This window comes from Salmonella sp. SJTUF15591 (assembly GCF_043356435.1).
Taxonomy (GTDB): domain Bacteria; phylum Pseudomonadota; class Gammaproteobacteria; order Enterobacterales; family Enterobacteriaceae; genus Salmonella; species Salmonella enterica.
Genome location: NZ_JBEUJO010000006.1, coordinates 1 through 225,836 on the forward strand (window position 1 = coordinate 1; position 225,836 = coordinate 225,836).

Genomic DNA, 225,836 nt, shown 5'->3' on the forward strand with positions numbered 1-225,836 from the left:
AAATTAACCTGTTTCAAGGCCTACGACATTCGCGGCAGGCTGGGCGAAGAGCTCAATGAAGATATCGCGTGGCGGATTGGCCGCGCTTACGGCGAATATTTAAAACCGAAAACCATCGTGCTGGGCGGCGACGTGCGCCTGACCAGCGAGGCGCTGAAGCTGGCGCTGGCGAAAGGGTTACAGGACGCGGGCGTCGACGTGCTGGATATCGGTATGTCCGGCACCGAAGAGATTTACTTCGCCACCTTCCACCTCGGCGTGGACGGCGGTATTGAAGTGACCGCCAGCCATAACCCGATGGACTACAACGGCATGAAGCTGGTGCGCGAGGGCGCCCGCCCGATAAGCGGCGACACCGGTCTGCGCGACGTTCAGCGTCTGGCGGAAGCGGGCGATTTCCCGCCGGTGAACGAGGCCGCGCGCGGCAGCTACAGACAAATCAGCCTGCGCGACGCCTACATCGGCCACCTGCTCGGCTATATCAGTGTTAACAATCTCACCCCGCTGAAGCTGGTGGTGAATTCCGGCAACGGCGCGGCGGGGCCGGTCATTGACGCCATCGAAGCGCGTCTGAAGGCGCTGGGCGCGCCGGTGGAGTTCATCAAAATCCACAACACCCCGGACGGCACCTTCCCGAACGGCATTCCCAACCCGTTGCTGCCGGAGTGTCGCGACGACACCCGCAAGGCCGTTATTGAACACGGGGCGGACATGGGCATCGCCTTTGACGGCGACTTCGACCGCTGCTTCCTGTTCGATGAGAAAGGGCAGTTTATCGAGGGGTACTACATCGTCGGGCTGCTGGCGGAAGCGTTTCTGGAAAAACACCCGGGGGCGAAGATTATCCACGACCCGCGCCTGACCTGGAACACGGAGGCAGTGGTGACGGCGGCGGGCGGGACGCCGGTGATGTCAAAAACCGGACATGCCTTTATCAAGGAGCGGATGCGTACGGAGGATGCCATTTATGGCGGGGAAATGAGCGCGCATCACTATTTTCGTGATTTTGCCTACTGCGACAGCGGGATGATCCCGTGGCTGCTGGTGGCGGAGCTGGTGTGCCTGAAGGGACAGTCGCTGGGTGAGCTGGTCCGCGACCGGATGGCGGCGTTTCCGGCGAGCGGGGAAATCAACAGCAGGCTGGCGGAGCCGGCGGCGGCCATTGCGCGGGTGGAAGCGCACTTTGCGGAAGAGGCGCAGGCGGTGGACCGCACGGACGGCCTCAGCATGTCATTCCCGGACTGGCGTTTCAACCTGCGCTCGTCAAACACCGAACCGGTGGTGCGCCTGAATGTGGAATCGCGCGGCGACCAGTATTTGATGAGGGAGAATACTTATAGAATTTTAGAATTTCTTAGAGATAGCTAAATGGAAAAGCGTATTTATATAAATACCATTGCTAATTTATGTGGGGTTTTTTGGCAGGGAGCTATAATTCTTTTAATGGCTCCTTTTTACCTGAAGTTATTAGGGAAAGAACAATGGGGTATGGTGGCTGCATGTTTATCCTTACAAGGGATATTATTACTGCTTGATGCAGGAATGTCACAAGTTATGCCAAGGGACTTTGCACAAAAAAAACAGAATATTAAAGAGATATATTCAAACTATATAGCTTTATATTTTTTGATTGCGCTTTGTGCTGTGTTTTTCTTGTATTTTTCTGCAGAGGCTATTGCTGAAAAATGGTTTAGATTGGATGCTTTTTCTGCAAAGCAACTTGAACTCGCTATAAAAATTTTTGCAGGGCAGTTTTTTTTCCAGTTTTGCAATAACGTTAATTTGGCATATTGGAATGGGAATGAAGAGCAAGTAAAAGCAAACTTATCGCAATGTATATTCATTTCTTTGAAAAATATTACAGCAGTAATTTTAATTCTAAACGTTAGCCGACAAACATATATTTATGTATTATCTTTCTTCCTAATTGCTATGATTGAGTTTATCTGTAATTTTTCTTTTATCGTATCAAGGATAGGAGTGTGTAAACCGTCATGGGGAAAAATCAAAAGAATTATTATTACTAACTATAAAATATCCTTAGGGATTCTGTTAGGCGTTTTTTCTTCACAATTAGATAGAATATTTATGTCAAGGTTTTTAAGCATTCAAAACTTTGGCTTGTATGTTATGACTATGCAATTTGGACTTGCGTTATTGCAGTTACAGTATCCAATGGTTAAAGCAATATTACCTCATATCGCAAAAATTGGCGATACAACTAAGTTGGGATTATATAAAACAATAGCTTTTTTTTGTGTCTTAATGCCATCTTGCATATTATTTTTTTGGGCAAAAGACATACTTTGGTTATGGAGTCATAATATTGAAGTTGTAGAGTATGGAGTTATTATTGTCAAAATTTTGAGCGTTGCTGTGCTGATAAACTTTTTTTATAACTTTATTCACGTTAAGTTAATTGTTGAAAATAGAGGTGGGGTGATATTTATTTCGCAACTTTTGATTATTATTATTAACTCTATTTTCCTAATATTGTTTTCCCCAAAAATTCATGAGGTGGCTGGAGCATTATCATGGATGATTAATTTTAGCATAGTCTTATTATGTGGTTTGTTTTTTCTCCATAAAGGAAAAAAAGATAATTAATGCATATTGGAAAAGGTTGGGAATTTAGTATCACATTTGCTTCGAAAACTAAATAATTAGATTTATTTTTAATCATATACAAATTATATTAAAAAATAAAATCTTAAAATAAGCATGATATGAGATATTTTTATCTCCGAGGTGATAATGAGAGAAATAATAATACCTAAAAATGATGACTTCAGAACTGTATTTAATCCTGTTATTTTAATAACTGTTTCTGTTGTGCTTAATACCATTTTTCAAATAAAAACAAGCGAAGAGGTATGGAATTCTTTTAATATATTTAATTTTAATCCTGATAATAATGTTCTAATCATTACCTTGTTTTTTTTCTTTTTCTTTTTAATCGGTGCGTTTTCATCGTATTGCTTTCTTTATAATAAGATAAATTTCCCCCCTAGAAATGAGTATATTATTTATAACTTTAAAAAATATGATGTCTTTTTTAAAGTTATCCTCTTGATGAATGTTATTACATTTTTAATAACCCAATATTTCATGGGGAATGCAAATATAATAAACATCTATATATTAGGAGGGGTTAACGCTCAGCTTATAGAGTCAAAAATAGCTTCCTCACCACTAGGCATACATGGTATCTCTTTACTTCTTGGGTATTTCGGAATTCTAATGTATGGTATGGCAAGATTATTGAATGATAAAAGGCCAATAGTCTTAATTAGTCTTATTATTATTATTATAAAATTTATTAGTTACGCCAAGCTACAATCGTTACTTTATGTTTTCTTAGGGCTAATGTTATATTCTCCGAAAAAAATATCTTTTACAAAAGGAAGTTGTGTTGCGATTTTTACCATCATACTTTTTTCGGTTACGAGAATTATTAGAAATCCTGATCAAGATTTATCGTTTAACTTTGAATTTATATTAAGATTTATTGGTGGTTTTTATTTTGGTTCTCCTATAGTCAACTTTAGTTATATTGTACAAAATAATATAAGCGACATTTTTTATTTTTTTAATTGGTTTTTACCTCAAAAAATAATACCTGCCTCAACTATTAGTTTATATTTTCCTGATAGTACATCTCCTATTGGTCTTGTAGGAAGTTCCTATGTATCATTAGGTTTTTTTAGTTTCGTTTATGCTTTTTTTATTGGTTTTATAGCACAGTATATTTTCCTGAAAAGAAATAGAACACCTTTTTCATATATATTCCAGCCGTTCTTGGTTATGGCGTGTTTATTTTCGATGATGTATAATAATTTTGTCAATATGAATTTTTTTATACTTCCGTTAATTTTTACTGTTTTTTTAGTTAAAAGAATTTTACGTGCTAAAAGGATATAAATTGGCATGATATCAGTTATTATGTGTGTTAATAGGTTTGATTTATATGTAATGCCTGCAATTAATAGCATATTGAATCAGACTTTTAGAAACTATGAATTAATTATTATTGCTAATGGTAAGGATGCAAGTGAAATAGCTACTACTTTGAAAGAAAAGATAAATAGTAATCAACAAGTTAAAATAATTGAAACATGTATCGGGCAACTAGGTTTCTCTCTAAATCTTGCAATATCGCGATCAAAGTATGATATTATAGCAAGAATGGATTCGGATGATATATCTCATCCTGAGCGTTTAGAGAAACAAATAACATATCTTGAAAAGAATAATCTCGATTTAGTTGGTACGGCAATCAATTTAATTGACGAGAATGATACTTTCTTAGGTCTTAGATCCTATCCTCAAAAAAATGCGATCTTCAAAAAGATAATTTTTAAAAACCCCTTTGCTCATCCTTCGGTAATGTTTAGAAAAGATTTTTTCCTGAAACATAGAGGTTATAGTGGAGGGTTTAATTCTGAAGATTATGATCTTTGGTTAAGGATGCGGGATTCAATTCCACGTTGGGATAATATGGATGAGCCTTTATTAAATTATCGCATACATTCAAACTCGACCCAAAAATCGAAACTTGCATATTATGAATGTGCGAGTTATTCGTTACGAGAATTCTTAAAGAACAGAAAAATGATTAATTTTATTGCCTGCATTTATCATTTCTCTAAAGCCCTAATAAAATAAGGATTTAACTGTGTATAGCTGTCTTTCTGGTGGTTTAGGTAACCAAATGTTTCAATATGCAGCTGCTTATATTCTTAAGCAATATTTCCAGAGCACTACATTAGTGTTGGATGACAGTTATTATTATTCTCAACCGAAAAGGGATACTGTACGATCTTTAGAACTGAACCAGTTTAACATAAGCTATGATAGATTCAGTTTTGCGGATGAAAAAGAAAAAATTAAGTTGCTTAGAAAATTTAAAAGAAATCCATTTCCTAAGCAAATATCAGAAATTTTATCCATAGCTCTCTTTGGGAAATATGCTCTCTCTGATAGAGCTTTTTACACTTTTGAAACAATAAAAAATATTGATAAAGCATGTTTATTTTCATTTTATCAGGATGCAGATCTACTCAATAAGCATAAACAGTTAATTTTACCTTTGTTTGAACTACGGGATGATCTTCTAGATATCTGTAAAAACTTAGAGCTATATTCCTTGATTCAGAGAAGCAATAATACAACTGCGTTACACATTCGCCGTGGAGATTATGTAACAAATCAGCATGCGGCTAAATATCATGGTGTGCTGGATATAAGTTATTACAACCATGCTATGGAATATGTAGAGCGTGAGCGAGGTAAACAAAATTTTATTATCTTCTCTGATGATGTTCGATGGGCACAGAAAGCCTTTTTGGAGAATGATAATTGTTATGTGATAAATAATAGTGACTATGATTTTAGCGCCATAGATATGTATCTTATGTCTTTATGTAAAAACAATATTATAGCAAATAGTACCTACAGTTGGTGGGGAGCTTGGCTGAATAAGTATGAAGATAAATTGGTTATTTCACCTAAGCAATGGTTTTTGGGAAATAACGAAACATCTTTAAGAAATGCGAGTTGGATAACGCTTTAATTAAGGCGTAACTTAATAAATAAGGCGGGAATTTGTAACTGTAATACTATTGATTTTTAAGTTAACATCTAAGCCACATTTCAAGCCGCGCTCTCGTCGCGCGGTGACCACACCTGACAGGAGTATGTAATGTCCAAGCAACAGATCGGCGTCGTCGGTATGGCAGTGATGGGGCGCAACCTCGCGCTCAACATCGAAAGCCGTGGTTATACCGTCTCCGTTTTCAACCGCTCCCGTGAAAAGACCGAAGAAGTGATTGCCGAGAATCCCGGCAAAAAGCTGGTGCCTTATTACACGGTGAAAGAGTTTGTTGAATCCCTCGAAACGCCTCGTCGTATCCTGTTAATGGTGAAAGCGGGCGCAGGTACTGATGCAGCTATCGATTCGCTGAAACCGTATCTGGAAAAAGGCGATATCATTATTGATGGCGGTAACACCTTCTTCCAGGACACAATCCGTCGCAATCGCGAGCTGTCTGCGGAAGGTTTTAACTTTATCGGTACCGGTGTTTCCGGTGGTGAAGAGGGCGCGCTGAAAGGGCCATCTATCATGCCTGGCGGTCAGAAAGATGCCTATGAACTGGTGGCGCCGATCCTGACGAAGATTGCTGCTGTGGCGGAAGATGGCGAACCGTGCGTGACCTATATCGGCGCCGATGGTGCTGGTCACTACGTCAAGATGGTCCACAATGGTATTGAATATGGCGATATGCAGCTTATCGCTGAAGCTTACTCCCTGCTGAAAGGCGGCCTGAACCTCAGCAATGAAGAGTTGGCGAACACTTTTACCGAGTGGAATAACGGCGAGCTGAGCAGTTATCTGATCGACATCACTAAAGACATCTTCACTAAAAAAGATGAAGACGGAAACTACCTGGTGGATGTCATTCTTGATGAAGCCGCCAACAAAGGGACCGGTAAATGGACCAGCCAGAGCGCGCTGGATCTGGGCGAACCGCTGTCGCTGATTACCGAATCCGTCTTTGCGCGTTACATCTCTTCGTTGAAAGCACAACGTGTTGCAGCATCTAAAGTGCTCTCCGGGCCGAAAGCGCAACCGGCAGGCGACAAAGCGGAATTTATCGAGAAAGTGCGTCGCGCGCTGTATCTTGGCAAGATCGTCTCCTATGCGCAGGGCTTCTCGCAGCTACGCGCCGCGTCTGATGAATATCACTGGGATCTCAACTACGGCGAGATTGCTAAGATTTTCCGTGCGGGTTGTATCATTCGCGCTCAGTTCCTGCAGAAAATCACCGATGCTTACGCAGAAAACGCTGGTATTGCCAATTTGCTGTTAGCGCCTTACTTCAAGAAAATTGCTGATGAGTACCAGCAGGCGCTGCGTGATGTTGTGGCTTACGCGGTGCAGAACGGCATTCCGGTGCCGACATTCTCTGCGGCAGTGGCCTACTATGACAGCTATCGCGCCGCAGTACTGCCAGCTAACTTAATTCAGGCGCAGCGTGACTACTTTGGTGCGCACACCTATAAACGTACTGATAAAGAAGGTGTTTTCCATACCGAGTGGTTGGAATAATTTCTGCAAAATGTTTAAGCCCGGTTTAATACCGGGCTTTTTTTTATCTCTATTCTTATTGATTTATCGCTTTTGCTTAATATTAACTTAATAATCTGTGTTTATCGTAATGAAGATAATCTGAATTGTTTTCGTCTGCGTTGCACTTTATATACTCAGGCGTTAAAACTTTAATATCTTATCAGGATGCGAAATACATCATGATTCATAATTAAGTTAATTCTGAGAGCAAATAATGAAAATCACGATATCCGGGACGGGTTATGTTGGCTTGTCTAATGGTTTGCTTATTGCACAACACCATGAAGTGGTGGCGTTAGACATTGTTCCTTCCCGTGTTGAACTGTTAAATGATCGGATATCTCCGATTGTTGATAAAGAAATTCAGCAATTTTTAAAGGAAGATAACATCAGATTCAGGGCAACGCTGGATAAGTTTGATGCGTACCAGAATGCAGATTACGTCATCATTGCTACGCCTACGGATTACGATCCCAAAACCAACTATTTTAATACGTCCAGTGTGGAATCGGTCATTCAGGATGTGATCAGCATCAACCCCGCAGCCGTGATGATTATTAAGTCTACGGTGCCGGTTGGCTTCACGGCGGCAATGCGTCAGAAGTTTGCGACAGAAAATATCATTTTCTCTCCGGAGTTTTTACGTGAAGGTAAAGCCCTTTACGATAACCTTTATCCCTCCCGTATCGTGATTGGGGAACAGTCTGAACGCGCCAGAGAATTTGCCGCATTACTCCAGGAAGGCGCTATTAAACAGCAGATTCCGACGCTGTTTACGGACTCCACTGAAGCGGAAGCCATTAAACTTTTCGCCAATACTTATCTCGCTATGCGAGTCGCTTATTTTAATGAATTAGACAGCTATGCTGAAACGTTAGGATTAAATACCCGACAAATTATTGAAGGGGTGTGCCTCGACCCGCGTATTGGCAATCATTATAATAATCCCTCTTTTGGTTATGGCGGATATTGTTTGCCAAAAGATACCAAACAGTTGCTGGCCAATTATCAGTCGGTGCCTAATAATATTATCTCCGCTATCGTTGAAGCAAACCGTACGCGTAAAGATTTTATTGCCGATGCTATCCTCGCCAGAAAGCCTAAAGTGGTGGGCATTTATCGCCTGATTATGAAGAGTGGCTCCGATAACTTCCGCGCCTCATCGATTCAGGGGATTATGAAGCGCATTAAAGCGAAAGGCGTAGAGGTCATCATCTATGAGCCGGTAATGGAAGAAGATACTTTCTTTAACTCACGTCTTGAACGTGATTTGCACTGCTTTAAACAGCAGGCGGATGTCATTATTTCCAACAGGATGGCGGCAGAGCTTTTGGATGTTGCTGAAAAAGTGTATACCCGCGATCTTTTCGGTAGTGATTAATAAGGCAATCGGGGCTGATGAGTCCCGATGATTTATTGACCATATGGAAATAATGTCTGATTTTTATCATTAATCCTATGGCATATATTTGCTTTATGACTACACTGTCTCCAGCTTCATCCTTTTTTTAGTTAGGGTATCTATGACAGTGGATAGTAATACGTCTTCCGGGCGTGGGAACGATCCGGAACAGATTGATTTGATTGAGTTATTGCTACAGTTATGGCGTGGGAAGATGACCATTATTGTAGCCGTTATTATCGCCATTTTGCTGGCCGTAGGCTACCTGATGATAGCCAAAGAAAAATGGACATCCACGGCGATTATTACCCAACCTGATGCCGCGCAGGTTGCCACCTATACCAACGCGCTCAACGTCTTGTATGGCGGGAATGCCCCCAAAATCTCTGAAGTGCAGGCGAATTTTATAAGCCGCTTTAGCTCTGCGTTTTCCGCATTATCGGAAGCGCTGGATAATCAGAAAGAGCGGGAAAAGCTTACCATTGAACAGTCGGTAAAAGGGCAGGCGCTGCCACTCTCGGTTTCTTATGTGAGTACTACCGCTGAAGGGGCGCAGCGTCGGCTGGCGGAATATATCCAACAGGTGGATGAAGAGGTCGCTAAGGAACTGGAAGTTGACCTGAAAGATAACATCACGCTGCAAACCAAAACGTTGCAGGAGTCCCTTGAGACGCAGGAAGTTGTGGCGCAGGAGCAAAAAGATCTGCGTATTAAGCAAATCGAAGAAGCGTTGCGCTATGCGGATGAGGCCAAAATCACGCAGCCGCAGATTCAGCAAACCCAGGATGTTACCCAGGACACGATGTTCCTGTTGGGGAGCGATGCGCTAAAATCGATGATACAGAACGAAGCGACGCGTCCACTGGTCTTTTCTCCGGCCTATTACCAGACGAAGCAGACACTGCTGGACATTAAAAATCTGAAAGTGACTGCCGATACGGTGCACGTCTATCGTTATGTGATGAAGCCGACGCTGCCGGTCCGTCGCGATAGCCCGAAAACAGCCATTACCCTCGTGCTGGCTGTGTTGCTGGGCGGGATGATCGGTGCCGGGATTGTGCTGGGGCGCAATGCGCTACGTAGCTATAAGCCAAAAGCCTTGTAAGCTTCTTTGCCGGATGGCGGCACAAGTGCCTTATCCGGCTACGAAAGGTAAAATTTCTCACTAAAAAACCGGGCATTGCCCGGTTTTTTTACGCTTATTGATGACGCTTACGAAGATTGTCGATCACGGTGGTGAGGTTGAGATCCTGATCCTGCAACAGCACCAGCAGGTGGTACATCAAATCAGACGCTTCATTGGTTAATTCAAAACGATCATTGACGGTGGCCGCCAGCGCGGTTTCCACACCTTCTTCGCCAACTTTTTGCGCAATACGTTTGGTACCGCTGGCGTACAGTTTCGCCGTGTAAGAGCTGGCCGGATCGGCGGTTTTGCGCTCTGCCAGTAGCTGCTCCAGTTGATACAGGAATAACCACTGATGGCTGGCGTCGCCAAAGCAACTGCTGGTACCTTTGTGGCAGGTCGGCCCGACAGGGTTTGCCAGCACCAGCAGTGTATCGTTGTCGCAATCTGCCGCAATGCTGACGACATTCAGCACATGGCCTGAGGTTTCGCCTTTGGTCCATAAACGCTGTTTCGTGCGTGAGAAGAACGTGACATGGCCGGATTCAATGGTTTTGTCCAGCGCTTGTGGGTTCATATAGCCCAGCATCAATACTTCGCCGGATACCGCATGTTGCACGATGGCTGGCATCAGGCCATCGGTTTTTTCCCAGTCCAGCTCGCGGCGTTGTTGCTCTGTTAACATATCCTGATCTCCACGCCCTGGCCTGCCAGGTACGCTTTTAATTCGCCAATATTGATGATTTGCTTGTGAAAAACGGAGGCGGCAAGCGCGCCGTCGACATCGGCATCACGGAATGCCTCAAGAAAGTGTTCCATCGTGCCCGCGCCGCCGGAGGCGATCAGCGGCACGCGGCAAACGTCACGGACTTTTTTCAACTGCGTCAGATCGTAACCGTTACGCACGCCGTCCTGGTTCATCATATTCAGGACGATTTCCCCCGCGCCGCGCTGTTGTACCTCTTGCACCCAATCCAGCGTCTCCCACTGCGTCACGCGGGTACGGTTTTCATCGCCGGTATACTGGTTAACATGATATTTCCCCGTGGCGTCGTCAAACCAGGTATCAATCCCGACGACAATGCACTGTACGCCAAAACGGTCAGCCAGACGGGTAATCAGCGTTGGGTCAGCCAGTGCAGGGGAATTGATAGAGATCTTATCCGCCCCGAAAGAAAGAATTTTGGCGGCGTCGTCAATTGACCGGATACCGCCCGCTACACAAAACGGAATGTCGATCTCCTCGGCAACGCGCGCCACCCAGCTTTTATCGACTACGCGGCCATCGCTGGAGGCGGTAATGTCATAGAACACCAGTTCGTCCGCGCCTTCGTCGGCATAGCGTTTGGCCAGCGGAACGATATCGCCAATGATCTCATGGTTGCGAAACTGTACGCCTTTCACCACCTGACCATCACGAACATCCAGACACGGAATTATACGTTTTGCCAGCATTGGATGGCCTCCTTAACGGTAAATTTCCCTTCTAACAGCGCGCGCCCGACAATCACGCCGCGCACGCCGGTGCCGCGCAGGGCGGCAATATCATCGATATCGCCAATACCGCCGGAGGATTGAAAGGCGATCTGCGGATATCTGGCGCATACCTCTTCGTACAGCGAAACGTTAGAGCCCGCCAGCGTGCCGTCGCGAGAAATATCGGTACACAGTACATGTTTCAGGCCGACGGGGAGATAGGTCTCCACCAGTTGTTCCAGCGAGACGCCGGAATTTTCCTGCCAGCCGCTAACCGCCACCTGCTTGGTGCCGTGTTCGTCTATGCGAACGTCCAGCGCCAGCACCAGCGCCTGCGCGCCAAAACGTTCAAACCAGCCTTTCACCACGTCAGGGGATTTCACCGCCGTTGAACCGATGACCACACGGGCAACGCCAGCTTTCAGTAATGCCGCAACGTCTTCTTCGGTACGCACGCCGCCGCCGACCTGAACAGGTACGTTCACGCCCGCGACCAGGGTTTTAATCAGCGGTATCTGTCGCTTATCCGGATCTTTAGCGCCGGTCAGATCTACCAGATGCAGCACCCCGGCGCCCTGGGCAGCGTAATCCTGTAAACGAGGCAGGGGATCGTTACCGTAATCCCGCTGCCGGGCGTAGTCGCCCTGGTGGAGACGCACCACGGTGCCGTCAATTAAATCTAATGCCGGAATAATCATTACATCTCCAGGAAGTTTTTCAGCAACTGTGCGCCCGCCGCGCCCGAACGTTCCGGATGGAACTGTACGCCGAAGAAATTATCTTTCTGTACCGCCGCGGTAAACGGCTCGCCGTAATTGCACTGGGCGATAGTCCACGGGTTGACCGGCATCGCGTAGCTGTGAACAAAGTAAAAATAGGCGCCATCTTCAATGCCCTGAAACAGCCGGTTGCCCGCCTGCGGATACACGCGATTCCAGCCCATGTGCGGCAGCGGCAGACCAAAGTCGGTCATTTTCGGCACGTCTTGTTCGATAATGTTCAGCAGATCCACGCCGCGCGTCTCTTCGCTGCGACGACCCAGCAGTTGCATCCCTAAGCAGATACCCAGTACCGGCTGAGTACACGCTTTAATTAAGTCGATCAGTTCACGTTCGCGCAGTTGATCCATAGCGGCCTGCGCCGTGCCGACGCCGGGTAGAAAGAGTTTGTCAGCGCGTAATACGATTTCCGCTTCGCGGCTGACCACTGGGGTGTAACCGTGGCGCGCCACGGCGGATTTTACCGAGCTTAAATTGGCGCAGCCGGTGTCAAGGATGACGACGTTCATCACAGCACTCCTTTCGAGGACGGTAATGTATCGCCCTCCACGCGAATAGCCTGGCGTAGCGTCCGACCAAAGGCTTTAAACAAACTTTCGACACGGTGGTGATCGTTCTTACCCTTAGTCTTGAGATGCAGAGTGACGCCCATCGTGTAAGAGAGTGAGCGGAAAAAGTGTTCAATCATCTCTGTGCTCAAATCGCCCACACGCTGGTAGGTAAATTCAGCTTTATATTCCAGATGCGGACGACCGGAAATATCCAGCGCGCAGCGCGCCAGACATTCATCCATCGGCAGGACAAAGCCAAAACGGCAGATACCGCGCTTGTCGCCGAGTGCCAGTTTTAATGCCTCACCGAGCGCCAGTCCGGTATCTTCTACCGTGTGGTGATCGTCGATATAGAGATCGCCCTTAACGGTAATCTCCATGCGAAAGCCGCCGTGGGTGGCGATTTGATCGAGCATATGGTCAAAGAAGCCGACGCCGGTATTAATCTTGCTGTTGCCTTCGCGATCCAGCCAGACGCTGACATCAATCTGTGTCTCTTTGGTGTTGCGGACCACATGCGCATAGCGATCGCGTTTCGTTAGCTGTTCGCCAATCATCGTCCAGTTCAGCGTTTCACGGTGATAGCGTAAACCAGTAATGCCCATATTATCAGCGAGCTGGATATCGGTCGCACGATCGCCGATCACATAGCTGTTGGCGCTATCCATCGCTTGTTCCGCAAGATAACGCTCCACCAGCTTTACTTTGGGCTTGCGGCAGTCGCAGTCGTCTGCGGGCAGGTGAGGGCAGATTAGCACCTCATCAAAGCATACGCCCTGAGAAGTGAAAATCTGCATCATCAGGTTGTGCGGTCCGTCGAAGTCCGCCTGCGGGAAGCTTTGCGTGCCAAGTCCATCCTGGTTAGTGATCATCACCAGCTTAAAACCGGCTTTTTGCAGCTTCAGCAATACGGGAATCACCTCTGGCTCAAAGGCCAGTTTATCAAAGCGGTCTACCTGAAAATCGCTCGGCGGTTCGGAAATTAAGGTTCCGTCCCGGTCGATGAAAAGATACTTCTGACTCATACTGGCTCCGCACGTAAGGCGTCAATGACGCGCTGGTTTTCCTGGCGGGTGCCGACCGTAATCCGCAGGCAGCCGCTTAAAGAAGGTTGTTTATTCTGATCGCGTAAGATAATGCCCTGATCCCATAAGGATTTAAACACGCTGCTGGAGGCGGTAAACCGCGCCAGAATATAGTTGGTTTCAGAGTCAAAGACGTGTTCTACGCAGGCGGTCTGTTGCAGGGCATTCACCAGATACTGACGTTCCTGCACTGTCTGCGCCACGCGATCGCGCATTGCGTTTATTCCCTGCGGACTCAGCGCCTGGGCGGCGATATCCGCCACTGGCGTAGAAAGCGGATAAGGGGCGATCACTTTTAACAGCAGGTTGATCACCTCTTCATTAGCCAGCGTAAAGCCGCAGCGCAGACCCGCCAGCGCAAAAGCTTTCGACAATGTGCGCAGGATAACCAGATGAGGATATTCAACCAGCCAGCCTGCCAGCGTGGCCTGCGGGCAAAACTCAATATAAGCTTCGTCGGCGACGACTATCGCTTTACCGCGTGTCAACTCCAGCAGCGTGCGTAGATCCTGCGGGTTGATAAGTTGCCCGGTGGGGTTATTGGGGCTACAAACGAATACCACTTTTGTGCCGTCAAGGTTGTCGGAAATCCCCTGTAGATCCAGCTGCCAGTTTTCAAGCGCGGGAACCGTCCGGCGCTCTACGCCAATGGTTTCGGCGCTGACGCTGTACATACCGTAAGTGGGCGGACAGTAGAGAATGGCGTCTTTCCCCGGTTCGCAGAAGGCGCGGATCACCAGTTCGATCCCTTCATCCGCGCCGCGGCTGACCAGCACCTGCTCCGGCTTTACGCCAGCATATTGCGCGTAGTTTTCAATCACGGCCTTTGGCTGGCATTCCGGGTAGCGGTTAAGCGTTTGTTGGGTGAGCTGAAACTCCACCGCTGTCGGGAATTCATTCGCGTTCAGCCAGACATCGCCATTACCGCCCAGACGGCGGGCGGACTGATACGGTACCAGGTTGCGGACATTTTCACGGGCTAAGTCAGCGACGCTGAGAGTGTTTTCAGTGCTCATGCTTGCTCCTTGAGGGCGTTTACGCGCAGGGTCACGGCATTTTTATGGGCGGTCAGACGTTCTGCCGCCGCCAATGTTTCAATGGTTGATGCCAGAGCGGAAAAGCCCGCTTTCGACAGTTCCTGAACGGTCATCCGTTTCTGGAAATCCGCTAACCCAAGGCTGGAACAGGTAGCAGTATAGCCATAGGTCGGTAAAACATGGTTGGTTCCGGAAGCGTAATCACCGGCGGATTCCGGCGACCAGTCGCCGAGAAATACCGAGCCTGCGCTGGTAATCGCATCCACCAAATCGCGCGCATTGCGCGTCTGGATGATTAAGTGTTCCGGCCCATACTGATTAGAGATGGCGACGCACTGCGCTAAATCTTTGGTCACAATCAGACGACTGGCGCTCAGGGCCTGCCGGGCGGTGTCCGCGCGCGGCAGCTCCGCCAGTTGACGTTCTACCGCCTCCGCCACCTTGCGGGCAATGTCAGCATCAGGCGTCAGCAGAATCACCTGGGAATCCGGACCGTGCTCAGCCTGGGAGAGCAGGTCAGACGCGACGAAATCCGGTGTTGCGCCGCTGTCGGCTATCACCAGTACTTCAGACGGCCCGGCTGGCATATCGATAGCCGCGCCGTCGAGGCGCTGGCTGACCTGACGCTTGGCTTCGGTTACAAAGGCGTTGCCGGGGCCAAAAATTTTATCCACTTTCGGTACGGACTCGCTGCCGAAGGCCAGAGCGGCAATCGCCTGCGCGCCGCCGACGTTAAAGATTTCCTGCACGCCACACAGTTGCGCCGCATAGAGGATTTCATCAGCGATGGGCGGCGGCGAGCACAGAACCACGTTCTGACATCCCGCAATACGCGCCGGCGTCGCCAGCATCAGCACCGTTGAGAAGAGCGGAGCCGAGCCGCCGGGAATATACAGACCGACAGACGCGACGGGACGCGTAACCTGCTGGCAACGCACGCCTGGCTGGGTTTCCACATCTACAGGCGGTAGCGTCTGCGCGGAATGGAACGTTTCAATATTTTTGACGGCAGCGGCCATCGCCTGTTTTAATTCGTCGCTCAGACGCGCGCCGGCGGCGGCGATCTCTTCAGGGGTAATGCGTAGCGCTGTCACTTCTGTTTTATCAAATTTAGCGCTGTATTCACGCAGGGCATCGTCACCGCGCGTTTTTACATTATCCAGAATATCGCTGACCGTCCGGGTAATACTGTCAGAGGCGGAAATCGCCGGACGCGTCAGCAGCGCACGCTGCTGTTCAGGGCTACAGCTGTTCCAGTCAATCAGGGTATTGAAGCTCATGGTCTTTACTCCATCACAGGGTTCCGCCTTATCCGGCCTACAGAACCCAAAATATCAACGCATTACGTAGGCCTGATAAGCGCAGCGCTATCAGGCGTCAGATCACTCCATCATCTTCTCGATCGGCAGTACCAGAATCGAGCTGGCGCCAAGCGCTTTCAGTTTCTCCATGGTTTCCCAGAACAACGTTTCGCTGCTGACCATGTGCATCGCCACGCGCTGTTGCTCGCCCGCCAGCGGCAGAATTGTCGGCCTTTCGGCGCCTGGCAGCAGGGCGATAACCTCTTCCAGGCGTTCACTTGGCGCGTGCATCATGATGTATTTCGATTCGCGCGCCTGAATCACGCCCTGAATACGGGTCAGCAATTTATCGATCAGCTGTTGCTTGCTCTGTGCCATCTCACCGTCGCGCTGAATCAGACAGGCTTTAGAGCGGTAGATAACTTCGACTTCACGCAGGCCGTTAGCTTCAAGCGTCGCGCCGGTAGAGACCAAATCGCAGATAGCGTCGGCCAGCCCCGCGCGCGGCGCGACTTCGACAGAACCATTTAACAGACACGATTTAAAAGAGACGCCTTTCTGGTCGAGGTAGCGTTTGAGGAGGTGCGGATAAGAGGTAGCGATACGTTTACCGTCCAGCGCGGCCGGGCCGTCCCAGGCTTCGTCAACCGGCGTTGCCAGCGATAAACGGCAGCCGCCGAAGTCAAGACGGCGCAGGGTAAAATAGCGCGGATCTTCGCCCTGCGCGCGGCGGTTGAGTAGCTCTTCTTCCAGCACGTTCTCGCCGATAATGCCGAGATCGACCACGCCATCCATCACCAGACCCGGAATGTCATCATCACGTACGCGCAGGATATCAATCGGCATGTTTTCCGCCATCGCAATCAGGCGCTGAGTGTGTAAATTAATTTTTATGCCGCAGCGGGCCAGCAATTCTCGTGAATCATCGCTTAAACGGCCTGATTTCTGAATAGCTATGCGTAAGCGGGTGTTGTCTAACATTCTGCGTTCCTCTTTATCCTGTCTGAACCGGTCTGTATCGCGCGCCAAAAAAAAGCCCCCGGAAGATGATCTTCCGGGGGCTTTCTCATGCGTTCATGCACCACTGGAAGATCTGAATGTCTTCCAGCACACATCGCCTGAAAGACTAGTCAGGATGATGGTGATGATGGTGGTGTTTAAATTGAACGCGTGTCATAAAAATTCCGATGAATGCTTATTCATTTGATACCTTTTAACCTAAACCACTTTTACGCCTTAAAGCAAGCGCTTTTTTCATTTCGCATTTATAGTATGAATTGTCAGTCACGGCGGGCTGGCGTAGCCTTATGTATAAGGCGTTAAAGTCAGGAGAAAATGGATGAAAAAGGTCGCAATTGTCGGTTTAGGTTGGTTAGGCATGCCGCTGGCAATGTCGCTGGCAGCGAGAGGCTGGCAGGTTACCGGCAGCAAAACCACCCTTGACGGGGTGGAAGCGGCCCGTATGAGTGGAATTGAAAGCTATCCGCTGCGTCTGGAGCCGGAGTTGGTCTGTGAGGCGGACGATCTTGACGCTCTGCTGGATGTCGATGCGCTGGTGATAACACTGCCCGCGCGCCGTAGCGGTCCGGGAGAGGATTTTTATCTGCAGGCAATGCAGGAGCTGGTCGACAGCGCGCTGGCTTATCGTATCCCGCGTATTATTTTTACCAGTTCGACGTCTGTTTACGGCGATGCGCAAGGCGTGGTGAAAGAGAATACGCCGCGTAATCCGGTCACGGCCAGCGGGCGTACCCTGAAGGAACTGGAAGATTGGCTGCATAATCTGCCGGGCACGTCAGTAGATATTCTGCGGCTGGCGGGGTTGGTCGGGCCTGGACGCCATCCCGGTCGTTTCTTTGCCGGAAAAACCGCGCCGGATGGTCAACACGGGGTCAATCTGGTGCATCTTGAAGACGTGGTTGGCGCAATTACCCTCTTGCTACAGGCGCCGAAAGGGGGGCACATCTATAATATATGTGCGCCGGCGCATCCAGCCCGCAACGTGTTTTATCCGCAAATGACGCGCTTGCTGGGAATGGCGCCGCCGCATTTTCGTGACGCACCGGACAACGGCAAAGGGAAGATTATCGATGGTAGCCGGATTTGTAATGAGCTGGGATTTGAATATCAATATCCCGATCCGCTGGTGATGCCGATGGAGTGAGTCGCTGTCCAGCAGGTGGTCGCCATATAGCGCAAGGGGACGAGTATGAAACCACTGCTGGACGTTCTGATTATTCTTGATGCGTTAGAAAAAGAAGGCAGCTTCGCGGCGGCGTCGGCAAAATTATTTAAAACGCCGTCCGCCCTCAGTTATACCGTTCATAAGCTGGAAAACGATCTTAATATCCAACTGCTCGACCGTAGCGGGCACCGCGCGCGATTTACGCGAACCGGTAAGATGCTACTGGAAAAAGGCCGTGAAGTGTTGCACACCGTTCGCGAGCTGGAAAAGCAGGCGATTAAACTGCATGAAGGCTGGGAGAACGAACTGGTCATCGGTGTGGATGATACCTTTCCCTTTTCTCTTCTGGCCCCGCTTATCGACGCTTTTTATCAACGCCACAGCGTGACGCGCCTTAAATTTGTCAATGGCGTTCTCGGCGGTTCATGGGAGACGCTGACGCAGGGAAGGGCGGATATCATCGTTGGCGCCATGCGCGCGCCGCCGCCTGACACCGGCTTTGGCTTTGCAAGACTGGGCGATCTTGAACTGGTGTTTGCTGTCGCTCCGCATCATCCGCTGGTTCATGAAGAGGAACCGCTTAGCCGCCAGACGATCAAACGTTTTCGCGCGATTGTGGTTGGCGATAGCGTCCATTCCTCGCGATCAATAGGGTCTGAACTGCTCGACGCTCAGGAAGCGATTACCGTGTTTGATTTTAAAACCAAGCTGGAGCTGCAAATTAGCGGCCTGGGATGCGGCTATTTACCGCGTTATCTGGCGCAGCGATTTTTGGAAAGCGGCGCGCTTATAGAGAAGAAAGTTGTAGCGCAAATCGTCTATGAACCGGTGTGGGTTGGCTGGAATGAACAGACCGCCGGGCTGGCCAGCGGCTGGTGGCGGGATGAAATTTTAGCAAATAATGCTATTGCTGGGGTGTATGCAAAATCGCCGGTTTAAAAATCAATCGCTTATGAAAAATAATTTTTTGAACGCGCTCGCATTCTCTTGTCATTTCACTTCAATTTAGGGCAGAATACGCCGCTTGCAAAAAATGACACTAACCGACGTTTTAATACGCGTCGGTTATTTTTTTGCTTCAAACACATCATTCAATACCAAGAGGCCGGGCTTCGTACCGGATAGATACTTACTTAAAAATCGACAGTTGTTGTCGCTGAGGAATCCAGAAAATGGGGCAATTTTTTGCTTACGCGACGGCATTCGCCGTAAAGGAGAATGACCATGTCGCATAACGTTACTCCAAACACCTCTCGCGTGGAATTACGTAAAACGCTTACGTTAGTTCCGGTTGTAATGATGGGTCTTGCCTATATGCAGCCGATGACGCTGTTCGATACATTTGGTATCGTTTCAGGCCTCACTGACGGTCACGTACCGACGGCGTATGCATTCGCGTTAATCGCGATTCTGTTTACGGCGTTGAGCTACGGGAAACTGGTGCGTCGCTACCCTTCCGCGGGTTCGGCGTATACCTATGCCCAGAAATCCATCAGCCCGACCGTTGGCTTTATGGTGGGTTGGTCTTCTCTGCTCGATTATCTGTTCGCGCCGATGATCAACATTCTGTTGGCGAAAATTTATTTTGAAGCGCTGGTGCCCTCCATTCCGTCATGGGTGTTTGTTGTGGCGCTGGTGGCCTTTATGACGGCCTTTAACCTGCGCAGCCTCAAATCGGTCGCTAACTTCAACACCGTGATTGTAGTGCTACAGGTAGTGCTGATTGCGGTCATTCTGGGCATGGTGGTTTATGGCGTATTTGAAGGCGAAGGCGCCGGTACGCTGGCGAGCACCCGTCCGTTCTGGTCCGGCGATGCGCACGTTATCCCGATGATTACGGGAGCGACGATCCTGTGCTTCTCCTTTACCGGCTTTGACGGCATCAGTAACCTGTCGGAAGAGACCAAAGATGCTGAGCGCGTGATCCCGCGTGCGATTTTCCTGACCGCGCTGATTGGCGGCCTGATCTTCATCTTTGCAACCTATTTCCTGCAATTGTATTTCCCGGATATCTCTCGCTTTAAAGATCCGGATGCGTCTCAGCCGGAAATCATGCTGTACGTGGCGGGTAAAACCTTCCAGGTGGGCGCGCTGATCTTCTCTACTATCACCGTGCTAGCTTCCGGTATGGCGGCGCATGCAGGCGTAGCGCGCCTGATGTACGTAATGGGGCGCGACGGCGTATTCCCGAAAAGCTTCTTCGGTTACGTTCATCCGAAATGGCGTACGCCAGCGATGAACATCATCCTGGTCGGGGCGATCGCGCTGCTGGCGATTAATTTTGACCTGGTGATGGCGACGGCGCTGATTAACTTTGGTGCGCTGGTCGCGTTTACCTTTGTTAACCTGTCGGTGATTTCGCAGTTCTGGATCCGTGAGAAGCGTAATAAAACGTTGAAAGATCACTTCCAGTATCTGTTCCTGCCGATGTGCGGCGCGCTCACGGTTGGTGCGTTGTGGGTTAACCTGGAAGAGAGCTCAATGGTACTGGGCCTGATCTGGGCGGGTATCGGGCTGATTTATCTGGCGTGCGTAACTAAAAGCTTCCGCAACCCGGTTCCACAGTACGAAGACGTCGCGTAATCGCACGTATTATCGGCAATAGTAAAACCGGAGGCAGTGCCTCCGGTTTTTTGTCATCCAGCATGTTTACCGGATGGTGGCGTCACTCTTTATCCGCTCTGGATTAACAATGCCCGTCAGGCATTGGTCAATTACACAATCTCGGTTGCGTACTGCCACAGTGATTTCAGCAACCCCAGCTTCGTTTTATCTTCCGCATACTGCTGAGAAAGCATCTGCAATTCATTGGCATACTGTTGTAAAAACTCCGGCGTCAGCACCTGACGGCGATGCTCCAGCCAGCGCTGCTGCTCTGCGTCATCCAGCGTACCGGGAAAATTGCGTGCGCGGTAATTAAACAGCAGCTTCTCAATGCGTTTATCGACAAAGGTAATGTCCAGCGCGGGCAGGTTACGCGGCTCGGTTTCGAGTACGATTTTCATGGCTGCGCGATCGGCATCGCTGAAAAAACCATCATAGAGCTGGGCATCAACGTTATCCGAGGCGGCAAAAGGTTCGGCTTCGGCGAAAATCGCCACCACTTTGTCGCGGACCTGCGGATTTTCACGCAGCACTTTCAGGTTATCCAGGCAATGCTGGCGGTTAATTCCCAGCCGGTCGGCATCCTCCGGGCGCAAGGTATTCGCCTGCGCCAGTACCGGACATTTATTGATATGCACCAGCTTTACCGGCACTGCGGCGTGATCGCCAAGATCGGCTTTGGCCGTATAAAGCCGCTCGCGAAGGGTGTCGCTGTCCAGCTCAAGAAGAGGAGAAATATCGCCTGCTAAATCGACCATGATCACCGCGTTACGGTTTTCAGGATGCCACGCCAGCGGCGCGACCCAGCTTGTATTACCGCGCCACGCGCCAAACATGCCGGAGACATGCACCAGCGGCTTCATTTGCGGGACGTCAATCAGCGCCGCCAGTTTATGTTTACTGCGGTGGCCATAAAGATAATCAAACAGCCGCGGCTGGCGTGTTTTCACCAGTTGCGCCATCGCAATAGTGGCGTAGACATCCGCCATCGCATCATGCGCGTTGCTGTGTTCGATCCCGTTCGCCTGGGTTAAATGTTCCAGACGAAAGCTGGGCAGGCCGTCGTCGTTTTCCGGCCAGTTAATTCCCTCCGGGCGCAGCGCATAACAGGCGCGCATGACATCCAATAGATCCCAACGTGAATTATCATGCTGCCAGCTCCAGGCGTAGGGATCGTAAAAGTTGCGATAAAAAATATTGCGCGTGACTTCATCATCAAAACGTACATTGTTGTAGCCCACAACGCAGGTTTTAGGAACGGTAAACAGCGCATGAATGCGTCTGGCGAAAGCGGCTTCGTTTTCTCCTTTCTCACGCGCTTCCTGCGGCGTGATGCCGGTAATCAGCACTGCGCCGGGCTGCGGTAGATAATCATCGGCGGGTTTGCAATAAAACACCTCCGGCTCGCCAATAACGTTGAAGTCGTTATCCGTACGGAGCGCGGCGAATTGCGCAGGTCTGTCGAGGGCCGGATGCGTACCGAAGGTTTCGTAATCGTGGAAGAGGAATGTGCTCTGTATGCTGTCGTTTTTAACTGTCACTTGATGTACACGCCTGATGTTATCTGTATATGAAATATTTTATTCTTTTATTTTGTCGTTGATTGATTGTATTTGTACACCAATTGATATTGTTGCTAATGTTGGTACATGCGATGGTGAGTACAAAATACTAAAATGATCATCAGCGACACTAAGCTACGCTCCCTCTATGGTAAACCATATTCCGGCCCATCTGAAATTACTGATTCTGATTTAGTACTGTATGGAATTTAGGCCAGGGTCAATCTGGCCGGGATCTCAAAAATGCATGGACTAAAACGGGTCTATTTACAGAGGGACACAACGCTGTGTCCCTTAATTTCATGCGGGTTGAGGCTGGACTAGGCCCAGGCCAGTGGCAGGATGGATGACAGAACACTCGGGAAATATTTTCTGGCATGACGTTGCATACTATCCGCCACAACGCTGGTACAGGTAAAGGCGCCATGGAGGCCGTGAAAACGGTCGGACCACTCGGTAAATTGTTCGCTGGATGGGAATATCGCCGGAGACAGCTCCCAGGCTTTCTGCATCAGCGCCTCCGCATAGCCTCTCAGGGCCGGCGGAGAGTCATGCTCAGTGCCGAAAATGGCGCTGGAGGAATAGCGTGCGAATGCGGTACTGAGACAGAACAGGGTTTCCGCCTGCTTCTGTGGGGTGGCGTCCGTCAGGTGATAAGCACTGAGGATGTGCTGGTAGTGTGCCGGGCTGAGTTTGCCTTCAGGAAGCAAGGGGTCAAAAATGGTGGCCAGACGCGACACTGAGGCATCATCAATCAACTTCACGGTGGAATGTTTCTGGTTCGTGGCGGCAATAAACTGCTGGTTCAGCTCCCCGTGCTCTTCAGTGCTGAGGATGATATCAATCAGCTCCCCAAAGCGTCGCTGCGTGGCCTGCTGATTAAATGCGGCGAGAAACACCGGAAAGTCATGACGGAATAACTCTACCGGAGAGATTTGCGCGGTGGAAACGTTCTCTCCGGCTCGCAGCAGGTAAAAGTTGTCCCATGTGGTGTCAGGAGTAGGGTTTAGCATTGTTAACAGCGTGTCAGTGGAGAGCATCATCGCCGTGTCTGAATCCTGGGAGGAAAGCAGCAGGAAATTATCTGCAGCGCGGGTTGTCCAGTCCGGGCTGCCGTCATAATTGCCGAAGAGCCCATTATGGATGTGGGGAGACACCGCCGGGTGAGCAAGATACTGTTCATAAAGCGCTGCAGCTTTCTGGCGGGTGCCATCAGTGCAGTCCACGCCTGTCATACAGTGTAAAATCACCTGATTAAAGAATCCGCTGTGAGTGGTCATGGCGGCGCTGTTCCTGTCAAACGAATCCAGCAACACAGGCAGTATACGCTGCTGATAATATGTGTCAGGAGCCGGCAGGGGAACGTCATTATAGGTCTGGCACTGGTGGGCAAAAAAACGTTCCTGAACAGGCCCGAGCCACTCGCTGATAAGCGCACTTTGCGTATAGGGGGGGTGGGCCAGTACGCTCACCAGCGAACTTTCAACTGGCCGGATACGTGCCTCTGATAAGCGGCCACTCCGAAATGACTTCACCAGGTCTTCCATTGCCCGGACTTTTTCCTGTCTGTATTTATCGGGCAGGCTGTTAATGGTCATCAGAATACTTTTACCATTATTATGTTCATGATTTAAAAAACCATCCACAGCGCTCTCAGTCCAAAGGAGTGGCATTTGCAGCCAGATATCACCTAGACGAATAAAATTTCCGCCCCCTGACACTGACGGAGGTGATAAATTATCCGGTTCATTTAAAATAACGTCGGAGAGGTTGGCTTTGTAAGGTATAAGCGTATTTTTTAATGTTGTATTAATAAAAGAGGGCTGTTGTTGTGTAGTAATTGAATACAGTAAAGACACTTCATTCATGTCTGAATTACTAAATTTCGTATTACTGCAGACTACACCACTCAGTGTCGAATAAGTGAATCGGCATTCGTCAAAATGTAAATGAGATATATCAGAATAAGTAAATTTTGAATTTGAAAAGTTGAACCCCTTGATAATATCGCCGTCTCGCTTCATGAAGCTGGGGGGCAATATTTTGCTGAATGTAATATTACGGAAATCTGCGTTTGAAAAATCGCGATCTGCGGTCGTAAGGGTTTCTCCGGCTTTCTGTCGTAAAACTGCATCCGTGAGTTTCTTAGCCCAGTCGGCAGGTGATGACGGGGAAGACGTAGCCTGAAGTGAGAGGGAGGGTGATACTGGTGGTGTTCTACCTTCAGAAACCGTGGGCCTGTTATTGGCTGATACAGAGAGTCCACCGGGGAGCGGGGCCGCACCTGTCACTCTGTAATTATAATCACATGTTTGATTTGCAATATGCTTACGCATGAATGCTGCATTCATTTTTGAGACATCTTCTTCTGAAATATTTTTCTTACCTGCATTATTTGTATCTTTAATATTTTTAACAGTAATCAATGTTTTGTTTAAGGTGTTTTTATCTTTTGGCTGAAAGAAGTCTTTTATTTTTTGTGGTAACGCGAACTCAATCGATGAGCTCTTTCCTGTTTTAAGTTTTTCATTTAAAGAAACATGCGTGTTTTTAACACTGGTTATTTTTGAGGCGAACCCGTTTTTCGTATGTTCACGAATCGAGGTAATTAATTTTTTGACCTGGTTAGGAATAGTAGAAAAATTAATTGTGCCTGATGATATCTTCATTAGAATTCCTTATCAACATCATTATGGAAAAACGGTCTGGATTTTTAACGCCTTAAAAGTAAGCTTCATATGTCGGTATGGCGATGGAGATCACAATTCACCATGTTATCTGGCAGGTTTCTTTCAGAAAGTGTCCATCCTGTCATCATGTCACCGTATTGTGGGACGCTGACGTATCTGCGGAAAAATCCAGGCATAAGAGAGCGGGTCGGGTAACGAAGCCCGTGTGTGCGCAAAACTAAACCCGCTTCGATGCGCAGTCAGCGTTTTTCGCCGGCATTCGGGATATCGTCGGCGGACATTCCGGCGCGTATGAGAAAGAACTGCGTAAAGCGCGTGAAATCGCTTTTCAGGAAATAATCGTTTTCTTTTAAATATTATTACGTGTTATTGGAATTGTATCATTTTTATAATTAACAGCGGGTTGTTTGGTAATTCTGCTGATTATTCAATGACAGTCCATGTGCGTGTTCAGGAAATGTAAAATATTTATAAAATAAAAGGTGTTATCGTGTTGGTATGCTCATTTTAACAACTATTTCAAATTGTGATTGAAGCCGACATTTCATAATACAAATTAAATATAATCTTCAGCTATATCTAATAACAGGAGGTTATATGAGCATTAGTCGTCGTTCTTTTTTGCAGGGGGTAGGCATCGGCTGCTCTGCCTGCGCACTGGGCGCTTTTCCGCCCGGGGCGCTGGCGCGCAACCCGATTGCCGGCATTAACGGTAAAACCACGCTAACGCCAAGCTTGTGCGAAATGTGTTCCTTTCGTTGCCCTATTCAGGCGCAGGTAGTCAATAACAAGACCGTTTTTATCCAGGGCAATCCTTCTGCGCCGCAGCAGGGGACGCGCATATGCGCCAGGGGCGGGAGCGGCGTCAGCCTGGTTAATGACCCGCAACGGATTGTAAAACCTATGAAACGCACCGGGCCACGCGGCGACGGTGAATGGCAGGTGATTAGCTGGCAACAGGCTTACCAGGAAATCGCGGCGAAAATGAATGCCATCAAAGCGCAGCATGGCCCCGAGAGCGTGGCTTTCTCTTCCAAATCGGGCTCGCTCTCCAGCCATCTTTTCCATCTGGCTACGGCCTTTGGTTCGCCTAATACCTTTACTCACGCCTCAACATGCCCTGCCGGGAAAGCCATTGCGGCAAAAGTGATGATGGGCGGCGATCTGGCGATGGATATCGCTAACACGCGCTATTTGGTTTCGTTTGGCCACAATTTGTATGAAGGGATTGAAGTTGCCGATACCCATGAGTTAATGACCGCGCAGGAGAAGGGGGCCAAAATGGTGAGCTTCGATCCGCGTCTGTCGATATTTTCCAGCAAGGCGGATGAGTGGCACGCTATTCGTCCCGGGGGGGATTTAGCGGTTCTGCTGGCGATGTGCCACGTCATGATTGATGAACAACTCTACGATGCGTCTTTTGTTGAGCGTTATACCAGCGGATTTGAACAGTTAGCACAGGCGGTAAAAGAGACGACGCCGGAATGGGCCGCCGCGCAGGCCGATGTCCCAGCCGACGTTATTGTCCGGGTGACACGCGAACTGGCCGCCTGCGCGCCTCACGCTATTGTCAGTCCTGGTCATCGCGCGACGTTCTCGCAGGAAGAGATCGATATGCGGCGTATGATTTTTACGCTTAATGTGCTGCTTGGTAATATTGAGCGCGAAGGCGGGCTATATCAGAAAAAAAACGCGTCTGTTTACAATAAACTGGCCGGAGAAAAGGTCGCGCCAACGCTGGCGAAACTCAACATTAAAAATATGCCGAAACCGACGGCGCAACGCATCGATTTGATCGCACCGCAGTTTAAATATATCGCCGCTGGCGGCGGCGTGGTGCAAAGCATTATTGACGCGGTGTTAACCGAGAAGCCTTACCCGATAAAGGCGTGGATTATGTCGCGGCATAATCCTTTCCAGACCGTCACCTGTCGTTCGGACCTGGTAAAAACCGTTGAGCAACTGGATCTGGTGGTCAGTTGCGATGTCTATTTGAGCGAGAGCGCGGCATATGCCGACTATCTGCTGCCGGAATGCACCTATCTCGAACGGGACGAAGAGGTATCGGATATGTCGGGACTGCACCCGGCTTACGCTCTGCGCCAACAGGTCGTAGAGCCGATTGGCGAGGCGCGTCCAAGTTGGCAAATCTGGAAAGAGCTGGGCGAGCAGTTGGGATTAGGGCAGTACTATCCGTGGCAGGATATGCAGACGCGCCAACTCTATCAGTTGAACGGCGACCATGCCTTAGCGAAGGAACTGCGACAGAAAGGGTATCTCGAATGGGGCGTTCCGCTGCTATTACGCGAACCAGAATCCGTTCGCCAGTTTACGGTGCGTTACCCCGGCGCTATCGCGACGGACAGCGACAACACCTATGGCGAACAGCTTCGCTTCAAATCGCCCTCCGGCAAAATCGAACTTTATTCCGCAACCCTGGAGGAATTGCTCCCAGGCTACGGCGTTCCGCGCGTTCGTGACTTTGCGCTTAAAAAAGAGAATGAGCTTTACTTCATTCAGGGCAAGGTGGCCGTGCATACCAATGGCGCGACGCAGTACGTACCTTTACTCAGCGAGCTAATGTGGGATAACGCGGTCTGGGTCCATCCGCAAACGGCGCAAGAAAAAGGCATTAAGACCGGCGATGAGATCTGGCTGGAAAATGCTACGGGTAAAGAGAAAGGTAAGGCGCTGGTGACGCCCGGTATCCGTCCGGACACGCTTTTTGTCTATATGGGATTTGGCGCTAAAGCTGGGGCCAAAACGGCGGCGACGACACACGGTATCCACTGCGGAAATTTACTGCCGCACGTGACGAGTCCGGTATCCGGTACGGTAGTGCATACCGCAGGCGTGACGCTGAGCCGGGCATGAGGGAGGAGGGAACCATGAATCATTTAACGAATCAGTACGTCATGCTGCATGATGAAAAACGTTGTATCGGCTGCCAGGCGTGTACCGTTGCCTGCAAAGTGCTTAATGACGTACCGGAGGGATTTAGCCGCGTACAGGTACAAATTCGCGCCCCTGAACAGTCATCCAACGCACTAACCCATTTTCAATTTGTCCGCGTCTCCTGTCAGCACTGTGAAAATGCGCCATGTGTCAGCGTTTGTCCTACCGGAGCGTCATATCGTGATGAAAACGGGATCGTGCAGGTGGATAAATCGCGCTGTATTGGCTGCGATTATTGTGTTGCCGCGTGTCCTTTCCATGTGCGCTATTTGAATCCGCAAACCGGTGTCGCCGACAAGTGTAACTTCTGTGCCGACACGCGGTTGGCGGCTGGCCAGTCTCCGGCGTGCGTATCCGTTTGCCCAACGGACGCGCTGAAATTCGGCAGACTGGATGAGAGCGAGATCCAGCGCTGGGTCGGTCAGAAAGAGGTCTATCGCCAGCAGGAGGCGCGTAGCGGCGCGGTCAGTCTGTACCGTCGTAAAGAAGTCCATCAGGAGGGTAAAGCATGAATACTATCTGGGGAGCGGAACTACATTATGCGCCAGATTATTGGCCGCTGTGGTTAATTTACGCAGGCGTCGTGGTGCTGCTCATGCTTGTTGGGCTGGTTATCCATGCGTTATTGCGCCGGATGCTGGCGCCAAAAACGGCGGGCGGCGAAGAGCATCGTGACTATCTCTACTCGCTGGCGATTCGCCGTTGGCATTGGGGAAATGCGTTACTGTTTGTTTTATTACTGTTCAGCGGTTTATTTGGTCATTTTTCTCTCGGCCCTGTAGCGCTAATGGTACAAGTGCATACCTGGTGTGGTTTTGCCTTACTGGCTTTCTGGGGCGGGTTTGTGCTGATCAATCTCACCACAGGTAACGGGCGTCACTATCGGGTAAATTTTTCCGGACTGGTAACGCGCTGCATACGCCAGACGCGTTTTTACCTTTTTGGCATCATGAAAGGGGAAGCGCATCCGTTCGCGGCAACAGAGCAGAATAAGTTCAATCCACTGCAACAACTGGCATATCTGGCGATTATGTACGCGCTGGTACCGCTGTTAATCATCACCGGTTTGCTGTGTCTCTATCCGCAGGTTGCGGGTCTGGGCCCTGTGATGCTGGTGCTGCATATGGCGCTTGCTATCATCGGCTTACTGTTTATTTGCGCGCATCTCTATCTGTGTACTCTTGGCGACACGCCGGGACAAATTTTCCGTAGCATGGTTGACGGCTATCATCGTCATCGTACCGCGCCGCGCGGGGATAAGTCCGCCGTCTGAGCGTATCCATAAAATAATGTCAGCAAGAAAATGTGCCTTGTGTCACATTTTCTTGCAATTTATCCATGTTTGTTTAACTGAACTTCCGTAAAAAGAACGGCAAATAGAGACCATCCTGAGGACATGCTGTTGAAACGCCGTTTGTTTATTGCCGCTTCTTTATTCGCGATGCACCTTTCTCCTGCGCTTGCGGCCGATGCCGTAAGTTTTGCTCCCCAACCGCCAGCCATTGATGCAGGCGCCTGGGTGTTGATGGATTACACTACGGGACAGGTTCTTACCGCCGGTAATGAACACCAGCAACGTAATCCCGCCAGCCTTACCAAGCTAATGACGGGCTACGTCGTCGATCGCGCCATCGATAGTCATCGTATCAGCCCTGACGATATCGTCACCGTTGGGCGCGACGCCTGGGCGAAGGATAATCCGGTGTTTGTCGGCTCCTCGTTGATGTTTTTAAAAGAAGGGGATCGCGTGTCGGTGCGTGATTTAAGCCGTGGCTTAATCGTGGATTCCGGTAACGATGCCTGTGTGGCGCTGGCGGATTATATCGCGGGCGGGCAGCCGCAGTTTGTGGCGATGATGAACAGCTATGTGAAAAAACTCAATTTACAGGATACCCATTTTGAAACCGTCCACGGTCTGGATGCGCCGGGACAACATAGCTCCGCGTATGATCTGGCCGTACTCTCCCGGGCGATTATTCACGGCGAACCTGAATTTTATCACATGTACAGCGAGAAAAGCCTGACCTGGAACGGCATCACGCAGCAGAACCGCAACGGCTTGTTATGGGATAAGACCATGCATATCGATGGGCTTAAAACCGGACACACATCGGGGGCGGGATTTAATCTTATCGCATCGGCGGTGGACGGGCAGCGTCGACTTATCGCCGTCGTGATGGGAGCGAAAAGTTCGAAAGGTCGTGAGGAACAGGCGCGAAAACTGTTGCAGTGGGGCCAGCAAAACTTTGCGACGGTGCAGATTTTGCACAGCGGTAAAAAAGTGGGCAGCGAGCGAATCTGGTATGGAGACAAAGAAAAGATTGCGCTGGGTACGGGACAGGATTTCTGGATGGCGCTGCCTAAAGCGGAAATTCCGCATATCAAAGCAAAATATGTGCTGGATAGAAAAGAGCTGGAGGCACCAATCGCCGCTCATCAACAGGTAGGTGAAATAGAGCTCTACGATCGGGATAAACTGATCGCTCAGTGGCCGCTGGTCACTCTGGAATCGGTGGGTAAAGGCGGTATGTTCTCTCGTCTGAGCGACTATTTTCAGCATAAAGCGTAAGCCGTTGTCACACACCGTTCACCGTCATCTGAGGTGTCAAAAGGGCGGGATTGCGAGGTTGCTCACAAAATGATCACGCTGTCCTTGTGACCGTAAAAGGCTGTAATTATACTGTACATTCATACAGTATAGTGAAGTGACGGAGGCAGCATGGATTACGAAATCAGGCAGGAACAAAAACGCAAGATAGCCGGTTTCCACATGGTCGGTCCATGGGAACACACCGTGAAGCAGGGTTTTGAACAACTGATGACGTGGGTGGATCGACAGCGGATCGTGCCAGTTGAATGGATTGCCGTCTATTACGACAATCCAGATGTCGTACCTGCGGAAAAACTCCGCTGCGATACCGTGGTGTCCGTGGCAGAGAATTTCATCCTGCCGGACAATAGCGAAGGCGTAATCGTGACCGCCATTGAAGGCGGCGAATATGCCACTGCTGTCGCGCGTGTGGAAGACCGTGACTTTGCGAAGCCGTGGGAACGGTTTTTTGACGTCCTGGAGCAGGATAGCGCTTATCAGATAGCCTCTGCGCCCTGTTTTGAAACCTATCTGAATAACGGCATGGAAGATGGATACTGGGATATTGAAATGTATATTCCGGTACAGCGGAAGTGATCGACTGGTTTCCTGGCTGAAAAGAGCGGACGGATAATGTGTTCCGTCCGCCAGTGCGCTATTTTTGCTATAAAGCAGGTACAATGCATTTTTTGCCATTCCCGTAAGGAGCGCAAGCGTGCGTGCCGATAAGTCATTAAGCCCTTTTGAAATACGGTTGTACCGTCATTATCGCATCGTGCATGGCATACGTATCGCCCTGGCGTTCATTCTTACCTTTCTGCTGGTTCGTCTGTTTTCTATTCCCGAGGGCACATGGCCGCTAATCACGTTAGTGGTGATTATGGGGCCCATCTCATTCTGGGGAAATGTAGTGCCTCGTGCTTTTGAGCGCATAGGCGGTACGATCCTGGGCGCGGCGTTAGGGCTGGTGGCGCTACGCCTGGAGCTCTTTTCCTTACCGCTGATGCTGGTGTGGTGTGCGATAGCGATGTTTTTGTGCGGCTGGCTGGCCTTAGGGAAAAAACCGTATCAGGCGCTACTGATAGGCATAACGCTCGCCGTTGTTGTCGGCGCTCCCGCTGGTGATATGAATACGGCATTATGGCGTGGCGGGGATGTGATTTTGGGGTCGCTACTGGCGATGTTGTTTACCGGCATCTGGCCCCAGCGCGCCTTTTTGCACTGGCGCATCCAACTGGCGCATTGCGTCACGGCGTATAATCGGGTGTATCAGGCAGCGCTGTCGCCGAATTTGCTGGAGCGCCCCCGGTTGGATAAACATTTGCAACGGTTGCTGAACGATGTCGTCAAAATGCGCGGGCTGATAACGCCTGCCAGTAAAGAAACCCGGATACAAAAATCTATTTTCGAGGCCATTCAGACCATCAACCGCAATCTGGTTTGTATGCTTGAATTACAAATCAATGCCCACTGGGCGACGCGCGCCAGCCATTTTGTGATGCTTAACGCGCACACATTGCGTGAAACCCAGCAGATGACGCAGCAAACCTTGCTAACGATCGCCCACGCGTTGTTTGAAGGCAACCCGCAGCCGGTACTGGCAAACACCGGTAAACTGAATGATATTGCTGCCGAGTTGCGGCAGCTAATGAACGAGCAGCAGGGCGACGCGGTGGCTGAAACCCCCATCCACGGCTATGTTTGGCTAAGTATGGAAACGGCCCGACAGTTGGAACTGCTTTCACATTTGATCTGCCGGGCTTTGCGCAAATAAAAAGCAGATGGGGCGAATGAATTAGTTGCTGCTTCGATTCAGCAAAGATTAAGAGTATGATACTAATATAAGGATAAAATGAGTGCTACTGGCAACGATTTTATCCCCGAACCTTCAGGTTTCCACAGGCGGCGACGTAACGGTGTTTCCTCTGGCGGCTTGAAGTATGACGGGGATAAACGTAATGTTTATCCACTAGCAGTTGCTTAACGAATCCGAATCTCACATTATCAGGGGTGTAAAAATGGAAACAACCAAGCCTTCTTTCCAGGACGTGCTGGAGTTTGTTCGTCTGTTCCGTCGCAAAAATAAACTGCAACGTGAAATTCAGGACATTGAGAAGAAGATCCGTGACAACCAGAAGCGTGTGCTGCTGCTGGACAACCTGAGCGACTACATCAAGCCAGGTATGAGCGTTGAGGCGATTCAGGGTATCATCGCCAGCATGAAAAGCGACTATGAAGATCGCGTTGATGACTACATCATTAAAAATGCCGAAATCTCCAAAGAGCGTCGCGACATTTCCAAAAAGCTGAAAGCGATGGGCGAAATGAAACACGCCGATGTAAAAGCCGAATAATGCGCTACGGCAGTGGGAGCGTATATCAGGCTCTCACTGCAGTTTGACCCCGCCAGTGACCATCTTGAGTAAATGTTGTTTTGGCCAGTGTCGGGTAAGTTTTTTCTCTGCCAGCTTACCTTTCAGGCGCGCAATGTCATGACGTTTCCGGTCCAGCATCAGACCCACCACGCTACCGCTATGTGCCACGTTCAATCCGTATAAATCACACTCTTCGACCAGCGACAGCAGGGCGGTAAATCCTGGCTTAGGTAACAGCGTCTGGCTGGCGATAGCGCTAAGCGTAGCCGCCTCACCCAGTCGGAGCGGATTTTGCGTTATACAGGCTTCCTGCACCAGATTCCAGGCCTGCTGCAAGGTTGCTGAACTTGCTATTAATTTCTGCTGGCGAGGGAGACGGTGGTAATCTTGCGTGCGCAGTGTGACCGGACTTTCCAGTACCAGCAAATCGATTGGCGGCGGTGGCTCGCAGGCGATTTGCGTGACCGCATTATTATGATCAAACAGCGTTAACTGATGAAAAACGGTGCTATCAGTGGGTTCGATTGAGACGCAAAGCTGTGCAAGGGTAGTTTCATCCAGCGAATGGCCAAGATGATGCGCCGTTGCCACTGCCGTAGCGGCAATATCTGCGGTGCTGCTGGCCATGCCTTTGGCAACGGGAATTGACGAACGCACATCGACGCGAATCTCATTACTCCAGTGCGCAGGATACTGCCAGTGCGCCAGAACGCGCTCCACCATCGCCCGCGACAATGGGCGCTCGTTTACCAACGGCGGCGCAGCCGTGACTGCTACGGTGCTGTACCAGTCAACGGGGCAGGAGACCAGTTTCTCACTGCCCAGAATCCATCCCTGGATAAGTTCCCCACATGAGGCGGGGCATTGCGCAACAGCCACGTTATCACCTTTCAGGTACGAATAGTGTGCGCGCATAGTGTCATGGTAAAAGCGTTATTACCATGACTTGCCGCAATGCGTCGTATAACTCTCTCAGGCTGGTACACAAAGCCCTTCCGTGGCCGGTAGCGCAATGCGCATAACGTCTTGTGCGATCATTAACTCTTCGTTGGTGTTGATGACGGCGACTTTCACCAGGGCGTTCTCCGTCTGGATAAATGTCGCATTACGCTGATTTTTCTCTTCATCAACGGCTAAGCCTAAAAATTGCAAATTATGGCAAACCGCCGATCTGGCGCGCGCTGAGTTCTCGCCAATGCCCCCAGTGAATACCAGCGCATCCAGTCCTCCCATTTGCATAATATAGCTGCCAATGGTGGCGCGAATGCGTTCGGCAAACAGAGTGAGAGCGAGTTTAGCCTGCCGGTTACCGGTATTGGCTGCCTGTTCGACATCGCGGTAATCAGACGACACGCCAGAAACGCCCAGCAAGCCTGACTCATTATTTAATAACTGATTCAACTGTTGCGGCGTTTTGCTTTCGCGCTGGGCTATCCACGGCAGAATAGAGGGATCAATATCTCCGCTACGGGTGCCCATCATCACGCCTGACTGCGGCGTAAAGCCCATCGACGTATTGACCGAACGCCCGTTCTTGATGGCGCAGATGCTGCTACCGTTTCCAAGATGACAACAAATCACCCGTAATGCGCTGAGTGGTACGCCCAGCTTTTCCGCCAGAACGCCGCTGACATACTTATGGCTGGTGCCATGAAAGCCATAACGGCGAATCCCCAGTTCCGCGTAATAATGCCAGGGAAGCGGGTAAATATAGGCGGGTTCATCCAGCGTCTGGTGAAATGCCGTATCAAACACGGCTACGGAAGGGGCATCAGGCAACAGTTGACGAAAAACGTGAATACCCAACGCGTTTACCGGGTTGTGAAGCGGGGCCAGTTCAGCAAGACGTTCGATTTGCGCTAACGTTTCATCCGTGACCAGCGTCGAGTCTTTAAAAAACTCACCGCCGTGCGCCACACGATGGCCCACCCCGTCAATGTCCCGCAGACTGTTAATGATTTGATAACCCAGCAGCTTTTCCAGAAGCAGCGTTACCGCATCGCGATGATCGGCAACGGGGACGGTTTCCTGCCATTTTTGGCTGTGCGTCTTAATTGTCACCTGCGCATCCGCCATACCGATACGCTCAATCAGCCCCTGGCAGAGCATGTCGCCCTGCGGCATCTCCAGCAGCTGAAATTTTAACGATGAGCTACCGGCGTTAATGGCCATTATTTTGTAAGACATAAAGGTTCCTTCGAATTCAGAAAATCCAGCACGGCGTCGAGACCCGAGTTATTCAGCGCGCTGGTAATAAAAATCTGCTGTGCGCCAGCCTGCGTAAGCCACTCCGCAACCAGCGAAATACGCTGCGGGTCGGCCAGATCGGCTTTGGTGACAAGGCCAATCGTCGGGCGGTTCATCGGGGCGGTAAAACCCGGAGAAAAGGGCGACCACTGGGCGTCGGCGTTCAGCACCAGGGCGATGACGTCGGCCTCGCAGGCGCTGGTTAGCAAGGCGCTATACAGGCAGCGGTTCTCCAGGTATTCGCCCGGCGTGTCGATGGCCATCGGCGACCATTCAATGGCCTGGGTTTTCTTATAATGGAGCGCTTCGCCGCGCAGGCTTTGGGTCAGCGAGGTTTTTCCGCACTGGCTGGGGCCGATAAACATCAAACGCTTCATGACGTTACGTCCGGGTGATCGAACAGGTGGTGAACTGCATCATTTCGCCCAGCGTGCGCGTTACCTGCTTGAGGGCATACTCGACGGCGGAAACGTCGCCGGTCAGCACCACGGCACCGGTAAAGCGATCGAGAAAACCAATTTCCACCGCGCCGGATTTAGTGGCGATATCGCAGGCGATAATCGACGCCTCGCTGGGCGTGATGGTAAGGATGCCAATGGCGGACACCGCATCCTGCAGGCCCAGCTTCTTAAAGAGATCTTTCCCTGGATTAGCAATCAGGTGCGCGAGAGTGACCTGTTTCCCCGGCACGTATTCCTGAATCATGCGATCCGTTGTCGGTTGTCTTTCCATTATCCCTCCACCATCTGTCGCCACATGGCTTCATGCGGGCGCGGGATCACCGAGCGGTAAACCAGCAGCCCTTTCTCGCCCGCGCTTTCGCTGGCAACCGTCACGGCGTTATTGACGTCAGAAACGTCGCCCGCCACCACCATGTAGCATTTACCGCCGATGCCGAAGGCCATATGCACCCGCACCAGGGTGACGTTTGAGCCTTTCACCGCCCGGTCTGCGGCGCTAATGCAGGCCGCCACGCTCCAGGTTTCGACGATACCTACCGCCTGGCGCTTATCGACGCTGTTCAGGCCGCTGATGGCCGGAAGTACGCTGGGATGAATATTTGCCAGCACAAGGCTGTCGACGAGCATCTCGCCGGCCTGCGACGTACCGGTTTCAATGGCCTGCTGGACAGCGCCGATATCGCCGCCCAGCATCAGTAAAAACTTACCTGGGCAGATGGTCTTGCTGACCAGCAGATTAACGTTGGCGCTTTTCAGCATGGCATCACCAAGCTCCATGCCTTTGGCGATGCTGGTGAGTTCTAAAATTCCTATAGCCTGAGACATGGTTAACCTCTTACAACCGTGATGGCCTGTTCGCTGATGGCCGAAACAATGCCGTCGATGCTGGCGTGAATGGGTGCGCCGAGCGCGCCAGGCGGGACATCGGCAACGCATTGCCCGCGCGTCACGCGCTCGCCGACGGCAACAGTCGGTACTGAGCTGGCACCAATATGCTGGCGCAGCTGTAAAGTGACTTTTTCTACTGACGGCTCTTCTTCAACCAGCGGCGCTTCCTGGTACCAGGGGCTTAGTCCCAGTTTGGCGATCAGCCGCTTCACCGGCACCAGGCGATATTTCGCCATTTCGTCGGCCGGGTTCAGTGGCCCTTCGTAGCGCTGGTTTTGCGCCCGTAGCTCGCGTTTTAACATGCGGTTGATGCGCATCGGCGAGATCCCCACCGGGCAGGCCACGCTTTCGCAAACGTTGCATTCCGAACAGGTAAGGGCGCTCAGCAGCAACTGCGGCGTGGCAGCCTGGTGAAAGTTCACTGCCCGCACCAGCAGGTGCGGAGAGAGTTCGTGGCCGATCAGATGCCGTGGGCAGAGATCGGTACACAGTCGGCACTGTTCGCAGACGGTGCGCGCGACGGAAAGCACCGTGCGCTCGTCCTGCATTCTCCGCTGGATAAGCAGATGGCTTTTGGGGAGCACCAGCAGGCCGCCGGTAGTTTTCGTCACCGGGTTATCAAGAGAGGTAATCAGGCCACCCATCATCGGGCCGCCGTTAATAAAACCAGGGTCGTCGACCGTTGCGCCGCCCGCCAGCGCCAGCACTTCATGCAGTGACATGCCGATAGGAACGGTAACGGTCAACGGTCTGGCGACCGCGCCGTTCACGGTCAACGTGCGACGAGTGACCGGAAACTGCTGCTCGACCGCCCGGGCAATATTCAGCACCGTTTGCACGTTATTGACGACCACGCCGACGCTGGCGGGTAGCGCAGCCGGGGCGACCCGGCGGCCGGTTGCCATCCAGATAGTCAGCACCTCATCGCCCGCGGGATATACATCCGGCAGGATATGCAGGCGGATACCGTCTGGCAGCTGCGGGGTGAGGGCGTCGATGGCCCGGCGGTATTTTTCTTTCAGGGCTATCACCCCTTCGCGCGCGCCGGTTGCCGTCATCGCGTACTGCACGCCGCGAACAAGACGCGCGGCCTGCTGCCACATCAGTTGCTGGTCAACTTTGAGCATCGGTTCACACTCGGCGGCGTTCACCAGAAAAATCTCTACCTGCGCCTGTAGTTTGACGTGAGCGGGAAAACCTGCGCCGCCCGCACCCACAACGCCCGCTGCGCGAACGCGCTCGCGAATTTCATCGGCGCTATGGGACATTTCAACGACGTTGACGGCGGTACTCATAGCAGTTCCTCCAGCAGTTCCCGAATGGCTTCGGCATTGGCCGGGCGCGGGTTAGTGCGCAGCGTAACGTCAGCCAGCGCAGCCTGCACCATCGCCGGAATGCGTGCGGAAAAGTCGGATCTTCCTTCTTTAAGCGCAACGGCCAGTGAGGGAAGGGCGCAGTGTTGCTTAAGCAGTTCGATTTGCTGAATCAGCGCATTGATTGCCGCAACGTCATTGGCTTCTGCCGGGCAAAAACCGCAAGCTTTGGCCATCCGCGCGTAGCGTTTGGCGGCGCGCGGGTCACCCGCGTTAAAGCGGATCACCGTCGTGAGCAGCAGCGCATTGGCCAGCCCGTGCGGCAGATGAAACTGTCCGCCAAGCTGGTGGGCTATCGCGTGGTTAAGCCCCAGCCCCGCCTGGCTGAAGGCCATCCCGGCGAGCGTTGAAGCGTTGTGCATTTTCCCGCGCGTCGCCACGCAGTCGCCTTTTTCCACCGCCGTGGGCAGATACTGGAACACCAGTTTGGCGGCCTTTTCCGCCAGCGCGTCGGTAAAGTCGCTGGCGTGCGGTGAAACCCACGCTTCCAGGGCGTGGGTCAGAACGTCCATGCCGGTGTTGGCGGTAATCTGCGGCGGTACGCTGACCACCAGCTCCGGGTCGAGGATCGCCATATCCGGATACAGCGCATTGTTGAACAGCGGATACTTGATGCCTTTATCCGGGTCGCTAATTACGCAGGCGCTGGTGACTTCCGAACCGGTGCCGCTGGTGGTCGGGATCGCTACGCAGGTTTCGATATTGATGCCGCTCTGCTGGCTAAACCAGACAATCGCTTTTGCCGCGTCCATTGCCGAGCCGCCGCCAAAACCAATTACCACCTGCGGCTGCAGGGCCTGCATTTGCGCAATGCCCTGCACCACGGTATGGATGGTGGGGTCCGGCGTTATCTCGCTAAAGACGCTGATGCGGTTATCTGCGGGCAGCGCGTTACGCAGGGTATCCAGCAGCGGAGAGCGCGCCAGAAAACCATCGCAGATTATCCAGATGTGCTTATTGGTAAAGCGCTTGAGCACCGCCAGGCTGCCCTGACCGCTGTACAACCGCGTTTGTAGTGAGAAGGTATTCATCGCGACCTCGGTTAGCGAATAGAAAAGCCGTTGGTCAGTACGCAGCGCCGGGAGCGGGCAAAAGTACGCGCTGACGTGGTCCCTTCACCGGTTGGTGTGGCAATAGTAAAGGTGGTAAAGCCTTCGCCGCCGACGCCGATCCCGGCATAAGAGGGGCCGTTTTTGACGAATATCGAGGTTTGCAGGGTGCGGGCCGCGAGGTTCAGGCGCGACACGTTCTGCGAGTGCATAATGGCGGTATGATGCAGCCCCTCTTCAACCTTCAGGGCCAGCGCCAGCGCGCTATCGAAATCGCTAACTTTTACCACCGGCAGCATCGGCATCAGCTGTTCGCTGGTGACCCACGGATCGTCAGCGTTAACCAGCGCAATCAGCAGACGCGGTGCTTTTGCAGGGACAGCGATCCCGGCGGCTTCCAGCATGGCCGATGGGCTCTTGCCGACCAGTTTTTTATTCGCCTGGCCTTCTGGCAGGCAGGCGGCGCGGAGTTTGTCGGTATCGGCAGGGCTTAGCAACAGCGCGCCGAAGGTTTGCATTTGCTGCACCAGACGCTCGGCGACGCTCTCCACTACGATCAGGCTTTTCTCGGCAATGCAGGGCAGGTTATAATCGAATGACGCGCCGTTGATGATATCTTCTGCCGCTTTCACCAGGTCCGCTGTTTCATCGACGATGCAGGGCGGGTTACCCGCGCCAGCGCCAATCACCTTCTTACCGCTCTTCATGCCCATTGCCACAATGCCGGGGCCGCCGGTAATAGCCAGTACCGCGATTCGCGGGTGGGCCATCATCTGCTGGGTCGCTTCGAAGGTGGGTTCAGCCACGGTCACCACCAGATTGCGGATGCCGCAGCAGCGGAAGGCAATCTCTTCAATCAGGCTAATCAGCTTCAGAGAGACCTTTTTCGCTCCCGGATGCGGGCTAAAGTAGACGCTGTTGCCCGCCGCCAACATGCTGATGCTGTTGTTGATGATGGTTTCCGTCGGGTTGGTGCTCGGCGCGACCGAACCGATAACGCCAAACGGTGAGTATTCAAACAGCACCATGCCGCCGTCACCGGTCAGCGCGGTGGTGGTGAGATCTTCTACGCCCGGCGTGTTGTCCAGCGCAGCCTTGTTTTTGAGGAGTTTATCTTCTTTGTTGCCCATCCCCGTTTCATTGGCGCTCTCTTCCGCCAGGGTTGCCAGTAGCGGCGTCAGCTCCTGACGCATCGCGCTGATAATGGCGTTGCGGGTTTTTAGCGGGCACTGCTGATAACGTAAGAACGCCTGGTGCGCGGCATCGATGGCCTCGCTCACGGACTGGAAAATCCCTTTGCCCTGAGGCTGGGCCGGAGTTTGCGCCGGCGTGGTTAATTGCTCGCTAAGAATGGTGCGAATCAGGGTTTCGAGTTCAGAAGTATTCATTGATGAGTTCCCACGTTAATAGCCGCGATGGCGGTCTGTGCTATGTCCATGTCCTGCTCAACGCTGCCGCCGCTGATGCCAAGACCCCCAATTAATATGCCGTCGCGCCACAGGGCGTAACCGCCGCCAAAGGTGACCACTTTTCCCTGTAAATGACTTTCCAGGCCATAAAGCGCCGCGCCTGGCTGAACAACATCGCTCAGCTCATGGGTCGCCGTTTTCATAGCAACAGCGGTCCATGCCTTTTTCGGCGCCAGTTCGCTGCTGACCAGCAGGGCGTCCGGCATCCGCCAGGTCACAGTTTCCGTACCGTGCGCGTCAACGATGCTGACGACTACCGGAACCTGCAGTTGCTGCGCGCGTTCAACGGCGGCGCGGGTGAGCTGGTGCAGATCGTGGAATGAGAGGGCCACGGGCGTCGTCTCCTTGCTGTGGGGCGGCTGGCAGGCAGCCAGATAGCGCTTGCTAACTTCACGGATGATGTTGGCCTGGTGCGCATCGCTATCTTCCGCGCGGGCCAAGGCGTACAGGCAGTCCGATAAGCGGTTGATGTAGCGCATTAGCACCTGGCGTACGTTGACTTCAGTTGCCAGTTCAACCAGACGGCGTTCGGCGCGGCGTGCCAGCGTGCGGGCAAAATGTAATCGGCTCGCGGCTTCGCAGCGTCCGGGTAAAATAAAGCTGTGCAGCGGTTCGACGCGGGCCATTGCCCGATCGATAGCGGCTTCCAGAGCCGAAATCTCTTCGCTGCTGATGTAGCGCTGTTTGGGCGACGGCTGCTCGCTGTCGCTGGCCAGCTCTGCGCTAAACCAAAAAAGTTGCTGCTGGATGGCCTCGAGTAAGGTGCGGTGATTTTCATCCGCAGCGGCGCAGGCGCACAGGCTCAGCGCGGCGTTCAGCTCATCCAGCGTGCCGTAGGCTTCAACCCGCGGGTGGGTTTTGCTCACCCGCTGGCCGGTAAACAGTGATGTGGTGCCAGCGTCACCTGTTCGGGTATAAATCGCCATAACCGCCCCTTAACGCGAAAGCGTATCTACAATGCCGACAACGGCGAGGTCGATGGCCTCATTTGGCCCGGAAAAAACGTGCCTGGCGCTGGAGCCGCCGCTGAGCAAAACCAGTTCGCCGACGCCCGCGCCGACGGAGTCCACGGCCACTTCATCGCCAGAGGTGGGCGAGGCGGGGAGTTCGCCATCGGCGCTGACCCGACGCACCAGCAGCAGCTTTTTCCCAATCAAAGAAGGTGATTTTTGCGTGGAGACAACCGCGCCCGTGACTCGTGCCAGATGCATGATTTACTCCTGCTTAATTAATTGAATATTCCGCGCATTGGCCGCGTCACGCGCCATGGCGGTCACGATGCATTTGCGGTGGACAACCACACGCCCCCGGCTTAGCAGCGCGACATCGCGATAGCTCAGCACCGAACCCGCATGCAGAACCAGCGGCAGTCCGTGCTCGTCGGTGAATACCAGCGGCAGACGAGCCAGTTTTTTTACCGGGATAACCGGCAGCAGCTGGCTGTGCAGGCTGAGCTGTACGCAGATGCCAAACGCCAGCGCGTCGTGAATTTTCCGGGCGGCGGCATCGTCGGTTTCTGCATCCGCAAGCTGACCCAGCAGCGGCAGGTCGACGAGCAGGATGCGCAGCGACGCGTGCTGACAGAACAGTGCTGGACAGTCGGCATCGCGAAGTTGCGTAACGCTCAGCGTTGCCGTGCTCTGGGCACGGCGCTGCAGTCGGGAGACAATCTCCTCGACAATGCGCTGCAGAATTTCGCCGTTCATCGCGGGCCTACCAGCCGGGCAAAGGCCTGCGGGTTATCGGCACCAGCGGCGTTGGCTTCATCGGTATCAATGTGCATTTCGAGGCGCATGTCCGGTGAAACGCGAATCGCCACGTTGTTGAAAATCAGCCCGCGATCGTCGCCTTCAATCGCCACGGAGACCATATCGCCGTGGGAAACCCGCAGGATCAGCGCATCAAGCGGCGACATATGGATATGCCGCTGCGCGACGATAACCCCGGAAGGCAGCTCCAGTTCGGCAAAGGGGCTGACCAGGCGGATGCCCGGCGTCCCCTTCAGGTTGCCGGACATTCTCAGCGGCGCGGCAATCCCCAGCGTTCTCGCATCGGTACGCGAAATTTCCACCTGGCTTACCGAGCGCAGCGGGCCGAGCAGGCGCACATTTTTGAGCTGCCCTTTCGGTCCCACCAGGGTGACGGTTTGCTCCGCAGCGTATTGTCCCGGCTGCAGCAGCGCTTTTTTTTCGCTGATGGGATGGCCGGGAAACAGCTGCTCATAATCCTGCGCGGACAGGTGGATATGACGGTTTGAGACGCCCAGCGGAATAGGCCGCTGGCGCATCTCGTCGAGAACTTTACTGACCGTTGATTGCAGAAGCTCTTTATCCATTACGCTTCACCTCGCTTGCCGGAATGAATGCAAAGCGTACGAGGTTCGCCCTTCTGGCGCGGACATTTTGGATCCAGACACAGATTGCAGCTGACCAGTTCTGATTCCTGCGGGGCCTCTTCTGCTGGCGCTGCAGAAACGACAGCAGCTATCTCTGACGTTTCAGGCTCAGGTTCAATGACGGAGGGGGGAGGCGTTTCTGCGAGCAGGATCCCTTCTCCGGGCCTGGCGATAACCTTGTGGGCCACCAGGCCATTCCGCTGTTCGGCGAAATGCGCACCGGTGGTGATAGCCGCCTGAACGGAGGCCACATCACCGGTAATTTTAATCACCATCCAGCCTGAACCATTGGTCTTTTCGAGGGCGAGCAGCGTGATAGAAGCGGATTTCGCCATGATATCGGCGCAGCTGATAGCCAGTGCCAGACCACAAACTTCAAGTAATCCCAGTGATTGCTTCACGCGGTGCTCCTTATTTGCCATCGATTAGGCTGATTTCGGTAAAATGGCCTCAACATCGCTGTGCGGACGCGGGATAACGTGGCAGGATTTCACTTCACCCACGACGCTTGCCGCCGCGCTGCCTGCATCTACGGCTGCTTTAACCGCGCCGACATCGCCGCGAACCATGACGGTAACCAGGCCAGAACCAATTTTTTCGTAGCCCACCAGCTGTACGTTGGCGGATTTAACCATTGCATCGGCGGCTTCAATGGCGCCGACCAGCCCTTTTGTTTCAACCAGTCCCAGTGCGTTATTCATACTGCCGTTCTCCTGTGATTAAGCATGGAGATCCCGAAAAGGGATCCCTTTGACCAGCCGTGCCGCGTTATTACCGGTGTTGCGTTGGGCCTGACTGTCCTGATGATGCATCAGCGTAAAAAGCGGCGCCGATGCGGGTAAATTCTTGTAATGCACGACCAGCGAGTGTCGATCGCAGGCAATGCCAACCAGCAGCGGCGAGCTGCGCGCCGCCTGCCAGGCGCTGTCAACGACATCTCCAGCCGGGTGATGCTGAAGCAGGAAAGGGATGCCTTCCTCTTCGATACCCAGCAGCACTTCGTGCCAGAGGCTGGCGCAGTCGTTGATAACGGTAATGACGATAGCCGGGGCGCTGTGATTACTGTCCATGTGCAAACTCCTTGTGCCAGGAGAGAATCAGGCCGGTGGCCACCGCGTTTCTTGGGCCTTCGCTGCCGCGAATATTTCCCCGCCCTGCGACCAGGCGGTAGTGCGCCAGCGCATCGGTGACCAGCTGCGGAACTTCGAAATCCAGCGACGAGCCGCCGACCAGCACCACGAACGGAATATCGCGAATGTTGCCGGTTGGACTGACCTGACGCAGCGCGCGCAGGGCGTTGGTGACAAAGACGCGCTCTTTGGCGCTGCGGCGAATGGCGCGCACTTTTTCCAGTGCTAAGTCGCCGGGAAGCGGCACCAGTTCGTCCGGTTTCACCACGCAGACGCGGGCGAACACGGCGGGAGGCAGCGGCGTCGGGAAGAACTGCACGCTGCCGTCCTCGTGGCGCAAATGGAACAGGCTTTCGACCTTCGCCAGCGGGTATTTTTTGATCTCTTCCGCCAGATAGCGGTCTTCCAGCCCCAGCTCGCGGGCAATAATCATCGTCACCATGTCGCCTGCCCCGGCGAGATGGGTGGCGATGATTTCGCCTTTAGGGTTGATGATGGAGGCATCGGTGGAGCCCGCGCCGAGGTCGAGGATCGCCAGCGGTCGGGTGGTACCCGGCGTGGTCAGCGCGCCCAGAATGGCGGCTTCAGCCTCAGCGCCGCCGATCTGCACGTCGATATTAAGCTTCTGCTCAATTTCACGGGCAATCATCGCCATTTGCAGACGGTCTGATTTCACCATCGAGGCGATGCCGACGGCCTGCTCCAGCGAGAACTCCCCGGCCAGACCGCCGGTGACGCTCACCGGAACCGAGGTGTCAACGGCCAGAAGATCCTGAATGAAAATCTCGCTGCTGGGCTTATTGGTTAGCTCGGCCATGGTCTGGCGTACGTGCTCCAGCATGCCGCCGATATTGGTCCCGGCCTCGCCGGTGACGTTGTCGAGCTTGCCGCAGCCGTCCACCGCTTTCATGATAGCTTCGGCACCGGCGGCAACATCCACGCGCACGGTACGACCCTGAGCCTGCAGCTCCAGGTTACCGGCGGGTATTGCGCGCGCTTTGACGTCGCCGGATGGCGTTTTAACCACCACGGCGGAACGGTTGCCAATCAGCGCGCGCGCCATCGGGACGATGTTTTTCGTCTCATCGGCGTTGAGATTAAATACGGTGGCGATGCCGTAAGGGTTGGAGAGGGTTTCGATAACCTTTCCCGGCACGGCGACTTCAATCGCCGCCAGCATCCCCAGCGGAATGCGGTCGATGTACAGAACTTCATCGACAATCGGTAGCGATTTTTCCAGCCGGTTGCTGACCAGTACGCCATCGTCGCGCTGCAAAATGACGCCGGTAATCTGGTATCCGGCGCGCATTGAGGCGTTGATAACATTGGCGATATCAGCAAAATCAAAGGCTGACGATACCACCAGAATATAGGACGAGTCCGCCGGGCGGGTTAACAGCTCCTCCGGCGTAATCGTGATACCCACACCAAGGCCTGCTCCGCCCGGCGTTTTTGGGTTATGGCCGATCATTGTCGATTCGGTGATGATGGTTTCGGTAATGGTTTCCATCGCCACATCGCCAATCACCGGCGTGGCTTCGTTAATGCGGATGAGCGAAATATCGCTGACATTGATCCCCGCGCGCTTTGCGACGAGGGCGAGCGCTTCCTGAATGCCGAACACGTTACGCAACGTGCCTTTGATCCCGGTCGTTTCCGCCAGCGCGCTGTGGGTGATTGTCAGCGCGCCAGCCTCATTCAGAGTCGCCAGGGCGACTTCCGTCGATGAGTTGCCGATGTCAATGCCAGCTATATATCGCATTGTCTACCCCTAAAGTTAATCGTCGCCTTTGAGTTTTTTACGCTCGACATACAGCGTTGCCGCTTCGCGAACGAAAGCTGCGCAGATCTTCGCCTGATAGCGGTTTTCGAGATCGTCGGCGATAGCCATCAGCTCTTCTTTCGTCGAGCGATAGGGGCGAAGGGCGTTGTAGATTTCAAGAATGCGATCGTCCGGTACCGCGGTCAGTTCGGCGGCGCGTTCGAAGTTCATCGCCAGCCGGTCGCGGCCCGCATCTTTGGCGATAGACGCCTGTAAGCGCAGGGTTTCCGGGGTAATACGCATATCCTGAGCGGTGACTTTATTGCTCAGCACGTTTTCCAGCGTAAAGTCGTCCAGCGTTTTATTGGTGGCGGTTTTCACCCATTCCGGGTGTTTGTTCGCCAGCGGGTAGTCGCTGACCTTTGCGCTGCGGGACGTGCCGCCTGCCGCAGGAGCCGCTGCTGGCGCATCGCCCTGCAGGCTGTTCATGCGGCTCAATACGTCCCGGACCATCGATTCAATTGCGTCGGTATTCATGGAGTTATCCTTTATCAAAGCGCCACGCGCAGTTCCTGCGGGTTTTTGCCCGTCACGACGTACTTGGTCTCTTTAATGTGCAAAATGGCCGACTTTGCCTGGTACTTCGGGCGTGCCATCTGGTCATTGAGCGTAGGGACCGGCTGCGGTGATTCGCGTTTCGCATAACGGGCGGCGTTTTTACCAATCTGACGGTAGGTTTCCAGCGTCAGCAGCGGTGCCTGCGGGAACAGCTCCAGGTTGGAGAGCGGCGGTAGCCCCTGCTGGTGGATAACCGTAGTACCTTTCGACTGGATGCCAATGGAGATGCCGGAGCCGCTCAGGCGGTTACCTTCCACGGCGACGAACGCCACGTCGGAAGATTTAAAGCAGCGAATCACGCGCGCCCTGATACCTTCTTCTTCAATACCGGCAATGACTTCGCGCAAAATGCTCTTATGCGGTAAGCCGACGATATTAACAGTCTGCGCCAGGCCAAATGCCGGGCCGACGGCGATAATGACTTCATCCTGCTGAGTGCCCTGGCGCGCTTCGCCTACTTCGGTCAGAAAGCCGTCGCCCGCAGGCGCAGCGGTCTGTGGTGCTGTGGATGCCGCAGGCGCATTAAACGAGACGGGTTTATCGCTGCCCTTCATATCGCGGAGCACGTCTTCAATTATCTGGCGCAGCAATTTTTCATTAATTTCCATTTCTCACCCCTTAATCAATCTCGTTGGGATCAAGAGCGCCAGGGATGTTTTTAATCTCTTCCCAGCGTTCTCCCTGCAGGCGATAACCTGTTGCCGGACCGGCATAGTCATTGACGTCATTAACCGCAGAGAGCACTTGTCCGTCGCCGACGATAATGGCGGAGGTGTGCAAATAGTCGCCGGTTAGCTTGGCTTTCTGGATGTTGAGCATGTCCTGGGCCACGTCGGTAAACCCGCCCTGCGCCAGCGCTTTAACGACTTCCAGACCGTTGCGGTTTTTATTGATGATTTCCTGGGCGAACTTGATGTCTTCGACGATGTTACGCTCCGGCATATCTTTCGAACCGTGGGCATAGGTCGCGGCTTCAACTTCTTCATCGGTAATCGGCGGTAGTCCCATTCCGGCAAACACGGCCTGCAGCGCGCGGGCGGCTTTGTTACGGATGGCGATAACGTCCTCTTCGCGAACCGGGCGCAGACCGCCGTCCACTTTCAGGTCACGCTGGATAACGTTGTAGTCGTCAAAGTCTTCCGCATCTTCGTTGGAACCGGCGAACATGTTGTCGTAGTTCGGTACCGCGGAATAACCAGAGGAGATAAAGTCGGTACCCGGCAGGAACTGCATCAGCAGGCGCGCGGTACGACGCATATCGGAGTGGGTGAAGGTCTGGTCGTTACTGGAGGCGCATTCCAGATCCAGCGAAGAGCAGATCAGGTTTTCCGCCAGCACGGCACGAATGCCTGACGGCACGGCAGACGGTACGCCGATACAGCTTACGGAGCCGTTTTGCAGCCCCTGAACGCCAGCCGCTTTGGTGATATAGATGCAGCGCGCTTCCAGATACAGCATGGATTTGCCTTCGGCGTAGCCCATCTGCACTTCGGAGCCGGAGCCGGAGGTGAAGCGCATTTTCAGGCCGCGAGAGGCGTAGGAAGAGGCTAAGAAGCCTTTCGACCATGGCGTATCGTCACCGTCGGTGAAGACCGGCTCGGTGCCGTAAACGGAGATGGTTTCGGCGTAGCAGGTGTGGCCCAGCATGCCGAGCTTCAGCTCGGTGGCTTCTTCCAGCGAGCATTGAGTCAGTACCCCCGGACGACCTACCTGAGAACCAACCAGCAGCGCGATGGCGTTGAACGGCGCATAGCGCGCTACCGCAACCGTCGTCTCTTGTTCGTCAAACCCGCGCCATGCGCCTTCGGCGGCATCGGCGGCAATTTGCACCGGGTTGTCTTTAACGTTGGTGACGTGCGCCTGTTGAGATGGAGTACGGCGGGCGCGCATTTTCTGCATCGCCATCATCATCTCAACCACGTTCATATGCGAAACCACTTCGACAATTTTCGCTGGGGTCATCGCGGTGGTTAGCGGAACGATTTCGCTGCGCTTGACGTTCGGATCGCACAGCATGTTAGCCAGCTTGACCGAATCCATCGCCATCACTTCTTCGGCGCGGTTCAGGTTGATGCCGTAGCGGGCGATAAAGTGGTCGATCAGGTCGAATTCGCTAACCGGTTTTCCGTCCAGCTCGGTTACCGCGCCGTTAACGATTTTTATCGACGGTTTTGGGTCGTTCGGGCTTTCCATCGCGATAAAGCCTTCTTCGATCCACTCCTTAACAAAGCCGTCCTGATTCACAGGGCGTTTCGCCAGTGCTTCAAATCTTTTCGATCTCATGAATCAGCCTCGTGGGTATCAGATGTAGGACGGGCGATCGTTTTTCGGTTCAGAACCGAGGGTCGCAAGGACGGTTTTGCCGATTTCGCGGGCGGAGGTCACCGCCTGACGGACCGCGCCGGAGTCGCCGGAAATCACCAGAATAGCTTCGTTACTAAAGCTGGTGCCGTGCGCCGGAGAGCTGTACGCCACGACTTCAACGTTGGCTGACTTCAGCGCGGTATCGGCCATCAGTACGCCGACGGAAGCCGGAGCGCCGACGATAATGCCGCAGGCGCGGCCAATCGGCGCGCCGAACGCTTTTTCCAGGGCGTAGCTGGCGCGAGCGGTGTACTGCAGCTCGATATGTCCGGCTTCGTTGCCGTAAACATCACCGAAGGTGCGGTCCAGCTCTTTCAGCGCGACTTCGATACCGCGCTTGACGTCGGAAACGTCGTTACCGCCTAAAATAATCAGCGAACCGTGGCCCGCGCCGCCTTTGGTATCGCGCGGCAGCTCAATGCTGACCACTTCGGTGTTGGTGGCTTTCACCGCTTCGTCCGCCGCCATAATGTGCGGGCCTGCGCCGGTGCGGGCGCCGAGAATGCCGATGGAACGATAGCGCTTCTCAAGTTTCATCGCGTCCAGCAGGGCGGTATCGACGTTGGCGATAACCAGGCCCAGGGTATCGCCAATGGCGGTCCCGACAAATTCCGTTAAACTGCAGCTTTTTTCTGCCATAGCCGTCTCTCGTATAGGTTGGGGTTGACCAGGGATGGCCTGTTGTTCCGGCGTTGCCACACGGGCAATCACCTGCGCCATGATCTGTTCCACCAGCTCATTGCTGCTCATTGGCTAATTCCCTTCGGTAAGATTTTTTCTACATCGGTGTGAGGGCGTGGGATGACGTGTACGGCTTTCACTTCACCCACGTTGCGTGCGGCTGCGGCACCTGCATCGGTGGCCGCTTTGACCGCGCCAACATCGCCGCGCACGATGACGGTTACCAGCCCGGAGCCAATCTTTTCATAGCCCACTAACATCACATTGGCTGACTTAACCATTGCATCAGCGGCCTCTATGGCTGCGGTTAAGCCTTTGGTTTCTACCATTCCTAGTGCTTCTTGTTGCATAAAGACCTCGCATGGAGTGTTCCGATAGTTGGGACTATAAGAAGATGCGAGGAAAAAGAATGGCTGACTTGCTGTTGAGCATCAGAAAATAATGGGAAAGCAATATGACTAAATTGTCTTTTGCTTTTATAACTTATTGATAAATAACATTTAATTTATTATTGTCTATATGATTATTTTGTTTTTATTATTTCATTTTTACATTTTTGTTAGTGACGAGAGTATTTTTATTTGATATGGCGAAAGACGCAAAATGTGATGCTTATTCGAAATTGATAAGTTGGCTTGTGCAATATTTTATTATTTTCACAGGCGTATTTTATAGCTCGAATCTCCCGTATGATGGGCTGCTAAAAATATCGGAAAAGCAAAATTTTGCTATCGCAACACGATTTTTCCGGTAGACAGGTTCGCAGGTTGCCAACAATTTACAGGCGGCACTTTTTATAGTGAGGTTAGCTGTACTCTACCGCCAGCCGAAACTTGCGCTGGCCAGGACACGAACTTTGCTCAGAAGGTGTCACATGAATGATTCTCTAAAGGCGCAATGTGGTGCGGAATTTTTAGGCACCGGACTCTTTTTGTTTTTTGGTATCGGCTGTTTGAGCGCGCTCAAAGTCGCAGGCGCCAGCCTCGGATTATGGGAGATTTGCATTATTTGGGGGCTTGGAATTTCACTGGCCGTTTACCTTACTGCCGGAATCTCCGGCGGACATCTTAACCCTGCGGTGACGATTGCGCTGTGGCTGTTTGCCTGCTTCCCCAAACAGAAAGTATTGCCTTATATTATTGCCCAGTTTGCCGGCGCTTTTGGCGGCGCTCTGCTGGCGTATGTGCTTTATAGTAGCCTTTTTACTGAATTTGAGACTGCGCATCATATGGTGCGCGGTAGCGTCGAAAGTTTGCAATTAGCCAGCATTTTCAGTACCTATCCGGCCGCAGCGCTAAATGTATGGCAGGCTGCGTTGGTGGAAGTGGTCATTACGTCGATTCTGATGGGCATGATCATGGCATTGACGGATGATGGCAATGGCATTCCTAAAGGGCCGCTTGCGCCTTTGCTTATTGGGATACTGGTTGCCGTTATCGGCGCGTCTACTGGACCCCTTACCGGTTTTGCAATGAACCCGGCGCGTGATTTCGGTCCCAAACTGTTCACATGGTTAGCGGGGTGGGGGAACATGGCGATGAGCGGTGGGCGAGAGATCCCTTATTTTATCGTGCCGATTGTCGCGCCTGTTATCGGCGCCTGTGCCGGAGCAGCCATATATCGCTATTTTATTGGTAAGAATTTACCTTGTAACCGCTGTGAACTGTAAGGAAATGCGAACCAGATTCACAGCAATGATGTATCGTAAAAACAGGTGAGATAATTTCGTGATCTGCTTTCACGAACTGATCAAAACGTCTCCCAGCAATGGGAGACTTTTGATATTGTCATTGTACTTTTTATCAGGGCCAGGATAATGGTAATAAAAAGTGAATGTAAATAATGTGTTTTGTTTATAACAATAAATTAACTGAGGGGTTTTATCATGATTTCTGCGAGCGCTCTGAACTCAGAACTCATTAATAAAATCGCACAGGATTTTGCACAAGCCACCGGTCTGGCGGTTGTGGTTGTCAATATTCATGGTGATGAAATATCTGAGCTATTCAATTTCACGCCGTTTTGTCAGTTGATGCGGCAGCATCCCCAGCATAGTACACGTTGTCGTATGAGCGATCGCTGCGGGGGACTGGAGGCATCGAAGTCCGATCAACCCTGTATTTATCGTTGTCATGCCGGTCTAACGGATTTTTCTATTCCGCTGGTAATCGCAGGGCATTTAGTTGGCTTTGTTTTATGCGGGCAGGTTCGTTTAAGTAATGACGTGGAGCTGGTAAACATTCTTAATGTTGACGATCGCTGGCAGGCTGACCCTGAGCTCTTGAATGAATTTCGGAATGTGCCAGAGATGGACTATTCACGCGTTATCGCTTCCGCCGATCTTCTTAAACTGATTGTTGAGAATTGCCTGAAAAAACAGCTCAATTTCGTGGTTATCAAAGACAATCCGCAGCAATCGGAGGCAAATAAAACCACTCGTGGTCCCACTCCGCATGACAGTAAAATGAAAAAAGCGCTTCGCTATATTGATGCGCATTTGTCCGACGATCTTCGTCTTGAGGATGCCGCCTCACATGTCTATCTCAGCCCCTATTACTTCAGTAAGCTATTCAAGAAATATCAGGGAATCGGATTTAATGCGTGGGTAAACCGCCAGAGAATGGTTAGCGCCAGAGAATTGCTTTGCCATAGTGACTGGAGTATTGCCAGTATTGCGCGTAATTTAGGCTTTTCGCAAACCAGCTATTTTTGCAAAGTCTTCCGCCAGACCTATCAGGTTACGCCGCAGGCTTATCGCCAGCAGATAAATGAGAATTCTCATCCTCCATCGTTATGAATAGCAATATTTTGCTATTGCCGATTTTTGATAGTCTTTTGTATCTTAATCATTTCAGAAAGAAAATTTATCTGGTGTAACAATAAATTGTCATAGCGCAACAAAATAATAAAATTTAGGGCATAAACTGCACCAGTTTTTATTTTTGTGATGAAGTACAGTGTCAGGAAAGATAAGTTTTATTACGCTTTGTCGATACGTTTTATCGTCAATATACCGATAAGGATGAGTAGATTAACGTCAGATGAGCAACCGCTCAGGCTATTGCTCACAGAAATGTAAAACGTAGCACATTATTAATTGCCGTTATGGGTTTGCCGTACAGCCATAACGTAAACCAACAGGTTTGCCACATTTGTGGTAGGGAAGGGGGTGAAAATCCCCCGCAGCCCCCGCTGCTGTGATGCTGACGACCCCGTAAAGACCACTGATCGCAAGATTGGGAAGGACGGGCGAGGAGGACGCTAAGCCAGAAGACCTGCCTGTCGGTGATAACCAACAACTTCGGTGGGAAGTGGGTTGCGAAGACGCGTACAGTCGAAAGACTGAACATGCGCGTACCTGTATACCCCTACCACCCTGAACAGGATCAGGGTAATGGCGGCAAGGCATCACGCATTTATTCTTGCAGGCACAGGAAGCGGTTGCGGCAAAACCACGGTGACGCTTGGTTTGTTGAGGCTGCTGCAAAAACGCGCGCTGCGCGTACAGCCGTTTAAAGTTGGGCCAGATTACCTTGATACCGGCTGGCATACCGCTATCTGTGGCGTGGCGTCCCGTAATCTTGACAGTTTCATGCTTCCTCCTCCTGTTCTCAACGCCTTATTTTGCGAACAAATGCGGCAGGCGGATATCGCTGTCATTGAAGGGGTCATGGGGCTGTATGACGGCTATGGCGTCGACCCCAATTACTGCAGCACAGCCGCGATGGCCAAACAGCTTGGTTGCCCGGTCATCCTACTGGTGGACGGCAAGGCTGTTTCAACGTCGCTTGCGGCTACCGTTATGGGATTTCAGCACTTCGACCCGACCCTCAACCTCGCGGGCGTGATTGTGAATCGCGTCACTAGCGACGCCCACTATCAGCTCCTCAAAAATGCCATTGAACATTATTGCTCACTGCCGGTACTGGGGTATGTCCCTCCTTGCGACGGCGTCGCATTACCTGAACGCCACCTGGGGTTGATTACCGCCAGAGAATCCCTCGTCAATCAGCAATCATGGCATGATTTTGCCGCCTCGCTGGAACAAACAGTGGATGTGGATGCGCTACTCTCGCTGAGCGTGTTATCAGCGCTTCCGACGGGAATGTGGCCTGAGCGCCCCGATAACACAGCGGGGGCAGGGCTGACGCTTGCTCTGGCGGATGATGAGGCCTTTAACTTTTATTACCCCGATAACATCGATTTGCTGGAGCGTGCCGGCGTTAACATTGTGTGTTTTAGCCCACTGCATGACCGCGCATTGCCTGATTGCCAGATGATCTGGCTGGGCGGTGGATATCCTGAATTATACGCCGCAGAGCTGGCGGCAAATACGGCGATGTTAAAACATTTGCGGGCGGCGCATCAGCGCGGCGTGGCGATTTACGCGGAGTGTGGTGGTCTGATGTATCTGGGGAGCACTCTGGAGGATAGCGGCGGGGAAATTCATCAGATGGCGAATATTATCCCCGGTCACAGCAAAATGGGTAAGCGACTTACCCGCTTTGGTTACTGTGAGGCGCAGGCTATGCAGCCAACGCTATTGGCGGTGCCTGGCGAGATAGTGCGCGGCCATGAATTTCACTACTCAGATTTTATTCCCGAAACACCCGCCGTTATGGCCTGTCGTAAGGTTCGCGATGGCCGCGTGTTACAGGAATGGGCTGGCGGCTGGCAGACAGGCAACACGTTTGCCAGCTATCTGCACGTCCATTTCGCCCAGCGTCCGGAAATGTTGCAGCACTGGCTGGCGGCGGCGAGGCGCGTATTATGACGATTCTTGCCTGGTGTATCGCCTGGGTGCTGGATTTTATCATCGGCGACCCTCAACACTGGCCCCATCCGGTACGCTGGATAGGTCGTTTAATCACGTTTGTGCAGCGTATTGTGCGTCGCTATTGTCCCGGCGATAAAGCGCTGCGGATTGGCGGCGGCGTAATGTGGGTTGTGGTTGTCGGGGCGACCTGGGGCGTGGCATGGGGCGTACTGGCGCTGGCGCAGCGGATTCACCCCTGGTTTGGCTGGAGCGTCGAAGTCTGGATGATCTTTACCACGCTGGCCGGACGCTCTCTGGCCCGCGCCGCGCAGGAGGTTGAACGACCGTTGCGGGAGAACGACCTTGCGGAAAGCCGAATAAAACTCTCCTGGATCGTCGGGCGCGATACGTCGCAACTTCAGCCAGCGCAGATCAATCGCGCCGTGGTGGAAACGGTTGCAGAAAACACCGTTGACGGCATTATCGCGCCGCTCTTTTTCCTCTTTCTCGGCGGCGCGCCGCTGGCGATGGCCTACAAAGCCGTCAATACCCTGGATTCAATGGTGGGCTACAAACATGAAAAATACCGGGCGATTGGTATGGTCAGCGCCCGTATGGACGACGTAGCGAACTATCTTCCTGCCCGACTGAGCTGGCTGTTGCTGGGCATTGCGGCAGGACTGTGTCGCCTGAGTGGTTGGCGTGCGCTGCGTATTGGCTGGCGTGACCGTTATAACCACAGTAGCCCAAATTGCGCCTGGTCGGAAGCGTGTGTGGCTGGCGCCTTAGGTATCCAGCTCGGCGGCCCAAATAACTACTTTGGCGAGCGTGTGGACAAGCCCTGGATCGGCGACGCGCAGCGCGATATTTCCGTGGACGATATTTCCCGAACGATTCGATTAATGTGGGTCGCTTCAACCCTGGCGCTGGCGCTGTTTATTGCGGCGCGGTGCGGGTTATCTGGCGTGGCCTGAGGACGACAGTATGCATTATATCCAGCAGCCCCAAACCATTGAGGCCAACAGTTTCACCATTATTAGCGACATTATTCGCGAAACGCGTCCTGATTACCGTTTCGCCAGTCCGCTCCATGAGGCCATTATCAAGCGGGTTATTCATACCACCGCCGATTTCGACTGGCTGGACATTTTGTGGTTCTCTGCCGATGCGCTGGAGCAGCTTTGTGATGCGCTACGTCAACCATGCATTATTTATACCGATACCACGATGGCGCTGTCCGGCATTAATAAAAGATTACTGGCGACGTTTGGCGGCGAGTGTCGCTGTTATATCAGCGATCCGCGCGTAGTGCGCGCCGCAAAAACGCAGGGGATTACCCGTTCAATGGCCGCCGTCGATATCGCTATCGCCGAGGAGGAGAAAAACAAGCTCTTTGTTTTCGGTAATGCGCCGACGGCCCTGTTCCGTTTGCTTGAACATAACGTGACGGTGAGCGGCGTGGTGGGCGTACCGGTAGGGTTTGTCGGCGCGGCGGAGTCCAAAGAGGCGCTCACCCATAGCCATTTCCCCGCGGTTGCCGCGTTAGGGCGTAAAGGCGGCAGTAACGTGGCTGCCGCTATCGTCAATGCGCTGCTCTATCATCTCCGGGAGGCCTGATGAGCGAGCTTTCTTTTGACGCGCCGGTCTGGCACCACGGTAAAGCGTTACGTAAAGGATATACCACCGGTTCCTGCGCGACGGCGGCGGCAAAAGTCGCCGCGCTGATGGTATTGCGTCAACATCTGATTCATCAGGTCTCCATCGTCACGCCGTCGGGCGTCACGCTATGCCTGAACGTGGAGTCGCCGCACATTGAAGGCCAGCAGGCGATAGCCGCAATTCGTAAAGATGGCGGCGATGACGTGGATGCCACGCACGGAATGCTGATTTTTGCCCGCGTTACGCTCAACGACAGCGGTGAGATTACGCTCACTGGCGGCGAAGGTATTGGTACGGTAACGCGTAAAGGGGTTGGGCTGCCGCTCGGGAGCGCCGCCATCAATCGTACGCCGCGCCATACCATTGAGTCAGCGGTGCGCGAAGCGATAGGCCCGGCGCGTGGGGCCGATGTGGAGATTTTTGCCCCGGAAGGCGAAGTGCGGGCGCAAAAAACGTATAACTCGCGGCTTGGCATCCTTGGCGGCATTTCCATTATTGGCACTACCGGCATTGTGACGCCGATGTCGGAAGAAAGCTGGAAACGCTCGCTATCGCTGGAACTGGAGATCAAACGGGCGTCAGGATTAACGCGGGTGATACTCGTGCCGGGCAACCACGGCGAACGGTTTGTTCGCGAACAAATGGGCGTCGACACACAGGCAGTCGTCACCATGAGCAATTTTGTCGGCTACATGATTGAAGAGGCGGTACGGCTGGGATTTTGCCAGATAGTGCTGGTGGGTCATCCTGGAAAATTGATCAAAATCGCCGCCGGGATCTTTCATACCCATAGCCATATTGCCGATGCGCGCATGGAAACGCTGGTCGCGCATTTAGCTTTACTGGGCGCGCCGCTGGAGTTACTCACCCTGGTCAGCGATTGCGATACCACCGAAGCGGCAATGGAGCACATTGAAGCATATGGCTTCGGGCATATCTATAACCATCTTGCCAGGCGTATTTGTTTGCGAGTCATGCAGATGCTGCGTTTTACCAAAACGCCGCCTGTCTGCGACGCCATCCTGTTTTCTTTTGATAACCATATTCTCGGCAGTAATCGTCCCGTCGACGAGATTGCTAAGGAGCTGCAATGCTAACGGTCGTGGGAATGGGGCCCGCTGGACGGCATTTGATGACGCCTGCGGCGCTGGAAGCGATAGACCACGCCGATGCGCTGGCAGGCGGTAAACGCCATTTGGCGCAGTTTCCGGCGTTTGGCGGCGAACGATTTACGCTGGGCGCGGATATTGGCGCGTTGTTGTCCTGGATTGCCGCCCGTTGGGATAAAGGGATCGTGGTGCTGGCCTCCGGCGATCCGCTGTTTTATGGCATCGGTACACGCCTGGTGGCGCATTTTGGTATCGAACAGGTTCGCATTATCCCTGGCATCAGCGCCGTACAGTATCTGTGCGCACAGGCTGGAATTGATATGAATGACATGTGGTTGACCAGTAGCCACGGTCGTTGCGTCAGCTTCAAGCAGGTAGCGAACCATCGCAAAGTGGCGATGGTCACGGATGCCCGCTGCGGGCCGCGAGAAATCGCGCGGGAATTGGTCGCGCGGGGCAAAGGGCATCGCTTAATGGTGATTGGTGAAAATCTGGCGATGGAAAATGAGCGGATCCACTGGCTACCTGTCAGTGCGGTCAACGCCGACTATGAAATGAATGCAGTGGTGATCCTGGATGAAAGATGAGCTTTTTCTGCGCGGCGAGAACGTGCCAATGACCAAAGAGGCGGTACGGGCGCTGGCACTGTCGAAACTTGAGCTCCACCGCGCCAGTCACCTGATTGACGTCGGGGCGGGAACGGGAAGCGTCTCAATTGAAGCGGCGCTGCAATTTCCTTCGTTGCAGGTGACGGCTATCGAGCGTAATCCTGCCGCGCTACGGCTGCTTGATGAGAATCGTCAGCGCTTTGCCTGCGGCAATATCGATATTCTCCCCGGCGAAGCGCCAATGACCATAACCGGGAAAGCCGATGCGGTGTTTATGGGCGGCAGCGGCGGACATCTGACGGCGCTGATTGACTGGGCGATGGGCCATCTGCATCCCGGTGGCCGTCTGGTGATGACCTTTATCTTGCAGGAAAACCTTCATAGCGCGCTGGCGCATCTTGCCCACATCGGCGCATGTCGAATGGACTGTGTACAGCTTCAGCTTTCATCGTTAACGCCGCTGGGGGCGGGACACTATTTCAAACCGAACAATCCTGTTTTTGTTATCGCCTGTCAGAAGGAAGAAAACCATGTCAGAGACATTTGATCCACGCTGTGTATGGTTCGTCGGCGCCGGGCCGGGCGATCGCGAGCTGATCACGCTTAAAGGCTACCGCCTGCTGCAACAGGCGCAGGTAGTTATCTATGCCGGTTCGCTGATCAATACCGAACTGCTGGATTACTGCCCCGCGCAGGCAGAACGCTACGACAGCGCCGAACTGCATCTTGAGCAGATTATCGAGCTGATGGCTGCGGGCGTGAAAGCGGGAAAAACGGTGGTGCGGTTGCAAACGGGCGATGTCTCGCTGTACGGCTCCGTACGTGAGCAAGGCGAAGAGTTAACCCGCCGTGGTATCGACTGGCAGGTAGTGCCTGGCGTCAGCGCGTTTCTCGGCGCTGCGGCGGAGCTGGGTGTGGAATATACCGTACCGGAGGTATCGCAGAGTCTCATTATTACCCGTCTGGAAGGGCGTACGCCAGTACCGGCGCGCGAACAACTGGAGGCGTTCGCCAGTCACCAGACGTCGATGGCGATTTATCTCTCCGTTCAGCGTATTCACCGAGTGGCGGAACGTCTCATTGCCGGCGGTTATCCGGCAGCTACGCCTGTCGCGGTCATCTATAAGGCTACCTGGCCGGAAAGCCAGACCGTTCGCGGCACATTAGCGGATATTAGCGACAAAGTACGTGATGCTGGCATCCGTAAGACGGCGCTAATCCTGGTCGGGAATTTTCTGGGTAAGGAGTATCACTACTCAAGACTTTATGCAGCGGACTTTAGCCATGAATACCGTAAAGCCTGAATCCATTGCGTTGTTTTGCCTGACGCCCGGCGGCGTGGCGCTGGCAAAGAGACTCGCCGCGATGCTGCCGTTAACCTGCTTTACCAGTGAAAAACTGCGGGAAGAGGGATTTATTCCCTTCGATGGCGGATTCGCTAATACCGCCCGGCAGGCTTTTACCACTTATACCGCGCTTATTTTTATCGGCGCGACCGGCATTGCCGTTCGTGTCCTGGCGCCGTTAGTGAACGACAAGTTCAGCGATCCGGCGGTGGTCGTCATTGATGAACGTGGTCAGCATGTCATTAGCCTGCTTTCCGGTCATGCGGGCGGGGCCAATGCCTTGACGCGCTACCTGGCAGGAATGTTAGGCGCCGATCCGGTGATTACCACGGCAACGGATGTCAATGAGATGTCCGCGTTGGACACCTTAGCTTTCCAGCTTAACGCCCGCATGTCCGATCTTCGAACGGCGGTAAAAACCGTTAACCAGATGTTGGTCAGTCATCAACGTGTGGGGTTATGGTGGGATGCCGAACTAACGGAAGAGATCGGCCAGTGTGATATTCGCGGTTTTATCCCTGTTGATGATTTGCAGCGGTTGCCTGAACTGGATGCGCTTATCTGCGTCTCTTTGCGTAATGACCTCCCTGAGCTTCCCGTACTGCACTGGAAACTGGTGCCCCAGCGCGTGGTGGCGGGAATTGGCTGTCGCCGCGATACGCCATTTCCCCTGTTAGCGACATTACTGGCGCGTCAGCTTGAAGCGCAGAAACTCGATCCGCTGGCGTTAAAAGCGATTGGCAGCGTCACGCTCAAAAAAGGGGAGCCGGGGCTTATTCAGCTCGCCTCCTGCTGCCGCGTGCCTTTTAAAACCTTTACCGCCGAAGCGTTGCGCGAATTCGAACACCATTTTCCCGGTTCTGGCTTCGTCAGAAAAACGGTGGGCGTTGGCAGCGTATCCGGCCCGGCTGCGTGGTTATTAAGCCAGGGACAATTGTTAGGCGAGACCCTGCGAGAACAGGGCGTCACTATTACTTTGGGAGTTGCACACTGATGTTAAGCGTAATCGGAATTGGCCCTGGCTCACAGTCAATGATGACCATGGAAGCGATTGAGGCGCTTCAGGCGGCGGAAATCGTCGTGGGTTACAAAACCTATACCCATCTGGTTAAAGCATTCACCGGCGACAAACAGGTGATCAAGACTGGCATGTGTAAGGAAATTGAACGCTGCCAGGCGGCTATTGAACTGGCGCAGGCCGGGCATAACGTAGCGCTCATCAGCAGCGGCGACGCCGGTATTTACGGCATGGCGGGGCTGGTGCTGGAACTGGTCGGCAAGCAGAAGCTGGACGTCGAGGTGCGGCTCATTCCTGGCATGACCGCCAGCATCGCCGCCGCCTCTTTACTGGGCGCGCCGCTGATGCATGACTTCTGCCATATCAGCCTCAGCGACCTGCTGACCCCGTGGCCGGTGATTGAAAAACGCATTGTTGCCGCAGGCGAAGCCGACTTCGTTATCTGTTTTTACAACCCGCGCAGCCGCGGCCGCGAAGGGCATCTGGCGCGCGCGTTTGACCTGCTTGCCGCCAGTAAAAGCGTGCAAACGCCGGTTGGCGTGGTGAAATCCGCCGGACGTAAGAAAGAGGAAAAATGGCTGACTACGCTCGGCGATATGGATTTTGAACCGGTAGATATGACCAGTCTGGTCATCGTCGGTAATAAAACGACCTATGTTCAGGATGGGCTGATGATAACGCCGCGAGGTTACACGCTGTGAATGAGGGGGAGGTGCTGGTGGTGGGCGGCACCAGCGATGCGCGCGCGTTATGCCGACAACTGGATGCAGCGAACGTCGCGTACACCTTATCCGTGGCGACGCCAGCCGGAAAAGCGCTGGCGGGCGACATTAAAGGGCAGGTGCGCTGTGGTCGTCTGGAGTACGGGCAGATGGTCGCCTGGCTAAAAGAAAACCGTACTCGCTGGGTAATAGATGCATCGCATCCTTATGCAGAAATGGTCAGCCATAACCTCCTTCGCGCCTGTGAAACGGCAGGCGTGTTGTTAAGTCGTTATCAGCGTCCGGATCAGCTTAGCAATCTGACGCATCCGCTTCTCTATACGGCGCGCAGTATTGCCGATGCCTGCGAGATAGCGAGGCGTTTTGGTCCGCGCGTGTTACTGACGACCGGTAGTAAAGATCTGGCCGTCTGGCGTGCCGGGCTGGCGGAAAAAACGTTGCTGGCGCGCGTACTGCCCGTGGCGGAGGTGATTCAACGCTGCAGCGAACTGGGGTTCGGCGTTGGAGAAATTTTCGCTCTGTGTGGGCCGTTCAGCGCTGATTTTAACGCCGCGTTTTACCACCAGTGCCGGGCCGACGTAGTCATTACCAAAGCGTCCGGCGCGGAGGGGGGATATCAGGAAAAAGTTCAGCCCTGTCTGGATGCGGGCATTCCCTGCATCGTTATTGCGCGCCCGACGCCGCTTGTGACGGGTGATGAGTTACTGGAAAGCCTGGCCGCCTTTGCGCAGCGTTTATCGCGCTGGCTGGCCGCAGCTAAGGAGTAAAAATGAAAAAAGCGCTTCTGGTAGTCAGTTTTGGCACCAGCTATCACGACACCTGTGAAAAAAACATTGTGGCGTGCGAACGTGATCTGGCGGCGTCCTGTCCCGATCGCGACCTGTTTCGCGCCTTCACTTCCGGAATGATCATTCGCAAGCTTCGCCAGCGTGACGGTATCGACATCGATACGCCATTACAGGCTTTGCAAAAGCTTGCCGCACAGGGATATCAGGACGTGGCGATTCAGTCGTTGCACATTATTAACGGCGACGAATATGAAAAAATTGTCCGTGAAGTACAACTCTTGCGTCCGTTATTCACTCGCCTGACGCTGGGCGTGCCGCTGCTGAGCAGCCATAACGATTATGTGCAGCTAATGCAGGCGTTGCGACAACAGATGCCATCGCTCAGACAAACGGAGAAAGTCGTTTTTATGGGCCACGGCGCCAGCCATCACGCATTCGCAGCTTATGCCTGCCTCGATCATATGATGACCGCGCAGCGCTTCCCGGCGCGCGTCGGCGCCGTAGAAAGCTACCCGGAGGTCGACATTCTGATCGACAGCCTGCGTGACGAAGGCGTCACCGGCGTACATTTGATGCCATTAATGCTGGTGGCGGGCGATCACGCCATTAATGATATGGCTTCAGACGACGGCGACTCATGGAAAATGCGCTTTAACGCGGCGGGCATTCCGGCGACGCCGTGGCTGAGCGGGCTGGGAGAAAACCCGGCTATCCGGGCGATGTTTGTCGCGCATTTGCACCAGGCGCTGAACATGGCGGTAGAGGAGGCGGCATGAACGGTAAATTATACGCATTAAGCACCGGGCCAGGCGCGCCCGACCTGATAACCGTCCGCGCAGCGCGGATTCTTGGCTCGCTGGACATTCTGTATGCGCCCGCCGGTCGTAAGGGGGGCGATAGTCTGGCGCTGTCGATTGTGCGCGACTATCTCGGCGAGCAGACGGAAGTACGTTGTTGCCATTTCCCTATGAGCGCTGACGGCGCCGAGAAAGAAGCGGTCTGGAACGAGGTTGCCGCCGCGCTTACCGCAGAGGTGGAAGCAGGTAAACAGGTCGGTTTTATTACCCTGGGCGATGCGATGCTATTCAGTACCTGGATTTTTTTACTCCAGCGAATCGGCTGTCCGGAGTGGCTGGAGATTGTCCCCGGCGTCACGTCCTTCGCCGCGATAGCCGCCCGCGCGAAAATGCCGCTCGCCATAGAACGGCAATCGCTGGCGGTTATTTCTTGTACCGCGCCGGAAGCGGAAATAGCCCAGGCGCTACAACAGCATGATAGCCTGGTGTTGATGAAAGTGTATGGCCGGTTCGCCCGTATTAAAGCGTTGCTGGCGCAGGCTGGCCTGCTGGAATGCGCCTTAATGATGTCCGAGGCCACACTGCCCGGCGAGCAGTGCTGGCGCCATCTCCACGAGGTCAACGATGATCAAGCGTTGCCCTATTTTTCGACCATTCTGGTCAATAAACAGTGGGAGTATGCAGAATGAAACTTGAACAGCAGCTTCGACAGTTGTCTTTCAGTGGGCTGGCTGCAGCGCTATTGCTGATGGTTGTCCCGCAACAGGCGTTTGCGATGCATATCATGGAGGGCTTTTTACCGCCAGTGTGGGCGCTGGCCTGGTGGTTACTGTTTTTACCCTGCTTGTGGTATGGACTGGTGCGCTTACGGCGTATTGTGCAGGAGGATAATCATCAGAAGGTACTGCTGGCGCTGTGCGGCGCGTTTATTTTTGTCCTGTCCGCGCTCAAAATTCCGTCGGTAACGGGGAGTTGTTCACATCCGACCGGCGTTGGTCTGGCGGTTATCTTGTTCGGGCCCGGGGTGGTGGCGATTCTCGGCGCGGTTGTGCTGTTGTTTCAGGCGCTATTGCTGGCGCACGGCGGCCTGACGACGCTTGGCGCAAACGGAATGTCGATGGCGGTGATTGGCCCGGTTGTCGGTTATCTGGTGTGGAAAATGGCCTGCCGTGCCGGACTGCGCCGCGATGTCGCCGTTTTTCTGTGCGCGATGCTGGCGGATTTGGCGACCTATTTTGTGACTTCAGTCCAGCTTGGCGTTGCGTTTCCCGATCCCCATGCCGGAGCGACAGGGTCTGTTGTGAAATTTATGGGGATTTTCTGCCTCACACAGATTCCTGTCGCCATTGCTGAAGGTTTATTAACCGTCATGATTTATGACCAGTTAACCAAACGGCAAGTGATTACCGTACAAGGACATTAAAATGAAAAAAACGTTGATGTTGTTAGCGATTGTGGTGGCGCTGGTGATTCTGCCGTTTTTTATTAACCATGGCGGTGAATATGGCGGTTCAGACGGCGAAGCGGAAAGCCAGATTCAGGCTATTGCGCCGCAGTATAAACCCTGGGTTCAGCCGTTATATGAACCTGCCAGCGGTGAAATTGAAAGCCTGCTGTTTACCCTTCAGGGCTCTCTTGGCGCGGCGGTGATTTTTTATATCCTGGGGTATTGCAAAGGTAAACAACGCCGTGATGACCGGGCTTGATCGACTCAGCTATCAAAGCCGCTGGGCACACGTTGCGCCGCAGCGCAAGTTTTTGCTGTGGCTGGCGATGATGATACTAGCGTTTGCTCTGCCGCCTGTAGGGCAGGGCATTGAGCTGCTGATCATTGCCGGATTGAGCTGTTGGCTATTGCGCATATCCCTCTGGCGCTGGTGTCGATGGATGGCGATACCTTTTGGATTTTTGTTGGTCGGCGTGATAACGATTATCTTCAGCATCAGCCGCGAGCCGCAAATGCTGCTGGCTGGCATATCTGTCGGGCCGTACTGGATCGGGATTACCCGTGCGGGCGTGGTTACGGCGAATGACACGTTCTGGCGTAGCCTGACGGCGCTGTCCGCGACGTTGTGGCTGGTGATGAACCTACCGTTTCCGCAGTTAATTAGCTTGCTTAAGCGCGCGCATATTCCACGCCTGCTTACCGAGCAAATCCTGTTAACGTGGCGCTTTCTCTTTATTCTTCTGGATGAGGCGGCGGCAATTCGTCGCGCGCAAACGCTGCGTTTTGGTTATTGCAGCCTGCCGAACGGCTATCGATCTCTGGCAATGCTGACTGGACTCCTGTTTACGCGGGTGTTAATGCGTTATCAGCAAATGACCACCACGCTGGATATCAAACTGTATCAGGGTGATTTTCACCTGTAAGGACTATTATGCTTGCCACTTCAGACCTGTGGTTCCGATATCAGGATGAGCCGGTACTTAAAGGGTTAAATCTGGATTTTTCGCTCTCGCCTGTTACCGGTTTGGTGGGCGCGAACGGCTGTGGGAAGTCTACGCTTTTTATGAACCTGAGCGGCCTGTTGCGTCCGCAAAAAGGGGCCGTGTTGTGGCAGGGAAAACCGCTGGATTACAGCAAGCGCGGACTACTGGCGCTGCGCCAGCAAGTTGCGACGGTTTTTCAGGACCCTGAACAGCAGATTTTTTATACTGATATCGATAGCGACATTGCGTTTAGTTTACGTAATTTGGGGGTGCCGGAGGCGGAAATCACGCGCCGCGTCGACGAGGCGCTAACGCTGGTTGACGCCCAACATTTTCGCCATCAGCCCATTCAGTGTTTGAGTCATGGGCAAAAAAAACGTGTGGCTATCGCCGGAGCGCTGGTGCTACAGGCGCGCTATCTATTGCTGGATGAACCCACTGCTGGTCTCGATCCCGCAGGGCGCACTCAGATGATTGCTATCATCAGGCGGATTGTGGCGCAGGGAAATCATGTCATTATCTCCAGCCATGATATCGATCTTATTTATGAAATTAGCGATGCCGTATACGTGTTACGCCAGGGCCAGATCCTGACGCATGGCGCGCCTGGCGAGGTTTTCGTGTGTACGGAAGCGATGGAACAAGCGGGGCTAACCCAGCCCTGGCTGGTCAAACTTCATACTCAACTGGGACTGCCGCTGTGTAAAACAGAAACGGAGTTTTTTCATCGAATGCAAAAGTGCGTATTCAGGGAGGCGTCATGACGCAGGCAGTTATGTTGCAGGGGACGGCATCCGACGTCGGCAAAAGTGTGCTGGCGGCGGGTTTATGCCGCATTTTTTATCAGGATGGTCTGCGTACCGCGCCGTTTAAATCGCAAAATATGGCGCTTAATTCTGGTATTACGCCGGATGGTAAAGAGATGGGGCGGGCGCAAATTTTTCAGGCGGAAGCCGCGGGGATCACGCCAGATGTGCGTATGAACCCGGTGCTGCTCAAACCGACCAGCGATCGCCAGGCGCAGGTCGTGCTGATGGGGAAAGTGGCGACCAATATGGATGCGGTGAGTTACCATGACTATAAACCGCGTTTGCGTGAGCAAATCCTTGCGGTCTATAACAGCCTGGCGCAGGAATATGACGTTATTGTGCTGGAAGGCGCCGGAAGCCCGGCGGAAATCAATCTGCGCGATCGCGATATCGTCAATATGGGAATGGCGGAAATGGCCCAGTGTCCGGTTATTCTGGTGGCGGATATCGACCGGGGCGGCGTATTCGCCGCTATTTATGGCACGCTGGCGCTGCTGCAGAAACAGGAGCGTGACAGAGTAAAGGGCGTCATTATCAACAAATTCCGCGGCGACGTGGCGCTACTCTATTCCGGTATCGAACAAATCGAATCGCTTACCGGCGTCCCGGTTCTGGGAGTGATGCCGTGGCTGGATGTGGATCTGGAAGATGAAGATGGCGTCGCGCTGCAAAACGATAAATATCGCGGTAACGCCCCCCGTGATATCACTATTGCCATTGTGCAACTGCCACATATTTCTAACTTTACGGATTTTAACGCTCTGGCGGCGCAGCCGGATGTGCGCATACGCTATATTCGCCGCCCGGAAGCGTTGACTGACGCTGATCTGGTGATCCTGCCGGGCAGTAAGAATACGCTGAGCGACCTCGCCTGGCTGCGCGAAAGCGGGATGGCGGATGCGGTATTGCAGACACATCGGCAGGGCGTGCCGGTGATGGGGATTTGCGGCGGCTACCAGATGCTGGGCGACACCATTGTGGATGAGGTGGAGTCGGGGCTGGGTACGCAGCCGGGCCTGGGGCTGCTTAATACAATCACTCGCTTTGCACAGGATAAAACCACGACGCAGGTTAACGCGACAATGTCAGGCGAGCTGCCCGGCTGGCTGGCTGCCGCGGCGGGGCTACCGGTACGCGGTTATGAAATTCACATGGGGGAAACGGTGCTGCAGGAAGGATGCTGTACGGCCATGACGTTACAGAAAAATGGATGCTCTGTGGCGGATGGCGCGGTCACCGCCGATGGACTGGCGTTTGGCACTTACCTTCACGGCCTGTTTGACAGCGATGCGTTTACCCGTGCGGTGGTCAATGGGTTACGGGCGCGAAAAGGGCTTGCGCCGTGGGAAACGACTTTTTGTTATGCGGATCATAAAGCGCGGCAATTTGATCTGCTGGCGGAAGCGATGCGGCAACATATTGATATTGATAAAATTTATACCATCATGCAACAACATCAGGAGCCGGTATGATGATTCTGGTGACGGGCGGGGCGCGTAGTGGTAAAAGCCGTCATGCTGAAACCTTAATTGGCGATGCGCCGCAGGTACTGTATATCGCCACCTCGCAGATTCTTGATGACGAGATGGCGGCGAGAATTCAGCATCATAAAGATGGCAGGCCGGCACACTGGCGGACCGCAGAATGCTGGCGGCATCTTGATACGTTGATTACCGCGGATCTTGCCCCTGACGACGCGATTTTGCTGGAATGTATTACCACCATGGTGACGAATCTGCTGTTTGCGCTGGGAGGCGAAAACGATCCCGAACAATGGGATTATGCAGCGATGGAGCGCGCCATTGACGATGAAATTCAGATTTTAATTGCAGCCTGCCAGCGCTGCCCGGCGAAAGTGGTACTGGTGACAAATGAGGTGGGAATGGGGATCGTCCCGGAAAACCGTCTGGCGCGCCATTTTCGTGATATTGCCGGTCGGGTCAACCAACGACTGGCGGCAGCGGCGGATGAGGTCTGGCTGGTAGTCTCAGGTATTGGAGTCAAAATTAAATGAGTAAGCTGTTTTGGGCCATGCTCGCTTTTATTAGCCGCTTGCCCGTGCCGTCACGCTGGTCGCAGGGACTGGATTTCGAGCAGTATTCGCGTGGGATCGTGATGTTTCCCTTTATCGGGTTGATTCTGGGAGGGGTAAGCGGCCTGATTTTCATCCTCCTGCAACCCTGGTGCGGTATTCCGCTAGCGGCGTTGTTCTGTATTCTGGCGCTGGCGCTGCTGACCGGTGGTTTTCACCTGGATGGGCTGGCCGATACCTGCGATGGCATTTTTTCCGCGCGCCGCCGTGAGCGAATGCTGGAGATTATGCGCGATAGTCGTCTGGGAACCCATGGCGGGCTGGCGCTTATTTTTGTGCTACTGGCAAAAATTCTGGTGGTCAGCGAACTGGCGTTACGTGGAACGCCAATGTTGGCGGCGTTGGCGGCGGCCTGTGCGGCCGGACGCGGCAGCGCCGTTTTATTGATGTACCGTCATCGCTACGCCCGTGAAGAGGGGCTTGGCAATGTATTTATCGGTAAAGTCAGCGGACGGCAAACCTGCATTACTCTGGGATTGGCGGTAATCGTCGCCACGGTATTACTGCCTGGTATGCAAGGACTGGCCGCAATGGTGGTCACATGCGCGGCGATTTTCATCCTTGGCCAGTTGCTTAAACGTACGCTTGGCGGTCAAACCGGCGATACGCTGGGCGCGGCGATCGAACTTGGCGAACTGATCTTTCTGCTGGCTCTGTTATGAGCCGATTATTACGGACGAGACATCTTATGCAGACACTACACGCTTTACTCCGTGACATTCCTGCGCCGGATGCCGAGGCGATGGCGCGTGCGCAGCAACATATTGACGGCCTGCTCAAACCGCCGGGCAGCCTGGGCAGACTGGAAACCTTAGCCGTTCAGCTCGCAGGAATGCCGGGTCTTAACGGTACGCCGCAGGTAGGTGAAAAGGCGGTGCTGGTGATGTGCGCCGACCATGGCGTCTGGGATGAAGGCGTAGCGGTTTCGCCCAAAATCGTGACGGCGATTCAGGCGGCGAATATGACGCGGGGAACAACCGGCGTATGCGTGCTTGCCGCTCAGGCCGGTGCGAAGGTGCATGTCATTGATGTCGGTATTGATGCCGAACCTATTCCTGGCGTAGTTGATATGCGCGTCGCGCGCGGCTGCGGAAATATTGCCGTTGGCCCGGCAATGAGTCGCTCGCAGGCTGAAGCGCTTTTGTTGGAGGTTTCCCGCTACACCTGCGACCTGGCGCAACGCGGCGTGACCTTATTTGGCGTAGGGGAGCTGGGAATGGCGAACACCACGCCAGCCGCCGCGATGGTCAGCGTTTTTACAGGAAGTGATGCAAAAGAGGTGGTGGGGATTGGCGCGAATCTTCCGCCTTCCCGCATCGATAATAAAGTGGACGTCGTACGGCGGGCGATTGCGATTAATCAGCCCAATCCGCGCGATGGCATTGATGTGTTGTCGAAGGTGGGTGGTTTCGATCTGGTCGGGATGACCGGCGTGATGCTTGGTGCGGCAAGGTGTGGCTTACCCGTATTGTTGGATGGCTTTCTTTCCTACTCGGCAGCGCTGGCGGCCTGTCAGATTGCGCCTGCGGTGAGACCTTATCTGATCCCGTCGCACTTTTCGGCGGAAAAGGGTGCCCGCATCGCGCTCGCGCATTTGTCTATGGAACCCTATTTGCATATGGCGATGCGGTTAGGTGAAGGAAGCGGCGCGGCGCTGGCGATGCCGATCGTGGAAGCCGCGTGCGCCATGTTCCACAATATGGGGGAGTTAGCGGCCAGTAATATTGTCCTGCCGGAGGGGAACGCAAACGCAACATAACCCGGGCGCACAACACCAGCCATGTGAGAAAAAAGCTATACTTAACGCACACCTGCCGCGACAAAGGAAGGGATATAATGCGTCGTATCACACCTTTTTTTCCGTTTTTCGTCTTGTTGGTAAGCCATTTCTCGCTGGCTATAAGCTATCCGTTGCCGCCCGAAGGCAGTCGTCTGGTAGGACAGCCTGTCACAATCGCCGTACCGCAGAACAATACTCAGCCCTTAGAGTCATTTGCCGCCCGCTACGGTCAGGGACTGAGTAATATGCTTGAAGCGAATCCCGGCGTGGATGTGTTTTTACCTCAGTCTGGTTCCACACTGGTGGTGCCGCAGCAGTTGATTCTGCCTGACACCGTTCGTGAAGGTATTGTGGTAAACGTCGCCGAGATGCGCCTTTATTATTATCCCGCAGGCACGAATACGGTTGAGGTGCTACCCATTGGTATTGGTCAGGCTGGCCGTGAAACGCCGCGCAACTGGGTAACTGCGGTTGAACGCAAACAAGATGGCCCGGTTTGGGTGCCAACGGCTAATACGCGTCGGGAATATGCTAAAGAGGGAAAAACGCTGCCCGCGATGGTGCCTGCGGGGCCGGATAACCCTATGGGGCTATACGCAATATATATCGGCAGGTTATATGCCATCCATGGCACTAATGCTAACTTTGGCATTGGCCTTCGCGTCAGTCAGGGCTGTATCCGTTTACGCAATGACGATATTAAATATTTATTCGACCATGTTCCTGTAGGAACCCGCGTTCAGATTATCGACAGGCCCGTTAAATTTTCGGTAGAGCCGGATGGCAGTCGTTGGCTGGAAGTACACGAACCGCTTTCTCGTAACCGTGCTGAATTTGAGTCAGACAAAAAAGTTCCATTGCCCGTTACGCCAGTGCTGCGCACGTTTATCAAAGGGGATAACGTTGATACTTCGCGGGTTAATGAGGTGCTGGAGCGCCGTTCCGGAATGCCGGTCAACATTAGCGCGGGCAGGTCTGGCCTTTAAATATCCTGCCACATTGCTGGTTTTCATGGGCTGGAGCATCTGTATTAGTAGTGAGTGTCATGGCAGGGGCTCCATTTCTCAGCGAACCGCGAGCCCTCCGATTAAGCTCAAAGTCATAAATCTTTTCTCCGGCATCGCCGGAGGTTTTTCATATGCGTCTGCAAGGCTCTCTTATCCACCGCGCCGAGTATTCTTTTCGGTCGAAATGATATTTGAGATACCAGAGGCGGGAACCGCCCGGACTGACAAGCAGATACAGACCGTGAGAAGCGGTCAGTTTAAAGGGAGTTGGTGAAGGTTTAGTAGCGCGGATTTTACTGTCAGTAAGGGGCATGTGGTGGTCACTCCTTTATCGAACTGAAATGACCCCAAATCAGACCACCAATTTGTCCCGATGCGGAGAGATAAATCAATATGCACTGAGACAGTTTTCTACGCTAACTCTCTGAATCAAAATACTATTGAGACATGCTGAGATGCCTGAAAACAGGAATTTGGCTCCTCTGACTGGGTGCGTTTTTTATCTCATTGAATAATAAAATATTTATTTTCTAAATTCAAAATAAGGCCCTTATAAAAGCCCCGATCGTAATGATGCACTAAGAATGTGATTTTTATCACATTTTAAAAGTGGGATTATTTCCCCCCATCTGGCCATTTCCACTAGATATTATTAACGGATACTTGAATTAATTCGATTATTCAATAATGATTGAAATATTGAATCATAGAGGGCCGCCCCACATTATGAACAAACAAACTGCCACAACCATCTTTGAATCCCTCTCCTCCGGCGTGCGTCTGGATGTATATCGCCTACTGATCAAAATGGGTACCGAGGGCATGGTTGCCGGGGAGATCGCTTCAACGCTGGATATCCCGCCGACTAACTTATCGTTTCATTTAAAGGCGCTGACGCAAGCCGGGATGCTGACGGTAGAACAGGAAGGTCGTTACCAGCGTTATCGTGCCAACATCCCACTGATGCTGGATTTAATCGGCTGGCTGACCGAGGAGTGTTGTTCAGGCCACCCGGAACAATGCGCAGATTTTCGTTCGGCTTCTTCCTGCTCAGAAGCCGTTTTACCCCCACTCAACACCACGAAAAAGAGTAAATCATGAACGTACTTTTTCTCTGTACCGGCAACTCCTGCCGTTCCGTGCTGGCCGAAGCCACGTTTAACCATCTGGCTCCAGCCGGATGGCGCGCCATGAGCGCAGGCAGTCACCCGGCGGGTTACGTACATCCCCGAGCACTGGCGTTGTTGGTGCGGGAAGGGATTTCAACAGAAGGCTATTTCAGCAAATCATGGGACGGCCTGCCGCAGACGCCGGATATTGTCGTGACAGTCTGTTCAAACGCTGCCGGAGAAACCTGTCCAGCCTGGCTCGGCAATGTGATTCGTACTCACTGGGGTGTTGACGATCCGGCTCATGCTACCGGTAGCGATGCCGAAATCGATGAGGCTTTTGTCACTGCTTACCAGACATTACGTGTACGTATTGAAGCCTTTCTGGCGCTGCCGCTGAATGAATTGCTGCACGATCGCGCTCGTCTGAAAGCCGAACTGGATCGCATTGGCGAAATTTTTTAACGACCTATATTTCAATAGTTGATGGAGAGTCAAATGAAGACGATTCAGATTTTCGATCCCGCTTTATGTTGTTCTTCCGGCGTCTGTGGCCCGGAAACCGATTCGGCGCTGGTCGCATTCGCCGCTGATTTTGAGTGGGCCAGAACGCAGGGCGTCAATATTGAGCGTTTCAATCTGGCGCAGCAACCATTGCTCTTCGCACAGAACGAAATCGTCAAAGGCTTTCTGGTCCGTTCCGGCAAAGAGGCGCTACCGCTGATTCTGGTGGATGGTGAAGTCGCACTGGCTGGTCGTTACCCTCGCAGAGAGGAACTGGCGCGCTGGATGGGGCTTACCGTCTATTCGAGTTTTACGCCAGCGACTTCCTCCTGTTGCGGCGGCGATAAGTGCTGCTGATGGACTGATTTCCCGCTTTATTTAATTTAAAGGAGTCTTTTTTATGCTGATGCTTCGGCAGGTGCCCCCCTTTTTGTTTTTTACTGGTAAAGGCGGTGTGGGTAAAACATCGCTGGCCTGTGCTGCCGCGATTCATCTGACCGCCTCTGGCAAACGTGTACTGTTGGTCAGCACCGATCCGGCTTCCAATGTCGCGCAGGTATTTGAACAGACTATCGGTCATCAGATAACCCCGATTGCAGCGGTCAACGGACTGGCTGCGCTGGAAGTCGATCCATCTGCTGCCGCAGCGGTATACCGTGAACGCATTGTTGGACCGGTGCGTGGAATTCTGCCGGACGATATCGTGGCGGGTATTGAGGAACAGCTCTCCGGTGCCTGTACCACCGAGATTGCCGCCTTTGACGAATTCACCGCGCTGCTGACTAATCAGCAACTGCGCAATGAGTACGATCATATTGTGTTCGACACCGCGCCAACCGGACATACGCTACGAATGCTGCAACTGCCCGGCGCATGGAGCGGTTATCTCGACAACAGCCAGCACGGTGCGTCCTGTCTCGGCCCGCTGGCCGGGCTGGAAAAACAGCGCAGCCAGTATCGCGCCGCCGTAGACGCACTGGCGAATGCGGAACTGACGCGGATGGTGCTGGTCGCCAGAGCACAAACCGCAACGCTGAAAGAAGTATCGCGTACCTATGACGAACTGGCCGCCATCGGTCTGACGCAGCAGTATCTGGTCATTAACGGCCTGTTGCCTGAGCAGGAAACCGCACGCGATAAGCTGGCGCAGGCATTGTATCAGCGTGAACAACAGGCGCTGCAATATCTACCTGATAACCTGCGCGCATTGCTCTGCGATCGCCTGCCGCTAAAACCGTTCAATATGGTGGGTCTGTCGGCATTACGTGGCCTGCTGGACGACAGCACAACAGGCGTGCCGGTGGAAAGCGGAGAGATACCGCTTGTTGACCTCCCTTCATTGTCATCACTAATAGACGGATTCGCATCTCAGGGACATGGCCTGATCATGCTGATGGGCAAAGGCGGCGTGGGGAAAACTACGCTGGCAGCGGCGATTGCCGTTGAGCTGGCCCGTCGCGGTTATCCGGTTCACCTGTCCACATCCGATCCGGCGGCGCATTTGACCGACACGCTGGACGGCTCATTCGACGGTCTGAGCGTCAGCCGTATCGACCCGCAGGCTGAAACCGAGCGTTACCGGCAGCAGGTGATGGCTGAGCAGGGTAAAAACCTCGACGAACAGGGGCGTGCCGTTCTGGAAGAAGATCTGCGTTCTCCCTGTACGGAAGAAATTGCCGTGTTTCAGGCTTTTTCACGCATCATTCAGGAAGCGGGTAAGCAGTTTGTCGTTATGGATACAGCGCCAACCGGCCATACATTGCTACTGCTTGACGCCACCGGCGCTTACCACCGTGAGATTGCCCGACTGGCCGGGGAACACGGTCAGCCCGTACTGACGCCCATGATGCGCCTGCAGGACAGCGAGCAGACGAAAGTTCTCATCGCCACGCTGGCGGAAACCACGCCGGTGCTGGAAGCCGCTCATTTGCAGGACGACCTGCGTCGCGCGGGGATTGAACCGTGGGGCTGGGTCATTAATAACAGCCTGATCAATACGCCGACTACATCGCCGCTGCTGCGCCAGCGTGCCGAACGCGAACGGTCGCAGATTGATGCCGTTTGTACCCACCATGCCCGACGCTGTGCGCTGGTGCCGCTACAGGCGGAAGAGCCTGTCGGCGTTGAGCGTTTACTACAACTGAGCACAACCGGAAAATAACCCCAAAGGAGCCTGACATGTCAGCACAAACCCAGGCCGCTCCGGCCATGAACCTGTTTGAACGTTACCTGAGCGTCTGGGTTGCGCTCTGCATCGCCATCGGTATTCTGCTCGGGCAGGTAATGCCGGGCGTCTTTCGCGTTATCGGCGGTCTGGAGATTGCCCGCGTCAATTTGCCGGTCGGTTTACTTATCTGGGTAATGATTATTCCTATGCTGCTGCGCATTGATTTCGGGGCGCTGGGTCAGGTCAAAGCGCACTGGCGCGGGATCGGCGTAACGTTGTTTATCAACTGGCTGGTTAAACCATTCTCAATGGCGCTGCTAGGCTGGCTGTTTATCCGTTATTTATTTGCGCCGTGGCTGCCAGCCGATCAGCTTGACAGCTACATTGCCGGGCTTATTCTGCTGGCCGCCGCGCCCTGTACGGCAATGGTGTTTGTCTGGAGCCGACTCACCAACGGCGACCCTTATTTCACGCTGTCGCAGGTGGCGCTGAACGATGCCATCATGATTTTCGCCTTTGCGCCGATTGTTGGGCTGCTGCTCGGCTTGTCCTCAATCATCGTGCCGTGGGCCACCCTGTTAACCTCCGTGGTACTGTACATCGTTGTGCCGGTTATTCTGGCCCAGCTCTGGCGTAAGGCTCTGCTACGCAAGGGGCAAGCGGCATTCGATAATGCGCTGACGAAAATCGGCCCGTGGTCAATGGCGGCATTACTGGCAACGCTGGTGTTACTGTTTGCGTTTCAGGGCGAAGCCATTCTGCAACAGCCGCTGGTCATTGCCCTGCTGGCGGTGCCGATTCTGATTCAGGTGCTGTTTAACTCGGCACTGGCCTATGGGTTGAATCGACTGGTGGGCGAAAAGCACAATATTGCCTGTCCATCCAGCCTGATCGGCGCATCGAACTTCTTTGAACTGGCTGTCGCAGCGGCAATCAGCCTGTTTGGTTTTCATTCCGGTGCGGCGCTGGCGACCGTGGTTGGGGTGCTCATTGAGGTGCCGGTGATGCTGCTGGTTGTGCGAGTGGTGAATCGTTCGAAAGGGTGGTATGAGAGAGCTTAGCGGAGATATTATCCCTCTCTAATTATCCGTTCGCGGCAAACATTCAGGCAGTTTCTCAAGGGGCAGGGCCGGGTAATGCTGTGTTTCAGGCGGCGTGAACTCACCATCCAGATTTCGCGCAGGGTTCGACCTGATTAACTGTTTTTTCACCGCATAGGGGCCAAAAGCCAGCTTCTTCTCTTTCTCGTCAATGCGGTACTTCATGTACCAGAGTTTCGAGCCGTTAGGTTTGATCAGCAGGTAGAGTCCTGAACTATCGGTAATTTTGAAGGATTTCTCGGTGGGTTTGATCTTGCGGATAGCGGTATCGGTTAATGGCATCGGCGGGGGCTTCATTTTCTCAAAGAACCGTGAGGCCCCCGATTAAGTCCCCAAAAACTATGGGTGTCAAAAAACCCGGCAAACCTTATCAGGTCAACCGGGTAAAGATAACTTCTTGTTTTTTAAACGTCTCCGGACTCACCAGGATGTCCCGAAACTAAAATCTGGCTCCTCTGACTGGACTCGAACCAGTGACATACGGATTAACAGTCCGCCGTTCTACCGACTGAACTACAGAGGAATCGTGTGGGGTCGTATATTAGCGGCGGAAAAATTTTTGTCAAACCCCATTTAACCTCTTACAGATTCGATTGCGGGTTATCTCATCACTTTGTTGCATTTGCAGACATTTTTTCTGCAAAAAGCTTTGCAGCCTTACGATTTCTCGCTCATTATTGAAATGTGGTTTCAACTCTCTTCTTTAAGGTCCATTTTGAACGTCTCCACTGCCTTACGCCAGGCTGTCGTCCGTACGCCCTGGTATGCCAAACGCAAGAGTTACAAAGTGTTGTTCTGGCGTGAAATCACCCCACTTGCTATCCCCATTTTTCTGGAAAATACCTGTGTTTTGCTAATGGGCGTGCTCAGTACTTTTCTCGTCAGTTGGCTGGGCAAGGAAGCAATGGCGGGCGTGGGGCTTGCCGACAGTTTTAATATGGTAATTATGGCTTTTTTTGCGGCTATCGATCTTGGTACTACGGTGGTGGTTGCCTTTAGCCTGGGCAAGCGCGACAGGCGACGGGCAAGGGCGGCGGCGCGCCAGTCGCTGGTGATTATGACGCTATTTGCCGTTGTGCTGGCAGTGGTCATTCATTATTTCGGCAGTGAAATTATTAATATTGTCGCAGGCGAGGCGACGCCAGAAGTAAAGGGGCTGGCGTTAACGTACCTTGAACTGACGGTGCTGAGTTATCCGGCTGCGGCAATTGCGCTAATCGGTAGCGGCGCGCTGCGTGGGGCAGGGAATACGAAAATCCCGTTGATGATTAACGGCGGGATGAACATACTCAATATTATCATCAGCAGCATCCTGATTTACGGGGCTTTCTCCTGGCAAGGGCTGGGTTTTGCCGGCGCGGGGTTGGGATTAACCATTTCGCGCTACATCGGCGCGGTAGCGATTATTTGGGTGCTGATGATTGGTTTTAATCCGGCGCTGCGCATTCCGCTGAAAAGCTATCTGAAGCCGCTGAATTTCGGCATTATCTGGGAAGTGATGGGTATCGGTATTCCGGCGAGCATTGAATCAGTGCTGTTCAACGGTGGCAAACTACTGACGCAAATGTTTGTCGCCGGAATGGGCACTAACGTTATCGCGGGTAACTTTATTGCCTTTTCCGTGGCGGCGCTTATCAACCTGCCGGGTAACGCCCTTGGTTCGGCGTCGACTATTATCACCGGTAAGCGTCTTGGTACCGGGCAAATTGGTCAGGCAGAGCGTCAATTGCGCCATGTATTCTGGATGTCGACTATCGTACTTACGGCAATCGCCTGGGGGACGGCGCCGTTCGCGGGTCTGTTTGCCTCATTTTATACCCAGGAGCAGGACGTAAAAGAGGTAGTGAAAGTTCTGCTCTGGCTTAATGCTGCCTTTATGCCAATTTGGGCGGCCGCGTGGGTGCTGCCGTCGGGTTTTAAAGGCGCGCGCGATGTGCGATTTGCGATGTGGGTATCGATGCTGGGGATGTGGGGCTGTCGCGTTGTGGCAGGGTATACGCTTGGTATTGTGCTGGGTATGGGGGTTGTAGGGGTTTGGCTGGGGATGTTTCTTGACTGGGCCGTGCGCGGCGCACTGTTTTACTGGCGTCTGGTAAGCGGGCGCTGGCTGTGGAGATACCCGCGCGTAAAGAGGGAGTAAGCGCTTTTTGCTGTGAAAATCATCAGGAAATGGTGAATTTTAACCGAAGTGTGGAATAAAACAGCAAACGAACTTTTTTTGTGAAAACAGGCTTTGACAAGCCAGGGGCACCTCGTTAATATTCGCCCCGTTCAAACGATTCCTCTGTAGTTCAGTCGGTAGAACGGCGGACTGTTAATCCGTATGTCACTGGTTCGAGTCCAGTCAGAGGAGCCAGATTTTAGTTTCGGGACATCCTGGTGAGTCCGGAGACGTTTAGAAAACAAGACATTATCTTGACCCGGTTGACCTGAGAAGGTTTACCGGGTTTTTTGACATCCATGGTTTTTGGGGGCTTAATCGGAGGCTTCACGGTTCGTTGGAAAAATGGAGCCCCCACGTATGGCATTAACCGATACCGCTATCCGCAAGATCAAGCCCGTATCAGTATGCTGACATATAGATGTGTTCGGTTCAAACGGAGCGATCACACAAGCTTGCCAGGTGATGCCCCTGGTGGGAATCGCGACCGTCTCTTTCATCTGATTTCAGATATTTCCCGTGATCTTGATCCGTTCTTTCCCAAATGATTGATTTCTTTCATTCGAAACAAGGCTGTACAATAAGTAAACCAAAATGGCAACTATAGAGTTTCTAATGGATACAGTAGAAGAACTAAATAGAACATACTTCTATGCAGGAAAATCCAATCTGACTGCTGCCGAACTTCTGTTTATGATTTTTTGTGAGAATACCGCAAGCCAGTTTGGGATTGGTGTTGCAGATTTCGGGGCCGTTGTTGCTCTGATATCAGGTCGTAATAATCTCTGGACAAGGGCGAAACCCGCTGGAGCGACTAAAGGCACATCATACGCGTCCAGGGCTGCACGTGCAGTGTTTAAAAAGTCAAAATTTCCCTTTGGAATATCCCTTCCGACATGGTTAGGCGGTTACACCCCATGGACAGCCAGACGTGTTATGGTTCGTAACATTGCGCCGTTTGTTGGACGTTCCATTCCTTTGATCGGGGAAATTATCCTTGCCGCAGATGTGTCACAAATAACATATCGCACTATACGCGACTACAATACCATTGCTCGGGGCAATGATAAGTTATGGTAGACAATATTGAACAGCAAGTTTACGAGCTTGTACGGCCTTATGCTGGCACATATCTTTTCAACATTAAGCAAGTGGAATTAACACCAGAGATTGACCTTGATACTGATCTGAGCATTGATGAACTTGAAGCCGAAGATCTCATGAATAAATTCTTCGAGAAACTCAATGTCGAGCGAGGTAACTTCAGAATAGAAACCTATTTTCCTAATCACCCTTTTTCATGGCATCCGTTCAAGAAAACGGAGCCTGTACCCGTCCCAGATTTCACTATCAGCATGCTGATCGAGTCAGCAAAAGCCGGGAAATGGTTATATGACTAATTGTAATGAACTTAACAAATGGCTGTACCAGTACCCTTCTTTTTGAGCGATGATGGTGGCGCTAAGATAGTTCTCTTTTCTTTTTAAAGGGTTCATGTTTACTGCCGCCACCCTTACGCTAACCCCTTTAGTTTCCTCCTTTGCTGTCATACTATCGAATGACGTGCCTCACCTGTGAACGCTAAGGAGAATAATATGGAAAATAAAGGCACAAACCTGACGCCCGAGCAGGCGCTGGAGCGCCTGGAGGAGCTGTACGAGCAGTCGGTTAACGCGCTCCGTGAAGCCATCGCTGACTATGTTGATAACGGTACGCTGCCCGATCCCCACGCCAGGCTTAACGGACTGTTTGTTTATCCTTCGCTGTCTGTAAGCTGGGATGGCGCGACACCGAACCCGCCTAAAACACGCGCTTTTGGACGCTTTACTCATCCTGGCTGTTACACCACTACCGTTACGCGGCCTGCGCTATTTCGCGCTTATCTTCTGGAACAGCTTAACCTCGTTTACCATGATTATGGCGCGTATATTGCGGTAGAGGCCTCGCACCATGAGATCCCGTATCCTTACGTGATCGACGGCTCGGCTCTGACGCTGGATCGTTCTATGAGCGCTGGGCTAACGCGCCATTTTCCTACCACAGAACTGGCACAGATTGGCGATGAGACAGCAGACGGTCTGTTCCACCCCGGCGAATTCTATCCGTTATCGCACTTCGACGCGCGTCGTGTTGACTTCTCGTTGGCCCGGTTACGGCACTATACCGGTACGCCGGTTGAACATTTTCAGCCCTTCGTTTTGTTTACCAACTACACCCGCTATGTCGATGAGTTTGTGCGCTGGGGATGCAGCCAAATTCTTGATCCTGACAGCCCCTATATCGCGCTTTCCTGTGCCGGTGGAATTTGGATCACGGCAGAAACGGAAGCGCCGGAAGAGGCTATTTCCGATCTGGCCTGGAAGAAACATCAGATGCCCGCCTGGCACCTGGTAACGGCAGATGGGCAGGGGATTACGCTGGTAAATATCGGTGTTGGCCCTTCAAATGCTAAAACGATTTGCGACCATTTGGCCGTGTTGCGGCCTGACGTCTGGCTTATGATTGGGCACTGTGGAGGGTTACGAGAAAGTCAGGCGATTGGCGATTATGTGCTGGCCCATGCCTACTTACGCGATGATCATGTGCTGGATGCCGTTCTGCCGCCTGATATTCCGATTCCAAGCATTGCGGAAGTACAGCGTGCGCTGTACGACGCTACCAAAGCGGTTAGCGGAATGCCCGGCGAAGAGGTGAAACAGCGACTGCGCACGGGAACGGTCGTCACCACGGATGACCGTAACTGGGAGCTTCGTTATTCCGCATCGGCGCTGCGATTCAACCTTAGCCGCGCGGTCGCGATTGATATGGAGAGCGCGACGATTGCAGCCCAGGGCTATCGCTTCCGCGTGCCTTACGGCACGCTGCTTTGTGTTTCTGACAAACCTTTACACGGTGAAATTAAACTGCCCGGGCAGGCAAACCGGTTTTATGAGGGGGCTATTTCAGAACATTTGCAAATTGGTATTCGTGCTATTGATTTACTACGCGCAGAAGGTGATCGTTTGCACTCACGTAAATTACGCACGTTTAATGAGCCACCGTTTCGCTAACGAAATGAGCTGTCGCCTGCTGTTGGACAGGAGTGGAAGAGGCGTATTTATGTGATATGAAAAGCGGCTGAATGAAGCCTTAGCGGGAGGCGATTTTGCATCCCGCCAAGGCCTTATTGTGCCGCGAGCTTCATCACCATCGCCGGAGACCTGTCGCCGATAATCACGTCTACGCCAGGAAACGCGCCGGAAGGCGAAAACATTGCGCCACACTTCACGCTCCTTGAGCGCCTGACCCACAAGCCCGGATTGACAAGCAGATACAATCGTGTGAATCGATCAGTTTAAAGGGGTTATCAAAAGGCTTGATACTGCGGATTTTCGCGTCGGACAGGGATATAGGGTGGTCACGCCATTATCGAACTCATAGCGCCACGAGTGGCGCGCAAAGCTGGCGCACGTCAGTAAAGCGCACCAGCCGGTGCTCGCCGTTCCATTCAAATCGGTGCTCCCGGCACTGCGCCTTGCCCCAGCGGTCAGCGATGGGATTGCCGAACTCGCCGTACTCATAGTGGTGGTCTGCCCTGTAGCAGCAGGCGGTCGCCTTTGACTTTCGCCTGATGCTCGCCACCTTCGGGCGGCATGTTCATGCCCAGCAGGTTGTCGTCGTCGTCAAAGCTGAACTCCTCGTGCAGGGCGTTCCAGCGCGGGTCTTCCGGCAGGCGGTGTTGGGTCAACATTAATATCTTGCGGTAATCTCTGTGGGTTTGGATTCGAATTTACGTTAGTGCGTGTGACCGGTAAATCCCGCGACGATCTGCAGGCAGCGATGGCGCTGGTGCGCGGCGGCAATCTGGGCCAGCCGTTCCAGTTCAAAAACTTCCGCGATTGATTTTTCCCGCCCGCCGCCTTCCCGCATGTGAGAAAGGTGGCAGGGCGGGTAAATCGATTAAGGCGTGGCTTTTTTAGGCTCTGCGGCCTTGTTATACAACGCCTGAATCAGCGCCTGCTGTTCCGCTCCCGGTATGATACCCAATCTGTGAAAAATATTCCCAATCTGATAAAGCTGCTGATTACCGGTGTCGTCCTGGCGGGTAATCGACGCCTGCGTGGTTAATTTTTTCAGCGTAAAGGTAATATGTTCCTGACACTCGGGCGTGTTTTCAGCACAAATCTGGCGTAACAGCATCAGATTTTTATTATCGACCCTATCTGCGTTAATCATCAATTCCCTTGCCTGACTCCACTGTTTTGCATTCATGTAGTGGTCGATCATCGCCTCCTCTTCGAGAGAGGGAACGTGCTGGTGTAACACCCGTTTGGCATTCACCGTGTCGTTGCCATAGCCGTAAAGCTCCGCAAGTCTTTGAAAGGAACGCGACATATCTTCATCAGGCCAGGCTTTTGCCTGGCTGAGGTAAATCGCCTCGGCGCTGACGGCTAATTTTTGCGCTGCCTCAGGATGACCAATTTCTTTGAGTACTTCACCCATTTCATTTGTTGCATCTTCCCATTCGGCGAACGTCAGGGTTTGCGCCTCGGCGGAGAGGGTTGCGATATGCTTTTCCGCCACAGCATTCTGCTTATGCTGAAAGAGATTCTTCAGCGCTTTGATTTTGTACTCGTAGCAATACCTGTCGTCGTAGCAGGTATATTCCGGCGCGCTCATCAGCAAATCGATACGCTTATTCATCAGCGCAACATCACCAAGCTTGCTTAATAAATCAATCAGCTCCATTTCAATGCGCGGCGAAGGGGCAAAATTGAATATTTTATCGACCTGCGTCACATAGGTTGAAAGCGTCTCCTGATAATTCTGTGTCAGCTCGTTTTTCTTATAAAAAGAGAGCAATCCCGGTAATGAATACTGGAAATAGCTTCCTTTATTGTCGGTTGCTTTGCGCAATCTCGCAGACAACGCCATCGCCTTCTCTTTATTACCCGTGGCGTAATAGATCTCCATCAGGTCGAGATACTCCTGATAACGGTAGGCTTCAGCACTCGGTTGTTGAGCAATAGCCGTATCAAACATTTTCAGCGCGCTATCTGCGTAAACCAACGCCTTTGCGGTGTCGCCCTTGGCATGGTACTGCTTCGCAATAATAAGCAGCATTTTTAGCTGAGTATAAGGAACAACAATTTTATCAGCGTAATTTTCATTATAAATAGCGGCGGTTTTATCAGGCTCTGAGTGCCAGGATTCTAAAACCGTGGCTAAATAAAAATTCCTCGCGTCGGCATTTTTGCTAAGAAGGGCTAAGGCTTTTTCAGGCTGTTTGCGATTAACCCAGCCATCAACGTAACTCTCGTAGGCGGTAATGCTCGACGGTTTATCGAGACCAATTTTGGACAGAAAAACCATCGCGGCATCCGGGCTATTATTTTCAGCGATCCACGAGGCCTCATGGTTTAGCGAAAACTTCGCATCATTCGACTGTGTGTCCAGCTTTTTCAGTAATGCATCCGCACGGCTCATCGGGCCGTACATAAACAGTTCCCTGTGTAATTCAAACCAGGCTGCCTGCGATTTAAAAGTAGTGTTTTCATTTAAAGGGACGGCATTTTGCAGTTTCTGTTCGACAACTGACCAGACATCAGGCGATTGCTGACTTTGTGCAACGCTCTGATAAGAGTAAAAAACCGTGGCGGCTGTGAGTAATGTGGCGAATTTAAATTTCATAGCAACGTGTATCCTTTCAGTTCCGTTTGAATAGCCTCTTTACAGCAAAGTCATATTTACTTAGTTTGAGGCGTTAATTCCTTTAAGGCTGCCAGTGCAGGTTTGACGCCGCCTTTTACCGCCGCTGTAAGATGAAGTTTGGCTTTGTTGAGGTCTTTCTCAACGCCATCACCATTCCTGTACATGAGTCCAAGGTTATAGTGCGCCTGAGCATTTCCCTGGTCAGCGGATTTTTTAATCCACTTATAGGCTTCCGGCAGGTTTTTCGGCATTCCTTCGCCGATAAGATTTAAATATCCCACTTCTAACTGCGCATCACTTTCGCCAAGCTCTGCCGCTTTGAATAAATAGGAGAGATATTTTTTGCTGTCTTGCGCTACGCCATCACCGTCGTTGTACGCATAGGCCAAAAAGAGAAGCGCGCCGGGATGATTTTGCTCTGCGGACTGAGTTAACCATTTCATCGCCGCATCGTAGTTTGTGCATTCAAACTCATACTTACCTAAATGATATTGCGCAGTGCTGTCACCCTGCTTTGCCTTATTGGTGACGTCAGTCGGCGCATATAGCTCTGAAAGCTCTTCATCGTTGTGGTAACAACGGATGTATTTTAGGCCGTCTTCATCATAGACTTCTTCTGTACCTTCCTTGTCGCCATCGACATAGGGCAGCGCACTTAAGACCTTACCCGTACGATCGTTAAACTCTCTTTTCAGGCCGTTTCTTTCATCATTAGCAAACATAACCTCTTCAACAAGTTTGCCGGTACGTTCGCTCCAGCGGCGATCGGCTCCCTGCTTTTTATCGTCTTTATATTCGGTGGTATAGGTGAGTTTGCCCTGTTCATTCCAGTGCTTAGCGTCCCCATTTAGCATACCGTTTTTATAGGGATAGACTGATTCGCGGTGACCATTTTCGTACCACTTTTCGGAATCCCCGTCTAACACATCATGTTTATACATTTTGGATGAGGCAGGCTTTCCGTTGCTGAACCATTCTTTGACCGCACCATGTTTACGGCCTTCACTATCAAAAGAGGATTCTTCTTTGGGATGCCCATTCCCATACCAGCTCTGAGCAGAAAGCTGTTTGCCATTTTTATAGGTCGCTTTAGAAAGGAGTTTGCCTTCTTCACTGTATTGTTCGAACGTTCCGTCGTTTTCACCTTGGTTATTTCTGTGGTAAACACCACGAATTTTACCGGTAGAATAATATTCCGTACTGGTGCCGACAATGGTGCCTTTACTGTATGAATATTTCTCCTTTATTTTCCCATCAGGGAAATATTCAAATGCCGGGCCTTCCAGTTTCTGATTTAAATAGCTGTGTTTTTGTTTTAAAACGCCGTTATCATAAAAATGTGGGCATTCGCCATCTTTAATTTTACCTTGGGCAAAGTAACGTTTACTTTCAACGGCTCCGTTTTCATGGTATACGATGTATTCCCCTTCGGGTTGACCATCTTTAAACGTCAGCGTTTCCGCTATTTTGTCTTTTTCATCAAAGTAAGTTTCAGCTTTTCCGTCACGCTTATTTTGCGCATTATAATGATAAATACTTTTGAGATTGCCGCTTTCATAGAAAGATTTAAATACAGAAACACGTTGTCGGTTAGCGAAGTTTTCTTCGTTAGTATAGCCTTCAAAGGCTATCTGTTTACTCTGCATCACCTCCCCTGTTTCTTCTGAGGATTCCAGATACCAGCCGGTGACTTTCCATAATTTTTTCTCTTTGTCATAGGGGAGGGGCATATGGACTATTGTTGTTGCCTGACGTTTAACCGTCGGTTGCAGTTCATCATCCAGCCACAAGTCAGACGATCTTTTCATGTATTCGGCACCGCACAGCGCTTCGGTACATAGCTCGATTCCAGTCAGCATGGGCGTGCCGCCAGCATCGCACTGATCGACCGTCAGGTAAAAATAACGGTCATCGAGAATAGCCGGCCTTAAACTGCGTATTTTATTAATATATTTTTCTGTCGTCAGTCCCATTGATTCTGCGCGCGCAGAAAGGGTATTAGTATTACAGGGTGTTTTATCTTTAAAATAATAACGGTCGGCGAGTAAAAGTTTCAGGTCACTGCTAATGGCGGTTTTATTAAAATCGATATTTTCAATTTGGGCGATGAAATTAACGGGTTTGGATTCTGTACTGGGGGATTGTTTTGCACATATATTCGCGCAATATAATGAAACTATAATTGTTATGAATGTTTTCTTCAAGATGTTCTCCTTGTATGAATAATAACTCCCTGAAACTTATTTCATGCTATAGAAACAAAGAGTTAATGTAAAGGATGCGAGGAGCATATTCTGGCAGGAGAGAGTTTGCTTCAGTTACCAGTAAGAATAATTTAAGTATTATGAGCGCGTTGTTTTTAATTTGATAATAACGCGTTGATGATTATTAACGATTATATACCCAATAAACCTCAAGATGCGGGAGTGAGCACCTGAAAGTGATCTTTAATTCGGGATGTCAGTGAGTCCGCTATATCCGGCAGCGTCTGGTTAAAAAAGACAGATATTGCGTCCCTGAACTCTCGCGTACTGCTGAAGTAGCGATTATTCCGGGCATGTTCGTTCATTAATTTCCACATTCGTTCTATCGGATTCAGGTTTGGACTGTAAGGGGGAAGGTAATGCAGCCTGATATTTACCACCTCCGCCCAGTCTTTCACTAACTGTGAACTGTGGTAACCTGCTCCATCCGCTTCTCGCTCTTAGCCAACTGTCAAATTTGCCCATACACCTGCGCCACATACCTCCCACGCCCGTCCCCATGCCCCAGATCCATCGCCACAATTGCCAGCGCTTCTTTCCTGTTGAACCCCTGCGCCAGATAGTGACTAATGGCATCCTGCGCCCACGCATAACGTAGGGAATGCGGAGAATATGCGCCAGTCAGACCAATACGCGCCGCCTGGTTGTGCCAGTAGTCCATCGCGCTTTTCAGATCCGGTTTGTCGATCAGTCGGCCATGACGGCTTTCTGCAATAGCCAGCGCATTATCCAGCGCTTTTCTGACAGCTATAGTATCCAGAATAACCGTTTCGTGGGCCGCCCGCCTTTGGTGCCGAACACCACGGTTAAGCGCGTATCGCTGCGTTCAATGGCCTGTTTCCACGTTTTCAGCGATTGCACGCTCTGCACCGCTTCCTGTGAACGTAAGCCCATCAGCCTCGCCAGTTCCAGCGCCGCCGCCAGTCCCGGATCTTTCATGCGGGCCGTCTCCAGCACATGATGATAATGTTCCGCCGTGATCGCCTGTCGCGTCCCGCTGCGCGATGCACCAGCCAGGCCCAGCGATTTATTAGTCAGCCACTCATGCTCTGCCACCTGTTTACGCCCGGCCTGTTGCAGAACAGCGCGCAGCGAGGCCATTTCATTCTGCAGCGTGCGTTTGCCGATCCCCTGCGCCAACCTTTCATGAATATAGCTTTCAATGTGGCGCACCTTAATCTGCGCAACCCGCTGGATATGGACGTTCAAAGCCCGTAAGTGGTGATCGAAACGTTGCACGATATGAATGCGATCGTGCACCGTTTTATGGCTACCGCCACAGTGCTTTGCCAGTGCCTTCATTTCACCACCTAACTTGCCCATACACTTCTCCTGTGATTTTGAGAACACAAACAGTCTCCGGCGTATGCTTTTTGGCTGCGCCAGAACGATACCTTTACGCCGGAGTGGCAGTTTGTTGAGGTATAGGGAGTTTCAGACTGTACGCGGTACAGGCTGCCTGCATGAGCAGAAATTCTCCGGGGCATCATGCCCCCCCTCGGTATCGATCTTTTTCTCTTCTTTCTTGCTGACAGCGGCCCCAAAAAGGCGTGTCAGATTCGGGAATGAACGCCGGAACCCCGAAAACAGGGGCATGGCGCGGTGTAGTGGTTGTGCGTCACTTTGTCGCTTTGCGCGACGAAAGTGACGCACTGGTCGAGTGCAGTACGCGAAAGATCGCAGACTCTGGTGTTGTTTTACGGTCACGCGGCAGCAAAGCCGGACGTCTTTGCAGGCCGCAGCCCGTAAAGTAAAAGGCGTTGATGTGGTAACGGGTGCCGGGTGGAATCGCTTCCGTCACGGTGCAGCATTGACCAGAGATCTGGCGCAGGTACCATCGAGATACTCTTTCAGTTCTTTGGTACCGAACGTGTCGATAGCCCGCTGAGCTGCGCCGAGATTAGACGCCAGCTTGTCACCACCAATGTCTTTATCGGCTTTAACTGCCGCAGCCCAGTCTTCTGTTTGCTTCTGCCATGACTCCGCTTGCTGTTGTTGCACTCCCGCCAGCACTTTCGGATAGACGTCCACCAGCTTCTGCGCTTGCTCTTGCGTCAGGTTCAGTTCACGCGCCACTGGTTCGAACTGCGCCAGCGCGCTGGTATCGAGTTCCTGACCTTCAGGGGCGGTGAACGCGTATTTCTCCGGCGCGCCGGGCGGCGTTTCTTCTTTCGGTGGCGTGGGCTTATTGGGATCGGCGGGTGGGTCGTGTGGTTTTTCAGAAGCGGGACCATCTGACGGTGGATCGGCGGGTGGATTTTCTGACGATTTTCCTGTACCCGGATCGGTCTGCGTGCCGCCAGCGGTATCGGTTAATGCCATAGGAGGGGGCTCCATTTACTCAACGAACCGTGAGGCCCCGATTAAGCCCCAAAAACTATGGATATCAAAAAACCCGGCAAACCTTATCAGGTCAACCGGGTAAAGATAAGTTCTTGTTTTTTTTAAACGTCTCCGGACTCACCAGGATGTCCCGAAACTAAAATCTGGCTCCTCTGACTGGACTCGAACCAGTGACATACGGATTAACAGTCCGCCGTTCTACCGACTGAACTACAGAGGAATCGTGTGAACGGGGCGCATAGTAACGATGTGCGATCGGCTTGTCAAAGGGGGAAATAAGATTGCGCGTTTGTTTGCTGACAAAAACAACAAAACGTTGAAGTTTTGATCTAATCCCTGCTTTGCCCCGGCATGGCGCAACTTTGTCTGTAATTGCACAAGTCAAATGCTGTGACCTTACCGCAATGGCTATGTACCAGCGTCTGATGAAACGTGAAAAACTGGCAGGCACTTGGCAAATAATTCTGAGACATAACGCCGTAGAGATTAAGGGCAGGGGGTAGAATGAACTTTAGACGTGAAATATTTTGTGAAAATGGTTGATACAGGCAGTCTGACGCCGGTAGCGGAAATGGCAGATAAATTTCTGGTGCAGGCGAAAAGATTTCCGTCAATATCATAGGCAGAATTATGGCGCATCAGCTTTTGGCGACGACACGGGACGAGCGGGTTTTATCGCGCTTTTCCTGAAGGATTTTTTCATCAGCCTGTTTTTTGCGTTCGGATCAATCCCCTGAGCCAGCAGCCTTTTGGCCTCGTCACGGCGTTGTCTGGCATCAGCAAGCGATATAGCAAGGTAAACCCCAATAGAAAACACCTTCTGTTGGTCTGGCATTTTTTACTTTAGTATCAGTCAGTGACATGACGGTTCCCTCCGCGTGCTGGTAAAACGCAAATCGAACCAGCTTTACCAGCAAAAGGGTATGGCTTCGAGTGGTTTTTAGTAAACGAGAGTGAACCTGAAGAAGGGGTTAATCAGTTGATATAAATGCAGAAAGCAGACGTCAGTGAACGTCTGCTTCCCTTAATTTGGCTCCTCTGACTGGACTCGAACCAGTGACATACGGATTAACAGTCCGCCGTTCTACCGACTGAACTACAGAGGAATTGTTTCAACGAGGCGCATAATACTGGGCCGGCTATAACGTGTCAACAGTAAAATTAACGCGCCAATTCAATTGGTTAATTAACCCACAAAGTGAGGAATTAATGTTCGGATTCCTCGCCGTAGTCGCCTTCGGCAGCGCTTACCCGTAAGCGCTGAGAAGGATCCTGGCGATAGAACTGGCAAAAACGCTGCCATAGCGCCGGGAAACGTGGAGCAAACAGTTCTGGCGCGCTGAAAAAATACTCTGACAACACGGCAAAACATTCTGCAGGGTCGGTGGCGGCATAGGCATCTATACTGGCAGCGCTTTCGCCAACAAGATCGATTTCATCCTGAATATTATTCATTGCCGCGTGGAGATCGTGTTCCCAGCCAGCCACATCGCGCAACGGGATGAAAGGGATGCCGCTGGCGCGATCGCCATTACGCATATCCAGTTTGTGCGCGACTTCATGAATAATGAGGTTGAAACCCGAAGCATCGAACGAGTCCTGGATATCCAGCCAGTTCAGAATGATGGGCCCTTGTTGCCAGCTTTGCCCCGACTGTACGACACGCTGGCTGTGCACCAGACCTATGTCATCTTCCCATTCATCATCTACCACAAAGGGCGCGGGATAAATGAGCACTTCATGAAAACCATCAAGCCACTCAATACCGAGCTCCAGGATCGGTAAGCAAAAAATTAACGCAATACGTGCACTTTTTAACGAGTCGAGCTCAAATCCCTGTAGCGCTACCAGTCTTTTCTGCTGCAAAAAACGTTCGGCTAGCGCAATAAGCCGAGCCTGTTCTTGCGCGGTGAGGTTTACCAGAAGAGGTATAGCTAGCGCATCATCCCACGGCCAGTCTTCGTTCTGGGTTATTTCTTGTGCTTTCCAGGGCCACTTAATCATCGTTTTGCTCGTAAACTCGTCACTTGAACAAAATTACCCGAATAGGGTCTGTTAAAATGCCAAATTACCTGGCATCATTGCAATATACGGAGAGATGCCGGAGCGGCTGAACGGACCGGTCTCGAAAACCGGAGTAGGGGCAACTCTACCGGGGGTTCAAATCCCCCTCTCTCCGCCAATCATTCAACAAAATCAATCACTGACAAAGCGTTTTTGATTTCGTCATACATAAATCCCTGCATTAAAATTTCTTTCACTCGCTCGATTTTTCTTACTACTGATGCTGTTTTTTACCATTTTGCTGCGCGTCGGGCATCCACTTTTATCTTCTTTAGCTCACAAGCTCACACTCTTTTGCAACGCCCATCTCACATCTCTGGTGACAAAACAGTTTAACTGCCGTTGCTTCACACGGATCTTGTAAGGGTATCTTAAAGGAAATGGATTGCTGGAGGATGGAGGAAAAGAGGCGAAATCATTTTCAGTGGTGATACCGCCTCCCCTGGACATGAGCTTGCCAGAACCTACGCGGTAAATCCTACGACACGAAGCCACGCGCAATTTTATGCGAAAACGCTGGCAATAGCCTTGCTGACTGATGCAAGCTATCTAAAATCGCTTGAAGATGACATCATGCAAAACAATCGCTTAAAAGACTCACCTGTTGATAAGCATGTTGAGGACGAAAAGAAGAAGAAAAATGCAGCCAGGTAAAAAGGGTTACGTTCGCCGTAAGCGAACGTGATCGCATCCAGCCTTAACGAACCTTTTTCCGTTCATCTCTCTTCATGTTTTTCAAAAAACCCTTTTATGAATGCCCCTAAAACGTCATACGCGAATTCGCTATTATTGTTCCCGTCGCGACAACATAGAGATTACGTAAAAAACAGAGGGCAGATATTGAAAAATATTGGAAATAACGTAAAACGATTTGTCCGTGTTTTTTATCTGTCATTTAAACTTACAGAAATGGCTGTACTGCTATCAGTATAAAGATAATTTCAGTTGTCCAGATAAATCATTTTTAAAACTATTTGTATTAACAGAGTTTATTCATTTGTTGAATGGATGCGTGCTCGTTTGGTCTTGTCATCTTGACGCTTTGAGATCACATATTCTATTCTATCATAGACAGCAGAGGAAATTAGCTGCTGGGATCGGTTTTTGATTAATAAAATACTGGATGGAACCACGATGCAATTACCAGAACAGGATGAGTTTTTTGATTTTTTTGCTGCCAATGATGATGAACAAGCCTCTTTAAGGCGTAAGTTTTTTTTGGAGAAACATAAAGAGCCGTGGCTGTCTGAGTCTGCATTAGAGGACTACCAGGCGCTGTTTATGAGTATCTACGGAATTAATATTGACTGGAAAGAGGGAACTTTTAGCCTGCTTGAGGCACTTTCAGATAATCAGGGAGGGAAGCCTGTCACGGTCAAATTCGATTATGACAGTGAGATTGAAACAGCAACGATAAATTTGGTTGATACGCAGTATGTGTTTCATCACTACCCAATGGGAAGTGATGGTTTTGATACAGAACTGGTGCGTATTGAGCATATATTGGCTAATAGTGGATATAGTTTGCGGGTATATCAGAACAGCACTTTTAGTGATACATTATCGTTCTTACTCATTCCGTCAGATGAGTGGAAACGTGTTGAACAGCGTTATAGCCCAGAGCATATTTCTGCATACTTCGTTCCGTATGGAAAACAACTTGTTATTCCTGAGGTTGCTGCTCCGGTCGTAAATTATGTGCCATCCGTTAAACAAGAAACATCAAATGTCCCTGCGTTGTTTAATGCTCGGGGTATCCGTATTTATTTTTTAAGTATAATGCTAATCGCATTTGCAATTTATATTTTGTGGAATATCCTGACGAAAATAGAACCTTTATCATCAGGCCAACCTGCTGGCTGTGAAAATGTACAAAATTTATACTCAAAATTACGTCCAGAAGTAGCCGAGCCATTAAAAGAAAAAATGCGTAAGAGTTTGGGCTGTAAATGATAAATTTTCAGTTTAAGAAAATTACACTAATGGATAGGTAATAGAGATATATTTAATTTGATATTGTGTTATCGAAATAGTAATAACAGATAATATACATATTCTTGCGGTGGTGGATGAAGCGATTTTTATCTTATTTGTACAGGAAAAGAAAAAGAGTTTTTTTAGCTACCATGACTCTTATTAATTTTGTTGCCGCAAATCAAAAATACTACGCTTTTAATTTGTTGTCAGTGTTTATCATGGTGTTCTGGTCAGTTATCCTTATTTCCAATATGCAAACTGATATTAATCATAATGAAAAATAAAACTATTTTTTGTGTCTGTTATATTTTTAGTAAATCCATGAAGCTCGCTGTACCCCATCGGGATTCACAGTGATGTCACTCGCGGCGACTTAACGCCGTCGTCCTCGGTAATCATCGCACCCGGCCTGTTGCCCGAAATGTTCCCCTGTAGACATGGGCGCCGGGCAGAAGATTAATTGCTGTCAGGGAAACGCGCTGGCGCGTGGCGATAGCTTACGCTGCGGGACTGTCGACGCTGTACAGAAAATCTGGCCTCCAGGCTGGCTTAAATATGCGCACATGACAATACAACCGGAAAATTTACAAAACCCATAATTTGAACTGAGAGAGAAACTTACAAACGAAGCGACGAAGATTTAAACAGCCGCAGCGACTCCGGTATCTTGCGCGCATGTTCAAATAATACTACTGTATATAAAAACAGTATTCGAGGTATGGATTATGGAATTTTTCAGACCTACAGAGTTGCGCGAAATTATTCCTCTCCCATTTTTCAGTTACTTAGTGCCGTGTGGATTCCCTAGCCCCGCGGCGGACTACATTGAGCAGCGTATCGATCTTAATGAGTTGCTCGTTTCTCATCCCAGCTCAACATATTTTGTCAAAGCCACGGGTGATTCAATGATTGAAGCAGGCATCAGCGACGGTGACCTGCTGGTGGTGGATAGCTCACGGAACGCTGACCACGGTGACATTGTAATTGCGGCAATTGAAGGAGAGTTCACCGTAAAACGGTTGCAGTTGCGCCCGACAGTGCAGTTAATCCCCATGAACGGCGCCTATCGACCTATACCTGTCGGCAGTGAAGACACGCTCGACATATTCGGGGTGGTGACCTTTATCATTAAAGCGGTCAGTTGATTATGTTCGCGCTCTGCGATGTTAATAGCTTTTACGCCTCCTGCGAAACGGTCTTTCGTCCTGATTTATGTGGCCGACCGGTGGTGGTGTTATCAAACAATGATGGCTGCGTTATCGCGTGTAGCGCCGAGGCGAAACAGCTCGGTATCGCACCAGGTGAGCCATACTTCAAACAGAAAGAACGCTTCCGGCGATCCGGTGTTGTTTGCTTCAGCAGTAATTACGAGCTTTACGCTGATATGTCGAACCGGGTAATGACCACACTCGAGGAGATGGTGCCGCGGGTAGAAATTTACAGCATTGATGAGGCTTTTTGTGATCTGACGGGGGTACGAAACTGCCGGGATCTGACAGATTTCGGGCGCGAGATAAGAGCGACGGTCCTGAAGCGCACGCACCTGACTGTCGGTGTAGGCATTGCCCAGACGAAAACCCTTGCCAAGCTGGCTAACCATGCTGCGAAAAAGTGGCAGCGCCAGACCGGCGGGGTGGTTGACCTATCGAACATCGATCGCCAGCGTCGGCTGCTGGCCCTGATACCCGTAGAGGATGTCTGGGGTGTCGGCAGGCGCATCAGTAAGAAGCTCAATGCCCTGGGCATCAAGACTGCTCTCGATCTCTCTGAACAAAGTACCTGGATCATCAGGAAACACTTCAATGTCGTGCTGGAGCGTACCGTGAGAGAGCTTCGCGGAGAGCCATGTCTGGAGCTTGAAGAGTTTGCGCCGGCAAAGCAGGAAATCGTTTGTAGCCGCTCTTTCGGCGAGCGGGTCACAGACTATGAGGAAATGCGCCAGGCTATTTACAGCTACGCTGCGCGCGCGGCAGAAAAACTCCGCGGCGAGCACCAGTACTGCCGTTTCATCTCAACATTCGTCAAAACATCCCCCTTTGCCCTGAACGAGCCCTACTACGGTAACAGCGCCGCGGTGACGCTTCTCACCCCCACGCAGGATTCACGCGACATTATCAATGCGGCTGTGAAATGCCTGGATAAAATCTGGCGCGACGGCCATCGCTACCAGAAAGCGGGGGTGATGCTGGGTGACTTCTTCAGTCAGGGCGTAGCGCAACTCAACCTTTTCGACGATAACGCGCCGCGCGCCGGTAGTGCGAAGTTGATGGAAGTACTGGACCATCTTAACGCAAAAGACGGGAAGGGGACGCTGTACTTCGCCGGGCAGGGGATGTCGCAACAGTGGGCTATGAAGCGAGAAATGCTTTCGCCTCGGTACACCACAAGATACTCTGATCTACTGCGTGTTAAGTAACTTGTGCGATCAATGCCTGAGATAGTTGCCAAATCATCCCCGTTCTCTAACCGGTTTTGGTCGCACAAGATCACAGGAACCTCTCACGATGAGGCGCATGTATCCTGGTTTACGACATCAGGAAATGTGGCGCGTTTATTGCCAGGTAGGCGTTGTGAGACGTCACTTATTTACGCCAGGTTTCAGCCGTAGCGACGGGCATGGATAAAAAGAGTATGGCAATCAGCGTGATAATGCTAAAAAACAATTAATATTTTTTTAACAAAACTAAAGCTTGCTATGTGCAGTTAACCATGCGTTAATGGTTGTGCGGTTTGATACAAACTTATCTGAAGTAGTGATTGTAATATTTCTCATCATTTGTTCCTCTTGAGATCTCCTTTAGGTTTTTTTCTCTCTGATAATTTTCTTCAGGCCATTTTGCCCAAGGGCTCATTCAAAAGGTAACAATATTATGACGACGAAAATCACTGGTTTAGTAAAATGGTTTAACCCTGAAAAGGGCTTTGGTTTCATTACGCCTAAAGATGGCAGCAAAGATGTGTTTGTGCATTTTTCAGCCATTCAAAGTAATGAATTCCGCACTCTGAATGAAAATCAGGAAGTGGAGTTTTCAGTAGAGCAGGGACCAAAAGGTCCATCAGCGGTTAACGTTGTGGCGCTTTAAGGCAACTGATATTACTAATAAAATTCACTTCCGGTGTCCATGTTGCCATGGTTCACAATACAGAACATCGACATTCGATGTTACTGAGCAAAACCCATTTGGCGCGAAATGTATTTTTTGTAAGTCAACCATGATCACTTTTGATAATGTTGGATTATACATTCGCTCAGGGCAGGTTCCGCCAGATTTTAGAAAATAATTCATATTAGCTCCGTACCGGAGCTTTTTTATGCCCGGATGATTATCATCTATAGACGCTGACATCCATCATCTATAGTGGCATTTACCTTTCCCCAAAGGTGTTATTTCTCTTGCAGACAGCGCCTGAAAAAAGCGACGTTGTCTTCATCTATCCGATGAAGCCAGGTCACCTGTCTTTGCGCCGTTATCCGTTATTTAATTCTTGCCCTATAATAACAAGCCCGCGCTAAGCACGGGCTTGAATAACATAAAGCGTCTTAGAACTGGTAGACCAGACCAACACCTACGATATCATCGGTTGCAATACCGTTGTTTGCGTAGAAGTCATCATCTTCGTCCAGCAGGTTGATTTTATAATCAACGTAGGTGGACATATTTTTGTTGAAGTAGTAAGTCATACCGACGTCAACATATTTAACCAGATCTTTGTCGGTGTAACGATAGTTACCACGGCTATCTTTATCCTGGCCGCCTAAATCTTTGCCCTTAGACTGCAAGTAGGCGATGGACGGACGCAGACCGAAATCGAACTGATATTGCGCAACCACTTCAAAGTTCTGGGTTTTGTTAGCGATACCGCCATTACCGCCATCGCCGCCGCCATAATAGGTCATGTTGCGGGTTTCAGCGTACATGGCCGCCAGGTAAACATTGTAGGCGTCATATTTGGCACCTACGGTCCAGGCTTCGGCAGTTTCACCGCCGGCATAGCTATTGGCATAGTAATGATGGCCATCATTACGCCCACTAGTAACCTGATTGTCCGTACGGTCAGAGGAAGAGTAGGCCGCACCCAGGCTTAACCCGAAGTCAAAGTCGTAGGAGGTAGACATACCGAAACCGTCGCCGTTTTCACGGGCCAGTTTGCGAGAACCACTATTTGCATCGCTGCCGTTGGCTGTTCCTTCGCCTGCGCCAGGATCTTCGTTATTACCCTGGTACTGCAACGCGAAGTTCAGGCCTTCCACCAGACCGAAGAAGTCGGTATTACGGTAGGTGGCAACGCCGTTGGTTCTGCCCAGCATATAGACATCGGTCTGGGTATAAGTATCACCGCCGAATTCCGGCAGCGCATCGGTCCAGGCTTCAATGTCGTAGATAACACCATAGTTACGGCCATAATCGAAAGAGCCGTACTCGCCGAATTTCAGACCGGCAAAGCCCAGACGAGTCCAGGAGTTTGCACCTTCGCCTTCGGTGGTGTTTACCTTAATGTTGTATTCCCACTGACCATAGCCGGTCAGCATATCGTTGATTTGCGTTTCGCCTTTAAAGCCAATACGGGCGTAGGACTGGTCGCCATCGTCGCCTGCATTGTCAGAGAAGTAACGCAGACCATCAACTTTGCCGTACAGGTCGAGTTTGTTGCCATTTTTATTATAAATTTCAGCCGCATTTGCTGCGCCTGCCACTAATAACGCCGGGACAAGCAGTGCCAGAACTTTTCTGTTCATTATGTATTCCCTTATGATAATAATTTATATGAATATGTAGCCACTTCAACAAAACTACAAATTGATACTATTCTATGAAGTTCATGTAATTTAAAAAATAACATGTAACAAAGGTATTTAAAATATTTCAATTTGTTTCTGTTTGGTTTTTTATAATACTGGCTATATAAATAACTAAGAATATATATTCTATAATTATCATTTTTTATCAATGAGTTATGTGTTTTGATTTGATGGTTGCTGGTGTGAATATAATTTGTTTTTTATATGTATTTGAAGCTTTGATTATGAAAAAGCATAAAAAAAACCGGCATAAATGCCGGTAATGTGGGTAATGATAAAATAAATGATAAAAGGCTAATAACCGAATCATTCTGACACTTAATGCTAATAAAATAAAACGCTATCGCGGTGCGTAAAAATAAGTTGTTCTGGTTATGGGTTATTCTGCATCAGAGTGCGATTCAATCACCATTCCCTTATTTAACAGCAGGTTCAGCGCCAGACGCAACATTAACTGAGAATAAACTATTTGTGGAATGAATAACCAGAACAGGTGGATAAGGTATTCCATGGTCGAAATGTGACTAATATCACATTATAATGTAATTAATGTCATATGACTTACATCACAAAAGCGGAGTAAAGTTTGAGTACCAGGGAGGACAACGCCACCCGTAGCATGGGCGGTAAATTAGCGTTATGGGTTTTTTATACCTTTTGCGGCTACTTCATCTGGGCGATGGCGCGTTGCGTGTGGCTGATGTCCGCCATACAAACCGAGCCGGTTCTCGGCCCAATCAGCACTCCTGGCAGCGCAACGGAAAAATGGCTTAACGCGCTTTCGCTGGGCGTCGTCTGGCTTATTCTGGGGAGTATTGCCTGGTACACCCGGCCTCGCAAAAACAGGGGGTATCCCGCCGACACTCAGCCAGAAACGCGCAAGCACGCAAGGATGTAAAGTGGTGGCGGATATGTCAGGATAGCGAACCCTGTGCTCAGGCATGTAATAAAAATGGTCTGCTATAAAGAGAGGGCGTATGGACTCAGGATACTGGCAATCGCAGTTTGAAGACTGGCTACGTCACCACCACCAGGAACAGGATGCCGCCCATGACATCTTCCATTTTCGTCGTGTTTGGGCAACCGCGCAAACGCTCGGGGAAAACGTTCCTGTCGACTGGCTGGTGGTGCTATCGGCATGTTATTTCCATGACATCGTCAGCCTGGCGAAAAATCATCCGCAGCGGCATCGTTCTTCCATTCTGGCGGCGGCAGAAACCCGGCGTATTTTTCTGCGGGATTTTCCTGACTTTCCGGCAGAAAAACTGGCGGGCATTTGTCATGCTATCGAAGCGCATAGCTTCAGCGCAAAAATTGCGCCTACCGCGCCAGAGGCAAAAATCGTGCAGGATGCAGACAGGCTGGAGGCGTTGGGCGCCATTGGTCTGGCGCGGGTCTTCGCGGTCTCCGGCGCGCTGGGCGTCGCGCTGTTTGATGCCGACGATCCCTTTGCCGACAGACGGCCTCTTAACGATAAGCAATTCGCGCTCGACCATTTTCAAACCAAACTGCTGAAACTGCCGCTGACGATGCAGACCGAACGGGGCAAGTGCCTGGCGCAGCGTAATGCGGATTTTCTGGTGTCGTACATGGCGAAACTGAGCGCTGAGCTGAAAGGCGACTATGAAACACGGGATGAGGCGGTCATCCAGATGTTTGCTACGCATCAGTAACCCCTGCCGCTGAAACGTAAACCGCGTCATTTTATGTTAGTCTGTCGGCAATTATTTTTGGCCGGTTAAATGTATGCAGGAAAATATTTCAGTAACACACGCCCGGAACCTCATCGCCGACGACGCCGGAAGCGAGATCCAGGCGATGCTGAGTCAATTGCTGGAAATCTACGATGTTAAAACGCTGGTGGCGCACCTTAACGGCTTGGGCGAACAGCACTGGAGCCCGGCCATCTTCAAGCGCGTAATGATGAACGCGGCATGGCATCGTTTGAGCGACAATGAACTCACCTGTCTTAAAACAGAGTTGCCGACGCCGCCAGCGCATCATCCATATTACGCCTTTCGTTTTATCGATCTCTTCGCGGGCATCGGCGGCATTCGCCGCGGATTTGAAGCGATAGGCGGACAGTGCGTGTTTACCAGCGAATGGAATAAGCACGCGGTACGGACATATAAAGCGAACTATTTTTGCGATCCGCTGCAACATCGCTTTAATGAAGATATCCGCGATATCACGTTGAGCCACCGGGAAGGGGTCAGCGATGATGAGGCGGCGGAACACATTCGCCAGCATATTCCGCAACATGATGTCCTGCTGGCGGGCTTTCCCTGTCAGCCATTTTCTCTGGCGGGCGTTTCCAAGAAAAATGCGCTGGGCCGCGCCCACGGCTTTGCCTGCGAGACTCAGGGGACGTTATTTTTTGATGTCGTAAGAATTATCGACGCTCGCCGCCCCGCGCTGTTTGTGCTGGAAAACGTGAAAAACCTTAAAAGTCACGACCAGGGCAACACCTTCCGCATTATTATGCAAACGCTCGATGAACTGGGATATGACGTGGCGGATGCCGCTGACAATGGCCCGGACGATCCGAAAATTATCGACGGGCAGCACTTTCTTCCTCAGCATCGGGAACGTATTGTGTTAGTGGGATTCCGTCGCGATTTAAACCTGAAAACCGATTTTACGTTACGCAATATCGCCCGTTGTTATCCACCGCGCCGTCCGACGCTGGCAGAACTGCTGGAGCCCGTCGTCGAAGCCAAATATATCCTGACGCCGGTGCTGTGGAAATATTTATATCGCTACGCGAAAAAGCACCAGGCGCGGGGAAACGGTTTTGGCTATGGCATGGTTTATCCTGACAATCCGGAAAGTGTGGCGCGCACGTTATCTGCTCGCTACTACAAAGATGGCGCCGAAATTCTGATCGATCGTGGTTGGGATATGGCGAAAGGCGAAGTGAATTTCGACGATGCTGGCAACCAACAACATCGTCCCCGCCGACTCACGCCGAGAGAGTGCGCGCGTTTAATGGGATTTGAGGCGCCGCAAACGTACCAGTTCAGGATACCTGTCTCGGATACGCAGGCCTATCGCCAGTTTGGCAACTCCGTGGTGGTGCCGGTATTTGCCGCGGTAGCAAAGCTGCTGGAACCCAAAATTCACCAGGCGGTGACGCTGCGTCAGAGAGAGACGGTAGATGGCGGACGTTCACGATAAAGCCACGCGCAGTAAAAATATGCGCGCGATAGCAACCCGCGATACGGCTATTGAAAAACGTCTTGCCGGCCTGCTAAGCGCGCAGGGGATTACGTTTCATACTCAGGACGCGACATTACCGGGCAAGCCGGACTTTGTGGTGAATGACTATGATTGTGTGATTTTTACTCACGGCTGCTTTTGGCATCATCACCACTGTTATCTGTTCAAAGTACCGGCCACGCGAACGGCTTTCTGGCTGGAAAAAATCGGTAAGAACGTTGAGCGCGATGAGCGCGATATTCAGCGTTTACAGGCGCTTGGCTGGCGGGTGCTGATCGTCTGGGAGTGCGCCTTGCGCGGACGAGCGAAATTGAGCGACGCGGCGTTGGCAGAGCGCCTGGAAGAGTGGATCTGCGGCGGCGGCGCTAGCGCGCAGATCGACACCCAGGGGATTCATCTATTGGCGTGAATCTTCCGTTTTACACGGCGTGACCACCGCCTTGACAGGAAACAGGTACTTACCCAGAGTCACCAGCACTACGGCAAACACAATCACACCCAGCGCGGCCCATTCAACGGGCGATAACCTCTCGCCGCCCAGGCCGGTGCCAAGCAACACGGCGACAACCGGATTCACATAGGCGTAGCTGGTCGCCAGTGCCGGACTGACGTTGCGAATCAGGTACATATAGGCATTAATGGCGATAATAGAACCGAACAACGCCAGGTAGCCGACGGCCATAAACCCCGATAAGCCAGGCAGCGTGGCGAGCTTTTCGCCGGAAAGAAACGCCGCGCAAAGCAATACCACGCCCGCCGCCAGCATTTCAATCGCGCCCGCCATCATGCCCACAGGGAGGGCGATGCGCGAGCCGTAAACGGAACCAAATGCCCAGCTCATCGAACCTATCAGGATCAAAATCGCGCCCCACGGATTGCCGCTTAAGTTGCCGCCGCTGTTCAGCAGAATAATCCCGGCAAGTCCAATGGCAATCCCCACCCATTCTAATTTGCGCGTTTTAATACCAAAAAAGTAGCTAAAGCACAGCGTAAATAGCGGGACAGTGGCGACCACGACGGCAGCAATGCCCGATGGCACGTTTTGATGCTCCGCCACCGTCACCAGACCGTTACCCACCGCTAGCAGCAGTAGACCAATCAGCGCGGCGTTGATGGTCTGGCGCAGCGGCGGAAGTTTTTCGCCGCGCAACAGCAAAAACGCCATGAGCAACATCCCCGCCGAGAGAAAACGTACGCCTGCCATCATCAGCGGCGGCCAGCTTTCAACGCCTATGCGGATAACAAAATAGGTAGACCCCCAAATGATGTACAAGGCAAAAAGCGCGCCAAAAAGAGGTAATAACTGCCGGAAACGCATAATCACTCACGGTGAAATAAAAAGGGTGAATATAGTAAACGTCAAAATTATTATGCTGGCGAGTATTATAATTGTCCTTTTGGAATAAAAAGGCGTTGACCCGCGCCGCCGGTTTCGGCATTGCGCGTTTTGCTACATACTTAACGTCTTAGAAGAAAAGACCGAGGAAATCATTTTGGCAGGAAGTAGCTTACTGACATTACTCGACGATATCGCCACGCTGCTGGACGATATTTCGGTAATGGGCAAATTGGCCGCGAAAAAAACCGCGGGCGTACTGGGGGACGACCTGTCGCTCAATGCGCAGCAGGTGACCGGCGTTCGCGCTAATCGCGAGCTGCCAGTGGTATGGAGCGTGGCGAAAGGATCATTAATCAACAAGGTTATTCTGGTGCCGTTGGCGCTGCTGATAAGCGCATTTATCCCGTGGGCCATTACGCCTTTATTAATGTTAGGCGGCGCGTTTCTCTGCTTTGAAGGGGTAGAAAAAGTCCTGCATACCTTTGAGGCGCGAAAACACAAAGAAGACCCGGCGGAGCGGCAAAAACGTCTTGAGGCGCTGGCTGCGCAAGATCCTTTGGCCTTTGAAAAAGATAAAGTAAAAGGGGCGGTCCGTACCGATTTCATTCTGTCCGCTGAAATTGTGGCCATTACCCTGGGGATTGTCGCGCAGGCGCCGCTGCTTAATCAGGTGTTGGTGCTGGCGGGGATTGCGTTGGTTGTGACCATTGGCGTGTATGGCCTGGTGGGTATTATTGTCAAACTGGATGATATGGGGTACTGGCTGGCGGAAAAGCGTAGCGTGCTGGCGCAGGGCGTCGGTAAAGGATTACTGATTATCGCGCCCTGGTTAATGAAAGCATTATCCATTGTCGGTACGCTGGCGATGTTTCTGGTCGGCGGCGGGATTGTCGTACACGGTATTGCGCCGCTACACCATGCCATTGAACATTTTGCGCAGCAGCAGGGGCCTTTCATGGCGCATACGATCCCTGCGGGGCTGAATCTGGTGCTCGGCTTTATTATCGGCGCCATTGTGGTGGCGCTGGTGAAAGGTGTGGCGAAAATTCGCGGTGTTTCGCACTGATTTTCTAGAATGAATTATGCAAAATTGTCCATCCTCGTCTAAGGTGAAAACGTTTCATCTGATACAGGAGGCAGGTATGGTCTTTTCTGTCAGTGAGGAAGTTACCGTGAAAGAGGGTGGGCCCCGGATGATCGTCACCGGTTATTCCAGCGGAATGGTAGAGTGTCGCTGGTATGATGGTTTTGGCGTAAAGCGGGAGGCATTCCATGAGAATGAGCTCGTGCCAGGCAAGGAAAGGCGCGGGCGGGACGAAGCCCGATGACAAAACGCCCGGTTAATGCCGGGCGTTTTGCTGTGGAGAAAAAGAGTCGTCGCGCTGCGACATGCTGCTACCTGGTTATGCCAGGATTGAGTGGTATCCCTTGATGAGGTCTGGCTACCATAAGCCATCAGGGGGAGTTGTATCAATAACCAGGAGTTACCAGGGTGCCGCACGAAACACTGTTAGATAATCAAGGCTGGTTTAAAAAGCTGGCGCGGCGTTTTGGTCCCGGTCATGTCGTCAACACCTGTTTTCTGATCGTGATGCTGTTCTCGACGCTACTTACCTGGCGGGAAGTGATGATACTGAAAGACGCGTATGTCGCCAGTCAGCGCAATCATCTGGGGAGCGTCGCGAATGTCCTTGACCGCCAACTGCAATTCAACATGGACAGGTTGATCTTTTTACGCAACGGTATGCATGAAGCGCTGGTGGCGCCGCTGGCTTTTTCCGCATTGCAAAGCGCGGTGACGCAGTTTGAGCAACGACGCGTCAGACATTTCTGGCAACTGGAGCTGGATAAGCGGCGGACATTGCCGTTATATGGCGTTTCCGATCAATTTGTCGCCCGGACGACGCTTCTTTCGCGGGAGAGTCGTGACCTGGCAAATGAATTAACCGCCACGCTGGAGTTAGGGTATCTGGCGCGTCTGGCGCGCTCATCCGCCATGCTGACGCTGGAGACGATGTATGTTTCTCGCTCAGGGTTTTACCTCTCAACTCTCCCTACGGCGTACGGTAGCGATATTGTCTCCCGTTACTATCAGTACGTGACTCAGCCCTGGTTTATCGAGCAAAGCCAACGGCGTAACCCACAGCGCGGCGTGCGGTGGTTTACCTCCGCACAGCCCTATGTTGCTGACGAGCAGAAAAAAGTGACAGCCAGTCTACCGCTGGATCACGATAATTACTGGTATGGCGTACTGGCAATGGATATTCCCGTCGCGTCATTACAGCGGTTCCTGCGCGATGCGGCCGAAAAGGATATTGAAGGGGAATATCAGCTATACGATAACCATCTCCGTTTGTTGACGGACTCCGCGCCGGAACAACAAACCGCGAATACGTTAAATGACCGTGAGCGCGCCTTACTGGCGCGTGAAATAGAAAAAGATACCCTGGGCGGGCTGCGTTTAGGAACGCATTATGTAAGCTGGGAGCGGCTGGATCATTTTGATGGCGTCCTGCTGCGCGTGCATACATTACGTGAAGGCATACAAGGGAATTTTGGCAGTATTAGTATCGCGCTGACGCTGTTATGGGTGCTTTTTACGGCGATGCTGTTGATCTCCTGGGGCGTTATTCGACATATGGTCAAAAATATGTTTGTTCTGCAAAATTCGCTGCAATGGCAGGCATGGCACGATCCGCTGACCCGGCTGTATAACCGTGGCGCGCTGTTTGAAAAAGCGTCCAGGCTGGCAAAGCGCTACCGGGAAGCCCGCCAGCCATTTTCTGTGATACAGCTGGATTTAGATTATTTTAAAAGCGTTAACGATCGCTTTGGTCATCAGGCAGGCGATCGCGTGTTGTCCCATGCCGCTGGGCTCATTGGCAGCACCATTCGAGCGCACGACATCGCCGGACGGGTAGGGGGCGAAGAGTTTTGTATCGTGCTGCCCGGCGCGACGAAAGCGCAGGCGCTGCAGATTGCCGAACGCATACGCCAGCGCATTAATGACAAAGAGATTCTGGTGACGAAAAGCACGACGCTTCGTATCAGCGCGTCAATGGGGATCAGTAGCGCGGAGGAATACGGCGACTATGATTTTGAGCAGTTGCAGTCGCTGGCCGACAAACGGCTTTATTACGCCAAACAGTCCGGACGTAACCGTATTTGCGCCAGCGACGCGACTCAGGAGCGGGAAAAGAAATAGTCCATTCCTTCGCGCCAGCCATCCGGCCCTTCGTTCTGGCTACGGTAGACGCGCTGAGGATCGTCGTTACGCAAATGTACGCCCTCCCGGTTTAGCCCTTTAACGACAACCGCATAATCCATCACATCCAGTAAGGGCGCATCATTGGGGCCGTCTCCTAACCCCAACGTCAGAGGACGCGCGCGCCACTGCCGACGATATGCTTCTATCAGCCAGTTAGCAGCCTGATCTTTACCGGCGGAGGCGTCCAGCACATGCCAGAAACGGGCGCCATGGACAAATTGCAGTCCCAGGTCATTTAAACGGGCGACAAACTGCGCCATGCGTTCATCGCTATCGCGCCAGATCAGCGACACCGACGCTTCATGCAGACGGGTTAGGGCAGACTGTGCCCGGTTTAGGCCCGTCCATTCGCTTATCACCTGATCGTCAACGTCATCAAACGTGGTGAACTTAAACTGTTCCTTTTCACGCAATTTATGCAGGACGAGGCGGATTTCGTTGTGAGAAATACCGGCTATCAGGCGGGGATAGTTGGGATGGTCTTCCCAGTGAATGTCCAGTTGGATCACCGCGCCGTTTTCCGCAATTAGCGGCAGTCCCTGTAGATTTAACGTCGTCTGGAGCTGAAGCATTTCAGCCGCGGTTTTACTGCTACAGAGGATCACGGGCACGCCGCTTTCATGCAGGCGTGTAAGCCAGGGAGCCGCGGGCTGCCACTCAAAAGTGTGGCTGTTCAGCAATGTGCCGTCCAGATCGGTAAAAATCAGCAAGGGGTCATGGATTGAGAGCATTTTTTCCTCATTTTCCGTTGCAACGGCGGGCTTATTTCCAGGAAAAGTCCTAAAGCACACCCGAAAGAAGTCGAACGCTAACTGGAACCGATCCCGTCGCTTCCAGGCAGCACATGCGTTGTCACACTTTTGCTACCGAACTATTAGCGCGCTTAATCATTCATGTAAAAAATATTTACTTGTCATGCAAAAAAATTGCAGATAAGGTAAATCTCACATCAGATTTCCTGGTGTAACGAATTTTCAAGTGCTTCTTGCATAAGCAAGTTTGATCCCGACCCGTAGGGCCGGGATTTTTTTCGGCCATTTTTAACGGTTTACTTCTGTTACACTAAAATCATGAATATCCAGCTCGAATGCTTCAGCTAATTCATGCCATGTATGATATTCCCGTCCGTCTACGCTCACCCGCTCAGGATCTTCCTGGCTACGGTGAACCTCGCTTTCGCTGATTTCATTGATGGCCGCCAGTAGCGCATCTACATCGACGCTCACTTCGCGCTTGGCCGTATCACTGTACTCTTTTGCCGTTTTCATCTTCACTACCTCACGGGTTCCTGACAGCCTAAGTATAGACCGTTGAGAAAACCAGCAAACACGCCGGCAAGGCGCTGTCAGACGCAGAAAATTGTTCTACACTGGCACAAAGCGACAGGAGGAAAATGATGAAGGTGAATGATCGGGTAACCGTTAAAACGGACGGCGGTCCCCGCCGACCGGGCGTGGTACTGGCAGTGGAAGAATTTAGTGAAGGCACAATGTACCTGGTTTCGCTGGAGGATTACCCGCTCGGCATCTGGTTCTTCAATGAGTCAGGTCACCAGGATGGTATTTTTGTCGAGAAGGCGGAGCAGGACTAATTGAGCCGGACTGGAGGTACATTGCCAGTCCGGATGTCTCAGCGCATGTTAACAAAAATGCCGTTAGTGACGTTATCTGTCAGCCGCACTACGTGATAGATCACTTGTTTATTATGCGTTTTTATCTTTCTTTTTATATTCCCCTTATGGGAGGATACTGTTTTTGCTTTAATATTCATTCTGTCAGAAATCTGAATGGTTCCCTGACCTTCCATCCACATTCGCAACATGCTGGATTCAGTTCGACTTAACGATAATGTTGGTAAATTTATGGTTCCTGAAATACCCGACTCTTTTTTCAGAATATCGCCAAGAATGGTATCCAGCGAGTCAGGTTTAATCGATTTCGAGCTAATCAATAAGTTTTTTCTTACTAATAAATATTCATCAAAATGCACATTAGCAATTGCCATAAAAACAATAAATAACGTGTCAGGATGTTGATTAATGATTTGCTTTATTTGTTGACTGTCTGAAGGCGTATGAATGAAACAGTCCTCATTAATAAACACCACCGAAGGCTGATGCGCGCCACAAGCGATAGCGAGTTCGTCAACGGTTTCGATGTCGTTGATTTCCCTTTTTTTCACCCCTCTGCTGACCAGATACCCGCTTAACCCTAGCCGGGTGTAACTGCATAAATCCATAATAATCGTTGACATGGCATACCCTCACTCAATGCGTAACGATAATTCCCCTTACCTGAATAACTCACCATAATCAGACGGAACACGAATAGTCACCTTAGACAACGCTTACGCGGTTTTTCAGGCGAACTTACTATCCCGTAAAGTTACATATAATTTGCCAGGAATCATCTTAAAGTAAAGTGAATGTTGCGTTATGTGAGTGAAGTAAAAACAAATAAGGGGCAGCGGATATATCCTGGTGAATGTTTTTTAAAATTTATTTTCGGATAAACCTTAGTAAAACAGGATAAAAATTATGGGTTATTATTTATCGGCATCTCGCTAACAATATCAGCAAGCAAATTGAAAATTTCGCTGAATAAATGTTCGCAAAACGGCGCAATTAATGGCATTAGCGCGGCCATCAGCATAATGCCGACGGTGAGGGTAAGCGGGAAACCGATAACAAATATCGAGAGCTGCGGCGCCATGCGGTTTAATAGCCCCAGCGCCAGGTTGAGCGTAAGCAGGAGGGTAATGACCGGCAATGCCAGCATCAGTCCGTTTAAGAAAATGAGCCCACCGGCCCTGGCGAGCGCCATAAATGCATTACTGTTCACCGGGTTACTACCGATGGGCAGAGTATGGAAGGTATCGACCAGCAGCGAAATAAGCCACAAATGGCCATTAAAGGTGAGAAACAGTAGCATGGCGAGCATATCCATAATACGCGCCAGAACCGGCATATTCAGGTGGCTGCCCGGGTCGACGAAGGTGGCAAAGGAAAGCCCCATTTGCAGACCGATAAACTCGCCTGCGGTACGCACCGCCGCAAAGGCGAATTGCATGGTAAATCCCAGCGCAATACCGATCAGAATTTGTTGCATCGCCAGCCATAAGGCGGCAATAGAAAAAAGTGGCGTATCGTTTGCCGGTAGCGACGGCGCGATAACGAGGGTAATCATTATTCCCAACCCCAGTTTTACCCGCTTGGGAATAGCGCGCTCACTGAGAATGGGCGCCGTTGAAATCAGCGCCAGTACGCGCAGCAAAGGCCAGAAATAGAGATGCAGCCAGTATAGCCATTGCTCGCTTGTAACCTGAATCATCGTTCTGTTTATCCGATGATATAAGGTAAATTGCTGAACAGAGTGCGCACGTAATCCAGCAGCAGGTTGAGCATCCACGGGCCGGCAACGATAATTGCGATGAATACCGCGACGATTTTAGGGATAAACGACAGCGTCATTTCATTAATCTGAGTCGCGGCCTGTAAGATGCTGATAATGAGGCCGGTAATCAGCGCGACGAGTAACAGCGGCGCAGCCAGGGCGAGAGCGACTTTCATCGCCTCGGTGCCCATCATCATGACGGATTCAGGAGTCATTTTGCGCCTCTAACTGTAAAAGCTTTGGGCCAGCGACCCCACAAGCAATTGCCAACCATCGACCAGCACAAACAGCATCAGCTTAAACGGTAGGGCGATTGTCGCTGGCGGCACCATCATCATCCCTAACGCCATCAATACGCTGGCGATCACCAGGTCGATAATCAAAAAAGGGATGAAAATCGTAAAACCGATCTGAAATGCCGTCTTTAATTCGCTGGTGACATAAGCGGGCAGGAGGATACGCATCGGTACTGCTTCCGGTCCCTGTAACGGACCGCTATTGGCCAGACGGGCAAACAGCGCCAGATCGGCTTCGCGGGTTTGGCGCAGCATGAACGCGCGTAACGGTTGCGCGCCTTTATCCAGCGCTTCCTGCATAGAAATTTTCTGCTCGCTAAACGGCTGGTAAGCGTCCACGTAAATCTTGTCAATGACGGGCGACATAATAAAAAAGGTCAAAAACAACGCCAGTCCGAGTAACACCTGATTTGGCGGTGCCGAGGGCGTGCCCAGCGCGTTACGCAACAGGCCAAAAACAATGATGATACGCGTGAAGCTCGTCATCATCAGTAAAATCGCCGGCAGAAACGTCAGCGAGGTGATAAAAACCAGCGTCTGGACGGATAATGACCAGCTTTGGCCTCCGCCCGCTAATGGTTGGCTGATAAGCCCCGGCAGTTGCGCAGCAGCGGCGGGACTAAAAAGCCACAGACCCGCCAGAGAAAGGAATAACAAACGGCGCATCAGGATCTCCCGGAACGCTTGAGTAAGCTCTTCATCATGTTCTGGAAATCCGCCGGTGGGGCAACGGGTGCTTCCGTGTCATTCTCCGCGGGCGGTAGGGTGTGCAGCAGGTTGATCTGCGAGGCGGTCACGCCCAGTACCAGGCGCGCATTTTCGACCTCGACAATCACCACGCGTTCGCGCGGGCCAAGCGAGGCGCTGGCTGACACCTTGAGTCCCCGGACGCTATTTCCTTTTGGCGCGAATCCCATACGCTTAATCACCCAGGCCGCCGCCAGAATGAGCGCAATAATGCCAATTAATGCGCCGCTCACCTGCATGAGCGGCGATCCGGCTGGCGCGGTGGGCTGAGAAACCGTGGCCTCTGTCTTCATCATTAACGACTCAAACGACGCATACGCTCGGATGGCGTAATAATATCGGTGATACGTACGCCGTATTTATCCGCCACGACGACCACTTCACCCTGGGCAATCAGGTAGCCATTAATCAGGATATCCAGCGGCTCGCCCGCCAGCCCGTCCAGCGCGACGACCGACCCCTGCGTCAGACGCAGCAGTTCTTTAATGGTCATTCGCGTGCGGCCCAGCTCTACGGTCAGTTTGACCGGGATATCCATAATCAGATCGATATCCTGCATAGCACCGCTGACATCGCCGCCGCCAAGCTGTTGGAAAACCGCGTCGGCGGCGCTTTTAGTGGTGGTCGCTTTTTGCTCGTTTAACGCGTCAGCCCACAGATCATCCAATGCGCCAGTATTCTCATCGGACGGATTATTCATGTCACTCATTTGGGCTGTTCCTCATTCAGCGAATTCAAAATTGGGTTGATCAAATGTTCTACGCGTAGCGCATACTGTCCGTTTACGGTGCCATATTGGCTGGTGAGTACCGGAACGCCGTCCACATGAGCAATAATGCGGTCGGGTTTTTCAATCGGCAGTACATCGCCGGGTTTCAGCTTCAAAATCTGGGAAAGACGTAACGGAATATCGGCAAAATTGGCCACCAGCTCCAGTTCAGAGTGCTGAACCTGGCGTACCAGGTTATCACGCCAGTTCTGATCTTCATGGCGCGAGTTTTCCAGCGGCGGATTCACCAGCAGCTCACGCAGCGGCTCGATCATGCTAAATGGCAGACAGATGTTAAATTCACCGGTCAGATTGCCGATCTCCACATGAAACGGCGTATTGACGACGATATCGTTCGGCGAGGTGGTGATATTGGTAAATTTCACCTGCATTTCGGAACGCACATACTCCACTTCCAGCGGATTAATGGCTTTCCATGCGTCGCTATAGCCTTCCAGCGCCAGTTTCAGCATACGGTTGATGACCCGCTGTTCCGTATGGGTAAACTCGCGGCCCTCGACTTTGGTCGGAAAACGACCGTCGCCGCCGAACAGGTTATCGACGGCAATAAACACCAGACTCGGCGAGAACACCACCAGCCCGGTGCCGCGTAGCGGCTTCAGGTGGATCAGGTTCAGGTTGGTCGGTACCGGCAGGTTACGCGCAAATTCGTGATACGGCTGAATACGTATGGCGCCCACGGTAATATCCGGGCTGCGGCGCAGCAGGTTAAATAATCCCATCCGGAACTGGCGTGCGAAACGCTCGTTAATAATCTCCAGCGCCTGCAAGCGTTCACGCACGACGCGACGCTGGGTATTGGGATCGTAAGGGCGAATATCGCTATCGCTTGCGATACCGGGAGTGGGTTCGTCTTTGGTGTCGCTGTCGCCGTTCAACAGCGCGTCGATTTCAGCCTGAGAAAGAATACTATCGCCCATATCGTTACCGCAGAATAAAAGCTGTATAAAGCACGTCAGTGACGACCTGTTTTGGTTGTCCGGCAACGAGCGGCGCGGCCAGCGTCTCTTTAATGGCGGCAATCAGTTTTTGTTTGCCAGCTTCTGTTGAGAGCTCGGCGGCATTCTGACGGGAAAATAACAACAGCAGACGGCTGCGCACTTCCGGCAGATATTCATTTAATCGCGCGCGCGTCGCTTCGTCTTTCAGACGCAGGGTCACGCCGATATACAACACGCGATCCGCATCGCCCAGATTGACGGTAAACGTATCCAGCGCAAAAAATACCGGCGCGGGCGGTGGAGCCGGTTCCGCTTTAGCGTTCGTGGTCGGTTGCTGCTGCATACGCCAGTAGCTATAACCGGCGGTCGCGCAGGCGGCGAGGGTAATCAACACCAGCAAAGGTATCCAAATCGAGCGTTTGCTCTTTTTGTTAATCGCGGAGTCAGTCATCTGATACGGGCTTCCTGTTTCGGTACTGCTTATTGGCTGATTATCCCGTGTCCTGTCCACGACAAAGCGTGGAAAAGACGCGGATAATCATGCTACCTCTGGCGTTAGGCGAAGATATCCACTGCGCCATTGCCGCGCGCGGCGGCCTGAAGCGAGGCCGGCGCCGCTAACGCTATGTCATCTTCAGCGCCAAACGCGTCCGTGTGTTGGGCGCGGGAAGACTGTTGTTGCGATGAAGACTGCTGCTGTCCGGCAAAGCTTTCGCTACTGATGCTGCTTTGTCCCAACTGAATGCCGCTTTCCGCCAACTGGGTGCGCAACATGGGCAGAGCGGCTTCCAGCGCGGCGCGAACATGGCTGTGCGGCGATACCATCTGGAGCTGCGCCTGATTGTCATCCAGCTTGAGCGAAATATGCACCTGACCTAACTCTTCCGGGTGCAATCGAAGCTGCGCGCTTTGCTGTCCCTGACGCGTAAATAACATGACCTGCTGACTGAACGTTTGCTGCCATTCATGGCTGCCTAACGGCGCGCTGAGTACCGGGGCTGAGGCGACAGGTAGCGGTTGCGGTTGCGCCGTGGCGCTGCTGAGCGTCGGCATTGCCGCGCCATGCGTTACTGGCGCGGACGGGCTATCCACCTCCACTTTCGCGCTGGTCGCGGCGGCAGCGACCACCAGCGGCGTCAGTGCTGGACCCGTGGCGCGATCGTCGCTGGCGCGCGCAAGCGACGCCTCGGTTTTCCCTTTTTCATGCTCGCTAAAAGAGAGCGTATGTGTCTCTTCCTGCGGCGCCGATGGCATGTCGCCGCGCAACAGTGACGGCAAGGCGATGTGATTTTCAGCCGGCGTCTCTCCGGCGACAGGCGTCGCGACAGGTTGTCCGGGCAGCATGGCGAATAAGGCGCTCAGACTGGCAAGATCCTCATCGCTCAGCGCGGGCGTTTTCTCATCATGCTGCGCCGTCTTACTCAGTGCGGCCAGAGCGCTGGTTTTCAACGATGGCGTTAGCGTAGACAGTAGATGCTGCGCTTGTGTTAGATCGGTAAGCGTTTCATCCGTCGCATTCGCTTTTTGCGCCAGCAGGTCGGCAAGCTTCACCGCCTGGCCCGGCTCGCCATGTTGGGTCAGTAACCCTTTCGATAATTTGCCGCCTGCCGCCTGTAAATCGGCCAGCGTGATGCGGGCGTCTTTGCCCTGTGCGCCGTCTGCGCCTAACGCGCCCGCCAGGAGCGCCAGAAAGTCCTCGGCTGAACCGGTGGTTTTTCCTGACGTCAGACCCGTGGTCATGTCGGTATCGGTGGTGATCAATTGGGGCAGGGTGATCATTCGGGTTTCCTCATTGCTGCACGCTGAGCAAATTCATCCATCTTTTTCTGATCCATGCGGTTTTCAGCTAACAGCGCTGCCGCGGTTTGTCGGTCCTGTAAGGTTTGCCAGGCCTGAAGTCGCTGCTTTTTCTCACGCCAGCTCTTCAGCGCCAGGTCGACTTTTTGCGTCCACTGCGTAAGCTGGAGGCGATGCTGCTCTATCGCCTTTTCCAGTGTCTGAATAAACTGCTGATAGTTGATCCAGCGATTACTGGCGATGCCGTTGCCCATATCGGTGTTCAAATTACTGCGATACTCATTCTGATAATCGATCAGCATTTTGAGCTGTTCTTCCGCCTGTTGGCAGCCGCGACGCATTTCGCCCAGTAAACGCGCCGCGTCATCTACCTCTTTTTCGGCCAGATCTTTGAGTGTTTCCAGAGCGCCATGTTGTGCCATGATCGTCGCCCTCCTGCTTTATCACACCGTCGGGAAAATTAAATCGAGCGCCTGCAGAGAGTCCTCCCAGTCGGCCCGTTCAAAAATGCCTTGCTGTAAAAACGCTTCCAGTTGCGGCCATAAGGTAATGGCTTTATCGAGCATCGGATCGCTACCTTTGGCATAGGCGCCGACGCTGACCAGATCGCGGTTACGCTGGAAACTGGAAAGCAACTGTTTAAATAGCCGTACCCGCGCATAGTGCTGCTCGGTAATGAGCGCGGTCATCGCCCGGCTGATTGACGCCTCGATATCAATGGCCGGATAGTGCCCGGCCTCCGCCAGACGGCGGGACAAGACAATGTGCCCGTCGAGGATTGCGCGTGCCGAGTCGGCAATGGGATCTTGTTGGTCGTCCCCCTCGGTCAACACGGTATAAAACGCGGTGATAGAGCCGCCGCCGTGGATGCCATTACCGGCACGTTCGACCAGCGCCGGTAGCTTTGCGAACACCGAGGGCGGATAACCTTTGGTGGCTGGCGGTTCGCCGATTGCCAGCGCAATTTCTCGCTGTGCCATCGCATAGCGCGTCAGCGAATCCATAATCAGCAACACATGCTGTCCGCGATCGCGAAAGTCTTCGGCGATGCGGGTGGCATAGGCGGCGCCCTGCATTCGCAGCAGTGGCGAAACATCCGCCGGGGCGGCGATCACCACCGAACGCGCGCGGCCGTCGGGGCCGAGAATATTTTCGATAAAATCTTTAACTTCGCGGCCACGTTCGCCGATAAGTCCCACGACAATCACGTCCGCCCGCGTGTAGCGCGCCATCATGCCAAGCAGAACCGACTTACCGACGCCGGAACCGGCAAAGAGTCCCATACGCTGACCGCGCCCTACGGTTAACAACGCGTTGATAGCGCGTACGCCGGTATCCAACACATGTTCGATTGGCGTTCGCTGTAGCGGGTTAAACGGCGGCGTGATTAACGCGCCGGTTTCCAGCGTATCCGGCGCAGGCAGTCCGTCGAGCGGTTTACCGCCGCCATCCAGCACCCGACCAAGCAGGGCCGGGCCGAGCGGTAACTGTTTGCCGCTTTGCAGACCGTCGCCATGCCCGTTACGGGCGTAAACGCGGGCACCGGGCAGAATGCCTTCGACCTCTTCCAGCGGCATTAAAAACAGACGCTGGCCGTTAAAACCGACGACTTCCGATTCCACCTCTTTGGTTTCAGGGCCGTCCTGGCGCTCAATAATGCAGGTGGCGCCCAGCGGAAGCTGGAGACCGGTGGCCTCCAGTACCAGGCCAGTGGCGCGAGTTAAACGTCCATAACGACGCACCGCCGGCAATAACGCCATTTTTGCTTCAAAGTTGTCGAGCGCGGTAAGCCAGCGGGTCAGACGCGTGGTCATCAGAGCACTCCCGGCGCCGCCAGGCGACACAACTCTTGCCAGCGAGTAGCGACGCTGGCGTCCAGATCGCCCTCATCGGCAGAGACTTTACACCCGCCGTGATGCAACGTTGGATCGCCGCGTAACCGCCATCCGTGAAGACTGAGCGTGGCGCCCAGCATCTCTTCCACCCGCTGTAAGTCGTCCGGATGCACGCGCAACTGCGGCTTGCCGCTAAAGAGCGGCTCTTGCTGCAACAGTTGTTGGATCTGTTTAATCAGCGCTGAGTTGTCTACCGCCGGCGTTTGGCCGATGACCTGACGCGCAGCCTCCAGGGCCATTTGCATCAGCCGTGAGGCGATAACGCTATCGAGCGCGTCAAGCGTGTTCTGAAACTCGCTCACTAACTGCTGCATACGGGCATGAATCGGCGCCTGCTGCGTCTGCGCCTGAGCTTGTCCTTGCTCCAGTCCCTGCGCTAACCCTTCCTGATATCCCTGCGCGTGTCCTTTTTGCCGTCCCTCCGCCAGCCCGGCGTTATAACCTTGTTCATGGGCCTGTATTTTTAGCTGCGCCAGCTCCTGCTCCAGCTGCTGTTCGGCAGTGAGTTCGGGCTCCGGCGTATCGTCTGTCAAGGTCACGTTATCAGCCTCAACCGGCACAAACGTCTCCGGCGGCGGGGCGAGATCGTCGGGGGTCCAGACTTGCCACGGCAGTTCATTAGACATAGGTATCCTCGCCGCTGCCAATCACCATTTCGCCGGTTTCCGCCAGACGACGCACAATAAGCAGAATCGCTTTCTGCTCGTTTTCCACCTGAGACAGACGAACCGGGCCACGGTTGGCAAGGTCGTCGCGCAGGATATCGGCGGCGCGCTGGGACATATTGCGCAGGAACTTCTCGCGTAATGGTGGTTCGGCGCCTTTCAGAGCGATCAGCAGCGATTCGGAATCCACTTCCTGCAACAGACGCTGGATACTGCGATCGTCCACATCCACCAGATTTTCGAACAGGAACATCTCGTCGATGATTTTCTGCGCCAGTTCGCCGTCGAATTCGCGCACAGCGGTAATAACCGCTTCTTCCTGCTGCGTTTTCATCAGGTTGATAATTTCCGCCGCGGTTCTTACGCCGCCCATTTTGCTGCGTTTCAGGTTCTGACCGTCGAGCAGGCCATTCAGCACTTCGGTCAACTCCGCCAGCGCCGCCGGCTGTACGCCGCCAAATGTCGCGATACGCAGCATCACATCATGACGCAGACGCTCGTCAAACAGCGCCAGAATATCGGCGGCCTGACTGCGTTTGAGGTGGACCAGAATGGTGGCGATAATCTGCGGGTGCTCGTCGCGAATCAGGTCGGCGGCGCTCTGCGGTTCCATAAAGTTGAGCGTTTCGATACCGCTGGTGGTATCGCGCGTTTCCAGAATATCTTCCAGCAGGCTGGAGGCGCGTTCTTCGCCCAACGCTTTAACCAGTACGGAGCGCAGGTATTCGTTGGCGTTGATATTCAGCGCGGCGAACTGCTCCGCTTCTTGCTCAAACTCTGATAGTACGTCCGTCAGTTGTTTGTTGGAGATCTGACGCACGTTAGCCATCGCCGTACTTAACGCCTGTACTTCGCGGGTGGAGAGGTGTTTAAACACCTCTGCCGCCCGGTCTTCGCCAATGGTCATCAACAAAATGACGCTTTTATCGGTACCGCTAAGATTACTCATGATCGTTACTCATCCACTGGCGAATGACCAGCGCCACCACGCGCGGATCGTTGTCTGACATTTCGCGAATACGCTGGCTCATCACCTCGGCGCCCAGACGCTGGTTAGCCCGGCGTTGCTGGAGCTGCTCGTCTTTGCTAAGGCGTACTTCCACGGCTTCTTCGGTTTCCTGGCGAACCTGTGCCTGTTCCTGCGCCGCTTTCGCTTCTTCAACACGGCGCGTCAACTGCGGACGTACCGCTTTGCGCCACAGAATCCAGGCCACCACCAGCACCAGCAACCAGCGACCTGCCGCGAGCAACTGATCGATAAAGGACTGCTGTTGCCAGAAGGGCAGTTCGCCGCCGGTGTCATCCACTGCGCTAAACGGTGAATTCACCACGTTTAGCGTATCGCCGCGTTTATCAGAAAAACCCATCGCTTCACGGGTTAGATCCTCGATCTGTTTCATCTGATCGGCGGTCAATGGCAGCGGTTTGCCATCTGCCAGCGTTTTGTAATTCACCACGACGGCCACGGAGAGACGCTCAATATCGCCCACATTCATTTTGGTGTGACGAATGGTGCGGTCCACTTCATAGTTACTGGTTTCATTACGCTGTGTACTGCGCGGGCCAGCACTGTTACTGTTGGTACTGGTGCTGGTTTGTGGCGTATTCTGCGCGTTTTGTTGATTGGTCGGCGGCGTGGCGATCGGCGCCTCGTTAGGCGGCGCTGGTTGGTTCGACAGCGCGCCAGGCACGCCGCCGGGATAGCCCGCGCCTACCTGTTCGCTAATATTCAACTGACGTGAACGCAGGGTGGCCTTCGACGCATCGCCGTTCGGGCTGTAGTGCTCTTCCGTCTGTTCTTTATTGGCAAAATCCAACTGGGCGGTTACCTGAGCGTGAACATTACCGTTCCCGACGATAGGCGACAGAATGGCTTCGATACGGCGTTGGATACGGCTTTCCACATCATTAGCAAATTTTAATTGCGCGTCATTAAGGTCGCGACCGCTGGTATTGGATTGCGTGAGCAGATGACCGGATTGATCGACCAGAGTGACGTTTCCTGGCGGCAAACCGGCGACAGCGCTGGAAACCAGATGTACCACGGCGCTAATTTGTCCTTCATCCAGCGCCCGTCCCGGTTCCAGTGTGACGGTGACGGAGGCGGAAGGGGATTTTTGTTCCCGCACAAATAGCGACGGCTTTGGCATCGCCAGGTGAACGCGGGCGCTTTTTACCGGCCCCAGCGTCTCGATCGTCCGGGCCAGTTCACCTTCCAGCGCGCGCTGATAATTCACCTGCTCGCTGAACTGGCTGATACCGAATTTTTCCTGATCAAGCAGTTCAAAGCCTACCGCGCCGCCTTTAGGCAGCCCCTGCTGCGCCAGACGCAGACGCAGTTCATGCACTTTGTCGGCGGGCACTTCAATCGCGCCGCTGCCATTGGCAAAGCGATAGGGGATATTCATCTGGGTCAACTGCGCGACGATCGCGCCGCCGTCCTGATCGGAAAGGTTGCTAAATAGCGTGCGGTAATCGGGCGTTTTGGCCCACAGCACCATCGCAACGACGATCGCCACGGCGGCGGAACCCGCCACAATTAACGGAATTCGGGGATTCGCGCGTAGGCGATTAAGCCACTCGAGAGGTTTAGGTTGGGTTGCAGTCGATGCAGTCGCACTCATCTCGCACCTCGTGACTGATCGTGGACGGCGTTTTTTGCAAAGTGGAACAAGACTCACTCCCGGGTCAGCAAACTCGAAAAATTGACGGTCTCATTATTTGTGGTTTCGAATTTTTCTATGCGCTAAAAACCGAGGTTTTTTATCGTTATTTAACGCCTTTATCTTATTGACAAACTGTTAATCTCTGCTGCGTAAAAAATCATCCAGGGGAATAACATGGCAGCAATACAGGGGATTGAAGGGGTTATTAGCCAGTTACAGGCGACGGCGATGGCCGCGCGCGGGCAAGAAACACACTCGCAGTCGACGGTGAGTTTTGCCGGCCAGCTACATGCTGCGCTGGATCGTATTAGCGACAGACAAACGGCGGCGCGCGTTCAGGCGGAAAAATTCACTCTGGGTGAGCCGGGCATTGCGCTTAATGACGTGATGGCTGATATGCAAAAAGCGTCCGTCTCTATGCAAATGGGGATTCAGGTGCGCAATAAGCTGGTCGCCGCGTATCAGGAAGTCATGTCCATGCAGGTTTAAGCCAGGGCTGACAACACATCCGCAGCGAACTCCCGGGCGCTTACCTAAGTCAGCGACGGGGACGCGACGCCCATGCAACCAGTGCGTGATTATGTGGGCTTGTTTTTTGCGAGGCGCGCTCATTTTATTGATAAGCGGGTTGCACATTGTTGCAGGGACTTATTAAAAATAGGGTACGCCTGTTTACTGACGCCATTCATTCCTACTATTCGTTCTGACGCTATTGTCATTGAGTTTGCAATCCAGAATGTTCCTGCAATATATGCGCCGTTGCGATAATACACGGTAAATTCTTTATTAATGCCTGGAATATCTGTTTCATGGAGATCCAGTATATACCCATACGGGGACAGATTATCAGCGAGACAGCGGGCAATGGCGCTCGGATGTGCATTGACCACTGTGACGGGTGAGTAACGGGCAGCGGCAAGACAGACGACTCCAATAATGGAGATGAAAATAATTTTTATCATTTTTTTGGCTTCTGCTGTGCATAAATAAATCATCACCTGATAATGTCAGTGAGTAAAAATATAAATACCTGATAGTCTTTTATGACGTAGAGGGAAAATAATAATTATTTTATGTTTTGCTTAAAATAGTCATGGGTTTTTCATCGGCTCAAACAAAATTAAAACGGTATACGTTATATAATAGATTTATGCCACGGCGCACAAGACGACCTTGTCTGATTTCTTTTATGCGTTTTAGATTTTTGCCGGTTATGCCGTAAAAGGTCTCCCGCCGTAACGTACAGCGGGAGTATGCGCTTATTTTTGAATCAGATAACGAATTGTCGGGCCATCCTGTTGGATATCCAGCACCGTATAACCGTGATTGCGCGCATCCAGTGGAATATTATTAATGGACTGCGGACAGTCGCTCACCACTTCCAGGATCTCCCCTTTTTTTAGCTGCGGCATCGCTTCCAGAGTGGCGACCGCCGGGTACGGGCAAGGTTCGCCAACCATATCCAGACGGTAATCAGGGACGATATTTTTCATACAGATTCCTTAGCAGGCGTCAGCCCCGCACGGCGGAAAAAACGTTTTTCCCAGCCGATAATTAACATCAGCGCGGTAAATAACAACAGGTAGGTGACCAGCAGACCGCCCAGCGGACCAAAGGTATTCAGCAGGTTAACTTTATCCCAACTGGTCGCCAGCGCGGGCGCGAAATCATCCCAGTAGTAAGCCAGGATGGTCGAACCGATGACATTGCCGAGGCCCACCCACCAGTAATGCACCTGGCCTTCTACGGCGCGGTACATCCAGCCGGTTTCGCAGCCGCCCGCCAGCACGATGCCAAAACCGAACAGCAGTCCGCCAATGACCGCATTCGGGCCAGCCCACATAATTTTAGGTGCAACGCCCAACTGCACGTAGCTGAAAATACCAATGGCGCTGACCGCCATGCCGAAAATAATCGCTTTCGCCATATGGGCGCGTCCGGAGATCCACAGATCGCGAAAGGCCGAGGTAAAGCATATTTGCGCGCGCTCGATCAGCAGCCCAAACCCGACGCCGAACAGCATCGCCAGCCCCAGTTTCGGCTGATGCATTGCCGTTAATAACGCCCAGCCAATCATGCCGATAAAGACCAGCATACCGAGCCTGAAACGCCGTCTTGCCTGATCCGGTTTCTGCGTCAGTGGCGAAGCCGCGGAGACCTTTTGCATTTTCACCGGTATGCGAAATATCGGCAGCAACGTAAAGCGGGCGCCGAACCAGGAGCCGATAGCGGTCGCCAGCGCAAAGAACCACGCGTGTAGGGAGAACTGCGGGATCCCGGTAAAAAAGGCGGCCAGGTTACACCCCATCGCCAGACGCGCGCCGAAGCCAGCGATCATGCCTCCGACCACCGCCTGTACGATACGGATTCGACTGCGCGGCATACGCAGTTTTACGTTGTTGGCCCACAGCGCCGCGGCGAAACAGCCGCCGAACATGCCGAGGATCATCATGCCGTCGATACGCGTCAGCGGCGTACCTTCCAGATGAATCAGCTTGTAGTAGCCCCACTGTTCGGCATGAACGCCAAAAAGCTGCAAAATTTGCCCGCCCCAGCGGGTAAATTCGCCCGTCACGGCCCAAAACGTGCCGGTGATGCCAAAATAGTAGGTAGAGAGAATACCGGCTGCGATCACCGCAGGGGCCGGCGCCCAGAATTTAATTAACCAGGTTTGCTTGAAGTGTTGCCATGACATGTGTTTAGCCTCTGAACTCAGAAGGTGTGAAACAAGAAGTGCGCATACTACACCGATCACAGAATTTGCCTACACCTAATAAGCGGTAATACCGACTGGATCAAATTGCGGCCAGCGCCTGGAAAGGCTGGCGGCGTCAGGGCTTTAATGCCACAATTCCTCTTTCTTCTGATGCAGGATGAATGATGAAAAAAGTAGCGATCGTTGGCGCATTGCTGGTTCTGGCCGGATGCGCCGAGGTGGAAAACTATAATGATGTGGTGAAAACGCCCGCGCCGGCCGGTCTGGAAGGGTACTGGCAGTCAAAAGGCCCGCAACGTAAGCTGGTGAGCCCTGAAGCTATCGCCAGCCTGGTAGTGACTAAAGAAGGCGATACGCTGGACTGCCGCCAGTGGCAGCGCGTTATTGCTCTGCCGGGCAAGCTGACCATGCTCTCCGATGACTTAACCAATGTTACGGTTAAGCGTGAGCTCTATGAGATTGAGCGCGACGGGAATACCCTGGAATATGATGGCATGACGCTGCAACGGGTCGCTCGTCCGACGCCGGAGTGCGCCGCCGCGTTAGAAAAAACGCCGCTGCCGACGCCGCTGCCGTAATTTCGCTTCCCGGCAGCGCTCTGCCGCCGGGAACGCTCATCACACGTCCTCAATGACCCACACGCTGACGCTGCCTGCGTTGCAGAAGAACGTCGCTTCGCCTTGATCATTAGTTACAACATGCTCACTGCGGTTTCCCAGAAAATCACGCCAGGTCTTGTTAGCGTAATTGTCGCCGAGCAGGAGGGTTTTTTCACCGTCGTCGCCATTGGAAAGTACGACCACACAGCCTGGATTCTCTTCAGTACCGCTGCGACTAAAGGCGATACAGTTAGGATGATCGAAAAAGAGTGTTTGTATACCGTGCGCAAAACGCTGACGAGCGAGGATCAGCCGATCCAGTTGGTTAATCACCGGCATGTCGACCCGACAGGTCTCGCCATTTTCGCCGCTATCTTCATAGCTGGCGCCGTATAAATCGGGATAAAACACTGACGGTACGCCGTTTTCACGAAGCAGGATCAGCGCATAGGCCAATGGTTTGAACCAGGGTTCTACCGGCGCTTCCAGCGCCTGTAACGGTTGTGTATCGTGGTTAGCGACCAGCGTCACCGCATGAAAAGGGTCGGCTTCTACCAGCGTGCCGGTGAAAATGTGGCGCATGTCATACTCCGCGCCCTGGCGCGAGGCTTCATGAAATTTCATCTGCAACGGCGCGTCGAACAGCATGGTTTTCCCGTCGACCTGATCGATGTACGTTTGCAGTTTATCCACTTCATGCGACCAGTATTCTGCGACAATAAACAGCGGTTTTGGTGCAACCGCCTGTACATGCTCAATCCATTCTTTATAAAACCAGGCGGGTATATGTTTTACCGCGTCCAGGCGAAAGCCGTCACAGTGGGTTTGTTCCATGACCCAACGAGCCCAATATTTAATCTCTTCCGTAACCGCGTGATTGCGAAAATCGATATTTTCACCCATCAGATAGTCGAAATTACCCATCTCATCATCAACCTGATCGTTCCAGCCATCGCCGGTATAGTCATTGACGATCTTAAAAATGCCGTCTTCGTCGGGATTCTCGATGTGATCAATGCCGCTGAAACAGTGATAGTCCCAAATAAAGTTGGAATACTGGCCCGCGCGGGCAGGGAAGGTGTAGCGCGTCCAGCCTTCGCATTCAATGATGTTGTCATCGATTTGCGTGCGGTCATCCTGATTCACGCGCTGAACGCGAATACGTTCTTTTTCGTCTGCGCCCATTTTGTGGTTCACGACGACGTCGAGCAGCACCGCAATATTATTTTTTTTGAGCGCGTCTATCGCCGCCAGTAACTGGCGTTTATCGCCGTACTTTGTCGCGATAGTTCCTTTTTGGTCAAATTCGCCGAGGTCAAACAGGTCGTAGGTATCATAGCCTACGGAATAGCCGCCGGAGGCACCTTTACAGGCGGGCGGTAGCCAGACCATATTGATACCGATATCATTCAGCCCATCAGCACGTTCCGCCAGCTCAGACCAGAGTTTACCGCCGTCGGGATAATACCAGTGGAAGTACTGCAATAACGTGGGGTTTTTCATCTTCCGTGCTCCAGAAGTCGTTTAGCCGACCTCTGGAGTATGGAAGAATTTTCATAAGAGACGGGAAAATATTATGAGGCGCCAGGCGCGTCTGGCACGAGTAACATACCGGAAAGACGGCCATAAGCGTTGTTGAGTGATTTTTGGCGGGTGGATTGTCCGATCAAACTACTCAGTTCATCCAGTCGCTGTTGCAGCAGCCCTTTCAGGAGCTGCTCATTATCCAGCGTTTGTTTGATGTATCCGGCGACCATATCCTGAATACTTCGCGTAATGCCCGGTGGAGTTTGCTTTTCCATCACCGTTTCAATACTTTGCAGATAGGAGACCTCTTGTTGCAGTAAGAGATCCCATTCACCTCGCTGCGCAAGTTCAAGCAGCGATTGACTGAGCAGCGCAATACGCTGCCAACGGTTGATAAACTCCACGGTTGAGGTCATTAACGAGACTCCTGGAAAGATGCTTTCGGTGAAATCTGCTTCCAGGCTTCTGCAATATTGCTGAGTAACCCTTCCACTTCTTCGATGGCCTGAGCGTCGTTACGCAAATTAGCCTGCAGTAAACGGCGAATCATATAGTCGTATAGCTCGGAAAGATTCGTCGCAATCTCACCGCCTTTTTCCTGATCGAGACCGGCTTTCAGGCCGTTATCGATAATATTGATGGCTTTGCTTAACGCTTCACCTTTCGCGACAACATCGCCTTGTTCTAAAAACAGGCGAGCGCGCACCAGAGCGCTATTCGCGCCATCAAACAACATTTCAATCAACTGATGCGGGCTGGCGCTCATCACGGCGCTTTCCACGCTGACTTGCGCATAAGCTTTGATACCGCTCGCGGTGTACATGGTAACCTCTGTTATCAGGACTTGTTCATAGCATTAAATTGCTGGGTCAAATAAGTACTGGTGTTATTCAGCTTACTCATCATGGTATCCAGTTGGGTAAACTGGGCCTTGTAACGGGCAACGGTTTCATCGATGCTGTTGCTAACGGACAGGTACTGTTTCGTCAGGCTTTTCAGCGTGGCGTTAACGTTGTCCTGCGCATTATCAATAATGCCGTCATCCGCCAGATAACTTTTCACTTCGGTGGCAATTTTGGTGGTGATCCCCGTTTCTTTACCATCGCCTACCAACAGCTCACGCGCTGCGGCTGTGTTATCTTTCAGTACCTTGGTCAGCTTATCATCATCAATCTTCAGTTTGCCGGAAGTCCCATCCTGAGTGATGCCAATTTCCGCCATTGTTTTGAACGCAGAATTACTGCCGCTATTGGCAAATTGTGCCCGAATCCCGGTCTGGATAGTACGAACCACACTATCGCCTAACAGCGCGCCGTTTTTATCGCTGGCTTCTTCGCCCGGCTCAACGGCGGTATATTTGGTTAACGAGCTAAAGGTATCCACCAGCGAGTTATAGGCATCCACCCAGGATTTAATCGCCTCTTTCGCCTTGGTATCATCTTTCGTTACCGTCACGGTCGCGTCGGTCACTTTCTTCGTCAGGGTGAGCGTAATTCCCTGAGGGGCGTCGGTTACGGTATTGCTCTGACGTTCAATGTCGATGCCGTTTACGTTCAGCTTCGCGTTTTCTGCTTTCACCAGCTCTTGCATATTGCCGGTATTGGTGGTGCTGTCATAAGCGAGTAAATCGTTAAGTTTTGTATCGCCTTCCACCGTGATCTTCATCGTATTGTCGGTACCGCTATTGGCGGTAAGCACCAACTGGAATTCGTTCTCTTTGACCTTAACGATGCTGGCGGCGATACCGCTGTCGGCGTCATTGATGGCGTCACGGATCGCCTCCATGGAGGTGTCGCCTTTATCCAGCTTAATTTCCAGCGGCTCTTTACGTCCCGGCTGTTCAATTTTAATTGTCCGGGACGTGACCGACGTATCGCCCAACTGCTCTTTGGTGGTCGCGAAGGTGGTTTTTGTCGCCAGCGACTGTGCGGCGGCAAGCTGGGTTACGCTAATTTTATAAGTCCCTGCGGCAGCGCCAGCGGTAGTACTGACTTTGAGGTCCTCCGTCGTGCTGGACGCCACGGTAGACTTAAATAAATCCGCTTTATTTAACGCGGTATTTGCCGTCTGGAATTTTTCTAATGCGCTTTTCAATGTGCCATAGGCGGTTAGCTTTGCCGAATTCGCGCTCTGCTGTTTGGTAATTGGCGTTAAGCGTCCTTTTTCGTTTTTTGTCAGGTCTGTCAACAACTGGTCTAACGGTAAGTTTGATCCCACACCTAATGATGAAATTGAAGCCATGCCTTCTTCCTTTTTGATTGCAAACAGTAGTTAAGCGCGTTATCGGCAATCTGGAGGCAAAGTTTAATGATAATTTTGCAAAAATAATGCGCGGAATAATGATGCATAAAGCGGCTATTTCGCCGCCTAAGAAAAAGATCGGGGGAAGTGAAAAATTTTCTAAAGTTCGAAATTCAGGTGCCGATACAAGGGTTACGGTGAGAAACCGTGGGCAACAGCCCAATAACATCAAGTTGTAATTGATAAGGAAAAGATCATGGCACAAGTCATTAATACAAACAGCCTGTCGCTGTTGACCCAGAATAACCTGAACAAATCCCAGTCTGCTCTGGGTACCGCTATCGAGCGTCTGTCTTCCGGTCTGCGTATCAACAGCGCGAAAGACGATGCGGCAGGTCAGGCGATTGCTAACCGTTTCACCGCGAACATCAAAGGTCTGACTCAGGCTTCCCGTAACGCTAACGACGGTATCTCCATTGCGCAGACCACTGAAGGCGCGCTGAACGAAATCAACAACAACCTGCAGCGTGTGCGTGAACTGGCGGTTCAGTCTGCTAACAGCACCAACTCCCAGTCTGACCTTGACTCCATCCAGGCTGAAATCACCCAGCGCCTGAACGAAATCGACCGTGTATCCGGCCAGACTCAGTTCAACGGCGTGAAAGTCCTGGCGCAGGACAACACACTGACCATCCAGGTTGGTGCCAACGACGGTGAAACTATCGATATCGATCTGAAGCAGATCAACTCTCAGACCCTGGGTCTAGATACGCTGAATGTGCAGAAAGCGTATGATGTAGATAGCAAAGCTGTGACTGGTGTTTCTACTTTGGATACTACAGGTCTTACTGGCGCGAATATTAAAACTGGCGTTGATGGAGCTACCACTACGAGTGGCTCCATTAAAGATGGCAAAGTATACTATGATGGTGCTACTAAAAATTATTATGTTGAAGTAGACTTTTCTGATGCCGCTGATACTGCTAAAAATGGCTACTATAAAGTCAATGTTGCTGATGATGGCACTGTTACAATGGGGGCCTCGACTACTAAAGAAACTGCGAAACCTGCAGGTGTTGTTGAAGTAACGAAAACCCAAGAAGAGAAAGCAATTAAGGCGTCTGCTGAGGTGAAAGCTGCTTTGACTGCTGGTGGCGTCGATGCTGCTGATGCAGCTACGGCAGAAATGGTCAAAATGTCTTATACCGATAAAAACGGTAAGACGATTGATGGTGGTTATGCTGTAAAAGTAGGCGATAGCTACTATGCCGCTACCCAGAAAAAAGATGGTAGTTTCAGTGTTAATACTACTTCTTACACTGATAAAGACGGCAACACTAAATCTGCACTAAACCAACTGGGTGGCGTAGACGGTAAAACCGAAGTTGTTACTATCGACGGTAAAACCTACAATGCCAGCAAAGCTGCTGGTCATGATTTCAAAGCACAGCCAGAGCTGGCTGAAGCAGCCGCTAAAACCACCGAAAATCCGCTGCAGAAAATTGATGCCGCGCTGGCGCAGGTTGATGCGCTGCGTTCTGACCTGGGTGCGGTTCAGAACCGTTTCAACTCCGCTATCACCAACCTCGGCAATACCGTAAACAACCTGTCTGAAGCCCGTAGCCGTATCGAAGATTCCGACTACGCGACCGAAGTCTCCAACATGTCCCGCGCGCAGATTCTGCAGCAGGCCGGTACCTCCGTTCTGGCGCAGGCGAACCAGGTTCCGCAAAACGTCCTCTCTTTACTGCGTTAATCCGGCGATTGATTCACCGACACGTGGTACACAATCAAGGCAGCGAAAGCTGCCTTTTTTAATTCCGGAGCCTGTGTAATGAAAGAAATCACCGTCACTGAACCTGCCTTTGTCACCCGCTTTTCCTGTTCTGGCTCGGCCTGCCGCGACCACTGTTGTAAGGGCTGGAAAATCACGCTGGATAAGACGACGGTCAAAAAGTATCTCGCCAGTAAAGACACGACGATTCGTACCATCGCGCAAGACCATATTATCCTGCTGAAAAAGAACAACAGCCACTGGGGGGAAATTAAGCTGCCTTCGGCGCTGGGGAATTGCCCTTATCTGGATGAGGACCGTCTGTGCCGGGTACAAAAAACGTTAGGCGCAAAGGCATTAAGTCATACCTGTTCCTCTTTCCCGCGGGCGCATCATACCTACAAAAATGAGGTACGTAACTCCCTGAGTCTTGCCTGCCCGGAGGTGACGTCCCGCATTTTAAACGATCCTGACGCGATGGCGCTCGGCGAAAAAACAATCATTCAGCAGACATTCAATACTGCGCCGTTATTCCCAGCGCAGCAAAAGTTACTCAATCTGTTTTGCCTGAGTCTGATCAACCATGCCAACAGCAGTACGGAAGCGGCGCTCTATGCGTTGATTAAATTCGTCATGTATGCACAGAAATTTGCCAAAATTGATGATGTGGCGCTGGGCGAACTGGAACAGGTGTATGCTGCGCTACTTGAGCAATTGCAGACCGGCGTGCTGGCGCAGGAATTGATGAATATCGCGCCGGACAGCAAGGTAAAAACCTCGCTGATATTGCAGATGCAGGACTATTTCCGCTCGCTCCCGCTTAGTCGTGGCAGTGTTATCCTCGATCACTATATCCAGTGCCTTCTGCGGGTGCTGACGGCGGAAGAGGGCGTTTCAATGGAGCAGAAGGTGAGCGATATTGAGTCCTCATTAGCGCGCTGTTTACAGGCGGATGAGCAGCAGAAGAACTGGGCTTTCAGAAATTTAATTCTCTATAAAATTTGGGAAAATAATTTCCCCAACCAGCCGAATGTCGACCCGTTACGCGCGCTGTATATTATCGTGGCGGAATATGCCTTTATTAAGCTATTAACGGCAGCCAGCGTGTATGAGCGCGGGCGGCTTGAGTGGGATGACGTTACCAATATTGTGTATAGTTTTCACTCCCGCAGCCAGCATAACAGCGAGGTGGCGAAGAATTTTCATCGCCATATAGAAACGGTGCGTACTGGCGACGATCTGTCGATGATTCATCTTCTGACATAGTTTTATTCGGGGTGGGCGCTTGCGCATCCCGTTTATCCTATCTGGCTGATTTTATTCTGCTCTTTTAGCCGCAAAAAAGGCGCTACAGGTTACATAAGTGAAATAACCCTTCTTTTATAGCCTTATTCCTTCGATAGAACCCTCTGTAGAAACGGATAATCATGCCGATAACTCATTTAACGCAGGGCTGTTTATCGTGAATTCACTGTATACCGCTGAAGGTGTAATGGATAAACACTCGCTGTGGCAGCGTTATGTACCGCTGGTGCGTCACGAAGCATTGCGCCTGCAGGTGCGATTGCCGGCGAGCGTGGAACTGGACGATCTGCTACAAGCGGGCGGCATCGGGTTATTAAATGCGGTCGACCGATATGACGCTTTGCAAGGAACGGCATTTACCACTTACGCAGTGCAGCGTATTCGTGGGGCGATGCTGGATGAATTACGCAGCCGCGATTGGGTGCCGCGTAGCGTCCGGCGTAATGCCCGCGAAGTGGCGCAGGCGATGGGACAACTGGAGCAGGAACTGGGGCGTAATGCGACGGAAACCGAAGTGGCGGAACGTCTTGGCATCCCTGTTGCGGAGTATCGTCAGATGTTGCTCGATACCAACAACAGCCAACTTTTCTCTTACGATGAGTGGCGGGAAGAGCATGGCGATAGCATCGAACTGGTGACTGAAGAACATCAACAGGAAAACCCGTTACATCAACTGCTGGAGGGCGACCTGCGACAGCGGGTAATGGACGCGATTGAATCGCTGCCGGAACGCGAGCAACTGGTGTTAACGCTGTATTACCAGGAAGAGCTCAACCTCAAAGAGATTGGCGCGGTACTGGAAGTCGGCGAATCGCGGGTCAGCCAGTTGCATAGTCAGGCCATCAAACGATTACGCACCAAACTGGGTAAGTTATAGGTCGCGCATGGTCGCACCCGAAAAGTGCCGCACAACGTATAGACTACCAGGAGTTCTCATGACGGTGCAGCAACCTAAAAGGCGGCCCTTGAGCCGCTATCTTAAAGACTTTAAACACAGCCAGACGCATTGCGCGCATTGTCACAAGCTGCTCGACCGCATTACGCTGGTTCGCCGTGGCAAGATCGTTAATAAAATCGCTATTTCACAGCTGGATATGCTACTTGACGACGCTGCCTGGCAGCGGGAGCAGAAGGAGTGGGTGGCGCTATGTCGCTTTTGCGGCGATTTGCACTGCAAAAAGCAGAGTGATTTTTTCGATATTATCGGTTTCAAACAGTATTTGTTTGAACAAACCGAGATGAGCCATGGCACGGTGCGGGAATATGTCGTGCGTTTACGACGTCTTGGCAATTACCTCAGCGAGCAAAACATTTCCCACGATCTGCTGCAGGACGGTTTTCTCGATGAAAGCCTGGCGCCATGGTTACCGGAAACCAGCACCAATAATTACCGTATCGCACTACGTAAATACCAGCAATATAAAGCGCATCAGCAGATTGCGCCCAGACAGAAATCCCCCTTTACCGCCAGTTCTGATATATATTAAAAAAGCATAAGATGTAGCAGAGTCGTGTTGGTGAAACGTGGCAAACCTTCTACATTAGGCTGAGTCCCCCAAAGGTTCGCGAGACGTGACGATGCGCCATGGCGGGACACAGTCTATGGTCATTAACGGCAATATTCGGGGTTATTATGAAATTAGCACTGCTGGGACGTCAGGCACTGATGGGAGTAATGGCTGTAGCGCTGGTGGCGGGAATGAGCGCGAAGAGCTTTGCCGATGAGGGTTTGCTGAACAAAGTTAAAGAACGTGGCACGCTGCTGGTAGGGCTGGAAGGTACCTATCCGCCGTTTAGTTTTCAGGGCGAAGACGGCAAATTAACCGGTTTTGAAGTCGATTTCGCCGAGGCGTTGGCAAAACATCTGGGCGTTAAAGCGTCGTTGAAGCCGACCAAATGGGACGGAATACTGGCGTCGCTGGACGCTAAACGCATTGATGTAGTGATAAACCAGGTCACGATTTCAGACGTCCGCAAGAAAAAATATGATTTCTCTACGCCTTACACTGTCTCCGGCGTTCAGGCGCTGGTGAAAAAAGGCAATGAAGGCACGATCAAAACGGCGGCCGATCTGCAGGGCAAAAAAGTCGGCGTTGGGCTGGGGACTAACTATGAAGAATGGCTACGTCAACATGTTCAGGGCGTGGATATCCGTACTTATGACGATGATCCTACAAAATACCAGGATCTGCGCGTAGGCCGTATTGACGCGATTTTAGTCGATCGTCTGGCGGCGCTGGATCTGGTGAAAAAAACCAAAGGTACGCTGGCTGTCACCGGTGATGCGTTTTCGCGTCAGGAGTCCGGCGTTGCGTTACGTAAAGGCAACGAAGACTTGCTGAAGGCGGTAGATAACGCCATTGCGGAAATGCAAAAAGATGGCACCTTAAAAGCGCTCTCTGAAAAATGGTTTGGCGCTGACGTGACCCAATAATGCTCTACGTTGCCCGGCAGGCAGATCGCCGCCGGGCAATATCAACCTCATACTATGTCAGCAAACGGAGGCGCGTGAATCGGCGCCTTTTTTATTTCCGTTGGATCAACGTGCATAATAAAAAGAACACACCACAACGTTACCGGAGGCTCAATGCCACTACATCACTTAACGCGCTTCCCTCGCCTGGAGCTTATCGGCGCGCCGACCCCGCTCGAATACCTGCCGCGATTGTCTGATTATCTTGGCCGTGAGATTTACATTAAGCGCGATGACGTTACGCCCATTGCAATGGGCGGCAATAAACTGCGCAAGCTGGAGTTTCTGGTGGCCGACGCGCTGCGAGAAGGGGCGGATACGCTGATAACCGCAGGGGCGATTCAGTCGAACCATGTCCGTCAGACGGCGGCGGTCGCGGCCAAATTGGGGCTGCATTGCGTCGCTTTGCTGGAAAATCCAATCGGTACCACCGCGGAAAATTACCTGACGAATGGTAATCGCCTGTTACTGGATTTATTTAATACGCAAATTGAGATGTGCGATGCGCTAACCGATCCGGATGCGCAGCTGCAAACGCTGGCGACGCGCATTGAAGCGCAAGGGTTCAGGCCCTATGTGATTCCGGTCGGCGGCTCCAGCGCGCTGGGCGCAATGGGATACGTAGAGAGCGCCCTGGAAATCGCCCAGCAGTGTGAAGAGGTCGTCGGGCTCTCTTCGGTGGTGGTGGCCTCCGGTAGCGCCGGAACGCACGCCGGGTTAGCTGTCGGGCTGGAACATCTGATGCCGGATGTCGAACTGATTGGCGTGACCGTTTCACGTTCTGTCGCCGAGCAGAAACCCAAAGTGATTGCCTTGCAGCAGGCTATTGCCGGTCAGCTGGCGCTGACGGCGACGGCGGATATTCATTTATGGGATGACTATTTTACCCCGGGTTACGGCGTGCCAAATGACGCGGGGATGGAGGCGGTGAAACTGCTGGCGAGCCTGGAGGGAGTGCTGCTGGATCCGGTATATACCGGTAAAGCGATGGCGGGTCTGATAGACGGCATCAGCCAGAAACGCTTTAACGATGACGGGCCGATTCTCTTTATTCACACCGGTGGGGCGCCTGCGCTGTTTGCCTACCATCCTCATGTATAACCTCCAGGTAATCAACGCGAATGCAAGAAAGTATCCAACTGGTTATTGAATCGCTGCCGTATTTGCTTAAAGGCGCCGTCTTTACCCTGCAACTGAGTATTGGCGGTATGTTTTTTGGTCTTCTGCTGGGATTTGTGCTGGCGCTGATGCGGATGTCTCCGCTATGGCCGGTTCGCTGGCTGGCGCGCTTTTATATCTCGATTTTTCGCGGTACGCCGCTTATCGCCCAGTTATTTATGATCTATTACGGCCTGCCGCAATTTGGTATTGAGCTGGACCCTATCCCGGCGGCGATGATTGGTTTATCGCTCAACACCGCGGCTTATACGTCCGAGACGCTGCGTGCGGCGATCTCGGCTATCGACAAGGGACAATGGGAAGCGGCGGCGAGCATTGGCATGACGCCGTGGCAAACGCTACGTCGCGCTATTTTGCCGCAGGCGGCTCGCGTCGCGCTTCCGCCGTTGAGCAACAGCTTTATCAGCCTGGTGAAAGATACGTCGCTCGCCGCGACGATTCAGGTGCCGGAGTTGTTCCGCCAGGCGCAGTTAATTACCTCGCGAACGCTGGAGGTGTTTACCATGTATCTGGCCGCGTCGTTAATCTACTGGGTAATGGCGACCGTCTTATCGGCACTGCAAAACTATTTTGAAAACCAGCTTAACCGCCAGGAGAGAGAGCCAAAATGAGTGCGATCGAAGTCACCAACCTGGTCAAAAAATTTCATGGTCAAACGGTGCTGCACGGTATTGACCTTGAGGTAAAGCCCGGAGAAGTCGTCGCCATTATCGGCCCGAGCGGCTCAGGGAAGACAACGTTATTACGCTGCATTAACCTGCTGGAACAACCGGAAGCGGGCACCATTAAAGTGGACGATATTATCATCGATACCGCCCGCCCATTCAGCCAGCAAAAAGGGTTGATTCGCCAGCTACGTCAGCATGTCGGCTTTGTCTTTCAGAGTTTTAACCTGTTCCCGCATCGTACCGTGCTGGAAAATATCATTGAAGGTCCGGTGATTGTAAAGGGAGAGCCGAAAGCCGAGGCGACGGCGCTGGCGCGGGAACTGTTAGCCAAAGTCGGGTTGGCCGGTAAAGAGACCCGTTATCCGCGCCGCCTGTCGGGCGGGCAACAGCAGCGCGTAGCGATTGCGCGCGCGCTGGCGATGCGCCCGGAAGTGATTCTGTTTGATGAGCCCACGTCGGCGCTTGATCCTGAATTAGTCGGCGAGGTGCTTAATACGATTCGCCAGCTGGCGCAGGAAAAGCGCACGATGGTGATCGTTACTCACGAAATGGGCTTTGCGCGTGACGTGGCTGACCGGGCAATATTTATGGATCAGGGGCAAATCGTCGAGCAGGGGCCGGCGAAAACCTTGTTCGCCGAGCCTCAGCATCCGCGTACCCGCCAGTTCCTTGAGAAATTTTTAGTGAAATAATACCTTTTCAACGCTCGCCCGAATTAGCCGCGCCTCGGGCGAGCGCAATGAATAATTATGAAGTCATTCTGCCAGATTATTAACCTCGCTCTCTGGCGGAAGCCAAAAAAACTGTAATGCCGCTCAAGTATTCTACGTTTCGTCCGATATTTCTTATATATAAATACTATTTATGTGTTAATTTAAGCTATTCATAATAATGATTATCAATATCAAAGGCGTGACCATAAAATATGCAGGAAAATGATTTCTTCACCTGGCGACGCGCAATGTTGTTACGCTTTCAGGAGATGGCGGCAGCAGAGGATGTTTATACCGAATTGCAATATCAGACACAGCGGCTGGAATTTGATTATTATGCCCTGTGTGTTCGCCATCCCGTTCCCTTTACCCGGCCTAAAATATCGCTTCGTACCACCTATCCTCAGGCGTGGGTAACGCATTACCAGTCCGAAAACTATTTTGCGATCGATCCGGTATTAAAGCCGGAAAATTTCAGGCAGGGTCATTTACATTGGGATGACATGCTATTTCATGAAACGCAGGCGATGTGGGATGCCGCCCAGCGTTTCGGATTACGCAGAGGCGTAACCCAGTGTGTGATGTTGCCGAACCGGGCGCTGGGCTTTTTATCTTTCTCCCGTAGCAGTTTACGCTGCTCCTCGTTTACCTACGATGAAGTGGAGCTGAGGTTGCAACTGCTGGCGCGGGAGAGTCTTTCGGCGCTGACAAGATTTGAAGACGACATGGTGATGGCGCCTGAGATGCGTTTCAGTAAACGTGAGAAAGAGATTCTGAAGTGGACGGCGGAAGGGAAGACCTCATCGGAGATCGCCATTATTCTGTCGATTTCTGAAAATACCGTTAACTTCCATCAGAAAAACATGCAGAAGAAATTCAATGCGCCAAATAAAACACAGATTGCCTGCTACGCTGCGGCGACAGGTCTGATATGACGTGCTGACGATGCTTCGCGCCAGACGCGAAACCGGCTGAAAGCGATGCTAACAGCCGGTTTTTTACTACTGGCGGTAAGCCTGTTTAATTTGCTTAACCGTACTGGAAAATACCGCCGCTTGTGCTTCATCATCCATCTGCGCGATCTGTTTTTCCATTTTAAGAATCACGCGCCCTGCATCGGCCTGGCCCATCGCCTGCAGCATCAGCGTTAACATGGCTTTCAGGCAGTTGACTTCAGTAGCCAGTTCTTGATTATTCTCAGCGGTGGAAAAATCAGGCGTACTCATTTATTTTCCTCGTTATGTTTCAGTGAAAATGTGCGATAGCAGATGTTAAGGCGGCGGAGTATACCATAAGCTACGCTAAAAATAGCAGTGGTTGTTTTTTGATCAAAAAGCGGAGGGGTTACCCACAAAATAAACGTTGCTGCGTGATGCATATATTTTCTTCATTCTTTGTTTATTACGCGTATTTTACTCGTTAATTATTGTTACAAAGTTGATTCCCTAATTAGTGTTTAGACAGCGGAACGTGAAATTTTTGTCACCATTATGAAATAGCAGCCCGGGACAGCGCCGTCAGAAGGGGCTACAACGTTGGCAGTTGCCACACGACGTACAACATAATTTCCAAAAACGAGAGCAAAATCGAATACCCGGTGTTTTTTTACGTTTCAAAGTTGAGATAAAACCAGCTAATATAAGGGCGATTAACTATCAGTAGCGTTATCCCTATTCTGGAGATATTCCTTTGATCAACGTTCTTCTTGTTGATGACCACGAACTGGTGCGCGCAGGGATACGACGCATTCTTGAAGATATAAAGGGCATTAAAGTTGTCGGTGAAGCGTGCTGCGGAGAGGATGCGGTAAAATGGTGCCGTACTAACGCCGTTGACGTCGTGCTGATGGATATGAACATGCCCGGTATTGGCGGCCTTGAGGCGACGCGTAAAATTGCCCGCTCGACAGCGGATATCAAAGTGATCATGCTGACCGTCCATACGGAGAACCCGTTGCCCGCCAAAGTGATGCAGGCTGGCGCAGCTGGCTATCTCAGCAAAGGCGCTGCGCCTCAGGAGGTGGTGAGCGCTATTCGTTCGGTGTATTCCGGACAACGTTATATCGCCTCCGATATCGCTCAGCAGATGGCGCTCAGTCAGATCGAGCCTGCAAAAACGGAAACGCCGTTCGCCAGTTTGTCTGAACGCGAGTTGCAGATTATGCTGATGATCACCAAGGGTCAGAAGGTCAATGAGATTTCAGAACAGCTGAATCTCAGTCCTAAAACGGTGAACAGCTATCGCTATCGTATGTTCAGTAAATTAAACATTCATGGTGATGTTGAGCTGACTCACCTGGCAATCCGCCATGGCCTGTGTAATGCGGAGACGTTAACAAGCCAGTGAGTGAAATATTTGACGCAAAGGCGTTTTTGAAAACCGTTACCAGCCAACCCGGTGTCTATCGTATGTATGACGCCGGCGGTACGGTTATTTATGTCGGTAAAGCAAAAGACCTGAAAAAGCGTCTTTCCAGCTACTTTCGCAGCAACCTGGCTTCGCGTAAAACCGAAGCGCTAGTTGCGCAAATTCAACACATTGATGTCACGGTAACGCATACCGAAACGGAAGCGTTGCTGCTTGAGCATAATTACATCAAGTTGTATCAACCGCGTTACAACGTGTTGTTGCGTGATGATAAATCCTATCCTTTTATTTTTCTGAGCGGCGATACCCATCCGCGTCTGGCGATGCACCGTGGCGCCAAACATGCGAAAGGCGAGTACTTCGGTCCATTTCCTAATGGCTATGCCGTGCGGGAAACGCTGGCGCTGTTACAGAAAATTTTCCCTATCCGCCAGTGCGAAAACAGCGTGTATCGCAACCGCTCGCGTCCTTGCCTGCAATACCAGATTGGCCGCTGCTTAGGCCCCTGCGTTGCAGGACTGGTCAGCGAGGAGGAGTATGCGCAACAGGTGGAGTATGTCCGGTTGTTTTTGTCCGGTAAGGACGACCAGGTCTTAACACAGCTGATTGCCCGGATGGAAAAGGCCAGCCAGGATCTGGCATTTGAAGAGGCGGCGCGTATTCGCGATCAGATCCAGGCGGTACGCCGGGTCACGGAAAAACAGTTTGTCTCCAATGCGGGCGACGATCTCGACGTTATCGGCGTGGCTTTTGATGCGGGTATGGCCTGTGTGCATGTGCTGTTTATTCGCCAGGGTAAGGTGCTGGGCAGCCGCAGCTATTTTCCAAAAGTACCTGGCGGTACGGAACTGGGCGAAGTGGTGGAAACCTTTGTCGGGCAGTTTTACCTGCAGGGTAGCCAGATGCGTACGCTACCGGGCGAAATACTGCTCGATTTTAATCTTAGCGATAAAACGCTGCTCGCCGACTCGTTGTCGGAACTTGCCGGACGGCGTATTCATGTCCAGACAAAACCGCGTGGCGATCGCGCCCGTTATCTCAAGCTGGCGCGGACCAACGCGGCAACGGCCTTAATCACAAAACTTTCGCAGCAGTCCACCATCACGCAGCGTTTGACTGCGCTGGCGGCGGTATTAAAACTTCCTGCGATCAAGCGGATGGAATGTTTTGACATCAGCCATACCATGGGGGAGCAAACGGTCGCATCCTGTGTGGTATTTGACGCTAACGGGCCGTTACGCGCCGAGTATCGTCGTTATAATATTGCGGGCATCACGCCGGGTGATGACTACGCGGCGATGAATCAGGTGCTACGTCGGCGTTATGGCAAGGCCATAGAAGAAAGTAAGATTCCGGATGTTATTCTGATCGACGGCGGAAAAGGGCAGCTCGCTCAGGCGAAAGCCGTTTTCGCTGAGCTGGATGTCCCCTGGGATAAGCATCACCCTTTGCTGCTTGGCGTCGCCAAAGGCGCGGACAGAAAGGCCGGTCTGGAAACACTCTTTTTTGAACCGGAAGGCGAGGGGTTTAGCCTGCCGCCGGACTCGCCGGCGCTGCATGTTATTCAGCATATTCGCGATGAGTCGCACGATCACGCGATCGGCGGGCACCGTAAAAAACGCGCGAAGGTTAAAAATACCAGTACGCTGGAAACTATTGAAGGCGTTGGGCCTAAACGTCGCCAGATGCTGCTGAAATATATGGGCGGTTTGCAAGGACTACGTAACGCCAGCGTAGAAGAAATTGCAAAAGTGCCGGGTATTTCGCAAGGTCTGGCAGAAAAGATCTTCTGGTCGTTGAAACATTGAGGCCACTGTAGCAACATAGGGGTAATTTCACTGACAACAGATAGTTACCCGTCACTATGCAATTTAATATCCCTACGTTGCTCACGCTGTTTCGCGTCATCCTGATTCCATTCTTTGTCGTGGTGTTTTATTTGCCGTTCGCCTGGGCGCCGATGGTCAGCGCGCTGATTTTCTGTATTGCCGCTATTACCGACTGGTTTGACGGCTTTCTGGCGCGACGCTGGAACCAGAGTACGCGTTTCGGCGCTTTCCTCGACCCCGTCGCCGACAAGGTGCTGGTGGCGATCGCCATGGTGTTGGTCACTGAGCATTATCATAGCTGGTGGGTGACGTTACCTGCGGCGACGATGATAGCCCGCGAAATTATTATCTCTGCTCTGCGTGAATGGATGGCGGAGCTGGGCAAACGCAGTAGTGTAGCGGTCTCCTGGATCGGTAAAGTCAAAACTACCGCGCAGATGGTGGCGCTGGCGTGGCTCTTGTGGCGTCCGAATATCTGGGTAGAGTATGCCGGGATCGCGCTTTTCTTTGTCGCAGCGGTGCTAACGTTGTGGTCCATGTTGCAATATTTGAGCGCTGCACGCGGAGATTTGCTTGATCAGTGATCGTTTCGCCGCAAATTTCAGCAAACGATCGTGAGTGACGAAAAATATCGTTGACTCAGTGCGTCAGGTAAGTAGAATGCAACGCATCGAACGGCAGCACTGATTGCCAGACGATAACAAAATCAAGTGATTAACAAAGTTGCTTGATACTGCGGGAATAGCTCAGTTGGTAGAGCACGACCTTGCCAAGGTCGGGGTCGCGAGTTCGAGTCTCGTTTCCCGCTCCAGTTTAAAAGCATTGGCGTAAAGCGGATGCTGGCTGAAAAGCCAAAAAAATTTGGCGCGTTAACAAAGCGGTTATGTAGCGGATTGCAAATCCGTCTAGTCCGGTTCGACTCCGGAACGCGCCTCCAATTTTTCCCGAGCCCGGATGGTGGAATCGGTAGACACAAGGGATTTAAAATCCCTCGGCGTTCGCGCTGTGCGGGTTCAAGTCCCGCTCCGGGTACCATGGGAAAGACAAGAATAATCAAAGCAATAAGCAGTGTCGTGAAACCACCTACGGGTGGTTTTTTTGTGCCTTCAGTTTGTATGCCGACCGCGAGCGTGAACTTTCCAGCGCGATACACAGTAAAAAAACACCGGTAGCGGCATTTCTGCCAGTACAGCAGTTATGTGCTACCGACCCGCAAGAACTTATGGCTGGTAAATACTAAACATCGGGTAAATCAGCCGATAAAATCCATTAATCTCTATAAAAAATGCTGATATGTTTTATGCCTGCTTTATTAAAGAGAGTAGGTCTGCCAGTGAAATATACCGATAATGCAAAATTATTTATTAGCTTCATTAATATTGGGATTGTAGGTTGCGCTTTGCTACTTTTTTTTATTTTGTATGAGCCTGAGAGTGCAATCGTAACCTACTCTCTTCCCGGTGAGCTTTCCTCTTCGACATGTAATGCGCGTAATTTTATTGGCTACGTCGATGAAAATGACTTTGCAGAGTATATAAAAAAAGTAGAACTGACGCGCTACAGTATGTATTGTCTGAAAAAAACAGGGGCGGGCCAGTGGAGTATTTATGCAAATTAAACGAGTATATAACTGTTCAGGGGGTGTTTTCTGCACAATTTAATTAAAGGTAGATAGCGAACTAATATTCATCATAAGGTAATGTGATCCGCTTCATGCTTTAATCACGTTTTGCAATATTGTCTTAATAACAGGTCAACTACAGATAATTTCGGGTTTTCGTGAATGGCGGTTTTGGTCAGTCTCTATATTATGCTTTCCCCGCTTTACGGAGATGATGATGCAAAAGAAAACCTGGGCCGTTTTATTGATACCATTGTGCCTCACCGCTTGCCACCAGACGACCAACCGATCAACAGCCAAAGATGAAATTCTCACAGGGAGCTATATTGACCCGACAAAAACACGCTTTCCGTTAGCGGATTATTCACAGTCGGTTGATAAATGGATACCTCCGGACTCGGCTGATTACACTATTCCGGTTATTGATAGTGCTACCCAACAACGCTACTTTAACGCACTAAAATCTCATTATTTCGGAATGGACAGTGAAGCGCACTCGCCGTGGAATGGTTTTTATATTACCGCATTGCTGAAAAAAAACGCAGCACAGGCCCGGGATGCCAGTATTAAGCAGTTTCTTAGCGACGGCAGTGCTTATTGGGGGGAAAACCTCAGACTTTATACCTCTCGCTGGAAAGAGGAGGTTAGAGGGAATACGGATACGCAGATTGACAATATCTATCATGCCTCCCGGCGAGGCATTATGGTCAGAGAAAGTTTAGTCAGAGCGCTGCCAACGGACGACCCGCTCTTTAACGATCCCCGTCAGGCAGGCGAGGGGTATCCGTTTGATAATTTACAAATGTCTTCGCTGCGTCCCGGTACGCCGGTCTATACGCTGACTAAGAGCAAAGACCAACGCTGGCAATATGTCGTTTCACCAGCGGTAACTGGCTGGGTTCATAGTGAAGATATTGCCAGTACGGATCAGAAATTTATAACACAGTGGGTTTTGCTTGCTCATAAGCAACTGGGGGCATTTATCAACGCGCCGGTTTCTGTCCATGCCGCAGGCGTCTATTATTTCACCGGGCGACCGGGCACTATTTTACCGTTCCGACATCAACGGGCGGGCCAGTTCCTGATTGCGGCGCCAGTTCGCGACAGCAATGGTCGTGCGTTTATCCATTGGGTCTGGCTAAGCGGTAACGAGTTTACGGCTATGCCGTGGAAAATGACGCCGGAAAATATCGCCGTGCTAATGAAAGCAATGCACGGCGCCCCCTACGGTTGGGGAAATTTTAACTTTTATAATGATTGTTCAGCCGAAGTCCGCAGCCTGTTAATGCCGTTTGGCATATTCCTGCCCAGACATTCATCCGCGCAGGTAGAGTCTGCTGGACGGGGGGTCGATCTTAGTCATAAAAATCCCCAAATGCGGATCGATTATCTCACCAGATACGGAAAGCCGTTTACTACGCTGGTCTATATTCCAGGGCATATTATGCTGTATATCGGTAACACAACCATGAATGGGCAGGTTGTGCCGATGACTTATCAGAATATCTGGGGATTGCGCCCAAACCATGCTAATAGCCGGAGCATTATCGGTGAGGCAGTATTTTTGCCGTTACTGCGTTTTTATCCTGAAAATCCTGAGCTGATATCGCTGGCTGGTAAGGTTCTGTTTAAGCTTGGTTATATAGAATAGGTTGACAAACTGTGTTATCGCGGAAGATATGATTAAGGCAACCGTGCTCGTGGATATAAAGAGAGTATCCCTGTAAACTGTGTCTGAAAAAAGTATGCGCTATAGTGCGGGCTGTTTATTTGAAATACTATCTGGAGCTGATTCTGGATGTGATTATGTGCCTCACACATTGAAGTGAGAGTTATTGTTGGCGGTATCTGGCTGGAGGCTGGGTGGTAAAAAGACGTAATTTATTGCATTTTAATAACGGTGCCCGGTCAGAGCGCGATCTTGGGGATCTGGTCACTAAAGTTTTTGAGAAAGCGGCGAAAAAAGAACCGCAACCGCTATACACATTTAGCCTGCCGTTGCTGAGTGTGCAGGATGAGATCCGTGTTTACTGTAAGAAAAAAAATATCAAAATAGGGTACGATACGCTGTTTATGGAAATAACCTTTTCTGCTGACAGAGAAGCGGTAGACGAACTCATTAAACACTTTTTTACTGAAAATAAGCTCTATTTGAGAGGGCGGTTTTATCTGTCCGCGGCGGTGGTATAAGTTAGCATGAGTATAATATAGCGAGAAACCCATCTCTCGCTTTTGTGTGGGGCGAGCGCTTCCTGGCGGAAAATCTGCGCCCTGATCCTCCTTTTGTGCGTTAACTTCCGGAATCCTCCTCATTTCGTGTTAATCTGGCCCCTGATGGTTGCCATCCAAACTGCCTGCAAAAAAATTATTTTTATCCGCTGCAATGTAAGAGGCCTACAGGCGGAAGTCATCACTGAGGAAAAGCGTTATGAAAATGGAACCATTAAACGAGAACGAGCTGGAATGGCTGGATGATGTGCTGACGAAATACAATACCGATCAGGCCATTTTGGATGTCGCGGAGCTGGACGGTCTGATTACTGCGGTACTAAGTTCTCCGCGTCCCATCGAGCCGGAACAGTGGCTGGTCGCGATATGGGGGGGACCCGCGTACGTACCGCGCTGGACATCTGAAAAAGAAATGACGCGATTTATGGATCTGGTGTTCCAGCACATGGCGGACACAGCCGCCCGGCTTGAAGACTATCCAGAACAGTTCGAGCCGCTGTTTGGCCTGCGAGAAGTTGATGGCCATGAATTAACGATTGTTGAAGAATGGTGCTTTGGTTACATGCGCGGAGTGTCGCTGTCCGACTGGTCTGACTTGCCGGATACGCTAAAACCGGCGCTGGAAGCGATTGCCTTACACGGCACTGAAGAAAACTTTGCGCTGTTGGATAAAATGAGCCCGGAAGCGTTCGATAAAAGCGTTGACGCTATCCGTATCGCGGCGCTTGAGCTGCATGCCTGGTGGATGGCGCATCCGCACACGACGCCGCTACAGATGCCGATAAAAGCAGAGGTGAAAGTGGGGCGTAACGATCCTTGTCCATGCGGGAGCGGCAAAAAATTTAAGCAGTGCTGCCTGCATTAATGGCTCGTAAACGGCCATAGCGTGACGATTATCGAGCCTGGACGGCGTCCGGGCCCGGTAATCTTTGCCTGGCATTAACCCGGATCGGGCAGGAACCCCAGTGCGATCGAAAACTGGACGCCAATCACGACAATGCCGCAGATAAACACCAGCGCCAGCGCTGGCGTGCCGCCTGCCACACGATATCCCGCCTGAGGGCTCTGTTTACGGCATTGCCAGACCAGCATGGCTGGGATGAGCAGTGCCAGCACTGCCAGCGCTACGCCGGCATAGCCTAATGCCATCACAAATCCACGTGGGTAGAAAAGCGCAAACGCCAGCGGCGGCAGAAAGGTAATCAGCCCGGTTTGCAGGCGTCCAGACACCGTACTGCGGCGCTGGAATAGATCGGCCAGGTAATCAAATAATCCTAGCGCTACGCCCAGAAAAGAGGTCGCCAGCGCCAGATCGGCGAACAGGTGGACCGCCAGTTCGACATGTGGCGAAGCGACCACTTCTCTGAGCGCCTGCAGCAGGCCATTTAACCCGGCATGGCTGGCCAGTAGCCCTCTGAATGTCGGCGAGTCGATACTTCCCAGCGTGGCGAGCTGCCAAAAAATATAGGCCACTAGCGGAATGGCGCTACCCGTCATAAAGACCCAACGCAGCCGGCGAATGTTGCCGTTCATATAACTCACAATACTCGGTACGCTTCCGTGAAAACCAAACGAGGTGAAAATGACCGGTATGGCGGACAATGCCAGCCCCTGCTGTAAAGGAAGCGTAAGAAGATTTACTTTATGAATATGTGGCGTGAGCAACGCAAGCATGATGACCAGAAAAATGATCTTTGCGCTAAACAGGAAGCGGTTAAAAAGGTCGACCAGCGAGGTGCCCACACACACCACTCCACCGGCAACAAAGGTGAACAGCAGTACTCCGGCGGCGGGCGAGAGCGTGGCGCCAAGCCAGTTATTAATACTGGATGCCAGTAATTCTCCGGCTCCGGAAATGTAGGCGGCGGTGAGCGCATACATTAAGAACATCATACTGAATCCCGTAAGCCACTGTCCGTAACGTCCAAGATAGCGTTTTGCCAACGAGCCCAGTCCGGTATCCGCCGGAACGTGTTGATATACCTCCAGTAATAGTAGCGCGGTATAACACATCAGCGCCCACAGGCCAATCAACAATCCCAGCGTGACGCTGAAACCAACGCCAGCCGCTGCCAGCGGCATTGCCAGCATCCCGGCGCCGATAGTGGTGCCTGCCACGATAAAAATACTGCCCAGAGTTCTGTTTTTCACGCTTTCTACTACCCCGGTAACAAAGAACGGTGATATCCGCGGCGCAGGGTAAGGCATTACGCTATTTTCGTCAAATGGTCGTTACAATGGGTGTACTGTAAAATTTACAGTTCCGGGCGTAAAAGCGAATATGGGAGGAGACGCAGACAACCGCCGCAAACCTGCGCTAGCGCAAAGTCGCTCGCACACGGACACATTAGGCTACGAGTTTTATTCAGGAGGGGTTATGGATTCCATTCACGGTCACGAAGTACTCAACATGATGATTGAGTCTGGCGAGCAGTACACGCATACCTCGCTGGAGGCGGCAATAAAAGCGCGCTTTGGCGAGCGGGCACGATTTCACACCTGTTCAGCGTCAGATATGACGGCGGCGGAACTGGTCGCGTTTCTGGCGGCGAAAGGAAAGTTTATTGCCGTGGAGGACGGTTTTTCAACGCATGAGAGTAAAATCTGCCGCCATTAATACGCCACGGTGAGAGCGCGTCTCACCGTGTAAGGACGTGCTGGATTAATTTTGCGTATCCAGTGTGGAGAGTTCTTTATCAATGAAATAAAGCCCTTCGCCGCTTTTTCCCGCCAGCGTTAATTTATCAATAATAGATTTGAATAATTTTTCTTCTTCATGCTGTTCTGCCACATACCACTGCAAGAAATTAAATGTCGGATAATCCTGGCTGGTCATTGCGGCATGAGCCAGTTCATTAATTTTTTGCGTAATAAGCTGCTCATGCTCATAGGTCGCGCGGAACAGTTCATCCAGTGAGGTGTACTCAGCGAAGGGCGAAGAAACGGTATGAATGCGCGGCAGGCTTCCGGTATCGGTAAGGTAGTCAAACAGGCGCTGCATATGCGTCATCTCTTCTTGCGCATGGCGACGAAGAAATGCGGCCGCGCCTTCAAAACTGTGATAGCTGCACCACGCGCTCATTTGTTGATAGAGCAGGGAGGAGTATAACTCCAGATTCATTTGCTCATTCAGTTTGTCGATCATTTCTGTTTTCAGCATGGTTCCGCTCCACAAATAGCAAAAGATATACAGTAATGTGGCGCCACTATAATTTGTTATTTTATTATTTGCAAAAGGTAAAATATTAAATTTAATTATTAAAAATACGAATGGGAATAAAACGCATTAACGCCAGTGTATAGCGTATAAAAATAAAGAAAAGCCAGCACCTTCATGCTGGCAATAGCGACCCTGCACTCTCCTCCATTGTACATGGTGTCGGCGTTAAGCCAGCCGCCTTAATAATAAAGCGGCATGATTTGCGGGACGGCAACGCCCCGGCACTGCCAGGAGAGGGTAAATCGGGTGTTCAGACACAACGAGCCCGCATAAATGCTACAGGTTCCTACCGGCTGACCAAACGAAACGGCATCGGCATAGCCCATCTGCTGGCATTCGCGTGTTGCGGTCCCGTGAGATACATAGTCATCTGTCCGTGAAGTAAAAAATAGCGGCTGGTTATACGTCAGGCGCACGATGCCGCTTATCGGGCTGGCTTCGCTGACCTGCGCTTGTCGAGTAATGGTGCATCCCGTCAGGGCTAGCAGTGAAAGAGTAAAAATAAGAGGCTTCATAAAATCGCTCCGACAATTCGGTATCAGACCATGCTACCTCGTGTCTTGCACCGTCAATGGCTGGAATAACTTACGGATTCGCCTTGATTAAAGGTAACGGCAGGAGGTTTACAGCGGGAACAGAAAATGTGTGAGCGTCTCTTCATTTAATGAAACTTGGTTTCATTAAATTTGAATGCGTGTTCTTGAGTGTGTAGTGTGGGCAAAACGTCATGATTTACGCAGACGCGACCGTCTGCATTCAGGAGGAACACGATGAAAATTGCACTGATGATGGAAAATAGCCAGGCCAGCAAAAATGCCATCATTTATAACGAACTTAGCGCCGTCGCCAATGAAAAGGGATTTCCCGTTTTTAACGTCGGCATGTGCGACGAAAATGACCATCACCTGACGTACATTCATTTAGGCATCATGGCGAGTATTTTGCTTAATGCAAACGCGGTTGATTTTGTGGTTACTGGCTGTGGCACCGGGCAGGGCGCGCTGATGTCGTTAAATATTCATCCAGGTGTCATTTGTGGCTATTGCATCGATCCGGCAGATGCTTTTCTGTTTGCGCAGATCAACAACGGCAATGCGTTGTCCCTGCCATTTGCGAAAGGCTTTGGCTGGGGCGCTGAGCTGAACGTGCGTTTCATCTTTGAAAAAGCGTTTACCGGGCGTAAAGGCGAGGGGTATCCGCCTGAGCGCAAAGCGCCGCAGGTACGCAATGCGGGCATTTTGAACCAGGTTAAGGCCGCGGTCGTCAAAGAGAATTATCTGGATACACTGCGGGCTATCGATCCTGAACTGGTTAAAACGGCGGTTTCAGGGCCGCGTTTCCAGCAATGTTTGTTTGAAAACGGCCAGAATAAAGAAATAGAAGCGTTTGTACGTGAGATGCTGGGGTAATGCCTGGACAAGACAGAGGCGTTTCGCGCCTGTCGGCTGGCATGATGTGCCGATAATACGCCAGTAGCGACAGGCGCCACCTCTGGCAAACAGATCAGAAACGGTGTAGGCCGGATAAGCTGCTTCGCGTTGCTATCCGGCTAATAACGTCTCAATATTGTCGCTCGGGGTGCCGCTATCAGTGATGCTGATAGGTCACGACGTTAAGGAGATGCTGATCGGTTTGCGCCAGGCATAGCCCTGCTCGTTTAGCGCTGCGAACTTCTTCGAGAATAGTTTGTAAAAGTACGCCATCCTGCTGCTGCTCTTTTTCCAGGGTATGGAGAAAATCAAGCGTTGAGGCATCATTCAGCGCTTTCGCTTCATCTGCCAGACGCGACAGCGTGCTGGCGCGTTGCTGATAATCCTCCAGGGTTTTCTGGAACAATTCTTCCAGAGAGCAGAGCTCTTCACCCGGAACGTCAATGGCTTTAACGATAGGGGTGGCGCCGGCGTTTTTCATAAAATTAAACATGCGCATCATTTGCGTCACGTTGCCTTGCGCCTGGGTACGAAGAAAGGTGGCGGTGCCTGTTAAACTGTGTTCAGAACACCATTCGCTTAGATGGAGGTAAAGATTTGATGCGTAAAACTCAAGGTTCATTGGCGTGTTGAGCTTTTGAACCATTCCTACAGCTGCCATAACAATATCCTTATTTCCAGAAAGTGTTGATGTGCATGACAGACGAGAATGCAACGGGCCGTTGTCACATTCTTACCTCTATGCACAATAAATACTCTTAGCAGAAGAACTCCGTTCCGCCAGTCCCTTATGCGATCTCATTTCCTGTTTATCGATCGGTAATGAGAATAGCGCGTCAATAAAAATAAGAAAATCCTTAAATGCAATTGTTTATCTTTTTTTACATTTTCAGCGGTGTGATTTTTTCAGGTGTAATGATTTTGAGTGTAGAGAGATTGCAACCGTTTGAAAGTTAAATGATATTATATGGATTTCTGGTTTATGAAACATTGTTTCAGATCATGAGGTGTGTCTTTCAAGTATGGTAATTTCAATAAAATAAACATTAGTCAGTCTGGATATCACACGCATAAACGGTTGAGAGCAAATATGCCTGTTTTTATAAACTAGCCGATTTTGCGGTAGATCATTTTTAATGTCATTAATCATACGAGCACATTATTCGGTTGAGCGCAGTTTTGATGGGTGACTCGTTAACAAGGAGCAGTCAATGAAAAAGGTCGCGGTGCTGTTGGCGCCAGGATTTGAAGAAGCAGAGGCCATTGTTACTCTTGATATTCTGCGACGTTTGCATATCGACGTCGAAACGCTGGCGTGTGCTGAATCACGGGCGGTGGTGAGTTACCATGATATTCCTATGGTTGCGGACAGCACGCTGAGTGAACGCCAGCAGGCGCTTTTCGATGCGGTAGTGCTGCCGGGCGGTCCGCAGGGGAGCGCTAATCTGGCGGCTAATCCGGCGGTGATCGCTTTCGTTGCGCGTCATGATGCGGCAGGCAAATTAATTTGTCCTATCTGTTCCACGGCGGCAAGGGTGCTGGGTGCTCACGGATTGCTGAAGGGGCGTCGTTATGTCTGTTCCGGCGACCTGTGGAAAGCGGTTCCGGAAGGTGTCTATGTGGATGCGCCCGTTGTTGAAGATGGTAATTTAATTAGCGGCAAAGGCTTGGGTCATGTCTTTGATTTCGCGCTAACCCTTTCCGCCAGACTGCTGGGAGACGATGCGTCGGTTCGCGAACAGGCTGAACATATCTATTATCCCTGGTAATCGTTATTCACCCAGGGCCGTAAGGATTAGCTGGCTGATGTTATGGATTAATGTGCTGGCTTTCCTGCCTTTTGGCTGATGAATTCGCTCTGGGTTATGTCATGCTGGCTAATGACTTCCCTGGGTTATGAGCTAATCGTTATTTCTGCGTGCGTATTAGGGGGCGTTTTCCTGAGAAGCGGCCTCGGAAAAATCTCATATGTGGTGGCGAGCGTACTGATATCAGGAACGGTGGAGAACGCGATGAACCTGCACAACATTTCACCTTTTGCACAGTGTGTGGTTCGCGGCTGAATCCTTCTGACAACAGTTATCTTCGACCATTATAAGTAAAAAGCGAAGCGTATGATTTGATGAATTAACACTCAACTAAACAGTATAGCTTCACGTCATCGCCAGCCGCTACCCCGGCTGGCGATGGTCTTTCTAAATGGCGAGCAGCGTCACACTGTCTATACTTACATGACTAATGAGACCGTTTGTGAGTCTCAATATGATGATAAGGAGGAGACCAGGGTGGCAGAACCGTTAACCGTATCCCCCGAACTCACTGCGAACTATGCGTATTTTTTTGACCTTGATGGTACATTGGCAGAGATAAAGCCTCATCCCGATCAGGTAGTGGTACCGCATAAAATCCTTCAGTTGTTAGACCGTCTCGCGGCGCACAACGCAGGGGCACTGGCATTGATTTCAGGGCGTTCAATGACTGAGCTGGATGCTTTGGCGAAGCCTTTTCGCTTTCCGCTCGCTGGCGTTCACGGGGCAGAGCGTCGTGACATCAATGGTAAAACCCATATCGTGCGTCTTCCTGAAGCGGTAGTCCGTGAGGTGGAGGCGTTATTACGTTCGACGCTTGTAGCGCTGCCCGGAACGGAGCTGGAGACGAAGGGGATGGCGTTTGCGCTGCACTACCGTCAGGCTCCGGAACATGAAGCGGCGCTGTTGGCGCTTGCGCAACACGTTACGCAGCACTGGCCGCAACTGGCGTTGCAGCCTGGTAAATGTGTTGTGGAAATCAAACCTAAGGGAACTAATAAAGGCGAAGCGATTGCCGCCTTTATGCAGGAGGCGCCCTTTGCGGGACGGATTCCCGTTTTTGTGGGCGACGATTTGACCGATGAGGCTGGCTTTGGCGTGGTTAATCACGCTGGCGGAATTTCCGTAAAAGTGGGCGTCGGGGCAACCCAGGCGGCATGGCGGCTGGAAAGCGTACCCGATGTCTGGCGCTGGCTGGAACAAATCAATTATCCACAACAAGAACAACAAGTAATGAATAACAGGAGAGATGGCTATGAGTCGTTTAGTCGTAGTATCTAATCGAATTGCCCCCCCGGATAATAAAGGCGGCGCCGGCGGCCTCGCCGTTGGCGTGCTTGGCGCGCTAAAAGCGGCTGGCGGGTTGTGGTTCGGCTGGAGTGGCGAGACAGGTAACGAGGATGAGCCATTAAAAAAGGTGACAAAAGGTAATATTACCTGGGCATCGTTTAACCTGAGTGAACAAGATTACGAAGATTATTACTGTCAATTTTCCAATGCGGTTCTCTGGCCTGCGTTCCACTATCGTCTGGACCTGGTACAGTTTCAGCGTCCTGCATGGGAAGGCTATATGCGGGTGAATGCGTTATTAGCGGATAAGTTATTGCCCCTCATTAAAGAGAACGACATCATTTGGGTGCATGACTACCACCTGTTACCGTTCGCCAGCGAGCTGCGTAAACGCGGCGTGAACAACCGAATTGGTTTTTTCCTGCATATTCCATTCCCGACCCCGGAGATTTTTAACGCTTTACCGCCGCATGATGAACTGCTGGAGCAGTTGTGTGACTTTGATCTGCTAGGGTTCCAGACCGAAAATGATCGCCTGGCTTTTCTGGATAGCCTTTCGAGTCAAACGCGAGTCACGACTCGCAGCGGCAAGCAGCATATCGCGTGGGGTAAAGACTTCCAGACAGAAGTGTATCCCATCGGTATTGAGCCCGATGAGATTGCTCTGCAGGCTGCCGGGCCGTTGCCGCCTAAACTGGCGCAGCTCAAGGCGGAACTGAAAAATGTGAAGAATATTTTTTCCGTTGAGCGGCTGGATTATTCGAAAGGGCTGCCGGAACGTTTTCTGGCGTATGAAGCGCTACTGGAAAACTACCCGCAGCATCGGGGAAAAATTCGTTATACCCAAATTGCGCCTACGTCACGCGGCGAAGTACAGGCATATCAGGATATTCGCCACCAGCTTGAGACGGAAGCAGGCCGGATTAATGGGAAATATGGACAATTGGGCTGGACGCCGCTCTATTATCTGAATCAGCATTTCGACCGTAAACTGTTAATGAAGATATTCCGTTATTCAGACGTCGGGCTCGTCACCCCGTTGCGTGACGGGATGAACATGGTGGCGAAAGAGTTTGTCGCCGCGCAGGACCCCGCTAACCCTGGCGTACTGGTACTGTCACAGTTTGCCGGCGCGGCGAATGAACTGACGTCGGCGTTAATCGTCAATCCTTACGATCGGGATGACGTGGCGGCGGCGCTCAATCGTGCGCTAACGATGCCCCTTGCCGAGCGTATTTCGCGTCATGCGGAGATGCTGGACGTGATCGTTAAAAATGACATTAACCGCTGGCAGGAGCGTTTTATTCATGACCTAAAGGAGGTCACGCCGCGTAGCCCTGAGCGTCAGCAGCAGAACAACGTGGCGACGTTCCCTAAGCTGGCCTGAAATATCGCGAGCGGCGACTAGTCGCCCGCTAACGGCACCAGCAACACATCTACCTGGCTGGCGCTGACGACACTTTTTGCCGAGCAGGACGCGCGCGAAAAGAAACTGTGGTTATGGTTGCCGCAAATGACCAGATCAACATGGTGTTTGCGGCACACAGCCAAAATATGCTGGCTTAACTCACCTGATGCGATGAAAGTTTGTTCAATCGGATAATCCGCCTTTTCCCCCAGCATCTTAAGAAAATTCTCAGTCTCCTCATGCATAACCGCGCGTAAATCCTCCATCATGGGCGCGGCGAACTGGTTATACAGTTCAGGATCGGAAGCGAGAGTAATCAGGCTGACTTTCGCCTGAACAGGGCGGGCGATAGAGACCGCTTTAGCCAGTAGCTGGTGACTTTCCGGGGTGACGGCAACGGCGACAAGAATATGGGTGTAGCTCATAACTCGCTCCTTGATTGCAAGAATATGAGATTGTGCTTTAGCTTTACTCTGTTTATCGCATTTCTGCAATGCGCTAATGCCACATTAATGTGAAGGACATCATAATTAATCATTAATTATTCTTATGTAAAGAATCGTGGCATAAGACACTTTTTACACACCACCAGGATGCTTCATTTAAATGGGTGAACAATGAAAGCTAAAAGTTAAATCAAATGAGCTTATTTTTAACAGCGGAGGGCGTATGCTGTGACGAGATTAATTAATAACGTTTAATATTTAAGCCACTGTTTACTAAAGGTAAAATAAAATCGTTTCTAAAATAGAAATAATAGCCTGTTATCTATTATCCTGGCGTTATTTTAACAGAGAGAAACAAAAAAGAATTTGGTGTTGACGTACCCCTATTCAGCAGTGTGGAATAGAAAAAGTGAACATTAGGTTATTAATTAAACAAAGTAAAAGCCATGCTGATGGTTTTATCGTAAGTATTCCGTTAAATTATGTGATCTACATCACATATTTTCTAAAATCGCCGTCCCGCTCCGTTGTATGTCACGAAGCTGACGAGTAGAGTTGCGTCGAATTAGGAAAAATCTTAGGCATTTGTAAAAATTGATGTAAACGTGTAAGGCGAATCTCAGTGGGAAGCTGCGTTATACGTCACAATGTCCACAATGTCTGAGCGCTGCTATGCATTTGACCTTTTTGCTTCTTTTACCGGGCCTTCCCGGCGACATCACGGGGTGCGGCTACGTCGCACAAAAATAAAGTTGGTTATTCTGGATGGGAACAATGCATACATCCGAGTTGCTAAAACACATTTATGACATCAATTTGTCATATTTACTCCTTGCACAGCGTTTGATCGTCCAGGACAAAGCATCTGCGATGTTCCGCCTCGGTATCAACGAAGAGATGGCAAACACACTGGGCGCGTTGACCCTGCCGCAGATGGTCAAACTGGCGGAGACGAACCAGTTAGTTTGTCATTTCCGGTTTGACGATCATCAGACGATCACCCGTTTGACTCAGGATTCGCGCGTCGATGACTTACAGCAGATTCACACAGGTATCATGCTTTCAACGCGTCTGCTCAATGAAGTGGACGATACGGCGCGTAAGAAAAGGGCATGATAATGAGTGAAAAAAGCATTGTTCAGGAAGCTCGCGATATCCAGTTGGCGATGGAGTTGATTAATCTTGGCGCTCGTCTACAAATGCTGGAAAGCGAAACACAGCTCAGCCGTGGTCGCCTCATCAGGCTGTACAAAGAATTACGCGGTAGCCCGCCGCCTAAAGGGATGCTGCCATTTTCGACAGACTGGTTTATGACCTGGGAGCAAAATATTCATGCCTCCATGTTCTGCAACGCCTGGCAATTTTTACTGAAGACCGGCTTATGCAGCGGTGTGGATGCGGTGATTAAAGCTTATCGGCTTTATCTTGAGCAGTGTCCGCAACCGCCTGAAGGGCCGTTGTTGGCGCTGACTCGCGCATGGACGCTGGTGCGTTTTGTTGAAAGTGGGTTGCTTGAATTGTCGAGCTGTAACTGCTGCGGTGGGAACTTTATTACCCATGCGCATCAGCCCGTAGGCAGCTTTGCGTGTAGTTTATGCCAGCCGCCATCCCGCGCAGTAAAAAGACGTAAACTTTCCCGAGATGCTGCCGATATTATTCCACAACTGCTGGATGAACAGATCGAACAGGCTGTTTAACCGAAACGGTGTGGACAAACACTCCAGCAGCGGTAAGCCATTACCGCTGCTTTTTTTTGCCTTGCCTTCGCGTTAATCGCCCGACTGCGCATCCTGTCATAGTCAACAGCGGAAGGATGATGTCGTGCTTATCTTATTAGGTTACCTGGTGGTTATCGGTACAGTTTTCGGCGGTTATGTCATGACCGGCGGACACCTTGGGGCACTCTATCAACCTGCTGAACTGGTCATCATTGGCGGCGCGGGGATAGGGGCGTTCATTGTCGGCAACAACGGGAAGGCCATCAAAGGCACGATGAAAGCGATCCCGTTGTTATTTCGTCGTTCGAAATACACAAAATCTATGTACATGGATTTGCTGGCGTTGCTCTATCGCCTGATGGCCAAATCACGCCAGCAGGGGATGTTCTCCCTTGAACGCGATATTGAAAATCCAAAAGAGAGTGAAATCTTCGCCAGTTATCCGCGTATTCTGGCCGATGCGGTAATGCTTGATTTTATTGTCGATTATCTGCGTCTGATCATCAGCGGCAACATGAATACGTTCGAAATTGAAGCGTTGATGGATGAAGAGATTGAAACCCATGAAAGCGAGGCGGAAGTCCCGGCCAACAGTCTGGCGATGGTGGGGGATTCGCTGCCTGCCTTTGGTATCGTCGCGGCGGTAATGGGGGTGGTTCACGCTCTGGCTTCAGCCGATCGTCCGGCAGCGGAGTTGGGGGCGCTGATTGCCCATGCCATGGTAGGTACGTTCCTCGGTATTCTACTGGCTTATGGATTCATTTCACCGTTAGCGACCGTTTTGCGCCAGAAGAGCGCCGAAACCACCAAGATGATGCAGTGCGTAAAAATTACACTGCTGTCTAATCTGAACGGCTATGCGCCGCCGATTGCCGTGGAATTTGGTCGTAAAACGCTTTATTCCAGTGAGCGTCCATCGTTTATTGAGTTGGAAGAACATGTTCGCGCAGTGAGAAACCCAAACCAGCAGCAGACGACTGAGGAAGCATGAAAAATCAGGCTCATCCCATTGTCGTCGTAAAACGCCGCAGGCACAAACCGCACGGCGGCGGGGCGCACGGTTCCTGGAAAATTGCCTACGCCGATTTTATGACGGCGATGATGGCTTTTTTTCTGGTGATGTGGCTGATTTCCATCTCCAGCCCTAAAGAATTAATTCAGATTGCCGAATATTTTCGTACGCCGTTGGCCACCGCGGTAACGGGGGGGAATCGGATTGCCAATAGCGAGAGCCCGATACCAGGCGGCGGCGATGATTACACCCAACAGCAGGGTGAAGTGGAAAAGCAGCCGAATATCGACGAGCTGAAAAAACGGATGGAGCAGAGTCGCTTAAACAAACTGCGTGGCGATCTGGATCAACTGATCGAATCCGATCCCAAACTGCGCGCGTTACGTCCGCATCTGAAAATTGATTTGGTTCAGGAGGGGTTGCGCATCCAGATTATCGACAGCCAGAACCGCCCGATGTTTAAAACCGGCAGCGCCGAAGTTGAGCCGTATATGCGCGATATCCTGCGTGCGATTGCGCCAGTGTTAAACGGTATACCTAATCGCATTAGCCTGGCCGGCCATACCGATGACTTTCCCTACGCGAACGGCGAAAAAGGCTATAGCAACTGGGAGTTATCCGCCGATCGCGCCAATGCCTCGCGTCGCGAACTGGTCGCTGGCGGGCTGGATAACGGAAAAGTATTACGGGTGGTTGGCATGGCTGCCACGATGCGGCTGAGCGATCGCGGTCCTGATGACGCCATCAACCGCCGTATAAGCCTGCTGGTATTAAACAAACAGGCGGAACAGGCCATTTTGCATGAAAACGCTGAAAGCCAGAATGAGCCGGTAAGTGTATTACAACAGCCTGCGGCAGCCCCGCCGGCAAGCGTACCCACATCGCCAAAAGCGGAACCGAGGTGATAGCGTGAGCATGGATATTAGCGATTTTTATCAGACATTTTTTGATGAAGCTGACGAGCTGTTGGCTGATATGGAGCAGCATCTGCTGGATTTGGTGCCGGAGTCCCCGGACGCTGAACAACTGAACGCCATTTTTCGCGCGGCGCACTCCATTAAAGGCGGCGCGGGCACATTCGGCTTCACTATTCTGCAGGAAACCACGCATTTAATGGAAAACCTGCTGGATGAAGCCCGACGCGGTGAAATGCAGCTCAATACCGACATTATCAACCTGTTTTTGGAAACGAAAGATATTATGCAGGAACAGCTCGACGCCTATAAAAACTCCGAAGAGCCGGATGCCGCAAGCTTCGAATATATCTGCAATGCGCTACGCCAGTTGGCGCTGGAGGCGAAAGGCGAAACCACGCCGGCGGTCGTAGAAACCGCGGCACTAAGCGCGGCGATCCAGGAAGAGAGCGTAGCCGGAACCGAATCGCCTCGTGACGAGAGTAAACTGCGCATTGTACTTTCACGGTTGAAAGCCAATGAGGTCGATCTGCTTGAAGAAGAGTTGGGCAATCTGGCTACTCTGACGGATGTCGTTAAGGGGGCGGATTCACTGTCGGCAACTCTGGATGGCAGCGTCGCGGAAGATGACATTGTCGCGGTGCTCTGTTTTGTCATCGAGGCCGATCAGATCGCTTTTGAAAAAGTGGTCGCCGCGCCCGTGGAAAAAGTGCAAGAGAAAACCGAGGTAGCGCCGGTAGCGTCTCCGGCAGTCGTTGCGCCAGCCGCCAAAAGCGCGGCCCATGAACATCATGCGGGGCGTGAAAAACCTGCGCGTGAACGCGAGTCCACCAGCATTCGCGTGGCGGTAGAGAAAGTGGATCAGCTCATAAACCTGGTCGGCGAGTTAGTGATTACCCAGTCAATGTTGGCCCAGCGTTCTAACGAGCTGGACCCGGTAAACCACGGCGATCTCATTACCAGTATGGGGCAGTTACAACGTAACGCCCGCGACTTACAAGAGTCGGTGATGTCGATTCGTATGATGCCTATGGAGTACGTCTTCAGCCGTTTCCCGCGTCTGGTACGCGATTTAGCGGGCAAACTGGGCAAGCAGGTAGAGCTGACGCTGGTGGGGAGCTCCACTGAACTTGATAAAAGCCTGATCGAACGCATTATCGACCCGCTGACGCACCTGGTGCGCAACAGTCTCGACCACGGGATTGAAATGCCGGAAAAACGCCTTGAGGCGGGGAAAAATGTTGTTGGCAACCTGATTCTTTCCGCAGAACATCAGGGCGGGAATATTTGTATTGAAGTGACCGATGACGGCGCGGGGCTTAACCGTGAGCGTATCCTGGCGAAGGCCATGTCGCAGGGGATGGCGGTGAATGAAAACATGACCGACGATGAAGTAGGCATGTTGATCTTCGCGCCGGGATTCTCAACTGCGGAACAGGTCACGGATGTCTCCGGTCGCGGCGTTGGCATGGATGTGGTGAAACGTAACATTCAGGAGATGGGCGGTCACGTTGAGATCCAGTCAAAACAAGGCTCCGGCACCACGATTCGTATTCTGCTGCCGCTGACGCTGGCCATCCTCGATGGGATGTCGGTTCGCGTGGCGGGGGAAGTTTTTATCCTGCCGTTGAATGCGGTGATGGAGTCGCTGCAACCGCGTGAAGAGGATCTTCATCCGCTGGCGGGCGGCGAACGGGTTCTGGAAGTTCGCGGCGAGTATTTGCCGCTGGTCGAATTGTGGAAAGTGTTTGACGTGGACGGGGCGAAAACCGAAGCCACGCAGGGCATTGTTGTGATCCTGCAAAGCGCGGGACGCCGTTACGCGCTGCTGGTCGATCAGCTCATCGGTCAGCACCAGGTGGTGGTCAAAAATCTGGAAAGCAATTATCGCAAGGTACCGGGGATTTCCGCCGCGACGATCCTGGGCGACGGCAGCGTCGCGCTGATTGTTGATGTTTCCGCATTGCAGGGTTTAAACCGCGAACAACGTATGGCGATCACAGCCGCCTGATTGAGTGAGAAGGGAATAATATGACCGGTATGAGTAATGTAAGCAAACTGGCCGGCGAGCCGTCAGGTCAGGAATTCCTGGTGTTTACACTGGGAAATGAAGAGTACGGCATCGATATCCTGAAAGTGCAGGAGATCCGTGGCTATGACCAGGTGACGCGCATCGCCAATACACCGGCCTTTATAAAAGGGGTGACTAACCTGCGCGGCGTGATTGTCCCCATTGTCGATCTGCGCGTGAAATTCTGCGAAGGCGACGTAGAGTACGATGACAATACGGTAGTGATCGTACTGAATCTGGGGCAACGCGTCGTCGGGATAGTGGTAGACGGCGTGTCTGACGTACTGTCGTTAACGGCGGAACAGATCCGTCCGGCGCCAGAATTTGCCGTGACCTTGTCAACAGAATATTTGACGGGATTGGGCGCGCTCGGCGAGCGTATGCTGATTCTGGTGAATATCGAAAAACTGCTTAACAGCGAAGAGATGGCGCTGCTGGATATCGCAGCATCACACGTCGCGTAATAACGTTGCCGGATGGCGTCGCGCCATTCGGCAATATTCACCGTTATGCTTCCACCAACGGTGAGAGTGCCTCTTCACCGCCCGCGCCCAGCCCCTGCATTTTGCGCCGACATCGCCGCTGCGACGCTGTTATTGTCAATATCGTCTTCCGGAACAGCGTATTTCCTTTTTGCAAAAGTAAAGTTATCACCGCAGGTGCCGATAACGTTGATAACTCGTTATCAGGAAGGTGCCTTATGTTTAACCGTATCCGCGTTGTCACAATGCTGATGATGGTGCTGGGGGTTTTCGCACTGCTACAGCTTGTTTCCGGTGGTTTGCTGTTTTCTTCATTACAGCATAACCAGCAAGGTTTTGTTATTTCTAACGAATTACGCCAGCAACAAAGCGAACTCACGTCGACATGGGACTTAATGCTGCAAACGCGCATTAACCTGAGCCGCTCCGCCGCACGCATGATGATGGACGCTTCTAACCAGCAGAGCAGCGCCAAAACGGATTTACTCCAGAATGCAAAAACGACTTTCGCACAGGCGGCGGCGCACTACGCCAATTTCAAAAACATGACGCCATTGCCAGCGATGGCGGAGGCCAGCGCGAACGTCGATGAAAAATATCAGCGCTATCAGGCCGCATTAGCCGAACTTATTCAGTTTCTGGACAATGGCAATATGGATGCCTACTTCGCCCAGCCAACCCAGGGAATGCAAAACGCGTTGGGCGAGGCGCTGGGCAATTACGCCCGGGTGAGCGAAAACCTGTACCGCCAGACATTTGATCAAAGCGCTCATGACTACCGTTTTGCGCAATGGCAACTGGGGGGGCTTGCGGTCGTGCTGGTGCTGATTTTGATGGTGGTTTGGTTCGGCATTCGTCATGCCCTGCTTAACCCATTGGCGCGAGTGATTACTCATATCCGTGAAATTGCCAGCGGCGATCTGACGAAAACGCTCACCGTCTCAGGACGTAATGAAATTGGCGAACTGGCGGGAACGGTTGAACATATGCAACGCTCGCTGATTGACACCGTGACGCAGGTTCGTGAAGGTTCGGATGCGATTTATTCCGGCACCAGTGAAATTGCCGCCGGTAATACCGACCTCTCTTCCCGTACCGAACAGCAGGCCTCCGCTCTGGAGGAGACGGCGGCCAGCATGGAGCAACTGACGGCCACCGTGAAGCAAAACGCCGATAATGCCCGTCAGGCTTCGCAACTGGCGCAAAGCGCCTCCGAGACCGCGCGTCATGGCGGCAAAGTGGTCGACGGAGTAGTAAACACCATGCACGAAATTGCCGACAGTTCGAAAAAAATCGCTGACATTATCAGCGTTATCGACGGTATTGCCTTCCAGACTAACATTCTGGCGCTGAACGCGGCGGTAGAAGCGGCGCGCGCGGGAGAGCAGGGGCGCGGTTTTGCGGTCGTGGCAGGCGAGGTGCGTAATCTGGCCAGCCGCAGCGCCCAGGCGGCGAAAGAAATAAAAGCGTTGATTGAAGATTCCGTCTCGCGTGTCGATACCGGTTCAGTGCTGGTGGAAAGCGCCGGGGAAACCATGACTGACATCGTCAATGCCGTTACGCGCGTCACGGATATCATGGGCGAAATCGCCTCCGCCTCGGATGAGCAAAGCCGGGGTATCGATCAGGTCGCTTTGGCCGTTTCCGAAATGGATCGCGTAACGCAACAGAACGCCTCGCTGGTTCAGGAATCCGCAGCGGCCGCCGCCGCGCTGGAAGAGCAGGCCAGCCGTCTGACCCAGGCGGTATCGGCTTTCCGCCTGGCATCGCGACCGCTGGCGGTAAATAAGCCTGAGATGCGTTTGTCAGTGGACGCTCAGTCCGGCAATACGCCGCGGCCCTTAGCCGCCGGGGATGATGCGAACTGGGAAACCTTCTGATCGACGTGCGCTGTCGGTTATCGATTAATTTGCGAACCCGCCGATCCCTTTCGTCTGGTTCGCATAGATAAAAGCAAAAAATGTGTAATACGGGAAGCATGGCGCTGCCGCAGGGCGCGCCCGTTGTATTTTGAATGTGATTAAGAAGGCGCTATGACATCATCTCTGCCCTCCGGGCAAACGTCAGTATTGTTACAGATGACACAGCGCCTCGCGCTGTCCGACGCGCATTTTCGTCGGATATGTCAATTAATCTACCAGCGTGCAGGGATCGTGCTGGCCGACCATAAGCGGGATATGGTTTATAACCGCCTGGTCCGTCGGCTGCGTGCCCTGGGACTGGATGATTTTGGCCGTTATCTCAGTATGCTGGAGGCTAATCAAAACAGCGCTGAGTGGCAGGCTTTTATCAACGCTCTGACTACCAACCTGACCGCTTTTTTTCGCGAGGCGCACCATTTTCCCATCCTTGCGGAACATGCGCGTCGCCGCCACGGCGAGTACCGCGTCTGGAGTGCGGCGGCATCGACAGGAGAAGAACCTTACAGTATCGCCATTACGCTGGCGGATGCGTTGGGGATGGCCCCCGGTCGCTGGAAAGTATTCGCCAGCGATATTGATACTGAAGTGCTGGAAAAAGCGAGAAGCGGTATTTATCGCCTCAGCGAACTGAAAACGTTATCGCCGCAGCAGCTACAACGTTACTTCATGCGCGGTACGGGGCCGCATGAAGGACTGGTGCGCGTGCGTCAGGAACTGGCCAGTTATGTTGAATTTTCCTCCGTTAATTTGTTGGAAAAGCAGTACAACGTACCCGGTCCCTTTGACGCGATTTTTTGCCGTAACGTCATGATCTATTTTGATAAAACGACTCAGGAGGACATTCTGCGCCGTTTTGTTCCACTCCTTAAACCTGACGGACTGTTGTTTGCCGGTCACTCAGAAAACTTTAGCAACCTCGTGCGCGAGTTTAGCCTGCGCGGACAGACGGTGTATGCGCTAAGTAAGGATAAAGCATGAGTAAAATCAGGGTATTGTCAGTTGATGATTCCGCGCTAATGCGCCAAATCATGACTGAAATTATTAATAGCCATAGCGATATGGAGATGGTGGCGACTGCGCCGGACCCGTTGGTCGCCAGGGATCTCATCAAAAAATTTAATCCGGACGTATTGACCCTGGACGTTGAGATGCCGCGTATGGACGGCCTCGATTTTCTGGAAAAACTGATGCGCCTGCGACCGATGCCGGTGGTGATGGTCTCTTCGCTGACCGGGAAAGGTTCCGAAGTGACGCTACGGGCGCTGGAGTTGGGGGCCATCGATTTTGTCACTAAACCGCAGCTTGGCATTCGTGAAGGTATGCTGGCGTATAGCGAGATGATCGCCGAAAAAGTGCGTACCGCCGCGCGGGCCCGCATCGCCGCACATAAACCGATGGCGGCCCCGACAACCTTAAAAGCCGGTCCGCTGCTCAGTTCGGAAAAACTGATTGCTATCGGCGCTTCAACGGGCGGTACTGAAGCTATCCGACATGTGCTGCAACCGCTGCCGCTTTCCAGTCCGGCAGTGATTATTACGCAGCATATGCCGCCTGGCTTTACCCGCTCGTTTGCCGAGCGTCTGAATAAACTCTGTCAAATCAGCGTGAAGGAGGCGGAGGACGGCGAACGCGTATTGCCAGGTCATGCCTACATTGCGCCCGGCGACAAGCATATGGAGCTGGCGCGTAGCGGGGCGAATTATCAAATCAAAATTCATGATGGCCCGCCGGTAAACCGACATCGGCCTTCCGTGGATGTGCTGTTTCATTCGGTGGCGAAACACGCGGGGCGCAACGCCGTAGGCGTCATTCTTACGGGGATGGGCAACGATGGCGCCGCTGGAATGTTAGCGATGTACCAGGCTGGCGCCTGGACCATTGCGCAAAACGAAGCAAGTTGTGTGGTGTTCGGCATGCCGCGCGAGGCCATCAATATGGGTGGCGTAAGCGAAGTGGTCGATCTTAGCCAGGTAAGCCAGCAGATGTTGGCGAAAATCAGTGCCGGACAGGCGATACGTATTTGAACCAGGAGTAGTATTTTATGGCGGATAAAGAGCTTAAATTTTTGGTTGTGGATGACTTTTCGACCATGCGTCGTATCGTGCGCAACCTCTTAAAAGAGCTTGGATTTAACAATGTGGAAGAGGCCGAAGACGGCGTCGATGCGCTGAACAAGCTCCAGGCGGGCGGCTTTGGTTTTATTATCTCCGACTGGAACATGCCGAACATGGATGGCCTGGAGCTGCTGAAAACCATTCGCGCCGATAGCGCCATGTCGGCGTTACCCGTGTTGATGGTCACGGCGGAAGCCAAAAAAGAGAATATTATCGCCGCCGCACAGGCTGGCGCCAGCGGTTATGTCGTAAAACCGTTCACCGCAGCGACTCTGGAAGAGAAGCTCAACAAAATCTTTGAGAAACTGGGCATGTGAGGATGCGATGATGATGCAACCATCTATCAAGCCTGCTGATGAAGGCTCAGCAGGAGACATCATTGCGCGCATCGGTAGTCTGACCCGAATGCTGCGCGACAGCCTGCGTGAACTGGGGCTGGACCAGGCGATTGCCGAAGCGGCGGAGGCGATCCCTGATGCGCGCGACCGTCTGGATTACGTAGTCCAGATGACGGCGCAGGCGGCGGAACGCGCGCTAAACAGTGTCGAAGCTTCGCAGCCGCATCAGGATGCGATGGAAAAAGAGGCGAAAGCGCTAACCCAACGTTGGGACGAGTGGTTTGACAATCCGATCGAGCTTTCCGACGCCCGTGAACTGGTGACGGATACGCGCCAGTTTCTCAGGGATGTCCCGGGCCATACCAGCTTTACTAACGCGCAACTGCTGGACATCATGATGGCGCAGGATTTCCAGGATCTGACGGGTCAGGTGATCAAACGCATGATGGACGTGATTCAGGAGATTGAACGCCAGTTGTTAATGGTGCTGCTGGAAAACATCCCGGAACAGAGCGCGCGACCAAAACGCGAGAACGAAAGCTTGCTCAACGGCCCGCAGGTGGATACCTCGAAAGCTGGCGTCGTCGCCAGTCAGGATCAGGTGGACGACCTGCTGGACAGTCTTGGCTTTTAAGCTTTTTTGACCTGATGGCGCTGCGCTTATCGGGTCCGAATCCGTCAACCCGGCCGGATACGAGACTTTCTTATCGTATCCGGCTATCTCTATTAACGCCATAAACCCCGCCTTTTTTACCGCTTACTCTGCCCATTGGCGTAAAGCGGTTCTGGCATCATTCTCGCTTATCAATCTATCCAGGGTTTGCTGCGTGGCAGAAGAGAGCGACGACGACAAAACAGAAGCCCCCACACCCCACCGACTTGAAAAAGCGCGGGAAGAAGGGCAGATCCCCCGTTCCAGAGAACTGACCTCACTGCTGATATTGCTGGTGGGCGTTTGTATTATTTGGTTCGGCGGCGAGTCGTTAGCGCGGCAGCTGGCGGGAATGCTCTCAGCAGGCCTGCACTTCGATCACCGTATGGTGAACGATCCTAACCTGATCCTGGGGCAGATAATTTTGCTGATTAAAGCGGCGATGATGGCGCTGCTACCGCTCATCGCGGGCGTGGTGCTGGTGGCGCTTATCTCGCCGGTTATGCTTGGCGGCCTGATTTTTAGCGGTAAGTCGCTACAGCCAAAATTTTCTAAATTAAACCCGCTACCGGGAATTAAGCGCATGTTTTCGGCGCAGACCGGCGCGGAACTGCTAAAAGCGGTGTTGAAATCCACGCTGGTCGGCTGCGTTACCGGCTTTTATCTCTGGCATCACTGGCCGCAAATGATGCGCCTGATGGCGGAGTCGCCGATCGTCGCAATGGGGAATGCGCTGGATCTGGTTGGACTCTGCGCGTTACTGGTGGTACTGGGCGTGATTCCGATGGTGGGATTTGACGTGTTTTTCCAGATCTTTAGCCATCTGAAAAAATTACGCATGTCGCGACAGGACATTCGCGACGAATTTAAAGAGAGCGAAGGCGATCCGCATGTTAAGGGCAAAATTCGCCAGATGCAACGCGCCGCCGCGCAGCGCCGCATGATGGAAGATGTGCCGAAAGCGGACGTCATTGTCACTAACCCGACGCACTATTCCGTGGCGCTGCAGTATGACGAAAACAAAATGAGCGCGCCGAAAGTGGTCGCGAAGGGGGCTGGATTAATAGCGCTGCGCATTCGCGAGATCGGCGCTGAACATCGGGTTCCCACTTTAGAAGCGCCGCCGCTGGCGCGGGCATTATATCGCCACGCCGAAATCGGTCAGCAAATTCCCGGGCAGTTATATGCTGCCGTTGCGGAAGTGTTGGCCTGGGTCTGGCAGCTTAAACGCTGGCGGCTTGCGGGCGGGCAACGTCCTCCACAACCTGAGAACCTTCCGGTGCCAGAAGCGCTGGATTTTATGAACGAGAAGAATACTGATGGCTAATCTGGTCGCGATGCTGCGCCTGCCCAGCAACCTGAAATCGACGCAATGGCAAATTCTTGCCGGGCCGATCCTCATTCTGCTGATTTTGTCGATGATGGTGCTGCCGCTACCTGCTTTTATCCTCGACTTATTGTTTACCTTTAATATTGCGCTATCAATTATGGTGCTGCTGGTGGCGATGTTTACCCAGCGTACTCTGGATTTTGCCGCGTTTCCGACCATTCTGCTGTTTACCACGCTACTGCGTCTGGCGCTTAACGTAGCCTCAACGCGCATTATTTTGATGGAAGGGCATACCGGCGCGGCGGCGGCGGGAAAGGTGGTGGAGGCGTTCGGTCATTTCCTGGTCGGCGGTAACTTCGCGATCGGGATTGTGGTTTTTATCATCCTCGTCATTATCAACTTCATGGTCATCACCAAAGGCGCCGGACGTATTGCCGAAGTCGGCGCGCGCTTTGTGCTGGACGGTATGCCCGGTAAGCAAATGGCGATTGACGCCGATCTTAATGCCGGTCTGATTGGTGAAGACGAGGCCAAAAAACGGCGTTCGGAAGTCACTCAGGAAGCCGACTTCTACGGCTCGATGGACGGGGCAAGTAAATTTGTGCGCGGCGACGCCATCGCCGGTATTCTCATCATGGTCATTAACGTGGTCGGCGGGCTGCTGGTCGGCGTATTGCAGCACGGAATGAGCATGGGCAGCGCGGCGGAAAGCTACACCCTGCTGACCATTGGCGACGGCCTGGTCGCCCAGATCCCGGCGCTGGTTATCTCCACGGCGGCGGGCGTCATTGTGACCCGCGTCAGTACCGATCAGGATGTAGGCGAGCAGATGGTTGGCCAACTGTTCAGTAATCCAAGGGTGATGCTGCTGGCAGCGGCGGTGCTGGGGCTGCTTGGCATGGTGCCAGGAATGCCTAACCTGGTATTTTTACTTTTTACCGCCGCTTTGCTCGGCCTGGCATGGTGGCTGCGCGGGCGTGAAGAAAAAGCGCCAGAGGAGCCGCAGCCGGTAAAAATGCCGGAAAATAACTCGGTGGTCGAAGCCACCTGGAATGACGTACAGCTTGAGGATTCACTGGGAATGGAAGTGGGTTACCGCCTGATCCCGATGGTGGATTTTCAACAGGATGGCGAATTGCTCGGACGTATTCGCAGCATTCGTAAAAAATTCGCGCAGGATATGGGGTTCCTGCCGCCGGTTGTCCATATTCGCGACAATATGGATTTACAGCCTGCGCGCTATCGTATTTTGATGAAAGGGGTAGAGATTGGCAGCGGGGACGCCTATCCGGGACGTTGGCTGGCTATTAACCCCGGCACGGCGGCGGGAACGCTACCGGGCGAGAAAACCGTCGATCCAGCTTTTGGCCTTGATGCCATCTGGATTGAAAGCGCCCTGAAAGAGCAGGCGCAAATTCAGGGCTTTACCGTTGTTGAAGCCAGTACCGTTGTGGCGACGCACCTTAACCACTTGATTGGCCAATTCTCCGCCGAACTGTTTGGCCGCCAGGAAGCGCAGCAACTGTTGGATCGTGTCTCTCAGGAGATGCCTAAACTCACGGAAGATCTGGTCCCCGGCGTCGTGACCCTCACGACTTTACACAAAGTCCTGCAAAACTTACTGGCGGAAAAAGTCCCGATTCGCGATATGCGCACCATTCTGGAAACGTTGGCGGAACATGCGCCGTTACAAAGCGAGCCGCATGAATTAACCGCCGTGGTACGCGTGGCATTAGGACGAGCGATTACGCAACAGTGGTTCCCCGGTAATGAAGAAGTGCAGGTGATTGGCCTGGATACCGCGCTGGAGCGTTTGCTGCTTCAGGCATTGCAGGGCGGCGGCGGTCTTGAGCCTGGGTTGGCGGATCGCCTGCTGGCGCAGACGCAAGAAGCGCTTTCTCGCCAGGAAATGCTTGGTGCGCCGCCGGTATTACTGGTTAACCATGCGCTACGTCCATTATTGTCCCGCTTTTTGCGGCGCAGTTTACCGCAGCTGGTGGTGTTGTCGAACCTTGAGCTTTCCGATAACCGTCATATCCGCATGACGGCGACCATTGGAGGAAAATAATGCGTAAATGGCTGGCGTTGTTGCTCTTTCCCCTGACGGTTCAGGCCGCAGGCGAAGGCGCGTGGCAGGATAGCGGTATGGGTGTAACCTTAAATTACCGGGGTGTTTCCGCATCGTCTTCGCCATTGTCGGCGCGTCAGCCGGTTTCCGGTGTGATGACGCTGGTCGCCTGGCGTTATGAACTGAATGGCCCGACTCCCGCGGGATTACGGGTACGTTTATGTTCCCAGTCCCGTTGCGTAGAACTTGATGGTCAGAGTGGCACGACCCACGGTTTTGCTCATGTTCCCGCAGTCGAGCCGCTCCGCTTTGTCTGGGAAGTCCCCGGCGGCGGCCGACTTATCCCGGCGTTAAAAGTGCGGAGCAATCAGGTGATTGTGAACTATCGCTAACCGCCCCTTTCTTTGCCAGGTAGCAGACCTGACTCTCTTTTTGAATAAATAGAAACGCCGTTTTATAAAATGGTGAGGTAGGTTGCCGGACTCTTTGCGTTTTTGCCATTTACGCTTTGGTAATGGCAGAAACAAAAAGGTTTCCGCCCAGCTTAGCTTTTACTGTAGCGAATCGACTGCGTCGGCGGTAAAACTGCACGCAGCACTGAATTCGACATTACACAGAGGTTAAGCAAATGATGGTTTATCCAGTCAAACACAGTCCGCTATTGCGTCAGCCTGAGCATTTTATCGCCAGAGATGAACTAAAAGCCCTGGTGCAAAAGGTGACGCATAACCTGGTCAATATTAAAGATGAGACGGGCGAATTTTTATTGCGACTGGACGACGGACGCGTGATCGATACTAAAGGCTGGGCCGGATGGGAGTGGACGCACGGCGTGGGCCTGTACGGAATGTATCACTATTACCAACAGACCGGCGACCAGACGATGCGTAGGATCATTGATGACTGGTTTGCCGATCGTTTTGCGGAAGGCGCGACGACGAAAAACGTTAATACGATGGCGCCGTTTTTAACGCTGGCGTATCGCTATGAAGAGACGCGTAATCCAGCGTATTTACCGTGGCTGGAAACGTGGGCCGAATGGGCGATGAATGAAATGCCCCGTACCGATCACGGCGGAATGCAGCACATCACGCTGGCGGAGGAAAATCATCAGCAGATGTGGGACGACACGCTAATGATGACGGTGCTGCCGCTGGCGAAAATCGGTAAGCTGTTGAACCGGCCGGAATATGTGGAAGAGGCAACCTATCAGTTCCTGCTACACGTGCAAAATTTGATGGATAAAGAGACGGGGCTGTGGTTCCACGGCTGGAGCTATGACGGTCATCATAACTTCGCTAACGCTCGCTGGGCGCGCGGCAACAGTTGGCTGACCATTGTGATCCCGGATTTTCTTGAACTGCTGGACTTGCCGGAAAATAATGCCGTGCGCCGTTACCTGGTCCAGGTACTGAATGCGCAGATCGCCGCGCTGGCGAAATGTCAGGATGAAAGCGGTTTGTGGCATACGCTGCTTGACGATCCGCACTCTTATCTTGAGGCGTCGGCGACGGCGGGTTTTGCCTACGGTATTCTTAAAGCGGTGCGCAAACGCTATGTCGAACGGCACTATGCGCAGGTGGCGGGAAAAGCTATTCGGGGGATAGTGAAACATATCTCGCCGGAAGGCGAACTGCTGCAAACGTCATTTGGCACTGGCATGGGCCACGATCTCGATTTTTACCGTCATATTCCGTTGACCTCTATGCCTTACGGGCAGGCGATGGCAATGCTGTGTTTGACGGAATATCTGCGTAACTATTTCTGATGTATGCAGATATTCCGGTCGTATCCTTGTCTGATGGCGCTTTGCTTATTTGACTATGGCGCCTGACCCGACTGTGTGGTATCAGCCTGTGGATCAAACAGGTGGTCAAGGATTTTTCGCATGATGGGCGCGGCGGTAACGCCGTCGCTTCCGCCGTTTTCCAGAATCAAGGCAATAGCGACCTTAGGGTTTTTATACGGTGCAAAAGCGGTATAAAACACATGATCGCGCAGGCGAATGGGGATCATTTTCGCGTTGTAGGTCTGATTTTCTTTCAGGCTAAATACCTGCGACGTGCCGCTTTTGGCCGCAATGCCGTAGGGCGCGGTGTGAAAGAACTTATAGCCCGTTCCGTTGGGTGCATTCGCCATGCCATACATCGCCTGACGCACCAGTCCCCAGTATGGCGACGCCGGATCGGCTATCTGTGCCGGTGTTCCTGAAGGACGATACGGAACCACCGTTTTGCCGCTCTCTTCATTGAGTAACAGGTGAGGGGCAATCACCTTACCGTTGTTGATGAGCGCCACCATCGCTTTTACCATCTGGATGGGGGTGGCAATCCAGTAGCCCTGGCCGATGCCGACAGAAATGGTATCGCCCTGATACCAGGCTTTTTTATGGACCCGCTGTTTCCATGCGCGGCTGGGAAGCAGCCCGTCATATTCTTCATTAAGGTCGATGCCCGTCGGTTTGCCATAGCCGAACTGAGACAACATCGTGTCGATACGGTCAATACCCATCATATAAGCGACCTGATAGAAAAAGGTATCCGCAGATTCCTCAATCGCTTTAGTGACATCCAGCATACCGTGTCCGGTTTTTTTCCAGTCCCGGTAATGCCGCTGCGTGCCGGGAAGCGTCCAGGTTGGCGCGCCAAAGAAGGTGGTTTGCGGCGTAATAATCCCGCATAACAGCGCGGACATCGCCATATAGGGTTTAACCGTTGACGCCGGGGGATAAAGCCCTTGCGTCACGCGGTTGATCAGCGGCAGATTTTTATCGTGCAGCAGTTTGCCGTAATCCTGATAGCTAATGCCTTTTACAAAGGGGTTCGGGTCGTAGCTGGGCATAGATACCATCGCCAGCACTGAACCATCGTGCGGATCTTCAACCAGTACGGCAGCACGCTGCCCGGCCAGCAAACTTTCAATGTACTCTTGTAAATGGAGATCCAACGTCAGGTGAATGTTCTTACCCGCGATGGGAGGAACGTCTTTCAGCAGGCGGACAATACGCCCGTGATTATCCACCTCGACCTCCTGATAACCGGTTTTACCATGAAGATCGTTTTCGTAGTAACGCTCAATCCCCTGTTTACCGATGTTATGGTCCGCCGCGTAATTCTCTGCCAGCCCTTTTTTATCCAGCGCTTTAAGGTCGTTATCGTTTATCTTTGACACGTAACCCAGAACATGCGCCAGCTCCGCGCCGTAAGGATACTGCCGATCCTGATAGCTATTGATCGTGACGCCGTTGAAATGAAACTGATTGACCGCAAAGCGTGCGATTTCAACATCCGTTAGCGCGTTTTTGAGCACCACCGGACGATAGCGGCTATTGGATTTTAGCGCATGGCGAAAGTCGGCGATATCATCGGGGGAGAGATCAACAATAGGGGTGAGCTGTTTTAGCAGCGCATCCATATCGGCAATTTTATAGGGCGTAACCGCGATATCATACCAGGTTACGTTACGCACCAGCGGAATGCCGTTGCGATCGTAAATGATGCCGCGCGTGGGCGCGACGGGTAGCATCTTGATATCGTTCTCATTCGAACGGGTGGCGTAGTAGTGGTGCTGACGGATTTGCAAGTTATAGAGGTTGAAGATCAGGATACCAAAGCAGACAACCACTACACCAAACGCCACAATCACACGTCTCAGGAAGAGTTTCTCTTCCGCATCAAAGTCTTTAAAAGTCATTACCTGTACCTGAACAATCCGCCGCCTAATGATACGGGGCGGTCAGCGCCAGCACAGGTAAAAGATGTTCCATCTCTCTATAGAAATGTGTCATTCCTTGTGATTTGTTACAGATATACCGCTGTGGCAATAAAAAGGCCTGAGTCCGTTACCCGGAGTCAGGCCTGATGATGTTAACGACGGCGCGTTTACATGCGTTCTACGGTTTCGATACCCAACGTATCCAGACCCAGTTTCAGCGTCTTCGCCGTCAGTTGCGCCAGTTTTAGGCGGCTATTGCGAACCGCGTCATTCTCGGCGCTGAGAATAGGGCAGTGCTCGTAGAAGCCGGAGAACAGCCCGGCGACGTCATACAGATACGCGCACATGACGTGCGGCGTACCTTCACGCGCGACCACCGTCAGGGTTTCTTCAAACTGCAGCAGACGGGCAGCGAGCTGCGCTTCGCGATCTTCGCTAATGATAACCGGCGCGCTCGCCAGCGCCTGCTCGTCGATATCCGCTTTACGGAAAACAGACAGCACACGCGTATAGGCATACTGCATATAAGGAGCGGTATTGCCTTCGAAAGCCAACATATTATCCCAGTCGAAGATATAGTCAGTGGTGCGGTTTTTTGACAGATCGGCGTATTTCACCGCGCCAATACCGACGGCGTTAGCCAGTTTTTCCAGCTCGTCAGCCGGCATATCCGGGTTCTTCTCCGCCACCAGACGACGCGCGCGCTCCAGCGCCTCATCCAGCAGGTCCGCCAGTTTCACCGTACCGCCCGCGCGAGTTTTAAACGGTTTACCGTCTTTACCCAACATCATGCCGAACATGTGGTGTTCCAGCGGAACGGAATCCGGTACATAACCGGCTTTGCGCACAATGGTCCAGGCTTGCATCAGGTGCTGGTGCTGACGGGAGTCAATGTAGTAGAGCACGCGGTCGGCGTGCAGCGTTTCGTAGCGGTATTTGGCGCAGGCGATATCGGTAGTGGTATACAGATAACCGCCATCTTTCTTCTGAATAATGACGCCCATCGGGTCGCCTTCCTTGTTTTTAAACTCATCAAGGAAAACCACCGTTGCGCCTTCGCTTTCAACCGCCAGGCCTTTGGCTTTCAGATCGGCGACGATGCCCGGCAGCATCGGATTATACAGACTTTCGCCCATCACATCGTCACGCGTCAGCGTGACGTTCAGACGATCATAGGTGATCTGGTTTTGCGTCATCGTGATATCAACCAGCTTACGCCACATCTCACGGAAATAGGCATCACCGCTCTGCAATTTGACGACGTAGTTACGCGCGCGCTCGGCAAACGCTTCATCTTCGTCATAATGCTTTTTCGCATCGCGGTAGAATCCTTCGAGATCCGCCAGCGCCATGTCGCCCGCGTTTTCCTGCTGCTGTTTTTCCAGCCAGGCGATAAGCATACCGAACTGGGTGCCCCAGTCGCCGACGTGGTTAGCGCGAATAACATGATGGCCCAGAAACTCCAGCGTGCGTACTGCCGCATCGCCGATAATCGTGGAGCGTAGATGACCAACGTGCATCTCTTTCGCGACGTTGGGCGCGGAGTAGTCGACGACAATCGTCTGGCGAGTCGGCTGAGAAACGCCCAGACGTTCGGAGGCCAGCGCCTGCTGCACCTGTTCAGCGAGAAAAGCCGGTTCGAGGAAAATATTGATGAAGCCAGGGCCGGCGATTTCAACCTTGCTGGCGATGCCGCTGAGATCCAGATGAGTCAGCACCTGCTCTGCAAGTTGTCGGGGGGCCATACCCAGTTTTTTCGCAACTGCCATCATGCCGTTGGCCTGATAGTCGCCGAACTGAACTTTGGCTGACTGACGAACCTGGGGCTCGCAATCTGCAGGCGCGCCTGCAGCAATCATGGCCTGACTAACTTTTTCTGAGAGAAGAGCCTGAATATTCACCGGAATACCTTACGTTTATGAAGCGGGCTGTATTGCCCGCGCCAGTTTAAGAATTAGGGCGGGAGTATACTGCAAATGCCCGTTGGCGTCAGCATTGCGCGCGCGGCGCGTCGCCTGAAATATACGCAACAATAATCTGCATAAGCATTCAATAAACGCCCAATCAAATCAAAGGTTGGTTGCCGGGGCGCAACAGCGTAAATTAGCGGTTTTCACAGCAAGAAGAGCGTCCTGATATGGCGAACTGGCAACACATTGATGAACTGCATGATATTTCCGCAGATTTACCGCGATTCACTCTGGCGTTCAGAGAACTTTCCACTCGCCTTGGTCTGCAGATTAGCGCCCTTGAGGCCGATCACATTTCATTGCGCTGTCACCAGAATACGACGGCGGAGCGTTGGCGTCGCGGTTTTGAACAATGCGGCGAGCTACTGTCGGAAAATATCATCAACGGCAGGCCGATTTGTCTGTTTAAACTGCATGAACCGGTATGTGTGGAACACTGGCGGTTTTCTGTTATTGAATTACCGTGGCCGGGAGAAAAACGCTATCCACACGAAGGGTGGGAGCATATTGAAATCGTGCTGCCCGGCGAGCCGGAGACCTTGAACGCGAGGGCTCTCGCATTGTTGTCGGATGAGGGGCTTAGTCAGCCGGGGATCGTGGTTAAAACCAGTTCGCCACAGGGCGAGCATGAACGTTTGCCAAACCCTACGCTGGCTGTGACCGATGGCCGCGTCACGGTAAAATTTCATCCATGGTCGATTGAAGCGATTGTCGCCAGCGAACAGGCGGCCCATTAACCTGCCGAGCGGAGTGAATATGGCGTTACTTGAGATCTGTTGTTACAGCATGGAATGCGCGCTCACCGCGCAGCGAAACGGCGCGGATCGTATCGAACTGTGCGCCGCGCCGAAAGAAGGGGGGCTTACGCCTTCGCTGGGTGTCTTACGCAGCGTGCGTGAGCATATTACGATTCCCGTACATCCGATTATTCGTCCTCGCGGCGGGGATTTTTATTACACTGACGGCGAATTTGCCGCCATGCTGGAAGATATCCGCCTCGTCAGAGAGTTGGGGTTTCCCGGGCTGGTTACTGGCGTGTTGACCGTTGATGGGGATGTCGATATGTCGCGAATGGAAAAAATAATGGCGGCGGCCGGGCCGCTGGCGGTGACATTCCACCGCGCCTTCGATATGTGCGCTAATCCCTTCAATGCGCTAAAGAATCTGGCTGACGCAGGCGTAGCAAGAGTACTGACTTCCGGGCAAAAAGCCGATGCGGCGCAAGGTTTATCAATAATTATGGAACTTATTGCCCAGGGGGATGCTCCAACCATTATGGCTGGTGCGGGGGTTCGTGCAAATAACCTGCAGAATTTCCTCGATGCCGGAGTACGGGAAGTACACAGTTCCGCCGGAGTCTTACTGCCTTCGCCGATGCGCTATCGCAATCAGGGGTTATCGATGTCTGCCGATATACAGGCGGACGAGTATTCTCGCTATAGGGTAGAGGGTGCGGCGGTCGCTGAAATGAAAGGAATCATTGTTCGCCATCAGGCCAAATGATTTTTACCGTTGCATCATGTCGCCCAATATGATGCTTGCTCGTACCAGGCCCCTGCCAATTCAACAGGGGCCTTTTTTTCTCCTTCATATTTCAAGCCGCAGCAGCGTTGGCCGCCTCGCGCACCCCGGTCACGTAGCTACCTACGTTCCCGGGGATTTGCTGCGTTGCCGCCTTGCTGCAACTTGAACTATTTTGGAGAAACGGTGCTATACGTAACGGTCATTCGGCAATCCATCACGGTTTACGCGCAATCAGCACCGCGCGCTGCGGGGCGGGATAGCCTTCCACCGTCTTGCTGCGATCGTTCGGGTCGAGGAAATCGGCCAGCGACTCGGTAACCATCCATTCGGTACGGCGCTGCTCTTCGGTGGTAGTGACGCAGACATCGGCGATACGCACGTCAATAAAGCCGCATTTTTCCAGCCATTTTTTTAATGCCGGCGCGGAAGGAATAAAATAGACATTACGCATTTGGGCATAGCGATCCCCGGGCACTAAAACGGTATTTTCGTCGCCGTCGACGACCAGCGTTTCCAGTACCAGTTCACCCTCGTTGACCAACTGATCTTTTAACTGCCACAGATGCTCCAGCGGCGAGCGACGGTGATAAAGCACCCCCATCGAGAAGACGGTATCAAATGCTTTCAGCGCCGGGAGTTGTTCAATGCCCAACGGCAGCAGATGCGCGCGCTGATCGTTACCCAACAGTTTACGCACCGCCTCAAACTGGCAGAGGAAAAGCTGCGTAGGATCGATGCCGACCGCCAGATGTGCGCCCGCGCCAATCATCCGCCACAGGTGATAGCCGCTGCCGCAGCCGACATCAAGGATCGTCCGGCCGGTTAAATCTGACAGATGCGGCAGTACGCGATCCCACTTCCAGTCGGAGCGCCATTCGGTATCAATATCTACGCCATAAAGCGAGAACGGGCCTTTACGCCACGGCATCAGATTACGCAGCAATGTATCAATACGCTTTAGCTGACCTTCGCTGAGCGGCGTTTCGCTTTCCGCCGTGACGCTGTGCAGTAAATCCAGCCGCCAGGGCGTCATTTCCGGTAAAAATTCTACCGCGTTCGACCACTGTTTAAACAAGCCATGCTGCTCGCGTTGCCAGGCGGCAATCTGCGCGGGCAATGTTTCCAGCCAGTGGGAGAGATGATTTTTAGCAATGAGCTGATAAAAGTTACCAAACTCGATCATGCGGCAACTCCGGCTTTTAACGCGACAAGCGACCCGAAATTAAAGCACTGGAACCACAGTTCACTGTGTTCGAAACCCGCCTGACGCAGGCGCGCTTTATGTGTTTCCACCGAGTCGGTGAGCATCACGTTTTCCAGCATACTGCGCTTCTGGCTGATCTCCAGTTCACTGTACCCATTCGCGCGTTTAAAATCGTGGTGCATGTTGAATAACAGCTCGCCCACTTTCGCGTCTTCAAAGCTAAATTTTTCCGACAGTACCAGCGCGCCGCCGGGATTCAACCCCAGGTAAATCTTATCCAGCAATGCCTGGCGTTCGGCAGGTTCAAGGAATTGCAGGGTAAAATTCAGCACCACCATCGAGGCGTTTTCAATAGTGATATCGCGGATATCGCCTTCAACAACTTCAACCGGCGTTGGCGCTTTATATGCATCAATATGGCGGCGGCAGCGTTCTATCATGGCCGGGGAGTTATCGACGGCGATAATGCGACAATGCTCATGGCGGATATTACGCCGAACAGACAGCGTCGCGGCGCCCAGCGAGCAGCCCAGATCGTAGACCTGCGTGTTCGGCTGCACAAAGCGTTCAGCCAACATGCCGATCATGGAGATGATGTTGGAGTAGCCTGGTACCGAACGCTGAATCATGTCGGGGAAAACTTCGGCTACTCGTTCATCAAAAGTCCAGTCGCCGAGACGGGCGATAGGCGCAGAAAAAAGCGTGTCGCGGTGAGACATAACGTATACATCCGGGAAAAATAAAGGCGCATATTGTGCGCTAATACAGGGAGAAAACCAACTCCCAGGGCATATACCACAGGTTTGCCAGCACCATCAGCAACAATGCGCACCAGGTAGCGCTCATCCCCGCCCGCCGCCAGCGGAACAGGCGGTGGTGAAAACCGTAATAATGCATCAGCCGACCGGCGATTAAAATGATGCCGCAGATATGCACCATCCACGTTTCGGCGCCGTTCATTTCCATAAACAGCAGCAGCACCAGCGCGACAGGAATATATTCTACCGCGTTGCCATGAATACGGATGGCGCTTTGCAATTCGCTAAAACCGCCGTCGCCATAGGCGACACGGTACTGCATTCGCAAGCGAACGACATTAAAAGAGAACTTCATTAATAATAACGCACCCAAAACGGCATACAGCGCGCTTACCATACAAACTCCCTTTTAAAATGGCTGATGGCACTGTCTATGATAGGGGGCATTTTCAGAAAAGAGAAGATTGCTGTGGAATGGACGGAGCAGTGCCGATTTCCGGTAAGACGCTGCGTAAATCATGCCAAAGCGTATTCACCAGTTCCGGCGCCTGCGCGATATCCGGAGTATGTAAAAACAGAAAAGGCGTGGTGGTCTGCCGCCACTGCGGGAGTTTCTGCAACCAGGCTGCGAAAAACTCACGGTTTTGCGCCATATTATCGCTACCGATAAAACGCACCATCGGATGGCTGGCCGTCACGACTGCATGTACCGGAACTTTGGGTTTTTTTCGCTGCGCGTCGCGGACGGCCTCGCTGTGGGGATGGGCGGCATGTACCGGACGACTATCCAGGATCACGCGGTTTACGCCGCGCGCGTGTAACCCGCGATTGAGCCGCTGTTCATCCTCACCTTTGTCAAAAAAACACGGATGACGAACTTCTACGCCATAGGTAAACGTGGCGGGGAGCGCATCAAGAAACTGCCATAAGGCGGGGAGATCGCGCGGTCCAAAGGCGGCGGGCAACTGCAGCCAGTATTGGCCAATACGCGTTTCCAGCGGCGCCAGGCGGGTAAAAAACGCCTGTACCAGATCGTCGCAATGACGCAGCGCGGCCTGGTGAGAAATAGTGGCGGGAAATTTAAAGCAAAAACGGAAATCGTCCGTAGTTTGCGCATACCAGCGCTCGACAATTTCCGCTTTCGGCAGCGCGTAAAGCGTGGTGTTGCCCTCCACGCAATTAAAGTGGCGGGCATACTCTTCCAGACTGGTGATGCCGAGCCGCGCCCATTTCGGGTGCGACCATTGCGGCAGGCCAATGTAGATCATAAGGCGTTTAAAATATCCTCTACGCTGCGTACCCGGCCAATGCGCGGGAAAATATGCGTCATACTGCTCTGATGCTGCTCACTGCTGGCGGCGCTACAGGCATCTTCGGCAATAATAAGGTTAAATCCTAACTCCCAGGCGTTACGCGCTGTGGATTCGACGCCGATATTGGTTGAGATTCCGCACAATATGATGGTGTCGATACCCCGGCGGCGAAGTTGTAATTCCAGGTCGGTGCCGTAAAACGCGCCCCACTGGCGTTTAGTCACTTCCAGATCGCTGTCCTTTTTACCCAATGCCGTAGGCCAGGTCCACCAGTTTTCCGGCAACGCGTGCGCAGGCGTTGCGGCATCCACCGGCTGTTTTAACGCTTCGGCATAATCATCAGACCATCCAACGCGTACCATAACCACGGGCGAGCCGTTGGCACGACACTTTTCCGCCAGCCGCGCGGCGCGGGCGACCACCTCATTTGCCGTATACGGGCCGCCGGCAAACGGAAGAATTCCTTCCTGTAAATCAATAACCACCAGGGCGGTTGTGGTCGCGTTGAGTTTCAGCATGATAATCACTCTCCTAAAAATAGCGGATTTCACTACACCTTAAGCGCGATTAAAGAGGAAAGCGGCGACAAATATTGTTAATTTTTGTGAGCATACGCAATACCCGCGTGAAAAACCCGGGTACAGTCAGTATGAACCAGGCGTCGATACCGCATGAAACGGGCAAGTTATCGCTCCCATGCTGGATTGACTCTTATCGTGCGGCAGAATTTCCAGTATAATAGCCGCCTTTTTTCATCCAGTTGTGACATACAGCTAAAGCTGCGACTTCGTCGCCTGCATGGCAGGCAACAATCCGCCTGCGGCTAAGTTAAGGGATATCTCATGCGTACAGAATATTGCGGACAGCTACGTCTGTCCCACGTGGGGCAGCAGGTGACTCTGTGTGGTTGGGTCAACCGTCGTCGTGATCTTGGCAGCCTGATCTTTATCGATATGCGCGACCGCGAAGGTATTGTGCAGGTGTTCTTCGATCCGGATCGTGCGGACGCGTTAAAGCTGGCCTCTGAACTGCGTAATGAGTTCTGCATTCAGGTTACGGGCACCGTGCGTGCGCGTGACGCGAAAAACGTCAATGCGGATATGGCGACCGGCGAAATTGAAGTGCTGGCGTCCTCTCTCACTATCATCAACCGCGCAGACTCACTGCCGCTTGACGCTAACCACGTTAATACCGAAGAGGCGCGTCTCAAGTACCGCTATCTGGATTTGCGTCGTCCGGAAATGGCGCAGCGCCTGAAAACCCGCGCCAAAATTACCAGCCTGGTGCGTCGTTTTATGGATGATCACGGTTTCCTTGATATTGAAACGCCGATGCTGACCAAAGCCACGCCGGAAGGCGCGCGCGACTATCTGGTGCCTTCGCGCGTGCACAAAGGTAAATTCTACGCGCTGCCGCAGTCGCCGCAGCTGTTCAAACAGCTCCTGATGATGTCCGGTTTCGACCGTTACTATCAGATAGTCAAATGCTTCCGTGATGAAGACTTACGTGCTGACCGTCAGCCGGAGTTTACTCAGATCGACGTCGAGACCTCCTTCATGACCGCGCCACAGGTGCGCGAAGTGATGGAAGCGCTGGTGCGCCATTTGTGGCTGGAAGTGAAAGGCGTGGATCTGGGGGATTTCCCGGTCATGACGTTTGCCGAAGCGGAACGTCGTTACGGTTCCGACAAACCAGACCTGCGTAACCCGATGGAACTGGTGGATGTCGCTGACCTGCTGAAATCGGTAGAGTTCGCGGTCTTCGCGGGCCCGGCTAACGATCCGAAAGGCCGCGTGGCAGCGCTGCGTGTGCCTGGCGGCGCACAGCTTAGCCGTAAGCAGATCGACGATTACGGTAACTTTGTTAAGATCTACGGCGCGAAAGGCCTGGCGTATATCAAAGTTAACGAGCGCGCGAAAGGTCTGGACGGGATTAACAGTCCGGTGGCCAAGTTCCTGACCGCCGACATCGTCGAGGCTATCCTTGAACGTACCGGCGCGCAGGACGGCGACATGATCTTCTTCGGCGCAGATAACAAAAAAGTGGTTGCTGATGCGCTGGGCGCGCTGCGTCTGAAACTGGGCAAAGACCTGAGCCTGACCGACGAAGACAAATGGGCGCCGCTGTGGGTGATTGACTTCCCGATGTTCGAAGACGACGGCGAAGGCGGTCTGACCGCGATGCACCATCCGTTCACCGCCCCGCGTGACATGACGGCGTCTGAACTGAAAACTGCGCCGGAAGAAGCCGTCGCTAACGCTTACGATATGGTGATTAACGGCTATGAAGTGGGCGGCGGTTCGGTGCGTATTCACAACGGTGAAATGCAGCAAACCGTATTTGGTATTCTCGGTATCAATGAGCAGGAGCAGCGCGAGAAGTTCGGCTTCCTGTTGGATGCGTTGAAATACGGTACGCCGCCGCATGCGGGCCTGGCGTTTGGTCTGGACCGTCTGACCATGCTGTTGACCGGCACCGATAATATTCGTGATGTTATCGCCTTCCCGAAAACGACCGCCGCCGCGTGTCTGATGACCGAAGCGCCGAGTTTCGCTAACCAGGCAGCATTGACGGAGTTGGGGATTCAGGTTGTGAAGAAAGCCGAGAATAACTGATATGAACAATGTACACGACATCATTCGCGTGATATCGCGACGGCCCGCAAGGGGGAGTCTCATCAATGCGCGGCGTCACCCAACAGCCAACAACGAGGTCGCGTGAAGGATAAAGTGTACAAGCGCCCCGTTTCGGTCCTGGTGGTTATTTTCGCGCAGGATACGAAACGGGTGCTAATGTTGCAGCGACGCGACGACCCGGATTTTTGGCAGTCAGTGACTGGCAGCATAGAAGAAGGGGAGACCGCGTTGCAGGCCGCCGTACGTGAAGTCAAAGAGGAGGTCACGATTGATGTTGCGGCAGAGCAACTGACCTTAATCGACTGCCAACGTACGGTGGAGTTTGAAATTTTTTCACATTTACGTCATCGCTATGCGCCGGGCGTCATGCACAATACAGAATTCTGGTTCTGCCTTGCGTTACCGCATGAGCGGCAGGTGATATTCACTGAACATCTGACGTACCAGTGGCTTGATGCGCCTGACGCGGCGGCGCTTACCAAGTCCTGGAGTAACCGGCAAGCGATTGAAGAGTTTGTCATTAACGTCGCCTGAAAAGGCGCGCTTTTTTTGAGGAAATATTTATGGCAGGTCATAGTAAATGGGCCAACACCAGACATCGTAAAGCTGCGCAGGATGCCAAGCGCGGTAAAATCTTCACTAAAATTATTCGTGAACTGGTAACGGCAGCTAAATTGGGCGGCGGCGATCCGGATGCCAACCCGCGTCTGCGCGCGGCCGTAGATAAAGCGCTGGCCAACAACATGACCCGCGACACTCTGAACCGCGCCATCGCTCGCGGTGTGGGCGGTGATGAAGACTCGAACATGGAAACCATCATCTATGAAGGTTATGGTCCTGGCGGCACGGCCATTATGATTGAGTGTCTGAGCGACAACCGTAACCGTACCGTAGCGGAAGTGCGTCATGCTTTCAGCAAGTGCGGCGGTAATCTGGGTACCGATGGCTCAGTGGCGTACCTGTTCAGTAAGAAAGGGGTCATCTCCTTTGAGAAAGGCGATGAAGACACCATCATGGAAGCCGCTCTGGAAGCCGGCGCGGAAGATGTTGTGACCTATGATGATGGCGCGATTGATGTTTACACTGCCTGGGAAGAGATGGGCAAAGTGCGTGACGCGCTGGAAGCGGCGGGTCTGAAAGCAGACAGCGCCGAAGTGTCCATGATCCCGTCAACTAAAGCGGATATGGATGCGGAAACCGCGCCGAAACTGCTACGTCTGATCGATATGCTGGAAGACTGTGACGATGTTCAGGAAGTCTACCATAACGGTGAGATCTCTGATGAGGTGGCGGCGACCCTGTAATGGTGCTGTTAAACGCCGGCGGGCAGGGGGTATAGCGTGTCGATTATTCTCGGTATTGACCCCGGCTCGCGCATTACCGGTTATGGCGTTATCCGCCAGGTAGGAAGACAACTGACCTATCTGGGCAGCGGATGTATTCGTACCAAAGTCGATGATTTGCCGTCTCGTTTGAAGCTCATATACGCAGGCGTGACGGAAATCATCACGCAGTTCCAGCCGGACTATTTTGCTATCGAACAGGTGTTTATGGCGAAAAATGCCGACTCAGCCCTCAAGCTGGGACAGGCGCGCGGCGTCGCGATTGTCGCCGCGGTCAACCAGGAACTGCCCGTGTTTGAATACGCGGCGCGTCAGGTGAAGCAAACCGTCGTCGGTATTGGTAGCGCGGAAAAAAGCCAGGTACAGCATATGGTTCGTACGTTGCTGAAGCTCCCCGCTAACCCGCAGGCCGATGCCGCAGATGCGCTGGCTATCGCCATTACGCATTGCCACGTTAGCCAGAACGCGATGCAAATGAGCGAGAGCCGACTCAATCTGGCGCGGGGAAGGTTGCGCTAAATCATTCTCCCTCAGCCTCGCGTTGAGGGGTTTCAATTCCACAGGCGCTAATTAATTCTAAATTGGGATGTTGCCACAGGCTGGCTGGCGTCACCGTCTTACGATCCCACGGGATTGAACCTAAAAACCAGAACTTCCAGAAGGCGAGTTTCGCATCAGGATTGCTGTGAAGTAATTCTTCGAATGTCTCAATATCGCCTACCGGAATACACAATGCTTCTTTATAGATATCAAACACAAATTTCGAGCAGAACTGGCGCGATGACTCGTATTTAAACCCCGTGTGATAAAACTTATTCAGCCGGGCGGGAACCTGCTCCATGATGGCGAATTTCTGCTCGACCGTCAGGCCGCCGCGCAGACGACGAACCGCGTAACGTTGTCCGGCTGAACGTTGTATAAACAGTGACAGCGTGGTGACGGTTGAGAGGGGGACGCGACTTTCCGCCACCAGATAGTCATCACCATTATGACCAATAATAATCCCAACATGGTTGCTCCAGCACTGTGAAGCGGTGGATATCTGGCCGAAAAGCGCGGCACCTATACAGGTAAAGACGATATCCCCGGTTTCATATTGGACAGAATAATGTTTTTTCATCTCTGCATTCCATTATTTGAAATAAATTCCTTTTATTTATTCTACAGGGTAGTTAGCATTATACCAGATAAATGACAAGCCTTAGTGTCATCGAAATATGTATGGTGAATATTTCATTTATTGGAATTAATGTCGCAAATATATTTGGGGGAGAATTAAGGTGGTAAATTTCTCATCATCTGATCTCTCATATTGACAGGGAGTATGACGTGGTTGATGATAAACCAATGAGAATAGGTTGGGTATTTTATTTTTCTTATATTTTTGTTGCTATTATCTTTCATCTGTTTATTAGTTTTTGTTATTGTTTGAGTATTGATATGGCAGAGGCTAATACTGTTGTTTTTTTATTAAAGCCAGGGACGATTTCATTATTATTTTTACTTCTCCCTGCCAGGCGGTTCAGGACCAGACTGTTGGCAACATTGAGTTCAGTTTTCATTACCTTAGTATTTAACCAGTGGCATTTGGTTGCCGGGAATAAAGAACTGGTTTTGTGCCTGCAGGCAGCGTGCTTTATGGCTTTCCTGGCTATGACATCGGTAAAAAAATCAGGGTGGATGATTAGCGCATCATTATTTTTGGTTTGTGCGGCCGGAACGATTCGCCAGTGCTGGCTGGAACAGCTGTTTAACGCTGCCGATATATATATTGTTGATGATGGGCGGAGCTGTGGCGCCAGCGGCCACTGCTTTCAGTATATTGCAGCAAAAGGCCGTGGGTTAGCAGCAAAACGACAGGCACTTTTTAGTAGCGAAGAGTATGTGAATATTTATTATAGTTATTCAGAAGGGATGCCAGCCGTGAATTTCGATGGCATGAAAAATGAGTTTGTACAATATTTATTGTGTCATGGCGAATTAAAATCTGTTGCGCGCGACGATAAAACAACATGCGATTAAATTCAGCGCTAGTGGTTAATATTATTAAATCTATTCTCGGGTCTGTTTTTGGGAGGCCCGATGTTCCGCTGTTGGCATTCGTACTGGATACATTATTAGTATTATCAGGATACTCATTATTGAAGACTACCGAACGTGCGCCACGGCATGTTGGCAAAAAGTTATTCGCGTAGGACGCAAAAAGTTGTCAATGAGTGTACGACTTATTTTGTACGCAGCGGGGAGCGTACCCGTCGTTAACCATCGCGGGTTGTCGGAGTAGAGAAATATCGGGATACGTGTTTTTCATCTGGATAAACATCCAGTCTTTTTTTATGATAGTGCATTATCTTTTCAGCCCTTTACGCAGGAGCGTCATGTGATAGGCAGACTCAGAGGCATTATTCTCGAAAAACAACCCCCGATCGTGCTGCTGGAGACAGGGGGCGTAGGCTATGAAGTACATATGCCTATGACCTGCTTTTACGAGCTGCCGGAGGCCGGGCAGGAGGCAATCGTCTTCACCCACTTTGTGGTGCGTGAAGATGCGCAGTTGCTGTACGGATTCAACAATAAGCAAGAGCGCACGCTATTTAAAGAGCTAATTAAAACGAATGGCGTCGGGCCTAAGCTGGCGCTGGCGATCCTCTCCGGCATGTCGGCGCAACAGTTTGTGAATGCGGTTGAGCGCGAAGAGCTTGGCGCACTGGTGAAGCTGCCGGGTATCGGCAAGAAAACCGCCGAAAGGCTGATTGTCGAAATGAAAGACCGCTTTAAAGGGCTACATGGCGATCTCTTTACGCCAGCGGTCGATCTGGTATTGACGTCGCCGGCCAGCCCAACCTCGGAAGATGCAGAACAAGAAGCAGTTGCTGCGCTGGTGGCGCTGGGTTATAAACCGCAAGAAGCCAGTCGGATGGTAAGCAAGATCGCCCGTCCGGATGCAAGCAGTGAAACACTGATTCGCGACGCGTTACGCGCCGCGTTATGAGGTAAAGGATGATAGAAGCAGATCGCCTGATTTCAGCAGGCGCCACGATCGCAGAAGACGTCGCCGATCGCGCCATTCGCCCGAAGTTATTGGCGGAATATGTCGGCCAACCGCAGGTGCGCTCCCAGATGGAGATCTTTATTCAGGCGGCAAAACGGCGTGGCGACGCACTAGATCACTTGCTGATTTTCGGCCCGCCAGGGTTAGGTAAGACGACTCTGGCGAATATCGTTGCCAATGAAATGGGCGTCAATCTCCGAACCACGTCCGGCCCGGTGCTGGAAAAAGCAGGCGATCTGGCGGCTATGCTCACCAATCTTGAACCGCATGATGTGCTGTTTATTGATGAGATTCACCGGCTTTCACCGGTGGTGGAAGAAGTACTCTATCCGGCGATGGAAGATTACCAGTTGGATATTATGATTGGCGAAGGGCCTGCTGCACGTTCAATTAAGATCGATCTGCCGCCGTTTACGCTCATTGGCGCGACGACGCGCGCCGGGTCGCTGACCTCGCCGCTACGCGACCGTTTTGGTATTGTGCAGCGCCTGGAGTTCTACCAGGTGCCCGATCTGCAGCACATCGTCGGTCGCAGCGCAAGGCACATGGGGCTTGAGATGAGCGATGACGGCGCGCTGGAAGTGGCGCGTCGGGCGCGCGGTACGCCGCGTATAGCCAACCGCCTGCTCAGACGTGTGCGTGATTTCGCCGAGGTGAAGCATGACGGGGCTATTTCAGCGGAAATTGCCGCGCAGGCGCTGGATATGCTGAACGTCGATGCGGAAGGGTTTGATTATATGGATCGCAAGCTGCTGCTGGCGGTTATTGATAAATTCTTCGGTGGTCCGGTGGGACTGGATAACCTGGCGGCGGCGATTGGCGAAGAGCGTGAAACCATTGAGGATGTGCTGGAGCCGTATCTGATTCAGCAAGGCTTTTTGCAGCGTACGCCGCGTGGGCGTATGGCAACGGTGCGCGCCTGGAACCATTTCGGGATCACGCCGCCAGAGATGCCTTAGCGCCTGAAGTCGCTGCGCTCATCAGACCTGGCGATTTTGTAGGCCCGGTAAGCGCAGCGCCACCGGGCAACACACGCTTAGCTTGCCTGCTTTTTCATCATACTGAAGATAAACAGCAGCGCGGCACACAGCACTACGGATGGCCCTGCCGGGGTATCATAAAAGGCTGAGAAGGTCAGTCCACCTGTAACTGCTATCATACCTACACCAACGGCGACGCCTGCCATCTGCTCCGGCGTACGGGCAAAGCGACGCGCGGTTGCGGCGGGAATAATCAGCAGCGACGTAATGATCAGCGCTCCGACAAACTTCATCGCCACGCCAATAGTTAACGCCGTTACCAGCATCAATAGCAGCTTCACGCGCTGTAACTTCACGCCATCGACAAAGGCAAGATCCGGACTGATAGTCATTGACAGCAAGTTGCGCCACTGCCAGAAGAGAATGGCCAGCACAATAACGACCCCAATAGCGATCGAGATAAGATCTTCCGGCGTGACGGCCAGCAAATCGCCAAACAGATAAGCCATTAAATCAACGCGGACGTTGGACATCAGGCTGACCACGACCAGTCCTAAAGATAAGGCGCTGTGCGCCATAATGCCCAGTAAGGTATCAATCGCGAGGTGAGGGCGTTTCTCCAGCCATACCAGACCGGCGGCCAGCAGCAGCGTAACGGCGATTACCGCATAAAAGGGATTAACGTCCAGCAACAGGCCAAAAGCCACGCCCAGAAGCGACGCGTGAGCCAGCGTATCGCCAAAATAGGACATCCGACGCCAGACCACAAATGAGCCCAAAGGACCAGCGGCGCAGGCCAGCATCATCCCGGCCAGCCAGCCGGGCAGTAATAATTCAATCATGAGTGACCATTTCCCCGGCGCAGTACAATACGACCCTGTAAATCGTGGCGATGATTATGATGATGGCGATAAATCCCTAATTGCTCCGCGCCTCGCGGGCCAAACATAGAGATAAATTCCGGATGCATAGACACCACTTCCGGCGCGCCGGAACAGCAAATATGATGGTTCAGACATAACACTTCATCCGTCTTTGCCATGACCAGATGTAGGTCATGCGACACCATCAGCACGGCGCAATCGAGTTCGCGACGCAGCTGATCGATAAGGTCGTATAACGCGACCTGGCCGTTGACATCCACGCCTTGCGTCGGCTCATCAAGTACCAGCAACTGCGGACTGTTAAGCAGAGCACGCGCCAGCAGTACGCGCTGTGTCTCACCGCCGGAGAGTTTTTGCATGGGCGCGTCAATCAAATGTCCGGCCTGAACGCGTTTAAGCGCCGGGAGAATATCCGTTTTTTGCGTGCCGGGACGTAAACGTAAAAATCGGTTTACCGTCAGCGGAAGCGTGGTATCGAGATAGAGCTTTTGCGGGACATAGCCGATACGGAGTTGCCCGTTGCGCTTGATCACCCCTTCATCAGGGGCTACCAGTCCTAAAACCACGCGTACAAGCGTTGACTTCCCCGCGCCGTTAGGGCCGAGAAGCGTTAAAATTTTTCCGGGGCTCAATTCAAGTGACACGTCAGAGAGGACGCGGCGTTGACCAAATGAGACCGAGACGTTTTCCAGTGAAACTAAACTTGTCATGTTAATTTTAGGCTTGCAGAAGTGATAGAATGTTATAATATCACATTTCACACATTCATTACGATGATTAGTCGCATTATGTTACAGAAAAATACGCTTCTTTTCGCAGCATTATCCGCCGCGCTTTGGGGGAGTGCAACCCAGGCTGCCGACGCCGCCGTTGTCGCTTCGCTTAAACCGCTTGGGTTCATCGCTTCCGCCATTGCTGATGGCGTTACGGATACGCAAGTATTACTTCCGGATGGGGCATCCGAGCATGATTATTCATTGCGTCCATCAGACGTAAAACGCTTACAGGGCGCGGACTTAGTCGTCTGGGTTGGCCCGGAAATGGAAGCCTTTATGGAGAAGTCGGTCAGGAATATCCCTGATAATAAGCAGGTTACCATTGCGCAACTTGCCGATGTAAAACCGTTACTCATGAAGGGCGCGGATGATGATGAGGATGAACATGCGCATACGGGCGCCGATGAGGAAAAAGGTGACGTACATCACCATCACGGCGAATATAACATGCATCTTTGGCTCTCCCCAGAGATAGCGCGGGCTACAGCGGTTGCAATCCATGAAAAATTAGTGGAACTTATGCCGCAAAGTCGAGCCAAACTCGACGCCAACCTGAAGGATTTTGAGGCACAATTAGCCGCAACCGATAAACAGGTCGGTAACGAGCTCGCGCCGCTCAAGGGGAAAGGGTATTTCGTTTTTCATGACGCCTACGGTTACTACGAAAAACACTACGGACTCACCCCGCTCGGTCACTTTACCGTGAACCCTGAGATACAACCTGGCGCGCAGCGTTTACATGAAATAAGAACACAGTTGGTTGAGCAAAAAGCAACCTGCGTTTTTGCTGAGCCACAATTCAGGCCAGCGGTCGTGGAAGCCGTGGCGAGAGGGACATCCGTTCGAATGGGAACACTGGACCCCCTCGGGACGAACATTAAACTGGGTAAAACAAGCTATTCAGCGTTTTTAAGCCAATTAGCCAACCAGTATGCGAGCTGCCTGAAAGGAGATTAACGAGGAAGTGAATACGTGCAACAGATAGCCCGCTCTGTCGCCCTGGCATTTAATAATCTGCCCCGACCCCACCGCGTTATGCTGGGGTCACTTACCGTTCTGACACTGGCCGTCGCCGTATGGCGGCCCTATGTTTACCACCCAGAATCCGCACCAATCGTTAAAACTATTGAACTGGAGAAAAGCGAGATTCGTTCCCTCTTACCGGAGGCCAGCGAACCCATTGATCAGGCCGCGCAGGAAGATGAAGCTATTCCTCAGGATGAGCTGGACGATAAAACCGCAGGCGAAGTCGGCGTCCATGAATACGTCGTCTCCACAGGCGATACGTTAAGCAGCATTCTGAATCAGTACGGCATCGATATGAGCGATATTAGCCGACTTGCCGCTTCTGATAAGGAGCTGCGCAATCTGAAAATTGGCCAACAGCTTTCCTGGACACTGACCGCCGATGGCGATTTACAGCGTCTGACATGGGAAGTCTCCCGCCGTGAAACGCGTACCTACGATCGCACTGCCAACGGTTTTAAAATGAGCAGTGAAATGCAGCAGGGGGACTGGGTCAACAGTCTGCTGAAAGGCACGGTAGGGGGTAGCTTTGTCGCCAGCGCGAAAGAGGCCGGTTTAACCAGCAGCGAAATCAGCGCAGTGATAAAAGCCATGCAGTGGCAGATGGATTTTCGCAAGCTGAAAAAGGGCGATGAATTTTCGGTTCTGATGTCGCGCGAGATGCTGGATGGCAAGCGTGAACAGAGTCAGTTGTTGGGCGTGCGGATGCGTTCCGATGGTAAAGATTACTACGCCATTCGCGCCGCTGACGGTAAATTCTATGACCGTAACGGGGTTGGCCTGGCGAAAGGCTTTTTACGCTTCCCGACCGCCAAACAGTTCCGCATCTCCTCCAACTTCAATCCGCGCCGTCTGAACCCGGTTACCGGACGCGTTGCGCCGCATCGTGGCGTTGACTTTGCGATGCCGCAGGGTACGCCGGTGCTGTCGGTGGGGGATGGCGAGGTCGTGGTCGCTAAACGTAGCGGCGCTGCCGGTTACTACATTGCGATTCGTCATGGACGCACCTACACCACACGTTATATGCACTTGCGTAAGCTGCTGGTGAAACCGGGGCAAAAAGTGAAACGTGGCGATCGTATTGCGCTTTCTGGTAACACCGGGCGCTCCACAGGGCCGCATCTGCATTATGAGGTATGGATCAACCAGCAAGCCGTTAACCCTCTGACAGCAAAATTGCCGCGCACGGAAGGTCTGACGGGGTCAGATCGTCGTGAATACCTGGCACAGGTGAAAGAGGTTCTGCCGCAACTGCGCTTCGATTAACAAATGCGCTGACAGAGCCGGTACGCGATGTGTGCCGGCTTTTTTGTTTTGTGTGAGACGCAGACGTCGCTACACTATTCACAATTCCTTTTCGCGTCAGCAGACCCTGGAAAAGCATGGAAACCAAAAAAAATAATAGTGAGTATATCCCTGAGTTCGAAAAATCCTTTCGCTATCCGCAGTATTGGGGCGCCTGGTTGGGCGCGGCGGCAATGGCGGGGATCGCATTAACACCGGCATCATTCCGCGACCCTTTGCTGGCGACGCTGGGGCGTTTTGCCGGACGGCTGGGGAAGAGTTCTCGTCGCCGGGCGCTAATTAATCTGTCGTTGTGCTTTCCGCAGCGTAGCGAAGCTGAGCGCGAAGCGATTGTCGATGAGATGTTCGCCACCGCGCCACAGGCAATGGCGATGATGGCTGAGTTGGCGATGCGCGGTCCGAAAAAAATTCAACAGCGTGTTGACTGGGAAGGTCTGGAAATCATTGAGGAGATGCGTCGTAACGACGAAAAAGTCATTTTTCTCGTACCGCATGGCTGGGGCGTCGACATTCCAGCCATGCTGATGGCCTCTCAGGGGCAAAAAATGGCGGCGATGTTTCATAATCAGGGTAATCCGGTTTTTGACTATATCTGGAACACAGTGCGTCGGCGTTTCGGCGGACGTTTGCATGCGCGTAATGACGGGATTAAACCCTTTATTCAGTCTGTTCGTCAGGGTTACTGGGGCTACTACCTGCCGGACCAGGATCACGGCCCGGAGCATAGTGAATTCGTTGATTTCTTTGCGACATACAAAGCGACGCTGCCTGCGATTGGTCGGCTGATGAAAGTGTGCCGCGCACGCGTGATACCGCTTTTCCCAGTGTATAATGGTAAAACGCATCGCCTGACTATCCAGATTCGCCCGCCAATGGACGATCTGCTCACGGCTGACGACCACACTATCGCCAGACGGATGAACGAAGAGGTCGAAATTTTTGTCGGCCCGCATCCGGAACAGTACACCTGGATCCTGAAGCTGCTCAAAACCCGCAAGCCAGGCGAGATTCAGCCGTATAAGCGTAAAGATCTTTATCCCATCAAATAAATAAAGCCTCTCGTAAGAGAGGCTTTATGCTGACAAACCCTGTACTACCTGATGAACAGGTGTGGGGGAGTTTTACTCAACGGTCAAAATACGCGTGGTATTGGTTGAGCCGACGGTGCTCATGACATCGCCCTGAGTCACGATCACCAGGTCGCCGGAAACCAGATACCCTTTATCGCGCAGCAGATTAACAGCTTCATGCGCCGCGACAACGCCATCAGCCGCGCTATCAAAATGCACCGGCGTTACTCCGCGGTAGAGCGCGGTCAGGTTCAGCGTGCGTTCATGGCGCGACATGGCGAAAATCGGCAGGCCGGAGCTGATACGGGAAGTCATTAGCGCGGTACGACCGGATTCCGTCATGGTGATGATTGCGGTAACGCCTTTCAGATGGTTTGCCGCATACATCGCAGACATGGCAATGGCTTCTTCAACGTTGTCAAACTGCACGTCGAGACGGTGTTTAGACACATTGATGCTGGGGATTTTTTCTGCGCCCAGGCAGACGCGCGCCATTGCGGCAACGGTTTCAGAAGGATACTGACCGGCTGCGGTTTCGGCAGACAGCATAACCGCATCCGTGCCATCCAGGACGGCGTTCGCCACGTCCATCACTTCCGCACGGGTCGGCATCGGGTTGGTGATCATCGACTCCATCATCTGCGTTGCGGTGATGACTGCGCGGTTTAGCTGACGCGCACGGCGAATCAGCGCCTTCTGGATACCAACCAGCTCCGGATCGCCGATTTCAACGCCCAGGTCGCCACGTGCGACCATCACAACGTCAGAGGCCAGAATGATATCGTCCATGGCGTTTTGATCGCATACCGCTTCGGCGCGTTCGACCTTAGCCACAATTTTCGCGTCGCAGCCGGCGTCGCGCGCCAGGCGGCGTGCATAGTTCAGATCTTCGCCGCAGCGCGGGAAGGAGACGGCCAGATAGTCAACACCTATCAGCGCAGCGGTTTGAATATCGGCTTTGTCTTTTTCGGTCAGCGCTTCAGCAGAAAGCCCGCCGCCGAGCTTGTTAATGCCTTTATTGTTAGACAGCGGGCCGCCGACGGTGACCTCGGTAAAGACTTTCATGCCCTGGACTTCAAGCACTTTCAACTGCACTCGACCATCGTCAAGCAGCAGGATATCGCCAGGAACGACATCTGCCGGCAACCCTTTGTAATCAATGCCGACTTTTTCTTTGTCGCCTTCGCCTTTACCCAGGTTAGCGTCTAACAGAAATTTGTCCCCGATATTGAGGAACACTTTGCCTTCTTTAAAAGTGGAAACGCGAATTTTTGGCCCTTGCAGGTCGCCTAAAATAGCCACATGACGCCCCAGTTTGGCGGCAATCTCACGGACTTTATCAGCACGCATTTTATGATCTTCCGGCGAGCCGTGAGAGAAGTTCATACGTACTACGTTTGCGCCCGCGGCGATAACCTTCTCAAGGTTGTTATCGCGGTCAGTTGCCGGGCCTAACGTGGTAACGATTTTGGTTCTGCGAAGCCTTCTGGACATGTAATACTCCGTTGACTAAAACAACTTGGTGTTGCGTGAACATTGATCCGGTCGTTCTGAAACCTTAACGGTATAAAATGAACGTCCCCGGATGACGAAAAGGGTAGAACATTGTTATTGCTTTTAGCGGTCATCACTCCTGATGAGTAATTCTTTATCAAAACGCGATTCCTTGAGCGCTTCCTTGACACGCTTCAAGTTATCTCTGAATTTCGCCCCGCGACGCAAAGTAAATCCCGTTGCCAGCACATCTATCACGGTCAGCTGAGCAAGTCGAGAGACCATGGGCATATAAATGTCTGTATCTTCCGGTACGTCGAGGGTAATGGCCAGCGTGGCTTCGCGCGCCAGCGGCGTTCCAGCGGAGGTCAGGGCGATCACCATCGCATCGTTTTCCCGCGCCAACTGCGCCAGTTCCACCAGGCTCTTGGTTCTGCCAGTATGCGAAATGAGCACGACGACGTCATCATCGTTACAATTCATACAGCTCATCCGTTGCAGCACGATATCGTCGGAGTAAATCACCGGCACATTGAAGCGAAAAAACTTATTCATGGCGTCATGCGCGACCGCGGCGGAGGAACCAAGGCCAAAAAAGGCGATTTTTTTTGCCTGGGTCAGTAAATCGACGGCGCGGTTGACGGCCGATTTATCCAGCGACTGACGAACATGGTCGAGACTGGCCATGGCGGACTCGAAGATTTTTCCTGTATAGGCCTCAACACTGTCATCTTCATCCACATTACGATTAACATAGGGGGTGCCATTTGCCAGACTTTGCGCCAGATGCAGTTTAAAATCAGGAAAGCCGCGGGTATTCATGCTGCGACAGAAACGGTTCACCGTTGGCTCGCTAACGTTAGCTTCCTGGGCCAGCATGGCAATGCTTAAGTGAATCGATCTGCCTGGGGCGGCCAGAATAACATCGGCGACTTTTCGTTCAGATTTGCTTAAATGTTCCAGTTGAGACTGGACTTTTTCCAGCATATTCATGATTAGCAAGGCTCATGGGTATTAGCGATTTCAATGATGCGCGAAACCGAGCGCGTTTTGTTAGATATTACTCCTGGCGGCTGTCAAAGGGGGCAAAATGGCTAAAAAAGGTGTCGTTTTTTTTCATTACATGACCGACGTCGGATTTTAAGTTCCAGCTTGTGTGGAAAAGCGACAATTTTATTAGGCGTTTTGCCGATTATATTGCCAATCAAACGCCGGTTCACCTATGAAAAGGCGTTTACGGTTTCCGTAATCTCGTAAAAGCAGTACAGTGCTGTGTAATAAAATTACAACGATATCCTGGCTAAAGTACCAGGAGATTAACTGAGGAGAATGACATGGCGGTAACGCAAACAGCCCAGGCATGTGACCTGGTCATTTTCGGCGCGAAAGGCGACCTGGCGCGCCGGAAACTGCTGCCTTCCCTGTATCAGCTTGAGAAAGCCGGCCAGATCCATCCGGATACCCGGATCATTGGGGTGGGGCGCGCGGACTGGGATAAAGAAGCTTATACCCACGTCGTGCGTGAGGCGCTGGAAACCTTCATGAAGGAAAAAATTGATGAAGGCTTGTGGGATACGCTGAGCGGCCGTCTGGATTTTTGTAATCTTGACGTGAACGATACGCCTGCGTTTAGTCGCCTGGGCGATATGCTGGATCAAAAAAACCGCACCACCATTAACTATTTTGCGATGCCGCCCAGCACGTTTGGCGCTATTTGCAAAGGGTTAGGGGAGGCTAAACTCAACGCCAAACCAGCGCGCGTCGTGATGGAGAAACCGTTGGGTACTTCGCTGGCGACCTCGCGTGAGATTAACGATCGGGTCGGCGAATACTTTGAAGAGTGCCAGGTGTATCGTATCGACCACTATCTGGGCAAAGAAACGGTTCTCAACCTGCTGGCGCTGCGTTTTGCCAACTCGTTATTCGTTAATAACTGGGATAACCGCACTATCGATCACGTTGAGATTACCGTAGCGGAAGAGGTGGGGATTGAAGGGCGCTGGGGATATTTTGACCAGGCCGGTCAGATGCGCGATATGATCCAGAACCACTTGCTGCAAATTCTCTGCATGATTGCCATGTCACCGCCGTCTGACCTGAGCGCCGACAGTATTCGCGATGAAAAAGTCAAAGTGTTGAAATCGCTGCGCCGTATTGATCGCTCCAACGTGCGTGAAAAAACGGTTCGTGGTCAATACACCGCGGGCTTTGCGCAGGGGCAAAAGGTGCCGGGCTATCTGGAAGAAGAGGGCGCGAATAAAAGCAGCAACACCGAAACTTTTGTCGCTATCCGCGTCGACATCGATAACTGGCGTTGGGCGGGCGTGCCATTCTATCTGCGTACCGGCAAGCGTCTGCCAACCAAGTGCTCTGAAGTCGTGGTTTATTTCAAGACGCCTGAACTGAACCTCTTTAAAGAGTCCTGGCAAGACCTGCCGCAGAACAAATTGACGATTCGCCTGCAGCCGGATGAAGGCGTAGATATTCAGGTACTTAACAAAGTACCGGGGCTGGATCATAAGCATAATCTGCAGATCACGAAGCTTGATCTGAGCTACTCCGAGACCTTTAATCAGACGCACCTGGCGGATGCATATGAACGCCTGCTGCTGGAAACGATGCGTGGCATTCAGGCGCTGTTTGTCCGCCGTGACGAAGTGGAAGAAGCCTGGAAGTGGGTGGACTCCATTACCGAAGCATGGGCGATGGACAACGACGCGCCGAAGCCGTATCAGGCGGGCACCTGGGGACCGGTAGCGTCCGTGGCGATGATTACCCGTGACGGTCGTTCGTGGAATGAGTTTGAGTAAATTTGCCACTCACTCTTAGGTGGTATTTTACCGGTAACATGATCTAACACAGATTGTAGAATCATTTTTGCACTTTTAAGCCTCGTGTGGATTCACCTGCGAGGCTTTTTTTATTACACTGCCTGAAACGATTTTGCCCCATTATCCCCGGACATCATGTATTTTACTGTCTTTCCACATTGATGAAACGCATGGTAAACCCGGTAGCCGGACAGATAAATTTCAGGAGCCTCTATGAATCCTAATTTGTTACGCGTAACACAGCGCATTGTCGAACGCTCGCAGCAGACCCGAAAAGCCTATCTTGCCCGCATTGAGCAGGCGAAAACCGCCACGGTCCACCGCTCTCAACTGGCCTGCGGCAACCTGGCGCATGGCTTCGCCGCCTGTCAGCCAGAGGACAAAGCCTCGCTGAAAAGTATGTTGCGCAATAATATCGCCATTATTACCTCCTACAATGACATGCTCTCTGCGCATCAACCGTATGAACATTATCCGCAGATTATTCGTCAGGCCCTGCATTCCGTGAATGCGGTAGGTCAGGTCGCAGGCGGCGTACCGGCAATGTGCGATGGCGTTACACAAGGGCAGGATGGCATGGAGTTGTCATTACTCAGCCGCGAAGTGATAGCGATGTCGGCAGCAGTAGGCCTCTCTCACAATATGTTTGACGGCGCGTTATTCCTCGGCGTATGCGACAAAATCGTTCCGGGGCTGGCGATGGCCGCGCTCTCTTTTGGTCATTTACCCGCGATTTTTGTTCCGTCAGGCCCGATGGCGAGCGGCCTGCCGAATAAAGAAAAAGTCCGTATTCGTCAGCTATATGCGGAAGGAAAAGTAGACAGAATGGCGCTGCTGGAGTCAGAAGCCGCCTCTTACCATGCGCCGGGCACCTGTACATTTTACGGCACCGCCAACACCAACCAGATGGTGGTGGAGTTTATGGGAATGCAGTTGCCGGGTTCTTCGTTTGTGCATCCGGATGCGCCGCTGCGCGAGGCATTGACTGCCGCTGCCGCACGTCAGGTAACACGTCTTACCGGCAACGGCAATACGTGGATGCCGCTCGGTAAAATGATCGACGAAAAAGTCGTGGTGAACGGCATTGTCGCGCTGCTGGCTACCGGCGGTTCCACCAACCACACCATGCATCTGGTTGCAATGGCGCGCGCGGCGGGCATTCTGATCAACTGGGATGACTTCTCGGATTTGTCGGAAGTGGTTCCGTTGATGGCGCGTCTGTACCCGAACGGTCCGGCGGACATTAACCACTTCCAGGCGGCGGGCGGCGTACCGGTATTGATGCGTGAGCTGCTCAATGCCGGATTGCTGCACGAAGACGTTAATACTGTCGCAGGCTTCGGCCTGAAACGCTATACGCTGGAGCCCTGGCTCAACAACGGCGAGCTGGACTGGCGTGAAGGCGCGGAAAGGTCACTGGATAACGATGTCATTGCCTCTTTTGATAAGCCGTTCTCTCCTCACGGCGGTACTAAGGTGCTAAGCGGTAATCTGGGGCGCGCAGTAATGAAGACGTCTGCGGTACCGGTTGAAAACCAGATCATTGAAGCGCCTGCCATGGTATTTGAAAGTCAGCATGATGTGCTGCCTGCGTTTGACGCGGGCCTGCTTGACCGGGATTGTGTCGTTGTCGTGCGTCATCAGGGACCAAAAGCGAATGGAATGCCAGAATTACATAAACTCATGCCGCCACTTGGTGTATTATTGGACCGCCGTTTCAAAATCGCGTTAGTTACTGATGGACGACTTTCAGGCGCTTCGGGTAAAGTGCCTTCAGCTATCCACGTAACGCCGGAAGCCTACGATGGCGGCTTACTGGCAAAAGTGCGCGATGGCGACATCATTCGCGTGAATGGGCAGACAGGTGAGTTAACTCTGCTGGTCGACGAGGCGGAACTTGCCGCTCGTCAGCCTCATATTCCGGCCCTGAGCGCGTCGCGCGTCGGAACGGGGCGTGAGTTGTTTGGCGCGCTGCGCGAAAAGCTGTCGGGTGCGGAGCAGGGCGCAACCTGTATCACTTTTTAAGATGACACACTAGTAATCAGGCGAGAGAAGAATTCCGATGAAAAACTGGAAAACAAGTGCAGAAGCAATCCTGACCACCGGCCCGGTTGTCCCGGTCATTGTAGTCAATAAACTGGAGCACGCGGTGCCGATGGCTAAAGCGCTGGTGGCCGGGGGCGTTCGCGTTCTGGAAGTGACTTTACGTACGGCCTGCGCGATGGATGCTATTCGCGCTATCGCTAAAGAAGTACCGGAAGCGATTGTCGGCGCCGGAACCGTTCTCAATCCGCAGCAGTTGGCGGAGGTGACGGAAGCGGGCGCGCAGTTTGCGATTAGCCCGGGACTGACTGAGCCACTGCTGAAAGCCGCGACGGCAGGCACTATCCCATTGATTCCCGGTATTAGCACCGTTTCTGAACTGATGTTGGGCATGGACTATGGTCTGAAAGAGTTCAAATTCTTCCCGGCGGAAGCGAATGGCGGCACTAAAGCGTTGCAGGCGATTGCCGGTCCGTTCTCTCAGGTACGTTTCTGCCCAACCGGCGGCATCTCTCCGGCAAACTATCGTGACTATCTGGCGCTGAAAAGCGTGTTGTGCATCGGCGGTTCCTGGCTGGTGCCGGCTGACGCGCTGGAAGCGGGTGATTACGATCGCATCACCAAACTGGCGCGCGAAGCGGTAGAAGGCGCGAAGCAGTAAGCCGTTAAATGCCCGATGGCGCTTGCTTATCGGGCTTACGAGTGGCGATCTGGCAGGCCTGATAAAAATGCGCTAACGTCGCCATCAGGCGATGACGCATTAGCCTTTTACCGTCACGCGGCTGGCGGCCTTTTTCGCTCTTATCACCGCTTCTTCAACGTTTTCACCTGTCGCTAACGCTACACCAAGACGACGGGTGCCGTCGATCTCAGGCTTACCAAACAGCCGTACCTGTACTCCGGCTCCTACCGCCGCGTGTACATTATCAAACGTCACATTTCGACTGGTAAGCTGCGGCAGAATCACGGCCGAGGCAGCGGGACCATACTGGCGAATAGCGCCTACGGGCATTCCCAGAAAGGCGCGCACATGCAGCGCAAACTCAGAGAGATCCTGAGAAATCAACGTGACCATTCCGGTATCGTGCGGGCGAGGGGAGACTTCGCTGAAAATGACTTCATCGCCACAGACGAAGAGTTCAACGCCGAACAGTCCATGACCGCCTAACGCCAGTACCACATGGCGGGCAATCTCTTGCGCCCGCTTCAGCGCCAGTTCGCTCATTTGCTGTGGCTGCCAGGATTCGCGATAGTCGCCATCTTGCTGACGATGACCGACCGGCGCGCAGAAATGCACACCATCGACGGCGCTAACGGTGAGCAGCGTAATTTCAAAATCAAATTTAACCACGCCTTCCACAATCACGCGACCCGCGCCAGCGCGTCCGCCCTGTTGAGCATACTCCCATGCCTGCGCGAGCTGTTCGGCCGAGCGGATAAAGCTCTGGCCTTTGCCGGAAGAGCTCATGACCGGTTTGACGATGCAAGGAAAACCCACTGCGGCTACCGCATCATGAAAACTGGCCTCACTGTCGGCAAAGCGATACGTCGATGTCGGCAGACCTAATTCTTCTGCGGCCAGGCGACGGATCCCTTCGCGGTTCATCGTGAGCTGCGTTGCACGGGCGCAAGGCACGACATTCAGTCCTTCGCCCTCCAGCTCGCGCAGCGTATCCGTGGCGATCGCTTCTATTTCCGGCACGATATAATGCGGTTTTTCCTCTGTTATCACATGACGTAGCGCCTCGCCGTCCAGCATATTAATGACGTGTGAACGGTGAGCCACATGCATGGCGGGCGCATCAGGATAGCGATCGACGGCGATAACCTCGATCCCCAGGCGTTGGCATTCAATCGCCACCTCTTTTCCCAATTCTCCTGCCCCTAATAACATCACCCGCGTTGCTGCCGGACGCAGCGCAGTGCCTAATAGCGTCATATTTCTGTCCCCTTATTTACCTGCGCGCAGTATATACGAAAACGTTTGCGTATGTCTTTTCGAATAGATTGCTTTTCTTGCCACCTTGCAATATACTGTATATAAACACAGGTAAATAAGGGGCTGCAAAATGGCGGTTGAAGTTAAATACGTAGTCATTCGCGAGGGTGAGGAGAAGATGTCATTTACCAGTAAAAAGGAAGCCGACGCCTGGGACAAAATGCTCGATACTGCCGATCTTCTTGATACCTGGCTTGAGCAGTCGCCAGTCGTGCTGGAAGATGGGCAGCGCGAGGCGTTGTCGCTGTGGCTGGCGGAACATAAAGAGGTGCTAAGCACTATCCTCAAAACCGGTAAGTTGCCTTCTCCGCAGGCGGTTGAAAAGGACGCCGCGAGTAAAACGAAAAAGCAAGCCGCCTGAACCCACACTTGCGCTCCCGGCGTTTTGTACCATGCTTTTCCTGAATCATTGTGCTAAGGAGAAAAGTATGAATAAAAGAGGAGCGTTGTTGAGCCTGCTGTTGTTATCCGCCAGCGTATCGGCATTTGCGGCATCCACCGAGAGTAAATCGGTTAAGTTTCCGCAGTGCGAAGGGCTGGATGCCGCCGGGATTGCGGCAAGCGTGAAGCGCGACTACCAGCAAAATCGTATCGTGCGGTGGGCAGACGACCAAAAAAAGGTCGGGCAGGCTGACCCGGTCGCGTGGGTTAATGTGCAGGACGTTGTAGGTCAAAATGATAAATGGACAGTTCCGCTAACCGTTCGCGGTAAAAGTGCCGATATTCATTATCAGGTTATCGTTGATTGCAAAGCCGGCAAGGCGGAATATAAGCCCCGCTAGCAGCGTAATTTGCGCTTCTTTTGCCGGAACAGACAATTCCTGACATCCCCTCAGGTACGCTTGACCATTATTGGTCTGTATTTGAGGGGTACTATGGCTAACTGGTTGAACCAATTACAATCACTTCTTGGGCAAAAAGGCGCTTCCGCATCGCCTTCCGGTGAACAGGGGTTAAATAAACTGCTGGTTCCCGGCGCGCTGGGCGGTCTGGCTGGACTGTTGGTCGCCAATAAGTCTTCGCGCAAATTATTAACCAAATACGGTACTGGCGCTTTGCTGGTGGGCGGCGGCGCGGTGGCGGGTTCCGTATTGTGGAATAAGTACAAAGATAAAGTACGCGCCGCGCATCAGGGGGAGCCGCAATTCGGCAGCCAAAGTACGCCGCTGGATGTTCGCACTGAGCGACTGATCCTGGCGCTGGTTTTTGCTGCAAAAAGCGATGGGCATATTGATGCCAAAGAACGCGCGGCGATTGAGCACCAACTGCGAGAGTCAGGTGTTGAAGAGCAAGGGCGTGTGTTTATCGAGAAAGCTATTGAGCAGCCGCTTGATCCACAACGTCTGGCACAGGGCGTTCGTAATGAAGAAGAAGCCCTGGAAATCTACTTCCTGAGCTGCGCCGCCATTGATATTGACCACTTTATGGAACGTAGCTATCTGAATGCGTTAGGAGACGCACTAAAAATTCCTCAGGAGGTTCGGGACGGTATCGAGCAGGACTTGCAGCAGCAAAAACAGGCGCTACCAGGCTGATAACCTGCCATTAAGTAACATGTTTCGCTTGCATCATGCGTGTCTTTTGCCACCCTTATAGGATGGATAGTTTACGTCATTCATGTTGCAGGATAGCGGCGAAGCAGTGACATCTCAGGCGCTTACCGAGGTGAGCGACCGGGACTACCATGCTACGCCGCTGTGTTTGCCGCGTGATATATAACAAATATTAACGCAAAAGAAAAAACGACATGTTGCCAAAAGCCAATCGAATTCCCTATGCCATGACCGTACATGGCGATACGCGCATTGATAATTATTACTGGCTGCGAGATGACACTCGCTCGCAGCCGGAAGTCCTTGATTACCTGCATCAGGAAAATGAGTATGGCCGGAAGGTCATGTCCTCTCAGCAGGCGTTACAGGACCGCATTCTAAAAGAAATTATCGATCGTATCCCGCCCAGAGAAGTTTCCGCTCCGTATGTGAAAAATGGCTATCGCTACCGTTATATCTATGAACCCGGCTGCGAATATGCCATCTATCAACGACAATCGGCGTTAAGCGAAGAGTGGGATGTGTGGGAAACCTTGCTCGATGCGAACCAGCGGGCCGCGCACAGCGAATTTTATACGCTCGGCGGACTTGCCATTACGCCGGATAATACCATCATGGCGCTGGCAGAAGATTATTTATCCCGTCGTCAGTATGGGTTGCGTTTTCGTAACCTCGAAAGCGGTAACTGGTATCCGGAACTGCTGGATAACGTTGCGCCTGAATTTGTCTGGGCCAATGATTCCCTGACCCTTTACTATGTGCGTAAGCATAAGAAGACGCTGCTGCCCTATCAGGTTTGGCGGCACACGATTGGCACTCCGTCATCGCAAGATGAACTGGTATATGAAGAGAAAGACGACACCTTTTATGTCAGCCTGCATAAAACCACTTCGCAGCATTATGTGGTAATTCATCTTGCCAGCGCCACCACTAGCGAAGTGCTATTACTTGACGCGGAACTGGCCGATGCCGAGCCGTTTTCATTCTTACCGCGCCGCAAAGACCACGAATATAGTCTCGATCACTATCAACATAAGTTTTACCTGCGTTCTAACCGGAACGGTAAAAACTTTGGGTTGTACCGTACCCGCGTGCGCAATGAAAACGCCTGGGAAGAGCTGATCCCTCCGCGCGAGCATATTATGCTGGAAGGGTTTACCCTGTTTACCGACTGGTTAGTGGTCGAAGAGCGTCAACGGGGGCTTACCAGCCTGCGGCAAATTAACCGTAAAACCCGTGAAGTGATAGGCATCGCCTTTGACGATCCGGCTTACGTGACTTGGCTTGCCTATAATCCCGAACCTGAGACCTCCCGGCTGCGTTACGGCTATTCTTCAATGACGACGCCAGATACCTTGTTTGAACTGGATATGGATACCGGAGAGCGACGGGTACTTAAACAGACGGAAGTGCCTGGGTTTGATTCTGGCTGTTATCAGAGCGAACACCTGTGGATCACCGCACGCGACGGTGTCGAAGTGCCGGTATCGCTGGTTTATCATCAGAAGTATTTTCGTAAAGGGCAAAATCCGCTTCTGGTTTACGGCTACGGATCTTACGGTTCCAGTATTGACGCCGACTTCAGCAGCAGCCGACTGAGCTTGCTGGATCGTGGTTTTGTTTACGCAATCGTACACGTTCGCGGCGGCGGTGAGCTGGGGCAGCAGTGGTATGAAGATGGTAAATTCCTCAAAAAGCGGAATACTTTTAATGACTATCTTGATGCCTGCGATGCCTTATTAAAACTGGGTTACGGTTCGCCGTCGCTGTGTTATGGGATGGGCGGGAGTGCGGGCGGAATGCTAATGGGCGTCGCTATCAACGAACGCCCCGAGCTTTTCCACGGCGTTATTGCCCAGGTACCCTTTGTTGATGTATTAACCACGATGCTGGATGAGTCGATCCCACTAACGACAGGAGAGTTTGAAGAGTGGGGGAACCCGCAGGATATTAAGTATTATGACTATATGAAAAGCTATAGTCCTTATGACAATGTCAAAGCGCAGGACTATCCGCACCTGCTGGTGACGACAGGATTGCACGATTCCCAGGTGCAATACTGGGAGCCGGCGAAGTGGGTGGCAAAATTACGCGAGCTAAAAACGGACCAACGTCTGCTGCTGTTATGTACGGATATGGACTCCGGGCACGGTGGTAAGTCGGGGCGGTTTAAATCCTACGAAGGCGTCGCGCTGGAGTTCGCCTTTTTAATCGGCCTGGCGCAGGGAACCTTACATAGCGCATAGATGCGCGCCCGCAACGGCTTGTGAGCGTCGCGGGTTATTGTGGTGTTCCATTGCTGCGTTGCTCGCCAGCCTGAACATCTTCCAGGTAGTGTTTAAGCGTCAGGCGAAGTTCCGGGCTCATATTATCAAGGTTATTAAAAAGCCAGCGTAAATAGCCCGGATCGCGTTTTGCGACTTCAGATACCGCCTTACCGCGGTATTTACCGAACGGGAAAGTGGTTAACAGCGCAGGACGGCCCGTGATATTGACCATTTCTTCCGCGGTCCAGCCGGTGGTTCGCATAATATCAATCAGCAAGGCGGCGGTGATATAGCAATCATAAAGCGCCCGGTGATGATGCAGCCCCGGCGGCGTTTGTACGCTTAGTTTGCGCGATTTATAGAGCGCCATATTGCTGTATTTTATTCCCGGCCACAGGCGTCGCGACAACTTCATGGTACAGATCCACTCACCCGGCAATTCAGGTAATACGCGTCTGTCGAAACTGGCATTGTGAGCGACATACCACTCACTACCGTAATAAAGCGGTATGACATCTTCAATCCACGGCTTATCGGCGACCATGGCTTCGGTAATACGGTGTATCGCCATCGCCTGCGGCGTAATAGGGCGATCGGGGCGTATCAGGTGACTCATGGGATTGACAATGTTGCCATCAATGACATCAACAGAGGCTATCTCTACGATCCCGCCCTGCAGCCCGCAGGTTTCCGTGTCTATAATCCGCAACATGATTCATTCCTCACCGAAAGACCTTAGCGTAATGGAATGATATCGCCTTGCCAACCCTCCGTTGTGCGCAGGCCCGTCAGTAATAGCGAACCGCAATCGGCACGAACAATAAGTTGCCCGCTTTCATCCCACAGCGCGCTACTGCCACAGGCATTGGCCATCAGTACGGCCAGCGCATATTTATGCGAAAAACGTTGTAAGCGTGAGGTAGAAGCATGGAGCTCAGGTTCGTTAAGACATTGACTGGTTGTGAATAACGTAAATGAGGGATCTATATCACCACCTTCTGGCTGCTCATCCACCACGTTGATAGCGCTTCGCTGCCTGGCAATACAGGCGCCATGACTTTTGTGAAACATGAGCGGCGACGTTAGCCATGGGGCAAAAATAGCGATGCCTTTTACGAAGCGGCAGTTATGCTCAACAGGCATACCCACAATGATAGTCATATGGTGGGTATCGGCCGCATGAGTGAGCGGCTGTAAAAGCGCCTCGTCAGGCGGGGCGGGCAACGATTTATTTCTTTCGTCGCAGCCTAATAGCGACAGCGACGGAAAGACCAGCAGTTCGCACTGTTGACGAGCCGCAAGCTCAATATATTCCAGATGATGGGCGACATGCTCCGCCGGCGAGGCGTTCAAGGGCGCATACTGCGCAGCAGCAATTTTCCAGGAGGACATAATGACTTCCTTTTCATAGTCTCTACAGCCATTCTAAAAAGCATAGGTTAAGAATCGCCTTATAATGTAGTCGTCTGCATGTAAGGAAGTGTAACGTTATATAATTTTTATTTAACTTTGGGTTCGTAAGGGAGTCGGGATAGTGATACGGAAGCCAGACGATGGGCAATCAGCCGCTCACGAAACCAGGCGCGTAGATGCTCTGGCTGCTCACGTTCGACCGCCTCCGCGACAACTGGCATATTGTAGCGCTCTTTAAATGCCACCCCGGCTGCCGCCAGGTCCACATTGACTTTATCCATTTCCGCTTGTTCAAGCTGAGCCAGATTCGTTTTCATACGCGTCTCCTTTTTTGTTGCCGCCAGAAGGTACTAAGAGTCCGCGGTAATGGCAAGATGGAAATGATGATCCTCGACTCATTGATTGTTGAAGGTTATTCTTTGTAACGTAGGTATAACAAAAAGGAATAGTGAATATGGCTTCTTCTGCACCATCGCGACGTTTAGCTTTACTGCTGCTGGCATCGACATTTGCGACGCCAGCGGCCTGGGCACATGCGCACCTGACGCATCAGTATCCAGCGGCGAATGCTGCCGTTACGGCCTCGCCACAGGCGCTGACCCTGAACTTTTCTGAAGGGATTGAGCCAGGGTTCAGCGGCGCAACCATTACTGGCCCTCAGCAAGAGCTCATCAAAACGCGCCCGGCAAAGCGAAATGAACAGGATAAAACGCAGTTGATTATCCCGCTTGAGCAGCCGTTAAAATCTGGCGCTTACACGGTAGACTGGCACGTTGTGTCGGTGGATGGACATAAAACAAAAGGGAAATACACCTTCAGCGTGAAATAAATGATGCTGACATTCGTCTGGATAACTCTCCGATTTATTCATTTTGCTAGTTTGATGTTGGTCTACGGCTGCGCGCTTTACGGCGCCTGGCTGGCACCCGCATCAATTCGTCGTTTAATGACGCGTCGATTTTTACATCTGCAACGACATGCTGCCGCCTGGAGCGTTATCAGCGCGGCTTTTATGCTGGCGATTCAGGGCGGACTGATGGGCGGCGGCTGGCCCGATGTTTTTTCCGTCTCGGTGTGGGGCGCGGTATTGCAAACCCGCTTTGGCGCGGTCTGGATATGGCAAATTATCCTCGCGCTGGTCACGCTGGCGGTGGTAGTCATTGCGCCGGTAAAAATGCAACGACGGCTTCTTATTCTCACCGTTGCTCAGTTTATCCTGCTGGCAGGCGTTGGACATGCGACGATGCGCGACGGTGTAGCGGGAACATTACAGCAGATTAACCATGCTCTGCATTTACTCTGTGCCGCAGCCTGGTTTGGTGGGCTGTTGCCAGTGGTTTATTGTATGCGCATGGCTCAGGGACGCTGGCGTCAACATGCCATTAGCGCCATGATGCGTTTTTCTCGTTATGGTCACTTTTTTGTGGCGGGCGTACTGCTCACAGGCATTGGCAACACGCTATTTATCACGGGATTTACCGCTATCTGGCAGACCACCTATGGACAGTTGCTTTTGTTAAAATGTGCGCTGGTGGTGCTTATGGTAGCAATTGCGCTGACGAATCGGTATGTTCTCGTACCACGTATGCGACAGGAAAATCCCCGGACTGACCTATGGTTTGTCAGGATGACGCAAATTGAATGGGGAGTTGGAGGCATAGTTCTGGCGATCGTCAGCCTGTTTGCAACCCTCGAACCTTTCTGATGGACTGGCATAACGAATGAAAAAAATACTCCTTCCGGCGCTTCTGCTGGCCACTTCGGGCGTAGCGTTGGCGGCGCCGCAGGTGATTACCGTAAGTCGTTTTGAAGTAGGAAAAGACAAGTGGGCGTTTAATCGGGAAGAGGTCATGTTGACCTGTCGGCCTGGCCAGGCGCTCTATGTGATCAACCCCAGTACGCTGGTGCAGTATCCCTTGAATGCCATTGCCGAACAGCAAGTAGCGGAGGGTAAAACGCGCGCTCAGCCTATTGCCGTCATTCAAATCGATAACCCGGCGAAGCCCGGTGAGAAAATGAGTCTGGCGCCGTTTATCGAACGTGCGCAAAAGCTTTGTGATCCATCCAATAGCTGACTGATTTTTAATAAAAAACCGTAAACCTTCACGAAAAGGCTTACGGTTTTTTTATCTCTGATGACAGACAAAACGCCAGGTTTTTTCAATCACCTTCGTCACAAACTGGAAAACCTGGCGTCGTCATCTATTCTTAAAGGGCAAGGCGATTTAGCCTGCATTAATGCCAACTTTTAGCGCACGGCTCTCTCCCAAGAGCCATTTCCCTGGACCGAATACAGGAATCGTATTCGGTCTCTTTTTATTTTCCTTACAAATCAAACAATTAAAAACGCTTGTCCGAAAATGTCCGAAATTTGTCCGAATTTCTGTATTCCGGTCTTTTTGGTTATATCACAATCAAATTAAATTTAACATTTATTTCACAAGGAAAATTGGAGTATTAGAGCATCATATAAGCTTTATCATCACGCTCATCGAGATAGAGTTTCGTGGTGTTCGCTGATGTGTGGCCCAGGAGTTTTTGGGCGAACACCTCGCCGTGCTCGTTTTTGTACAGCCGCCCGGCCAGACTTCGGATCTCGTGAAATGTCGGTGGATTATTGCTGAAGTTAACACCGGAGGCTTTTCTTGCTTTTACAAATGTCTTTGTCAATCCATCCGGATGAATATTCCCGGTCGGGCTATTTTTCCTGATTCCTGCACTGATCATGAAATCGGTTCTGCTTACCAGCCGGCAGCGATCGATAACCGTTCCCGGACGTAACCCTGGCGCCTCAAGGGTCAGGGATCTGCCTGCCAAAATTGAACGCCCGGGCGCTGATGCCGGATGATCTGGTCATCGTAGAAAGCGCCCCTGAAAAAATCGACACCTTTAGCTGCAAAATGACAGTCCCGCCATCCGGTCATCATAACGGATTTTTCTTCTGCACCTACTGAAGCCCGCCATGGCAGGACGACCATGAATCCGTCGATAACCTTATTGTGAAATTAAGACCAGGGAAAGAGGATGTCCGCCAGCAGACATTATGTGTAAATTTATAAAGTTTTTTTTATTATGCCCTTGCATGTTGGACGCGGATGTCTTCCCGCCACAATTACTAATCTTCGTATTAACTGTATAGCCCAATCTGCAACCCCGCCTGAAATGAGCTTATGGGAAAAAATTAAGGAGTTTTTCTGCTCAACGCACCAGACTGAAGCGCAGGAATGTATCTGGACGATTTGCCACCCTTCGGTCGGAACGACGCGGGAGGATGTAGTCAGCAGATTTGAACAGCTCAGGATGCTCGTGTATGCCGGATACGAGGAAAGCATTCACTCCGGCCGCCACGGGGAAAGCCACTTCTGTATCCTGGATGCAGACAACCAGGAGATATTGTCGGTCACCCTTGATGACGCCGGGAACTATACCGTGAATTGCCAGGGGCACAATGAAACATATCGCTTCACCATGGACATAGAACAGGGAGAGGAATGTACAGAACATGCGGAAGGGGCATCCGGGACACTCCAGGTATCCCCCCTTCCGGCTCCGGCGGCTCCACAGACACCAGCAGAGTATGATGCTGTCTGGTCAGAATGGAAGGGGGCTGCGCCAGCAGAAGAGTTACGCGGTCGTGCTGCGACGGTACAGAGAATATGTACCTGCCTGAATAACGGCAGTCGAGAGCTTAATGTGGGAGAGTCAGGCCTTACCGCCTTACCAGACTGTTTACCAGCGCATATAACAACATTGGTTATTCCTCATAATAATTATCTGACCAGCCTGCCGACGCTGCCGTCAGGACTGGAGGTGCTTACTGTCGAAGATAACCAACTGACCAGCCTGCCGCCGTTGCCGTCAGGACTGGAGGTGCTTACTGTCGAAGATAACCAACTGACCAGCCTGCCGCCATTGCCGGCAGGACTGGTGGTGCTGACGGTATCAGGTAACCAACTGACCAGTCTGCCGCCGTTGTCGGCAGGACTACAGACGCTGTCGGTAGCAGGTAACCAACTGACCAGCCTGCCGCCGTTGCCGGCAGGACTACAGATGCTGTCGGTAGCACGTAACCAACTGACCAGCCTGCCGCCGTTGCCGGCAGGACTACAGATGCTGTCGGTAGCAGGTAATCAACTGACCCGCCTGCCGCCGTTGCCGGCAGGACTACGGAGGCTGTTAGTAGCAGGTAACCAACTGACAAGCCTGCCGCCGTTGCCGGCAGGACTACAGGTGCTGTCGGTATCAGATAATCAACTGACCAGCCTGCCGCTGTTGCCGGCAGGACTGGAGTTGCTGACGCTCGATCGCAATCCACAACTGGCCCGCCTGCCGCCGTTGCCGGAAGGACTGCAGACGCTGTCGGTTGATGCTAACCCACAGTTGACCCGCCTGCCGGCGCTGCCGTCAGGCCTACAACGGTTGTATGCCCGCAATAACCAACTGACCCGCCTGCCGGAAAGCATCACGGGTCTGTCTTCAGAGGCAAGCGTAAATCTGGAAGGCAATCCTCTGTCTGAACGCACTCTGCAGGCGCTGCGGGAGATCACCAGCGCGCCAGGCTATTCAGGCCCCAGGATACTATTCGATATGGCGGGAGCCTCAGCCCCCCGGGAAGCCCGGGCACTGCACCTGGCGGCCGCTGGCTGGCTGGTGCCTGCCCGGGAGGGCGAACCGGCTCCTGCAGACAGATGGCATATGTTCGGACAGGAAGATAACGCTGCTGCCTTCAGCCTCTTCCTGGACAGACTGAGTGAGACGGAAAACTTCATGAAGGACGCGGGGTTTAAGGCACAGATATCGTCCTGGCTGGTACAACTGGCTGAAGATGAGGCGCTGAGAGCAAAAACCTTTGCCATGGCAACAGAGGCAACAGCAAGCTGCCAGGATCGGGTCACACTTGCTCTGCACCAGATGAAGAACGTACAACTGGTACATGATGCAGAAAAAGGGCAATACGATAACAATCTCGCGGCGCTGGTTGCCACGGGGCGTGAGATGTTCCGTCTGGAAAAACTGGAACAGATTGCCCGGGAAAAGGCCGGAATGCTGGCCTTGGCCGATGATGTTGAAGTCTATCTGGCGTATCAGAATAAGCTGAAGAAAGCACTCGGGCTGACCAGCGTGACGGCAGAAATGCGTTTCTTTGGCGTATCCGGCGTGACGGTTTCAGACCTTCAGGCTGCGGAGCTTCAGGTGAAAGCCGCTGAAAAAAGCGAGCTCAGGGAGTGGATACTGCAGTGGGGGCCGTTACACAGCGTGCTGGAGCGCAAAGCGCCGGAACGCGTTAACGCGCTTCGTGAAAAGCAAATATCGGATTATGAGGAAACGTACCGGATGCTGTCTGACACAGAGCTGAGACCGTTTGGGCTTGTCGGTAATACCGATGCAGAGCGCACTATCGGAGCAAGAGCGATGGAGAGCGCGAAAAAGACATTTTTGGATGGCCTGCGACCTCTTGTGGAGGAGATGCTGGGTAGCTATCTAGCGCCTTAACTGAACATGATATTCACCGCGCCAGGCGAATGGGGGACGTTGTACTTCGCCGGGCAGGGGATGCCGCAACAGTGGGCTATGAAGCGAGAAATGCTTTCGCCTCGGTACACCACCCGCTATGAAGACCTGCTTCGTCCTGATGTTCAGGACATCCTGATTGCCTGTGTGGATGGTCTGAAGGGCTTCCCGGGTGCGATAAACAGCGTCTTCCCGCAGACCCATATCCAGCTGTGCATCATTCATATGGTGCGTAACAGCCTGAAATACGTGTCCTGGAAAGACTACAAAGCCGCCACCAGCGGCCTCAGGCCCGGCCGAAGATGCGGTACTGATGGCGATGGATGCGTTCGCGAAAGTCCGGGACGATAAATATCCGCAAATCAGCAAAAGCTGGCGTGCGCACCGGGAAAACCTCAATACGCTCTTCAGTTATCCGCCGGATATCCGCAAGGCCATCTATACGACAAACGCAATCGAATCCCTGAACTGCGTGATCCGTGCCGCGATTAAGAAACGCAAGGTGTTCCCGACGGATGACTCAGTACGAAAAGTTATTTATCTGGCAATCAAGTATGCGTCGAAAAAATGGAGTAGGCCGATCCAGAACTGGCGGCTGGCGATGAGCCGTTTTATTATCGAATTCGGTGACCGCCTGAACGATCACCTTTAATAACTGGGCAGTTACACAGAATTACTGACAGGCTCATTCTTTTGTGTTGCACCTCTCTGTTTCTATTGTTTTAGATAGCCATAAGAGCTCCGTTGCTGAAAGTTTTAGTCGTGGGGTTCTTTCTTCTGCACCGGGTGGGCGCATTTCATAACTGCAGGACCATCTGCTGAATACTGTATAGCTCTGTATATCGCATGTTGTTGAGGTCAGTGTGCAATTCCTCGGTACTGGCTTGTTCTGTATAGGTCCGGAGATTTCTGGGTAGTGTCCTTTTGGGCCTGAACATATGTGTTTGATTGAAAATGGCATCGTGTTTTATCCTTTACGCTGTGAAATGTTGTTTTGTGCTCTTCTGTTGTGATTGGTGATGTGACGGGATCGTCCATGCACCCTTCCTTTTATTGACGGCGTATCAGTCCATTGATGCCATGCTTGCTTAATTTGTCCAGCATCAGCAAGCCGTCGTTTTCTTTCTGCTGCAATTCAAGCAACTTAAAGCGTCTTTCGTTAAGTAAAGGTTTAATAACTCCGCGCTTGCGAACCACTTTTTTGATAACGTCTTTTCGAAGTATAAACGGCAGAAGTGATTTTCATAATTCGCCTACACTTTTCACCCAGCGCTGGCAAATTTTCAACGCTGAAAGGCTGGGGAGAAGGGCGTCCAGTTGCTGAACGGAGAGCGTACCAAACGCCCTGATTCCACGCGTTATCAAACTTCATACCGTGGTTATCATCCAGACAAGGCGCTTGAGGTTGCTCAGGTCTTTTGGGGAAAAAGGTTCGGTGGTGGGTACTGGATATCCTGGATCGGGAAGTGGGTTCCACTGGTGCCAAATACAGGGGGCTGGTAAACCGGGTGGATACCTCAAATCCTGACAGGCCAGAGCATCAGCCTGATAAAATCGTATTACTGATTTCTAACCAGTGGCACATTAATTGTACCAGCTCAGACTCCAACTGACAGTTTGCTTTAAGCGAGTAGCGGACGTGACCTGTCCCGCAGGAGTAAAAATAAACTTTCTATTGATACATTTAATTAACTTATTTATAACGTTATATTCCAAATGCAAACTTGTTCAATTGGATATGTATGGACATTCAAATTACACATCAAGTTACTGAATTTGATAAAGAAGAACTATTAGCCGGATTAAGAAGCTACAATGCTCAGTTCGTCGATTTTAGTAAAAATGGGCAGCTTGGGGTCTACTGCAGAAACGAAAGCGGCGAAATGGTAGGCGGATTAATTGCTGACAGAAAAGGTCCGTGGCTCTGCATCGACTATCTTTGGGTAAGTGAATCTGCAAGGAGCTGCGGTCTGGGGAGCAAACTTATGGAGATGGCCGAAAAAGAAGGTTTGCGCAAAGGCTGTGTTCATGGACTTGTAGATACCTTTAGCTTCCAGGCTCTCCCTTTTTATGAAAAACAGGGTTATATACTTCAAATGTCGCTACCGGACTTTCCTAAAGTAGGTTCGCAAAGGCATTATTTAATTAAGCCTGATTTATAGCTTTGCTGCATTTGAATACCCCTAGCCTTATGAAAGCTGCAATCAGGTAGCTTTAAAATATATCGTATTGTTGGCCTGTACACACCATGTTCAGCGTCCGCTTCTGGCACAGGGCGGACAGTCAGATTAGGTTTGGCGCTGTGCCATAGATATGTCAGCTCACATTTGAGCTAATACCCCCTGGCACGGCTAGAGGTACTCAGACAGCCGCTTGTAGGCGGCATGGTACGGATACAAAAACATATAGCGCTGTTATATAAACTGTAAACTGGGCTGTGCGTATAATACGAATCTTTCACTCAGAGAAACCTGCTGACAGCGTTAGTACTCCATTAATTAATTTTATACTAAATCTCTGTGGTATGGCGCAGGCGTTTAGAAGACAGGTCAATTGCGATCTGCTGGCTGGGATTTCGTCGCGCCACTCAAAAATGCGCAGAGTTTTTCACCCGCCGTCAATGGCTCAATGGGCGTTTTTCCGAGGGCGGTCTCAGTCATGACGATGGCAGGACCAATAAGCATGGACCATACTTCGCTCGCGCCTTGCTCAAGCGATGTGAAGGCAAGGAACAGTGTTTTATCTGAAGGAAAGCGGTGCTGAGTATTAAAAAGTTTCAGCCAGGCGCGGGACTGCCGGTCGGCCTGTGCTGATCGCGTGCCGAAGCGGAGTACTCTTTTTAGTATGGCGATACCCACAATGCCTGGCCCCAGAATAAAGGGACTCCCGACGTTTATGGTGACGCCGACCCCGAGAAAAACGAGGGCGAATGACAGCACGTTATCTACTCTTCTGGTAAGAGTACTGTATAGCTTTTCCAGAGAGTACCGGTAAAGAATTTGATAACTGATTTCATCCTTGCTCATACATCTCCAGATGGTTTTTCGATTACGCTCCGGTATGTTCCCGGAATCCTGACAGATTCTGCAATTATGCCACACTTCCTGGAGGGTATTAATTAGATAGAATATAAATAGCAGGCAAATATTTTGAGCTTTTAGTCGATATCGCTTTGAATATCATTTCTCCTGCATCAGGAGATGCTGTTGTCGAGCATCGTGTCAAACGTTGCTGCGTCGGTCGGACTGCACAGGGTAACTCTCGCAGTCAGACTCTCATTATGGTCTCTAAATGGATAACCCGCAGTCGCAACACGCCGGATGTCACGACTGACGCTATTATTACCCTGGCTTGTTAAAGCGGCATGACCACATTTTCTATATATAATAATTGGTTGTCTTTCGACCAGTATTGTCGAGTTTTTTGGTTTAATTCCACAATCCATTTAAAAACGCCTGCTGTTGCCAGATCGGTACAGTATTTTTCATAGGAATGCTCCCCCGAAAAGTGTTTGGCTGAAGTCAATTTTATTAATTGCGTATTCGGTGTTGAATTGACTTTAATCAGCTTTCTATTGCTTTTAATAGAAATGAAGTGGCCTGCATGAGTGATAATTTTCACATTACCGGTAGCAACAAAATAGATGTAATAAGCGATATTATTATATTCCAGATCGATTAGAAATGCGTTGAAATTTGCATCCTTTCTGACGCGCTCGAAAAAGTGGTTAAGCATAAGCTGCAATTCCATTTGTTAACCTATTGTAAGTTATAATGTTATATGTTGTGTTAGAGTATTGTTACTTAAAAGCAGCCATACAAAGATGTTACCTAAAAGCAATAATAATCACCTGGTATCATATAGTTTACGTTATGATTGGAATAGTGTCGCAATTGTTACTGATTATTTCTCGTAGCGCGTTTTTTTGACCACTAATAGATGAGTCAATCCATTTTATTTGTAGTTTTTCTGAACGCCATGAAAAGTCATAATATATAAAAATCAGTTAATTAATTGATATTTAGATAAGGATTACAGTGGTGGAGAGGTTTGGCGTGGAGACTTTATAGGTTTTGAAAAAGCAGCTAACTCGCTGGCAGGATAACTGACAGTCAGCGTTTGAATGGGGGCAAAATCGTAACAACATCAGCATAAATAATAATATTCATGAATGTTTTGTGTGACGCAGCAGTTGAATTGAAGTGATGTTTTGCCTGTTCAGGATTGTCCCGATAAAAATGTTCCTCGATAAAAGTCGATCACCTTGTGCCGAAAAAAAACAGGCTAAGTGACAGAAGAACAAAATTCATCAGGAAAATAAAATTTATACAGATCAATGAGTAAAAATGGTTGTGGAGAAGGTGGCTATTTTTTGAAAGCAAGAAATATAAATAAAGTGTAGCTATGCATAGTTATCTAAAAGGAGAACTACCGTGACTAATATAACACTATCCACCCAGCACTACAGAATCCATAGAAGTGACGTTGAACCAGTAAAAGAAAAAACAACGGAAAAGGACATTTTTGCAAAAAGTATTACTGCCGTTAGAAATAGCTTTATCAGCCTGTCGACGAGTCTGTCAGATCGCTTTAGCCTGCATCTGCAAACAGACATACCGACTACCCATTTTCATCGTGGGAACGCCTCTGAGGGTAGGGCAGTATTAACCAGTAAAACTGTTAAAGATTTTATGCTGCAAAAGCTCAATAGCCTGGATATCAAAGGTAATGCGAGTAAAGATCCGGCCTATGCTCGTCAGACATGCGAAGCCATGTTATCAGCCGTGTACAGTAATAATAAAGATCACTGTTGTAAATTACTCATCAGTAAAGGGGTCAGTATTACCCCCTTTCTGAAAGAGATAGGAGAGGCTGCGCAGAATGCGGGGCTACCTGGGGAGATAAAAAACGGCGTATTTACTCCAGGTGGGGCAGGAGCGAATCCTTTTGTCGTCCCCCTCATTGCTGCAGCGAGCATTAAATATCCGCATATGTTTATAAATCATAATCAGCAGGTGTCTTTTAAAGCGTATGCTGAGAAAATCGTTATGAAAGAGGTTGCGCCGCTGTTTAATAAGGGGACGATGCCGACGCCACAACAATTTCAGTTAACTATAGAAAATATTGCGAATAAGCATCTTCAGAATGCCTCCTGAAGATAGCAAACACAATACTGCTATTAACCATATAAATTAATAGCAGATTTTCTGAAAGTATATATTCATTTTTATGGCGACGCTTTTAACAAAACGTCGCCATCTTTATTTTAATATAAAAATAAAATGGATACCCTTAAATCTTAAAATAATTGTTATTACCCTAAATACCTACATAACCAGACAGTTTTTTTTGTAACGCTGCGTGTTGTTAAGTCTATGATACCCGCGCACGGATGATGTCTCGATAAGGATTAATGGTCTGTTAACTGTCAGGAGAGGTTATGCCGCCTTTAAAAAAAATTATGCTGCTCCTGTTTGTGGGGGTGATGGTCGCCACGGTAACGACACCTGCATTGGCGCTGGTTTGCCTTGCAACTCACTCAGCTCAAGAGTGTGCTGAAGTCTGTGGTGTCGATATGTGGTTTATGTTTTTGGCATGCTTTTAAGGAGGAAGAATATTGAAGGTGAACAGGCGATAGTGAGTAGCTCGCTGCGCCAGGGGATAATACTCCCCTGGCGCAGCCAGTTATATTTTAGTGCGGTGATAACAAAGCATTTACTCACTACTGATGAAATTCGCTATTTACAACAGAGCACGTTTACTAAGCAAAAAAAATCTGCACACGCTATCTTTTTATATCTGTCCTGGGTAATGAACGACAGGAAAAACATGATGCGGCCTGAAGAGATTTATCAGCGAATAGAGGCAAAGAATTGGCGGCATGTCTGGGTGGTCGGCGATATTCACGGCTGTTTTTCAATGTTAATGAAAAGGTTACGTGAGTGTCGATTTGATCCGCAACAAGACTTGTTAGTTTCTGTGGGCGATCTCATTGATAGAGGCCCGGACAGCCTGGGTTGCCTGGCTTTACTGCGTGAGTCCTGGATGACGGCGGTTCGCGGCAATCATGAACAAATGGCGCTGGATGCGCGGGCCTCATCGCAGTCGACGCTGTGGTTGATGAATGGTGGCGACTGGTTTACCCGCCTGACGGCTGAACACGTTGCGCAAGCTGAAGCGCTTTTTATCCTTTGTCAGCGGCTGCCCTGGATACTGGAAGTTCGCTGCCGCCATAGCACGCATGTGATCGCTCATGCTGATTACCCCGCGTCAACCTATCAATGGCAAAAAAAGGTCGATTTACATCAGGTTCTCTGGAGCCGCGAACGACTCATAAATAAGCGCGGCGGGATTAGCGGTGCCGATCATTTTTGGTTTGGCCATACGCCGTTGCGTCGGCGCATGGATTTCGCCAACGTACACTATATTGATACGGGCGCGGTATTTGGCGGGCAATTGACGTTAGCGCGGATACAATAGCGGTATCAGCGACCAGGGTTAAAAATCGCTATATTGCTGCGCAGGTCGCCAGAAGCCGTCGATAAAATCCTCTACCGGAAAACAGCCGCCATGGCGAATCCGTTGATCGTCCATCGAATAAAGACACTGCTGCTCGGTATCGTAGATGTCCACGACAATATCCTCGCATCCTCCATCCAGGTAACATACAAAAAGTACCAGCGCGAACATTACATCCTCAATGTTAACTACTTTACACGATAGTGTAGGAGAGGTTAGCGCAGGGGGGAAATGAGAAAAGGAAGAATAAATAACCCGCCTGGCGACGGGTTCTTTTTGAGTCAGGCAAGACGCATGACCCAGGCATCAGATTTAGGATCGTAATGATTACGGAACAAAACGGAATGTTCCCCGTTGAGAATGGCGGGAACGCTGGTTTCGGCATCCCAGGCGTCCAGTTGCATACATAAATCCGGATCGGATTTACAGGGAATTGTTAACGTTCGCTCCCCCGGCGATTCGCCATGTAATTCGGCATCGTCGATTTCAAAAGCGCCAATGCGCACACTGGTTTTCATCATCGTGCTCTCCGTTAATACGCTAATTGTGGTACGACCAGTTTAGTCGTCCATTTTTCAGCGTAGTCAACGTACGCAAAAGCGCCAGTCAAAAAGTGCGGTTTTTTTGTGCGCCTTTTAACTATTACCAGTAAAGAGTTTGCCATCCCGCACCAGTTCACGCGGGTAACTGTTCTTTATTCTTGAGCCGATACGTTTTGCCAGACCAAGCGGCTGATGCTGGAACGTCACCAGGACATCATCAGCGGCAGGGGGTGTTTGCGGATAAATATCCCGACCGCGATACCACTCCTCCGCCTCTTGCGCAGAGAGTTCGAACGCGTGAGCATGAGTCGGGCAGGCAAGGGCTATCGTCGCCTCATGTTGCCAACGATAGCCTTTATTATGACTTTCGGCCAGCTTAATGCCGAGCCGGGAAAAACGGACTTTTCCGATCAGTGATTCAATCTCTGCCGGGAACAGCCAGACCTCTTTTTCACGCTGCCAAAGATGGAGATTTTCATCCCATAGCAGTCCGACGGCGTTGGCCGCCTGGCTAACGTGTAATGCTTCGCGGCCTTTGAGGGGGGTAAAAGGAAACGTCCCCACTTTATACCCCGGCGCGGGCATGGCTGGAAGGGATGACATTTTACGCAGACGTGCGACAAAGAATCCTTCGCAGTCGTAAATTTGCGGGAAGACGTGCAGGAAGCCTTCCGGGGTGAGGGCGCGGTCAGCGTCAGGAAACAGATCACCCAGCGGCAAAAATTCAACGGCGTCGGCGTAGGTCTCTTTCAGCCAGAGGCAGACCGCTTCGTTTTCCTGGCGATTTAACGTGCAGGTGGAGTAGACCAGCGTGCCGCCGGGTCGTAAAGCATGAAAAGCGCTGTCGAGCAGTTCCCGCTGTGTCGCCGCGATATCCAGATTGCTTTCTGGCGACCAGTTTTTTAGCGCATCAGGATCTTTACGTACTACGCCTTCGCCAGAGCAGGGCGCATCCAGCAGGATAGCGTCAAACATCTCCGGTAACGCAGCGCCAAATACGCGGCCATCGAAATGCGTCAGTGCGGTATTGGCGATTCCACATCGGCTGATATTAGCGTGCAGAACTTTGACGCGGCTGGCCGAAAATTCGTTGGCCAGAATGGCGCCGCGGTTCCCCATGCGGGCAGCGATCTGCGTGGTTTTGGAGCCAGGTGCTGCCGCCATATCCATGACCCGCTGCGGATGATTATCATCGGCGAACAGGGCCGCGACCGGCAGCATCGAACTGGCCTCCTGAATGTAAAACAGGCCGCTTAAATGCTCAGCGGTACTGCCAAGCGGCAATGCCTCTTCATCATCGCGCTCGATCCAGAATCCTTCATGACACCACGGAATTGGCGTGAGCGACCAGCCGTAGGGCGCGATTAGGGCAAGGAAATCAGCCACGGATATTTTAAGCGTATTGATGCGTATACTGCGGCGCAACGGGCGTTGGCAGGCCGAAATAAATTCATCAAAAGAGAGCGTGGAAGGCATTGCTTCACGCATTTGCGTCAGAAAAGCGTCAGGAAAATAGACAGCGTGTTGAGCCACAGGTGTATCGCCGGCAAAAAAACAGGCGCGCAGTGTAGCATAAAACGCTCCGGCGCGAGTACGCCGGAGCCGGGTGTTTAACGTGGCAGAGCGGTACCCCATTCACGCCACTCTTTCGGTTCGCTCTCTTGTAACAGGAAATGCTTACCGGCTTGCGCTTTTGGCGCCAGCGGCGTACCTGGTGGAGTAGCGAAGGCGATACCGCCACGGATGAACTGATTAAATGTCCCCGTTTTCACCACGCCGCCTGTCAGACCAAAGTCGAGACTATAGCCGGAGGCAAGCCAGAATACGGAGTTATTACGCACCAGATATTGGTAACGCTTACTGATGCGCAAGGTGATCATCACGCGATCGGAGAGCGACCCCAGGGACATTCCGGTGACGGTTCCCACTTCGATACCGCGAAACAGGACGGGGGTACCAATATTAAGCGAGCCTGCTTCTGGCGCCTCCACGACGATGCTTAACCCATCCAGATAGCGTGAGTCGGTAATCGTGGCTTCCTGCAGTTCAAAGTCGCGCCGTGCCGCGCCGCGTCCTGGCTCAACGTTAATATAGGGCTGGAGAATCGTATCCAGATGCTCGACGCCCGCCGCGGAAATTTGTGGCGTGATAACGGAAAAACGTGTCCCGGCGCGGGCAAATGTCTGTACATACTCCGGATAAAGTACGGCTTTTGCCTGCACTTCATTACGTGCGGTGATCAATTCCAGCGTCTGGATCTGGCCGATATCAATACCGAGGTAACGAATGGGCATCCCTTCCGCCAATTTTCCGGCGTCGAACGCGTGCAGCGTAATTTGTCCGCCTACCGCGCGAGCGGAGGTTTCTGAAGCATAAAGAATGCGTTTATCGCCTTTGCGCCGACTAGCGCTGGCGCCGCTCAGGTTATCAAAACTAATGGCCCCTTTCAGCGCGCGGGAGAGTGGCGAGGCCTGTACCGTTAGGCCGCTGCCGTTAAGTTGCACCTTCGCGCCGCCTTCCGCCCAGAACACGCTATTGCTGGTTAACAGGTGGCGATATTCCGGCTTAATATGCAGGTCGATGTCAAAGGTATTGGCGCGTGGGCGAACGGTGATGACTTCGCCTACTTCAAATTTTCGATACAGCACGACGGAACCTGCCTGGACATCCGGCAACGTTTCGGCTGTCAGCGTCAGGGTGGTAGTCGGTAAGTCACTGAGACTATTTTCCAGCGCTTTTTCCAGGTTAGCATAGAGCGGGTAGGTGGATTTCATCTTCCCGCTCGTACCGGGTAAAATACGAATTCCGCCGTCAATCCACTCGCTGGCGCTGGCGCCGAGGAACTCTACGCCGTCAAGGCCGACTTTGACATCCACCCGGCTGTTGACCACGAATTTACTGTCGCCCTGTACCAAATCCCGGTGCTGCGGTTCAATCGCGACGGTGAATGACACGCCTTTACTGGATAAGTTGCGCTCAATGACCTGGCCAATTTTTACACCATGTAAAATTAACGGCTGGCCCGGTTCGATGCCGTAACTTTCCGGGGCTGTCAGCGTCAGGGTTAAGGCATTCGCCTCATGCAGCAGGGCTTTTTCACCCGGCACCACCACAAATTCACTGCGCGGTTCGCCGTCGCCCGGCACCAGCTCGAAGGTTTTTCCGGTTAACAACGAACTGATATTCGCGTCGCTCAGCGACAGTTTGGGATTGCGTAACTCAATACGCGTATTTTCCCGCATCAGCGGAACAACGCTGGGATCGACGGTCATCTCTCCGGTGACTTTACCGCCAGGGTTGAGCGTCAGTTTAGAAAGCTCACCCACCTCCAGTCCCTGGTACATGAGCGGCGTAGATTCCGCCTTCAGACCGTCTCCGCTGGGCAGCTCAAGTTTAACGATTACCCCTCGTTGGCTGTGGGCTAAATCTTTATATAAGCCGAACGTGTCATCCTGGGCGGCGGGTTTGGAATTGTCCGGCGAATCAAACGCAATCGCGCCATTGACCAGGGCCGCGAGGCTTTCCAGTTTCACCTTCGCGCCGCTCAGGCTTAGATCGGCGTCAATGCCGGAGACATTCCAGAAACGGCTGCCTTTTTTCACCAGATCGGTAAACCGTCGCTCAATCAGAACGTCAATCGTCACGCCCTGTTTGTTAGGGTTAATCGAATAGTCATACACCCGTCCGACAGGGATTTTACGGAAATAGACCAGTGAACCGCTATTAAGCGAACCGAGATCCGGCGCATTGAGATGAATCATCAGATCGCCGTTGCTAAGCCGGTATTTAGGCTGTGTATCCAGGGCGACGAAATGATCTCTGGGCTTGCCTTTACCTGGCATCATACCGATGTAATTCCCACCGACCAACGCATCCAGGCCGGAAACGCCCGCCAGCGAGGCTTTGGGCGTCACCAGCCAGAATTGCGTCTCTTCGCGCAACGCATCTTCCATATCTGATTTGATACTGACGCGAACTTCAATTTTGCGCAGATCTTTGCTCAGGCTGACATCTTCCACGGTGCCGACTTCTACTCCCTGATAACGAACGGGAGTCCGGCCTGGTACGATACCGTCCGCCGACATAAAATCGATAGTCACGCTATTGCCGCGATCCTGGTAGCTATCCCATACTAGCCACCCTGCGATCATTAGCGCGATAAGCGGTAGCAGCCAGAAAGGTGAAATACGGCGTTTGGTTTTAATTTGCGCTTCAGTCTTCGAAGCGGGCGTTTCCTGACTCATGTGCATCCCAAAGTAAGCGGCTATCCAGCCATTCCACTGCAAGAATAGTCAAAATTACCGCTGCGCCGAAATAAAACGCAGCCGGTCCCATAGTAAAAGCCAGAATCTGATCGCGATTAATCAGAGACATGGTTAACGAGATAACGAAAAGATCCAGCATCGACCAGCGGCCTATCCATGTCACCAGACGCAGCAACAGAATTCGCGTCCGCAGTCCCTGTTCGCATTTAAAATGGATACTCAACAGTAGCGTAAACATCACGATGACTTTGGTAAACGGCACCAAAATACTGGCGATAAAAACGACGGCGGCGACGGCGATATTGCTGCTGGCAAGCGACATAATGCCCGACAGGATAGTATCTTCCTGACGCCCGCCATTAATGTAGATTACCGAAATAGGCAGCAGGTTTGCCGGCAGCAAAAAGACAATAGACGCCAGCAAGGCCGCCCAACACTTCTGTATGCTCTGTTTTCTGCGTAACCGTAGCGGAATATGACAACGCGGGCAGCGTCCTTTCGCATCCGGATAGCCGCTAAAGTGGCAGCCAAGACAGACGCGCAATCTTTCGTCCGCACGTTGAGCAGGGCGCTGCGGATAAAATCGTTCCCATAGTTGCTCCACATTCAGATGAATCATAGTCAGAATGCTAAGAACCACCAACGAGACGAACGCTAAAAGCCCGATGCCCGGCTGCAGAAAGGCATAGTCCTGCACTTTGATAGAGGCAACGCCAATACCGACCAGATAGATGTCCAGCATCACCCACTCTTTCAGTTTTTCCAGCATCAGCAGGACTGGACGCAGATTCATGCCGAGAAGGCTGCCAAACCACAGGTAAGCAATTGAAAAAACGAGAATAAGCGGCGCGCCCACCACGCAAAAGAGCACCATTGCGGCGGTTAACGGATCGTCCTGTTGCGTCATTTGCCAGATGCCGTGCATCACATTGGCATCAATGCGTACACCCAACAGGTAGATATGGAGTAACGGTTCGCTCCAGGCAAACGGCATCAATAGCAGCATGGTTACCGCCATCGCGGTCAGCCGCGTCAACGACCAGTCGCGCCCATCGCGAATTTTGGCCTGGCAACGAGGACAATAAGCGCTTTGATGAGCGCTCATCTCCGGCAAGCTGAACAGCATGTCGCATTCAGGGCAGCGCTGGTAGTGACTGCGCGGCAGCGCTTCGCTAATTGACCTGATCGTTAGCTTTTTTGTTGGCGTGACGTGTGAGGTGTTCAGAGCCATGTATCGTGAATCAAAGTGTTAGAATAATGTAATCTTAACTCATGACAGGAATAATCTTGAGCAAGAACGCATTTAATGCTTATTTTAATAGCCTGTGTTTAGGAGTAAGACCACGAAGTGATTATATAATGAGCAAAACAGAACTATACGCGGCGTTAAACCGCGATTTTCAGTCGTTAATGGCAGGTGAAACCAGCTTTCTGGCCACGCTGGCGAATACCAGCGCGCTACTGTTCGAACGTCTTACCGAGGTGAACTGGGCGGGATTTTATCTCCTCGAAGGCGATACGCTGGTGTTGGGGCCGTTTCAGGGGCGAATCGCCTGTGTGCGGATTCCGGTTGGTCGCGGCGTGTGCGGCGCAGCGGTAGCGCAGAATAAGGTTCAACGTATTGATGATGTTCATGCGTTTGACGGCCATATTGCCTGTGATGCCGCCAGCAACGCCGAAATTGTGCTGCCTGTCACGGTTGGCGAACGGATTATCGGCGTGCTGGATATAGATAGCACGGCGTTTGGCCGTTTTACCGAAGAAGATGAACACGGCCTGCGTACGCTGGTCGCACAGCTTGAAACCGTGCTTGCAACGACGGATTACAAAAAATTCTTTGCGAGCGTCGCAGGATAATCAACGGATAACGTAGCAATTACTGATGGCGTCATTATAATGACGCCTGTTCATGCCTGCTGCTTGTTGGCTACGTCCGTTGTAATCAGGAAATTTCATGGAAAATCAACCTAAGTTGAATAGCAGTAAAGAAGTTATCGCGTTTCTGGCCGAGCGTTTTCCTCACTGTTTTAGTGCGGAAGGCGAAGCTCGCCCGCTGAAAATTGGTATTTTTCAGGATCTGGTAGAGCGAGTTGGGGGCGAAATGAACCTCAGCAAAACGCAACTTCGTTCCGCTTTACGTCTTTATACTTCAAGCTGGCGTTACCTGTACGGCGTTAAGCCGGGCGCAACGCGCGTCGACCTTGATGGCAATCCGTGCGGCGAGCTGGAAGAACAGCATGTCGAACATGCGCGTAAGCAGCTTGAAGAGGCCAAAGCCCGTGTTCAGGCGCAGCGCGCAGAGCAGCAAGCGAAAAAACGCGAAGCTGCCGCGGCGGCTGGCGAAAAAGAAGACGCGCCGCGACGCGAGCGTAAACCTCGCCCGGTAGCGCGTCGTAAAGAAGGCGCTGAACGTAAACCTCGCGCTGATAAACCGACGACGAAAGCGCCGCGTGCGCCTCGCGAAGAGAAGCACACGCCGGTTTCTGATATTTCAGTATTGACCGTAGGGCAGTCCCTCAAGGTGAAAGCGGGTAATAATGCGATGGATGCCACCGTATTAGAAATCACCAAAGATGGTGTCCGTGTACAGCTGAATTCGGGTATGTCTTTGATTGTACGCGCAGAACACCTGGTGTTCTGAAACGGAGGCCAGGCCTGGCATGAACACTTTTTTTAGGCTTACCGCGTTAGCTGGCCTGCTTGCATTAGCAGGCCAGTCCTTCGCCGTGGAAGATATTACGCGTGCCGATCAAATTCCCGTACTAAAGGAAGAGACGCAACATGCGACGGTGAGTGAGCGCGTAACGTCGCGTTTTACCCGCTCCCACTATCGCCAGTTCGATCTGGATGAGGCATTTTCGGCAAAGATTTTTGATCGCTATCTGAATCTTCTCGACTATAGCCACAACGTTTTGTTGGCGAGCGATGTCGAGCAGTTTGCGAAAAAGAAAACCGTGTTGGGCGATGAGCTGCGCACGGGTAAGCTGGATGTTTTTTACGATCTTTATAACCTGGCGCAAAAGCGCCGGTTTGAACGTTACCAGTACGCGCTAAAAGTGCTGGAACGGCCAATGGATTTCACCGGAAACGATACGTTTAACCTGGACCGCAGTAAAGCGCCCTGGCCGAAAGATGAGGCTGAGCTAAATGCGCTGTGGGATGGTAAAGTGAAATTCGATGAGCTCAGTCTGAAACTCACCGGCAAGAGCGACAAAGAAATTCGCGAAACGCTGACGCGTCGCTACAAATTCGCTATTCGTCGCCTGGCGCAGACCAACAGTGAAGATGTGTTCTCGCTGGCGATAACCGCTTTTGCGCGTGAAATCGACCCACATACGAATTATCTTTCTCCCCGCAATACCGAGCAGTTTAATACCGAAATGAGCCTGTCTCTGGAAGGTATCGGCGCGGTGCTGCAAATGGATGACGATTATACTGTCATTAACTCATTGGTCGCCGGCGGCCCGGCAGCGAAGAGCAAGTCGATTAGCGTCGGCGATCGTATCGTCGGCGTAGGGCAGGCCGGAAAACCGATGGTCGACGTGATTGGCTGGCGTCTTGACGATGTGGTGGCGCTGATCAAAGGGCCAAAAGGCAGCAAGGTCCGACTGGAAATACTGCCGGCTGGTAAAGGGACGAAAACGCGTATTATCACGCTGACGCGTGAACGGATTCGTCTTGAAGATCGCGCGGTTAAAATGTCGGTGAAAACCGTCGGCAAGGAAAAAGTTGGCGTACTGGATATTCCAGGCTTCTATGTTGGCTTGACCGATGATGTCAAAGTTCAGCTTCAGAAGCTGGAAAAACAGAACGTTAACAGCATCGTTATCGATCTGCGTTCAAACGGCGGCGGGGCGCTGACGGAAGCCGTTTCGCTTTCCGGTCTGTTTATCCCTTCTGGTCCAATAGTTCAGGTGCGCGACAATAACGGCAAAGTGCGTGAGGATAGCGACACCGACGGCGTGGTCTACTACAAAGGCCCGCTGGTGGTGCTGGTCGATCGTTTCAGTGCCTCGGCATCGGAAATCTTTGCTGCCGCGATGCAGGATTATGGTCGCGCGCTGATTGTCGGTGAGCCGACCTTCGGTAAAGGGACGGTACAGCAATATCGTTCGCTAAACCGAATTTACGATCAGATGCTTCGCCCGGAATGGCCTGCGCTGGGTTCGGTGCAGTACACCATTCAGAAGTTTTACCGTGTCAACGGCGGTAGTACGCAGCGTAAAGGGGTCACGCCGGATATCATCATGCCGACTGGCAATGAAGAGACGGAAACCGGAGAAAAATTTGAAGATAACGCCTTGCCGTGGGATAGCATTGATGCGGCGAAATACGTGAAATCGGACGATTTGGCCCCGTTTGGCCCGGAATTATTGAAAGAACACAACGCGCGTATCGCCAAAGATCCTGAGTTTCAGTACATCATGAAGGATATCGCACGTTTCAATGCCATGAAGGATAAGCGCAACATCGTCTCTCTGAATTATGCGCAGCGTGAGAAAGAGAACAATGAAGAAGACGCTCTGCGTCTGGCGCGTATTAACGATCGGTTTAAACGCGAGGGTAAACCGTTGCTGAAGAAACTGGACGATCTGCCAAAGGATTACCAGGAGCCGGACCCGTACCTTGATGAAACGGTAAAGATTGCTCTGGACCTGGCGCATCTTGAAAAAGAAAAACCAGCGGAGCAGGCGGCAGCCAATAAGTAACGCTAAACAGGCACAAAAAATTGTGCCTGTTTTTTTTTAACAAGCGCAGAAGTCGTCAGGATAATGCTACAAAATGTAAAGTTGTGTTTTTCTCGTGACTTACCGCCTGGTGATGCTTGAAAATAGCCATAAGACCCATACGATGTGGGTAATCGCATAGTGCGCTTTGTTAAATTGAGGTTAAAAGAAAATTATGATGCGAATCGCGCTCTTCCTGCTGACGAACCTGGCCGTGATGGTCGTTTTCGGGCTGGTTCTGAGCCTGACAGGGATACAGTCGAGCAGCGTGCAAGGCTTGCTGATCATGGCGCTGCTGTTTGGTTTTGGCGGTTCTTTTATTTCATTGCTGATGTCCAAATGGATGGCGTTAAAATCCGTAGGAGGGGAAGTTATTGAACAGCCTCGCAATGAAAGAGAACGCTGGTTGATGAACACCGTAGCAACGCAAGCGCGCCAGGCCGGTATCGCCATGCCGCAGGTTGCTATCTACCATGCGCCGGACATTAACGCGTTTGCGACGGGCGCACGCCGTGACGCCTCATTGGTCGCTGTGAGCACCGGTTTGTTGCAAAACATGAGCCCTGACGAAGCGGAAGCCGTCATTGCGCATGAAATCAGCCATATTGCCAATGGCGATATGGTGACGATGACGTTGATTCAGGGGGTGGTTAACACCTTCGTTATCTTTATTTCGCGCATTATCGCGCAAATTGCTGCTGGTTTTCTGGGCGGCAACCGCGATGAAGGCGAAGGAAGTAACGGTAATCCGCTAATCTATTTCGCCGTTGCGACGGTGCTGGAACTGGTCTTCGGTATTCTGGCGAGCATCATCACCATGTGGTTCTCCCGTTACCGTGAGTTTCATGCCGATGCGGGATCGGCGAAGCTGGTTGGCCGTGAAAAAATGATTGCCGCGTTGCAGCGCCTGAAAACCAGCTACGAGCCGCAAGAAGCGACCAGCATGATGGCGTTTTGTATTAACGGTAAATCGAAATCGTTAAGCGAGCTGTTTATGACGCACCCACCGCTGGATAAACGCATTGAAGCGCTGCGTAGCGGTGAGTACCTGAAATAATAAGCCCACTGGCAAGTATGAAAAGCGCGTCGAATGACGCGCTTTTTTTACGCCTGAACGCGTGGTTGCGTAATACGTAAACCGCTCACCACCGCCGCGAGAGTCGCCAGGATCGCCGCTGCGAGCAGAGAAAGATGCGTACCGCTATCGCCAAACTGGTTCAACATCAGCGCTACCAGCGCGGCGCCAGTACTTTGGCCTAACAGTCGCGCCGTGCCCAGCATCCCGCTGGCGCCACCGCTGCGCTCACGCGGCGCGGAAGTGATAATGGTGTGATTATTCGGCGACTGGAACAGGCCAAACCCTGCGCCACAAAGGATCATCGGCCAGATAATATTCAGATCGGAGGGGGAGGCTGGCAACATGACCAGCGCAAACAACCCGGCTGCCATTATCACCATTCCCAGCGCCCCCAGCAAACCGGCATGAAGACGTTCTATCAGGTATCCCGCCAGCGGCGCCATTACCATCGTTGCCAGCGGCCAGGGCGTCAATAACAGGCCGGTTTCTACTTCGCTACGGCCCAGCACGGTTTGCAGATAAAAAGGTAGCGAGACCATGGCTAACATTTGCGCGCAGAACGAGCAAATTGACGTGCCGATCGAGAGTGAAAAAAGCGGAATTCGTAACAAGTCGATGGGTAACAAAGGGACGGGCAAAGAAAGCTGGCGGCGCACGAAGAAAAACCCGACCACGACCAGAACGAGCAGCTCTGCGCCAATCAACGTTAGCGACTGTCCCTGGGCAAATCCGCTCAATGCGGTAATCAGCAGGCCAAATGTGAGCGCATTCATTACCGCGCTCGGTAAGTCAAAGCGCGGCTTAGTGTCATGGGCGATGTTTGCTGGTAAAAAGCGTATGGCCAGAATTAACGCGATGATACCTAACGGGACATTAATCAGAAACAGCCATTTCCATGATGAGATGGACAAAATCGCTGCGGCGATCGTCGGACCCGCGGCGGAAGAGACTGCGACGATAAAAGAGTTAATTCCCATGCCTCGTCCCAGATGACGCTGGGGGTAGATAAGACGAATCAGCGCCGTGTTTACGCTCATTAGCGCCGCGCCGCCAAATCCCTGCGCGATGCGCGCCAGCGTCAGCATCTGCAGCGAGTCTGAAAGCGCGCAAAACAATGATGAAAGCAGAAATACCACTAAACCACATTTGTAGATCCGGCGATAACCAAACATGT

The 225,836-nt window shown here is 52.0% G+C and carries 231 protein-coding genes, 8 tRNA genes, 13 pseudogenes, 1 riboswitch and 1 other annotated feature (1 of these 254 running past the window's edge); of the genes and pseudogenes, 145 read left to right on the plus strand and 107 right to left on the minus strand.

Translation table 11 applies throughout. The features are described 5' to 3' along the window. The 8 genes from cpsG to wzzB all read left to right on the plus strand — a co-directional run. The coding region (cpsG, locus tag ABVM99_RS14645; RefSeq protein ID WP_393927044.1) for a colanic acid biosynthesis phosphomannomutase CpsG at window positions 1-1,368 on the plus strand (1,368 nt) is incomplete at its 5' end. Continuing rightward, window positions 1,369-2,607 (plus strand): lipopolysaccharide biosynthesis protein, encoded by a 1,239-nt coding sequence (locus ABVM99_RS14650; protein WP_039520040.1) that lies wholly within the window; start codon window positions 1,369-1,371, stop codon window positions 2,605-2,607. A gap of 147 nt (window positions 2,608-2,754) precedes the next feature. After that, entirely contained in the window at window positions 2,755-3,921 is a 1,167-nt protein-coding gene (locus ABVM99_RS14655) for a hypothetical protein (RefSeq protein ID WP_001206791.1), read from the plus strand. A gap of 6 nt (window positions 3,922-3,927) precedes the next feature. Continuing rightward, on the plus strand, window positions 3,928-4,665 hold the full coding sequence (locus tag ABVM99_RS14660) for a glycosyltransferase (protein WP_000626464.1): 738 nt from the start codon (window positions 3,928-3,930) through the stop codon (window positions 4,663-4,665). Window positions 4,666-4,675: 10 nt separating this feature from the next. Further along, window positions 4,676-5,572, plus strand: a complete 897-nt coding sequence (locus ABVM99_RS14665; protein ID WP_020898969.1) for an alpha-1,2-fucosyltransferase — start codon at window positions 4,676-4,678, stop codon at window positions 5,570-5,572. A 129-nt stretch (window positions 5,573-5,701) separates the two neighbouring features. Then, window positions 5,702-7,108 (plus strand): NADP-dependent phosphogluconate dehydrogenase, encoded by a 1,407-nt coding sequence (gndA, locus tag ABVM99_RS14670; RefSeq protein ID WP_000043533.1) that lies wholly within the window; start codon window positions 5,702-5,704, stop codon window positions 7,106-7,108. Between the two features lie 235 nt (window positions 7,109-7,343). Next, window positions 7,344-8,510, plus strand: a complete 1,167-nt coding sequence (gene ugd, locus ABVM99_RS14675) for a UDP-glucose 6-dehydrogenase (RefSeq protein WP_000704834.1) — start codon at window positions 7,344-7,346, stop codon at window positions 8,508-8,510. 142 nt (window positions 8,511-8,652) lie between these two features. Then, on the plus strand, window positions 8,653-9,636 hold the full coding sequence (wzzB, locus tag ABVM99_RS14680; RefSeq protein WP_023195129.1) for an LPS O-antigen chain length determinant protein WzzB: 984 nt from the start codon (window positions 8,653-8,655) through the stop codon (window positions 9,634-9,636). A gap of 94 nt (window positions 9,637-9,730) precedes the next feature. Here wzzB and hisIE read toward each other — a convergent pair whose 3' ends face one another. The 9 genes from hisIE to hisL form a co-directional block, all read right to left on the minus strand. After that, the gene (gene hisIE / locus ABVM99_RS14685; protein WP_017441797.1) at window positions 9,731-10,342 is read right to left on the minus strand and encodes a bifunctional phosphoribosyl-AMP cyclohydrolase/phosphoribosyl-ATP diphosphatase HisIE; all 612 of its coding nucleotides are present in this window, start codon (window positions 10,340-10,342) and stop codon (window positions 9,731-9,733) included. After that, window positions 10,336-11,112, minus strand: a complete 777-nt coding sequence (gene hisF / locus ABVM99_RS14690; protein WP_023195128.1) for an imidazole glycerol phosphate synthase subunit HisF — start codon at window positions 11,110-11,112, stop codon at window positions 10,336-10,338. The genes hisIE and hisF overlap by 7 nt, the downstream gene beginning before the upstream one ends. Beyond that, entirely contained in the window at window positions 11,094-11,831 is a 738-nt protein-coding gene (gene hisA / locus ABVM99_RS14695; protein WP_023195127.1) for a 1-(5-phosphoribosyl)-5-[(5-phosphoribosylamino)methylideneamino]imidazole-4-carboxamide isomerase, read from the minus strand. Before hisA ends, hisF begins: the two co-directional genes overlap by 19 nt. Next, the gene (gene hisH, locus ABVM99_RS14700; RefSeq protein WP_001103591.1) at window positions 11,831-12,421 is read right to left on the minus strand and encodes an imidazole glycerol phosphate synthase subunit HisH; all 591 of its coding nucleotides are present in this window, start codon (window positions 12,419-12,421) and stop codon (window positions 11,831-11,833) included. The genes hisA and hisH overlap by 1 nt, the downstream gene beginning before the upstream one ends. Further along, the gene (gene hisB / locus ABVM99_RS14705) at window positions 12,421-13,488 is read right to left on the minus strand and encodes a bifunctional histidinol-phosphatase/imidazoleglycerol-phosphate dehydratase HisB (protein WP_000080044.1); all 1,068 of its coding nucleotides are present in this window, start codon (window positions 13,486-13,488) and stop codon (window positions 12,421-12,423) included. The genes hisH and hisB overlap by 1 nt, the downstream gene beginning before the upstream one ends. After that, window positions 13,485-14,564, minus strand: a complete 1,080-nt coding sequence (gene hisC / locus ABVM99_RS14710; RefSeq protein ID WP_023195126.1) for a histidinol-phosphate transaminase — start codon at window positions 14,562-14,564, stop codon at window positions 13,485-13,487. Before hisC ends, hisB begins: the two co-directional genes overlap by 4 nt. Then, the gene (hisD, locus tag ABVM99_RS14715) at window positions 14,561-15,865 is read right to left on the minus strand and encodes a histidinol dehydrogenase (RefSeq protein WP_000009613.1); all 1,305 of its coding nucleotides are present in this window, start codon (window positions 15,863-15,865) and stop codon (window positions 14,561-14,563) included. Before hisD ends, hisC begins: the two co-directional genes overlap by 4 nt. Before the next feature lie 102 nt (window positions 15,866-15,967). After that, window positions 15,968-16,867, minus strand: coding sequence for an ATP phosphoribosyltransferase (gene hisG, locus ABVM99_RS14720; protein WP_000886600.1), 900 nt, complete (start codon window positions 16,865-16,867; stop codon window positions 15,968-15,970). 46 nt (window positions 16,868-16,913) lie between these two features. Further along, window positions 16,914-17,037, minus strand: a sequence feature (His leader region). Then, window positions 17,013-17,063, minus strand: a complete 51-nt coding sequence (gene hisL, locus ABVM99_RS14725) for a his operon leader peptide (RefSeq protein WP_001364200.1) — start codon at window positions 17,061-17,063, stop codon at window positions 17,013-17,015. (Overlaps the previous feature by 25 nt.) A 162-nt stretch (window positions 17,064-17,225) precedes the next feature. On the opposite strand from hisL, the gene ABVM99_RS14730 reads away from it, so the two are divergent. The 4 genes from ABVM99_RS14730 to plaP all read left to right on the plus strand — a co-directional run bounded on the left by ABVM99_RS14730 (window position 17,226) and on the right by plaP (window position 20,654). After that, complete coding sequence (locus tag ABVM99_RS14730) at window positions 17,226-18,050, plus strand: SDR family oxidoreductase (protein ID WP_000754712.1); 825 nt, start codon at window positions 17,226-17,228, stop codon at window positions 18,048-18,050. A 45-nt stretch (window positions 18,051-18,095) separates the two neighbouring features. After that, a complete protein-coding gene (locus ABVM99_RS14735) occupies window positions 18,096-19,010 on the plus strand; it encodes a LysR family transcriptional regulator (protein WP_000803316.1) in 915 nt (304 codons plus the stop codon). A gap of 233 nt (window positions 19,011-19,243) precedes the next feature. Beyond that, a complete protein-coding gene (yoeI, locus tag ABVM99_RS14740; protein WP_096335044.1) occupies window positions 19,244-19,306 on the plus strand; it encodes a membrane protein YoeI in 63 nt (20 codons plus the stop codon). Next, window positions 19,296-20,654 (plus strand): putrescine/proton symporter PlaP, encoded by a 1,359-nt coding sequence (plaP, locus tag ABVM99_RS14745; protein WP_001519005.1) that lies wholly within the window; start codon window positions 19,296-19,298, stop codon window positions 20,652-20,654. The genes yoeI and plaP overlap by 11 nt, the downstream gene beginning before the upstream one ends. Window positions 20,655-20,785: 131 nt before the next feature. On the opposite strand, the gene sbcB is transcribed toward plaP, so the two are convergent. Continuing rightward, complete coding sequence (gene sbcB, locus ABVM99_RS14750) at window positions 20,786-22,216, minus strand: exodeoxyribonuclease I (RefSeq protein ID WP_023194872.1); 1,431 nt, start codon at window positions 22,214-22,216, stop codon at window positions 20,786-20,788. A 135-nt stretch (window positions 22,217-22,351) separates the two neighbouring features. Here sbcB and ABVM99_RS14755 point away from each other — a divergent pair. After that, window positions 22,352-22,429 (plus strand): annotated as a pseudogene (locus tag ABVM99_RS14755) (hypothetical protein); the annotation flags it as partial. A 128-nt stretch (window positions 22,430-22,557) separates the two neighbouring features. Here ABVM99_RS14755 and sopA read toward each other — a convergent pair. Next, window positions 22,558-24,906, minus strand: a complete 2,349-nt coding sequence (sopA, locus tag ABVM99_RS14760; protein WP_052938229.1) for an SPI-1 type III secretion system effector HECT-type E3 ubiquitin transferase SopA — start codon at window positions 24,904-24,906, stop codon at window positions 22,558-22,560. A gap of 266 nt (window positions 24,907-25,172) precedes the next feature. Here sopA and ABVM99_RS14765 point away from each other — a divergent pair. The 8 genes and pseudogenes from ABVM99_RS14765 to ABVM99_RS14800 form a co-directional block, all read left to right on the plus strand. Further along, window positions 25,173-25,265 (plus strand): annotated as a pseudogene (locus tag ABVM99_RS14765) (heavy metal-binding domain-containing protein); the annotation flags it as partial. Between the two features lie 259 nt (window positions 25,266-25,524). Continuing rightward, window positions 25,525-27,801 carry a thiosulfate reductase PhsA gene (gene phsA, locus ABVM99_RS14770; RefSeq protein WP_023181977.1) on the plus strand — a complete coding sequence of 759 codons (2,277 nt, stop codon included), beginning with the start codon at window positions 25,525-25,527 and terminating at the stop codon, window positions 27,799-27,801. A 14-nt stretch (window positions 27,802-27,815) separates the two neighbouring features. Beyond that, window positions 27,816-28,394 (plus strand): thiosulfate reductase electron transport protein PhsB, encoded by a 579-nt coding sequence (gene phsB, locus ABVM99_RS14775; protein WP_001016242.1) that lies wholly within the window; start codon window positions 27,816-27,818, stop codon window positions 28,392-28,394. Continuing rightward, window positions 28,391-29,155, plus strand: coding sequence for a thiosulfate reductase cytochrome B subunit (gene phsC / locus ABVM99_RS14780; protein ID WP_017441804.1), 765 nt, complete (start codon window positions 28,391-28,393; stop codon window positions 29,153-29,155). Before phsB ends, phsC begins: the two co-directional genes overlap by 4 nt. Before the next feature lie 123 nt (window positions 29,156-29,278). Then, complete coding sequence (gene dacD, locus ABVM99_RS14785) at window positions 29,279-30,451, plus strand: serine-type D-Ala-D-Ala carboxypeptidase DacD (RefSeq protein WP_031610656.1); 1,173 nt, start codon at window positions 29,279-29,281, stop codon at window positions 30,449-30,451. A gap of 150 nt (window positions 30,452-30,601) precedes the next feature. Continuing rightward, window positions 30,602-31,069: a DNA gyrase inhibitor SbmC gene (gene sbmC, locus ABVM99_RS14790; RefSeq protein WP_000384326.1), complete on the plus strand. Its 468-nt coding sequence runs from the start codon at window positions 30,602-30,604 to the stop codon at window positions 31,067-31,069. A gap of 118 nt (window positions 31,070-31,187) precedes the next feature. Further along, window positions 31,188-32,246, plus strand: a complete 1,059-nt coding sequence (locus ABVM99_RS14795) for an FUSC family protein (RefSeq protein WP_001200858.1) — start codon at window positions 31,188-31,190, stop codon at window positions 32,244-32,246. Window positions 32,247-32,490: 244 nt separating this feature from the next. Further along, complete coding sequence (locus tag ABVM99_RS14800; RefSeq protein ID WP_000450405.1) at window positions 32,491-32,826, plus strand: DUF496 family protein; 336 nt, start codon at window positions 32,491-32,493, stop codon at window positions 32,824-32,826. Between the two features lie 33 nt (window positions 32,827-32,859). Here the strand turns inward: ABVM99_RS14800 and pduX are convergent, their stop codons facing one another. From pduX to pduA, 21 genes are all read right to left on the minus strand, one after another. Further along, window positions 32,860-33,726, minus strand: a complete 867-nt coding sequence (gene pduX / locus ABVM99_RS14805; protein ID WP_001533066.1) for an L-threonine kinase PduX — start codon at window positions 33,724-33,726, stop codon at window positions 32,860-32,862. A gap of 93 nt (window positions 33,727-33,819) precedes the next feature. After that, window positions 33,820-35,034, minus strand: coding sequence for a propanediol utilization propionate kinase PduW (pduW, locus tag ABVM99_RS14810; protein ID WP_000120647.1), 1,215 nt, complete (start codon window positions 35,032-35,034; stop codon window positions 33,820-33,822). Then, window positions 35,019-35,471, minus strand: coding sequence for a propanediol utilization protein PduV (gene pduV, locus ABVM99_RS14815; protein WP_000826271.1), 453 nt, complete (start codon window positions 35,469-35,471; stop codon window positions 35,019-35,021). The genes pduW and pduV overlap by 16 nt, the downstream gene beginning before the upstream one ends. Before the next feature lie 4 nt (window positions 35,472-35,475). Next, window positions 35,476-35,826, minus strand: coding sequence for a propanediol utilization microcompartment protein PduU (gene pduU, locus ABVM99_RS14820; RefSeq protein WP_000441103.1), 351 nt, complete (start codon window positions 35,824-35,826; stop codon window positions 35,476-35,478). After that, window positions 35,826-36,380 carry a propanediol utilization microcompartment protein PduT gene (gene pduT / locus ABVM99_RS14825; RefSeq protein WP_000075778.1) on the minus strand — a complete coding sequence of 185 codons (555 nt, stop codon included), beginning with the start codon at window positions 36,378-36,380 and terminating at the stop codon, window positions 35,826-35,828. Before pduT ends, pduU begins: the two co-directional genes overlap by 1 nt. A gap of 2 nt (window positions 36,381-36,382) precedes the next feature. Further along, a complete protein-coding gene (gene pduS, locus ABVM99_RS14830; RefSeq protein WP_023195876.1) occupies window positions 36,383-37,738 on the minus strand; it encodes a cobalamin reductase PduS in 1,356 nt (451 codons plus the stop codon). Beyond that, complete coding sequence (gene pduQ, locus ABVM99_RS14835) at window positions 37,735-38,847, minus strand: 1-propanol dehydrogenase PduQ (RefSeq protein ID WP_017441809.1); 1,113 nt, start codon at window positions 38,845-38,847, stop codon at window positions 37,735-37,737. The genes pduS and pduQ overlap by 4 nt, the downstream gene beginning before the upstream one ends. An 11-nt stretch (window positions 38,848-38,858) precedes the next feature. Then, complete coding sequence (pduP, locus tag ABVM99_RS14840) at window positions 38,859-40,253, minus strand: CoA-acylating propionaldehyde dehydrogenase PduP (RefSeq protein WP_023195877.1); 1,395 nt, start codon at window positions 40,251-40,253, stop codon at window positions 38,859-38,861. Further along, entirely contained in the window at window positions 40,250-41,260 is a 1,011-nt protein-coding gene (gene pduO, locus ABVM99_RS14845; protein ID WP_001029484.1) for a two-domain cob(I)yrinic acid a,c-diamide adenosyltransferase PduO, read from the minus strand. Before pduO ends, pduP begins: the two co-directional genes overlap by 4 nt. A gap of 9 nt (window positions 41,261-41,269) precedes the next feature. Next, window positions 41,270-41,545 (minus strand): propanediol utilization microcompartment protein PduN, encoded by a 276-nt coding sequence (gene pduN / locus ABVM99_RS14850; RefSeq protein WP_000549825.1) that lies wholly within the window; start codon window positions 41,543-41,545, stop codon window positions 41,270-41,272. Window positions 41,546-41,548: 3 nt separating this feature from the next. Next, window positions 41,549-42,040, minus strand: a complete 492-nt coding sequence (pduM, locus tag ABVM99_RS14855) for a propanediol utilization microcompartment protein PduM (RefSeq protein WP_023195866.1) — start codon at window positions 42,038-42,040, stop codon at window positions 41,549-41,551. Then, window positions 42,037-42,669: a phosphate propanoyltransferase gene (locus ABVM99_RS14860; protein WP_023195867.1), complete on the minus strand. Its 633-nt coding sequence runs from the start codon at window positions 42,667-42,669 to the stop codon at window positions 42,037-42,039. Before ABVM99_RS14860 ends, pduM begins: the two co-directional genes overlap by 4 nt. Further along, window positions 42,669-43,151: a propanediol utilization microcompartment protein PduK gene (pduK, locus tag ABVM99_RS14865; RefSeq protein ID WP_077684081.1), complete on the minus strand. Its 483-nt coding sequence runs from the start codon at window positions 43,149-43,151 to the stop codon at window positions 42,669-42,671. Before pduK ends, ABVM99_RS14860 begins: the two co-directional genes overlap by 1 nt. A gap of 3 nt (window positions 43,152-43,154) precedes the next feature. Next, window positions 43,155-43,430, minus strand: coding sequence for a propanediol utilization microcompartment protein PduJ (gene pduJ, locus ABVM99_RS14870; RefSeq protein ID WP_001057755.1), 276 nt, complete (start codon window positions 43,428-43,430; stop codon window positions 43,155-43,157). Window positions 43,431-43,448: 18 nt separating this feature from the next. Continuing rightward, complete coding sequence (gene pduH, locus ABVM99_RS14875) at window positions 43,449-43,799, minus strand: propanediol dehydratase reactivase beta subunit PduH (protein WP_000377969.1); 351 nt, start codon at window positions 43,797-43,799, stop codon at window positions 43,449-43,451. After that, window positions 43,789-45,621, minus strand: coding sequence for a propanediol dehydratase reactivase alpha subunit PduG (pduG, locus tag ABVM99_RS14880; protein ID WP_023195868.1), 1,833 nt, complete (start codon window positions 45,619-45,621; stop codon window positions 43,789-43,791). The genes pduH and pduG overlap by 11 nt, the downstream gene beginning before the upstream one ends. Window positions 45,622-45,636: 15 nt before the next feature. After that, window positions 45,637-46,158, minus strand: coding sequence for a propanediol dehydratase small subunit PduE (pduE, locus tag ABVM99_RS14885; protein ID WP_001090600.1), 522 nt, complete (start codon window positions 46,156-46,158; stop codon window positions 45,637-45,639). A gap of 14 nt (window positions 46,159-46,172) precedes the next feature. Further along, a complete protein-coding gene (pduD, locus tag ABVM99_RS14890; RefSeq protein WP_000405049.1) occupies window positions 46,173-46,847 on the minus strand; it encodes a propanediol dehydratase medium subunit PduD in 675 nt (224 codons plus the stop codon). A gap of 10 nt (window positions 46,848-46,857) precedes the next feature. After that, on the minus strand, window positions 46,858-48,522 hold the full coding sequence (gene pduC, locus ABVM99_RS14895; RefSeq protein ID WP_001256896.1) for a propanediol dehydratase large subunit PduC: 1,665 nt from the start codon (window positions 48,520-48,522) through the stop codon (window positions 46,858-46,860). Window positions 48,523-48,540: 18 nt separating this feature from the next. Next, window positions 48,541-49,353 (minus strand): propanediol utilization microcompartment protein PduB, encoded by an 813-nt coding sequence (gene pduB, locus ABVM99_RS14900; protein ID WP_000097497.1) that lies wholly within the window; start codon window positions 49,351-49,353, stop codon window positions 48,541-48,543. Further along, window positions 49,350-49,634, minus strand: a complete 285-nt coding sequence (gene pduA / locus ABVM99_RS14905) for a propanediol utilization microcompartment protein PduA (RefSeq protein ID WP_001183618.1) — start codon at window positions 49,632-49,634, stop codon at window positions 49,350-49,352. The genes pduB and pduA overlap by 4 nt, the downstream gene beginning before the upstream one ends. Before the next feature lie 524 nt (window positions 49,635-50,158). On the opposite strand from pduA, the gene pduF reads away from it, so the two are divergent. From pduF to ldtA, 23 genes are all read left to right on the plus strand, one after another. Next, complete coding sequence (pduF, locus tag ABVM99_RS14910) at window positions 50,159-50,953, plus strand: propanediol diffusion facilitator PduF (RefSeq protein WP_001000023.1); 795 nt, start codon at window positions 50,159-50,161, stop codon at window positions 50,951-50,953. 216 nt (window positions 50,954-51,169) lie between these two features. After that, the gene (gene pocR / locus ABVM99_RS14915) at window positions 51,170-52,081 is read left to right on the plus strand and encodes a regulatory protein PocR (RefSeq protein ID WP_052938230.1); all 912 of its coding nucleotides are present in this window, start codon (window positions 51,170-51,172) and stop codon (window positions 52,079-52,081) included. Between the two features lie 325 nt (window positions 52,082-52,406). Beyond that, window positions 52,407-52,582: riboswitch (cobalamin riboswitch) on the plus strand. 96 nt (window positions 52,583-52,678) lie between these two features. Continuing rightward, a complete protein-coding gene (locus ABVM99_RS14920; protein WP_023195022.1) occupies window positions 52,679-54,058 on the plus strand; it encodes a cobyrinate a,c-diamide synthase in 1,380 nt (459 codons plus the stop codon). Beyond that, a complete protein-coding gene (cbiB, locus tag ABVM99_RS14925; RefSeq protein WP_000153654.1) occupies window positions 54,055-55,014 on the plus strand; it encodes an adenosylcobinamide-phosphate synthase CbiB in 960 nt (319 codons plus the stop codon). The genes ABVM99_RS14920 and cbiB overlap by 4 nt, the downstream gene beginning before the upstream one ends. A 10-nt stretch (window positions 55,015-55,024) precedes the next feature. Then, window positions 55,025-55,657: a cobalt-precorrin-8 methylmutase gene (locus tag ABVM99_RS14930; protein WP_000558993.1), complete on the plus strand. Its 633-nt coding sequence runs from the start codon at window positions 55,025-55,027 to the stop codon at window positions 55,655-55,657. Further along, entirely contained in the window at window positions 55,657-56,796 is a 1,140-nt protein-coding gene (cbiD, locus tag ABVM99_RS14935) for a cobalt-precorrin-5B (C(1))-methyltransferase CbiD (RefSeq protein WP_023195021.1), read from the plus strand. The genes ABVM99_RS14930 and cbiD overlap by 1 nt, the downstream gene beginning before the upstream one ends. Beyond that, on the plus strand, window positions 56,790-57,395 hold the full coding sequence (locus ABVM99_RS14940) for a cobalt-precorrin-7 (C(5))-methyltransferase (protein ID WP_023195020.1): 606 nt from the start codon (window positions 56,790-56,792) through the stop codon (window positions 57,393-57,395). Before cbiD ends, ABVM99_RS14940 begins: the two co-directional genes overlap by 7 nt. Continuing rightward, window positions 57,385-57,963 (plus strand): decarboxylating cobalt-precorrin-6B (C(15))-methyltransferase, encoded by a 579-nt coding sequence (locus tag ABVM99_RS14945; protein WP_000650985.1) that lies wholly within the window; start codon window positions 57,385-57,387, stop codon window positions 57,961-57,963. Before ABVM99_RS14940 ends, ABVM99_RS14945 begins: the two co-directional genes overlap by 11 nt. Further along, window positions 57,947-58,720: a cobalt-precorrin-4 methyltransferase gene (locus ABVM99_RS14950; RefSeq protein ID WP_000004867.1), complete on the plus strand. Its 774-nt coding sequence runs from the start codon at window positions 57,947-57,949 to the stop codon at window positions 58,718-58,720. The genes ABVM99_RS14945 and ABVM99_RS14950 overlap by 17 nt, the downstream gene beginning before the upstream one ends. Further along, complete coding sequence (gene cbiG / locus ABVM99_RS14955; protein ID WP_001098912.1) at window positions 58,701-59,756, plus strand: cobalt-precorrin 5A hydrolase; 1,056 nt, start codon at window positions 58,701-58,703, stop codon at window positions 59,754-59,756. The genes ABVM99_RS14950 and cbiG overlap by 20 nt, the downstream gene beginning before the upstream one ends. Continuing rightward, a complete protein-coding gene (locus ABVM99_RS14960) occupies window positions 59,756-60,481 on the plus strand; it encodes a precorrin-3B C(17)-methyltransferase (protein ID WP_052938231.1) in 726 nt (241 codons plus the stop codon). The genes cbiG and ABVM99_RS14960 overlap by 1 nt, the downstream gene beginning before the upstream one ends. After that, entirely contained in the window at window positions 60,478-61,269 is a 792-nt protein-coding gene (locus ABVM99_RS14965) for a cobalt-precorrin-6A reductase (protein ID WP_023195173.1), read from the plus strand. The genes ABVM99_RS14960 and ABVM99_RS14965 overlap by 4 nt, the downstream gene beginning before the upstream one ends. Window positions 61,270-61,271: 2 nt before the next feature. Then, entirely contained in the window at window positions 61,272-62,066 is a 795-nt protein-coding gene (locus ABVM99_RS14970) for a sirohydrochlorin cobaltochelatase (protein WP_000709784.1), read from the plus strand. Continuing rightward, entirely contained in the window at window positions 62,063-62,776 is a 714-nt protein-coding gene (locus tag ABVM99_RS14975; RefSeq protein ID WP_001013550.1) for a cobalt-factor II C(20)-methyltransferase, read from the plus strand. Before ABVM99_RS14970 ends, ABVM99_RS14975 begins: the two co-directional genes overlap by 4 nt. After that, window positions 62,773-63,510, plus strand: a complete 738-nt coding sequence (gene cbiM / locus ABVM99_RS14980) for a cobalt ECF transporter S component CbiM (protein WP_000764336.1) — start codon at window positions 62,773-62,775, stop codon at window positions 63,508-63,510. Before ABVM99_RS14975 ends, cbiM begins: the two co-directional genes overlap by 4 nt. A 1-nt stretch (window position 63,511) precedes the next feature. Then, a complete protein-coding gene (locus tag ABVM99_RS14985; RefSeq protein ID WP_023195172.1) occupies window positions 63,512-63,793 on the plus strand; it encodes an energy-coupling factor ABC transporter substrate-binding protein in 282 nt (93 codons plus the stop codon). Then, the gene (locus ABVM99_RS14990; protein WP_000147125.1) at window positions 63,780-64,457 is read left to right on the plus strand and encodes an energy-coupling factor ABC transporter transmembrane protein; all 678 of its coding nucleotides are present in this window, start codon (window positions 63,780-63,782) and stop codon (window positions 64,455-64,457) included. Before ABVM99_RS14985 ends, ABVM99_RS14990 begins: the two co-directional genes overlap by 14 nt. An 8-nt stretch (window positions 64,458-64,465) precedes the next feature. Then, on the plus strand, window positions 64,466-65,281 hold the full coding sequence (locus tag ABVM99_RS14995; RefSeq protein WP_023195171.1) for an energy-coupling factor ABC transporter ATP-binding protein: 816 nt from the start codon (window positions 64,466-64,468) through the stop codon (window positions 65,279-65,281). Continuing rightward, on the plus strand, window positions 65,278-66,798 hold the full coding sequence (locus ABVM99_RS15000; protein WP_023205651.1) for a cobyric acid synthase: 1,521 nt from the start codon (window positions 65,278-65,280) through the stop codon (window positions 66,796-66,798). Before ABVM99_RS14995 ends, ABVM99_RS15000 begins: the two co-directional genes overlap by 4 nt. Next, window positions 66,795-67,340: a bifunctional adenosylcobinamide kinase/adenosylcobinamide-phosphate guanylyltransferase gene (gene cobU, locus ABVM99_RS15005; protein ID WP_000973193.1), complete on the plus strand. Its 546-nt coding sequence runs from the start codon at window positions 66,795-66,797 to the stop codon at window positions 67,338-67,340. The genes ABVM99_RS15000 and cobU overlap by 4 nt, the downstream gene beginning before the upstream one ends. After that, window positions 67,337-68,080, plus strand: a complete 744-nt coding sequence (cobS, locus tag ABVM99_RS15010) for an adenosylcobinamide-GDP ribazoletransferase (protein WP_000039997.1) — start codon at window positions 67,337-67,339, stop codon at window positions 68,078-68,080. The genes cobU and cobS overlap by 4 nt, the downstream gene beginning before the upstream one ends. Window positions 68,081-68,106: 26 nt before the next feature. After that, window positions 68,107-69,177, plus strand: a complete 1,071-nt coding sequence (cobT, locus tag ABVM99_RS15015) for a nicotinate-nucleotide--dimethylbenzimidazole phosphoribosyltransferase (RefSeq protein ID WP_001193976.1) — start codon at window positions 68,107-68,109, stop codon at window positions 69,175-69,177. A 77-nt stretch (window positions 69,178-69,254) separates the two neighbouring features. Beyond that, window positions 69,255-70,184 carry a L,D-transpeptidase gene (gene ldtA, locus ABVM99_RS15020; RefSeq protein WP_023195176.1) on the plus strand — a complete coding sequence of 310 codons (930 nt, stop codon included), beginning with the start codon at window positions 69,255-69,257 and terminating at the stop codon, window positions 70,182-70,184. 148 nt (window positions 70,185-70,332) lie between these two features. Here the strand turns inward: ldtA and ABVM99_RS15025 are convergent, their stop codons facing one another. Beyond that, window positions 70,333-70,518: an Arm DNA-binding domain-containing protein gene (locus ABVM99_RS15025; RefSeq protein WP_023195175.1), complete on the minus strand. Its 186-nt coding sequence runs from the start codon at window positions 70,516-70,518 to the stop codon at window positions 70,333-70,335. A gap of 413 nt (window positions 70,519-70,931) precedes the next feature. On the opposite strand from ABVM99_RS15025, the gene ABVM99_RS15030 reads away from it, so the two are divergent. The 5 genes from ABVM99_RS15030 to arsB are packed head-to-tail and all read left to right on the plus strand — an operon-like array spanning window position 70,932 to window position 75,046. After that, window positions 70,932-71,306: a helix-turn-helix transcriptional regulator gene (locus tag ABVM99_RS15030; RefSeq protein WP_001041816.1), complete on the plus strand. Its 375-nt coding sequence runs from the start codon at window positions 70,932-70,934 to the stop codon at window positions 71,304-71,306. Then, window positions 71,303-71,779: an arsenate reductase ArsC gene (locus tag ABVM99_RS15035; protein ID WP_052938232.1), complete on the plus strand. Its 477-nt coding sequence runs from the start codon at window positions 71,303-71,305 to the stop codon at window positions 71,777-71,779. The genes ABVM99_RS15030 and ABVM99_RS15035 overlap by 4 nt, the downstream gene beginning before the upstream one ends. A gap of 33 nt (window positions 71,780-71,812) precedes the next feature. Further along, window positions 71,813-72,175: an arsenite efflux transporter metallochaperone ArsD gene (arsD, locus tag ABVM99_RS15040; protein WP_052938233.1), complete on the plus strand. Its 363-nt coding sequence runs from the start codon at window positions 71,813-71,815 to the stop codon at window positions 72,173-72,175. Between the two features lie 43 nt (window positions 72,176-72,218). After that, a complete protein-coding gene (arsA, locus tag ABVM99_RS15045; RefSeq protein WP_023194762.1) occupies window positions 72,219-73,979 on the plus strand; it encodes an arsenical pump-driving ATPase in 1,761 nt (586 codons plus the stop codon). A gap of 17 nt (window positions 73,980-73,996) precedes the next feature. After that, window positions 73,997-75,046, plus strand: a complete 1,050-nt coding sequence (gene arsB, locus ABVM99_RS15050; protein ID WP_001276038.1) for an ACR3 family arsenite efflux transporter — start codon at window positions 73,997-73,999, stop codon at window positions 75,044-75,046. An 18-nt stretch (window positions 75,047-75,064) separates the two neighbouring features. Here the strand turns inward: arsB and ABVM99_RS15055 are convergent, their stop codons facing one another. Then, entirely contained in the window at window positions 75,065-75,367 is a 303-nt protein-coding gene (locus ABVM99_RS15055; RefSeq protein ID WP_001131485.1) for an Arm DNA-binding domain-containing protein, read from the minus strand. A 165-nt stretch (window positions 75,368-75,532) separates the two neighbouring features. Then, window positions 75,533-75,608: transfer RNA gene (locus tag ABVM99_RS15060), tRNA-Asn, on the minus strand. A gap of 159 nt (window positions 75,609-75,767) precedes the next feature. Here ABVM99_RS15060 and ABVM99_RS15065 point away from each other — a divergent pair. From ABVM99_RS15065 to ABVM99_RS15080, 4 genes are all read left to right on the plus strand, one after another. Next, complete coding sequence (locus tag ABVM99_RS15065) at window positions 75,768-77,225, plus strand: EmmdR/YeeO family multidrug/toxin efflux MATE transporter (RefSeq protein ID WP_001538409.1); 1,458 nt, start codon at window positions 75,768-75,770, stop codon at window positions 77,223-77,225. Between the two features lie 140 nt (window positions 77,226-77,365). Continuing rightward, a tRNA-Asn gene (locus tag ABVM99_RS15070) sits at window positions 77,366-77,441 on the plus strand. Window positions 77,442-77,861: 420 nt separating this feature from the next. Continuing rightward, entirely contained in the window at window positions 77,862-78,326 is a 465-nt protein-coding gene (locus ABVM99_RS15075; RefSeq protein ID WP_023195375.1) for an STM2901 family protein, read from the plus strand. Next, on the plus strand, window positions 78,320-78,646 hold the full coding sequence (locus ABVM99_RS15080; RefSeq protein WP_000228159.1) for a DUF1493 family protein: 327 nt from the start codon (window positions 78,320-78,322) through the stop codon (window positions 78,644-78,646). The genes ABVM99_RS15075 and ABVM99_RS15080 overlap by 7 nt, the downstream gene beginning before the upstream one ends. On the opposite strand, the gene ABVM99_RS15085 is transcribed toward ABVM99_RS15080, so the two are convergent. Further along, on the minus strand, window positions 78,635-78,796 hold the full coding sequence (locus ABVM99_RS15085; RefSeq protein WP_023888257.1) for a hypothetical protein: 162 nt from the start codon (window positions 78,794-78,796) through the stop codon (window positions 78,635-78,637). The two genes, ABVM99_RS15080 and ABVM99_RS15085, sit on opposite strands and share 12 nt — an antisense overlap. 45 nt (window positions 78,797-78,841) lie before the next feature. On the opposite strand from ABVM99_RS15085, the gene ABVM99_RS15090 reads away from it, so the two are divergent. After that, window positions 78,842-80,296, plus strand: coding sequence for an AMP nucleosidase (locus ABVM99_RS15090; protein WP_023195376.1), 1,455 nt, complete (start codon window positions 78,842-78,844; stop codon window positions 80,294-80,296). A 242-nt stretch (window positions 80,297-80,538) separates the two neighbouring features. Here ABVM99_RS15090 and ABVM99_RS15095 read toward each other — a convergent pair. Further along, window positions 80,539-80,636, minus strand: a pseudogene (locus ABVM99_RS15095) (DUF4102 domain-containing protein); the annotation flags it as partial. Window positions 80,637-80,802: 166 nt separating this feature from the next. Then, window positions 80,803-80,976: a hypothetical protein gene (locus tag ABVM99_RS15100; protein WP_000957535.1), complete on the minus strand. Its 174-nt coding sequence runs from the start codon at window positions 80,974-80,976 to the stop codon at window positions 80,803-80,805. Between the two features lie 47 nt (window positions 80,977-81,023). Between ABVM99_RS15100 and ABVM99_RS15105 the strand changes: the two are divergent. After that, window positions 81,024-81,128, plus strand: a pseudogene (locus ABVM99_RS15105) (DUF520 family protein); the annotation flags it as partial. A gap of 57 nt (window positions 81,129-81,185) precedes the next feature. On the opposite strand, the gene ABVM99_RS15110 reads toward ABVM99_RS15105, so the two are convergent. The 9 genes and pseudogenes from ABVM99_RS15110 to mtfA form a co-directional block, all read right to left on the minus strand. Beyond that, window positions 81,186-82,916 carry a hypothetical protein gene (locus ABVM99_RS15110; RefSeq protein ID WP_023195377.1) on the minus strand — a complete coding sequence of 577 codons (1,731 nt, stop codon included), beginning with the start codon at window positions 82,914-82,916 and terminating at the stop codon, window positions 81,186-81,188. A gap of 56 nt (window positions 82,917-82,972) precedes the next feature. Continuing rightward, window positions 82,973-84,667 (minus strand): SEL1-like repeat protein, encoded by a 1,695-nt coding sequence (locus tag ABVM99_RS15115; protein WP_077684082.1) that lies wholly within the window; start codon window positions 84,665-84,667, stop codon window positions 82,973-82,975. Window positions 84,668-85,350: 683 nt separating this feature from the next. Then, window positions 85,351-85,629 (minus strand): annotated as a pseudogene (locus ABVM99_RS15120) (transposase); the annotation flags it as partial. A gap of 23 nt (window positions 85,630-85,652) precedes the next feature. Then, window positions 85,653-86,524, minus strand: a pseudogene (locus tag ABVM99_RS15125) (integrase domain-containing protein). A 474-nt stretch (window positions 86,525-86,998) separates the two neighbouring features. Then, window positions 86,999-87,523, minus strand: a complete 525-nt coding sequence (locus ABVM99_RS15130) for a hypothetical protein (RefSeq protein WP_001219027.1) — start codon at window positions 87,521-87,523, stop codon at window positions 86,999-87,001. 165 nt (window positions 87,524-87,688) lie between these two features. Beyond that, a tRNA-Asn gene (locus ABVM99_RS15135) sits at window positions 87,689-87,764 on the minus strand. Window positions 87,765-88,185: 421 nt separating this feature from the next. Next, window positions 88,186-88,370, minus strand: a pseudogene (locus ABVM99_RS15140) (Arm DNA-binding domain-containing protein); the annotation flags it as partial. A 204-nt stretch (window positions 88,371-88,574) separates the two neighbouring features. After that, window positions 88,575-88,650, minus strand: a tRNA-Asn gene (locus ABVM99_RS15145). A gap of 100 nt (window positions 88,651-88,750) precedes the next feature. Further along, window positions 88,751-89,548, minus strand: a complete 798-nt coding sequence (gene mtfA / locus ABVM99_RS15150) for a DgsA anti-repressor MtfA (RefSeq protein WP_000598920.1) — start codon at window positions 89,546-89,548, stop codon at window positions 88,751-88,753. An 88-nt stretch (window positions 89,549-89,636) separates the two neighbouring features. Here mtfA and ABVM99_RS15155 point away from each other — a divergent pair. From ABVM99_RS15155 to ABVM99_RS15185, 7 genes and pseudogenes are all read left to right on the plus strand, one after another. Beyond that, window positions 89,637-89,726 (plus strand) — tRNA-Ser (locus ABVM99_RS15155). Window positions 89,727-90,016: 290 nt separating this feature from the next. Further along, window positions 90,017-90,262 (plus strand): annotated as a pseudogene (locus ABVM99_RS15160) (hypothetical protein); the annotation flags it as partial. A 480-nt stretch (window positions 90,263-90,742) separates the two neighbouring features. Beyond that, window positions 90,743-91,561 (plus strand): hypothetical protein, encoded by an 819-nt coding sequence (locus ABVM99_RS15165; protein ID WP_023195380.1) that lies wholly within the window; start codon window positions 90,743-90,745, stop codon window positions 91,559-91,561. Between the two features lie 749 nt (window positions 91,562-92,310). Further along, window positions 92,311-92,730, plus strand: a complete 420-nt coding sequence (locus tag ABVM99_RS15170) for a translesion error-prone DNA polymerase V autoproteolytic subunit (protein ID WP_000394197.1) — start codon at window positions 92,311-92,313, stop codon at window positions 92,728-92,730. Between the two features lie 2 nt (window positions 92,731-92,732). Next, entirely contained in the window at window positions 92,733-94,001 is a 1,269-nt protein-coding gene (locus ABVM99_RS15175; RefSeq protein WP_023194544.1) for a Y-family DNA polymerase, read from the plus strand. Window positions 94,002-94,455: 454 nt separating this feature from the next. Further along, window positions 94,456-94,668, plus strand: a complete 213-nt coding sequence (locus ABVM99_RS15180) for a cold shock domain-containing protein (protein ID WP_000208509.1) — start codon at window positions 94,456-94,458, stop codon at window positions 94,666-94,668. A gap of 10 nt (window positions 94,669-94,678) precedes the next feature. Next, window positions 94,679-94,867 (plus strand): hypothetical protein, encoded by a 189-nt coding sequence (locus ABVM99_RS15185; protein ID WP_024131109.1) that lies wholly within the window; start codon window positions 94,679-94,681, stop codon window positions 94,865-94,867. A 259-nt stretch (window positions 94,868-95,126) separates the two neighbouring features. Here the strand turns inward: ABVM99_RS15185 and ompS1 are convergent, their stop codons facing one another. Beyond that, window positions 95,127-96,323 carry a porin OmpS1 gene (gene ompS1, locus ABVM99_RS15190; RefSeq protein WP_023194545.1) on the minus strand — a complete coding sequence of 399 codons (1,197 nt, stop codon included), beginning with the start codon at window positions 96,321-96,323 and terminating at the stop codon, window positions 95,127-95,129. A gap of 649 nt (window positions 96,324-96,972) precedes the next feature. On the opposite strand from ompS1, the gene drpB reads away from it, so the two are divergent. The 4 genes from drpB to ABVM99_RS15210 all read left to right on the plus strand — a co-directional run bounded on the left by drpB (window position 96,973) and on the right by ABVM99_RS15210 (window position 100,014). After that, entirely contained in the window at window positions 96,973-97,284 is a 312-nt protein-coding gene (gene drpB / locus ABVM99_RS15195) for a cell division protein DrpB (RefSeq protein WP_000107435.1), read from the plus strand. Between the two features lie 79 nt (window positions 97,285-97,363). Beyond that, window positions 97,364-98,059, plus strand: coding sequence for a phosphohydrolase (locus ABVM99_RS15200; RefSeq protein ID WP_052938246.1), 696 nt, complete (start codon window positions 97,364-97,366; stop codon window positions 98,057-98,059). Window positions 98,060-98,132: 73 nt separating this feature from the next. Next, window positions 98,133-99,563, plus strand: a complete 1,431-nt coding sequence (locus ABVM99_RS15205; RefSeq protein WP_052938247.1) for a DNA cytosine methyltransferase — start codon at window positions 98,133-98,135, stop codon at window positions 99,561-99,563. Further along, window positions 99,544-100,014: a very short patch repair endonuclease gene (locus tag ABVM99_RS15210; RefSeq protein WP_000785978.1), complete on the plus strand. Its 471-nt coding sequence runs from the start codon at window positions 99,544-99,546 to the stop codon at window positions 100,012-100,014. Before ABVM99_RS15205 ends, ABVM99_RS15210 begins: the two co-directional genes overlap by 20 nt. Here ABVM99_RS15210 and yedA read toward each other — a convergent pair. Beyond that, complete coding sequence (yedA, locus tag ABVM99_RS15215; RefSeq protein ID WP_001212264.1) at window positions 100,003-100,923, minus strand: drug/metabolite exporter YedA; 921 nt, start codon at window positions 100,921-100,923, stop codon at window positions 100,003-100,005. The two genes, ABVM99_RS15210 and yedA, sit on opposite strands and share 12 nt — an antisense overlap. 169 nt (window positions 100,924-101,092) lie before the next feature. Between yedA and ABVM99_RS15220 the strand changes: the two genes are divergently transcribed. From ABVM99_RS15220 to dgcQ, 3 genes are all read left to right on the plus strand, one after another. Beyond that, window positions 101,093-102,010, plus strand: a complete 918-nt coding sequence (locus ABVM99_RS15220) for a DUF808 domain-containing protein (protein ID WP_111763698.1) — start codon at window positions 101,093-101,095, stop codon at window positions 102,008-102,010. 76 nt (window positions 102,011-102,086) lie between these two features. Continuing rightward, the gene (locus ABVM99_RS15225; RefSeq protein ID WP_001521741.1) at window positions 102,087-102,272 is read left to right on the plus strand and encodes a YodC family protein; all 186 of its coding nucleotides are present in this window, start codon (window positions 102,087-102,089) and stop codon (window positions 102,270-102,272) included. Window positions 102,273-102,436: 164 nt separating this feature from the next. Continuing rightward, window positions 102,437-104,149, plus strand: coding sequence for a cellulose biosynthesis regulator diguanylate cyclase DgcQ (gene dgcQ / locus ABVM99_RS15230; RefSeq protein ID WP_001119828.1), 1,713 nt, complete (start codon window positions 102,437-102,439; stop codon window positions 104,147-104,149). Here dgcQ and ABVM99_RS15235 read toward each other — a convergent pair. Both ABVM99_RS15235 and yodD read right to left on the minus strand, forming a co-directional pair. Continuing rightward, window positions 104,128-104,943, minus strand: coding sequence for a mannosyl-3-phosphoglycerate phosphatase-related protein (locus ABVM99_RS15235; protein ID WP_023195182.1), 816 nt, complete (start codon window positions 104,941-104,943; stop codon window positions 104,128-104,130). The genes dgcQ and ABVM99_RS15235 overlap by 22 nt on opposite strands. A gap of 309 nt (window positions 104,944-105,252) precedes the next feature. Then, window positions 105,253-105,480, minus strand: a complete 228-nt coding sequence (gene yodD / locus ABVM99_RS15240; protein WP_000844798.1) for a YodD family peroxide/acid resistance protein — start codon at window positions 105,478-105,480, stop codon at window positions 105,253-105,255. A gap of 128 nt (window positions 105,481-105,608) precedes the next feature. Between yodD and dsrB the strand changes: the two genes are divergently transcribed. Next, window positions 105,609-105,803, plus strand: a complete 195-nt coding sequence (dsrB, locus tag ABVM99_RS15245) for a protein DsrB (protein ID WP_000867218.1) — start codon at window positions 105,609-105,611, stop codon at window positions 105,801-105,803. Between the two features lie 38 nt (window positions 105,804-105,841). Here dsrB and rcsA read toward each other — a convergent pair whose 3' ends face one another. From rcsA to fliF, 14 genes are all read right to left on the minus strand, one after another. Next, entirely contained in the window at window positions 105,842-106,465 is a 624-nt protein-coding gene (gene rcsA / locus ABVM99_RS15250; protein ID WP_000103971.1) for a transcriptional regulator RcsA, read from the minus strand. A 281-nt stretch (window positions 106,466-106,746) separates the two neighbouring features. Further along, window positions 106,747-107,541, minus strand: a complete 795-nt coding sequence (gene fliR, locus ABVM99_RS15255; RefSeq protein ID WP_000616953.1) for a flagellar biosynthetic protein FliR — start codon at window positions 107,539-107,541, stop codon at window positions 106,747-106,749. An 8-nt stretch (window positions 107,542-107,549) separates the two neighbouring features. Beyond that, complete coding sequence (gene fliQ / locus ABVM99_RS15260; RefSeq protein ID WP_000187355.1) at window positions 107,550-107,819, minus strand: flagellar biosynthesis protein FliQ; 270 nt, start codon at window positions 107,817-107,819, stop codon at window positions 107,550-107,552. Between the two features lie 9 nt (window positions 107,820-107,828). Continuing rightward, on the minus strand, window positions 107,829-108,566 hold the full coding sequence (gene fliP / locus ABVM99_RS15265) for a flagellar type III secretion system pore protein FliP (protein WP_001253411.1): 738 nt from the start codon (window positions 108,564-108,566) through the stop codon (window positions 107,829-107,831). Next, window positions 108,566-108,943, minus strand: a complete 378-nt coding sequence (gene fliO, locus ABVM99_RS15270; RefSeq protein WP_000978276.1) for a flagellar biosynthetic protein FliO — start codon at window positions 108,941-108,943, stop codon at window positions 108,566-108,568. The genes fliP and fliO overlap by 1 nt, the downstream gene beginning before the upstream one ends. After that, the gene (gene fliN / locus ABVM99_RS15275) at window positions 108,943-109,356 is read right to left on the minus strand and encodes a flagellar motor switch protein FliN (RefSeq protein ID WP_001282115.1); all 414 of its coding nucleotides are present in this window, start codon (window positions 109,354-109,356) and stop codon (window positions 108,943-108,945) included. The genes fliO and fliN overlap by 1 nt, the downstream gene beginning before the upstream one ends. Then, window positions 109,353-110,357 carry a flagellar motor switch protein FliM gene (gene fliM / locus ABVM99_RS15280; RefSeq protein WP_000502811.1) on the minus strand — a complete coding sequence of 335 codons (1,005 nt, stop codon included), beginning with the start codon at window positions 110,355-110,357 and terminating at the stop codon, window positions 109,353-109,355. The genes fliN and fliM overlap by 4 nt, the downstream gene beginning before the upstream one ends. Before the next feature lie 4 nt (window positions 110,358-110,361). Continuing rightward, entirely contained in the window at window positions 110,362-110,829 is a 468-nt protein-coding gene (gene fliL, locus ABVM99_RS15285; protein ID WP_000132169.1) for a flagellar basal body-associated protein FliL, read from the minus strand. Between the two features lie 104 nt (window positions 110,830-110,933). Beyond that, window positions 110,934-112,157, minus strand: coding sequence for a flagellar hook length control protein FliK (gene fliK / locus ABVM99_RS15290; RefSeq protein WP_023194751.1), 1,224 nt, complete (start codon window positions 112,155-112,157; stop codon window positions 110,934-110,936). Next, the gene (fliJ, locus tag ABVM99_RS15295; protein ID WP_000046981.1) at window positions 112,154-112,597 is read right to left on the minus strand and encodes a flagellar export protein FliJ; all 444 of its coding nucleotides are present in this window, start codon (window positions 112,595-112,597) and stop codon (window positions 112,154-112,156) included. The genes fliK and fliJ overlap by 4 nt, the downstream gene beginning before the upstream one ends. A gap of 21 nt (window positions 112,598-112,618) precedes the next feature. Next, a complete protein-coding gene (fliI, locus tag ABVM99_RS15300; protein WP_000213257.1) occupies window positions 112,619-113,989 on the minus strand; it encodes a flagellar protein export ATPase FliI in 1,371 nt (456 codons plus the stop codon). Then, window positions 113,989-114,696: a flagellar assembly protein FliH gene (gene fliH / locus ABVM99_RS15305; RefSeq protein ID WP_000064158.1), complete on the minus strand. Its 708-nt coding sequence runs from the start codon at window positions 114,694-114,696 to the stop codon at window positions 113,989-113,991. Before fliH ends, fliI begins: the two co-directional genes overlap by 1 nt. Then, entirely contained in the window at window positions 114,689-115,684 is a 996-nt protein-coding gene (fliG, locus tag ABVM99_RS15310) for a flagellar motor switch protein FliG (protein WP_000067735.1), read from the minus strand. The genes fliH and fliG overlap by 8 nt, the downstream gene beginning before the upstream one ends. Further along, window positions 115,677-117,359, minus strand: a complete 1,683-nt coding sequence (gene fliF, locus ABVM99_RS15315; protein WP_001276833.1) for a flagellar basal-body MS-ring/collar protein FliF — start codon at window positions 117,357-117,359, stop codon at window positions 115,677-115,679. The genes fliG and fliF overlap by 8 nt, the downstream gene beginning before the upstream one ends. A 216-nt stretch (window positions 117,360-117,575) precedes the next feature. Between fliF and fliE the strand changes: the two genes are divergently transcribed. Beyond that, window positions 117,576-117,890 carry a flagellar hook-basal body complex protein FliE gene (gene fliE / locus ABVM99_RS15320; protein WP_000719039.1) on the plus strand — a complete coding sequence of 105 codons (315 nt, stop codon included), beginning with the start codon at window positions 117,576-117,578 and terminating at the stop codon, window positions 117,888-117,890. Window positions 117,891-118,009: 119 nt separating this feature from the next. Here the strand turns inward: fliE and ABVM99_RS15325 are convergent, their stop codons facing one another. From ABVM99_RS15325 to yedE, 3 genes are all read right to left on the minus strand, one after another. After that, window positions 118,010-118,396 carry a hypothetical protein gene (locus tag ABVM99_RS15325; RefSeq protein ID WP_000639596.1) on the minus strand — a complete coding sequence of 129 codons (387 nt, stop codon included), beginning with the start codon at window positions 118,394-118,396 and terminating at the stop codon, window positions 118,010-118,012. Between the two features lie 264 nt (window positions 118,397-118,660). Then, complete coding sequence (gene yedF, locus ABVM99_RS15330; RefSeq protein ID WP_000790504.1) at window positions 118,661-118,894, minus strand: sulfurtransferase-like selenium metabolism protein YedF; 234 nt, start codon at window positions 118,892-118,894, stop codon at window positions 118,661-118,663. Next, entirely contained in the window at window positions 118,891-120,096 is a 1,206-nt protein-coding gene (gene yedE / locus ABVM99_RS15335) for a selenium metabolism membrane protein YedE/FdhT (protein WP_001519382.1), read from the minus strand. The genes yedF and yedE overlap by 4 nt, the downstream gene beginning before the upstream one ends. A gap of 185 nt (window positions 120,097-120,281) precedes the next feature. On the opposite strand from yedE, the gene yedD reads away from it, so the two are divergent. After that, window positions 120,282-120,695 (plus strand): lipoprotein YedD, encoded by a 414-nt coding sequence (gene yedD, locus ABVM99_RS15340; protein ID WP_000754694.1) that lies wholly within the window; start codon window positions 120,282-120,284, stop codon window positions 120,693-120,695. 39 nt (window positions 120,696-120,734) lie between these two features. Here the strand turns inward: yedD and amyA are convergent, their stop codons facing one another. The 4 genes from amyA to fliD all read right to left on the minus strand — a co-directional run bounded on the left by amyA (window position 120,735) and on the right by fliD (window position 124,484). Continuing rightward, entirely contained in the window at window positions 120,735-122,219 is a 1,485-nt protein-coding gene (amyA, locus tag ABVM99_RS15345) for an alpha-amylase (RefSeq protein WP_000795474.1), read from the minus strand. A gap of 71 nt (window positions 122,220-122,290) precedes the next feature. After that, the gene (fliT, locus tag ABVM99_RS15350) at window positions 122,291-122,659 is read right to left on the minus strand and encodes a flagella biosynthesis regulatory protein FliT (RefSeq protein ID WP_000204899.1); all 369 of its coding nucleotides are present in this window, start codon (window positions 122,657-122,659) and stop codon (window positions 122,291-122,293) included. After that, the gene (gene fliS / locus ABVM99_RS15355) at window positions 122,659-123,066 is read right to left on the minus strand and encodes a flagellar export chaperone FliS (protein ID WP_000287764.1); all 408 of its coding nucleotides are present in this window, start codon (window positions 123,064-123,066) and stop codon (window positions 122,659-122,661) included. Before fliS ends, fliT begins: the two co-directional genes overlap by 1 nt. 14 nt (window positions 123,067-123,080) lie before the next feature. Next, entirely contained in the window at window positions 123,081-124,484 is a 1,404-nt protein-coding gene (gene fliD / locus ABVM99_RS15360; RefSeq protein ID WP_023194907.1) for a flagellar filament capping protein FliD, read from the minus strand. Between the two features lie 256 nt (window positions 124,485-124,740). Between fliD and ABVM99_RS15365 the strand changes: the two genes are divergently transcribed. From ABVM99_RS15365 to sdiA, 9 genes are all read left to right on the plus strand, one after another. After that, on the plus strand, window positions 124,741-126,240 hold the full coding sequence (locus ABVM99_RS15365) for a FliC/FljB family flagellin (protein WP_052938248.1): 1,500 nt from the start codon (window positions 124,741-124,743) through the stop codon (window positions 126,238-126,240). Between the two features lie 78 nt (window positions 126,241-126,318). Beyond that, the gene (gene fliB, locus ABVM99_RS15370) at window positions 126,319-127,524 is read left to right on the plus strand and encodes a flagellin lysine-N-methylase (RefSeq protein ID WP_023195741.1); all 1,206 of its coding nucleotides are present in this window, start codon (window positions 126,319-126,321) and stop codon (window positions 127,522-127,524) included. 196 nt (window positions 127,525-127,720) lie between these two features. Further along, the gene (locus ABVM99_RS15375) at window positions 127,721-128,440 is read left to right on the plus strand and encodes an RNA polymerase sigma factor FliA (RefSeq protein ID WP_001087453.1); all 720 of its coding nucleotides are present in this window, start codon (window positions 127,721-127,723) and stop codon (window positions 128,438-128,440) included. Between the two features lie 58 nt (window positions 128,441-128,498). Next, window positions 128,499-129,050 carry a flagella biosynthesis regulatory protein FliZ gene (gene fliZ, locus ABVM99_RS15380; protein WP_000218080.1) on the plus strand — a complete coding sequence of 184 codons (552 nt, stop codon included), beginning with the start codon at window positions 128,499-128,501 and terminating at the stop codon, window positions 129,048-129,050. A 146-nt stretch (window positions 129,051-129,196) separates the two neighbouring features. Further along, window positions 129,197-129,997: a cystine ABC transporter substrate-binding protein gene (tcyJ, locus tag ABVM99_RS15385; RefSeq protein WP_000761634.1), complete on the plus strand. Its 801-nt coding sequence runs from the start codon at window positions 129,197-129,199 to the stop codon at window positions 129,995-129,997. 153 nt (window positions 129,998-130,150) lie between these two features. Further along, window positions 130,151-131,137: a D-cysteine desulfhydrase gene (gene dcyD, locus ABVM99_RS15390; protein WP_023195740.1), complete on the plus strand. Its 987-nt coding sequence runs from the start codon at window positions 130,151-130,153 to the stop codon at window positions 131,135-131,137. Between the two features lie 20 nt (window positions 131,138-131,157). Then, window positions 131,158-131,826, plus strand: a complete 669-nt coding sequence (tcyL, locus tag ABVM99_RS15395) for a cystine ABC transporter permease (RefSeq protein WP_001158238.1) — start codon at window positions 131,158-131,160, stop codon at window positions 131,824-131,826. Beyond that, the gene (tcyN, locus tag ABVM99_RS15400) at window positions 131,823-132,575 is read left to right on the plus strand and encodes an L-cystine ABC transporter ATP-binding protein TcyN (RefSeq protein WP_052938249.1); all 753 of its coding nucleotides are present in this window, start codon (window positions 131,823-131,825) and stop codon (window positions 132,573-132,575) included. Before tcyL ends, tcyN begins: the two co-directional genes overlap by 4 nt. 233 nt (window positions 132,576-132,808) lie before the next feature. Further along, a complete protein-coding gene (sdiA, locus tag ABVM99_RS15405; RefSeq protein ID WP_001648918.1) occupies window positions 132,809-133,531 on the plus strand; it encodes a transcriptional regulator SdiA in 723 nt (240 codons plus the stop codon). Window positions 133,532-133,597: 66 nt separating this feature from the next. Here the strand turns inward: sdiA and ABVM99_RS15410 are convergent, their stop codons facing one another. Further along, on the minus strand, window positions 133,598-133,822 hold the full coding sequence (locus ABVM99_RS15410) for a DUF2594 family protein (protein WP_000106483.1): 225 nt from the start codon (window positions 133,820-133,822) through the stop codon (window positions 133,598-133,600). Beyond that, the gene (locus tag ABVM99_RS15415; protein WP_000546186.1) at window positions 133,819-133,974 is read right to left on the minus strand and encodes a hypothetical protein; all 156 of its coding nucleotides are present in this window, start codon (window positions 133,972-133,974) and stop codon (window positions 133,819-133,821) included. The genes ABVM99_RS15410 and ABVM99_RS15415 overlap by 4 nt, the downstream gene beginning before the upstream one ends. A 311-nt stretch (window positions 133,975-134,285) precedes the next feature. Between ABVM99_RS15415 and uvrY the strand changes: the two genes are divergently transcribed. The 10 genes from uvrY to ABVM99_RS15465 all read left to right on the plus strand — a co-directional run bounded on the left by uvrY (window position 134,286) and on the right by ABVM99_RS15465 (window position 141,507). Continuing rightward, window positions 134,286-134,942 carry a UvrY/SirA/GacA family response regulator transcription factor gene (gene uvrY / locus ABVM99_RS15420; RefSeq protein WP_000611323.1) on the plus strand — a complete coding sequence of 219 codons (657 nt, stop codon included), beginning with the start codon at window positions 134,286-134,288 and terminating at the stop codon, window positions 134,940-134,942. Beyond that, complete coding sequence (uvrC, locus tag ABVM99_RS15425; RefSeq protein ID WP_023194822.1) at window positions 134,939-136,771, plus strand: excinuclease ABC subunit UvrC; 1,833 nt, start codon at window positions 134,939-134,941, stop codon at window positions 136,769-136,771. Before uvrY ends, uvrC begins: the two co-directional genes overlap by 4 nt. Window positions 136,772-136,827: 56 nt before the next feature. Further along, a complete protein-coding gene (pgsA, locus tag ABVM99_RS15430; RefSeq protein ID WP_001160192.1) occupies window positions 136,828-137,376 on the plus strand; it encodes a CDP-diacylglycerol--glycerol-3-phosphate 3-phosphatidyltransferase in 549 nt (182 codons plus the stop codon). Window positions 137,377-137,527: 151 nt separating this feature from the next. Further along, a tRNA-Gly gene (locus ABVM99_RS15435) sits at window positions 137,528-137,603 on the plus strand. Window positions 137,604-137,655: 52 nt separating this feature from the next. Next, window positions 137,656-137,729, plus strand: a tRNA-Cys gene (locus tag ABVM99_RS15440). Between the two features lie 11 nt (window positions 137,730-137,740). Beyond that, window positions 137,741-137,827: transfer RNA gene (locus ABVM99_RS15445), tRNA-Leu, on the plus strand. A gap of 250 nt (window positions 137,828-138,077) precedes the next feature. Then, a complete protein-coding gene (locus tag ABVM99_RS15450; protein ID WP_023194821.1) occupies window positions 138,078-138,410 on the plus strand; it encodes a hypothetical protein in 333 nt (110 codons plus the stop codon). Between the two features lie 214 nt (window positions 138,411-138,624). Further along, window positions 138,625-140,064 carry an SH3 domain-containing C40 family peptidase gene (locus ABVM99_RS15455; RefSeq protein ID WP_077684080.1) on the plus strand — a complete coding sequence of 480 codons (1,440 nt, stop codon included), beginning with the start codon at window positions 138,625-138,627 and terminating at the stop codon, window positions 140,062-140,064. Window positions 140,065-140,276: 212 nt separating this feature from the next. Then, the gene (locus ABVM99_RS15460) at window positions 140,277-140,603 is read left to right on the plus strand and encodes a glucose-6-phosphate dehydrogenase (RefSeq protein WP_000240837.1); all 327 of its coding nucleotides are present in this window, start codon (window positions 140,277-140,279) and stop codon (window positions 140,601-140,603) included. Between the two features lie 238 nt (window positions 140,604-140,841). After that, entirely contained in the window at window positions 140,842-141,507 is a 666-nt protein-coding gene (locus ABVM99_RS15465; protein ID WP_000781521.1) for a YecA family protein, read from the plus strand. Window positions 141,508-141,581: 74 nt separating this feature from the next. Here ABVM99_RS15465 and tyrP read toward each other — a convergent pair whose 3' ends face one another. Next, window positions 141,582-142,793 (minus strand): tyrosine transporter TyrP, encoded by a 1,212-nt coding sequence (gene tyrP / locus ABVM99_RS15470; protein ID WP_001562965.1) that lies wholly within the window; start codon window positions 142,791-142,793, stop codon window positions 141,582-141,584. A gap of 226 nt (window positions 142,794-143,019) precedes the next feature. Between tyrP and ABVM99_RS15475 the strand changes: the two genes are divergently transcribed. Further along, window positions 143,020-143,259, plus strand: coding sequence for a YecH family metal-binding protein (locus ABVM99_RS15475; RefSeq protein WP_000377238.1), 240 nt, complete (start codon window positions 143,020-143,022; stop codon window positions 143,257-143,259). A 45-nt stretch (window positions 143,260-143,304) separates the two neighbouring features. On the opposite strand, the gene ftnA is transcribed toward ABVM99_RS15475, so the two are convergent. Both ftnA and ABVM99_RS15485 read right to left on the minus strand, forming a co-directional pair. Further along, entirely contained in the window at window positions 143,305-143,802 is a 498-nt protein-coding gene (ftnA, locus tag ABVM99_RS15480) for a non-heme ferritin (protein WP_000920613.1), read from the minus strand. A gap of 239 nt (window positions 143,803-144,041) precedes the next feature. Next, window positions 144,042-144,377, minus strand: a complete 336-nt coding sequence (locus tag ABVM99_RS15485) for a YecR-like lipofamily protein (RefSeq protein ID WP_000803229.1) — start codon at window positions 144,375-144,377, stop codon at window positions 144,042-144,044. A 255-nt stretch (window positions 144,378-144,632) separates the two neighbouring features. On the opposite strand from ABVM99_RS15485, the gene ABVM99_RS15490 reads away from it, so the two are divergent. Next, a complete protein-coding gene (locus ABVM99_RS15490; RefSeq protein WP_000684804.1) occupies window positions 144,633-145,271 on the plus strand; it encodes an RpiB/LacA/LacB family sugar-phosphate isomerase in 639 nt (212 codons plus the stop codon). Between the two features lie 178 nt (window positions 145,272-145,449). Here ABVM99_RS15490 and ABVM99_RS15495 read toward each other — a convergent pair whose 3' ends face one another. After that, entirely contained in the window at window positions 145,450-145,953 is a 504-nt protein-coding gene (locus tag ABVM99_RS15495; protein WP_000741707.1) for a non-heme ferritin-like protein, read from the minus strand. 550 nt (window positions 145,954-146,503) lie between these two features. Between ABVM99_RS15495 and ABVM99_RS15500 the strand changes: the two genes are divergently transcribed. The 4 genes and pseudogenes from ABVM99_RS15500 (at window position 146,504) to otsA (ending at window position 149,777) form a co-directional block, all read left to right on the plus strand. Next, window positions 146,504-147,061 (plus strand): DJ-1/PfpI family protein, encoded by a 558-nt coding sequence (locus ABVM99_RS15500; RefSeq protein WP_023194819.1) that lies wholly within the window; start codon window positions 146,504-146,506, stop codon window positions 147,059-147,061. A gap of 111 nt (window positions 147,062-147,172) precedes the next feature. Next, window positions 147,173-147,355: pseudogene (gene araH, locus ABVM99_RS15505) on the plus strand (L-arabinose ABC transporter permease AraH); the annotation flags it as partial. Between the two features lie 222 nt (window positions 147,356-147,577). Continuing rightward, window positions 147,578-148,381: a trehalose-phosphatase gene (otsB, locus tag ABVM99_RS15510; protein WP_000840114.1), complete on the plus strand. Its 804-nt coding sequence runs from the start codon at window positions 147,578-147,580 to the stop codon at window positions 148,379-148,381. Continuing rightward, window positions 148,356-149,777, plus strand: a complete 1,422-nt coding sequence (otsA, locus tag ABVM99_RS15515; protein WP_023194818.1) for an alpha,alpha-trehalose-phosphate synthase — start codon at window positions 148,356-148,358, stop codon at window positions 149,775-149,777. Before otsB ends, otsA begins: the two co-directional genes overlap by 26 nt. A 17-nt stretch (window positions 149,778-149,794) precedes the next feature. Here otsA and uspC read toward each other — a convergent pair whose 3' ends face one another. Together uspC and ABVM99_RS15525 are read right to left on the minus strand one after the other, a co-directional pair. Then, a complete protein-coding gene (gene uspC / locus ABVM99_RS15520) occupies window positions 149,795-150,223 on the minus strand; it encodes a universal stress protein UspC (RefSeq protein WP_000122606.1) in 429 nt (142 codons plus the stop codon). After that, window positions 150,220-150,336, minus strand: a complete 117-nt coding sequence (locus ABVM99_RS15525) for a hypothetical protein (protein WP_001617301.1) — start codon at window positions 150,334-150,336, stop codon at window positions 150,220-150,222. Before ABVM99_RS15525 ends, uspC begins: the two co-directional genes overlap by 4 nt. Window positions 150,337-151,018: 682 nt before the next feature. Between ABVM99_RS15525 and flhD the strand changes: the two genes are divergently transcribed. From flhD to ABVM99_RS15600, 15 genes are all read left to right on the plus strand, one after another. Continuing rightward, window positions 151,019-151,360: a flagellar transcriptional regulator FlhD gene (flhD, locus tag ABVM99_RS15530; protein WP_001518146.1), complete on the plus strand. Its 342-nt coding sequence runs from the start codon at window positions 151,019-151,021 to the stop codon at window positions 151,358-151,360. Further along, window positions 151,357-151,941: a flagellar transcriptional regulator FlhC gene (gene flhC, locus ABVM99_RS15535; RefSeq protein WP_000605987.1), complete on the plus strand. Its 585-nt coding sequence runs from the start codon at window positions 151,357-151,359 to the stop codon at window positions 151,939-151,941. Before flhD ends, flhC begins: the two co-directional genes overlap by 4 nt. A gap of 124 nt (window positions 151,942-152,065) precedes the next feature. Further along, entirely contained in the window at window positions 152,066-152,953 is an 888-nt protein-coding gene (motA, locus tag ABVM99_RS15540) for a flagellar motor stator protein MotA (protein ID WP_000906312.1), read from the plus strand. Then, window positions 152,950-153,879 carry a flagellar motor protein MotB gene (gene motB / locus ABVM99_RS15545; RefSeq protein ID WP_000795653.1) on the plus strand — a complete coding sequence of 310 codons (930 nt, stop codon included), beginning with the start codon at window positions 152,950-152,952 and terminating at the stop codon, window positions 153,877-153,879. The genes motA and motB overlap by 4 nt, the downstream gene beginning before the upstream one ends. 4 nt (window positions 153,880-153,883) lie before the next feature. After that, on the plus strand, window positions 153,884-155,899 hold the full coding sequence (gene cheA / locus ABVM99_RS15550) for a chemotaxis protein CheA (RefSeq protein WP_023194686.1): 2,016 nt from the start codon (window positions 153,884-153,886) through the stop codon (window positions 155,897-155,899). A 20-nt stretch (window positions 155,900-155,919) separates the two neighbouring features. Continuing rightward, on the plus strand, window positions 155,920-156,423 hold the full coding sequence (gene cheW / locus ABVM99_RS15555) for a chemotaxis protein CheW (RefSeq protein WP_000147295.1): 504 nt from the start codon (window positions 155,920-155,922) through the stop codon (window positions 156,421-156,423). Between the two features lie 236 nt (window positions 156,424-156,659). Then, the gene (tar, locus tag ABVM99_RS15560; RefSeq protein ID WP_052938251.1) at window positions 156,660-158,321 is read left to right on the plus strand and encodes a methyl-accepting chemotaxis protein II; all 1,662 of its coding nucleotides are present in this window, start codon (window positions 156,660-156,662) and stop codon (window positions 158,319-158,321) included. Window positions 158,322-158,474: 153 nt separating this feature from the next. Beyond that, the gene (gene cheR, locus ABVM99_RS15565; RefSeq protein WP_000204363.1) at window positions 158,475-159,341 is read left to right on the plus strand and encodes a protein-glutamate O-methyltransferase CheR; all 867 of its coding nucleotides are present in this window, start codon (window positions 158,475-158,477) and stop codon (window positions 159,339-159,341) included. After that, entirely contained in the window at window positions 159,338-160,387 is a 1,050-nt protein-coding gene (gene cheB / locus ABVM99_RS15570; RefSeq protein ID WP_000036392.1) for a protein-glutamate methylesterase/protein glutamine deamidase, read from the plus strand. Before cheR ends, cheB begins: the two co-directional genes overlap by 4 nt. A 17-nt stretch (window positions 160,388-160,404) precedes the next feature. Next, window positions 160,405-160,794, plus strand: coding sequence for a chemotaxis response regulator CheY (gene cheY, locus ABVM99_RS15575; RefSeq protein ID WP_000763861.1), 390 nt, complete (start codon window positions 160,405-160,407; stop codon window positions 160,792-160,794). Between the two features lie 10 nt (window positions 160,795-160,804). Beyond that, on the plus strand, window positions 160,805-161,449 hold the full coding sequence (gene cheZ, locus ABVM99_RS15580) for a protein phosphatase CheZ (protein WP_000983586.1): 645 nt from the start codon (window positions 160,805-160,807) through the stop codon (window positions 161,447-161,449). Between the two features lie 193 nt (window positions 161,450-161,642). Continuing rightward, the gene (gene flhB, locus ABVM99_RS15585; protein ID WP_000797081.1) at window positions 161,643-162,794 is read left to right on the plus strand and encodes a flagellar biosynthesis protein FlhB; all 1,152 of its coding nucleotides are present in this window, start codon (window positions 161,643-161,645) and stop codon (window positions 162,792-162,794) included. Next, window positions 162,787-164,865, plus strand: a complete 2,079-nt coding sequence (gene flhA / locus ABVM99_RS15590; RefSeq protein ID WP_023195483.1) for a flagellar biosynthesis protein FlhA — start codon at window positions 162,787-162,789, stop codon at window positions 164,863-164,865. Before flhB ends, flhA begins: the two co-directional genes overlap by 8 nt. Next, complete coding sequence (gene flhe / locus ABVM99_RS15595; protein WP_001233619.1) at window positions 164,865-165,257, plus strand: flagellar protein FlhE; 393 nt, start codon at window positions 164,865-164,867, stop codon at window positions 165,255-165,257. The genes flhA and flhe overlap by 1 nt, the downstream gene beginning before the upstream one ends. Before the next feature lie 236 nt (window positions 165,258-165,493). After that, the gene (locus tag ABVM99_RS15600) at window positions 165,494-166,633 is read left to right on the plus strand and encodes a glycoside hydrolase family 105 protein (RefSeq protein ID WP_023195482.1); all 1,140 of its coding nucleotides are present in this window, start codon (window positions 165,494-165,496) and stop codon (window positions 166,631-166,633) included. 53 nt (window positions 166,634-166,686) lie between these two features. Here ABVM99_RS15600 and mrdA read toward each other — a convergent pair whose 3' ends face one another. After that, on the minus strand, window positions 166,687-168,558 hold the full coding sequence (mrdA, locus tag ABVM99_RS15605) for a penicillin-binding protein 2 (RefSeq protein WP_052938252.1): 1,872 nt from the start codon (window positions 168,556-168,558) through the stop codon (window positions 166,687-166,689). A gap of 188 nt (window positions 168,559-168,746) precedes the next feature. After that, the gene (gene argS / locus ABVM99_RS15610) at window positions 168,747-170,480 is read right to left on the minus strand and encodes an arginine--tRNA ligase (RefSeq protein WP_001025363.1); all 1,734 of its coding nucleotides are present in this window, start codon (window positions 170,478-170,480) and stop codon (window positions 168,747-168,749) included. A 236-nt stretch (window positions 170,481-170,716) separates the two neighbouring features. Here argS and ABVM99_RS15615 point away from each other — a divergent pair, with 236 nt between their 5' ends. Continuing rightward, window positions 170,717-171,286, plus strand: coding sequence for a VOC family protein (locus ABVM99_RS15615; protein WP_000024796.1), 570 nt, complete (start codon window positions 170,717-170,719; stop codon window positions 171,284-171,286). A 19-nt stretch (window positions 171,287-171,305) separates the two neighbouring features. After that, window positions 171,306-172,052, plus strand: coding sequence for a copper homeostasis protein CutC (gene cutC / locus ABVM99_RS15620; protein ID WP_001185780.1), 747 nt, complete (start codon window positions 171,306-171,308; stop codon window positions 172,050-172,052). Between the two features lie 235 nt (window positions 172,053-172,287). Here the strand turns inward: cutC and cmoB are convergent, their stop codons facing one another. Genes cmoB through ABVM99_RS15645 form a run of 5 tightly spaced genes read right to left on the minus strand, consistent with a single transcriptional unit; the run spans window position 172,288 to window position 175,866 of the window. Beyond that, window positions 172,288-173,256 (minus strand): tRNA 5-methoxyuridine(34)/uridine 5-oxyacetic acid(34) synthase CmoB, encoded by a 969-nt coding sequence (gene cmoB / locus ABVM99_RS15625; RefSeq protein WP_023195478.1) that lies wholly within the window; start codon window positions 173,254-173,256, stop codon window positions 172,288-172,290. After that, a complete protein-coding gene (gene cmoA / locus ABVM99_RS15630) occupies window positions 173,253-173,996 on the minus strand; it encodes a carboxy-S-adenosyl-L-methionine synthase CmoA (protein ID WP_000019609.1) in 744 nt (247 codons plus the stop codon). Before cmoA ends, cmoB begins: the two co-directional genes overlap by 4 nt. A 40-nt stretch (window positions 173,997-174,036) precedes the next feature. Beyond that, window positions 174,037-174,432: an MAPEG family protein gene (locus ABVM99_RS15635; RefSeq protein WP_000252975.1), complete on the minus strand. Its 396-nt coding sequence runs from the start codon at window positions 174,430-174,432 to the stop codon at window positions 174,037-174,039. Between the two features lie 52 nt (window positions 174,433-174,484). Beyond that, the gene (locus ABVM99_RS15640; RefSeq protein ID WP_000639238.1) at window positions 174,485-175,303 is read right to left on the minus strand and encodes a DUF72 domain-containing protein; all 819 of its coding nucleotides are present in this window, start codon (window positions 175,301-175,303) and stop codon (window positions 174,485-174,487) included. Next, window positions 175,300-175,866 (minus strand): hydrolase, encoded by a 567-nt coding sequence (locus ABVM99_RS15645; RefSeq protein WP_000916144.1) that lies wholly within the window; start codon window positions 175,864-175,866, stop codon window positions 175,300-175,302. The genes ABVM99_RS15640 and ABVM99_RS15645 overlap by 4 nt, the downstream gene beginning before the upstream one ends. A gap of 324 nt (window positions 175,867-176,190) precedes the next feature. Between ABVM99_RS15645 and aspS the strand changes: the two genes are divergently transcribed. From aspS to ruvC, 4 genes are all read left to right on the plus strand, one after another. After that, on the plus strand, window positions 176,191-177,963 hold the full coding sequence (gene aspS / locus ABVM99_RS15650) for an aspartate--tRNA ligase (protein WP_001258633.1): 1,773 nt from the start codon (window positions 176,191-176,193) through the stop codon (window positions 177,961-177,963). A gap of 102 nt (window positions 177,964-178,065) precedes the next feature. Continuing rightward, window positions 178,066-178,518 carry a dihydroneopterin triphosphate diphosphatase gene (gene nudB / locus ABVM99_RS15655; RefSeq protein ID WP_000653693.1) on the plus strand — a complete coding sequence of 151 codons (453 nt, stop codon included), beginning with the start codon at window positions 178,066-178,068 and terminating at the stop codon, window positions 178,516-178,518. Window positions 178,519-178,547: 29 nt separating this feature from the next. Further along, window positions 178,548-179,288, plus strand: a complete 741-nt coding sequence (locus ABVM99_RS15660; RefSeq protein ID WP_000907242.1) for a YebC/PmpR family DNA-binding transcriptional regulator — start codon at window positions 178,548-178,550, stop codon at window positions 179,286-179,288. 36 nt (window positions 179,289-179,324) lie between these two features. Continuing rightward, window positions 179,325-179,846, plus strand: a complete 522-nt coding sequence (gene ruvC, locus ABVM99_RS15665; RefSeq protein ID WP_000022509.1) for a crossover junction endodeoxyribonuclease RuvC — start codon at window positions 179,325-179,327, stop codon at window positions 179,844-179,846. Between the two features lies 1 nt (window position 179,847). Here ruvC and ABVM99_RS15670 read toward each other — a convergent pair whose 3' ends face one another. After that, a complete protein-coding gene (locus ABVM99_RS15670; RefSeq protein ID WP_023194402.1) occupies window positions 179,848-180,447 on the minus strand; it encodes a YebB family permuted papain-like enzyme in 600 nt (199 codons plus the stop codon). A gap of 209 nt (window positions 180,448-180,656) precedes the next feature. Between ABVM99_RS15670 and ABVM99_RS15675 the strand changes: the two genes are divergently transcribed. The 3 genes from ABVM99_RS15675 (at window position 180,657) to ruvB (ending at window position 183,338) form a co-directional block, all read left to right on the plus strand. Next, window positions 180,657-181,349 carry a hypothetical protein gene (locus tag ABVM99_RS15675; RefSeq protein WP_000227320.1) on the plus strand — a complete coding sequence of 231 codons (693 nt, stop codon included), beginning with the start codon at window positions 180,657-180,659 and terminating at the stop codon, window positions 181,347-181,349. Between the two features lie 358 nt (window positions 181,350-181,707). Continuing rightward, window positions 181,708-182,319: a Holliday junction branch migration protein RuvA gene (gene ruvA / locus ABVM99_RS15680; RefSeq protein WP_000580335.1), complete on the plus strand. Its 612-nt coding sequence runs from the start codon at window positions 181,708-181,710 to the stop codon at window positions 182,317-182,319. Between the two features lie 8 nt (window positions 182,320-182,327). Continuing rightward, window positions 182,328-183,338 carry a Holliday junction branch migration DNA helicase RuvB gene (gene ruvB, locus ABVM99_RS15685; protein ID WP_000568508.1) on the plus strand — a complete coding sequence of 337 codons (1,011 nt, stop codon included), beginning with the start codon at window positions 182,328-182,330 and terminating at the stop codon, window positions 183,336-183,338. Between the two features lie 77 nt (window positions 183,339-183,415). On the opposite strand, the gene znuB is transcribed toward ruvB, so the two are convergent. Together znuB and znuC are read right to left on the minus strand one after the other, a co-directional pair. Continuing rightward, a complete protein-coding gene (gene znuB / locus ABVM99_RS15690) occupies window positions 183,416-184,201 on the minus strand; it encodes a zinc ABC transporter permease subunit ZnuB (protein ID WP_000571508.1) in 786 nt (261 codons plus the stop codon). Next, window positions 184,198-184,953 (minus strand): zinc ABC transporter ATP-binding protein ZnuC, encoded by a 756-nt coding sequence (gene znuC, locus ABVM99_RS15695; RefSeq protein WP_023195450.1) that lies wholly within the window; start codon window positions 184,951-184,953, stop codon window positions 184,198-184,200. The genes znuB and znuC overlap by 4 nt, the downstream gene beginning before the upstream one ends. Before the next feature lie 78 nt (window positions 184,954-185,031). Here znuC and znuA point away from each other — a divergent pair, with 78 nt between their 5' ends. From znuA to lpxM, 3 genes are all read left to right on the plus strand, one after another. Further along, complete coding sequence (gene znuA / locus ABVM99_RS15700; RefSeq protein WP_000939597.1) at window positions 185,032-185,976, plus strand: zinc ABC transporter substrate-binding protein ZnuA; 945 nt, start codon at window positions 185,032-185,034, stop codon at window positions 185,974-185,976. A gap of 15 nt (window positions 185,977-185,991) precedes the next feature. After that, entirely contained in the window at window positions 185,992-187,311 is a 1,320-nt protein-coding gene (gene mepM, locus ABVM99_RS15705; protein WP_001184028.1) for a murein DD-endopeptidase MepM, read from the plus strand. A gap of 116 nt (window positions 187,312-187,427) precedes the next feature. After that, window positions 187,428-188,399 carry a lauroyl-Kdo(2)-lipid IV(A) myristoyltransferase gene (gene lpxM, locus ABVM99_RS15710; RefSeq protein WP_000448401.1) on the plus strand — a complete coding sequence of 324 codons (972 nt, stop codon included), beginning with the start codon at window positions 187,428-187,430 and terminating at the stop codon, window positions 188,397-188,399. 72 nt (window positions 188,400-188,471) lie between these two features. Here the strand turns inward: lpxM and pyk are convergent, their stop codons facing one another. Together pyk and ABVM99_RS15720 are read right to left on the minus strand one after the other, a co-directional pair. Continuing rightward, complete coding sequence (gene pyk, locus ABVM99_RS15715; RefSeq protein WP_000091156.1) at window positions 188,472-189,914, minus strand: pyruvate kinase; 1,443 nt, start codon at window positions 189,912-189,914, stop codon at window positions 188,472-188,474. Window positions 189,915-190,037: 123 nt separating this feature from the next. After that, complete coding sequence (locus tag ABVM99_RS15720; protein ID WP_001056719.1) at window positions 190,038-190,907, minus strand: MurR/RpiR family transcriptional regulator; 870 nt, start codon at window positions 190,905-190,907, stop codon at window positions 190,038-190,040. Between the two features lie 341 nt (window positions 190,908-191,248). On the opposite strand from ABVM99_RS15720, the gene zwf reads away from it, so the two are divergent. The 3 genes from zwf (at window position 191,249) to kdgA (ending at window position 195,449) form a co-directional block, all read left to right on the plus strand. After that, window positions 191,249-192,724 (plus strand): glucose-6-phosphate dehydrogenase, encoded by a 1,476-nt coding sequence (gene zwf, locus ABVM99_RS15725; RefSeq protein WP_000301711.1) that lies wholly within the window; start codon window positions 191,249-191,251, stop codon window positions 192,722-192,724. 234 nt (window positions 192,725-192,958) lie between these two features. Beyond that, on the plus strand, window positions 192,959-194,770 hold the full coding sequence (gene edd / locus ABVM99_RS15730) for a phosphogluconate dehydratase (protein WP_023195529.1): 1,812 nt from the start codon (window positions 192,959-192,961) through the stop codon (window positions 194,768-194,770). Window positions 194,771-194,807: 37 nt separating this feature from the next. Continuing rightward, window positions 194,808-195,449 carry a bifunctional 4-hydroxy-2-oxoglutarate aldolase/2-dehydro-3-deoxy-phosphogluconate aldolase gene (gene kdgA / locus ABVM99_RS15735; protein ID WP_000800497.1) on the plus strand — a complete coding sequence of 214 codons (642 nt, stop codon included), beginning with the start codon at window positions 194,808-194,810 and terminating at the stop codon, window positions 195,447-195,449. Window positions 195,450-195,548: 99 nt separating this feature from the next. On the opposite strand, the gene purT is transcribed toward kdgA, so the two are convergent. Then, the gene (gene purT, locus ABVM99_RS15740) at window positions 195,549-196,727 is read right to left on the minus strand and encodes a formate-dependent phosphoribosylglycinamide formyltransferase (RefSeq protein ID WP_023195530.1); all 1,179 of its coding nucleotides are present in this window, start codon (window positions 196,725-196,727) and stop codon (window positions 195,549-195,551) included. Between the two features lie 130 nt (window positions 196,728-196,857). On the opposite strand from purT, the gene yebG reads away from it, so the two are divergent. From yebG to ptrB, 4 genes are all read left to right on the plus strand, one after another. Further along, entirely contained in the window at window positions 196,858-197,148 is a 291-nt protein-coding gene (gene yebG, locus ABVM99_RS15745; protein WP_000257723.1) for a DNA damage-inducible protein YebG, read from the plus strand. A 67-nt stretch (window positions 197,149-197,215) separates the two neighbouring features. Continuing rightward, entirely contained in the window at window positions 197,216-197,569 is a 354-nt protein-coding gene (gene yebF / locus ABVM99_RS15750) for a protein YebF (RefSeq protein ID WP_001042123.1), read from the plus strand. A gap of 93 nt (window positions 197,570-197,662) precedes the next feature. After that, entirely contained in the window at window positions 197,663-198,322 is a 660-nt protein-coding gene (locus tag ABVM99_RS15755) for a tellurite resistance TerB family protein (protein WP_000024707.1), read from the plus strand. Window positions 198,323-198,534: 212 nt separating this feature from the next. Next, complete coding sequence (gene ptrB / locus ABVM99_RS15760; RefSeq protein WP_000936991.1) at window positions 198,535-200,586, plus strand: oligopeptidase B; 2,052 nt, start codon at window positions 198,535-198,537, stop codon at window positions 200,584-200,586. 34 nt (window positions 200,587-200,620) lie between these two features. On the opposite strand, the gene exoX is transcribed toward ptrB, so the two are convergent. From exoX to ABVM99_RS15775, 3 genes are all read right to left on the minus strand, one after another. Further along, window positions 200,621-201,319: an exodeoxyribonuclease X gene (gene exoX, locus ABVM99_RS15765; protein ID WP_000944282.1), complete on the minus strand. Its 699-nt coding sequence runs from the start codon at window positions 201,317-201,319 to the stop codon at window positions 200,621-200,623. Window positions 201,320-201,342: 23 nt separating this feature from the next. Next, on the minus strand, window positions 201,343-201,999 hold the full coding sequence (locus ABVM99_RS15770; RefSeq protein WP_000100257.1) for a carbon-nitrogen hydrolase family protein: 657 nt from the start codon (window positions 201,997-201,999) through the stop codon (window positions 201,343-201,345). 107 nt (window positions 202,000-202,106) lie between these two features. Further along, window positions 202,107-202,337 carry a DNA polymerase III subunit theta gene (locus ABVM99_RS15775; RefSeq protein WP_000856224.1) on the minus strand — a complete coding sequence of 77 codons (231 nt, stop codon included), beginning with the start codon at window positions 202,335-202,337 and terminating at the stop codon, window positions 202,107-202,109. A gap of 137 nt (window positions 202,338-202,474) precedes the next feature. Between ABVM99_RS15775 and yobA the strand changes: the two genes are divergently transcribed. The 3 genes from yobA to ABVM99_RS15790 are packed head-to-tail and all read left to right on the plus strand — an operon-like array spanning window position 202,475 to window position 204,095. Further along, on the plus strand, window positions 202,475-202,849 hold the full coding sequence (gene yobA, locus ABVM99_RS15780) for a CopC domain-containing protein YobA (protein ID WP_000168393.1): 375 nt from the start codon (window positions 202,475-202,477) through the stop codon (window positions 202,847-202,849). Then, window positions 202,850-203,725 carry a copper homeostasis membrane protein CopD gene (copD, locus tag ABVM99_RS15785; protein WP_017441953.1) on the plus strand — a complete coding sequence of 292 codons (876 nt, stop codon included), beginning with the start codon at window positions 202,850-202,852 and terminating at the stop codon, window positions 203,723-203,725. It begins immediately after the preceding gene. Between the two features lie 16 nt (window positions 203,726-203,741). Next, complete coding sequence (locus ABVM99_RS15790) at window positions 203,742-204,095, plus strand: YebY family protein (protein WP_000722368.1); 354 nt, start codon at window positions 203,742-203,744, stop codon at window positions 204,093-204,095. A 382-nt stretch (window positions 204,096-204,477) separates the two neighbouring features. Here the strand turns inward: ABVM99_RS15790 and ABVM99_RS15795 are convergent. Next, window positions 204,478-204,831: pseudogene (locus ABVM99_RS15795) on the minus strand (tyrosine-type recombinase/integrase); the annotation flags it as partial. Window positions 204,832-205,092: 261 nt separating this feature from the next. Between ABVM99_RS15795 and sspH3 the strand changes: the two are divergent. From sspH3 to ABVM99_RS15810, 3 genes and pseudogenes are all read left to right on the plus strand, one after another. Continuing rightward, a complete protein-coding gene (gene sspH3, locus ABVM99_RS15800) occupies window positions 205,093-207,513 on the plus strand; it encodes a type III secretion system effector SspH3 (RefSeq protein ID WP_052938253.1) in 2,421 nt (806 codons plus the stop codon). A gap of 33 nt (window positions 207,514-207,546) precedes the next feature. Further along, window positions 207,547-207,648 (plus strand): annotated as a pseudogene (locus ABVM99_RS15805) (DUF4113 domain-containing protein); the annotation flags it as partial. 6 nt (window positions 207,649-207,654) lie between these two features. Next, a pseudogene (locus tag ABVM99_RS15810) lies at window positions 207,655-208,183 on the plus strand (transposase); the annotation flags it as partial. 145 nt (window positions 208,184-208,328) lie between these two features. Here the strand turns inward: ABVM99_RS15810 and ABVM99_RS15815 are convergent. Both ABVM99_RS15815 and ABVM99_RS15820 read right to left on the minus strand, forming a co-directional pair. Beyond that, window positions 208,329-208,469, minus strand: a complete 141-nt coding sequence (locus ABVM99_RS15815; RefSeq protein WP_031607419.1) for a hypothetical protein — start codon at window positions 208,467-208,469, stop codon at window positions 208,329-208,331. Window positions 208,470-208,634: 165 nt separating this feature from the next. Continuing rightward, window positions 208,635-208,903, minus strand: a pseudogene (locus ABVM99_RS15820) (hypothetical protein). 370 nt (window positions 208,904-209,273) lie between these two features. Here ABVM99_RS15820 and ABVM99_RS15825 point away from each other — a divergent pair. Beyond that, window positions 209,274-209,693 (plus strand): GNAT family N-acetyltransferase, encoded by a 420-nt coding sequence (locus ABVM99_RS15825; protein WP_023205587.1) that lies wholly within the window; start codon window positions 209,274-209,276, stop codon window positions 209,691-209,693. 387 nt (window positions 209,694-210,080) lie between these two features. On the opposite strand, the gene ABVM99_RS15830 is transcribed toward ABVM99_RS15825, so the two are convergent. Next, window positions 210,081-210,557 carry a hypothetical protein gene (locus tag ABVM99_RS15830; protein WP_023194965.1) on the minus strand — a complete coding sequence of 159 codons (477 nt, stop codon included), beginning with the start codon at window positions 210,555-210,557 and terminating at the stop codon, window positions 210,081-210,083. A gap of 328 nt (window positions 210,558-210,885) precedes the next feature. Beyond that, window positions 210,886-211,281: a DUF1398 domain-containing protein gene (locus ABVM99_RS15835; RefSeq protein ID WP_000422887.1), complete on the minus strand. Its 396-nt coding sequence runs from the start codon at window positions 211,279-211,281 to the stop codon at window positions 210,886-210,888. Window positions 211,282-211,964: 683 nt separating this feature from the next. On the opposite strand from ABVM99_RS15835, the gene sopE2 reads away from it, so the two are divergent. The 3 genes from sopE2 (at window position 211,965) to pphA (ending at window position 214,011) form a co-directional block, all read left to right on the plus strand. Then, window positions 211,965-212,687, plus strand: coding sequence for an SPI-1 type III secretion system guanine nucleotide exchange factor SopE2 (gene sopE2, locus ABVM99_RS15840; protein ID WP_001648994.1), 723 nt, complete (start codon window positions 211,965-211,967; stop codon window positions 212,685-212,687). Between the two features lie 284 nt (window positions 212,688-212,971). Beyond that, complete coding sequence (locus ABVM99_RS15845) at window positions 212,972-213,136, plus strand: hypothetical protein (RefSeq protein WP_001134854.1); 165 nt, start codon at window positions 212,972-212,974, stop codon at window positions 213,134-213,136. A gap of 224 nt (window positions 213,137-213,360) precedes the next feature. After that, window positions 213,361-214,011 (plus strand): protein-serine/threonine phosphatase, encoded by a 651-nt coding sequence (gene pphA / locus ABVM99_RS15850; RefSeq protein WP_023194964.1) that lies wholly within the window; start codon window positions 213,361-213,363, stop codon window positions 214,009-214,011. Window positions 214,012-214,029: 18 nt separating this feature from the next. On the opposite strand, the gene ABVM99_RS15855 is transcribed toward pphA, so the two are convergent. The 5 genes from ABVM99_RS15855 to yebS form a co-directional block, all read right to left on the minus strand. Then, window positions 214,030-214,221, minus strand: a complete 192-nt coding sequence (locus ABVM99_RS15855) for a YebW family protein (RefSeq protein ID WP_000457838.1) — start codon at window positions 214,219-214,221, stop codon at window positions 214,030-214,032. 110 nt (window positions 214,222-214,331) lie between these two features. Further along, the gene (locus ABVM99_RS15860) at window positions 214,332-214,568 is read right to left on the minus strand and encodes a YebV family protein (RefSeq protein ID WP_024131167.1); all 237 of its coding nucleotides are present in this window, start codon (window positions 214,566-214,568) and stop codon (window positions 214,332-214,334) included. Window positions 214,569-214,685: 117 nt separating this feature from the next. After that, window positions 214,686-216,125 (minus strand): 16S rRNA (cytosine(1407)-C(5))-methyltransferase RsmF, encoded by a 1,440-nt coding sequence (gene rsmF, locus ABVM99_RS15865; protein WP_023194963.1) that lies wholly within the window; start codon window positions 216,123-216,125, stop codon window positions 214,686-214,688. A gap of 77 nt (window positions 216,126-216,202) precedes the next feature. Then, the gene (locus tag ABVM99_RS15870; RefSeq protein WP_001529852.1) at window positions 216,203-218,836 is read right to left on the minus strand and encodes a PqiB family protein; all 2,634 of its coding nucleotides are present in this window, start codon (window positions 218,834-218,836) and stop codon (window positions 216,203-216,205) included. Then, a complete protein-coding gene (yebS, locus tag ABVM99_RS15875) occupies window positions 218,805-220,088 on the minus strand; it encodes a membrane integrity lipid transport subunit YebS (RefSeq protein ID WP_052938254.1) in 1,284 nt (427 codons plus the stop codon). The genes ABVM99_RS15870 and yebS overlap by 32 nt, the downstream gene beginning before the upstream one ends. Before the next feature lie 128 nt (window positions 220,089-220,216). Here yebS and ABVM99_RS15880 point away from each other — a divergent pair, with 128 nt between their 5' ends. The 4 genes from ABVM99_RS15880 to htpX all read left to right on the plus strand — a co-directional run bounded on the left by ABVM99_RS15880 (window position 220,217) and on the right by htpX (window position 224,641). After that, entirely contained in the window at window positions 220,217-220,714 is a 498-nt protein-coding gene (locus ABVM99_RS15880) for a GAF domain-containing protein (RefSeq protein ID WP_001518229.1), read from the plus strand. A gap of 97 nt (window positions 220,715-220,811) precedes the next feature. Then, window positions 220,812-221,498 carry an RNA chaperone ProQ gene (gene proQ / locus ABVM99_RS15885; RefSeq protein ID WP_000431401.1) on the plus strand — a complete coding sequence of 229 codons (687 nt, stop codon included), beginning with the start codon at window positions 220,812-220,814 and terminating at the stop codon, window positions 221,496-221,498. A 19-nt stretch (window positions 221,499-221,517) separates the two neighbouring features. Next, the gene (gene prc / locus ABVM99_RS15890; RefSeq protein ID WP_052938255.1) at window positions 221,518-223,566 is read left to right on the plus strand and encodes a carboxy terminal-processing peptidase; all 2,049 of its coding nucleotides are present in this window, start codon (window positions 221,518-221,520) and stop codon (window positions 223,564-223,566) included. A gap of 193 nt (window positions 223,567-223,759) precedes the next feature. Beyond that, window positions 223,760-224,641, plus strand: coding sequence for a protease HtpX (gene htpX, locus ABVM99_RS15895; protein ID WP_000984498.1), 882 nt, complete (start codon window positions 223,760-223,762; stop codon window positions 224,639-224,641). A 47-nt stretch (window positions 224,642-224,688) separates the two neighbouring features. Here htpX and ABVM99_RS15900 read toward each other — a convergent pair whose 3' ends face one another. After that, window positions 224,689-225,836, minus strand: partial view of an MFS transporter gene (locus tag ABVM99_RS15900; protein WP_000416139.1) — the 3' portion only. The gene runs 226 nt beyond the window's last position; 1,148 of the gene's 1,374 nt are visible here — the last part of the coding sequence; its start codon lies beyond the right edge, outside the window; the stop codon is at window positions 224,689-224,691.

Excerpts from the sequence above, each read along its gene's own strand:
- ABVM99_RS14650 (WP_039520040.1), top strand. The coding sequence starts at position 1,369 with ATGGAAAAGCGTATTTATATAAATACCATTGCTAATTTATGTGGGGTT.
- ABVM99_RS14655 (WP_001206791.1), top strand. The coding sequence starts at position 2,755 with ATGAGAGAAATAATAATACCTAAAAATGATGACTTCAGAACTGTATTT.
- ABVM99_RS14660 (WP_000626464.1), top strand. The coding sequence starts at position 3,928 with ATGATATCAGTTATTATGTGTGTTAATAGGTTTGATTTATATGTAATG.
- gndA (WP_000043533.1), top strand. The coding sequence starts at position 5,702 with ATGTCCAAGCAACAGATCGGCGTCGTCGGTATGGCAGTGATGGGGCGC.
- ugd (WP_000704834.1), top strand. The coding sequence starts at position 7,344 with ATGAAAATCACGATATCCGGGACGGGTTATGTTGGCTTGTCTAATGGT.
- wzzB (WP_023195129.1), top strand. The coding sequence starts at position 8,653 with ATGACAGTGGATAGTAATACGTCTTCCGGGCGTGGGAACGATCCGGAA.
- hisIE (WP_017441797.1), bottom strand. The coding sequence starts at position 10,342 with ATGTTAACAGAGCAACAACGCCGCGAGCTGGACTGGGAAAAAACCGAT.
- hisF (WP_023195128.1), bottom strand. The coding sequence starts at position 11,112 with ATGCTGGCAAAACGTATAATTCCGTGTCTGGATGTTCGTGATGGTCAG.
- hisA (WP_023195127.1), bottom strand. The coding sequence starts at position 11,831 with ATGATTATTCCGGCATTAGATTTAATTGACGGCACCGTGGTGCGTCTC.
- hisH (WP_001103591.1), bottom strand. The coding sequence starts at position 12,421 with ATGAACGTCGTCATCCTTGACACCGGCTGCGCCAATTTAAGCTCGGTA.
- hisB (WP_000080044.1), bottom strand. The coding sequence starts at position 13,488 with ATGAGTCAGAAGTATCTTTTCATCGACCGGGACGGAACCTTAATTTCC.
- hisC (WP_023195126.1), bottom strand. The coding sequence starts at position 14,564 with ATGAGCACTGAAAACACTCTCAGCGTCGCTGACTTAGCCCGTGAAAAT.
- hisD (WP_000009613.1), bottom strand. The coding sequence starts at position 15,865 with ATGAGCTTCAATACCCTGATTGACTGGAACAGCTGTAGCCCTGAACAG.
- hisG (WP_000886600.1), bottom strand. The coding sequence starts at position 16,867 with ATGTTAGACAACACCCGCTTACGCATAGCTATTCAGAAATCAGGCCGT.
- ABVM99_RS14730 (WP_000754712.1), top strand. The coding sequence starts at position 17,226 with ATGAAAAAGGTCGCAATTGTCGGTTTAGGTTGGTTAGGCATGCCGCTG.
- ABVM99_RS14735 (WP_000803316.1), top strand. The coding sequence starts at position 18,096 with ATGAAACCACTGCTGGACGTTCTGATTATTCTTGATGCGTTAGAAAAA.
- plaP (WP_001519005.1), top strand. The coding sequence starts at position 19,296 with ATGTCGCATAACGTTACTCCAAACACCTCTCGCGTGGAATTACGTAAA.
- sopA (WP_052938229.1), bottom strand. The coding sequence starts at position 24,906 with ATGAAGATATCATCAGGCACAATTAATTTTTCTACTATTCCTAACCAG.
- phsA (WP_023181977.1), top strand. The coding sequence starts at position 25,525 with ATGAGCATTAGTCGTCGTTCTTTTTTGCAGGGGGTAGGCATCGGCTGC.
- phsB (WP_001016242.1), top strand. The coding sequence starts at position 27,816 with ATGAATCATTTAACGAATCAGTACGTCATGCTGCATGATGAAAAACGT.
- phsC (WP_017441804.1), top strand. The coding sequence starts at position 28,391 with ATGAATACTATCTGGGGAGCGGAACTACATTATGCGCCAGATTATTGG.
- dacD (WP_031610656.1), top strand. The coding sequence starts at position 29,279 with ATGCTGTTGAAACGCCGTTTGTTTATTGCCGCTTCTTTATTCGCGATG.
- sbmC (WP_000384326.1), top strand. The coding sequence starts at position 30,602 with ATGGATTACGAAATCAGGCAGGAACAAAAACGCAAGATAGCCGGTTTC.
- ABVM99_RS14800 (WP_000450405.1), top strand. The coding sequence starts at position 32,491 with ATGGAAACAACCAAGCCTTCTTTCCAGGACGTGCTGGAGTTTGTTCGT.
- pduW (WP_000120647.1), bottom strand. The coding sequence starts at position 35,034 with ATGTCTTACAAAATAATGGCCATTAACGCCGGTAGCTCATCGTTAAAA.
- pduV (WP_000826271.1), bottom strand. The coding sequence starts at position 35,471 with ATGAAGCGTTTGATGTTTATCGGCCCCAGCCAGTGCGGAAAAACCTCG.
- pduU (WP_000441103.1), bottom strand. The coding sequence starts at position 35,826 with ATGGAAAGACAACCGACAACGGATCGCATGATTCAGGAATACGTGCCG.
- pduT (WP_000075778.1), bottom strand. The coding sequence starts at position 36,380 with ATGTCTCAGGCTATAGGAATTTTAGAACTCACCAGCATCGCCAAAGGC.
- pduS (WP_023195876.1), bottom strand. The coding sequence starts at position 37,738 with ATGAGTACCGCCGTCAACGTCGTTGAAATGTCCCATAGCGCCGATGAA.
- pduQ (WP_017441809.1), bottom strand. The coding sequence starts at position 38,847 with ATGAATACCTTCTCACTACAAACGCGGTTGTACAGCGGTCAGGGCAGC.
- pduP (WP_023195877.1), bottom strand. The coding sequence starts at position 40,253 with ATGAATACTTCTGAACTCGAAACCCTGATTCGCACCATTCTTAGCGAG.
- pduO (WP_001029484.1), bottom strand. The coding sequence starts at position 41,260 with ATGGCGATTTATACCCGAACAGGTGACGCTGGCACCACATCACTGTTT.
- pduN (WP_000549825.1), bottom strand. The coding sequence starts at position 41,545 with ATGCATCTGGCACGAGTCACGGGCGCGGTTGTCTCCACGCAAAAATCA.
- pduM (WP_023195866.1), bottom strand. The coding sequence starts at position 42,040 with ATGAACGGCGAAATTCTGCAGCGCATTGTCGAGGAGATTGTCTCCCGA.
- ABVM99_RS14860 (WP_023195867.1), bottom strand. The coding sequence starts at position 42,669 with ATGGATAAAGAGCTTCTGCAATCAACGGTCAGTAAAGTTCTCGACGAG.
- pduK (WP_077684081.1), bottom strand. The coding sequence starts at position 43,151 with ATGGCAAATAAGGAGCACCGCGTGAAGCAATCACTGGGATTACTTGAA.
- pduJ (WP_001057755.1), bottom strand. The coding sequence starts at position 43,430 with ATGAATAACGCACTGGGACTGGTTGAAACAAAAGGGCTGGTCGGCGCC.
- pduH (WP_000377969.1), bottom strand. The coding sequence starts at position 43,799 with ATGGACAGTAATCACAGCGCCCCGGCTATCGTCATTACCGTTATCAAC.
- pduG (WP_023195868.1), bottom strand. The coding sequence starts at position 45,621 with ATGCGATATATAGCTGGCATTGACATCGGCAACTCATCGACGGAAGTC.
- pduE (WP_001090600.1), bottom strand. The coding sequence starts at position 46,158 with ATGAATACCGACGCAATTGAATCGATGGTCCGGGACGTATTGAGCCGC.
- pduD (WP_000405049.1), bottom strand. The coding sequence starts at position 46,847 with ATGGAAATTAATGAAAAATTGCTGCGCCAGATAATTGAAGACGTGCTC.
- pduC (WP_001256896.1), bottom strand. The coding sequence starts at position 48,522 with ATGAGATCGAAAAGATTTGAAGCACTGGCGAAACGCCCTGTGAATCAG.
- pduB (WP_000097497.1), bottom strand. The coding sequence starts at position 49,353 with ATGAGCAGCAATGAGCTGGTGGAACAGATCATGGCGCAGGTGATTGCC.
- pduA (WP_001183618.1), bottom strand. The coding sequence starts at position 49,634 with ATGCAACAAGAAGCACTAGGAATGGTAGAAACCAAAGGCTTAACCGCA.
- pduF (WP_001000023.1), top strand. The coding sequence starts at position 50,159 with ATGAATGATTCTCTAAAGGCGCAATGTGGTGCGGAATTTTTAGGCACC.
- pocR (WP_052938230.1), top strand. The coding sequence starts at position 51,170 with ATGATTTCTGCGAGCGCTCTGAACTCAGAACTCATTAATAAAATCGCA.
- ABVM99_RS14920 (WP_023195022.1), top strand. The coding sequence starts at position 52,679 with ATGGCGGCAAGGCATCACGCATTTATTCTTGCAGGCACAGGAAGCGGT.
- cbiB (WP_000153654.1), top strand. The coding sequence starts at position 54,055 with ATGACGATTCTTGCCTGGTGTATCGCCTGGGTGCTGGATTTTATCATC.
- ABVM99_RS14930 (WP_000558993.1), top strand. The coding sequence starts at position 55,025 with ATGCATTATATCCAGCAGCCCCAAACCATTGAGGCCAACAGTTTCACC.
- cbiD (WP_023195021.1), top strand. The coding sequence starts at position 55,657 with ATGAGCGAGCTTTCTTTTGACGCGCCGGTCTGGCACCACGGTAAAGCG.
- ABVM99_RS14940 (WP_023195020.1), top strand. The coding sequence starts at position 56,790 with ATGCTAACGGTCGTGGGAATGGGGCCCGCTGGACGGCATTTGATGACG.
- ABVM99_RS14945 (WP_000650985.1), top strand. The coding sequence starts at position 57,385 with ATGAAAGATGAGCTTTTTCTGCGCGGCGAGAACGTGCCAATGACCAAA.
- ABVM99_RS14950 (WP_000004867.1), top strand. The coding sequence starts at position 57,947 with ATGTCAGAGACATTTGATCCACGCTGTGTATGGTTCGTCGGCGCCGGG.
- cbiG (WP_001098912.1), top strand. The coding sequence starts at position 58,701 with ATGAATACCGTAAAGCCTGAATCCATTGCGTTGTTTTGCCTGACGCCC.
- ABVM99_RS14960 (WP_052938231.1), top strand. The coding sequence starts at position 59,756 with ATGTTAAGCGTAATCGGAATTGGCCCTGGCTCACAGTCAATGATGACC.
- ABVM99_RS14970 (WP_000709784.1), top strand. The coding sequence starts at position 61,272 with ATGAAAAAAGCGCTTCTGGTAGTCAGTTTTGGCACCAGCTATCACGAC.
- ABVM99_RS14975 (WP_001013550.1), top strand. The coding sequence starts at position 62,063 with ATGAACGGTAAATTATACGCATTAAGCACCGGGCCAGGCGCGCCCGAC.
- cbiM (WP_000764336.1), top strand. The coding sequence starts at position 62,773 with ATGAAACTTGAACAGCAGCTTCGACAGTTGTCTTTCAGTGGGCTGGCT.
- ABVM99_RS14985 (WP_023195172.1), top strand. The coding sequence starts at position 63,512 with ATGAAAAAAACGTTGATGTTGTTAGCGATTGTGGTGGCGCTGGTGATT.
- ABVM99_RS14990 (WP_000147125.1), top strand. The coding sequence starts at position 63,780 with ATGACCGGGCTTGATCGACTCAGCTATCAAAGCCGCTGGGCACACGTT.
- ABVM99_RS14995 (WP_023195171.1), top strand. The coding sequence starts at position 64,466 with ATGCTTGCCACTTCAGACCTGTGGTTCCGATATCAGGATGAGCCGGTA.
- ABVM99_RS15000 (WP_023205651.1), top strand. The coding sequence starts at position 65,278 with ATGACGCAGGCAGTTATGTTGCAGGGGACGGCATCCGACGTCGGCAAA.
- cobU (WP_000973193.1), top strand. The coding sequence starts at position 66,795 with ATGATGATTCTGGTGACGGGCGGGGCGCGTAGTGGTAAAAGCCGTCAT.
- cobS (WP_000039997.1), top strand. The coding sequence starts at position 67,337 with ATGAGTAAGCTGTTTTGGGCCATGCTCGCTTTTATTAGCCGCTTGCCC.
- cobT (WP_001193976.1), top strand. The coding sequence starts at position 68,107 with ATGCAGACACTACACGCTTTACTCCGTGACATTCCTGCGCCGGATGCC.
- ldtA (WP_023195176.1), top strand. The coding sequence starts at position 69,255 with ATGCGTCGTATCACACCTTTTTTTCCGTTTTTCGTCTTGTTGGTAAGC.
- ABVM99_RS15025 (WP_023195175.1), bottom strand. The coding sequence starts at position 70,518 with ATGCCCCTTACTGACAGTAAAATCCGCGCTACTAAACCTTCACCAACT.
- ABVM99_RS15030 (WP_001041816.1), top strand. The coding sequence starts at position 70,932 with ATGAACAAACAAACTGCCACAACCATCTTTGAATCCCTCTCCTCCGGC.
- ABVM99_RS15035 (WP_052938232.1), top strand. The coding sequence starts at position 71,303 with ATGAACGTACTTTTTCTCTGTACCGGCAACTCCTGCCGTTCCGTGCTG.
- arsD (WP_052938233.1), top strand. The coding sequence starts at position 71,813 with ATGAAGACGATTCAGATTTTCGATCCCGCTTTATGTTGTTCTTCCGGC.
- arsA (WP_023194762.1), top strand. The coding sequence starts at position 72,219 with ATGCTGATGCTTCGGCAGGTGCCCCCCTTTTTGTTTTTTACTGGTAAA.
- arsB (WP_001276038.1), top strand. The coding sequence starts at position 73,997 with ATGTCAGCACAAACCCAGGCCGCTCCGGCCATGAACCTGTTTGAACGT.
- ABVM99_RS15055 (WP_001131485.1), bottom strand. The coding sequence starts at position 75,367 with ATGCCATTAACCGATACCGCTATCCGCAAGATCAAACCCACCGAGAAA.
- ABVM99_RS15065 (WP_001538409.1), top strand. The coding sequence starts at position 75,768 with ATGTGGTTTCAACTCTCTTCTTTAAGGTCCATTTTGAACGTCTCCACT.
- ABVM99_RS15075 (WP_023195375.1), top strand. The coding sequence starts at position 77,862 with ATGGATACAGTAGAAGAACTAAATAGAACATACTTCTATGCAGGAAAA.
- ABVM99_RS15080 (WP_000228159.1), top strand. The coding sequence starts at position 78,320 with ATGGTAGACAATATTGAACAGCAAGTTTACGAGCTTGTACGGCCTTAT.
- ABVM99_RS15085 (WP_023888257.1), bottom strand. The coding sequence starts at position 78,796 with ATGACAGCAAAGGAGGAAACTAAAGGGGTTAGCGTAAGGGTGGCGGCA.
- ABVM99_RS15090 (WP_023195376.1), top strand. The coding sequence starts at position 78,842 with ATGGAAAATAAAGGCACAAACCTGACGCCCGAGCAGGCGCTGGAGCGC.
- ABVM99_RS15100 (WP_000957535.1), bottom strand. The coding sequence starts at position 80,976 with ATGTTGACCCAACACCGCCTGCCGGAAGACCCGCGCTGGAACGCCCTG.
- ABVM99_RS15110 (WP_023195377.1), bottom strand. The coding sequence starts at position 82,916 with ATGAAATTTAAATTCGCCACATTACTCACAGCCGCCACGGTTTTTTAC.
- ABVM99_RS15115 (WP_077684082.1), bottom strand. The coding sequence starts at position 84,667 with ATGCCCCTCCCCTATGACAAAGAGAAAAAATTATGGAAAGTCACCGGC.
- ABVM99_RS15130 (WP_001219027.1), bottom strand. The coding sequence starts at position 87,523 with ATGGCATTAACCGATACCGCTGGCGGCACGCAGACCGATCCGGGTACA.
- mtfA (WP_000598920.1), bottom strand. The coding sequence starts at position 89,548 with ATGATTAAGTGGCCCTGGAAAGCACAAGAAATAACCCAGAACGAAGAC.
- ABVM99_RS15165 (WP_023195380.1), top strand. The coding sequence starts at position 90,743 with ATGCAATTACCAGAACAGGATGAGTTTTTTGATTTTTTTGCTGCCAAT.
- ABVM99_RS15170 (WP_000394197.1), top strand. The coding sequence starts at position 92,311 with ATGGAATTTTTCAGACCTACAGAGTTGCGCGAAATTATTCCTCTCCCA.
- ABVM99_RS15175 (WP_023194544.1), top strand. The coding sequence starts at position 92,733 with ATGTTCGCGCTCTGCGATGTTAATAGCTTTTACGCCTCCTGCGAAACG.
- ABVM99_RS15180 (WP_000208509.1), top strand. The coding sequence starts at position 94,456 with ATGACGACGAAAATCACTGGTTTAGTAAAATGGTTTAACCCTGAAAAG.
- ompS1 (WP_023194545.1), bottom strand. The coding sequence starts at position 96,323 with ATGAACAGAAAAGTTCTGGCACTGCTTGTCCCGGCGTTATTAGTGGCA.
- ABVM99_RS15200 (WP_052938246.1), top strand. The coding sequence starts at position 97,364 with ATGGACTCAGGATACTGGCAATCGCAGTTTGAAGACTGGCTACGTCAC.
- ABVM99_RS15205 (WP_052938247.1), top strand. The coding sequence starts at position 98,133 with ATGCAGGAAAATATTTCAGTAACACACGCCCGGAACCTCATCGCCGAC.
- ABVM99_RS15210 (WP_000785978.1), top strand. The coding sequence starts at position 99,544 with ATGGCGGACGTTCACGATAAAGCCACGCGCAGTAAAAATATGCGCGCG.
- yedA (WP_001212264.1), bottom strand. The coding sequence starts at position 100,923 with ATGCGTTTCCGGCAGTTATTACCTCTTTTTGGCGCGCTTTTTGCCTTG.
- ABVM99_RS15225 (WP_001521741.1), top strand. The coding sequence starts at position 102,087 with ATGGTCTTTTCTGTCAGTGAGGAAGTTACCGTGAAAGAGGGTGGGCCC.
- ABVM99_RS15235 (WP_023195182.1), bottom strand. The coding sequence starts at position 104,943 with ATGCTCTCAATCCATGACCCCTTGCTGATTTTTACCGATCTGGACGGC.
- yodD (WP_000844798.1), bottom strand. The coding sequence starts at position 105,480 with ATGAAAACGGCAAAAGAGTACAGTGATACGGCCAAGCGCGAAGTGAGC.
- dsrB (WP_000867218.1), top strand. The coding sequence starts at position 105,609 with ATGAAGGTGAATGATCGGGTAACCGTTAAAACGGACGGCGGTCCCCGC.
- rcsA (WP_000103971.1), bottom strand. The coding sequence starts at position 106,465 with ATGTCAACGATTATTATGGATTTATGCAGTTACACCCGGCTAGGGTTA.
- fliR (WP_000616953.1), bottom strand. The coding sequence starts at position 107,541 with ATGATTCAGGTTACAAGCGAGCAATGGCTATACTGGCTGCATCTCTAT.
- fliQ (WP_000187355.1), bottom strand. The coding sequence starts at position 107,819 with ATGACTCCTGAATCCGTCATGATGATGGGCACCGAGGCGATGAAAGTC.
- fliP (WP_001253411.1), bottom strand. The coding sequence starts at position 108,566 with ATGCGCCGTTTGTTATTCCTTTCTCTGGCGGGTCTGTGGCTTTTTAGT.
- fliO (WP_000978276.1), bottom strand. The coding sequence starts at position 108,943 with ATGATGAAGACAGAGGCCACGGTTTCTCAGCCCACCGCGCCAGCCGGA.
- fliN (WP_001282115.1), bottom strand. The coding sequence starts at position 109,356 with ATGAGTGACATGAATAATCCGTCCGATGAGAATACTGGCGCATTGGAT.
- fliM (WP_000502811.1), bottom strand. The coding sequence starts at position 110,357 with ATGGGCGATAGTATTCTTTCTCAGGCTGAAATCGACGCGCTGTTGAAC.
- fliL (WP_000132169.1), bottom strand. The coding sequence starts at position 110,829 with ATGACTGACTCCGCGATTAACAAAAAGAGCAAACGCTCGATTTGGATA.
- fliK (WP_023194751.1), bottom strand. The coding sequence starts at position 112,157 with ATGATCACCCTGCCCCAATTGATCACCACCGATACCGACATGACCACG.
- fliJ (WP_000046981.1), bottom strand. The coding sequence starts at position 112,597 with ATGGCACAACATGGCGCTCTGGAAACACTCAAAGATCTGGCCGAAAAA.
- fliI (WP_000213257.1), bottom strand. The coding sequence starts at position 113,989 with ATGACCACGCGTCTGACCCGCTGGCTTACCGCGCTCGACAACTTTGAA.
- fliH (WP_000064158.1), bottom strand. The coding sequence starts at position 114,696 with ATGTCTAATGAACTGCCGTGGCAAGTCTGGACCCCCGACGATCTCGCC.
- fliG (WP_000067735.1), bottom strand. The coding sequence starts at position 115,684 with ATGAGTAATCTTAGCGGTACCGATAAAAGCGTCATTTTGTTGATGACC.
- fliF (WP_001276833.1), bottom strand. The coding sequence starts at position 117,359 with ATGAGTGCGACTGCATCGACTGCAACCCAACCTAAACCTCTCGAGTGG.
- fliE (WP_000719039.1), top strand. The coding sequence starts at position 117,576 with ATGGCAGCAATACAGGGGATTGAAGGGGTTATTAGCCAGTTACAGGCG.
- ABVM99_RS15325 (WP_000639596.1), bottom strand. The coding sequence starts at position 118,396 with ATGATTTATTTATGCACAGCAGAAGCCAAAAAAATGATAAAAATTATT.
- yedF (WP_000790504.1), bottom strand. The coding sequence starts at position 118,894 with ATGAAAAATATCGTCCCTGATTACCGTCTGGATATGGTTGGCGAACCT.
- yedE (WP_001519382.1), bottom strand. The coding sequence starts at position 120,096 with ATGTCATGGCAACACTTCAAGCAAACCTGGTTAATTAAATTCTGGGCG.
- yedD (WP_000754694.1), top strand. The coding sequence starts at position 120,282 with ATGAAAAAAGTAGCGATCGTTGGCGCATTGCTGGTTCTGGCCGGATGC.
- amyA (WP_000795474.1), bottom strand. The coding sequence starts at position 122,219 with ATGAAAAACCCCACGTTATTGCAGTACTTCCACTGGTATTATCCCGAC.
- fliT (WP_000204899.1), bottom strand. The coding sequence starts at position 122,659 with ATGACCTCAACCGTGGAGTTTATCAACCGTTGGCAGCGTATTGCGCTG.
- fliS (WP_000287764.1), bottom strand. The coding sequence starts at position 123,066 with ATGTACACCGCGAGCGGTATCAAAGCTTATGCGCAAGTCAGCGTGGAA.
- fliD (WP_023194907.1), bottom strand. The coding sequence starts at position 124,484 with ATGGCTTCAATTTCATCATTAGGTGTGGGATCAAACTTACCGTTAGAC.
- ABVM99_RS15365 (WP_052938248.1), top strand. The coding sequence starts at position 124,741 with ATGGCACAAGTCATTAATACAAACAGCCTGTCGCTGTTGACCCAGAAT.
- fliB (WP_023195741.1), top strand. The coding sequence starts at position 126,319 with ATGAAAGAAATCACCGTCACTGAACCTGCCTTTGTCACCCGCTTTTCC.
- fliZ (WP_000218080.1), top strand. The coding sequence starts at position 128,499 with ATGACGGTGCAGCAACCTAAAAGGCGGCCCTTGAGCCGCTATCTTAAA.
- tcyJ (WP_000761634.1), top strand. The coding sequence starts at position 129,197 with ATGAAATTAGCACTGCTGGGACGTCAGGCACTGATGGGAGTAATGGCT.
- dcyD (WP_023195740.1), top strand. The coding sequence starts at position 130,151 with ATGCCACTACATCACTTAACGCGCTTCCCTCGCCTGGAGCTTATCGGC.
- tcyL (WP_001158238.1), top strand. The coding sequence starts at position 131,158 with ATGCAAGAAAGTATCCAACTGGTTATTGAATCGCTGCCGTATTTGCTT.
- tcyN (WP_052938249.1), top strand. The coding sequence starts at position 131,823 with ATGAGTGCGATCGAAGTCACCAACCTGGTCAAAAAATTTCATGGTCAA.
- sdiA (WP_001648918.1), top strand. The coding sequence starts at position 132,809 with ATGCAGGAAAATGATTTCTTCACCTGGCGACGCGCAATGTTGTTACGC.
- ABVM99_RS15410 (WP_000106483.1), bottom strand. The coding sequence starts at position 133,822 with ATGAGTACGCCTGATTTTTCCACCGCTGAGAATAATCAAGAACTGGCT.
- ABVM99_RS15415 (WP_000546186.1), bottom strand. The coding sequence starts at position 133,974 with ATGCATCACGCAGCAACGTTTATTTTGTGGGTAACCCCTCCGCTTTTT.
- pgsA (WP_001160192.1), top strand. The coding sequence starts at position 136,828 with ATGCAATTTAATATCCCTACGTTGCTCACGCTGTTTCGCGTCATCCTG.
- ABVM99_RS15450 (WP_023194821.1), top strand. The coding sequence starts at position 138,078 with ATGCTGATATGTTTTATGCCTGCTTTATTAAAGAGAGTAGGTCTGCCA.
- ABVM99_RS15455 (WP_077684080.1), top strand. The coding sequence starts at position 138,625 with ATGATGATGCAAAAGAAAACCTGGGCCGTTTTATTGATACCATTGTGC.
- ABVM99_RS15465 (WP_000781521.1), top strand. The coding sequence starts at position 140,842 with ATGAAAATGGAACCATTAAACGAGAACGAGCTGGAATGGCTGGATGAT.
- ABVM99_RS15475 (WP_000377238.1), top strand. The coding sequence starts at position 143,020 with ATGGATTCCATTCACGGTCACGAAGTACTCAACATGATGATTGAGTCT.
- ftnA (WP_000920613.1), bottom strand. The coding sequence starts at position 143,802 with ATGCTGAAAACAGAAATGATCGACAAACTGAATGAGCAAATGAATCTG.
- ABVM99_RS15485 (WP_000803229.1), bottom strand. The coding sequence starts at position 144,377 with ATGAAGCCTCTTATTTTTACTCTTTCACTGCTAGCCCTGACGGGATGC.
- ABVM99_RS15490 (WP_000684804.1), top strand. The coding sequence starts at position 144,633 with ATGAAAATTGCACTGATGATGGAAAATAGCCAGGCCAGCAAAAATGCC.
- ABVM99_RS15495 (WP_000741707.1), bottom strand. The coding sequence starts at position 145,953 with ATGGCAGCTGTAGGAATGGTTCAAAAGCTCAACACGCCAATGAACCTT.
- ABVM99_RS15500 (WP_023194819.1), top strand. The coding sequence starts at position 146,504 with ATGAAAAAGGTCGCGGTGCTGTTGGCGCCAGGATTTGAAGAAGCAGAG.
- otsA (WP_023194818.1), top strand. The coding sequence starts at position 148,356 with ATGAGTCGTTTAGTCGTAGTATCTAATCGAATTGCCCCCCCGGATAAT.
- uspC (WP_000122606.1), bottom strand. The coding sequence starts at position 150,223 with ATGAGCTACACCCATATTCTTGTCGCCGTTGCCGTCACCCCGGAAAGT.
- ABVM99_RS15525 (WP_001617301.1), bottom strand. The coding sequence starts at position 150,336 with ATGATTAATTATGATGTCCTTCACATTAATGTGGCATTAGCGCATTGC.
- flhD (WP_001518146.1), top strand. The coding sequence starts at position 151,019 with ATGCATACATCCGAGTTGCTAAAACACATTTATGACATCAATTTGTCA.
- flhC (WP_000605987.1), top strand. The coding sequence starts at position 151,357 with ATGATAATGAGTGAAAAAAGCATTGTTCAGGAAGCTCGCGATATCCAG.
- motB (WP_000795653.1), top strand. The coding sequence starts at position 152,950 with ATGAAAAATCAGGCTCATCCCATTGTCGTCGTAAAACGCCGCAGGCAC.
- cheW (WP_000147295.1), top strand. The coding sequence starts at position 155,920 with ATGACCGGTATGAGTAATGTAAGCAAACTGGCCGGCGAGCCGTCAGGT.
- tar (WP_052938251.1), top strand. The coding sequence starts at position 156,660 with ATGTTTAACCGTATCCGCGTTGTCACAATGCTGATGATGGTGCTGGGG.
- cheR (WP_000204363.1), top strand. The coding sequence starts at position 158,475 with ATGACATCATCTCTGCCCTCCGGGCAAACGTCAGTATTGTTACAGATG.
- cheB (WP_000036392.1), top strand. The coding sequence starts at position 159,338 with ATGAGTAAAATCAGGGTATTGTCAGTTGATGATTCCGCGCTAATGCGC.
- cheY (WP_000763861.1), top strand. The coding sequence starts at position 160,405 with ATGGCGGATAAAGAGCTTAAATTTTTGGTTGTGGATGACTTTTCGACC.
- cheZ (WP_000983586.1), top strand. The coding sequence starts at position 160,805 with ATGATGCAACCATCTATCAAGCCTGCTGATGAAGGCTCAGCAGGAGAC.
- flhA (WP_023195483.1), top strand. The coding sequence starts at position 162,787 with ATGGCTAATCTGGTCGCGATGCTGCGCCTGCCCAGCAACCTGAAATCG.
- flhe (WP_001233619.1), top strand. The coding sequence starts at position 164,865 with ATGCGTAAATGGCTGGCGTTGTTGCTCTTTCCCCTGACGGTTCAGGCC.
- ABVM99_RS15600 (WP_023195482.1), top strand. The coding sequence starts at position 165,494 with ATGATGGTTTATCCAGTCAAACACAGTCCGCTATTGCGTCAGCCTGAG.
- mrdA (WP_052938252.1), bottom strand. The coding sequence starts at position 168,558 with ATGACTTTTAAAGACTTTGATGCGGAAGAGAAACTCTTCCTGAGACGT.
- ABVM99_RS15615 (WP_000024796.1), top strand. The coding sequence starts at position 170,717 with ATGGCGAACTGGCAACACATTGATGAACTGCATGATATTTCCGCAGAT.
- cutC (WP_001185780.1), top strand. The coding sequence starts at position 171,306 with ATGGCGTTACTTGAGATCTGTTGTTACAGCATGGAATGCGCGCTCACC.
- cmoB (WP_023195478.1), bottom strand. The coding sequence starts at position 173,256 with ATGATCGAGTTTGGTAACTTTTATCAGCTCATTGCTAAAAATCATCTC.
- cmoA (WP_000019609.1), bottom strand. The coding sequence starts at position 173,996 with ATGTCTCACCGCGACACGCTTTTTTCTGCGCCTATCGCCCGTCTCGGC.
- ABVM99_RS15635 (WP_000252975.1), bottom strand. The coding sequence starts at position 174,432 with ATGGTAAGCGCGCTGTATGCCGTTTTGGGTGCGTTATTATTAATGAAG.
- ABVM99_RS15640 (WP_000639238.1), bottom strand. The coding sequence starts at position 175,303 with ATGATCTACATTGGCCTGCCGCAATGGTCGCACCCGAAATGGGCGCGG.
- ABVM99_RS15645 (WP_000916144.1), bottom strand. The coding sequence starts at position 175,866 with ATGCTGAAACTCAACGCGACCACAACCGCCCTGGTGGTTATTGATTTA.
- aspS (WP_001258633.1), top strand. The coding sequence starts at position 176,191 with ATGCGTACAGAATATTGCGGACAGCTACGTCTGTCCCACGTGGGGCAG.
- ABVM99_RS15660 (WP_000907242.1), top strand. The coding sequence starts at position 178,548 with ATGGCAGGTCATAGTAAATGGGCCAACACCAGACATCGTAAAGCTGCG.
- ABVM99_RS15670 (WP_023194402.1), bottom strand. The coding sequence starts at position 180,447 with ATGAAAAAACATTATTCTGTCCAATATGAAACCGGGGATATCGTCTTT.
- ruvB (WP_000568508.1), top strand. The coding sequence starts at position 182,328 with ATGATAGAAGCAGATCGCCTGATTTCAGCAGGCGCCACGATCGCAGAA.
- znuB (WP_000571508.1), bottom strand. The coding sequence starts at position 184,201 with ATGATTGAATTATTACTGCCCGGCTGGCTGGCCGGGATGATGCTGGCC.
- znuC (WP_023195450.1), bottom strand. The coding sequence starts at position 184,953 with ATGACAAGTTTAGTTTCACTGGAAAACGTCTCGGTCTCATTTGGTCAA.
- znuA (WP_000939597.1), top strand. The coding sequence starts at position 185,032 with ATGTTACAGAAAAATACGCTTCTTTTCGCAGCATTATCCGCCGCGCTT.
- lpxM (WP_000448401.1), top strand. The coding sequence starts at position 187,428 with ATGGAAACCAAAAAAAATAATAGTGAGTATATCCCTGAGTTCGAAAAA.
- pyk (WP_000091156.1), bottom strand. The coding sequence starts at position 189,914 with ATGTCCAGAAGGCTTCGCAGAACCAAAATCGTTACCACGTTAGGCCCG.
- ABVM99_RS15720 (WP_001056719.1), bottom strand. The coding sequence starts at position 190,907 with ATGAATATGCTGGAAAAAGTCCAGTCTCAACTGGAACATTTAAGCAAA.
- zwf (WP_000301711.1), top strand. The coding sequence starts at position 191,249 with ATGGCGGTAACGCAAACAGCCCAGGCATGTGACCTGGTCATTTTCGGC.
- edd (WP_023195529.1), top strand. The coding sequence starts at position 192,959 with ATGAATCCTAATTTGTTACGCGTAACACAGCGCATTGTCGAACGCTCG.
- kdgA (WP_000800497.1), top strand. The coding sequence starts at position 194,808 with ATGAAAAACTGGAAAACAAGTGCAGAAGCAATCCTGACCACCGGCCCG.
- purT (WP_023195530.1), bottom strand. The coding sequence starts at position 196,727 with ATGACGCTATTAGGCACTGCGCTGCGTCCGGCAGCAACGCGGGTGATG.
- yebG (WP_000257723.1), top strand. The coding sequence starts at position 196,858 with ATGGCGGTTGAAGTTAAATACGTAGTCATTCGCGAGGGTGAGGAGAAG.
- yebF (WP_001042123.1), top strand. The coding sequence starts at position 197,216 with ATGAATAAAAGAGGAGCGTTGTTGAGCCTGCTGTTGTTATCCGCCAGC.
- ABVM99_RS15755 (WP_000024707.1), top strand. The coding sequence starts at position 197,663 with ATGGCTAACTGGTTGAACCAATTACAATCACTTCTTGGGCAAAAAGGC.
- ptrB (WP_000936991.1), top strand. The coding sequence starts at position 198,535 with ATGTTGCCAAAAGCCAATCGAATTCCCTATGCCATGACCGTACATGGC.
- exoX (WP_000944282.1), bottom strand. The coding sequence starts at position 201,319 with ATGTTGCGGATTATAGACACGGAAACCTGCGGGCTGCAGGGCGGGATC.
- ABVM99_RS15770 (WP_000100257.1), bottom strand. The coding sequence starts at position 201,999 with ATGTCCTCCTGGAAAATTGCTGCTGCGCAGTATGCGCCCTTGAACGCC.
- ABVM99_RS15775 (WP_000856224.1), bottom strand. The coding sequence starts at position 202,337 with ATGAAAACGAATCTGGCTCAGCTTGAACAAGCGGAAATGGATAAAGTC.
- yobA (WP_000168393.1), top strand. The coding sequence starts at position 202,475 with ATGGCTTCTTCTGCACCATCGCGACGTTTAGCTTTACTGCTGCTGGCA.
- copD (WP_017441953.1), top strand. The coding sequence starts at position 202,850 with ATGATGCTGACATTCGTCTGGATAACTCTCCGATTTATTCATTTTGCT.
- ABVM99_RS15790 (WP_000722368.1), top strand. The coding sequence starts at position 203,742 with ATGAAAAAAATACTCCTTCCGGCGCTTCTGCTGGCCACTTCGGGCGTA.
- sspH3 (WP_052938253.1), top strand. The coding sequence starts at position 205,093 with ATGCCCTTGCATGTTGGACGCGGATGTCTTCCCGCCACAATTACTAAT.
- ABVM99_RS15815 (WP_031607419.1), bottom strand. The coding sequence starts at position 208,469 with ATGTTCAGGCCCAAAAGGACACTACCCAGAAATCTCCGGACCTATACA.
- ABVM99_RS15825 (WP_023205587.1), top strand. The coding sequence starts at position 209,274 with ATGGACATTCAAATTACACATCAAGTTACTGAATTTGATAAAGAAGAA.
- ABVM99_RS15830 (WP_023194965.1), bottom strand. The coding sequence starts at position 210,557 with ATGAGCAAGGATGAAATCAGTTATCAAATTCTTTACCGGTACTCTCTG.
- ABVM99_RS15835 (WP_000422887.1), bottom strand. The coding sequence starts at position 211,281 with ATGGAATTGCAGCTTATGCTTAACCACTTTTTCGAGCGCGTCAGAAAG.
- ABVM99_RS15845 (WP_001134854.1), top strand. The coding sequence starts at position 212,972 with ATGCCGCCTTTAAAAAAAATTATGCTGCTCCTGTTTGTGGGGGTGATG.
- pphA (WP_023194964.1), top strand. The coding sequence starts at position 213,361 with ATGATGCGGCCTGAAGAGATTTATCAGCGAATAGAGGCAAAGAATTGG.
- ABVM99_RS15855 (WP_000457838.1), bottom strand. The coding sequence starts at position 214,221 with ATGTTCGCGCTGGTACTTTTTGTATGTTACCTGGATGGAGGATGCGAG.
- ABVM99_RS15860 (WP_024131167.1), bottom strand. The coding sequence starts at position 214,568 with ATGAAAACCAGTGTGCGCATTGGCGCTTTTGAAATCGACGATGCCGAA.
- ABVM99_RS15870 (WP_001529852.1), bottom strand. The coding sequence starts at position 218,836 with ATGAGTCAGGAAACGCCCGCTTCGAAGACTGAAGCGCAAATTAAAACC.
- yebS (WP_052938254.1), bottom strand. The coding sequence starts at position 220,088 with ATGGCTCTGAACACCTCACACGTCACGCCAACAAAAAAGCTAACGATC.
- ABVM99_RS15880 (WP_001518229.1), top strand. The coding sequence starts at position 220,217 with ATGAGCAAAACAGAACTATACGCGGCGTTAAACCGCGATTTTCAGTCG.
- proQ (WP_000431401.1), top strand. The coding sequence starts at position 220,812 with ATGGAAAATCAACCTAAGTTGAATAGCAGTAAAGAAGTTATCGCGTTT.
- prc (WP_052938255.1), top strand. The coding sequence starts at position 221,518 with ATGAACACTTTTTTTAGGCTTACCGCGTTAGCTGGCCTGCTTGCATTA.
- htpX (WP_000984498.1), top strand. The coding sequence starts at position 223,760 with ATGATGCGAATCGCGCTCTTCCTGCTGACGAACCTGGCCGTGATGGTC.